This window comes from Streptomyces sp. NBC_00029 (genome assembly GCF_045160505.1).
GTDB lineage: Bacteria > Actinomycetota > Actinomycetes > Streptomycetales > Streptomycetaceae > Streptomyces.
Map to the genome: position 1 here is coordinate 6,944,045 of NZ_CP108292.1, position 230,174 is coordinate 7,174,218.

At 71.7% G+C, this 230,174-nt stretch carries 196 protein-coding genes, 2 pseudogenes and 1 riboswitch (2 of these 199 running past the window's edge); of the genes and pseudogenes, 116 read left to right on the forward strand and 82 right to left on the reverse strand.

Annotated elements, in window-relative coordinates:
* A protein-coding gene (locus OG753_RS32220) for an amidohydrolase family protein (RefSeq protein ID WP_405791100.1) crosses the window boundary here: on the reverse strand, positions 1–527 show its start. 634 nt of this gene lie to the left of the window's left edge; 527 of the gene's 1,161 nt are visible here — the first part of the coding sequence; its start codon is at positions 525–527; the stop codon falls past the left edge of the window.
* Positions 528–708: 181 nt separating this feature from the next.
* On the opposite strand from OG753_RS32220, the gene OG753_RS32225 reads away from it, so the two are divergent.
* Entirely contained in the window at positions 709–1,632 is a 924-nt protein-coding gene (locus OG753_RS32225) for a sigma-70 family RNA polymerase sigma factor (protein ID WP_405791101.1), read from the forward strand.
* A 6-nt stretch (positions 1,633–1,638) separates the two neighbouring features.
* Here the strand turns inward: OG753_RS32225 and OG753_RS32230 are convergent, their stop codons facing one another.
* Complete coding sequence (locus OG753_RS32230) at positions 1,639–2,610, reverse strand: glycosyltransferase (RefSeq protein ID WP_405791102.1); 972 nt, start codon at positions 2,608–2,610, stop codon at positions 1,639–1,641.
* Entirely contained in the window at positions 2,556–4,571 is a 2,016-nt protein-coding gene (locus tag OG753_RS32235; RefSeq protein WP_405791103.1) for an O-antigen ligase family protein, read from the reverse strand. The genes OG753_RS32230 and OG753_RS32235 overlap by 55 nt, the downstream gene beginning before the upstream one ends.
* Positions 4,572–4,651: 80 nt before the next feature.
* On the opposite strand from OG753_RS32235, the gene OG753_RS32240 reads away from it, so the two are divergent.
* Complete coding sequence (locus OG753_RS32240; RefSeq protein ID WP_405791104.1) at positions 4,652–5,353, forward strand: hypothetical protein; 702 nt, start codon at positions 4,652–4,654, stop codon at positions 5,351–5,353.
* A 17-nt stretch (positions 5,354–5,370) separates the two neighbouring features.
* Here OG753_RS32240 and OG753_RS32245 read toward each other — a convergent pair whose 3' ends face one another.
* Genes OG753_RS32245 through OG753_RS32275 form a run of 7 tightly spaced genes read right to left on the reverse strand, consistent with a single transcriptional unit; the run spans position 5,371 to position 15,003 of the window.
* Positions 5,371–6,420, reverse strand: coding sequence for a glycosyltransferase (locus OG753_RS32245; RefSeq protein ID WP_327265107.1), 1,050 nt, complete (start codon positions 6,418–6,420; stop codon positions 5,371–5,373).
* Entirely contained in the window at positions 6,417–9,716 is a 3,300-nt protein-coding gene (locus OG753_RS32250; protein WP_405791105.1) for a DUF4082 domain-containing protein, read from the reverse strand. The genes OG753_RS32245 and OG753_RS32250 overlap by 4 nt, the downstream gene beginning before the upstream one ends.
* Before the next feature lie 32 nt (positions 9,717–9,748).
* Positions 9,749–10,864 (reverse strand): DegT/DnrJ/EryC1/StrS family aminotransferase, encoded by a 1,116-nt coding sequence (locus OG753_RS32255; RefSeq protein WP_405791106.1) that lies wholly within the window; start codon positions 10,862–10,864, stop codon positions 9,749–9,751.
* Positions 10,861–11,634 carry a NeuD/PglB/VioB family sugar acetyltransferase gene (locus tag OG753_RS32260; RefSeq protein ID WP_405791107.1) on the reverse strand — a complete coding sequence of 258 codons (774 nt, stop codon included), beginning with the start codon at positions 11,632–11,634 and terminating at the stop codon, positions 10,861–10,863. Before OG753_RS32260 ends, OG753_RS32255 begins: the two co-directional genes overlap by 4 nt.
* Positions 11,631–12,797 (reverse strand): DegT/DnrJ/EryC1/StrS family aminotransferase, encoded by a 1,167-nt coding sequence (locus OG753_RS32265; RefSeq protein ID WP_327265111.1) that lies wholly within the window; start codon positions 12,795–12,797, stop codon positions 11,631–11,633. Before OG753_RS32265 ends, OG753_RS32260 begins: the two co-directional genes overlap by 4 nt.
* Positions 12,794–13,846 (reverse strand): NAD-dependent epimerase/dehydratase family protein, encoded by a 1,053-nt coding sequence (locus OG753_RS32270; protein WP_405791108.1) that lies wholly within the window; start codon positions 13,844–13,846, stop codon positions 12,794–12,796. Before OG753_RS32270 ends, OG753_RS32265 begins: the two co-directional genes overlap by 4 nt.
* Before the next feature lie 56 nt (positions 13,847–13,902).
* Entirely contained in the window at positions 13,903–15,003 is a 1,101-nt protein-coding gene (locus OG753_RS32275; protein WP_327265113.1) for a Gfo/Idh/MocA family oxidoreductase, read from the reverse strand.
* A gap of 382 nt (positions 15,004–15,385) precedes the next feature.
* Here OG753_RS32275 and OG753_RS32280 point away from each other — a divergent pair, with 382 nt between their 5' ends.
* From OG753_RS32280 to OG753_RS32290, 3 genes are all read left to right on the forward strand, one after another.
* A complete protein-coding gene (locus OG753_RS32280) occupies positions 15,386–16,300 on the forward strand; it encodes a glycosyltransferase (protein WP_405791109.1) in 915 nt (304 codons plus the stop codon).
* Positions 16,301–16,416: 116 nt separating this feature from the next.
* A complete protein-coding gene (locus OG753_RS32285) occupies positions 16,417–17,802 on the forward strand; it encodes an MFS transporter (protein WP_405791110.1) in 1,386 nt (461 codons plus the stop codon).
* A 10-nt stretch (positions 17,803–17,812) separates the two neighbouring features.
* On the forward strand, positions 17,813–18,832 hold the full coding sequence (locus OG753_RS32290; protein ID WP_405791111.1) for a TolB family protein: 1,020 nt from the start codon (positions 17,813–17,815) through the stop codon (positions 18,830–18,832).
* 41 nt (positions 18,833–18,873) lie between these two features.
* Here the strand turns inward: OG753_RS32290 and OG753_RS32295 are convergent, their stop codons facing one another.
* Positions 18,874–19,734, reverse strand: coding sequence for an alpha/beta fold hydrolase (locus OG753_RS32295; RefSeq protein ID WP_327265117.1), 861 nt, complete (start codon positions 19,732–19,734; stop codon positions 18,874–18,876).
* A gap of 124 nt (positions 19,735–19,858) precedes the next feature.
* On the opposite strand from OG753_RS32295, the gene OG753_RS32300 reads away from it, so the two are divergent.
* The 4 genes from OG753_RS32300 (at position 19,859) to OG753_RS32315 (ending at position 21,779) form a co-directional block, all read left to right on the forward strand.
* The gene (locus tag OG753_RS32300) at positions 19,859–20,374 is read left to right on the forward strand and encodes a hypothetical protein (protein WP_405791112.1); all 516 of its coding nucleotides are present in this window, start codon (positions 19,859–19,861) and stop codon (positions 20,372–20,374) included.
* 136 nt (positions 20,375–20,510) lie between these two features.
* A complete protein-coding gene (locus OG753_RS32305) occupies positions 20,511–20,882 on the forward strand; it encodes a low affinity iron permease family protein (protein ID WP_327265119.1) in 372 nt (123 codons plus the stop codon).
* A gap of 277 nt (positions 20,883–21,159) precedes the next feature.
* Positions 21,160–21,657: a hypothetical protein gene (locus OG753_RS32310; protein ID WP_405791113.1), complete on the forward strand. Its 498-nt coding sequence runs from the start codon at positions 21,160–21,162 to the stop codon at positions 21,655–21,657.
* Positions 21,654–21,779 carry a hypothetical protein gene (locus tag OG753_RS32315; RefSeq protein WP_405791114.1) on the forward strand — a complete coding sequence of 42 codons (126 nt, stop codon included), beginning with the start codon at positions 21,654–21,656 and terminating at the stop codon, positions 21,777–21,779. Before OG753_RS32310 ends, OG753_RS32315 begins: the two co-directional genes overlap by 4 nt.
* A gap of 117 nt (positions 21,780–21,896) precedes the next feature.
* On the opposite strand, the gene OG753_RS32320 is transcribed toward OG753_RS32315, so the two are convergent.
* Positions 21,897–23,105 (reverse strand): IS701 family transposase, encoded by a 1,209-nt coding sequence (locus OG753_RS32320; protein WP_405787262.1) that lies wholly within the window; start codon positions 23,103–23,105, stop codon positions 21,897–21,899.
* A gap of 301 nt (positions 23,106–23,406) precedes the next feature.
* Here OG753_RS32320 and OG753_RS32325 point away from each other — a divergent pair, with 301 nt between their 5' ends.
* The 16 genes from OG753_RS32325 (at position 23,407) to OG753_RS32400 (ending at position 39,127) form a co-directional block, all read left to right on the forward strand.
* Entirely contained in the window at positions 23,407–25,155 is a 1,749-nt protein-coding gene (locus OG753_RS32325) for an enoyl-CoA hydratase-related protein (protein WP_405791115.1), read from the forward strand.
* A 72-nt stretch (positions 25,156–25,227) separates the two neighbouring features.
* Positions 25,228–26,283 (forward strand): hydrogenase expression protein HypE, encoded by a 1,056-nt coding sequence (locus OG753_RS32330; RefSeq protein ID WP_327265123.1) that lies wholly within the window; start codon positions 25,228–25,230, stop codon positions 26,281–26,283.
* A 152-nt stretch (positions 26,284–26,435) separates the two neighbouring features.
* On the forward strand, positions 26,436–28,220 hold the full coding sequence (locus OG753_RS32335) for a nickel-dependent hydrogenase large subunit (RefSeq protein ID WP_033218053.1): 1,785 nt from the start codon (positions 26,436–26,438) through the stop codon (positions 28,218–28,220).
* Complete coding sequence (locus OG753_RS32340) at positions 28,217–28,750, forward strand: hypothetical protein (protein WP_327265125.1); 534 nt, start codon at positions 28,217–28,219, stop codon at positions 28,748–28,750. The genes OG753_RS32335 and OG753_RS32340 overlap by 4 nt, the downstream gene beginning before the upstream one ends.
* Positions 28,747–29,433, forward strand: coding sequence for a DUF5947 family protein (locus OG753_RS32345; protein ID WP_327265126.1), 687 nt, complete (start codon positions 28,747–28,749; stop codon positions 29,431–29,433). The genes OG753_RS32340 and OG753_RS32345 overlap by 4 nt, the downstream gene beginning before the upstream one ends.
* Positions 29,430–30,134 carry a DUF6084 family protein gene (locus OG753_RS32350; RefSeq protein WP_327265127.1) on the forward strand — a complete coding sequence of 235 codons (705 nt, stop codon included), beginning with the start codon at positions 29,430–29,432 and terminating at the stop codon, positions 30,132–30,134. Before OG753_RS32345 ends, OG753_RS32350 begins: the two co-directional genes overlap by 4 nt.
* Entirely contained in the window at positions 30,131–31,561 is a 1,431-nt protein-coding gene (locus OG753_RS32355; RefSeq protein WP_405791116.1) for a hypothetical protein, read from the forward strand. Before OG753_RS32350 ends, OG753_RS32355 begins: the two co-directional genes overlap by 4 nt.
* Entirely contained in the window at positions 31,558–32,142 is a 585-nt protein-coding gene (locus tag OG753_RS32360) for a hydrogenase maturation protease (protein ID WP_327265129.1), read from the forward strand. Before OG753_RS32355 ends, OG753_RS32360 begins: the two co-directional genes overlap by 4 nt.
* Complete coding sequence (locus OG753_RS32365) at positions 32,139–32,243, forward strand: DUF6893 family small protein (RefSeq protein WP_401678052.1); 105 nt, start codon at positions 32,139–32,141, stop codon at positions 32,241–32,243. The genes OG753_RS32360 and OG753_RS32365 overlap by 4 nt, the downstream gene beginning before the upstream one ends.
* 151 nt (positions 32,244–32,394) lie before the next feature.
* On the forward strand, positions 32,395–32,790 hold the full coding sequence (locus OG753_RS32370; RefSeq protein WP_405791117.1) for a hydrogenase maturation nickel metallochaperone HypA: 396 nt from the start codon (positions 32,395–32,397) through the stop codon (positions 32,788–32,790).
* Positions 32,791–32,793: 3 nt separating this feature from the next.
* The gene (gene hypB, locus OG753_RS32375; RefSeq protein ID WP_405791118.1) at positions 32,794–33,627 is read left to right on the forward strand and encodes a hydrogenase nickel incorporation protein HypB; all 834 of its coding nucleotides are present in this window, start codon (positions 32,794–32,796) and stop codon (positions 33,625–33,627) included.
* The gene (gene hypF, locus OG753_RS32380; protein WP_405791119.1) at positions 33,627–36,050 is read left to right on the forward strand and encodes a carbamoyltransferase HypF; all 2,424 of its coding nucleotides are present in this window, start codon (positions 33,627–33,629) and stop codon (positions 36,048–36,050) included. The genes hypB and hypF overlap by 1 nt, the downstream gene beginning before the upstream one ends.
* A 43-nt stretch (positions 36,051–36,093) precedes the next feature.
* The gene (locus tag OG753_RS32385) at positions 36,094–36,495 is read left to right on the forward strand and encodes a HypC/HybG/HupF family hydrogenase formation chaperone (RefSeq protein ID WP_405791120.1); all 402 of its coding nucleotides are present in this window, start codon (positions 36,094–36,096) and stop codon (positions 36,493–36,495) included.
* The gene (hypD, locus tag OG753_RS32390; RefSeq protein WP_405791121.1) at positions 36,492–37,706 is read left to right on the forward strand and encodes a hydrogenase formation protein HypD; all 1,215 of its coding nucleotides are present in this window, start codon (positions 36,492–36,494) and stop codon (positions 37,704–37,706) included. Before OG753_RS32385 ends, hypD begins: the two co-directional genes overlap by 4 nt.
* Positions 37,699–38,760 (forward strand): hydrogenase expression/formation protein HypE, encoded by a 1,062-nt coding sequence (gene hypE, locus OG753_RS32395; protein WP_405791122.1) that lies wholly within the window; start codon positions 37,699–37,701, stop codon positions 38,758–38,760. The genes hypD and hypE overlap by 8 nt, the downstream gene beginning before the upstream one ends.
* A gap of 118 nt (positions 38,761–38,878) precedes the next feature.
* A complete protein-coding gene (locus OG753_RS32400) occupies positions 38,879–39,127 on the forward strand; it encodes a hypothetical protein (RefSeq protein ID WP_405791123.1) in 249 nt (82 codons plus the stop codon).
* Positions 39,128–39,438: 311 nt separating this feature from the next.
* Here the strand turns inward: OG753_RS32400 and OG753_RS32405 are convergent, their stop codons facing one another.
* Together OG753_RS32405 and OG753_RS32410 are read right to left on the reverse strand one after the other, a co-directional pair.
* Entirely contained in the window at positions 39,439–40,695 is a 1,257-nt protein-coding gene (locus OG753_RS32405; protein WP_327265137.1) for a cation:proton antiporter, read from the reverse strand.
* A gap of 6 nt (positions 40,696–40,701) precedes the next feature.
* Entirely contained in the window at positions 40,702–41,172 is a 471-nt protein-coding gene (locus OG753_RS32410; protein ID WP_327265138.1) for a TrkA C-terminal domain-containing protein, read from the reverse strand.
* Between the two features lie 297 nt (positions 41,173–41,469).
* Here OG753_RS32410 and OG753_RS32415 point away from each other — a divergent pair, with 297 nt between their 5' ends.
* The 5 genes from OG753_RS32415 to OG753_RS32435 all read left to right on the forward strand — a co-directional run bounded on the left by OG753_RS32415 (position 41,470) and on the right by OG753_RS32435 (position 46,460).
* A complete protein-coding gene (locus tag OG753_RS32415) occupies positions 41,470–42,525 on the forward strand; it encodes a histidine kinase (RefSeq protein WP_405791124.1) in 1,056 nt (351 codons plus the stop codon).
* Positions 42,522–43,187, forward strand: a complete 666-nt coding sequence (locus tag OG753_RS32420) for a response regulator transcription factor (protein WP_202198956.1) — start codon at positions 42,522–42,524, stop codon at positions 43,185–43,187. The genes OG753_RS32415 and OG753_RS32420 overlap by 4 nt, the downstream gene beginning before the upstream one ends.
* A gap of 119 nt (positions 43,188–43,306) precedes the next feature.
* Entirely contained in the window at positions 43,307–44,182 is an 876-nt protein-coding gene (locus tag OG753_RS32425; protein ID WP_405791125.1) for a peptidoglycan DD-metalloendopeptidase family protein, read from the forward strand.
* Between the two features lie 74 nt (positions 44,183–44,256).
* Positions 44,257–45,099 carry an FHA domain-containing protein gene (locus OG753_RS32430; protein ID WP_405791126.1) on the forward strand — a complete coding sequence of 281 codons (843 nt, stop codon included), beginning with the start codon at positions 44,257–44,259 and terminating at the stop codon, positions 45,097–45,099.
* Positions 45,096–46,460, forward strand: a complete 1,365-nt coding sequence (locus tag OG753_RS32435) for a serine/threonine-protein kinase (RefSeq protein WP_327266975.1) — start codon at positions 45,096–45,098, stop codon at positions 46,458–46,460. Before OG753_RS32430 ends, OG753_RS32435 begins: the two co-directional genes overlap by 4 nt.
* A 153-nt stretch (positions 46,461–46,613) precedes the next feature.
* Here the strand turns inward: OG753_RS32435 and OG753_RS32440 are convergent, their stop codons facing one another.
* The 3 genes and pseudogenes from OG753_RS32440 to OG753_RS32450 form a co-directional block, all read right to left on the reverse strand.
* On the reverse strand, positions 46,614–48,449 hold the full coding sequence (locus tag OG753_RS32440; RefSeq protein ID WP_405791127.1) for a TerD family protein: 1,836 nt from the start codon (positions 48,447–48,449) through the stop codon (positions 46,614–46,616).
* A gap of 129 nt (positions 48,450–48,578) precedes the next feature.
* Positions 48,579–48,764 (reverse strand): annotated as a pseudogene (locus OG753_RS32445) (CorA family divalent cation transporter); the annotation flags it as partial.
* 662 nt (positions 48,765–49,426) lie between these two features.
* Positions 49,427–54,004, reverse strand: a complete 4,578-nt coding sequence (locus tag OG753_RS32450; protein WP_405791128.1) for an AAA family ATPase — start codon at positions 54,002–54,004, stop codon at positions 49,427–49,429.
* 62 nt (positions 54,005–54,066) lie between these two features.
* On the opposite strand from OG753_RS32450, the gene OG753_RS32455 reads away from it, so the two are divergent.
* The 4 genes from OG753_RS32455 (at position 54,067) to OG753_RS32470 (ending at position 57,459) form a co-directional block, all read left to right on the forward strand.
* Positions 54,067–54,573, forward strand: coding sequence for a tyrosine-type recombinase/integrase (locus OG753_RS32455; protein WP_405791129.1), 507 nt, complete (start codon positions 54,067–54,069; stop codon positions 54,571–54,573).
* 35 nt (positions 54,574–54,608) lie between these two features.
* The gene (locus OG753_RS32460; protein ID WP_405791130.1) at positions 54,609–54,965 is read left to right on the forward strand and encodes a S1 RNA-binding domain-containing protein; all 357 of its coding nucleotides are present in this window, start codon (positions 54,609–54,611) and stop codon (positions 54,963–54,965) included.
* 116 nt (positions 54,966–55,081) lie between these two features.
* Positions 55,082–56,605, forward strand: coding sequence for an AAA family ATPase (locus OG753_RS32465; protein WP_405791131.1), 1,524 nt, complete (start codon positions 55,082–55,084; stop codon positions 56,603–56,605).
* Between the two features lie 197 nt (positions 56,606–56,802).
* Positions 56,803–57,459, forward strand: coding sequence for an HNH endonuclease (locus OG753_RS32470; protein ID WP_405791132.1), 657 nt, complete (start codon positions 56,803–56,805; stop codon positions 57,457–57,459).
* A gap of 223 nt (positions 57,460–57,682) precedes the next feature.
* Here OG753_RS32470 and OG753_RS32475 read toward each other — a convergent pair whose 3' ends face one another.
* Positions 57,683–58,861 (reverse strand): magnesium and cobalt transport protein CorA, encoded by a 1,179-nt coding sequence (locus OG753_RS32475; RefSeq protein ID WP_405791133.1) that lies wholly within the window; start codon positions 58,859–58,861, stop codon positions 57,683–57,685.
* 165 nt (positions 58,862–59,026) lie between these two features.
* Between OG753_RS32475 and OG753_RS32480 the strand changes: the two genes are divergently transcribed.
* Together OG753_RS32480 and OG753_RS32485 are read left to right on the forward strand one after the other, a co-directional pair.
* The gene (locus OG753_RS32480) at positions 59,027–60,148 is read left to right on the forward strand and encodes a winged helix DNA-binding domain-containing protein (RefSeq protein ID WP_405791134.1); all 1,122 of its coding nucleotides are present in this window, start codon (positions 59,027–59,029) and stop codon (positions 60,146–60,148) included.
* A 97-nt stretch (positions 60,149–60,245) separates the two neighbouring features.
* A complete protein-coding gene (locus OG753_RS32485; RefSeq protein ID WP_405791135.1) occupies positions 60,246–61,937 on the forward strand; it encodes an AMP-binding protein in 1,692 nt (563 codons plus the stop codon).
* A gap of 85 nt (positions 61,938–62,022) precedes the next feature.
* On the opposite strand, the gene OG753_RS32490 is transcribed toward OG753_RS32485, so the two are convergent.
* Together OG753_RS32490 and OG753_RS32495 are read right to left on the reverse strand one after the other, a co-directional pair.
* Positions 62,023–62,511, reverse strand: coding sequence for a glutathione peroxidase (locus OG753_RS32490; RefSeq protein ID WP_405791136.1), 489 nt, complete (start codon positions 62,509–62,511; stop codon positions 62,023–62,025).
* 101 nt (positions 62,512–62,612) lie between these two features.
* Entirely contained in the window at positions 62,613–63,473 is an 861-nt protein-coding gene (locus OG753_RS32495) for a hypothetical protein (protein ID WP_405791137.1), read from the reverse strand.
* Between the two features lie 267 nt (positions 63,474–63,740).
* Between OG753_RS32495 and gcl the strand changes: the two genes are divergently transcribed.
* The gene (gene gcl / locus OG753_RS32500) at positions 63,741–65,528 is read left to right on the forward strand and encodes a glyoxylate carboligase (protein ID WP_033218096.1); all 1,788 of its coding nucleotides are present in this window, start codon (positions 63,741–63,743) and stop codon (positions 65,526–65,528) included.
* A gap of 90 nt (positions 65,529–65,618) precedes the next feature.
* On the opposite strand, the gene OG753_RS32505 is transcribed toward gcl, so the two are convergent.
* From OG753_RS32505 to OG753_RS32520, 4 genes are all read right to left on the reverse strand, one after another.
* Positions 65,619–66,737, reverse strand: a complete 1,119-nt coding sequence (locus OG753_RS32505; RefSeq protein ID WP_405791138.1) for an SAM-dependent methyltransferase — start codon at positions 66,735–66,737, stop codon at positions 65,619–65,621.
* A gap of 588 nt (positions 66,738–67,325) precedes the next feature.
* Complete coding sequence (locus OG753_RS32510; RefSeq protein ID WP_405791139.1) at positions 67,326–68,783, reverse strand: catalase; 1,458 nt, start codon at positions 68,781–68,783, stop codon at positions 67,326–67,328.
* A gap of 210 nt (positions 68,784–68,993) precedes the next feature.
* Positions 68,994–69,884 (reverse strand): 2-hydroxy-3-oxopropionate reductase, encoded by an 891-nt coding sequence (locus OG753_RS32515; RefSeq protein ID WP_405791140.1) that lies wholly within the window; start codon positions 69,882–69,884, stop codon positions 68,994–68,996.
* Between the two features lie 75 nt (positions 69,885–69,959).
* Positions 69,960–70,793 (reverse strand): TIM barrel protein, encoded by an 834-nt coding sequence (locus OG753_RS32520; protein ID WP_405791141.1) that lies wholly within the window; start codon positions 70,791–70,793, stop codon positions 69,960–69,962.
* A gap of 195 nt (positions 70,794–70,988) precedes the next feature.
* On the opposite strand from OG753_RS32520, the gene OG753_RS32525 reads away from it, so the two are divergent.
* The 7 genes and pseudogenes from OG753_RS32525 (at position 70,989) to OG753_RS32555 (ending at position 77,095) form a co-directional block, all read left to right on the forward strand.
* Positions 70,989–71,240 (forward strand): thiamine-binding protein, encoded by a 252-nt coding sequence (locus OG753_RS32525; protein WP_383193976.1) that lies wholly within the window; start codon positions 70,989–70,991, stop codon positions 71,238–71,240.
* A pseudogene (locus tag OG753_RS32530) lies at positions 71,237–71,596 on the forward strand (helix-turn-helix domain-containing protein); the annotation flags it as partial. The gene OG753_RS32525 and the pseudogene OG753_RS32530, both read left to right, overlap by 4 nt.
* Positions 71,597–71,891: 295 nt before the next feature.
* Positions 71,892–72,407 carry a 2-oxo-4-hydroxy-4-carboxy-5-ureidoimidazoline decarboxylase gene (gene uraD, locus OG753_RS32535; RefSeq protein WP_401276138.1) on the forward strand — a complete coding sequence of 172 codons (516 nt, stop codon included), beginning with the start codon at positions 71,892–71,894 and terminating at the stop codon, positions 72,405–72,407.
* A 2-nt stretch (positions 72,408–72,409) separates the two neighbouring features.
* On the forward strand, positions 72,410–72,799 hold the full coding sequence (gene uraH, locus OG753_RS32540; RefSeq protein WP_030715205.1) for a hydroxyisourate hydrolase: 390 nt from the start codon (positions 72,410–72,412) through the stop codon (positions 72,797–72,799).
* 1 nt (position 72,800) lies between these two features.
* Positions 72,801–73,724, forward strand: a complete 924-nt coding sequence (gene pucL / locus OG753_RS32545) for a factor-independent urate hydroxylase (protein ID WP_031149253.1) — start codon at positions 72,801–72,803, stop codon at positions 73,722–73,724.
* Positions 73,725–73,914: 190 nt separating this feature from the next.
* Positions 73,915–75,318, forward strand: a complete 1,404-nt coding sequence (locus tag OG753_RS32550) for an 8-oxoguanine deaminase (RefSeq protein WP_327265157.1) — start codon at positions 73,915–73,917, stop codon at positions 75,316–75,318.
* Positions 75,319–75,703: 385 nt separating this feature from the next.
* The gene (locus tag OG753_RS32555; protein WP_327266976.1) at positions 75,704–77,095 is read left to right on the forward strand and encodes a nucleobase:cation symporter-2 family protein; all 1,392 of its coding nucleotides are present in this window, start codon (positions 75,704–75,706) and stop codon (positions 77,093–77,095) included.
* A gap of 164 nt (positions 77,096–77,259) precedes the next feature.
* Here OG753_RS32555 and OG753_RS32560 read toward each other — a convergent pair whose 3' ends face one another.
* Positions 77,260–78,228 carry an MTH938/NDUFAF3 family protein gene (locus OG753_RS32560; RefSeq protein WP_405791142.1) on the reverse strand — a complete coding sequence of 323 codons (969 nt, stop codon included), beginning with the start codon at positions 78,226–78,228 and terminating at the stop codon, positions 77,260–77,262.
* Between the two features lie 128 nt (positions 78,229–78,356).
* Here OG753_RS32560 and OG753_RS32565 point away from each other — a divergent pair, with 128 nt between their 5' ends.
* Complete coding sequence (locus OG753_RS32565) at positions 78,357–78,746, forward strand: VOC family protein (RefSeq protein WP_405791143.1); 390 nt, start codon at positions 78,357–78,359, stop codon at positions 78,744–78,746.
* Positions 78,747–78,827: 81 nt separating this feature from the next.
* Here OG753_RS32565 and OG753_RS32570 read toward each other — a convergent pair whose 3' ends face one another.
* From OG753_RS32570 to OG753_RS32585, 4 genes are all read right to left on the reverse strand, one after another.
* Positions 78,828–79,286: an SRPBCC family protein gene (locus tag OG753_RS32570; protein ID WP_327265160.1), complete on the reverse strand. Its 459-nt coding sequence runs from the start codon at positions 79,284–79,286 to the stop codon at positions 78,828–78,830.
* A gap of 177 nt (positions 79,287–79,463) precedes the next feature.
* Positions 79,464–80,654, reverse strand: a complete 1,191-nt coding sequence (locus OG753_RS32575) for a GDSL-type esterase/lipase family protein (protein ID WP_405791144.1) — start codon at positions 80,652–80,654, stop codon at positions 79,464–79,466.
* Between the two features lie 277 nt (positions 80,655–80,931).
* Positions 80,932–82,551: a malate synthase A gene (gene aceB / locus OG753_RS32580; protein ID WP_405791145.1), complete on the reverse strand. Its 1,620-nt coding sequence runs from the start codon at positions 82,549–82,551 to the stop codon at positions 80,932–80,934.
* Positions 82,552–82,803: 252 nt separating this feature from the next.
* Positions 82,804–83,415, reverse strand: coding sequence for a nucleotidyltransferase family protein (locus OG753_RS32585; RefSeq protein WP_327265163.1), 612 nt, complete (start codon positions 83,413–83,415; stop codon positions 82,804–82,806).
* 291 nt (positions 83,416–83,706) lie between these two features.
* Between OG753_RS32585 and OG753_RS32590 the strand changes: the two genes are divergently transcribed.
* Positions 83,707–85,194 carry a PLP-dependent aminotransferase family protein gene (locus OG753_RS32590; RefSeq protein WP_327265164.1) on the forward strand — a complete coding sequence of 496 codons (1,488 nt, stop codon included), beginning with the start codon at positions 83,707–83,709 and terminating at the stop codon, positions 85,192–85,194.
* A gap of 29 nt (positions 85,195–85,223) precedes the next feature.
* On the opposite strand, the gene OG753_RS32595 is transcribed toward OG753_RS32590, so the two are convergent.
* The 4 genes from OG753_RS32595 to OG753_RS32610 all read right to left on the reverse strand — a co-directional run bounded on the left by OG753_RS32595 (position 85,224) and on the right by OG753_RS32610 (position 89,369).
* Positions 85,224–85,523, reverse strand: coding sequence for a hypothetical protein (locus OG753_RS32595; RefSeq protein ID WP_327265165.1), 300 nt, complete (start codon positions 85,521–85,523; stop codon positions 85,224–85,226).
* A 116-nt stretch (positions 85,524–85,639) separates the two neighbouring features.
* A complete protein-coding gene (locus OG753_RS32600; RefSeq protein ID WP_405791146.1) occupies positions 85,640–87,304 on the reverse strand; it encodes a LuxR C-terminal-related transcriptional regulator in 1,665 nt (554 codons plus the stop codon).
* Positions 87,305–87,432: 128 nt separating this feature from the next.
* Complete coding sequence (locus OG753_RS32605) at positions 87,433–88,062, reverse strand: response regulator transcription factor (RefSeq protein ID WP_327265167.1); 630 nt, start codon at positions 88,060–88,062, stop codon at positions 87,433–87,435.
* Positions 88,059–89,369 carry a sensor histidine kinase gene (locus tag OG753_RS32610; RefSeq protein WP_405791147.1) on the reverse strand — a complete coding sequence of 437 codons (1,311 nt, stop codon included), beginning with the start codon at positions 89,367–89,369 and terminating at the stop codon, positions 88,059–88,061. Before OG753_RS32610 ends, OG753_RS32605 begins: the two co-directional genes overlap by 4 nt.
* Positions 89,370–89,503: 134 nt before the next feature.
* Here OG753_RS32610 and OG753_RS32615 point away from each other — a divergent pair, with 134 nt between their 5' ends.
* Both OG753_RS32615 and OG753_RS32620 read left to right on the forward strand, forming a co-directional pair.
* The gene (locus tag OG753_RS32615; protein ID WP_405791148.1) at positions 89,504–90,589 is read left to right on the forward strand and encodes an ABC transporter permease; all 1,086 of its coding nucleotides are present in this window, start codon (positions 89,504–89,506) and stop codon (positions 90,587–90,589) included.
* Complete coding sequence (locus tag OG753_RS32620) at positions 90,586–91,278, forward strand: ABC transporter ATP-binding protein (RefSeq protein ID WP_405791149.1); 693 nt, start codon at positions 90,586–90,588, stop codon at positions 91,276–91,278. The genes OG753_RS32615 and OG753_RS32620 overlap by 4 nt, the downstream gene beginning before the upstream one ends.
* Before the next feature lie 127 nt (positions 91,279–91,405).
* Here OG753_RS32620 and OG753_RS32625 read toward each other — a convergent pair whose 3' ends face one another.
* Complete coding sequence (locus OG753_RS32625) at positions 91,406–92,209, reverse strand: IclR family transcriptional regulator (protein WP_327265171.1); 804 nt, start codon at positions 92,207–92,209, stop codon at positions 91,406–91,408.
* Between the two features lie 336 nt (positions 92,210–92,545).
* Between OG753_RS32625 and allB the strand changes: the two genes are divergently transcribed.
* Together allB and alc are read left to right on the forward strand one after the other, a co-directional pair.
* A complete protein-coding gene (gene allB / locus OG753_RS32630; protein ID WP_401679041.1) occupies positions 92,546–93,880 on the forward strand; it encodes an allantoinase AllB in 1,335 nt (444 codons plus the stop codon).
* A 3-nt stretch (positions 93,881–93,883) separates the two neighbouring features.
* Positions 93,884–95,002: an allantoicase gene (alc, locus tag OG753_RS32635; RefSeq protein ID WP_401276174.1), complete on the forward strand. Its 1,119-nt coding sequence runs from the start codon at positions 93,884–93,886 to the stop codon at positions 95,000–95,002.
* A gap of 266 nt (positions 95,003–95,268) precedes the next feature.
* On the opposite strand, the gene OG753_RS32640 is transcribed toward alc, so the two are convergent.
* Positions 95,269–96,006, reverse strand: a complete 738-nt coding sequence (locus OG753_RS32640; RefSeq protein WP_405791150.1) for an SDR family oxidoreductase — start codon at positions 96,004–96,006, stop codon at positions 95,269–95,271.
* A gap of 170 nt (positions 96,007–96,176) precedes the next feature.
* A complete protein-coding gene (locus OG753_RS32645; protein ID WP_405791151.1) occupies positions 96,177–99,293 on the reverse strand; it encodes a DNRLRE domain-containing protein in 3,117 nt (1,038 codons plus the stop codon).
* A 575-nt stretch (positions 99,294–99,868) separates the two neighbouring features.
* On the opposite strand from OG753_RS32645, the gene OG753_RS32650 reads away from it, so the two are divergent.
* From OG753_RS32650 to OG753_RS32660, 3 genes are all read left to right on the forward strand, one after another.
* Positions 99,869–107,197, forward strand: a complete 7,329-nt coding sequence (locus OG753_RS32650; RefSeq protein WP_405791152.1) for a polymorphic toxin-type HINT domain-containing protein — start codon at positions 99,869–99,871, stop codon at positions 107,195–107,197.
* Positions 107,194–107,472 (forward strand): DUF6959 family protein, encoded by a 279-nt coding sequence (locus tag OG753_RS32655; protein WP_405791153.1) that lies wholly within the window; start codon positions 107,194–107,196, stop codon positions 107,470–107,472. Before OG753_RS32650 ends, OG753_RS32655 begins: the two co-directional genes overlap by 4 nt.
* Positions 107,473–107,793: 321 nt before the next feature.
* The gene (locus OG753_RS32660; protein ID WP_405791154.1) at positions 107,794–108,411 is read left to right on the forward strand and encodes a dihydrofolate reductase family protein; all 618 of its coding nucleotides are present in this window, start codon (positions 107,794–107,796) and stop codon (positions 108,409–108,411) included.
* A gap of 24 nt (positions 108,412–108,435) precedes the next feature.
* Here the strand turns inward: OG753_RS32660 and OG753_RS32665 are convergent, their stop codons facing one another.
* Positions 108,436–108,804: a hypothetical protein gene (locus OG753_RS32665; RefSeq protein ID WP_327265179.1), complete on the reverse strand. Its 369-nt coding sequence runs from the start codon at positions 108,802–108,804 to the stop codon at positions 108,436–108,438.
* A 134-nt stretch (positions 108,805–108,938) separates the two neighbouring features.
* Here OG753_RS32665 and OG753_RS32670 point away from each other — a divergent pair, with 134 nt between their 5' ends.
* Positions 108,939–109,865 carry a DMT family transporter gene (locus OG753_RS32670; RefSeq protein WP_405791155.1) on the forward strand — a complete coding sequence of 309 codons (927 nt, stop codon included), beginning with the start codon at positions 108,939–108,941 and terminating at the stop codon, positions 109,863–109,865.
* 72 nt (positions 109,866–109,937) lie between these two features.
* On the opposite strand, the gene OG753_RS32675 is transcribed toward OG753_RS32670, so the two are convergent.
* Positions 109,938–110,951, reverse strand: coding sequence for a Gfo/Idh/MocA family oxidoreductase (locus OG753_RS32675; RefSeq protein WP_383192713.1), 1,014 nt, complete (start codon positions 110,949–110,951; stop codon positions 109,938–109,940).
* A 225-nt stretch (positions 110,952–111,176) separates the two neighbouring features.
* On the opposite strand from OG753_RS32675, the gene OG753_RS32680 reads away from it, so the two are divergent.
* The 9 genes from OG753_RS32680 (at position 111,177) to OG753_RS32720 (ending at position 118,732) form a co-directional block, all read left to right on the forward strand.
* On the forward strand, positions 111,177–112,157 hold the full coding sequence (locus tag OG753_RS32680) for a sugar ABC transporter substrate-binding protein (RefSeq protein ID WP_383192711.1): 981 nt from the start codon (positions 111,177–111,179) through the stop codon (positions 112,155–112,157).
* Positions 112,154–113,197, forward strand: coding sequence for an ABC transporter permease (locus tag OG753_RS32685; protein WP_405791156.1), 1,044 nt, complete (start codon positions 112,154–112,156; stop codon positions 113,195–113,197). The genes OG753_RS32680 and OG753_RS32685 overlap by 4 nt, the downstream gene beginning before the upstream one ends.
* On the forward strand, positions 113,194–114,144 hold the full coding sequence (locus tag OG753_RS32690; RefSeq protein ID WP_405791157.1) for an ATP-binding cassette domain-containing protein: 951 nt from the start codon (positions 113,194–113,196) through the stop codon (positions 114,142–114,144). The genes OG753_RS32685 and OG753_RS32690 overlap by 4 nt, the downstream gene beginning before the upstream one ends.
* Entirely contained in the window at positions 114,141–115,319 is a 1,179-nt protein-coding gene (locus OG753_RS32695; protein ID WP_327265185.1) for an ROK family glucokinase, read from the forward strand. The genes OG753_RS32690 and OG753_RS32695 overlap by 4 nt, the downstream gene beginning before the upstream one ends.
* Entirely contained in the window at positions 115,316–115,906 is a 591-nt protein-coding gene (locus OG753_RS32700) for a hypothetical protein (protein ID WP_327265186.1), read from the forward strand. The genes OG753_RS32695 and OG753_RS32700 overlap by 4 nt, the downstream gene beginning before the upstream one ends.
* Before the next feature lie 9 nt (positions 115,907–115,915).
* Positions 115,916–116,548 (forward strand): MBL fold metallo-hydrolase, encoded by a 633-nt coding sequence (locus tag OG753_RS32705; protein ID WP_405791158.1) that lies wholly within the window; start codon positions 115,916–115,918, stop codon positions 116,546–116,548.
* 30 nt (positions 116,549–116,578) lie between these two features.
* Positions 116,579–117,364 carry an exodeoxyribonuclease III gene (locus tag OG753_RS32710; RefSeq protein WP_327265188.1) on the forward strand — a complete coding sequence of 262 codons (786 nt, stop codon included), beginning with the start codon at positions 116,579–116,581 and terminating at the stop codon, positions 117,362–117,364.
* 68 nt (positions 117,365–117,432) lie between these two features.
* Positions 117,433–117,873, forward strand: coding sequence for a DUF6278 family protein (locus OG753_RS32715; protein ID WP_405791159.1), 441 nt, complete (start codon positions 117,433–117,435; stop codon positions 117,871–117,873).
* Between the two features lie 115 nt (positions 117,874–117,988).
* A complete protein-coding gene (locus OG753_RS32720; RefSeq protein ID WP_405791160.1) occupies positions 117,989–118,732 on the forward strand; it encodes an amino acid ABC transporter ATP-binding protein in 744 nt (247 codons plus the stop codon).
* Between the two features lie 43 nt (positions 118,733–118,775).
* Here OG753_RS32720 and OG753_RS32725 read toward each other — a convergent pair whose 3' ends face one another.
* Positions 118,776–120,374, reverse strand: a complete 1,599-nt coding sequence (locus OG753_RS32725; protein WP_405791161.1) for a CocE/NonD family hydrolase — start codon at positions 120,372–120,374, stop codon at positions 118,776–118,778.
* A 132-nt stretch (positions 120,375–120,506) separates the two neighbouring features.
* Positions 120,507–121,700 (reverse strand): Ig-like domain-containing protein, encoded by a 1,194-nt coding sequence (locus OG753_RS32730; RefSeq protein ID WP_327265192.1) that lies wholly within the window; start codon positions 121,698–121,700, stop codon positions 120,507–120,509.
* Positions 121,701–121,921: 221 nt separating this feature from the next.
* Between OG753_RS32730 and OG753_RS32735 the strand changes: the two genes are divergently transcribed.
* The 6 genes from OG753_RS32735 to OG753_RS32760 all read left to right on the forward strand — a co-directional run bounded on the left by OG753_RS32735 (position 121,922) and on the right by OG753_RS32760 (position 128,956).
* On the forward strand, positions 121,922–123,091 hold the full coding sequence (locus OG753_RS32735) for a lipid II:glycine glycyltransferase FemX (RefSeq protein WP_401276217.1): 1,170 nt from the start codon (positions 121,922–121,924) through the stop codon (positions 123,089–123,091).
* On the forward strand, positions 123,088–124,827 hold the full coding sequence (gene murJ / locus OG753_RS32740; protein ID WP_405791162.1) for a murein biosynthesis integral membrane protein MurJ: 1,740 nt from the start codon (positions 123,088–123,090) through the stop codon (positions 124,825–124,827). The genes OG753_RS32735 and murJ overlap by 4 nt, the downstream gene beginning before the upstream one ends.
* A gap of 41 nt (positions 124,828–124,868) precedes the next feature.
* Positions 124,869–125,552 (forward strand): response regulator transcription factor, encoded by a 684-nt coding sequence (locus tag OG753_RS32745; RefSeq protein ID WP_327265193.1) that lies wholly within the window; start codon positions 124,869–124,871, stop codon positions 125,550–125,552.
* A 3-nt stretch (positions 125,553–125,555) separates the two neighbouring features.
* Positions 125,556–127,004, forward strand: a complete 1,449-nt coding sequence (locus OG753_RS32750; RefSeq protein ID WP_405791163.1) for an ATP-binding protein — start codon at positions 125,556–125,558, stop codon at positions 127,002–127,004.
* A gap of 56 nt (positions 127,005–127,060) precedes the next feature.
* Entirely contained in the window at positions 127,061–127,612 is a 552-nt protein-coding gene (locus OG753_RS32755) for a hypothetical protein (protein ID WP_405791164.1), read from the forward strand.
* 84 nt (positions 127,613–127,696) lie between these two features.
* Positions 127,697–128,956 (forward strand): cytochrome P450, encoded by a 1,260-nt coding sequence (locus OG753_RS32760; protein ID WP_405791165.1) that lies wholly within the window; start codon positions 127,697–127,699, stop codon positions 128,954–128,956.
* On the opposite strand, the gene OG753_RS32765 is transcribed toward OG753_RS32760, so the two are convergent.
* A complete protein-coding gene (locus OG753_RS32765) occupies positions 128,916–129,641 on the reverse strand; it encodes a hypothetical protein (RefSeq protein WP_405791166.1) in 726 nt (241 codons plus the stop codon). The genes OG753_RS32760 and OG753_RS32765 overlap by 41 nt on opposite strands.
* A gap of 101 nt (positions 129,642–129,742) precedes the next feature.
* Between OG753_RS32765 and ggt the strand changes: the two genes are divergently transcribed.
* Positions 129,743–131,548, forward strand: coding sequence for a gamma-glutamyltransferase (ggt, locus tag OG753_RS32770; protein WP_405791167.1), 1,806 nt, complete (start codon positions 129,743–129,745; stop codon positions 131,546–131,548).
* A gap of 21 nt (positions 131,549–131,569) precedes the next feature.
* Here ggt and map read toward each other — a convergent pair whose 3' ends face one another.
* Positions 131,570–132,337: a type I methionyl aminopeptidase gene (gene map, locus OG753_RS32775; protein WP_327265198.1), complete on the reverse strand. Its 768-nt coding sequence runs from the start codon at positions 132,335–132,337 to the stop codon at positions 131,570–131,572.
* A gap of 64 nt (positions 132,338–132,401) precedes the next feature.
* Between map and OG753_RS32780 the strand changes: the two genes are divergently transcribed.
* From OG753_RS32780 to OG753_RS32815, 8 genes are all read left to right on the forward strand, one after another.
* Positions 132,402–132,653, forward strand: coding sequence for a helix-turn-helix domain-containing protein (locus tag OG753_RS32780; RefSeq protein WP_202198890.1), 252 nt, complete (start codon positions 132,402–132,404; stop codon positions 132,651–132,653).
* A gap of 181 nt (positions 132,654–132,834) precedes the next feature.
* The gene (locus tag OG753_RS32785) at positions 132,835–134,028 is read left to right on the forward strand and encodes an alginate lyase family protein (RefSeq protein WP_405791168.1); all 1,194 of its coding nucleotides are present in this window, start codon (positions 132,835–132,837) and stop codon (positions 134,026–134,028) included.
* Positions 134,029–134,060: 32 nt separating this feature from the next.
* Positions 134,061–134,441 carry a PPOX class F420-dependent oxidoreductase gene (locus tag OG753_RS32790; RefSeq protein ID WP_327265200.1) on the forward strand — a complete coding sequence of 127 codons (381 nt, stop codon included), beginning with the start codon at positions 134,061–134,063 and terminating at the stop codon, positions 134,439–134,441.
* Between the two features lie 99 nt (positions 134,442–134,540).
* A complete protein-coding gene (locus OG753_RS32795) occupies positions 134,541–136,013 on the forward strand; it encodes a hypothetical protein (RefSeq protein ID WP_405791169.1) in 1,473 nt (490 codons plus the stop codon).
* A 167-nt stretch (positions 136,014–136,180) separates the two neighbouring features.
* Positions 136,181–137,023 carry a nitrilase-related carbon-nitrogen hydrolase gene (locus OG753_RS32800; RefSeq protein WP_327265202.1) on the forward strand — a complete coding sequence of 281 codons (843 nt, stop codon included), beginning with the start codon at positions 136,181–136,183 and terminating at the stop codon, positions 137,021–137,023.
* The gene (locus tag OG753_RS32805) at positions 137,020–138,312 is read left to right on the forward strand and encodes an aspartate aminotransferase family protein (protein ID WP_405791170.1); all 1,293 of its coding nucleotides are present in this window, start codon (positions 137,020–137,022) and stop codon (positions 138,310–138,312) included. The genes OG753_RS32800 and OG753_RS32805 overlap by 4 nt, the downstream gene beginning before the upstream one ends.
* Positions 138,313–138,325: 13 nt before the next feature.
* Positions 138,326–139,726: a dihydropyrimidinase gene (gene hydA / locus OG753_RS32810; protein ID WP_327265204.1), complete on the forward strand. Its 1,401-nt coding sequence runs from the start codon at positions 138,326–138,328 to the stop codon at positions 139,724–139,726.
* A 22-nt stretch (positions 139,727–139,748) separates the two neighbouring features.
* The gene (locus OG753_RS32815) at positions 139,749–140,747 is read left to right on the forward strand and encodes a TIGR03842 family LLM class F420-dependent oxidoreductase (RefSeq protein ID WP_405791171.1); all 999 of its coding nucleotides are present in this window, start codon (positions 139,749–139,751) and stop codon (positions 140,745–140,747) included.
* Between the two features lie 127 nt (positions 140,748–140,874).
* Here the strand turns inward: OG753_RS32815 and OG753_RS32820 are convergent, their stop codons facing one another.
* Positions 140,875–141,054, reverse strand: a complete 180-nt coding sequence (locus OG753_RS32820; RefSeq protein ID WP_405791172.1) for a DUF6480 family protein — start codon at positions 141,052–141,054, stop codon at positions 140,875–140,877.
* Positions 141,055–141,331: 277 nt separating this feature from the next.
* Positions 141,332–142,840: a cryptochrome/photolyase family protein gene (locus OG753_RS32825; protein WP_405791173.1), complete on the reverse strand. Its 1,509-nt coding sequence runs from the start codon at positions 142,838–142,840 to the stop codon at positions 141,332–141,334.
* Positions 142,841–143,247: 407 nt separating this feature from the next.
* On the opposite strand from OG753_RS32825, the gene OG753_RS32830 reads away from it, so the two are divergent.
* From OG753_RS32830 to OG753_RS32850, 5 genes are all read left to right on the forward strand, one after another.
* Positions 143,248–143,757 carry a DUF427 domain-containing protein gene (locus tag OG753_RS32830; protein WP_405791174.1) on the forward strand — a complete coding sequence of 170 codons (510 nt, stop codon included), beginning with the start codon at positions 143,248–143,250 and terminating at the stop codon, positions 143,755–143,757.
* Positions 143,758–143,834: 77 nt separating this feature from the next.
* On the forward strand, positions 143,835–144,563 hold the full coding sequence (locus tag OG753_RS32835; RefSeq protein ID WP_405791175.1) for an SDR family NAD(P)-dependent oxidoreductase: 729 nt from the start codon (positions 143,835–143,837) through the stop codon (positions 144,561–144,563).
* A gap of 13 nt (positions 144,564–144,576) precedes the next feature.
* A complete protein-coding gene (locus tag OG753_RS32840) occupies positions 144,577–145,695 on the forward strand; it encodes a MerR family transcriptional regulator (protein WP_405791176.1) in 1,119 nt (372 codons plus the stop codon).
* Positions 145,696–146,021: 326 nt separating this feature from the next.
* Positions 146,022–146,501, forward strand: a complete 480-nt coding sequence (locus OG753_RS32845) for a MarR family winged helix-turn-helix transcriptional regulator (RefSeq protein WP_327265211.1) — start codon at positions 146,022–146,024, stop codon at positions 146,499–146,501.
* Between the two features lie 235 nt (positions 146,502–146,736).
* Complete coding sequence (locus tag OG753_RS32850; protein WP_405791177.1) at positions 146,737–148,854, forward strand: MMPL family transporter; 2,118 nt, start codon at positions 146,737–146,739, stop codon at positions 148,852–148,854.
* A gap of 98 nt (positions 148,855–148,952) precedes the next feature.
* On the opposite strand, the gene OG753_RS32855 is transcribed toward OG753_RS32850, so the two are convergent.
* A complete protein-coding gene (locus OG753_RS32855; protein WP_405791178.1) occupies positions 148,953–149,531 on the reverse strand; it encodes a fasciclin domain-containing protein in 579 nt (192 codons plus the stop codon).
* A gap of 639 nt (positions 149,532–150,170) precedes the next feature.
* On the opposite strand from OG753_RS32855, the gene OG753_RS32860 reads away from it, so the two are divergent.
* From OG753_RS32860 to OG753_RS32870, 3 genes are all read left to right on the forward strand, one after another.
* Positions 150,171–150,995, forward strand: coding sequence for an inositol monophosphatase family protein (locus OG753_RS32860; RefSeq protein WP_327265214.1), 825 nt, complete (start codon positions 150,171–150,173; stop codon positions 150,993–150,995).
* 113 nt (positions 150,996–151,108) lie between these two features.
* A complete protein-coding gene (locus tag OG753_RS32865; RefSeq protein WP_327265215.1) occupies positions 151,109–152,527 on the forward strand; it encodes an NAD(P)/FAD-dependent oxidoreductase in 1,419 nt (472 codons plus the stop codon).
* Positions 152,527–153,045 (forward strand): O-acetyl-ADP-ribose deacetylase, encoded by a 519-nt coding sequence (locus OG753_RS32870; protein ID WP_327265216.1) that lies wholly within the window; start codon positions 152,527–152,529, stop codon positions 153,043–153,045. The genes OG753_RS32865 and OG753_RS32870 overlap by 1 nt, the downstream gene beginning before the upstream one ends.
* 19 nt (positions 153,046–153,064) lie before the next feature.
* Here OG753_RS32870 and OG753_RS32875 read toward each other — a convergent pair whose 3' ends face one another.
* Positions 153,065–153,550, reverse strand: coding sequence for an Lrp/AsnC family transcriptional regulator (locus OG753_RS32875; RefSeq protein WP_327265217.1), 486 nt, complete (start codon positions 153,548–153,550; stop codon positions 153,065–153,067).
* A gap of 135 nt (positions 153,551–153,685) precedes the next feature.
* On the opposite strand from OG753_RS32875, the gene OG753_RS32880 reads away from it, so the two are divergent.
* The 4 genes from OG753_RS32880 (at position 153,686) to OG753_RS32895 (ending at position 159,597) form a co-directional block, all read left to right on the forward strand.
* Positions 153,686–154,663, forward strand: coding sequence for a DMT family transporter (locus tag OG753_RS32880; RefSeq protein ID WP_327265218.1), 978 nt, complete (start codon positions 153,686–153,688; stop codon positions 154,661–154,663).
* Entirely contained in the window at positions 154,656–155,930 is a 1,275-nt protein-coding gene (locus tag OG753_RS32885) for an aromatic amino acid transaminase (RefSeq protein ID WP_327265219.1), read from the forward strand. Before OG753_RS32880 ends, OG753_RS32885 begins: the two co-directional genes overlap by 8 nt.
* 340 nt (positions 155,931–156,270) lie before the next feature.
* The gene (locus OG753_RS32890; RefSeq protein WP_327265220.1) at positions 156,271–157,380 is read left to right on the forward strand and encodes a molybdopterin-dependent oxidoreductase; all 1,110 of its coding nucleotides are present in this window, start codon (positions 156,271–156,273) and stop codon (positions 157,378–157,380) included.
* A 150-nt stretch (positions 157,381–157,530) separates the two neighbouring features.
* Positions 157,531–159,597, forward strand: a complete 2,067-nt coding sequence (locus OG753_RS32895) for a SpoIIE family protein phosphatase (protein WP_405791179.1) — start codon at positions 157,531–157,533, stop codon at positions 159,595–159,597.
* A 24-nt stretch (positions 159,598–159,621) separates the two neighbouring features.
* Here the strand turns inward: OG753_RS32895 and OG753_RS32900 are convergent, their stop codons facing one another.
* The gene (locus OG753_RS32900) at positions 159,622–162,420 is read right to left on the reverse strand and encodes a SpoIIE family protein phosphatase (RefSeq protein WP_327265222.1); all 2,799 of its coding nucleotides are present in this window, start codon (positions 162,418–162,420) and stop codon (positions 159,622–159,624) included.
* Positions 162,417–163,412, reverse strand: a complete 996-nt coding sequence (locus tag OG753_RS32905; protein WP_405791180.1) for a GlxA family transcriptional regulator — start codon at positions 163,410–163,412, stop codon at positions 162,417–162,419. The genes OG753_RS32900 and OG753_RS32905 overlap by 4 nt, the downstream gene beginning before the upstream one ends.
* A gap of 105 nt (positions 163,413–163,517) precedes the next feature.
* Between OG753_RS32905 and OG753_RS32910 the strand changes: the two genes are divergently transcribed.
* Positions 163,518–164,096, forward strand: coding sequence for a cysteine hydrolase family protein (locus OG753_RS32910; RefSeq protein WP_327265224.1), 579 nt, complete (start codon positions 163,518–163,520; stop codon positions 164,094–164,096).
* 261 nt (positions 164,097–164,357) lie between these two features.
* Here OG753_RS32910 and OG753_RS32915 read toward each other — a convergent pair whose 3' ends face one another.
* The gene (locus OG753_RS32915) at positions 164,358–165,506 is read right to left on the reverse strand and encodes a glycerate kinase (RefSeq protein ID WP_327265225.1); all 1,149 of its coding nucleotides are present in this window, start codon (positions 165,504–165,506) and stop codon (positions 164,358–164,360) included.
* 143 nt (positions 165,507–165,649) lie between these two features.
* Between OG753_RS32915 and OG753_RS32920 the strand changes: the two genes are divergently transcribed.
* The 3 genes from OG753_RS32920 to OG753_RS32930 are packed head-to-tail and all read left to right on the forward strand — an operon-like array spanning position 165,650 to position 168,354.
* Positions 165,650–167,371 (forward strand): BCCT family transporter, encoded by a 1,722-nt coding sequence (locus tag OG753_RS32920; RefSeq protein ID WP_405791181.1) that lies wholly within the window; start codon positions 165,650–165,652, stop codon positions 167,369–167,371.
* Between the two features lie 18 nt (positions 167,372–167,389).
* Positions 167,390–167,890 carry an NUDIX hydrolase gene (locus OG753_RS32925; RefSeq protein WP_327265226.1) on the forward strand — a complete coding sequence of 167 codons (501 nt, stop codon included), beginning with the start codon at positions 167,390–167,392 and terminating at the stop codon, positions 167,888–167,890.
* 35 nt (positions 167,891–167,925) lie between these two features.
* Positions 167,926–168,354: a hypothetical protein gene (locus OG753_RS32930; RefSeq protein WP_327265227.1), complete on the forward strand. Its 429-nt coding sequence runs from the start codon at positions 167,926–167,928 to the stop codon at positions 168,352–168,354.
* 10 nt (positions 168,355–168,364) lie between these two features.
* Here OG753_RS32930 and OG753_RS32935 read toward each other — a convergent pair whose 3' ends face one another.
* The 12 genes from OG753_RS32935 to OG753_RS32990 all read right to left on the reverse strand — a co-directional run bounded on the left by OG753_RS32935 (position 168,365) and on the right by OG753_RS32990 (position 182,009).
* Positions 168,365–168,754, reverse strand: coding sequence for an SHOCT domain-containing protein (locus OG753_RS32935; RefSeq protein WP_327265228.1), 390 nt, complete (start codon positions 168,752–168,754; stop codon positions 168,365–168,367).
* Positions 168,755–168,822: 68 nt separating this feature from the next.
* The gene (locus OG753_RS32940; RefSeq protein WP_327265229.1) at positions 168,823–169,332 is read right to left on the reverse strand and encodes a methylated-DNA--[protein]-cysteine S-methyltransferase; all 510 of its coding nucleotides are present in this window, start codon (positions 169,330–169,332) and stop codon (positions 168,823–168,825) included.
* Positions 169,333–169,344: 12 nt separating this feature from the next.
* Positions 169,345–170,829 carry an AlkA N-terminal domain-containing protein gene (locus OG753_RS32945; RefSeq protein WP_327265230.1) on the reverse strand — a complete coding sequence of 495 codons (1,485 nt, stop codon included), beginning with the start codon at positions 170,827–170,829 and terminating at the stop codon, positions 169,345–169,347.
* Between the two features lie 145 nt (positions 170,830–170,974).
* Positions 170,975–171,835: a CDP-diacylglycerol--serine O-phosphatidyltransferase gene (pssA, locus tag OG753_RS32950; RefSeq protein WP_327265231.1), complete on the reverse strand. Its 861-nt coding sequence runs from the start codon at positions 171,833–171,835 to the stop codon at positions 170,975–170,977.
* Positions 171,822–172,478: a phosphatidylserine decarboxylase gene (locus tag OG753_RS32955; RefSeq protein WP_030010161.1), complete on the reverse strand. Its 657-nt coding sequence runs from the start codon at positions 172,476–172,478 to the stop codon at positions 171,822–171,824. The genes pssA and OG753_RS32955 overlap by 14 nt, the downstream gene beginning before the upstream one ends.
* Before the next feature lie 186 nt (positions 172,479–172,664).
* Positions 172,665–173,870, reverse strand: a complete 1,206-nt coding sequence (locus tag OG753_RS32960; RefSeq protein ID WP_030027413.1) for an acyl-CoA dehydrogenase family protein — start codon at positions 173,868–173,870, stop codon at positions 172,665–172,667.
* A 2-nt stretch (positions 173,871–173,872) separates the two neighbouring features.
* Positions 173,873–174,385 carry a MaoC family dehydratase gene (locus OG753_RS32965; RefSeq protein WP_030010163.1) on the reverse strand — a complete coding sequence of 171 codons (513 nt, stop codon included), beginning with the start codon at positions 174,383–174,385 and terminating at the stop codon, positions 173,873–173,875.
* A 5-nt stretch (positions 174,386–174,390) separates the two neighbouring features.
* Positions 174,391–175,365 carry a CoA ester lyase gene (locus tag OG753_RS32970; RefSeq protein WP_327265232.1) on the reverse strand — a complete coding sequence of 325 codons (975 nt, stop codon included), beginning with the start codon at positions 175,363–175,365 and terminating at the stop codon, positions 174,391–174,393.
* Entirely contained in the window at positions 175,362–177,443 is a 2,082-nt protein-coding gene (locus tag OG753_RS32975; protein WP_327265233.1) for a protein meaA, read from the reverse strand. Before OG753_RS32975 ends, OG753_RS32970 begins: the two co-directional genes overlap by 4 nt.
* 31 nt (positions 177,444–177,474) lie before the next feature.
* Positions 177,475–178,812 carry a crotonyl-CoA carboxylase/reductase gene (gene ccrA / locus OG753_RS32980; protein WP_327265234.1) on the reverse strand — a complete coding sequence of 446 codons (1,338 nt, stop codon included), beginning with the start codon at positions 178,810–178,812 and terminating at the stop codon, positions 177,475–177,477.
* A 421-nt stretch (positions 178,813–179,233) separates the two neighbouring features.
* Positions 179,234–180,046 (reverse strand): TetR family transcriptional regulator, encoded by an 813-nt coding sequence (locus tag OG753_RS32985; protein ID WP_327265235.1) that lies wholly within the window; start codon positions 180,044–180,046, stop codon positions 179,234–179,236.
* Positions 180,047–180,209: 163 nt separating this feature from the next.
* A complete protein-coding gene (locus tag OG753_RS32990; RefSeq protein ID WP_405791182.1) occupies positions 180,210–182,009 on the reverse strand; it encodes a 3-hydroxyacyl-CoA dehydrogenase family protein in 1,800 nt (599 codons plus the stop codon).
* Positions 182,010–182,400: 391 nt separating this feature from the next.
* Here OG753_RS32990 and OG753_RS32995 point away from each other — a divergent pair, with 391 nt between their 5' ends.
* Positions 182,401–182,952, forward strand: a complete 552-nt coding sequence (locus tag OG753_RS32995) for an adenylosuccinate lyase (RefSeq protein ID WP_327265237.1) — start codon at positions 182,401–182,403, stop codon at positions 182,950–182,952.
* 60 nt (positions 182,953–183,012) lie between these two features.
* On the opposite strand, the gene OG753_RS33000 is transcribed toward OG753_RS32995, so the two are convergent.
* Complete coding sequence (locus OG753_RS33000; RefSeq protein ID WP_405791183.1) at positions 183,013–184,596, reverse strand: alpha/beta hydrolase; 1,584 nt, start codon at positions 184,594–184,596, stop codon at positions 183,013–183,015.
* Between the two features lie 112 nt (positions 184,597–184,708).
* Positions 184,709–185,740 carry an Rv2578c family radical SAM protein gene (locus OG753_RS33005; RefSeq protein WP_327265239.1) on the reverse strand — a complete coding sequence of 344 codons (1,032 nt, stop codon included), beginning with the start codon at positions 185,738–185,740 and terminating at the stop codon, positions 184,709–184,711.
* Between the two features lie 110 nt (positions 185,741–185,850).
* Between OG753_RS33005 and OG753_RS33010 the strand changes: the two genes are divergently transcribed.
* The 5 genes from OG753_RS33010 to OG753_RS33030 all read left to right on the forward strand — a co-directional run bounded on the left by OG753_RS33010 (position 185,851) and on the right by OG753_RS33030 (position 191,596).
* Positions 185,851–186,663 carry a hypothetical protein gene (locus OG753_RS33010; RefSeq protein WP_405791184.1) on the forward strand — a complete coding sequence of 271 codons (813 nt, stop codon included), beginning with the start codon at positions 185,851–185,853 and terminating at the stop codon, positions 186,661–186,663.
* A gap of 75 nt (positions 186,664–186,738) precedes the next feature.
* The gene (locus OG753_RS33015; protein ID WP_327265241.1) at positions 186,739–187,182 is read left to right on the forward strand and encodes an SRPBCC family protein; all 444 of its coding nucleotides are present in this window, start codon (positions 186,739–186,741) and stop codon (positions 187,180–187,182) included.
* Between the two features lie 170 nt (positions 187,183–187,352).
* A complete protein-coding gene (locus OG753_RS33020; RefSeq protein ID WP_327265242.1) occupies positions 187,353–188,186 on the forward strand; it encodes a M55 family metallopeptidase in 834 nt (277 codons plus the stop codon).
* Position 188,187: 1 nt separating this feature from the next.
* Positions 188,188–189,558 (forward strand): M20/M25/M40 family metallo-hydrolase, encoded by a 1,371-nt coding sequence (locus OG753_RS33025; protein WP_327265243.1) that lies wholly within the window; start codon positions 188,188–188,190, stop codon positions 189,556–189,558.
* A gap of 13 nt (positions 189,559–189,571) precedes the next feature.
* Complete coding sequence (locus OG753_RS33030) at positions 189,572–191,596, forward strand: prolyl oligopeptidase family serine peptidase (RefSeq protein ID WP_405791185.1); 2,025 nt, start codon at positions 189,572–189,574, stop codon at positions 191,594–191,596.
* Between the two features lie 17 nt (positions 191,597–191,613).
* Here the strand turns inward: OG753_RS33030 and OG753_RS33035 are convergent, their stop codons facing one another.
* A complete protein-coding gene (locus OG753_RS33035) occupies positions 191,614–192,393 on the reverse strand; it encodes a hypothetical protein (protein WP_405792896.1) in 780 nt (259 codons plus the stop codon).
* Between the two features lie 143 nt (positions 192,394–192,536).
* Here OG753_RS33035 and OG753_RS33040 point away from each other — a divergent pair, with 143 nt between their 5' ends.
* A complete protein-coding gene (locus OG753_RS33040; protein ID WP_327265245.1) occupies positions 192,537–193,436 on the forward strand; it encodes an arginase family protein in 900 nt (299 codons plus the stop codon).
* Positions 193,437–193,543: 107 nt separating this feature from the next.
* On the forward strand, positions 193,544–195,526 hold the full coding sequence (locus OG753_RS33045) for a DUF5107 domain-containing protein (protein WP_405791186.1): 1,983 nt from the start codon (positions 193,544–193,546) through the stop codon (positions 195,524–195,526).
* Between the two features lie 60 nt (positions 195,527–195,586).
* Here the strand turns inward: OG753_RS33045 and OG753_RS33050 are convergent, their stop codons facing one another.
* On the reverse strand, positions 195,587–196,408 hold the full coding sequence (locus OG753_RS33050; protein ID WP_327265247.1) for a methyltransferase domain-containing protein: 822 nt from the start codon (positions 196,406–196,408) through the stop codon (positions 195,587–195,589).
* 199 nt (positions 196,409–196,607) lie between these two features.
* On the opposite strand from OG753_RS33050, the gene OG753_RS33055 reads away from it, so the two are divergent.
* Together OG753_RS33055 and OG753_RS33060 are read left to right on the forward strand one after the other, a co-directional pair.
* Positions 196,608–197,180, forward strand: a complete 573-nt coding sequence (locus tag OG753_RS33055; protein WP_327265248.1) for a TIGR03086 family metal-binding protein — start codon at positions 196,608–196,610, stop codon at positions 197,178–197,180.
* 133 nt (positions 197,181–197,313) lie between these two features.
* Positions 197,314–198,531 (forward strand): aminotransferase class I/II-fold pyridoxal phosphate-dependent enzyme, encoded by a 1,218-nt coding sequence (locus OG753_RS33060; protein ID WP_405792898.1) that lies wholly within the window; start codon positions 197,314–197,316, stop codon positions 198,529–198,531.
* Between the two features lie 73 nt (positions 198,532–198,604).
* On the opposite strand, the gene OG753_RS33065 is transcribed toward OG753_RS33060, so the two are convergent.
* Positions 198,605–199,066, reverse strand: a complete 462-nt coding sequence (locus tag OG753_RS33065) for a MarR family winged helix-turn-helix transcriptional regulator (RefSeq protein ID WP_405791187.1) — start codon at positions 199,064–199,066, stop codon at positions 198,605–198,607.
* Positions 199,067–199,398: 332 nt separating this feature from the next.
* Between OG753_RS33065 and OG753_RS33070 the strand changes: the two genes are divergently transcribed.
* The gene (locus tag OG753_RS33070; RefSeq protein ID WP_405791188.1) at positions 199,399–200,742 is read left to right on the forward strand and encodes a serine hydrolase domain-containing protein; all 1,344 of its coding nucleotides are present in this window, start codon (positions 199,399–199,401) and stop codon (positions 200,740–200,742) included.
* 159 nt (positions 200,743–200,901) lie between these two features.
* Positions 200,902–201,864: a hypothetical protein gene (locus tag OG753_RS33075; protein WP_405792900.1), complete on the forward strand. Its 963-nt coding sequence runs from the start codon at positions 200,902–200,904 to the stop codon at positions 201,862–201,864.
* Between the two features lie 20 nt (positions 201,865–201,884).
* On the opposite strand, the gene OG753_RS33080 is transcribed toward OG753_RS33075, so the two are convergent.
* Positions 201,885–202,511 (reverse strand): DedA family protein, encoded by a 627-nt coding sequence (locus tag OG753_RS33080; RefSeq protein ID WP_405791189.1) that lies wholly within the window; start codon positions 202,509–202,511, stop codon positions 201,885–201,887.
* Positions 202,508–203,284, reverse strand: coding sequence for an MBL fold metallo-hydrolase (locus OG753_RS33085; RefSeq protein WP_327265253.1), 777 nt, complete (start codon positions 203,282–203,284; stop codon positions 202,508–202,510). The genes OG753_RS33080 and OG753_RS33085 overlap by 4 nt, the downstream gene beginning before the upstream one ends.
* Positions 203,285–203,447: 163 nt before the next feature.
* Between OG753_RS33085 and OG753_RS33090 the strand changes: the two genes are divergently transcribed.
* The 6 genes from OG753_RS33090 (at position 203,448) to OG753_RS33115 (ending at position 211,202) form a co-directional block, all read left to right on the forward strand.
* The gene (locus tag OG753_RS33090; protein ID WP_327265254.1) at positions 203,448–203,852 is read left to right on the forward strand and encodes a hypothetical protein; all 405 of its coding nucleotides are present in this window, start codon (positions 203,448–203,450) and stop codon (positions 203,850–203,852) included.
* Between the two features lie 138 nt (positions 203,853–203,990).
* The gene (locus tag OG753_RS33095) at positions 203,991–206,231 is read left to right on the forward strand and encodes a phage holin family protein (protein WP_405791190.1); all 2,241 of its coding nucleotides are present in this window, start codon (positions 203,991–203,993) and stop codon (positions 206,229–206,231) included.
* Positions 206,232–206,306: 75 nt separating this feature from the next.
* Complete coding sequence (locus OG753_RS33100) at positions 206,307–207,701, forward strand: amino acid permease (protein WP_405791191.1); 1,395 nt, start codon at positions 206,307–206,309, stop codon at positions 207,699–207,701.
* Positions 207,702–207,742: 41 nt separating this feature from the next.
* The gene (locus OG753_RS33105) at positions 207,743–208,183 is read left to right on the forward strand and encodes an SRPBCC family protein (protein WP_327265257.1); all 441 of its coding nucleotides are present in this window, start codon (positions 207,743–207,745) and stop codon (positions 208,181–208,183) included.
* Positions 208,184–208,326: 143 nt separating this feature from the next.
* The gene (locus OG753_RS33110) at positions 208,327–209,388 is read left to right on the forward strand and encodes a MoxR family ATPase (RefSeq protein WP_327265258.1); all 1,062 of its coding nucleotides are present in this window, start codon (positions 208,327–208,329) and stop codon (positions 209,386–209,388) included.
* Entirely contained in the window at positions 209,385–211,202 is a 1,818-nt protein-coding gene (locus OG753_RS33115) for a DUF2201 family putative metallopeptidase (protein WP_405791192.1), read from the forward strand. The genes OG753_RS33110 and OG753_RS33115 overlap by 4 nt, the downstream gene beginning before the upstream one ends.
* A gap of 14 nt (positions 211,203–211,216) precedes the next feature.
* On the opposite strand, the gene OG753_RS33120 is transcribed toward OG753_RS33115, so the two are convergent.
* The 3 genes from OG753_RS33120 to OG753_RS33130 form a co-directional block, all read right to left on the reverse strand.
* Entirely contained in the window at positions 211,217–211,639 is a 423-nt protein-coding gene (locus OG753_RS33120; RefSeq protein WP_405791193.1) for a hypothetical protein, read from the reverse strand.
* Positions 211,640–211,776: 137 nt separating this feature from the next.
* Positions 211,777–213,366 carry an RNA polymerase sigma factor gene (locus tag OG753_RS33125; protein ID WP_327265261.1) on the reverse strand — a complete coding sequence of 530 codons (1,590 nt, stop codon included), beginning with the start codon at positions 213,364–213,366 and terminating at the stop codon, positions 211,777–211,779.
* Between the two features lie 213 nt (positions 213,367–213,579).
* Positions 213,580–214,341 carry a class I SAM-dependent methyltransferase gene (locus OG753_RS33130; protein WP_405791194.1) on the reverse strand — a complete coding sequence of 254 codons (762 nt, stop codon included), beginning with the start codon at positions 214,339–214,341 and terminating at the stop codon, positions 213,580–213,582.
* Between the two features lie 57 nt (positions 214,342–214,398).
* Positions 214,399–214,501: riboswitch (ZMP/ZTP riboswitch) on the forward strand.
* A 90-nt stretch (positions 214,502–214,591) separates the two neighbouring features.
* Here OG753_RS33130 and OG753_RS33135 point away from each other — a divergent pair.
* Positions 214,592–215,437: a bifunctional 5,10-methylenetetrahydrofolate dehydrogenase/5,10-methenyltetrahydrofolate cyclohydrolase gene (locus OG753_RS33135; protein WP_327266981.1), complete on the forward strand. Its 846-nt coding sequence runs from the start codon at positions 214,592–214,594 to the stop codon at positions 215,435–215,437.
* Between the two features lie 64 nt (positions 215,438–215,501).
* Here OG753_RS33135 and OG753_RS33140 read toward each other — a convergent pair whose 3' ends face one another.
* The 5 genes from OG753_RS33140 to OG753_RS33160 form a co-directional block, all read right to left on the reverse strand.
* The gene (locus tag OG753_RS33140; protein WP_327265263.1) at positions 215,502–216,671 is read right to left on the reverse strand and encodes an MAB_1171c family putative transporter; all 1,170 of its coding nucleotides are present in this window, start codon (positions 216,669–216,671) and stop codon (positions 215,502–215,504) included.
* A 10-nt stretch (positions 216,672–216,681) separates the two neighbouring features.
* Positions 216,682–218,115, reverse strand: a complete 1,434-nt coding sequence (locus OG753_RS33145) for an FAD-dependent monooxygenase (protein WP_327265264.1) — start codon at positions 218,113–218,115, stop codon at positions 216,682–216,684.
* A gap of 16 nt (positions 218,116–218,131) precedes the next feature.
* On the reverse strand, positions 218,132–218,767 hold the full coding sequence (locus OG753_RS33150; protein ID WP_405791195.1) for a toxin-antitoxin system, toxin component: 636 nt from the start codon (positions 218,765–218,767) through the stop codon (positions 218,132–218,134).
* The gene (locus OG753_RS33155; protein WP_405791196.1) at positions 218,764–219,786 is read right to left on the reverse strand and encodes a hypothetical protein; all 1,023 of its coding nucleotides are present in this window, start codon (positions 219,784–219,786) and stop codon (positions 218,764–218,766) included. Before OG753_RS33155 ends, OG753_RS33150 begins: the two co-directional genes overlap by 4 nt.
* Before the next feature lie 220 nt (positions 219,787–220,006).
* Entirely contained in the window at positions 220,007–220,540 is a 534-nt protein-coding gene (locus OG753_RS33160; RefSeq protein WP_327265267.1) for a hypothetical protein, read from the reverse strand.
* Between the two features lie 243 nt (positions 220,541–220,783).
* Between OG753_RS33160 and OG753_RS33165 the strand changes: the two genes are divergently transcribed.
* Positions 220,784–221,206, forward strand: a complete 423-nt coding sequence (locus tag OG753_RS33165; RefSeq protein ID WP_327265287.1) for a hypothetical protein — start codon at positions 220,784–220,786, stop codon at positions 221,204–221,206.
* On the opposite strand, the gene OG753_RS33170 is transcribed toward OG753_RS33165, so the two are convergent.
* A complete protein-coding gene (locus OG753_RS33170; protein WP_405791197.1) occupies positions 221,192–221,980 on the reverse strand; it encodes a helix-turn-helix domain-containing protein in 789 nt (262 codons plus the stop codon). The genes OG753_RS33165 and OG753_RS33170 overlap by 15 nt on opposite strands.
* A gap of 24 nt (positions 221,981–222,004) precedes the next feature.
* On the reverse strand, positions 222,005–223,816 hold the full coding sequence (locus OG753_RS33175; protein ID WP_405791198.1) for an FAD-dependent oxidoreductase: 1,812 nt from the start codon (positions 223,814–223,816) through the stop codon (positions 222,005–222,007).
* Between the two features lie 173 nt (positions 223,817–223,989).
* Here OG753_RS33175 and OG753_RS33180 point away from each other — a divergent pair, with 173 nt between their 5' ends.
* A complete protein-coding gene (locus OG753_RS33180; protein WP_327265290.1) occupies positions 223,990–224,295 on the forward strand; it encodes a 4a-hydroxytetrahydrobiopterin dehydratase in 306 nt (101 codons plus the stop codon).
* Positions 224,295–225,059 carry a class I SAM-dependent methyltransferase gene (locus OG753_RS33185; RefSeq protein ID WP_327265291.1) on the forward strand — a complete coding sequence of 255 codons (765 nt, stop codon included), beginning with the start codon at positions 224,295–224,297 and terminating at the stop codon, positions 225,057–225,059. Before OG753_RS33180 ends, OG753_RS33185 begins: the two co-directional genes overlap by 1 nt.
* A 29-nt stretch (positions 225,060–225,088) precedes the next feature.
* Here the strand turns inward: OG753_RS33185 and OG753_RS33190 are convergent, their stop codons facing one another.
* The 4 genes from OG753_RS33190 to OG753_RS33205 all read right to left on the reverse strand — a co-directional run.
* Positions 225,089–225,937, reverse strand: a complete 849-nt coding sequence (locus OG753_RS33190) for an aldo/keto reductase (RefSeq protein ID WP_327265292.1) — start codon at positions 225,935–225,937, stop codon at positions 225,089–225,091.
* Between the two features lie 109 nt (positions 225,938–226,046).
* On the reverse strand, positions 226,047–226,823 hold the full coding sequence (locus OG753_RS33195) for an ABC transporter ATP-binding protein (protein ID WP_405791199.1): 777 nt from the start codon (positions 226,821–226,823) through the stop codon (positions 226,047–226,049).
* Entirely contained in the window at positions 226,820–229,528 is a 2,709-nt protein-coding gene (locus OG753_RS33200) for an ABC transporter permease subunit (protein WP_405791200.1), read from the reverse strand. Before OG753_RS33200 ends, OG753_RS33195 begins: the two co-directional genes overlap by 4 nt.
* Positions 229,529–229,537: 9 nt before the next feature.
* Positions 229,538–230,174: the 3' portion of an ABC transporter substrate-binding protein gene (locus tag OG753_RS33205; RefSeq protein ID WP_327265295.1), read on the reverse strand. 632 nt of this gene lie beyond the right edge of the window; the window shows 637 of its 1,269 coding nt (coding positions 633–1,269); its start codon lies beyond the right edge, outside the window; it ends in the stop codon at positions 229,538–229,540.

Consider the following 230,174-nt stretch of genomic DNA (forward strand, 5'->3'; position numbering starts at 1 on the left):
TGCACCGTCCCGTCGTCGATGACGAGCTTGAGGAAGTCGCTGCCCTCGGCGAGCCGCGCCTTCACGAAGTCCGCGGCCTGCGCCGCAGCGGTCACGAAGTCGATCTCCGTCACGTCCCGCGGGTCGAGCAGCGTGCCGGTCAGCGCGGCGAGCAGCTGGGTCGGGTGGCCGCCGGGTGCGGTCGCCAGCGTGCCGGCGCTGCGCAGATCGGCGACGTCGTCGCGGCCGGCCGCGAGCCGCCGGTGCCGGGCGAGGGGGCGCGGCAGGCAGAACATGTCGATCTCGGTGGTGACCCCGTGGCGCAGGGCCTCGGCGAGACTGCCGTCGAAGACGTGGGTGTGCGCGTCGATCAGCCCCGGCAGCAGGGTCCTGCCCCGGCCGTCGACCTCGGCATCGGCGGGCCCGGAAGCGTCGCGGGCCTCGGGGGCGCAGACCGCCACGACGAGGTCGTCCTCCAGGATCACGTCCCGGACACCGGCACTGCGCTCGCCGTCGAAGACGCGGACGCCGTGGATCCGTGTACGCATGAAAGGTCCTCCTCCAGCGTGCCGGGAAGGCCCTTCCTCCCCGGACATCACCACAGAGGGCGCAGCGGCCTCCGGCTGTGACGTCACGGCGGGGCGCCGTGACGGGCCTCACATCCGGGCCGCCCCGTGTCACACTCCCGGCCCCGGGGACCTCTTCGGTCATGGCAGACAAGGAGGACGCATGACCGCCACGCCGCCGCCCCACCCGGTCGACTCCGTCACCGACCGCTTCCTCGGCCACCGCGAACTGCTCTTCTCGGTGGTCTACAACATGCTGGGCACCGTCGCCGACACCGAGGACGTGCTCCAGGACGTGTGGCTGGCCTGGTCCGCCCGGCACCGCAGGCCCGACGCCGAGCCCGTCGAGAACGCCCGCGCGTACCTGGTGCGGATCGCCGTGAACCAGGCGCTCGCGCGGCGGGCCGAATTGAGTCGCCGTCAGGAGAGCTACGTGGGCACGTGGTTGCCCGAGCCGCTGACGGCCGCCGACGATCATGCTGCCGCGGGGGCCGAGCGGGCCGAGGCACTGTCCATGGCCCTGCTCGTCGTCCTGGAGACGCTGTCCCCGCTGGAACGCGCCGTGTTCGTCCTGCACGAGGTGTTCGGATTCGCGCACCCGGAGATCGCGCGGATCCTGGACCGCTCGCCGACGGCCGTCCGCCAGCTCGCCACCCGGGCGCGCCGCCACGTCCACGCCCGCCGGCCCCGGCACCGGCCCGGGGCGGACCTGCACGCGCAGGTCACCGAGCGCTTCGCCGCGGCCGCGCTCGGCGGCGACCTGCGGACGCTCCTCGAACTCCTCGCACCCGATGTGACGCTCTGGACCGACGGCGGTGGCAAGGGCCCCGCGGTCAGCCTGCACCCTGTCCGCGGCCGCGACAGCGTCGCGGCCGTCTTCATGGCCGTCGCCGGCGCCCTGCCGGCGCAGGGCTTCGACCTCCGCCACCGCCGGGTGGCCGGCGACCCCGGCGCCCTCGTCCTCGCCGACGGCAGCCCGCTGGCCGTCGTCGTGGTGGACCTGTCCCCCGAAGGGGACCGGATCGCCCACGTCTTCTCGATCACCAACCCGGACAAGCTCGCCGGAATCCGGCCGCCCGCGGTCTGAGGGTCATCACGGCCCGGGCGTGGCCCGCAGGGCGCGGCGGCCGGCCAGGGCGCGGGCGGCCGCCCGGCTGGCGGGCCGGCCGAGCGCTGCCCGGGAGGTCTCCCGGAGCAGTACGGCCGCACGGAACGCGGCGGTCGCCGCGGCCCCGTGCCGGCGCCCGTAGAGCCGGACCCGGTTGAGCGTCAGCAGGGTCCACAGCCGCGGCGACACCTGCGAGTCGCCGCCGAGATGGGTGGCCGTGGCCGCGGGCTCCAGCCGGGTCACGAAGCCGCGGTCGCGGGCCCGCAGGCAGTATTCGGTCTCCTCCGAGTACAGGAAGAAGGACTCGTCCCAGGCCCCGCAGGCTTCGAGGCACTCCCCGGACAGGGCCATCAGCGCACCGGTCGCCCAGTCCGCGACCGTCGCCCGCTCGTACGCGGCCGGATCGGTGACCATCTCGCTCCACCGCGGGAACCGCCCGGCCCGGCGGTTGCCGAGCACCGCCTCGCCGAGCGCCCGCGTCACGAGGGACTCCCGGCGCAGCGAGAGCAGGAGCGTACGGCCGTCCTCCTCGTACAGCAGCGGGACGCTGATCCCGACCCGGCCGCCACCGGGCGCCGCGGAGCCCAGCGCGTCCACGAGCACCTTGGCGCAGCCCTGCCTCATCCGGACGTCCGGATTGCAGACCAGGGCAGCCCCGAAGCCGCCCTCCCACTCGGCGGCGGCCGCCAGGGCGGCGTTCACCCCGGCCGCGTACCCCGCGTTGCGGCCGGTCTGGACGACCGTCGCGTCCGGGGCCAGGGAACGGATCAGCTCCACGGTGCCGTCGGCCGAGTCGTTGTCGGCGACGACCAGGCGCCAGTCGAGCCCGGCCATGCCCTCGGGCAGCGAGGCGAGGAACTCCGCAAGCACCGGGGCGCTGTTCCAGGTGACGACGAGGACCGCTACGGGGCCGGTACCCGGATGCGGTCGGCGGGCGGCCGGCTGACTGAACTGCATGGGGACTCCACGGTTGCGGGCTCCGGCGCGGCGCGCCGGATGAACCCGAGGTAGCTGCCTCCGGCGGCGATCGTCAGGAAGAACACCCCGGCGAACATCGGGAAGCTGAGGGCGTCGAAGGTGGCGGCGATGACGAGCGAGACCAGGGCCGAGGCGAAGAACGCCTGCCCCAGTTCCCGGTCGGACTCGGTGCGGGCCAGCCTGCGGATGGCACCGCCCTGGTGGATCCCGGTGAACAGGAGGACCAGGAGCGCGAGCAGCCCCACGAGGCCCATCTCCGCCAGGGTGAGCATGTACTGGTTGTCGGTGAAGAAGAACAGCTCGGGCAGGAAGGTCCCGAAGCCCCGGCCGAACAGCGGCCGTTCGCCGAGATAGGGGACGATCGCGCTGTACTTGACGGTCCTGGCCTGGGTGCTGCTGTCGGAGTTCGTCACGAACGAGGCGAAGAGCGCGGTGATGGTGCCGATCAGCCCCGGGATGATCACCTTGAAGCAGGCCACCGAGCCCATCAGCAGACCGATCGCCGCCCACCGCCGCTCCGGCTTCCACCGCAGCACCATCACCAGCACCACGATGAGCGCCCCGATGATGGAGGTCCGCGACACCGTCAGCGGCAGGGCGCCGCCCATGAGCACCACCGGACCCCAGCGCCGCCAGGCGCGCAGGTGCCCCCGTACCGGATCGAAGGCCTGCTGCACGGCGAAGGGCAGCAGGATGGCGAGCATCCCGCCGAACTCCAGGGGCTGCGCCGTGGTGGCCCGCGGCCGGGTGAAGGAGCCCCGGTCCAGGGTGGTGATCTGGGCGACGCTGGACTGGAGGCCCGGGATGGAGATGCTGTCGGCGATGTTCGTCGCGGTGAAGAAGTCGTAGAAGCCGACGGCCGCCACGATCGTGCCCATCACCACGGCCCGGCGCAGCAGCACGTCCAGCCGGGCCCGGTCCTGGATCCCCGCGGAGACCAGCACCACCAGGGACACCCAGACGAGCAGTCCGATCAGCCCGCGGTCCGCCGCCAGGATCTCCTTGTGCGAGCTGCCGCGCATCGCGTTCGCGAGGTAGGAGGCCAGCACGGAGAAGGCCAGCAGGCACATCACCACCCGCGGCAGCCGGGTGCCGGGGGCCGGCCGCAGCCGGCCGGTGATCCACGCCGCCAGGTACCAGAACAGGCACAGCAGCGCGAACACGTTGGCAGGAGTGCCCACACCGCCCATCCCGGGCAGGGTCAGGTTCGAGGGGATGAAGAAGGCCAGCGCCAGGTAGCAGCTCAGCAGGGCGGTCGCGTCCAGCTGCCGCCCCCAGGGCTTGCGGCGGCCGCGCCCCCGCGCCGGGGCGTCCGAGGCCGAGCGACGCCGCCGCAGCGTCGCCAGCAGGCTGTCCGTCAGGAAGGAGAGGGTGAAGGCGGCCGTGGTGCCCAGGATGACGACGCCCAGCACCTGCTGGTAGCGGCTCTTCATCTGCGGCACCGGCGTCTGCGGCAGCACCACCGGGGCCGTCTGCACCATGTACGCGGGCTTGACCTTGGCCGCGGCCTGGAGCGCGTTGAGCGTCTCCCCGGCGAACGCCGTCAGCTTGTTGGTCTCCTCCAGCACCTTCGTCCGGTCGGTGCCCGTGACGGACAGCGTCAGCATCGGTCCCGAGGTGTTCGCGGCGAACCCGACCGTGTAGGGATCGGTCACACCGATGCCCTGCAGGTCCCGCGCCGCGTCCGTCCCCGACAGCGTCCTGATCAGCACGTCCGCGGTGACCACCAGCGAACCGCCGGCGTTCGCGATGGGATTGCCGAAGGCGGGGGCCAGTTCGGCCACCGCGGTGGAGTCCAGCAGCGCCACCGAGCTCTCCGACTGGTAGGCCACCGGCACCGAACGGAACAGGTGCACCCCCGCGAGCAGGCTGATCAGCGTCAACGGCACCATCACGTACCAGCGGCGCCGGAGCACCGCCACGATCTCACCGATGCTCATGAACACCCCCCGGACAGGCCGCAATTGATGGCGGGCCTACCCATGTCCTGCAAAGATCGGTCACAACGGAAGGAATCCCTGTGTCGCCTGGTGAGTTGGTCCGTGCGCTGCGTCGGCGCTGGTACGTCCTGGTCGTGGCGGCGGTGCTCGCGGCCGCCGGAGCGTGGCAGGTCCTGCACCCCACCCGGACGTACCTGAGCACGGCGATCGTCGTACTGAAGCCGCCGGTGACGGACACCCAGCCCAACCAGCTCGCCAATCTGCAGCCGCCGCTCGCCGCCGTCTCCTACGCCGCGGTGCAGCAGCTGGACTCGCCCGCCGGTGCCGACGAGCTCCGCACCGCAGGAGTGCACGGCACCTACCGGCTGATCCCGCGCAACAGCGGAACCAGCGTCACCCCTCGCTACCTGATCCCCTCGCTCCAGATCCAGGCGGAGCAGGCCGGGCCGGCCGCCGCCGACGCGGCCGTCCGGAAGATCATCGAGGTCTACACCAAGCACCTCACCGACCTGCAGACGCAGCAGGGCGTTCCGGACGCCGCGCGGATGAGCGTGACGCTCCTGGTGCCGCCCACCGCGGTGGTGCAGACCGGCAACAAGAGCCGCGGCCTCGCCGGGGCCGCCCTGCTGGGCGGCGTCGGCGGCGTGGTCGCGGCCCTGTGGACCGACCGGCTCCTGACACGCCGGAGCCGGAGCCGGCGCCGGCGCACTGCCGCCGACGCCGGTCCGGTGGTCCGGGCCGAGGAGCCCGAGCGGGCGCCCCTCGCCGGGGCGACCCGCTGAACGCACGGGGCGGATCATCAGATCCCTCGGCGCTTCCAGGACCGCCACCACAGCCACTCGCGCCCCCGGTCGGCCACGGCCGACAGCACGAGCGGCTGGAGGTAGGGCATGGTGCGCGCCCCGATGCGCCGCCGCCTGAGCAGCGCCCGGTACTCGGCCAGCGAGGTGTAGTCCTCGGGCAGGCACTCCGCGGCGAACTCCACGAGCTCGTCGACCGGCACCACCGCGGTGCGGCCCCGGTCGTACGCCCGGTAGGCGCGCCGCAGTGCGTACCGGGCGAGCCGGGTGCGCGCCGACAGTGCCAGCCGGTCGGAGCCCGGCAGCAGCCCGGAGCACTTGTCCAGCACCGAGTCGAAGGCGACGAGGCGCTGGCGCAGGTCGTCGAGCTGCCCGCCGAAGTCCGTGGTGGACATGTTGTTGCCGTGGACCCGGTAGAAGGCCTGGTCGGCCCCCTGGACGTAGCCCACGTCGGCGTGCGCCGCGAGCCGCATCCACATCTCGATGTCACCGGCGTGCGGCAGCTGGGGGTCGTAGCCGCCGACCTTGCGCTGGAGGCTGGTGCGGACGACCACCTCGGGTGAGGTGATGCACCCGGTGCCCTCCCGGAACCGCCGGTCCAGCCACCACCGTCCGGGGTAGACGACCGATCCGGTGCTGCGGGTACGGGCCGCGGGCAGCGGCCCGCCGTGCCGGAAGCGCAGCGGCCTGCCGTAGCAGAACCCCGCCTCCGGATGGGCGTCGAGCAGGGCCGCCGCCCGCACCAGGGCCCCGGGGACCAGCCGGTCGTCCGCCGACAGCAGGGCGACGTAGTCCCCGTCGGCCCACTCCAGCAGGCCCTCGTTGTAGGTGGCGATGTGGCCCTTGTTGCTCTCGTGGACCCGTACCTCGATCCGCGGGTCGGAGGCCGCCAGTGCGCGGGCGACCTCCGCGGAGTCGTCGGGCGAGGCGTCGTCGATGATCAGTACCCGGACGTCCACGCCCTCCTGCTCGTCCAGCACGCTTTTGACGCAGTCCGCCAGGAAGTGGCCGTACTTGTAGCAGGGGATCACCACGCTGACGGTGCTCACTGCCCGCTCACCTCCGTGGACGGCCCGGCCTGCGCCGCGACCGGGGCGGTGGTGGTGAAGACCGGGCCGACCCAGTAGTTCACCGAGCCGAAGGTGTTCGAGGGGAAGACCGTGGCCGCCCCGTACTTGTAGAGCCCGTTGGCGCTGCCGGCCGCGTCGGCCGGGGCCACCAGCGGGTAGGAGCGGTGGGCACCGGTGAAGTAGCCGCCGTCCACCGAGTAGTTGCCGTTCGGCGCGTGGTAGGAGGCCACGTACGTGGTGCCCGCCGTGATGGGTACCGGCGTGGCGAACTGCAGCTGCTGCCAGCCGGTCAGGGTCTCGCTGCCGAAGGTGCCGGTCGCCAGCAGGGTGCCGGAGGCGGACCACAGGCTGCCGGTGTGCGTGCCGGTGTTGCCGGGGCCCTTGTAGAAGGTGACACCGGTGATGTAGCCGTTCACCGCGGACTGGAAACGGGTGCCCAGTTCCACGGAGTTGGCGTCGTCGCCCACATTGGCGCTGCTCGGCGTCGCCGCGCCGTTCCACAACGTGCACGGGCAGTTCACCGTCGGCGGACTGGCGCTCGTGGTGAAGTTCCACGTGACCGGCGCGCCCATCGCGTTGCCCCACAGGTCGGCGGCCTGGACCGACGCCGTGTAGGTGGAGTTCAGGGCCAGTTCGGAGGACGGGGTGAAGGTCGCGCTGTTCGACGCGCCCAGCACCTTGGTGCCCGGTACGGCCGCGCCGCCGGAGTCCTTCACCGAGAACACCAGGGTGTCCGCGTCGATCGCGTTGCTGAAGGTGGCCGTCACGGCCGCGGTGATCTGGGTGCCGGTGGCCGCGGACTGAGGCGAGGTGGCGGTCACGGTGGGCGGGGCCGTGCTCGCGGTGGAGGTGTCCAGGACCGCGTCCACCCAGTAGTTGCTGCCTGACGAGGCGGTGGACGGGAACCCGCCCGTGCCGCTGTAGCGGTAGACGCCGTTGCCGCCGTCCGTGCCGCTCTTCAGCGCGGTGAGCGGGGCGAGGCCCGCGCTGCCCGCGGCGAAGGTGGTGTCGAAGGAGTAGCCGCCGTGCGGGGCGAAGTAGGAGGCGACGTAGGTGGTGTTCGCCTTGACCGGGACCGGGGTGGCGAAGTTCAGCTGCTGCCAGCCGGAGGCCGTCTCGTTGGTGAAGGTGCCGGTGGCCAGGCGCTGGCCGGTGCTGCTCCACAGGCTGCCGGTGTGGGTGCCGGTGTTCGCGGGGGACTTGTAGAAGCGGACACCGGTGATCGAACCGGCCACCGAGGACCGGATCTTCACGCCGAGCTCGACGGCGCTGCCGTCACCGGCGTTGACGGTGCCCGGTACGGCCGCGGCGGGCCACACCGTGCAGGGGCATTGCTGGGGTCCCACCGTCAGCGGCACCGTGGTGGTGGCGCCGATGTTGACGCTGTCGTCGACCGCGCGCACCTTGATCTGCGCGGAGCCCTGCACGGTCGGGGTCCACGTGTAGCTCCAGGACGCCAGGCCCGTGGTCGCCTTCCAGGTCGTCCCTCCGTCGGTGGACACCTCCACCCGGGCGACCACGCCGCCGCCGGTGTCGGTGGCCGTGCCCGTGACGGTCACCGGCCGCAGCGCCGGTACGGTCGCGTTCGCCGCGGGGCTGGTCACCGTGATGCCCGGGCCCACGGTGTCCGTGGAGGCGGTGGAGGCGACCAGGTTGCTCTGCAGCGACCTGGGCTGGACGCCCATGTCGGCGAACACGTTCACCGTGGCCTGCTGCATCCGCTTGTCCTCGGTGACCACCGCGTCGTCCGGATTGCCGGTGGGCATGTTGGTCAGGCCCCAGGACCACTGCACCGTTCCCGCGCCGAAGACCAGCGCGTGCGAGGTCTGGTCGCGGAAGGCGACCAGGCTGTGCGTCGCGGTGCCGTTCCCGTACGTGTTGCCGTAGTCCTTCAGGAGCTTGCCGTCCTCGATGTCCACGGTGGTGGAGGACATCTGGATCTGCCCGGCGGGCCGGCTGGCGTTCTCCACGTCGCTGTCCCACTCGTAGCCGAGCGTGCCGGCGGGGAACGTGGCCGTCTGGGACGGGGTGAGGCTCGCCACCGTGGTGTTGCGCCACAGCCGCTGCTTGGCGAAGGTGCCGGGCACGGTGATCGCGTCGCTGCGGTACCCGTTGACGCTGAACATCGAACCGGTCAGCTGGTTCTGCGGCTGGAAGGGCCGCCCGTTGGTGGCGCCGGCCGGGTCCATGAAGGTGCCCGTCCAGATCCCGCTCGGGTCGGGGATGCCGTTCGGCTGCGGGAAGGACAGCTTGGTCTCCTTGTACGAGACCAGCGTCCGGTTGGCGGTGTTCGCGCCGTCGATGCTCGGGGCGAGACGGGTCTTCCAGAAGATCTCGTTGCCCGCGAAGTACGTCTGGTGCTGCCCCGCCCGGCGCGCGTTCAGGGCGTTGGTGAACTGGTCCTGGGTCCAGTACTCGTCGTGCCCGGAGGACATGAAGACCTTGTGGTTGGGCATCAGGGTCGCGCCGCGCACCGACATGTCGATTCCGGACATGTAGCTCACGTCGTAGCCGTTGCGCTCCAGCCAGGCGACCATCTGGAACTCGGAACCGTAGATCCCGTTGTCCCCGCCGATGTCCATGGGCCGGTTGTAGCTGACCTCGTACGCCCGCCCGTCCGGGGCGGGGCCGCCGCCGTCGTACAGGTCCTGGCCGCCGTAGTTGTTGTACGCCTGCCAGGTCTGGTCGCTGGTCTGCACGACGATGTCGGAGTGGCTGGAGTCGTTGCGGACGACGAACGGGTAGGGCATCACGCCGTTGCCGTCCGCCTGGTCGAAGTTGACGACGTAGAGCCCGGACACGGCGTCGGCCGGCACGGCCCACGTCGCGGTGACGGGCCAGTTCCCGCAGTCGACCAGACCGGTGGCGGCCTTCTTGGCGCAGGCCGCCGGGTTGCCGCCCGGCGCGAAGTTTGCCGGGTACGTCTGGGCCGCCTGGGCCGCGGTCGACATCAGGCGGGCGCCGGTGCCGCCGTAGTGGCCGAGGCGGTAGACCGAGACCTTGTACGCCGTCGACGACTGGATCTTGAACTGCAGGGTTTCGCCGGCCTGGACGCTCGTCTGGGCCGGGAAGCCCTTGATGTCGCCGTAGGCGCTGGGTGCGAACCAGTCCTCCATCGGCGTGCCGGGCTTGGAGTTCTCGCACACGATGGCGTTCGTGGTGGGACCGCAGGGATCGGCCGCACCGGCCACCGCCGCCGGCGGCATGACCGTGGCCATCAAGGCCGCGACCACGGTGAAGAGACCGTAACGGAGCAACCTTGTCCGTCTGTTCATCTGGACCTCATTGTTTGCGTGAGCGCGAGGGGTCAGCGCAGGGCGTCGCGGAGCGTGTCCACGACCCGCTGCTGCTGGGCAGCGGTGATCTGCGGGAAGAGGGGGAGCGAGAGCATCCGGTCCGCCGCCTGCTCGGCGTGCGGGAAGTCGCCGCGGCCGTGGCCGAGATGGCCGAAGGCCGGGGTGAGGTGCACCGGGGCCGGGTAGTGCACACCCGCGCCGATGCCCTCGGCGTTGAGCTTGCCGACGACGGCGTCGCGGTCCGCCCCGGCCACCCGGACGACGTACAGGTGCCACACGTGGACGTTGCCCTCCGCCGTGACCGGCAGGGTGACCCGTCCGGAGCCGGCGAGGTCGCCCAGCAGCTCGTCGTAGCGGGCGGCGGCGGCCCTGCGGGCCGCGTTCCCGTCGGCCAGCCGGGCCAGCTTCGCCCGCAGGACCACGGCCTGCAGGCCGTCCAGCCGGCTGTTGAACCCGGCCACGTCGTGACGGTACTTGGCCACGCCGCCGTGGTTGGCCAGCGCCCGGACCAGGTCCGCGCGCCCCTCGTCGTCGGTCACCACCGCGCCCGCGTCGCCGTACGCCCCCAGGTTCTTGCCCGGGTAGAAGCTGGTCGCGGCGATGCCCCCGCTGCCGGCGGAACGGCCGTCGCGGGTCGCGCCCTGGCTCTGCGCGGCATCCTCGACGATCCTCACGTGGGCCGGCAGCCCCGCGACGAGCGCCGCGGTGTCGGCGCACTGCCCGTAGAGGTGGACGGGGACCACCGCGCGGGTGGCCTTGCCGACGGCCTCCAGGGCCGCCCGCGGGTCCATCAGCAGGGTGTCGGGGAGGCAGTCGACCAGCACCGGCCGGGCCCCGATCCGGGCGACGGCGCCCGCCGTGGCGATGAAGGTGTTCGCGGGCAGCACCACCTCGTCGCCCACGCCCACCCCGCTCGCCCGCAGGGCGAGTTCCAGGGCGTCGGTGCCGTTGGCGACACCCACGCAGTGCCCGACCCCGGCGAATTCGGCGTACTCGCGCTCGAACGCGCGGACCTCCGCACCGCCGATGAAAGCGGTGTCGGCGAGCACACGGTCGAAGCCCGCCCGTAATTCCTCGGCGACCTCGGCGTGCGCCGCCTTCAGGTCGACCAGCGGTATCTGGTTCATGCGAATGTGCTCCCCATCCGTGTCTCCGGCCAACGGCCGGCCGTCTCCTCGCCATCGGCCCGCAGCTCGTCGAGCGCCGGACCGCCCGCCTCGCGCAGCCGGCGGGCGGGGCTTCCGGCCCACACCTCACCCGGCGGCACATCGGCCAGGACCGTGCTTCCCATCCCGGTCAGCGACCAGGCGCCGACCGTGGTGCCCTCGCGCACCAGCGCGCCCGCGCCCACGTACGCCCCGCGCCCCAGCCGGACCCCGCCGCCGAGGCGGACCCCCGAGGCGAGCGTGGCGAAGTCCCCGACCCGGTCGTCGTGGGTGAGCACCACGTGCGGCATCACCGCCACGTGGGACCCGAGGCGCACGGCGGCCGTCAGCACGCTGTGCGCGAGCAGGACCGAACCCGCGCCGAGCAGCGAGGACCCCGACACCACCGCCGTGGGGTGGACCACCGTCGCGTAACGGCTCCCGGGCAGCCCCAGGCGCCGCACCAGGCGGGCCCGTACGGCGTAGTCGCGCGGACTGCCCGCGCAGACCACCACCCGGGCGGCCGACAGTTCGTGCACGAGGTGGCTGCCGCCCAGCACCGGCACCCCGTCGACCTCCCGGCCGTGCAGGGCCGGATCGTCGTCGAGGTGCCCGGCGAGCCGCCACTGCGGGGCCCGGCCGTACGCCGCCGCCGCGGCGGCAGCGTCCCGTACGGCCTGGGCGGTCTCGCGGGCGAACCCGCCCGCGCCGACGATCAGCAGGTCCTCGGTCCGCCGCTGCGGGCCGCTCATCCGCCCGCCTGTTCGCGCAGCACCGCCACCACCCGGTCCTGCTGCTCCCGCGTCATCGTGTGGAACAGCGGCAGGATCAGGGAGTCGCGGCTGATCCGCTCGGTGACCGGCAGCGGCGCCGCGCCGTGGTCCGCGTACGCCGGCTCCAGGTGCGAGGCCATGATGCCGCGCCGGGCCGAGATCCCGGCCTCCGACAGCACCGCGAGCAGCTCGTCCCGGCCGACCGGGAAGTCCTCGGCGAGCAGCACCCAGTACGACTGGAAGTTGCCCTGGCCGTGTCCGGGGTCCCGGACCGGGCGCACGCCCGCAACCGCGCCCAGCAGCTCCGCGTACCGGGCGGCGAGCGAGCGCCGCCGGGCCACGATCTCGTCCAGCCTGCCGAGCTGCACCAGACCCACCGCGGCCTGGATGTCGGTCATCCGGTAGTTGTAGCCGACCTCCAGATAGCTCTCTGCGATCGGCTTGCTGCTCGCGTGCCGCTGCGCGGCGGACACGTTCATGCCGTGCTCGCGCAGCCGGCGCAGCCGTTCGGCCCACTGCGCGTCGTCGGTGGTCAGCATGCCGCCCTCGCCGGTGGTGATCACCTTGCGGGGGTGGAAGGACCAGGCGGCGAGCAGGGCGCCGTGGCCCACCGACTTGCCGCCCACCGTCGCGCCGATGCCGCAGGCGGCGTCCTCCACCAGGGGCACGTCCCAGTCGGCGCACGCCGCGCGCAGCGCGTGCACGTCCGCGGGCACCCCGCCCTGGTGGACGGCGAGCACCGCCCTCGTCCGGGGTGTGCGGACCGCGTCCACGGTGGCCGGGGTGAGGTTGCCGGTGGCCTCCTCGACGTCGGCGAACACCGGGTGCGCACCCACGTAGCGCACCGCGTTGGCGGTCGCGATGAACGACAGGGAGGGGACGATCACCTCGTCGCCCGGACCGAGCTCCAGCGCGATCAGGGCCAGGTGCAGGGCGGTGGTGCACGAGCTCACCGCGATGCCGTGCTCGGCGCCCACGCGCTCGGCGAAGGCCCGTTCGAACTCGGCGACGCGGGGGCCCTGGGCCACCCAGCCGGAGAGCACCGCGTCGGCCGCGGCCTTGGCCTCCTCCTCGCCGAGCCAGGGCACCATCACCGGGATCCGGGCGGCGGAGGCGTCCGGAGCGGCGTCCGGGGCGCTCATCGAGCCGCCCCGGCTGCCCCGTCGGCGGCGTTCGCGGTGACGTTGGCGGTGGCGTTGGCGGTGGCGTTCGCGGTGGCCGCGTCGGCGGCCCGCTCGGCCCGCCACCAGTCGACCAGGTCCCGCAGCCCGCTGCGCAGGTCGATCCCGGCGGTGAAGCCGAGGCGTTCCGCGGCCTGCGAGGTGTCCGCGAGCCGGCGGGTGACGCCGTTCACGGCCCGCGCGGGTCCGTGCTCGGGCACCAGCCCGTCCGCGCCCATCGCCTCCAGCAGCCCGAGCGCCAGGTCGAGCAGGCTGGTCTCGGTCCCGCTCGCGACGTTGAAGACCTCATCGGTCAGATCGGACTCCGCGGCCAGCAGATTGGCCCGCGCGATGTCCCGGACGTGGACGAAGTCCATGGTCTGGGTGCCGTCGCCGAGGATCAGCGGCGGCTCGCCCGCGGCGATCCGCTCCATCCAGCGGATCAGCACCTCGGTGTAGAGCCCGTGGATGTCCATCCGGGGGCCGTACACGTTGAAGTAGCGCAGGGCCACGTAGTCCAGCCCGTACATGGAGTGGAAGCTGCGCAGCACGCCCTCGTTGAAGGCCTTCGCCGCACCGTAGAAGGTGTCGTTGTTGTACGCGTGGTGGCGCTCGGTGGTCGGGAACTGCTCGGCCAGGCCGTAGACCGAGGCGGAGGACGAGGCGATCACCTTGCCCACCCCGGCGGCCGCGGCCGCCTCCAGCACGTTGAAGGTGCCGTCGACCATGACCTCGTTCGCCAGCCGCGGTTCCTCCGCGCACTGGGTGATCCGGATGGCGGCGAGGTGGAACACCAGCTCCGCGCCCTCCGTCGCCTTGCGCACCGCGGCCACGTCGCGGATGTCGCCCTCGACGACCTCCACCACGCCGCTCGGCAGGGCGCGGGCCAGGTTGGCCGTCCGACCCCGCACGAAGTTGTCGAGCACCACGACCTCGCGTGCCCCGTTGTCCACCAGCAGGTCCACCAGGTGCGAGCCGATCGTGCCCGCCCCTCCGGTGACCAGAATCCTCTTGCCTCGTACGCTGCTCAACGCCCTGCCCCCACTGAATTCGGTCGTGGTCTTGCGTGTGATCGGACTGCGGTCGGTCAACGCCCGGTGCGCAGTCCGACGACCGCTCCGCGGAACTCCAGGCTCCGGGAGGCGGCTTCCAGGATGTCCAGTACCTTCAGTCCCGCCCGGCCGTCGGTCAGCGGCGGCCGCCCCGTCCTGATGGACGCGGCGAACTCCTCGACCATGCTGCGCAGAGCCTCCTTCTCACCGATCGCGGGCGCCACCATGTCGCCGGTGCGGTAGGAGACGAGCATGTCCCGGCGCTCGTCCGCGCCGATCTCCTGCGGGGTGCTCAGGTCCACTCCGCGGTCGAACACCGCGACCCGCTGCGTGGGGTTGAGGTCGTCCCACACCAGGGTGCGCTTGGAGCCGCCGACCATGGTGGTGCGCACCTTGGTCGGGGAGAGCCAGTTGACGTGCACGTGCGCGATGGCGCCGGTGTTCAGCTGGAGCGTCAGATAGGCCACGCAGGACTGGCCGGCCCCGATCGGATCGGCTCCGTGGGCTGCGACGGCGACCGGCCGGACGTGGTCCGGGAGAATGAAGTCCAGGACGGACAGGTCGTGGGGGGCGAGGTCCCACAGGACGTCGATGTCCTTCTGGACGAGCCCCAGGTTGATCCGTACCGAGTCCACGTAGTGGATGTCGCCGAGTTCGCCGGAGCGGACCATCTCCCGGATCCGGCCCACCGCCGGGGTGTAGCAGTACGTGTGGTCGCACATCAGGGTGAGACCGCGTTCCTCGGCCTCGTTCACCAGCCGCAGCCCGTCCTCGTACGTGGCCGCGAGGGGCTTCTCCACGAGGACGTGCTTCCCGGCGCGCAGGGCGGCCAGAGCGACGTCCAGGTGCGTACCGGCCGGAGTGGCCACCGCGACCGCGTCGACGTCCGGGTCGGCGAGGACCGCCTCGTAGTCGTCGGTCGCCTGGACCGTGGAGTAGGCGCCGAGCACCTGCCGGGCGCGGTCGACGTTCAGGTCGCAGAGCCACCGCAGCCGGAACTGCTCGCTGGACTGGAAGTTGCGGACGAGATTGGGGCCCCAGTAGCCCGCACCGACCACGGCGACGCCTAAGGGGCCCGCGGACCCCCGGCCGTTGCCGCCGGCGCTCTGCTCCGCGTCCTTCGCGGTGTCCTTCACAGCGTTCCCCTTCCTTCCGCGCACGCCGGACGGCGTGTCGCCAACTCATGGCCGGGACGCGTGTGATGGAGGGAAGTGCCGTCGACGGCAGCCCGGACGCCTGCGCGTCGCGTGCGTGACCTGCTCAACGGTGATGGCCCCCCACAACCGATGCTCTCTGCGATTCGCGTGCTTTCGCCCCCCGGCCCGGCAGCCTGTTCCCCACAAGCAGCCGAACCCGTACCCCTTGCCGCTCCGGGCCGTCCCGGCCCGTTCCGGATTCCGGCGTCGCCGAAGCGTGCCGAATCCGGTCGGCGCCGCTCAATCTAGTCCACCGGGCCTACCCCCGGGCAGAGTTGGCGGAATCGCGTGGAGCGGGTGTTCGAGCATGCATACTGCCCGGGTGACCAGCATCGTGATACCGGCCCACAACGAAGGCCGGGTCATCGGCCGGCTCCTCGACGCGCTCCTGGCCGACACCTCGGCGGCCGGACCCGACATCGTCGTGGTGTGCAACGGCTGTACGGACGACACCGCCCGCGTGGCGGGCGCGCGCGGCGACCGCGTACGCGTGGTGGAGATCCCGACTCCCTCGAAACATCTGGCACTTCGGGCCGGCGACGAGCACGCCCGGGGCTTTCCCCGGCTCTACGTGGACGCGGACGTGGTCGTCGGGGCCGCCGACGTACGGGCCCTCGTGAGCACCCTCGACCGGAGCCCGGCCCTCCTCGCCGCGGCCCCGGGCCGGGACATCCCGCTGGCCGGCTGCGCGTGGCCGGTCCGGGCCTACTACCGGGTGTGGCAGAAGCTGCCCGCCGTCCGGGAGGGCCTGTTCGGCCGGGGGGTCATCGCCGTGTCCGAGGCCGGGCACGCGCGGATCGCCGCACTGCCCCCGCTGATGGCCGACGACCTGGCCGCGTCCCTCGCCTTCGGGCCGGGCGAGCGGCGCGTGGTCGAGGAGGCCCGGGTCGTCGTCCATCCGCCGCGCACCTGGTCCGACCTGATCAGGCGCCGGGTCCGCGCCGCGACCTCCTCCGCCGAGTTCGAGCGCTTCCAGGCGGCGGAACGGGCCGGTTCGCACGCGGGGGAGCGGGTGCCGAAGCGGGTGCCGGAGCAGGCGCCGGAGCGGGCGGCCGCGCCGTCCGCGCGCACCGGCACGGCCGATCTGCGCGCCCTGCTGCGGGCCCAGCCGGCGCTGCTGCCCGGGGTGGTGGTGTTCGTGGTGGCCGCGCTCGCCGCCCGCCGGGGGTCCCGGAAGGCGATCCGCGACCAGGACTTCTCCACCTGGCTCCGGGACGAGAGCAGCAGGCAGGGCTGAACCCGAGACGGGCGGCCGAATCCCGCTGTACGCACCACAGTTGGCCCGTACACCCATTAGGGTTCCACTCGCACGTTCGAGTGAACTCAGTCCGTCGGCACCGGGAGCTCCAGAGCATGTACCTCGCGGACCGCTCCGCGCCCGCGGGCGCGAAGCCCGCACCGGACGACCGGGGACCCGCCCGGGCTCCCGCGGTCGCCTCCACCGTCCTCGCCCTGGGCACGGTCAGCATGATCACCGACATCTCCTCCGAGATGGTCACCGCCGTCCTGCCCCTGTACCTGATCGCCGGGCTGGGCCTCAGTCCCCTCGGCTTCGGGGCGCTCGACGGCGTCTACAACGGGGTGAGCGCCCTGGTGCAGCTGACCGGCGGCCACCTGGCCGACCGGGTCCGCAACCACAAGCTGATCGCCGGCATCGGCTACGGTCTGTCGGCGCTGTGCAAACCGCTGCTGCTGTTCGCCCACAGCCTGGGCCCGATCAGCGTGATCCTCACCCTGGAACGCACCGGCAAGGGGCTGCGCACCGCACCGCGCGACGCGCTGATCTCCCTGTCCACACCACCCGAGTTACAGGGGCGCGCCTTCGGCGTGCACCGGGCCATGGACACCACCGGCGCGCTGCTCGGCCCGCTCGCCGCGTTCCTCATCCTGAGCGTCGCGGTCGACGGCTACGACGCCGTTTTCGGCGTCAGCGCCTGCGTCGCCGTGCTCGGCGTCGTGGTGCTCATGCTCTTCGTCCCGTCCGGCGGCGCAGACCCGCAGCCCCGGCCGTCCCGGCAGCCCCGCCCGCCGGGGCCCCGGCCGTCCGACGACGCCACAGCCACCGACGCCGCCACCCCCATCGTTGCCGCCGGCGCGGACCGCCCGGCCCCCGTCCGCCTGCGCGACGCACTGGGCCTGCTGCGGCTGCCCCGCCTGCGCAACCTGGCGATCTGCGCCGTCCTGCTGGGCCTGACCACCGTCAGCGACGCCTTCGTCTACCTCCTCCTGCAACGCCGCACCGGCATCGGCGACCAGTGGTTCCCGCTCCTGCCGCTGGGCACCGCCGCCGTGTTCCTGCTGCTCGCCGTGCCCGCCGGGGCCCTCGCCGACCGGATCGGCCGGCGCACGGTGTTCCTCACCGGGCACGCCCTCCTGCTGGCCGGCTACGCGCTGCTGCTGTGGGCCCCCGCCTGGCCGGCGCTGCCCTACCTCGTCCTCGCGCTGCACGGCATGTTCTACGCCGCCACCGACGGGGTGCTGCCCGCCGCCGTCGCCGCCACCGTTCCCGGGGAGCTGCGCGCCACCGGCCTCGCCCTCGTCGGCACCGGCCAGGCCCTGGCCCGCTTCGGCTGCTCGCTGGCCTTCGGCGGGGCGTGGACGCTGTGGGGCACCGGCCCGGCCCTGGCCGCCGCCGCGGCGGGCCTGCTCTGCTGCGCGGCCGTCGCCGGCTTCGTCCTGCGTCCGGCGGCCGCGCCGGACGCCGCCCACCCCGAACCGACCCGAAACCGAAGCGCGTGAGGCCCTCCAGATGACGCTGTCCAAGTCACGCCGCCTGCTCGTCCTCGCGGTGGCGGTACTGCTGCTCGGGGGCCTCGCGGCCGCCCTGGTGCTGCGCGCCGCCTCACGCGACGACACCCCCTCCGCGGACGGCCCGTCGATCGCCGCCGGGGCCGTCACGCTCACCCGGCCCGGCACCCTGACCTTCCTCAACGGCGTGCAGGGCCCGCACCGCGGCGCCCTCGCCTCGGTCCCGGCCGACGCGCCCGACTCCGGGCGGATCGCCTCCGAGCTCAACTGCCAGCGCTTCTACGCCGCCGCGGGCACCGGCGTGTGCCTGCGCTCCACGCCGGGGGCGCTCGCCCAGGACAACAAGGCGCTGATCGTCGACGCCGAACTGCGCACCCTGCGCAGCTTCCCCCTCGCGGGCACCCCCAGCCGGGCCCGGGTCTCGCCCAGCGGCCGGTTCGCCGCCTGGACCGTCTTCGTCTCCGGCGAGTCCTACGGCGCCGCCTTCTTCTCCACCCGTACCGCGATCGCGGACACCCGCACCGGGAAGCTGGAGGCGAACCTGGAGGAGTTCGCCATCTCCATGGACGGCCGGGAGTACCGCGCGCAGGACGTGAACTTCTGGGGGGTCACCTTCTCCAAGGACGACGACACCTTCTACGCCACCCTCTCCACCGCCGGCGAGACCCACCTGGTGAAGGGCTCGATCTCGGGGCGCAGCGTCACCACCCTCGCCAGGAACGTCGAATGCCCGTCGCTGTCCCCGGACGAGACGCGCATCGCGTACAAGAAGCGGGTCCGGGCCGGAGCCTCGCTCTGGCGCGAGCACGTGATGGACCTCGGGACGCTCCAGGAGCACACGCTTGCGGAGAAGCGCAGCGTGGACGACCAGGCCGCCTGGCTCGACGACCGTACGCTCGCCTACGCCCTGCCCACCGACGGCGCCGCCGACAGCACGGACCTGTGGACCGTCCCCGCCGACGGCAGCGGCGCCCCGCGGCTGCTGGCCCCGGGGGCCTCCTCCCCGGCCCGCCTGGGCTGACGCACCGCAGGCGGACCGGGGAGACGGGCCTCCTGGAGCGATCAGGCCCGGTCCGCGAAGGCCCGCACCCGTTCGACCAGTGCGGCGTTGTCGCGGATCCACCCGTAGTGCCTGCTGCCCGGGGTGCCTTCGCCGAGCACGAGTTCCCAGTGCGTCACGCGTGCGCTCGTGAGCTTGTCGCAGAGCCCCCGCACCCCTGCGGGCGGGGCCATGCCGTCGCCCCGTACGGTCACCGCCAGCACCGGCAGGTCCATCCGGGCCAGGCCGGGCTCGAAGTCCTCGGGCGAGGACGGCACGTCGTAGCGGCCCGTGCGGACCTGGGTGGCCATGTCCCGCAGCACCTGCGCGCTGTCGTTGCCCAGCACCTTGATGCGCCGGCCGGGGAAGTAGCCGTACACGGAGGCGAAGGCGGCCGCGAGGTGGAACCCCGCGAGCATCCCCAGGCTTTGCGGAAACGGCCAGCCGCGGTAGTGGCAGGACGGGGCCCCCACCAGGACCGCGCCCGCGGCCATGTGCGGCTCCCGGCCGAGGTAGAGCGTGCCGAGCTGCCCTCCGAGGCTGTGCCCCAACAGCAGGCGCGGCGCCCCCGGGAAGGCGGCCGCGACCGCCCGGAACAGCGCGGGCAGGTCGTACGCCACCATCTCGTGGTAGCCGTAGCGCACTCCGCGCCGCACGCGGACCGAGCTCGTGCCCTGCCCCCGCAACTCGCCGACGGCCACCTGGAACCCGGCCCCTGCGAGCGCTTCCGCCAGCGGGGTGTAGGAGGCGGCCCGGGTGCCCATCGCGGGCAGGCACACCACCACCGGGGCCGACGGCTCGTCGGGCCTTCGGTGGAACCGGACTTGAGCCGTGGCGCCGTCCTCGGCGCGCACGGTCTCCGTGGTCACTTCGGTGGACGACACCGCAGGCCTCCCTCGCTCCTGGTCATCCTGCGCTCTGCGCGGAGCACGTTCAACAGCCGGATCACGCCGGGCGTCCGGACCCGGCGGCTGCGGCCGCATCGCGGAGCGTGTGATGATCCCTGCCGTGACCCCCACCGGTATCGAATTCCTCGCCTCGTTCGTCAGGACCGGACGCCTGCACGGGATCGGCATCGGCTCCACCCTCGACGAGGCCGGCCGGGCCGTCCGGCACCGCTTCGTCGACGTCGTCGATGAGGGCGGCGAGTCGCTGCGCCGCGACCACGGGTTCGTCGAGCTCTACTTCAACCCCGTCCCCGGCGGCGGGTGGGTGATGTCCGGCGGATCCATCGAGCTCCACCGGCTCGCCCCCGGCCACGGCGCGGCGCAGGAATGGGCCCGGACGACGGGGGTCGGGTTCCCCCGTCACGTCGCGTGGGAGACCCTGCGCGCGGAACTCGCGCGGGTCCCCGGCACCCCGGAACTGACGGTCGGCGATCAGGGCGGCTTCCTCGAACACCGGGCGGCCGCGTCCGGCGTCTCCGTGATCGTCGTGGACGACGAGGAGGAGGAGCGGGGCTGCCACCCGGGCCACGGCGACGTGTGGAGCGTCAGCCTGTGGGGACCCGTCCCGGCGCGGTGACCGCCGGTCCGGGCGCGGCGTTCGCCCCGACGGGTAGGGGCGGCGCGCCGGATCAAGGGGGTGGCCCGTCTGGGCCGGTCGGGTGCTTGACCCGCCCCGGGCGATTGGGTGCTCCCCGATCGGGCACCTGCAGACCATGGCCTTCGAACATCCTGCGGAGAAGGGCGGTCGGGGGCGGCTCGGCCGCTTCGAGAAGCTGGCCGAGCTGGCCTCCAACTTCACCAGCTCCGCCGTCTTCTCCGTGTTCTGCGTCCTGCTGGTGGCCGCCTTCGTCGGAGCCCATCTGGCGCACGTGAGCACGAGCTGGCAGCACCTGCTCGGCGACGCGATGGGCGCGGTCGCCCTGCTGCTCCTGGCCCTGCTGAAGAATTCCGAGCGCAGGGCCGAGCACGCGATCCAGCTCAAGCTCGACGCCATCGCGGCCGCGCTCCTGGAGCAGTACGAGGGCGAGCCGGGCCGCGCGCACAGGGACCTCGCCAAGGCCATCGGGATCGAGGAGGGCGAGTAGCGGCAGCGTCCGGCCACCCCCTGGGCCCCGTCCGGCGGATCATGGCCGGGGCCACGACGTCCGGCGCGGCACCTCGCCGCGTTGCCGAAACGCCCGACAGCCGCGTTCTCGCGGATGCCGCAGGCGGTCCCGGCGGAGAAGGACGCGGCCGACGACAGAGTCTCGCTGGTGTCGGTCGACTCGACGATCGTACGAGCCCACCAGCACGCCACGGAGGGCTTTCGAGGGTGCTTCGGATCGGTCACCATGGAGGTCCGTCGGCGATCCGAGGGTGGGGATGAGCGAGAGCAGGGACGTTCTGGACGGGCAACCGGAGCAGGTCGGACCCGCGCCGTGGCTGGCGTTGGCCTGTCTGGCCGGGCTGCTTCTGGCCTACGTCGTGCTGACGAACTTCACCGGAGAGCTGCGGGCGGCGCTGTGGGGCGAGCCCGGGACCGTGACCGAAGCCGACTGCCGGACGCACGACAACACCGTGGCCAATGCGGGAACGTCGACGTCCTGCTCGGGTGCCTTCACCCCGGACGACGGCGGCTCGTCGTTCGACGTCCCCGTCGAGGGCGACATCGATGCGCAACCGGTCCGTGCGTGGCTGGTGGACGGTACGTCCGGCACCGCGTACGTCTCACCGACGGTGTGGGCGGGGGTGCTCCCGGTGGGACTGTCCCTCCTCCTGACCGGTCTCCCGGCGGCGGTGACGGTGAAGCACGTGCGCCGCGCCCACGCACAACGCCCTGGAGAGCCACTGCAAGGATCAGACCCAGAGCCGAGTGCGTGATCGACGACGACGCGCAGGAAGGGTTCGGCGCGCACGACACCCGGCTCGACATCGACAGGCCGGGCCTCTGGCCAGGGGAACGGCCCACGGCCGACGCCGGGCTCGATCGACAGGACACCTAGTAGTGCTTTGTTAACTGGTGTCGTGGGGCTGCCATGGGGTGGGTTGTCTGCAGGTGGGGCAGGTGCCGGTCCAGGTGGCGAGTAGGTGTTGGAGGAGGTCCAGGGCCTGGTAGAGGGTCAGGCCCTGGCAGGGGCTTTTGGGCAGGTCCGCTGTTCGGTGAGGAACAGGTGGGCGGCGGTGACGAGGGTGACGTGGCGGTGCCAGCCGGTGAACGAACGTCCCTCGAAGTGGTCCAGGCCCAGAGCGGTCTTCAGTTCGCGGTAGTCGTGCTCGATCCGCCACCGGGCCTTCGCCAGCCGGACCAGGTCCTTGGCGGGGATGTTCGCGGGCAGGTTCGAGATCCAGTACTTCACCGGCTCCGCCTCACCCTCGGGCCACTGCGCGATCAGCCAGACCAGCGGAATCGTCCCGTCGGCCGCCGGTTTCGGGCGGCGGCCGACGAGGCGGACCCGAAGGAGCACGAAGTGCGAGCTCATCGCGGCCTTGGAGCCTTTGCGCCAGGTCAGCGTCCGGCCACGGCTTCTTCCGGCAGCCAGCACGTGGTCGCGTAAGGAACGTGGCCGGGTGCGGTATCGGGGCAGAGGGCGGGGACCGAGCCCGCTGTAGGCGGGCTGATGCGGCTCGGCATCCTCACCGTGGGCAGTCATCTCACCCTTGACCTGCAGGACGTAGGCCAGACCCCGGTCTTCCAGGCCGTGACGGAAGTCGGCGTTCGCGCCGTAGCCGGCGTCGGCGACCAGTGCGGCGGGCCGCAGGCCGATCGCGGACAGCTCGTCGAGCATCTCCAGCGCGAGCTGCCACTTCGCGCGGTGATGTTCGCTGTCGGGGATCCGGCAGGCAGCCCGGCGTGCAGCGGCCTGGGGCCCGTCCCATGCGGCGGGCAGGAACAGCCGCCATGACAGCGGGCACGAAGCCGTGTCCGAGGCGGCGTGGACGCTGACACCGATCTGGCAGTTGCCGACCTTGCCCAACGTGCCGGAGTACTGGCGGGCCACCCCGGGCGAAGCAGTGCCGTCCTTGGGGAAACCGGTGTCGTCCACCACCCACACCTCAGGGCGGACCACAGCCACCGCCCGCCAGGCCAGTCGGGCCCGCACGTCAGCGACCGGCCAGGTCGAGGACGTCATGAACTGCTGCAACCGCTGATGGTCCACCCCGAGACGCCCGGCCATCGGCTGCATCGACTTGCGTCGGCCGTCCAGCAACAGGCCCCGCAGATACAACTGGCCCTTCTCCAGCCAGTCCCGCCGCACCAGCGGCGCGAACACCTCGGAAGCGAACTCCTCCAACCGGACCCGCACCGCCGCAAGCTCCCCAGCCCTCATACAGCCAGCGAACTACCGAACACCCGACGTGACAAGACCGGATAACAAAGCACTACTAGGTCCTGTCGTCAAAGTCCCGCCTGGCCCGCGGCGCCCGGCCCAACCGGCGCTACTTCGACGACAGGACGTAGGGCCGAGCGGACGCCGAAACTGCGCTTTCGAGTGACTCCCCGCGCGGCCTCGGCCACGGGCGCCCCGGACTCCCCGACCATCTCAGGCGGCCGGTCATGTTCCGGCCACGGGCCGCCGACCAGGCCGGGCACCGCGCACGCGCGGCTCCGGGCCGCCGCTGGGAGATCCCTTGTACGTCCTGCTCATCGCGAGCGCGTTCAACAGCCTCACGCAGCGAGTCCACGCCGAGCTGCGCGACCGCGGCCACCGCGTCGCGGTCGAACTCGCGCTGCCCGGCGCCTGCCTGGCCGACGCCGTCCGCGGTCACCGCCCCGACCTCGTGCTCGCCCCCATGCTGCGCACGGCCCTGCCCGAGGAGGTGTGGGCCGCACACACCTGCCTGATCGTCCACCCGGGACCGGTCGGCGACCGCGGCCCCTCCTCGCTCGACCGGGCCATCCAGGACGGCGAGTCCCGGTGGGGGGTGACCGTCCTGCAGGCCAACGCGGAGATGGACGCCGGCGACGTCTGGGCCTCGGCCCCCTGCCCGGTGCCGCCGGTCGGCAAGAGCGACCTCTACCGGGGTGAGATCGCGGACGCCGCGCTGGAGGCCGTCCTGCTCGCGGTGGAACGGTTCGCCTCCGGTACCTACACCCCGCAGCCCCAGGCCGAGGGCCGGGCCCGCCCGCTACTGCGCCAGGAGGAGCGCCGGATCGACTGGGAGAACGACACCACCGAGGACGTCCTGCGCGCGCTGCGCGCCGCCGACTCGCAGCCCGGCGTACGGGACGACGACCTGCTCGGCGGCGAGTGGCTCCTGTACGGCGGGCACCGCGAGGAGCAGCTGCGCGGCCGCCCCGGCGAGCTGCTGGCCACCCGGACCGGGGCGCTCTGCCGGGCCACGGCCGACGGCGCGGTCTGGATCCCGGAACTGCGCGCCCGCCGCGGGCCGGGAGGCCCGGCCGCCCCCAAACTGCCCGCCGCGCTCGCGCTCGCCGACCGGCTGCCCCCGCTTCCCGAACGTCCCGCACCGCCGCACAGCGGCCCGCACCGCCGCACCTGGTCCGACATCGGCTACCACGAGGAGGGACAGGCCGGTTTCCTGGCGTTCTCCTTCCCGGGCGGCGCCATGAGCACCGCGGACTGCCGACGCCTGCTGGACGCCTACCGGGACGCCCTCACCCGGCCCACCACCGTCCTGGTCCTGGGCGGCGGCCGCGACTTCTTCTCCAACGGCATCCACCTCGGCGTCATCGAGGCGGCCGCCGACCCGGCCGAGGAGTCCTGGGCCAACATCAACGCCATGAACGACCTGGTCGAGGCGGTGCTCACCACCACCGATCGCCTCGTGGTCAGCGCACTGGGCGGCAACGCCGCCGCCGGAGGGGCCATGCTCGCCCTCGCCGCCGACGAGGTCTGGTGCCGCTCGGGCGTCGTCCTGAACCCGCACTACCGCCTGATGGGCCTGCACGGCTCCGAGTACTGGACGTACACCCTCCCGCGCCGCGTAGGCCCGGTGCTCGCGGAGCGCCTCACCGCCGAGGCCCTCCCGCTGAGCGCCGCGGCCGCGCAGGAACTCGGACTGGCCGACCGTACGGTGCCCTGCGCGCCCGGGGACTTCACCGGCGAGACGGAGCGCCTCGCGGTCCGGCTCGCCGCCCTGCCCGCCACCGCCTCCCGGATCGCCGGGAAGAAGGCGGCGCGCGAGCGCGACGAGGCGGTCCGGCCGCTGGCCGCCCACCGCGAGGCCGAGCTGGCCCTCATGCGCCAGACCTTCTTCGACCCGGACGCCCCCTACCACGCACTGCGCCGCGCCTTCGTCCGCAAGGAGCGCCCGGCCGCCACGCCGGCCCACCTCGGCCGCGCCGCGGCCGTCCGGCCGCGCGGTGTCACTGGACTGGCCGCACCTGACGCGGCGCGCGGGCCGGACTGCTGTTAGCAAGAAAGGTGTGGACGAGGCAGGCCGCCTCCCCCTCACCCCCACCACCCCCCCTCCCCGAGGAGCCGTCCCATGGCCACAGCGACACAGGACCCGGTCGAGGACCCGCTGATCCACATTCTCTGGATCAACGCGGGTCTGAGCTGCGACGGCGACTCGGTGTCCCTGACGGCGGCGATGCAGCCGAGCATCGAAGAGATCGTGACCGGCGTGCTGCCCGGTCTGCCCAGGGTCGCCGTGCACTGGCCGCTGATCGACTTCGAATGCGGCCCGGTCGGCGGCGCCGACACCTTCATCGAGTGGTTCTTCAAGGGCGAGCGGGGCGAGATCGATCCCTTCGTCCTGGTGGTCGAGGGATCGATCCCCAACGAGAAGATCAAGCCCGAGGGCTACTGGTGCGGCTTCGGTGACGACCCGGAGACCGGCCAGCCCATCACCACCAGCGAGTGGATCGACCGCCTCGCCCCCAAGGCCCTCGCCGTCGTGGCCATCGGCACCTGCGCCACGTACGGCGGCATCCACGCGATGGAGGGCAACCCGACGGGCGCCATGGGCGTGCCCGACTACCTGGGCTGGGACTGGACCTCGAAGGCCGGCATCCCCATCGTGTGCGTGCCGGGCTGCCCGATCCAGCCCGACAACTTCTCGGAGACCCTGACCTACCTGCTCTACCAGGCGGCCGGCTCCGCGCCGATGATCCCCCTCGACGACAAGCTGCGCCCGACCTGGCTCTTCGGGGCCACCGTGCACGAGGGCTGCGACCGCGCCGGCTACTACGAGCAGGGCCAGTTCGCCGAGACGTACGACTCCCCGCTCTGCCTCGTCAAGCTCGGCTGCTGGGGTCCCGTCGTCAAGTGCAACGTCCCCAAGCGCGGCTGGATGAACGGCATCGGCGGCTGCCCCAACGTCGGCGGCATCTGCATCGCCTGCACGATGCCCGGCTTCCCCGACAAGTTCATGCCGTTCATGGACGAACCCCCCGGCGCCAAGGTCTCCACGCGGGCGAGCAGTGCGTACGGCGCGCTGATCCGCAGGCTCCGCTCGGTCACCGCCCACACCGTGGACGAGGAACCGAAGTGGAGGCAGACCGGCCGGAGCCTGACCACGGGCTACCGCCCGCCCTGGTGACGGCTCCCGGGGCACCCCGGGTCCCCAGGGTTCCGGAACCTCCGCGTTCCGGTTCCCCTGCGTTCCGGTTCCCCGGGCCCCGGGGAACCGGAACCCGCAAACGCACCACCAACTCCCGCTCCCCGCACCGAAGAAGGGTCACGGCAGAAACGATGACACCGAAGACGAAGGCGGCCGCAGACGGCAGCGGCCTGGTGGAGATGGCCTGGGATCCGATCACCCGGATCGTCGGCAGCCTCGGCATCCACACGAAGATCGACTTCAAGCAGAAGCGGGTCGCGGAGTGCTACAGCACCTCGTCGGTCTTCCGCGGCTACAGCGTCTTCATGCGCGGCAAGGACCCCCGCGACGCGCACTTCATCACCAGCCGCATCTGCGGCATCTGCGGTGACAACCACGCCACCTGCTCGGTGTACGCGCAGAACATGGCCTACGGGGTGAAGCCGCCCCACCTCGCCGAGTGGATCATCAACCTGGGCGAGTCCGCGGAGTACATGTTCGACCACAACATCTTCCAGGAGAACCTGGTCGGGGTCGACTACTGCGAGAAGATGGTCCGCGAGACCAACCCGGGCGTCCTGGAACTCGCCGAGCGCACCCCCGCCCCGCACGCCGGCGAGCACGGCTACCGGACCATCGCCGACATCATGCGCTCCCTCAACCCCATCGAGGGCGAGTTCTACCGCGAGGCGCTCCAGGTCTCCCGCTACACGCGCGAGATGTTCTGCCTGATGGAGGGCCGCCACGTGCACCCCTCCACCCTCTACCCGGGCGGCGTCGGCACCATCGCCTCCGTCCAGCTCTTCACGGACTACATGAGCCGCCTCATGCGGTACTGCGAGTTCATGAAGAAGGTCGTCCCGCTCCACGACGACCTCTTCGACTTCTTCTACGAGGCCCTGCCCGGATACGAGGAGGTCGGCCGCCGGCGCGTCCTCCTCGGCTGCTGGGGCGCCCTCAACGACCCCGAGTACTGCGACTTCACGTACGCCAACATGACCGACTGGGGACGGAAGATGTTCGTCACCCCGGGCGTGGTGGTGGACGGCAAGCTGGTCACCAACGACCTCACCGAGATCAACCTCGGCATCCGCATCCTGCTCGGCAGCTCGTACTACGACGACTGGCAGGGCCAGGAGCAGTTCGTCACCCACGACCCGCTCGGCAACCCCGTCGACCCGCGCCACCCGTGGAACCAGCACACCATCCCTGCCCCGCAGAAGCGCAACTTCGACGACAAGTACAGCTGGGTCATGTCGCCCCGCTGGTTCGACGGCAAGGACCACCTGGCCCTGGACACCGGCGGCGGCCCCATCGCCCGCCTGTGGTCCACCGCCCTGTCGGGCCTGGTCCACACCGACTACGTGCAGGCCACCGGCAACAGCGTCGTGATCACCCTGCCGCGCACGATGACCAAGCCCGAGACCCGCTTCGAGTGGAAGATCCCGAAGTGGAGCAACGCGCTGGAACGCAACCGCGCGCGCACCTACTTCCAGGCCTACGCGGCCGCCATCGCCCTGCACTGCGCCGAGAAGGGCCTCGCCGAGGTCCGCGCCGGACGCACCCAGACCTGGGAGAAGTTCGAGGTCCCGGACGAGGGGCTCGGCGTCGGCTTCACCGAGGCGGTACGGGGCGTCCTGTCGCACCACATGGTCATCCGAGACGGGAAGATCGCCAACTACCACCCCTACCCGCCGACCCCGTGGAACGCCAGCACCCGCGACACCTTCGGCACGCCCGGCCCCTACGAGGACGCCGTGCAGAACACCCCGATCTTCGAGGAGAACACCCCGGAGAACTTCAAGGGCATCGACATCATGCGCGCCGTCCGAAGCTTCGACCCCTGTCTGCCGTGCGGAGTGCACATGTACGTCGGCGGCGGCAAGACGGTCAAGACGATGCACGTGCCCACCGGTCTGAGCGGACTGGGCGGATGACGGCCGCGATCGACGGCGCCCGGGCCGGGCGCCGCGTCGAGGAGGTGCTCGACCGGCTCGCCGCCACCGGCGACCGGGCGGCGTGCACGGCTGCCGAGGAACTGGTGCGCGTCCTCATGGACTTCTACGGCGCCGGGCTCGCCCGCATCGTCGAGAAGATCGGGGCGGGCCCGCTCGAGCCCGTCTACGACGACGAACTCGTGGCGAGCCTGCTCTCCCTGCACGGGCTGCACCCCGAGGACGTGCACACCCGCATCGCCCGGGCCCTGGCCGCCCACGGCGAACCGGTGGAACTGCTCGGCTTCGACGAGAACACCGGCGTCCTGCGACTGCGCCCCGCCGCCGCCTCCACCGGCTGCGGTTGCGGCTCCGGCTCGGGCGGCCCGGACGATGCCGCACGGACCCTGGAGGACAGCCTGGCCTGCTTCGCCCCCGAGGTGACGAGCGTGGAACGGGAGCCCGCCGCGGCCCCGGCCCCCGCCCTCCTGCAGATCGGCACCCGGCCCCCGAGCCCGGCGCGGGTGCCGTGAACGGGCCCGGTCTCCTCCACGACGGCCCGCGCGCCCCGCGCGGGCTGCGCCGGTTCGCGGGCCCCCGCCCGCCCCGGCCCGAGACCTGCGAACTGTGCGGGGTCGTCGTGCCCCGCGACGGCCACCGCCATCTGGTGCAGACCGAGCAGCGCGCGCTGGTGTGCGCCTGCACCGCCTGCGCCCTGCTGTTCGACCGGCCGGGCTCGGGCACCGGACGCCTGCGGGCCGTCCCGGACCGCTACCTCACCGACCCCGGCCACCGGCTCGACGACGGCGCGTGGGAGCTCCTCCAGATCCCGGTCGGCGTCGCGTTCTTCTTCCGCAACGCCGCCCTCGACCGGCTGGTGGCCCTCTACCCGAGCCCGGCCGGAGCCACCGAGAGCGAACTCGACCCCGAGACCTGGCAGACCGCACTGGGCACCGGCCGGCTCTCCGCACTCCTCGAACCCGATGTCGAGGCGCTGCTGCTGCGCCGCTCGGAGGGCCGTACCGAGTGCTACCTGGTGCCGATCGACATCTGCTACGAGCTGGTGGGGCGGATGCGGCTGCTGTGGCAGGGCTTCGACGGCGGGGCGGAGGCACGGGCGGCGCTCAAGACCTTCTTCGAGCAGGTGGAACGACGCTCCAGGGCCCTGCCGGAGACGGCGGACACGGCGGCGACGGCGGAGGGCGGGACCCGATGACGGAATTCGCCTTCACCTGCACCGGAGTGCGCGCCGACCCGTACGCCGCCGGTCCCACCCTCGTCTTCCGGCTGCGGATCACCGCCGCCGGAGGCGCCCGCGTGCACGCCATCGCCCTGCGCTGCCAGATCCGCATCGAACCGGCCCGGCGCGGCTACGGCCCCGCCGAGGCGGAAGGGCTGGCGGACCTGTTCGGCGAGCGCTCGCGCTGGGGCCACACCCTCCAGCCCGTGCAGTTCGCCCAGGTCTCCGTGATGGTCCCGAGCTTCACCGGGGAGACGGAGACCGACCTCGTCGTGCCCTGCACCTACGACATGGACATCGCCGCGACCCGGTACTTCGAAGCCCTGGAGGAGGGCGAGGTACCCCTGCTGATGCTGTTCTCCGGCACCGCCTTCACCGGTGACGCCGGCTTCCGCGTCGAACCGGTGCCCTGGGACCGCGAAGCCGCGTACCGGATGCCCGTGCCCGTGTGGCGCGAGATGGTCGAGCAGCACTTCCCCGGCTGCGGCTGGCTCCGGCTGCCCCGCGACACCATGGACGAGCTGCTCGCCTACCGCTCCCGCCACGCGCTCGCCTCGTGGGAGGCGACCGTACGGGCCCTGCTGGACGCAGCCGCCCCGCCGCAGCCGCAGGATCCTCCGGGTCCCGTCCGGCTGGGCGCGATCCTGCCGCGCCTCACCGAGAGGGCGGCTCCGTGACCACGACGACCACCCCCAAGTCCTCCTCCCGCTTCGCGGTCGCCCGGCAGGTGGCCGACGCGGTCCTGCTGGAGGGGTACGTGCTCTACCCCTACCGCGCGTCGGCCGCCAAGAACCGGCTGCGCTGGCAGTTCGGCGTCCTCGTGCCCCCGGCCTGGGGCCGCGCGCACGACGAGCACGTCTTCCAGCAGACCGAGATCCTGATGGAACCGCGGGGCGCGGCGACCCTCGCCCTGGAACTGCGTTTCCTGCACGCGCAGCGGCGTACGGTCGAACAGGCCTCGGACGGCGGCGGCTTCACCGAGGTCGCCGAGCTGCACCTGGCCGACCGGGTCCTGGTGCCCTGGGACGAGGGGACCGAGGAACGGGTCGAGGTGACCGTGCCCGTCGCCGAGCTGCTGGGTGAGGACGGCGTCACCTTCCCCTTCAGCCGCCCCGCCCGCGTCGACACCGAGCCCGTCCTCGACGCCGACGGGCGCACGGTCGGCCGGCTGGTGCGGCGTACCGAGGAGATCGAGGGCCGGCTGCGGCTGCACGCCACCGAACTGCCCGGCGCGTACCGTGTGTTCCGGCTCCGGGCGGTGGTGGAGAACACCAGCCCCTGGACGCCGCCTCCCGGCTCCGGCCCCGTCGACCGCGAGGCCGCCCTGCCCCACTCGCTGGTCGCCGCACATCTGCTGCTCGGCCTGGACTCCGGATCCTTCCTGTCCATGACCGACCCGCCCGAGTGGGCCAGGGAGGCGGTGGCCGCCTGCGCCAACCGCCACACCTGGCCGGTGCTCGCCGGCGAACCCGGCCGCGCCGACGTGGTCCTGTCCTCCCCGATCATCCTGGAGGACCACCCGGCCATCGCCCCCGAGAGCGTGGGCGCCATGTACGACGCCACCGAGATCGACGAGATCCTCGCCCTGCGCACGGCCGCCCTGACCGAGCAGGAGAAGCGCGAGGCCCGCGGTACCGACCCCCGGGCGGCTGCCGTGATCGACCTCGCCGACTCCATGCCGCCCGAGGTACTGGAACGACTGCACGGCGCCGTCCGCGCCCTGCGGGAGGTCACCGGCCCGGAACAGCCCCCGCTGCTCACGGAACTCCCCTCCGAGGACGTGGTGTTCAGACCCGACACGCCCTGGTGGGACCCGGCCCGCGCGGACACCGCCGACCCCTCCCGCGACCGGATCACCATCGACGGCGCCTCGGTGGGCCCCGGCAGCCGGGTCCTGCTCCGCCCCGGACTCCGGCGCACCGACGCCCAGGACCTGTTCCTCCAGGGCCGCACCGCGCAGGTCGAGGCCGTTCTGCACGACGTCGACGGGGGAGTGCACCTCGCCGTCACCGTGGAGGACGACCCGGGCGCGGACATCCGCCGCGAGCAGGGCCGGTTCCTCTACTTCCAGCCCGACGAGGTCACCCCCCTGGAGGACGCGTGAACGACCGGGTCCTGATCGCCGGCATCGGCAACGTCTTCCTCGGGGACGACGGCTTCGGCGTCGAGACCGTGCGGGCCCTGGCCGCGCACCCCCTGCCCGACGGCGTCGAGGCGGTGGACTTCGGCGTCCGCGGAGTCCACCTCGCCTACCAGATCCTCGACGGCTACGACACGCTCGTGCTGGTCGACGCCACCGCACGCGGCGGCGAACCCGGCACCCTCTACCTCATCGAGGCCGACGGGAGCACGAGTACGAGTACGAGTACAAGCACGAGCACGAGCACGGGGCAGGGCGGGGCCGCCGCCGGGGCACCGGAGGCGCCCGTCCTGGACGGCCACCAGATGTCCCCCGACACCGTCCTCGCCCTGCTGGACACCCTGTGCGCCGGGACCGGTGCCACCCCTCCGCGGCGCACGCTCGTCCTCGGCTGCGAACCGGCCGGTGTCGAGGAGGGCATCGGACTGAGCGCACCGGTGGCCGCCGCCGTGCCGGAGGCCGTACGCATGGCCCTGGACCTGATCCACGGCCGGGCCGACGACGAAACCGAACGGACCCGCCGCGAACTGAGGAGAACCCCATGAAGAAGGCCGTCTTCGGAGCGGCCGCGGCCGCCGCCCTCGCCGCTGCCGTGCTGCAGATCCTCCCCGACCTCCGGCGGTACCTGCGCATGCGCCGGATGTGACACCGCCGCGGGGCACGGCCGTGGACGCGGGTGCGGACGCATCGGCGGACCTGGGCGCCCGAATGGCGTACGGGGCGTGCCGCGCACCGGCGTGCCCGACCGCCCGGACCCCGTCCCGCCGGTTCAATGAGCCCCGGCAGGACGGAGTCCGATGCACGAGATGTCGATCGCCATGGCCGTCGTGGGCCAGGTGGAAGAGGCCGCCCGGGCGGGCGGCGCACAAGCCGTCACCTCGGTACGGCTGCAGGTCGGCGAGCTGGCGGGGGTGGTGCCCGACGCGCTGGCCTTCTGCTTCGAACTGGCCTGCGCCGGAACGGTCCTCGAAGGCGCCGAACTCGTCACGGAGTCCGTGACGGCCCGCGCCCGCTGCGGGGCCTGCCCCGGCACCTGGGCCGTGGGGATGCCCCCCGAACTGTGCTGCCCCGGATGCGGCAGGGCCACCGGGGTGGAACTGCTGTCGGGCCGTGAGCTGGAGATCCTCAGCGTGTGCTGGGAAGACGGCCCCGCCGGTGCCCGTACCCGCGAACCGATTCCCGAGGAGGCCTGAACCATGTGCCGAGTGGTCGATCTGCGGCAGGCGGTGCTCGCCAAGAACGATGTCGCCGCCCAGGTCCTGCGCACCGAACTCACCGCGCGCGGTACGACGGTGGTCAACCTGCTCTCCAGCCCCGGCAGCGGGAAGACGGCGCTGCTGGAGCGCGAACTGCTCCTCGGCCGGGAGCGGGGCGTGGCCGTGGCCGCGCTGACGGCCGACCTGGCCACCGAGAACGACGCCGTGCGGCTGGCCCGTTCGGGCGTACCGGTCAAGCAGGTGCTCACCGACGGGCTGTGCCATCTGGAGGCCGCGATGCTCGGCCGGCACCTGGACGGCTGGCTGCCGGCGGACACCCGGCTGCTCTTCGTGGAGAACGTGGGCAATCTGGTCTGCCCGGCCGGCTACGACCTTGGGGAGTCGCTGCGGGTGGTGCTCGCCTCGGTGACCGAGGGCGAGGACAAGCCGCTGAAGTATCCGACCGCCTTCGGACTGGCCCAGCTGGTGGTGGTCACCAAGACCGACATCGCGCGAGCCGTCGAGTTCGACGAGGCCGCCTTCCGTGCCAACGTCGAGCAGGTCAATCCGGGTGTGGAGGTGGTGCTCACCTCGGCGCGGGCGGGTGAGGGCCTGGGCGTCCTGCTCGACCGGGCGCTGGCAGTGGGGGAGGGCACCGGCACGCACACGCCGGTGATGGCCCGCCGGCAGCACACCCACGGGCACGGTCACACCCACGGGCACGGCGACACCCATGACCACGACCACGAGCACGAGCACGAGCACGGCGAGGACCACGTCCACGACGAGGACCGCGATCACCCCCACGTCCACCCCGTCGCGCAGACGCGCTGATGGAGGCGGTGCAGCGCCGCCGGGTCACCGTCCGGGGAGTGGTCCAGGGCGTCGGCTTCCGGCCCTATGTCTACACACGCGCCACCGGGCTGGGTCTGGCCGGGCACGTCACCAACACCCCTGAGGGCGTTGTCGCGGAGGTCGAGGGCGCCCCGGCGGCGGTGTCGCGGTTCTGCGAACGGCTCGCGGCGGACGCGCCCCCGCTGGCCGTGGTCGACGCCGTCGACCACTGGGAGGTCCCCGTGGCGGGCGGCGCCGGATTCACCATCATCGCCTCCCTGACCGGCGGCCCCGCCCGGACGCTGGTCTCCCCGGACGTGGCCACCTGCGCCGACTGCCTCGCCGAACTCGCCGATCCCGCCGACCGGCGCCACCGGCACCCCTTCATCACCTGCACCCATTGCGGGCCGCGCTTCACCATCGTCACCGGGCTGCCGTACGACCGCGCCCACACCACCATGGCCGGCTTCCCCATGTGCCCCGACTGCGCCCGGGAGTACGAGGACCCGGCCGACCGCCGCTTCCACGCCCAGCCCGTCGCCTGCCCGGCCTGCGGTCCCCGGCTCAGGCTGCTGACCGGCCACCCGCCCCGCGAGCGCGCCGCGGCCGACCCGGTCGCCGGAGCCCGCAGGCTCCTGGCCGCCGGGGCGATCCTCGCCGTCAAGGGCCTGGGCGGCTACCACCTGGCCTGCGACGCGACCGACGCCGGCGCCGTGGCCGAGCTGCGCAGGCGCAAGGCGCGCGGGGATAAGCCCTTCGCCCTGATGGCCCGCAACCTTGCCGACGTCGAGCGGTTCGCGCACATCGGCCCCGCTGAACGCGAACTGCTCACGGGGGGCGCCCGGCCCATCGTGCTGCTCCGCCGCCGCGCGGGCGGGGACGGCCCGGACGGGGTCGCCCCGCGCTGTCCCGACCTCGGCGTGATGCTCCCGTACACCCCCGTCCACCACCTGCTGCTCGGGCTGCCCGGGGATCCGCCGGGCCCCCGGCTGCTCGTCATGACCAGCGGGAACCTTGCGGGGGAGCCCATCGTCACCGACGACGACGAGGCGCTGGACCGGCTGGCTGCCCTCGCCGACGGATGGCTGACCCACGACCGCCCGATCCACGTGCCGTGCGACGACTCCGTGGTGCGGGTGTGCGACGGCGAGACGCTGACGCTGAGGCGCTCGCGCGGGTACGCCCCGCTGCCGCTGACCCTGCCCTTGCCGGTCCCCGCCACCCTCGCCGCGGGCGGGGACCTCAAGAACGCCTTCTGCCTCGGCGAGGGGCGCCGGGCCTGGCTGTCCGCCCACATCGGCGACATGGACGACCTGGCCACCCAGTACGCCCTCGAAGGCGCCGAGCGGCAGCTGGAGTCCATCACCGGCGTCGTCCCCGGGCTCGTCGCCGCCGACCGGCACCCGGGCTACCGCTCCGCCCAGTGGGCGCGGCGCGCCGCCGGCGCCCGGCCCCTCGTCCGCGTCCAGCACCACCACGCGCACATCGCCTCCGCGCTGGCGGAGCACGGCCTGGACGGCGGCCGCCCGGTGATCGGCGTCGCCTTCGACGGCACCGGATACGGCGACGACGGCGCCGTGTGGGGCGGCGAGGTCCTCCTCGCCGACTACGCGGGGTACACCCGCTTCGCCCACCTCGCGTACGTCCCGCTGCCGGGCGGCGACGCGGCCGTGCACCGCCCGTACCGCATGGCGCTCTCCCATCTGCGGGCCGCCGGCATCGCGTGGACACCGGACCTGCCCTGCGCCGCTGCCTGTCCGCCGGACGAACTCCAGCTGCTGGAGCGTCAGTTGGAACGCGGGCTGAACTGCGTCCCCACCTCCAGCATGGGCCGCCTCTTCGACGCGGTCTCGTCCCTGGCCGGGATCTGCCATCGGGCCGGTTATGAGGCGCAGGCCGCGATCGAGCTGGAGGGGGCGGCGTACGGGGTGCACGTGGCCGGGACCGAAGACGGCCTCGGCCCCGACCTCGGTACCGGCTTCGGGTCCGACCTCGGCCCCGACCTCGGTACCGGCTTCGCGTCCGACCTCGGCCCCGACCTCGGTTCCGGCTACGCCTTCGGTCTGCGCGTGCCACCGGAGCCGGCCGACGGGCCGGTCACGGCCGATCCCGCTCCCGTACTGGCCGCCGTCGTGGCCGACCTGCACGCCGGGACCCGTCCGGCGCTGATCGCCGCCCGTTTCCACGCGTCCGTGGCCGCCCTCGTCGTCGCGCTCTGCGACCTCGCGCGCGAGCGGCACGGCCTGGACACCGTCGCCCTGACCGGCGGGGTCTTCGCCAACACCCTGCTCTCCTCGGCGTCCGCCCGGATGCTGCGCGCGTCCGGCTTCACCGTGCTGCGGCACGGCCGGATCCCCCCGAACGACGGCGGGCTGTCCCTCGGCCAGCTGATGGTGGCCGCCGCGCACGGCGACGCCCCCTGACACCACTGACCCCCCTGACGCCACCCACAGCAAGGAGAAGCCCATGTGCCTGGCGGTGCCCGGCAGAGTGCTCGACATCGGGGAGAAGGACGGCACCCGCATGGCCACCGTCGACTTCGGCGGTGTGCAGAAGGAGGTGTGCCTGGAGTACCTCCCGGACCTGCAGGTGGGCGAGTACGCGATTGTCCACGTGGGGTTCGCCCTCCAGCGTCTCGACGAGGAGTCGGCCAAGCAGACTCTCGAACTCTTCGCACAACTCGGCATGCTGCAGGAAGAGTTCGGCGATCCATGGGAGCAGGCGGCTGCGGCCGGCGGCGCCCCCTGGCCCTTCGCCGACGATCCCGGATCCGGATCCCCGTCCGGATCGGAGCCCGAGCTCGAACCCGGGACCGTACCCGCACCCGAACGCGTCCTCGCCGTACCGCAGGAGGAAGTCCAGCCGTGAAGTACATCGAGGAGTTCCAGGACCCCGACCTCGCCCGTCGGCTGCTCGACGACATCCACGCCACGGTGACCCGCCCCTGGGCCCTGATGGAGGTCTGCGGCGGTCAGACCCACACCATCATCCGGCACGGGATCGATCAACTGCTGCCGGATCAGGTGGAGTTGATCCACGGACCGGGATGTCCGGTGTGCGTCACCCCGCTGGAGGTCATCGACAAGGCGCTGGAGATCGCCTCGCGCCCCGATGTGATCTTCTGCTCCTTCGGGGACATGCTGCGGGTGCCCGGGACCGGCCGCGACCTCTTCCAGGTAAGGAGCGAGGGCGGCGACGTACGCGTCGTGTACTCTCCGCTCGACGCCCTGCGGATCGCCCAGGAGAACCCGAAGCGCCAGGTGGTCTTCTTCGGCATCGGCTTCGAGACCACGGCGCCGCCCAACGCGATGACCGTCCACCAGGCGAAGAAGCTGGGCATTGCCAACTTCAGCCTGCTGGTCTCCCACGTCCGGGTTCCCCCGGCGATCGAGGCGATCATGCAGTCGCCGAGCTGCCGGGTCCAGGGCTTCCTCGCCGCCGGGCACGTCTGCAGCGTGATGGGCGTGCGCGAGTACCCCGAACTGGCTGCGCGCCACCGGGTGCCGATCGTGGTGACGGGATTCGAGCCGCTGGACATCCTGGAGGGCGTGCGCCGGGCCGTGCGGCAGCTGGAGCGAGGTGAGCACACCGTCGACAACGCCTACGCGCGCGCCGTCCGCCCCGAGGGCAACCCGGCCGCCCTCGCCATGCTGGAGGACGTCTTCGAGGTAACCGACCGGGCCTGGCGGGGCATCGGCGTCATCCCCGACAGCGGCTGGCGGCTGTCGCCCCGCTACCGGGAGTTCGACGCCGAACACCGCTTCTCGGTCACCGGCATCAAGACCCTGGAGCCGGCCGAGTGCCGCAGCGGCGAGGTGCTCCAGGGGCTGCTGAAACCGCACGAGTGCGAGGCCTTCGGCACGCTCTGCACCCCGCGCAGCCCGCTCGGCGCCACCATGGTCTCCAGCGAGGGGGCCTGCGCCGCGTACTACCTCTACCGGCGCCTCGAGCTGGGTACCGTGCCCGCTGCCGCGACTGCCGCGACTGCCGCGACTGCCGCGACTGCCGCGACTGCCGCGACTGCCGCGACCGCCACCACCCCTGTGAACGCCCCGCTGGAGGCGAGCCCCGTTGTCTGACACCGCACTCGACATCACGGGCTGGACGTGCCCCGCCCCGCTGCGCGACCGCCCCCGCGTGGTGATGGGCCACGGCGGCGGAGGCGCACTCTCCGCCGAACTGGTCCAGCACCTCTTCGCCCCCGCCTTCGGCGGTGACGTGCTCGCCCAGCTCGGGGACTCCGCGGCCGTCTCGCTGGGCGGGGTCCGGCTGGCGTTCTCCACCGACTCGTACGTGGTGCGGCCGCTCTTCTTCCCGGGCGGCTCCATCGGCGAGCTCGCCGTCAACGGCACGGTCAACGACCTGGCCATGAGCGGCGCGGAAGCGGCGTACCTGTCCTGCGGGTTCATCCTGGAGGAGGGCGTCGAGATGTCGGTCGTGGCGCGCGTCGCCGAGTCCATGGGCGCTGCCGCGCGGGCCGCGGGCGTGGAGGTGGCGACCGGCGACACCAAGGTGGTGGAGTCGGGCCACGGCGACGGCATCTACATCAACACCGCGGGCATCGGGATCATCCCCGAGGGGGTGGACCTGCGACCGCAGCGCGTCGTACCGGGTGACGTCGTCATCGTCAGCGGCGAGATCGGACTCCACGGAGTCGCGATCATGAGTGTCCGCGAGGGACTCGAATTCGGCGTGGACGTCCAGAGCGACTGCGCGGCCCTCGGCGGCCTCGTACGGAGCATGCTCGCCGTCACCCCGGACCTGCACGTGCTGCGCGACCCCACCCGGGGCGGCCTGGCTGCCTCCCTGAACGAGATCGCGGCCGCCTCGGGCACCGGTGTCGTGATCCACGAGGGCCGCGTCCCGGTCCCCGCGGCCGTCGCGAACGCCTGCGCGATCCTCGGGCTGGACCCGCTCTACGTGGCCAACGAGGGCAAGCTGGTCGCCTTCGTACCGCGCGAGCACGCCGACGCCGTCCTCGACGCCATGCGCGCCCATCCCCTGGGCCGCGACGCGGCGGTGATCGGCGAGGCCGTCGACGCCCACCCGGGCCTGGTCGTGGCCCGTACCGCCCTCGGCGGCACCCGCGTGGTCGACCTGCCGATCGGGGAGCAGCTCCCGCGCATCTGCTGAACGGTGCGCAAGATGGGTGCCGGCCCCGATGCGTGGGCCGGCGGCCCGGGTGACTCTCGAAGAGGGAACACCCCCGGGTCCCTTCGCCTCCGCCCGACCGACGGAAAGGAGCGGAGACATGCCTCGATCCGACGACACGGGGCGCACCGGCCCCGAAGACCGTCCGGTACGCGGTCGGGGCCGGCGCCGGTCCGGCGCCTGGCTGGCCGTGGCCCTCGGGGTCTGGGCCGTGGTGGCCGGAGCCGCCCTGCCCAACGGGCTCGTGCTGGCGGCCGGACTGGTCGTGGCCGCACTGGCGGTGAACCGCCTGGCCGCGGCCGATCCGCGGGTCACCCGCCGGGCGAAGCCGATGACACCCCCGTTCTAGGTCGTCTCTTTCGGATCTTGCTCCCCCAGCTACCGCTGGGAGGTGCCCCCAGGCCCGCGGCGCCCGGCACCGCACCTCGCCGCGTTGTCGGAGCACCGCAGTACGTCCAGTACAACGGCGCTCCTCCGCCTTGCGATGCACGGCACCGGACGACGCGGGCCGACCGACAAGATCCAAAAGAGACGACCTAGGTCCCGTCGTCAAAGCAGCGCGGGCCAGGCGGGATTTCGACGACAGGACCCGGCGGGTGCCGTCGGCCCGGCCCGGGCAGCTCTCACCTACGGACGTCCCCCGTTCGCGGACGCTCCCGGTTACGGACGCCCGGCCGGGTCCTGGTCGGGGGCCGTCTCCGGGACGCTCTCCCGGGACTTCGCGGGGGAGGGCACGGCGGCGAGCAGCGGGGTGCTCCCGGCGCGGCGCCCGATGAACCACGCGGCCAGCGGCTCGGTGTACCGGGCGGTGAGCGGCCCGATCACCACGAGGATGAGCACGTAGGCGGTGGCCAGCGGCCCGAGGGCCGGTTCGATGCCCGCGGAGACGGCGAGCCCGGCGATGACGATCGAGAACTCGCCGCGGGCGACGAGCGTGCCGCCGGCCCGCCAGCGGCCCTTGACCCCGATCCCGGCGCGCCGCGCGGCCCAGTAACCGGTGGCGATCTTCGTGACCGTGGTGACCAGCGCGAGCGCGAGCGCGGGCAGCAGGACGGGCGGAATGCTCGCCGGGTCGGTGTGCAGGCCGAAGAAGACGAAGAACACCGCGGCGAACAGGTCCCGCAGCGGGCTGAGCAGGGTGTGCGTACCCTCGGCCACCTCACCGGACAGGGCGATGCCGACCAGGAACGCGCCGACCGCGGCGGAGACCTGCAGCTGCTGGGCGATGCCCGCGACGAGCAGGGTCAGGCCGAGGACGACGAGGAGCAGCTTCTCCGGGTCGTCGCTGGAGACGAACCGGGAGATGACGCGGCCGTAGCGGACGGCGACGAACAGGACCGCGCCGGCCACCCCGAGGGCGATCGCGAGGGTCAGACTGCCCGCCGCGAGACCGACACCGGCCAGCAGCGCGGTGATGATGGGCAGGTAGACGGCCATGGCCAGGTCCTCGAGGACCAGGACGCTGAGGATGACCGGGGTCTCGCGGTTGCCGAGCCGCCCGAGGTCACCCATCACCTTGGCGATGACGCCGGACGAGGAGATCCAGGTGACCCCCGCCAGCACCACGGCGGCCACCGGCCCCCAGCCCATCAGCAGCGCGGCGAGCGCACCCGGCACGGCGTTGAGGGTGAAGTCCACCAGCCCGGCCGGGTACTGGGTCTTGAGGTTGGAGACCAGATCGGTGGCCGTGTACTCCAGCCCCAGCATCAGCAGGAGCAGGATGACGCCGATCTCGGCGCCGATCGCCACGAACTCCTCGCTGGCGCCCATGGGCAGCAGTCCGCCCGTACCGAAGGCGAGGCCGGCCAGCAGGTACAGGGGGATCGGGGAGAAGCGGAAGCGGCCGGCGAGCCGGCCCAGCAGTCCCAGGCCCAGGATGATCGCACCGAACTCGATCAGGAAGACAGCGGAGTGCACAGGCGATCACTCCCGTCCGAGTATGGAGGCGGCCGCGTCGACGCCCTCGCGGGTGCCGATCACGATGAGCGTGTCCCCGCCGGCGAGGCGGAAGTCGGGGGCGGGGGAGGGGCGGGCCTCGGCCCGGCGCAGGACCGCGACGATCGAGACGCCGGTCTCCGTCCGCATCCGGGTCTCGCCCAGCAGCCGGCCGTTCCAGTGCGAGTGCGTGGACAGCTCGATGCGCTCGGCCACCAGTCCGAGGTCGGTGGTGTGCAGCAGGTTGGGGCTGTGGTGCGCGGGCATCAGCGCGTCGATCAGCGAGGTGGTCTCCGCCCCCGTCAGGTGCAGGGACTGCGCGCACGCGTCGGGATCGTCCGCGCGGTAGACGTTCACCGTACGGGTCCCGTCGCGGTGGGCGATCACCGACAGGTGGCGGTGCTCGCGGGTGGTGAGGTCGTACTGGACCCCGATGCCGGGCAGTGGCGTGGTGCTCATCCGTGGAGCAGGCACAGCTCTGTCCCCCCTTGCTTCGTGTTCGGCCGTGGTGCGGCGCAGCCCGGCGGAAGGCAGGTTCCGGATACTGCGCGCGCTCATCGTGCCACTTTCCGCGTGGGCCGGGATATGGGTGTCGGCACGGATGGACAAGGCCCCCGGCGGACGACAGGCTGAAGCGGGGACACGGATCCCACCGCAGGTCAATGCAGGTCACCGCAGGTGCGGGGCGGCGTCGGCGGGGATAGTGGAAGTGAGGGGTCCGCCCGGGCGGACCGTCGGACGAGGGGAGAGACGACCGTGTCGCTGTACTGGCGGATCTTCCTGCTCAACGCGGCCGTCCTCGTCACGGCCGTCCTGCTGCTGCTCGGACCGGTCACCGTCTCCACCCCCATCCTCTTCGGGGAGGCCGTGGTGCTCCTCGCGGGCCTTGCGGCCATGCTGATCGCCAACGCCGTCCTGCTCCGCATCGGACTGGCACCGCTCGGCCGGCTGACCCGGGCGATGAGCGCCGTCGACCTGCTGCGCCCCGGCAGCCGGGCCCGGGTGGAGGGCCCCGGCGAAGTGGCCGATCTGACCATGTCCTACAACGCCATGCTGGGCCGGCTGGAGGCGGAGCGGGCAGGGAGCAGCGCCCGCGCCCTCTCCGCGCAGGAGGCCGAACGCCGGCGCATCGCGCAGGAGCTCCACGACGAGGTGGGCCAGACCCTCACCGCCGTCCTGCTCCAGCTCAAGCACGCCGCCGACCGGGCCCCGGACCCCTTGCGGGAGGAGCTCCACCAGGTGCAGGAGACGACCCGGACCAGCCTGGACGAGATCCGGCGCATCGCCCGGAGGCTGCGCCCGGGAATCCTCGAGGAGCTCGGGCTGCACAGCGCCCTGCGCGCCCTGACGGCCGAGTTCAGGAGCGGGTCGCTGACCGTGCGGCACGTCATCGGCCCGGGCGTCCCCCGGCTGGACGATGCGGCCGAACTCGTCGTCTACCGGGTCGCCCAGGAGGCCCTGACCAACGCCGCCCGGCACGCGCGGGCGACCGCCGTCGAGGTGCACCTGGCGGTCCGTCCCGACGGGGCGGTCCGGCTGCTCGTACGGGACGACGGCAGGGGGATCGGCGCGGCCGGTGAGGGCGCGGGGATCCAGGGCATGCGCGAACGGGCCCTGCTGATCGGCGCGGACCTCGCCATCGGGGGCGGCCCGCAGGGCGGCACCGACGTACGGCTGGACGTGCCCGCCGTCGCCACGGCCGCCGCCTCTGCTCACGCCGCCACCACCGCGACCGAAACCGCGGCCGCGCCCGGAACCACGACCACAACCACGACCACAACCGGCCGAGGGCTCGGGGAGGGGAAGCGTTGACCACCCCGGAACGGGCGCCGACCCGCGTCCTGCTCGCTGATGACCACGCCCTCGTACGGCGCGGGGTCAGGCTCATCCTCGACGCCGAGCCGGACCTCACGGTGGTCGCCGAGGCCGGCGACGGCGCGGAGGCGGTCGCCCTGGCCCGTACCGGCGAGGTGGACCTGGCCGTCCTCGACGTGGCGATGCCCCGGATGACCGGGCTGCAGGCCGCACGGGAACTCTCCCGGCTGCGGCCCGAACTGCGCATCCTCATCCTCACCATGTACGACAACGAGCAGTACTTCTTCGAGGCGCTCAAGGCGGGCGCGGCCGGCTACGTCCCCAAGTCGGTGGCCGACCGCGACCTCGTCGAGGCGTGCCGGGCGGCGATCCGGGACGAGCCGTTCATCTATCCCGGCGCCGAGACGACCCTCATCCGCAACTACCTCGACCGGGCCCGCCAGGGCGATCCGCTGCCCGCCCGGGCGATCACCGAGCGCGAGGAGGAGATCCTCAAGCTCGTCGCGGAGGGCCACTCCTCGAAGGAGATCGGCGACCTCCTCGTCATCAGTGCCAAGACGGTGGAGCGCCACCGGGCCAACCTGCTGCAGAAGCTGGGCATGCGCGACAGGCTCGAGCTGACCCGGTACGCGATCCGGGTCGGCCTGATCGAGCCGTAGCCGGCAGGTCCGCGGGTCCACCCTCGTAGGTGCGAGGTGGTGCGCCCGGCCCCCGCCCCCGAGCATGACGCCGGGACCGCCCGTCCGGGCGCCGTCCACAGGGGCCGGGAGGGGAAGACGTGCTGCGGTATCCGAGCAGGCTGCGGGCGGTGGTGCTGATGTGCGTGGCGGGACTGGTGCTGGCGGGTGCTGCGCCCGCGTCCGCCGCGGAGCAGGGAAATGCGGCCGCGGCCGCGGCGAAGCCGGCGTTCCAGCTGCCCTTCCCGTGCGGAACGAAGTGGGACCTGAACACCTGGGGCCACAACCCCGCGCTGGACCTCGTGGTGGAGGACAACACCGGCTCCGACGCACTGCCCGTCCTGGCGTCCGCCGCCGGCACCGTGTCCGCCACGTACTGGAACAACGGCTCGGGCAACACCATCCAGATCAACCACGGCAACGGCTGGTTCACGGCGTACTACCACCTGAAGGACGACCCGGCGGCGTACGTCAGGAAGGGCGACCCCGTCCAGCCGTCCACCCGGATCGGCCGCATCGGCACCACGGGCGCCTCCACCTGGTCCCACCTGCACTACGAGCAGCGCTACCTCGCCTCCGGTGACTTCACGGACGAGAGCCACCGCGTACCGGTCCACTTCGACGGGGTCGAGTACTCGGGCCAGGCGAAGGAGTGGCGGGGCGTCACCAGCCGCAACTGCGCCGGTACGCCCGCCCCCGCCTGGCAGGACTGCCCGCCCGGCAACGTCTGCTTCTACTCGGGAGCCGACGGCACCGGAACCGTGTGCCGGTCCGCCGGCGACGAGCCCCGGAGCACGTGCGGGCTGCGCAAGTCCTTCTTCAACAACGGCACGACGCAGCCGGGTTATGACCACGTACAGGTGTACTTCAAGGAGGGCGGCAGCGCCTGCCTGCACCGGGGCTGGGACGAGGGGCGCGGGAACCTTCCCGCGGGTGGCCGGACCATCGACCGGTTCCAGTGGCGCGGCGAGTGCTGAGTCCGGGTCATCGTTGCAGGAACGATTGATTCCGCTGGCTAACCTTCCCCTGCATCTCGGGGGAAGGAAGCAGTGTGGACAGCATCATCGTGGTTCCGGGACCCACCATGTCCCCGGCCGCACAGATCCGGCTGGCACCGGGGCAGACCCTCCGGTTCGGCCGTGACGACTTACCCGGCGCACCCGACGCCCGCAGCTCGGGCGGCGGCGGCCCGCACGCGCACGCCATGAACGCCCCGCGCGCCATGAACGCCCCGCACACCCTGCACGTCCCGCACATCCTGCACGTCCCGCACGCCGGGGTCTCGCGCTCGGCGGGGGAGATCACCGCCACCGGCACGTACTGGTCGCTGAGCAACTTCTCCCGCGCGGCGACCTACGTGGTCGAGAACCCCGAGGGCGCCGGCGAGCACATCAAGATCGCGCCCGGGCGGCTGGACGCGCCGGTCCCGTTCGAGTTCGCCCGGATCGTCCTGCCCGCCGGCTCCGAACTGCTCACCCTGGACGTCTGGGCGCCGCGCCACGACTACGCCGACCGGGACGAACCGGGCGAGCACTCCGGCGAGCCGACCGTACTCCCCTTCCCGCTCGACCGCTCCAGCCGGTACTTCCTGGTCCTGACCGCGCTCTGCGAACCGCGCCTGCGGGGCGAACCGCACGCGCCCCTGCCCACCGTCGAGCAGGTCGTCGAACGGCTGAAGCCGTCGTGGCTCGCGGCCAACCGCGCCGCCGTGCAGTGGAACATCGACTACCTCGCGGTCAAGCTCCGCCTCAAGCCCGGCCCCGACACGGCGGATCCGGGTCCACGGCTGGTCGGCAAGAAGGAGACCCTGGTCTCGCTGGCGCTGCGCTTCGACCTCGTCCGTGAGACCGACCTGGCGGCCCTGCCGGCCGCCCCGACCGGTACCGTCCGCTGACCGGGACGGCCGGGCACCCCGGCGCCCTCACGGTCCCGACCGGCTACCGGGTCGGCCCCTGGACCGTCGGGCCGCTGCTGGGGGCCGGCGCCTTCGGCAGCGTGTACGCGGCCCGGCGCGCCGTACCCGAGCCGGGGCTGCCGGGCCGGGCCGCGCTCAAGGTCCTGCCGACCGGAACCCGCACGCCGCGCCAGCTTCGGCACCTGCGCGAGCTCGCCGAGCGCGAGACCGAGGTGCTGCGCCGGGTGTGCTCACCCCGGCTGATCCGGCTGTACGAGGTGCTCACGGTCGACGACCCCGGCCGCCCCGAACTCGACGGCGCAACCGTGCTCGTACTGGAGGAGGCGGCGGGCTCCCTGGACGCCCTCCTGGCCGACGGGGTGCCCGAGGCCGGTCCCGCCCTCCTCGCCCAGGTCTGCGAGGGGCTCGGTCAACTCCACCGCGCGGGCTGGGTGCACGGGGACCTCAAGCCGGGGAACGTCCTGCTGATGGCCGACGGCACGGCGCGCCTGGGCGACTTCAACATGGCGGCGGAACTGGAGGGCACCCACGCCTACTCACCGGCCTTCGCCACACCCGACTACACCCCGCCCGACCTGCTCTGGGCGGAGGTCGGCGAACGCGGTACGAAGATCCGCCCGACGGCCGACATCTGGGCCTTCGGCGTCCTGGCCCACGTCGTCCTGACCGGCCTGCTGCCGCTGCCCGGCGGCACTCCCGCCGCCCGCCGCGACGCGGCGCTGCGCTACGCCAGGGGCGAGGAGGAGCTGCGGCTGTCGCCGGAATTGCCGGAGCCGTGGCGCGACATCGTCCGCGACTGCCTGGCCCGAAGGCACGAGGACCGGGTCGCGCACACGGCGGCGTCGCTGCTGCCCCGGGTGGAGGCCGCGGCCGCCGGCACGATAGTCCCTTCCCCGCGGACGCTCCGTAGGCCCGGTCGCCGGCGCCGCGCCCTGATCGCGGCCGGCGCGGCGGCGGCGCTCGCGGGCCTGGGCGCCGCATGGGGCTCGGGGCTGATCCACGTCGAGGAGTCCGACGAGGCGGCGGGGTACGACCGGTGCCGGCGCGGGGCCGTCTGCTTCTTCGCGGAGGAGGACGGCCGCGGCGAGATGTGCTCCTGGGTCGACGGCGGCGCCGACTGGATCGACGGCCCGACCCCCTGCCCCTGGACGGCCCGCCAGGCACCCCGCTCGGTCTTCAACAACGGGTTCGACCTCCACGAGGGCGCGAGCCAGGTCGACGTCCTCTACTACGCGCAGCCCGCCCGCCAGGACCTGCTGGGCTGCGTCAAGGTGGGCACCAGCACCAACCTCACCACCCCAACCCGCCCCCGCTCCCACGCCTGGGTCCCGCACTGCTGACGCCGACGGTTCACCGGCGCCTCCGAGGTCAGGCAGCCAGGGGTGCCTTGCGGACGACTGACAGTTCCGCCGAAACGGGCGGGCTCCCGGGCGGCCGGTTCGATCAGAGCAGAGGCGGAAGAGGCCGACCCGGAGCGCATCGTGCCGGGAGGCCTATTCGACGTCAACGCCGTATCCGCGCACGAGCGCCTCCAGACCGTGGTCGTAGCCCTGCCCGACGGCGCGGAGGCGCCACTGCGGGCCCCGGCGGTAGATCTCGGCGAGGAGCAGGGTCCGTTCGCTGGTGGCGGCATCGAGAGCGGCCTGTGCTGTGGCCGAGGCGTCGCTGCCCGGCGTGACGTTGATCTGTAGGGCCCCGATGTCGCCGAAGGTGGCGGCCCCGTCGATGGCGGCGGCGATCGCGATTCTGTGGGCGGCCGGCGGAAGTGCGGCAAGGTCGACCGTGACGGTCTGCTCGGTCGGGCCGTCGCAAAGGAGCCGGGTGGCTCCGTCAGCGCTTTCAGGTGCGCCGTAGAAGACGAAGTCTCCGTCGCCGGAGACCTGCTCGTCCTCGTCGAGGACGAAGGCGACCACGTCGATCTCACAGTCCGTCCGACGCGCCCAGGAAGCGCTCACGTGCCAGCGGCCGGTGGCGGGCAGGGCGGGGAGATCGATGACTCCGCCGCGCGGGACAATCTCGGCCGATGTGCCGCCTCCCAGAGAGGCGTCGGCCGGCTCGGCGGTTGGCGTCCCGAGCCATGCGGGTTCGCGGACGGGCAGCCCCAAGGCCGTGATGCGCACCATGCGGCGGTCCTGCTCGCCACCGGGCAGGAGCACGACGTCGGTGACGCTCGCCGACAGGTTGATCGCGGCGGCTCCGCCCAGTTCGACGATGCGGGTCCGGGTGGCGGCCGCCTCTGCGTGCGAGCCGCCCAGTACGAGGACCCGCCGTCGGCCGAACGGCCTTGCGGCTCGCGTAGCCCCGGGCTGCCGGAGCGCTGACCCGTTGGTGACGCTCGCGGTCTCAGGCGGCGCGGGTGCCGTGGCAGAAATCTGCGCCCCTGAGGGAGTTCCCGACGCCTGCTTCGCGTGGGGTGTTCCTGGACGCACGTCTGCCAGCAGGGTGAGGAATGCGTGCTCGTCAAGGACTGGAACGCCCTGGGCGATTGCGTGCCGGGCTTTCGCTGATCCCGAAGCGGCGTCGTTGGTGACGAGCGCGCTGGTGTGGCGGCTGACCGACGACATCACGTTCAGACCGCCGGCGACGGATCGAGCGGCCAGCTCGGCCCGGGAAGTAGCCGTTTCGCCCGTGATGGCGATCTTCATCCCCTGGACGAGCGGACCGCCGGGCTTCAGCCGGCCCGGGTTTCGGTAGGCACAGGGGGTTTTCGGTGCCTTCGGTGCGAACTGCGGGTCCTGCCGGGGCGGGCAGGGCACCAGGGGGAGTGCCAGGTCCAGACGGACGGCTTCGGAGAGGGACGCGCGGAAGATCCCCGCAAGCACTCGGGTGTCGTCGAGGGCGTCGTGGGCTCTGCTCTGGGGCACGCCGTAGTGAGCGGCGAGCGACGCCAGGCTGAAGCCGGTGGTGGGCGGTTCCACCCGCCGGTTCAGCGCCAGCGTGCACAGGCGCTGAGTGACGGGGAGGTGGAGCTGGGCACGGGCGAACTCGTGGGCGAGGAAGTCGTAGTCGAACTGCGCGTTGTGGGCCACCAGTACCCGGTCCTGAAGGAGTGCGCCGATCCGCCCCGCGACCTGGTCGAAGCTTGGGGCCCCGTGCAGCCGCTCTGCTGTGAGCCCGTGGATGTGTACGGGGCCCGGGTCGCAGCCGGGATTCACCAAGGTGCTGAATTCTCCGGTCGGTGTACCGTCCGGCCCGAAGGCCAGTACCGCGATCGAGAGAATCCGGTCGCGCCGGGCAACCAGCCCGGAGGTCTCGACGTCCACCAGCGCCCAGTCGTGCGCATAGTCGGGCAGGTGTGAGACGTCGAGCGTGGCTGAAGCGGGAAGCATGACGGCAAGGATCAACCGAGCGTCATCATCAGTTCAACCCCAATGACCATTTATCCCGTTTGTTCGATGGGGGGGAGTTGTGTGGCTATGCGTGCTGCCGCGGACCCCGGCCGGACGGAGGGCTCCGTCCTACAGCCAGTCTCGCTTCTTGAAGATGACGTAGAGGCTGACGCAGACCACCGCCATGAGGAGGATCGCGAAGGGGTAGCCGCCGGCCCACTTCGGTTCCGGCATGTCCTCGAAGTTCATGCCGTAGATGGTTCCCACGAGTGTGGGTGCAAAGAGGATGACCGCCCACGAGGAGATCTTTTTGAAGTCGTCACCCTCGCACCGCTGACCTGCGGAAATCGGCTGCACAGGCGGTCTGACCTGCGGCGATCTGTCATTCCGACCCTTTCGCCGTGCTGCCCGTTTGTACGGCCGATCCTCCCCAGCCACTCCCCAACGTGGCTTCATTCTCCCCAGATTCTCCCCAGCCACGGCTTCTTGACGGTACTTCGCCGCCAGCAGGGAACGTGATCCAGGTAGCAAGTCGTGCAACGCAACGCAGTGGGCGAGTGGCGCCCTGCACGCGTCGGCTTGTCGGATGGATCGACCCAGCGCCGAGGAGGTCATGAAGCAGGTAGGTCTGGTCCACTGATAGCACCGGCGAAACCAGCAGAGGCGAGGACTTCATCACCGTCCGAGGGGCGCGTCAGTAGCGTGCCCACCAGTGGAACCCCACCCATGGGATACGTTACTTGTGCGCCCGCGCATCCGGAGTTCGCCGAGTGCCCCTACTAGGCTGTTGCCGTGATCCGCAGGATTCTCCTGTGACTGCACCCCCACCACGAGCCCATCCTTGAGCTGGTAGACGACGGCTCAGGCCGCCGTGCTCGTCGCCACCGACCGAATACATCCGGGACCCCACACCCCCCTTCACTTGGTAAGCCCCGGCGGCCGTCGTGACGTTTCCTTCCCGACGGCCGCTGTGTTCTCTATGCCTCGCTTCGCCTCCCGCAACATCTCTTGAACTTGCGTCCGGCCCTAGGAGCGCAGACGCATGGGCCGTTGCGGCTGGGTTGTGTCACTCTCAATGCGACAGTGGCGCCGACCGCCTTTCCCAACGCAATGGCTCGCACGAGGTAGGACGGATCGTCGGCTGCCATGCCTTGGAGGTTCCTGCCGAGCACCACGACCAGGGAACCTGCGCGGGCCCTCTCGTACCATTGAGGGAGGAAGCTCAAGGGTGCGCGGCCGAGGATCACACCGTCCGGTCCCGTGATGGTCAGGAAGGCGCCGTTCAAGTGGGCTCGGAGGCAGTCGACATCGGCGATGTCGCGCATGTCCACTGGCTTACCGTCAGCCCTGACGATCATGGGCTGTAGATCCACGAAGCCGACGCCGCGGAAGAGTTCCAGCAGTACGTCACGAAGCTTGCCGTCTTGCCTGTCGATTCCCAAGCCGCCGTAGCAGTCAATGATGACTCCGGCCGTGTCCCCTCCGAAGAGGATGCACTCGATTTCGAAGTCCTCCTGGGGTTCTTCGTGGACCTGGTCTTTGATCTCGATGACATCCGACGTCACGCAGTGGGAGTGAGCCAGGCGCACCCGAACGGTGTCTGCTTCCCCGGTGCGCAGCAGGAGCAGCTCCGCGTCCCCGGTCTCCTCGATCGGCAGGTTGCAAGCGAAGCACCAATTTCGGGTGTTTCGGAGGCTAGAGGCCAGAGACTCCAGGTCGACGCCGCGTAGCTCTCGGCGGATGCTGTCCGCAATGTTGATCCTCCGCCTGACGGTCGGGACCGTTGGCACGGTGCCGTGGCCGTCCTCCGCCTGATTGCGCGCCAATGCCCACACGGCGGCGAAGACGCGTCGGTCGATCCGCTGACCCGCTCCCACGAGTTCCGACATGGGCGGGTCTTCCTCGTCAGGCGCGAGGGCGTGGTGCAGTTGCGCCAGAAACAGCAGGGATTCGCCGGCCTCGGACCAGTGGCCCAGCCGCTGGTGGACGGCAAAGGCGTCGCGTGCCAGATCTCGAGAATCTGTCATGTCGCCCAGGGCCATACGCGAACGGGCGAGGTTCTGGAGGAAGGACGCTCGCAAGGCGTGATCCGCCAGCTCATCGGCGATGGTCAAGGCCATGCCGAATTCCTTGACTGCCTCCTTGTGGTGCCCGTTCCTGGCAAGGTGGGAGGCGATGTTGGAGTGTAGGGCCGCCTTGGCTGTGCGCATTCCCAGCTGATCGGCCAGCGGAATCAGCTGGCGACCATCTTCGATGGCCTCGGTAGCGTCCTCACCGTTGAGGCGGCAGGTGACCATCATGCTGCGGGCGGTGAGAAGCACGTGTAGATCTTTGCGCGCAAGGGCGATCTCTGCCGCCGCCTGGTATTCCTCCAAGGCTTCCGGCCATGATTTCTGCCGGGCGTGCAGGTTACCCAGTGCCAGGCGGCACTGCATGACTCCGGTCTGATGCCGGGCGTCCTCGCAATAGGCGAGTGCCCGGGTGATCGCCGACGCCGCCTCCGCATGCAGGCCGCGGCGGGAGTAGAGGACGCCGATGGAGCGATAGGCCTGGGCCCGGGTTTCGGGGGATGCCCCGTCGGACATCACCGACAGGACGGTTTGCAGGACCCGTGCGCCTTCCTGCCACCGTCCGGCGGCCACCAAGGCCTCGCCCAGAGCGGCCCTGGCCCGGGCCAGTCCACCGACCTCGTCGGTGTCCTCCATCAGGCGAACCGCCCGGTCCAGGAGTGATAAAGCCTCGTCGTTCCGCCCCTGGAGCCGGTAGTAATTGGCCTGTCGCTCGTGGACTTGTGCCAGTACTAGCGGGCTCCCGGTCGCCTGAGCCATGTTCTGGGCGTCGGCGAAGTATGCCTCGGCCTCTTCTTGCTGGCCCACACCGCCCGAGTAGGACCCGAGGTAGGCGAAGGAGATCGCGCCTCGTTCGATGTCGCCGATCTCATCGGCGAGGTGAGCGCACTCGCTGAGATACTGGGCTGCCTCCTGGATCTGTCCCGCTTCGGCGGCCTCCGTGCCGAGCAGATGAAGCGTCCGGACTTGGCCGCGTACGTCTCCCGTCCTCCGATAGATGTCCAGCGCGGCCTCAAGTGGATTCTCAGGGGCCGAGGACGGCCGGTCTGTCGGAAGGACCGATGCGAGCCTGAGCATGGCTGTGGCTTCCCACTCGGGGCTTCCCACAGCCCGTGCCCGTTCGATGTCGCGGCAGGCTTCCAGCGCGGCTTCCGCGGCGCTCCGTGTGCGCAGAATCGTGCTGAACTCGCCTCGGATGAGGGGCGGTTCCCCGATACGCTGCGACACGCGCCTGCTGTTGCGAAAGTAGTGGTCGGAACGGCGGATCTTGCCGACGAGTCGATACGCGGTGCCTAGGTCCCTGAGAGCCCTTGCGAGAACTGCGTTGTCCTCGACCAGTCTCCAGAAGCCGAGGCCTTGTCGGAGCAGTGGAATGGCTTCTTGAGCGCGCCCCAGGTTGATCAGAAGTCCGGCGAGCCCAAGCTGGGCAAGGAAGGCGAGATAGGGCTCCTGAGCGTCGTGGGCCGTACGTGTGCAGCGTTCGTAGAACTCGGCCGCCGCCGCGGTATCCCCGAGGTGCCCTGCGGCCGTCCCGAGGTTGTGCAGCGCCGTGGCTTGCCAGTTCTGTGTAGAGGATGCGGAACCGGCGTCGAGTACGAACTGGTAGACGCGCGCAATGTCCTTCCAGTGACTGCCGTGGCGCAGCCATGGAGTGATCTCTCCTGCCAGCACGACCAGGGGGTTCCAGAGGCGATGCTGATGGGCAAGTCCCGTCATCGCGACGGCTCCAGGGCGGTCGGCCTCCAACAGGCGAAGAGCTGACGCATTGCTGTCAGCGGGAAGGCTTGCCGCTTCATCGACGAAGCCGATCGCATGGGTCGCCGAGCGGGACCGGTATGCGAGCAGGAAGCAGGTCTGGCTGATCACGGCCTCGCGACGCCCCTGGACGGCCGTGGTCGACTGAAGGCGCGCGAATCTATGCAGGACCTCGTGGAACATGTACCGCTCATCGCCGACCTGCTCGATGAGGCTGAGCTCGAACAGTGAGTCGAGCAGCTGGGCGGCGCGCCTGACGGCTGAGTCATCGATGTCTGACATCGAGGAGACCAGTGCCGCGGCAGCCACATCAGGGGTGATGGAGATGTGAGGCAACATGCCGAGAGACTCGAGCAGCATCGCCTGATCGGGGTTCAGAGCCGCGAAGCTTCGTTCGATGACCGGTTCGAGAGCCGTCTGGCCTGCAGTCAATGCCTGAAGCCCGTGGTCCGGACTGGCAATCTCCAGAAGGTACTCATCCACGTTCATCCGGGGGCGGCGCGCCAGGTGGGCGACCGCGATGTGCAACGCCAGCGGATGGCCGCCGCATGCGTCTGCCAGCGAATTGGTCTGTTGGTCGGACAACCTGGGCGAGTCCGTGACAGCCTCGATCAGCTCGCGACTCTGTTCCACCGACAGGGGACCGAGCTCAATGAAGTGGACCAGGCCGGTCAGCCCGCTCAGTTTCGCGCGGCTGGTGCATACCACTGCGAAGGGGCCTTCCATGCCCAGCAGTTCGAGGAGTGCCGCCTCTGACGGGACGTCGTCGATGAGGATCAGGACCTGCAGCTGGGCCAATGTGGCGCGCAACATGACCGCCTGTTGTTGTCGGTCCTCTGGCAGAGCCTCGCCGGGCCGCCGGATGGCGCGCAACAGTTCCGGCACTAGATCGGCGCTGCTGTCGCCGGGCAAGGTCGGTGACAGGTCTACGTGGTGTTGCCCGTCAGTAAACTTCGTTGCGCTGAGCCGCCCGAGGCGGAGCGCGAGAGCGCTCTTCCCGATTCCCGGCGGGCCGGTGACCACTACGAAGCGCCTGTCCGCAGCTCCCTCCGCCGCCAGTTGGTGCAATCCTTGATGAGTTTCTGCCTTACGCCCGATGAGAGAGCGCAGCTCCTTGGGCAGCCCTACTGGCGCGCTTGCGGTAGGGCCTGCTTCGTGGATGCGGCCCTCCGCAAGTGCATCCTGCAGCGTCGAGAGCACATCGCCGGACGTGACGGCGTGGGCGTAGGTCCGGCGCAGGCCTGGCCGGTCGTCGAGGAGGCGGCAGATCTTCTCGTAGTGCCAGACTGCCCAGCCCTTCAGCGGCAGGCCTAGCTTCTGCACCTCCTGTGCGATCGCCTCTTCGACGCGGTCAATCCCACCGGAGCGCGGACTGGAGGACAGCACTACGTTCGTTGTGAAGAGGATGTACTCGGGCATCCTTCCGTTCAGGGCTCTGCCTGACTGGGGGTTGCCCCATGCCCTCAGCTCGGCAGTGATGTGCCTGATGAGCCACTTGGCATCGTCACCGGCCCCTTCCGGCCGTTGGCGAAACTTGGCCTGCAACACCCCGTATCCCCGCCAGGGGGAGTCTGCCGAAGGAAACTCGCGCAGGCCGTCAAAGGAGGCTTCGCGCCCGCCGTCGGGGCCGTCGCCGAATACTTCTACCCCAGGCCCGAGCACGTGCAATGCCAGAGCCTGGCTTAAGTGCTCGAAGTCGCGAGAGCCGAGTTTGGTGAGGTCATAGTCCACGTATTCATGCTGTCCTACCCCACTGACAATGGTGCCGCGGCTGAGCAACTGCCACCCGTGCTGTGTCACGACGTTGGGTCGGCATCACGGGCGGATGCTCAGGACGGAACTGGCCGCGTACTTCCTCGACCATCCGGGCGGTCGACGTCGAGCTCCCCTGGGGCGGACCGGAGCCTGACCGGGAGAAGCAGAGCTTCCCGCCCGTCCTCACGACGACGTACGGCAACGCCATCCGTACCAACATCTTCAATGGCGAGGCCTGGAAGCCGGCCCTCGCCGCGGCCGGAGTCATTCCCGTACGGGAGAAGGGCGCGCGGTGGAAGGCTTCACGCAAGGACGGCTTCCACGTGCTCCGGCACACCTACGCCTCGGTCCTCCTCGAAGCGGGCGAGTCCATCGTCACGCTCGCCCGGTGGCTCGGTCACTCAAGTTCGACCATCACCCTCGACCACTATGCCCACTTCATGCCGGAGGCCGGCGGCAAGGGCCGCGCGGCCATCGACGCACTGCTCGGCACGCTGCCCGAGTACGTACCTGAGGGCCTCGTTTCCTCTCACGGCAGCATCTGAGAGCCCGTACCAACAGCGGTCGCCTGCGCCCGGCAATGTTCCAACCCCGCCGTCACCTCTGCCAGGTCTGGGCCGTCCTCGGCGTCTTCGTCCAAGTCGCTGACGGGATCGAAGGGCTGGTCCATCCTCGAGACCTCGCAGTGACGTCCGTGGAGGCTCCGGACGATGACGTCCAGGTCGGTGACGATGTCACGGCCGTCGCCACCCAGGTCGATCGAGAAGGACGCCGGTTGTCCCTCGCCCTACGGACCGCAGGTCTCCCTGACTTCCGATGCCCCAGGCTGGTGAAGGGCATGGCCCTGTTTTCAACCCGGGGAACCTATGCGGTCACAACACTAGCGAACGTGACCATTCTGAGAGCCAACACCCGTACGAGAGTGGGGCCGATATAGGGTTCGGGGGGTCCGGGTGCCAGGACTCCACAGCGAGGGCGCCGCCGCCTCCTTCACTGGGGTCCCTCGTGCAGTTCGAAGTCCTTCCTCACGGCCAAGGCCCTGAGGAAGCCGGGATGAAGACTCGCGTCGTTCTTGTGCCCGACGCAGGGGACGACTTCCACTACCGGACGACCTTCGATCTTTGGCTATTCTCTCCCGGCGGGCGTCGGCGTGGACGCATCCCCAAGTACATCGGCAAAGTGAAGATCGCCTGCGCAGGCCAGCAGCCAGGCCTCAGCCCACTGCCACAGGGCGAGTTCAACATCCTTAACACACCAGGCGGCCCCCGCTGGTTCTCCCTGGGAGATCTGAAGTATTACGACGAGCTTCGTACCTACGTCAGCGACTTCGCTCGCGAGAGGATCCTTAACGTTCTAGGCGACATCGCCCACGGCCAGCGATCCTTTGATACAGCGATGGGCGAGCCGGTCACGGAGAAGTCACTCCTCCGGGGCGTAGAGGTACAAACGGTCGTGACTCAATACCGGCGGGTTGCCAAGGGAGGCGCCCCGCTCACGAACTACAGCTTCCGGTATACGTCTCCCCCGCGGGCCGCCGGTGATGAGGAAGCACGGCAGACCCTCACGTTCGAAGTCGACCCGGCCTCCAACCCGGCCAGCAACATTCACATCCTCATCGGGCGGAACGGTGCCGGAAAGACCACGCTGCTACGGAACATTGCGGATGCAGTGACCCGTCCGGGGCTGGCTCCGGCTGTGGACGGCGTCATCGAGCACCTAGACGTTGCTGGCACTGTGGGGGGCGCGCAGTTCGTTAACGAGGTATCGGTCACCTTCAGTGCATTCGATTCTTTCCCTGCTGCAGACGGCCATGGTGTTCCCCAGATTCCCTCCGAATACGTGGGTCTGGCGGCCCAAAATGACTCCGACCGGCGTAAGTCCCCAGACGAACTGGCGGAAGAGTTCGAGCTCTCCACTCTGGAGATCGAGGCGACGGGTAGGTGGCGGGATTGGGTCACGGCTCTTGAGCATCTCAGTGCCGACCCGCATTTCGCTCGTTCCCGCATCCACGACTACGCAGGCCACCCTCCCCACAGTCGGCTGACCCCAAAAGACCGTAGGGTTCCCGGTTACGCCAAGGAGATCTTCTCCGAGTTGAGCTCGGGACACGCGATCGTCCTGCTCACGATCACCAAGCTCGTGGAGCTCGTGGCTGAGCAGTCCCTCGTCTTGTTCGACGAACCCGAGGCCCATCTTCACCCACCGTTGCTGTCGGCGTTCGTCCGCGCTCTGTCGAACCTTCTCGCCCATCGCAACGGTGTTGCCATTCTTGCCACGCACTCACCTGTGGTCCTGCAGGAAGTACCCCGGTCGTGCGTGTGGAAGATCAACCGACCCGGCGGTCGACCTCGCCGCCCACGCATCGAGACCTTCGGAGAAAATGTCGGAGTCCTCACTCACGAGATCTTCGGACTGGAGGTACGCGAGTCCGGTTTCCATGCGGAGATCGAGAAGGCCGTCCAAGAGATGGCATCCTACGAAGAAGTTCTCGCTCACTTTGGTGGCCAGCTTGGGGGGGAAGCCAAGGGGCTTGTGAGGATCCTCCTCGCCGACAAGGCAGCGGGCGAAGGCCGCTGATGTGGCCTCTAGACCTACCCCGGCACCTCCCCGGCCGCAGTTACGAGACCTGTATCTCACGTACACGCGAAATGGGGACCGAGAGGCGGCGTACTCGGCTGAACGACGCCGCAAGTGCGATAGAGAAGGCTGCTCGCAGCTTCCGGAGAGCCGCCGCCTCACAAGACCTGCACCAACTTAAGGAAGACGACTTCAAGGTGCCTGGCGTATCCGACAGGAACGCCATCGACTGGATCTACAAGAACGGAATGGTCGACAAAAGAAGTCCAGGTCGGGCGATCTACGACGACCTCATGGACGCCGCAGAGGACGAGCGGTGTCCCTTGTGCGGTTGGGGCAGAGTCAGTCAGCTCGACCACTTTGTGCCCAAGAGCTCGTTCCCAGCCCTCTGCGTTGATCCGCTGAACCTCATACCGGCGTGCGGCGAATGCAACCGGACCAAGGGCGAATACTGGTCCGCCGACGTTTCCGGGACGCTGCTGCACCCCTATCTTGACCGCGTCGACGGCGACCAATGGCTGGACGCCCGGGTGATTCACGAGGCCCCTCTGCGGCTGGCGTTCTTCGTAACCGTACCCCCGACTTGGGGCGATGTCCTCGCGGCCCGAGTCCACCATCACTTCAACCGCTTTGGCCTGGCCAAGCTGTATGCCTCCCAAGCCAACCGGACCCTGAGGAACATCCAGCAGTCCCTTGAGGGGCAGTTGCGAGCTGGTGGCGGGGCCATGGTCCGTGCATACCTGCTGGACGCAGCCGCCAGTCGGCTGGCCGTCGAGTACAACGGGTGGGAAGGCGTCACCTACCGGACCCTGGCAGCGGACGATGCCTTCTGCCGCGGCGCCTTCCTGCGCTGACGACGACACCTCATGATGTGGATGCTGGCGACCAGTTGCCGTTACCCTCCGCAACCGCGTGCCGTCGAAGGTCGTCGGTGGGCCGGGCGGGCCGGCCCCAAGGTGCGGGGGAGTGCCCGCCATGGGTGGCCTGCGGATTCTCCCCAGACTCTCCCCAGGGGCCCTGCGAGCCACTCTTAGGATTTCGCAGAAGCTAAGTTGATTAATGGTGCTGCTGTGCTGTCTACAGCCAGTCGCGCTTCTTGAAGATGACGTAGAGGCTGACGCAGACCACCGCCATGAGGAGGATCGCGAAGGGGTAGCCGCCTGCCCACTTCAGTTCCGGCATGTCCTCGAAGTTCATGCCGTAGATCGTGCCGACCAGGGTCGGGGCGAAGAGGATGGCGGCCCAGGCGGAGATTTTTTTGATTTCCTCGTTCTGTTCGAAGCCGGCCTCGGCCAGGGCGCGCATTTCGGCGTTCTGTTGTTGGGAGACCAGGGTGGCGTTGACCGTCAGGATTTCGGTGAGGGCCTGGCGGAAGCCGTCGACGCGTTCGCTCGTGTGGGTTACGTGGTCCGCCACGTCGCGGAGGTAGCGCTGGAGTTCCTCGTCCGTGCCGTACTTCGCGAAGCCCGCCATCAGGCCGTGGAGCATGCCGACCAGGGGGCGCGTCGCGCGTTGGAACTCGACCATTTCGCGGGAGAGTTCGTAGATGCGGCGGGAGACCGACGGGTCCCCGCGGAAGACCTCCGTCTCGATCTCGTCGATGTCGGTCTGGACGCCCTCGACGACCGGGGCGTAACCGTCCACCACCGCGTCGAGGATGGCGTACAGGGCGGCTTCCGGGCCCAGGGAGAGGAGCTCCGGGTTGGCCTCCATGCGGCGGCGGACCGCCGAGAGGTCCGGGGCGCCGCCGTGGCGGACCGTGATCAGGAAGTCCGGGCCGACGAAGATGTGCAGTTCGGCGAAGTCGACCTCCTCCTGGGCGTCGAGGTAGCGGGCGGCCCGCAGGACGACGAAGAGGGTGTCGCCGTAGCGTTCCAGCTTGGGGCGCTGGTGGGCTTCCAGGGCGTCCTCGACCGCGAGCTGATGGAGGTTGAACTCGCCAGCCAAGGAATGGAGTTCGGGCTCCGTGGGCCGGTGGAGTCCGATCCAGGCCATCCCGTCGGGTTCCTCGCGCAGCTGCCGGAAGGTGTCGGCCAGGGTGGCGGGGGAGGCGATCCGGCGGCCGTCGCGGTAGACGGCCGAGTCGATCACGCTGCGGTGGTTCGGGGGAGCGGCGGCCGTCGGGGCCGGCTGCGGGGCCGCGGTCGGCGGTCCCGCCGGAGGTGCGGCCGGCGGTGGGGAGGCGGGGCGGCGCCAGCCCGCCCGCTTCGCGGCGGACGGCGAGGGGCGGCGGTCGCGGTCTGGGCGCTCCGGCATCGCAGGTCAGCTCCCGGTCGAACGTCTGTTTACGGGCAAGGGGCAGGATATAGGGGGAAAACGGCGCCCCATGGAAAGGGGTCTGCTTTTTGGCCGCCTCCGGCTTCGGCGTGGAGTTGCTCGTTGCGGACAGATGCTGTCCGCAAGGGGGGTTAGCGTGCTGTCATGGCTTCCAGGACGACACACCCCGTACTCGGCACCCGCGCTCTGAACCGTGCCACGCTCGCCCGCCAATTGCTGCTGAGCCGCGCCGAGATGTCCGCCCAGGACGCCGTCGAGCACCTCCTCGGACTCCAGGCGCAGAACGTGAAGCCGCCCTACTTCCAGCTGCACGCCCGGCTCGCCGGCTTCCGGCCCGACGAGCTGGCCGGGCTCATGGAATCCCGCGCAGTGGTCCGGATGGTCACCATGCGGTCGACGATCCACACGCACACCGCCCACGACGCCCTGACGCTCAGGCCCCTCGTCCAGCCGGCCCGCGACCGGGAGGTCAACTACTTCCGCAAGGGCCTGGCCGGAGTGGACCTGGACCGGCTCGCCGAGCGTGCCCGCGCCTTCGTCGAGAACGAGCCGCGCACCATGGGCGAGCTCCGTGAGGAACTGCTCCGCGAATGGCCCGACGCCGACCCGCAGTCGCTGTCCGTCGCCGCACGCTGCCGGCTGCCGCTGGTCCAGGTCACACCCCGCGGGGTGTGGGGGCGCAGCGGCCAGGTCCGCCTCACCACCCTGGACAACTGGCTCGGGAAGAGCGCCGATGCCGAAGCGGCGACGGCCCGGCCCGTGGACGAAGTCGTACGGCGCTACCTCGCCGCCTTCGGCCCCGCCTCCGTCAAGGACATGCAGACCTGGGCCGGACTGACCCGGCTGCGCGAGGCCTTCGAGCGACTGCGCCCCGGCCTGGCCGTGTTCCAGGACGAGAACGGCGTGGAGCTCTTCGACCTCCCCGACGCCCCCCGCCCCGACGCGGACACCCCGGCGCCGCCCCGCTTCCTCCCCGAGTTCGACAACCTGCTGCTCTCCCACGCCGACCGCACCCGCGTGGTCGCCCCCGAGATCAAGGGGCGCTCGTGGACCGGCAATCAGGCCCACTGCACCCTGCTCGTCGACGGGTTCCTCGCCGGCCTGTGGAAACTGGAGGGGCAGGAGCTCACCGTCGAGCTGTTCGGCCGGGTGCCGAAGACGGCGAAGGACGAGATCGTCGCCGAGGGGGAGAAGATGATCGCCGCCATGGGCGACCCGGCCGCCCGGAGCGACCCGTCCGTGCGCTTCGGGCCGATCAACCCCTGACACCCGCCCCGCGCACCCGCCGGGCGCCCGACCACCGTCAACTCACGGCTGACGCCGCACTGGTGATCCGTACGCCGAACGCGGCACGATGCCTGTCATGACGACCGACAGCACGCAGAACAGCGCCACCGCCCAGTTCCTGGCCGCGCGGGACTTCCTGCTGGAGCGCCGCGGTGACTACGAGGCCGCCCACGCCGGATTCACCTGGCCCCGCCCCCACCGCTTCAACTGGGCGCTGGACTGGTTCGACCACATCGCCGCCGGGAACGACGCCGACGCCCTGCGCATCGTCGAGGAGGACGGCACCAGCCGGAGCCTCACCTTCGCGGAGCTCGCCGTACGGTCCGGCGCGGCCGCCAACTGGCTGCGCGAGCAGGGTGTCGGGCCCGGCGACCGGATCCTCGTCATGCTCGGCAACCAGCGCGAGCTGTGGGAGGTGATGCTCGGCGCGATGAAGCTCCGCGCCGTCGTCATCCCCGCCACCCCCCTGCTCGGCCCGGCCGACCTGCGCGACCGGGTCGAGCGCGGCCAGGTGCGCCACGTCATCGCGCGCACCGAGGACACGGCCAAGTTCGACGAGGTGCCGGGCGACTACACGCGGATCGCCGCGGGCGACCGGGTCCCCGTCGGGTGGCTGCGGCTGGCGGACACGGAGGGTGCCGACGGCGATTTCACGCCGCACGGCGAGACCCTCGCCACCGACCCGCTGATGCTCTACTTCACCTCCGGCACCACCGACCGCCCCAAGCTCGTCGAGCACACGCACGCCTCGTACCCCATCGGTCACCTCTCCACCATGTACTGGCTCGGGCTGCGCCCCGGTGACGTGCACCTCAACATCGCCTCGCCCGGCTGGGCCAAGCACGCCTGGTCCAATCTCTTCGCCCCGTGGAACGCCGGCGCCACCGTCTTCGTCCACAACTACACGCGCTTCGACGCCGAGCGACTGATGGCCGAGATGGACCGGCACGGCGTGACCACCTTCTGCGCCCCGCCCACCGTGTGGCGGATGCTGATCCAGTCCGACCTCACCAGGCTGGCGAAGCCCCCGCGCGAGGCCGTCGCCGCCGGGGAACCGCTCAATCCGGAGGTCATCGAGAAGGTCCGCGCGGCCTGGGGGGTGACCATCCGCGACGGCTTCGGCCAGACCGAGACCACCCTGCAGGTCGGGAACTTCCCCGGGGTGCCCGTCAAGCCCGGATCCATGGGCCGCCCGGCGCCCGGTTACGAGATCGTGCTCCTGGACCCGGTCACCGGCAAGGAGTCCTCCGACGAGGGCGAGCTCTGCGTGGACCTGCGCACCCGGCCCGCCGGGGTGACGACCGGCTACCGCGACGATCCGGGGCGCACCGCCGAGGCCATGGCGGACGGGCTCTACCGCACCGGCGACATCGCCGCGCGCGACGCCGACGGCTACCTCACCTACGTCGGCCGCTCCGACGACGTCTTCAAGGCCTCGGACTACAAGATCAGCCCGTTCGAGCTGGAGAGCGCCCTGCTGGAGCACGAGGCGGTGGCCGAGGCGGCCGTCGTGCCGGCCCCGGACGAGCTGCGGCTGGCGGTCCCGAAGGCGTACGTCACCCTTGCGGGCGGCTGGGAGCCCGGGCCGGAGACGGCCCGGGTGCTGTTCGCGCACTGCCGCGCGGTGCTGTCCCCGTACAAGAGGATCCGCCGCATCGAGTTCGGCGAGCTCCCGAAGACCGTGTCCGGCAAGATCCGCCGGGTGGAGCTGCGGGAGCTCACCGCGGCCGGGTCGGCGGGAGAGTACGACGAGGCCGACCTCGGCTGAGCGCGACGGGCGCGAGCGCCAGCGCCTGCGCGAGCAGGGGTGCCGGCGCCAGCGCCTACGCCAGCGCCTACGCGGGCGCCAGCGCCTACGCGGGCAGGTTCGCCTCGATCGCGGCGATGACCTCGGGGGCCTCGGGCTCGGTGCGGGGGCGGAAGCGCGCCACGACCTCGCCGGCCGGGGAGATCAGGAACTTCTCGAAGTTCCACTGGATGTCCCCGGCCTCGCCGTCCGCGTCCGGGGTCTTCACCAGCTCCTGGTAGAGCGGGTGCCGGTTCTCGCCGTTGACCTCGGACTTCTCCAGGATCGGGAAGGTGACGCCGAAGCCGGCCGCGCAGAAGGTCTGGATGTCCTCGGCGTTGCCGGGCTCCTGCTCGCCGAACTGGTTGCAGGGCACGCCGATGACCGTGAAGCCCTTCTCCTCGTACGTGAACTGCAGGCGGGCCAGTCCCGAGTACTGCGGGGTGAGCCCGCACTGCGAGGCGGTGTTCACCAGGAGGATCGCCTTGCCCTTGTGGGCGGCGAGGCTGGTGGGCTCGTCGGACAGGGTGGTCAGCGGGATGTCGTACAGGCTCATCGGGCTCTCCTGGGCAGGAAGTAGGCAATGCCTACGAGCTTAGGGGGTAGCCCGCCGGGCGCGCCGATCATGGCGGATCCCGTCCGCTGCCCGCCCGCCGCCTACGCGTCCGGGCCGACCAGCGCGTCCGCCGGGTCGTTGACCGGCTGCGGCATGCCCGTCAGGTCCATGACGAACAGTGGTATCCCGAGGTCGTCCGCCCGCGCCCGGGCGTCCTTCGTGTACCCGGCCAGGGAGAAGTAGACGCTGGTCGCGGACGCGGTCAGGCCGTTCAGCCAGACGCACTCCACCGCCCGCAGTCCGGCCGGCGCGGTGGTCGGGTCCACCTGCGCCACCAGGCCCGGAGCCCGCAGGTCCACGGCCGCCGAGGGGATCGGGCGCCCGTCGGGCTGCCGTACGTCCCGGAAACCGAGCCAGCGCAGGTACAGCGCGGCCGTGGCCACCGCGTCGCGGGCCGTACGGATGGTCACCGGCCGGAAGGCGGGCCGCGGCACCGGTGCGGCCGGCGGAGGCGGGATGTGCGCCGGGCGCCCGCCCGTGGGCCCTGGCCCGGCGGCGCCGGGGTCCGGCCGGTCCGAGCCCGGGGCCGCACCGCTCGGGCCCGCAGTGGTCCCGGGCCCCGCAGTGATGCCCGTACCCGCGGCAGTGCCCGTACCCGCGACCCCCGCACCCGCGCCGCTCCCGTTGTCCGCCCGCTCCAGCGGGTGCACCGGAATCAGGACCACCGTCCCGCACGATCCGCAGCCCAGCTCCGGATGCGGCCACTCGCTCTCCCGTCGGCAGGCCGTGCAGCGCACCGTCACCCAGGTCTCCGACCAGGTGCGGTGCGTCAGCGGAACCGGTGGCGCCGCCAGATCCAGCGGGGGATGGACCGGGCTTCCGCACGCGCAGGGGAAGACCGGAGCGGTGTAGCCGTTCTCGCGCAGGCACGCCGGGCAGCGCACCGGTACCGCTTCCGCCATGAGACCTGGACCCCCTCCGTCGCTGTCCGTAGGTCCATGCTCCACCACCGGCGACCGTCGGGGGGAGGGTGCACGCCATTTCCGGGGGATTCCCGCCGGCGGATCAGTGATTTGTACAAGTCGGCGACCGACTTGCGGCTTTTGGTGGCTTCCGGGGTCCCCTGCCGCCTTGACGTCGAAGGACCCGCCGCTTAGCTTGTTCCGTATAGCAGAACAAAACTTCCGGATTACGGAAAAGCCTGACCGCCAGACCCGCAGGAGAACTCGATGCCTCGTATGACAGCCGCCGCCGCTGCAGTGGAGATCCTCAAGCTCGAGGGTGTCGAACAAGCGTTCGGTGTCCCCGGTGCTGCGATCAACCCGTTCTACCGCGAGCTCAAGAACGTGGGCGGCATCGCGCACACCCTCGCCCGCCACGTCGAGGGCGCTTCGCACATGGCCGAGGGCTACACGCGTGCCAAGGCGGGCAACATCGGTGTCTGCATCGGTACTTCGGGCCCGGCCGGCACCGACATGATCACCGGCCTGTACTCGGCGATCGCGGACTCGATCCCGATCCTGTGCATCACCGGTCAGGCCCCGGTCTCGAAGCTCCACAAGGAGGACTTCCAGGCCGTCGACATCGCCTCGATCGCCAAGCCCGTCACCAAGAAGGCCACGACCGTCCTGGAGGCCGCGCAGGTCCCGGGCGTGTTCCAGGAGGCCTTCCACCTGATGCGCTCCGGCCGTCCGGGCCCGGTCCTGATCGACCTCCCGATCGACGTCCAGCTGACCGAGATCGAGTTCGACCCGGAGACCTACTCCCCGCTGCCGGTCTACAAGCCGCAGGCCACCCGCGCCCAGGCCGCAAAGGCCCTGCAGTTCCTGCTCGAGTCGGAGCGCCCGCTGATCGTCGCCGGTGGCGGCATCATCAACGCCGACGCCTCCGACCTGCTGGTCGAGTTCGCCGAGCTGGTGAACGTCCCCGTCATCTCCACCCTGATGGGCTGGGGCACCATCCCGGACGACCACGAGCTGGCCGCCGGCATGGTCGGTGTGCAGACCGCGCACCGCTACGGCAACGCGACGTTCCTGGAGTCGGACTTCGTCTTCGGCATCGGCAACCGCTGGGCCAACCGTCACACCGGTTACAACCTGGACGCCTACACCAAGGGCCGCAAGTTCGTCCACGTCGACATCGAGCCCACCCAGCTCGGCAAGATCTTCGCCCCGGACTTCGGCATCGCCTCCGACGCCAAGGCCGCGCTGGAGCTCTTCATCGAGATCGCCAAGGAGCTCAAGGCCGAGGGCAAGCTGCCGGACTTCTCCGCCTGGACCGCCTCGGCGCAGGACCGCAAGGCGACCCTGCAGCGCCGTACGCACTTCGACAACATCCCCCTGAAGCCGCAGCGCGTCTACGAGGAGATGAACAAGGCGTTCGGTCCCGAGACCCGCTACGTCACCACCATCGGCCTCTCCCAGATCGCGGCCGCGCAGTTCCTGCACGTCTACCGCCCGCGCAACTGGATCAACTGCGGCCAGGCCGGCCCGCTCGGCTGGACCATCCCGGCCGCCATCGGTGCCGCCACCGCGGAGCCCGAGACCCCGATCGTCGCGCTGTCCGGCGACTACGACTTCCAGTTCATGATCGAGGAGCTGGCGGTCGCCGCCCAGCACAAGGTCCCCTACGTCCACGTCCTCGTGAACAACGCCTACCTGGGTCTGATCCGTCAGGCGCAGGGCGGCCTGGGCATCAACTTCGAGGTCAACCTCGAGTTCGAGAACATCAACACCCCCGAGCTGGGCGTCTACGGCGTCGACCACGTCAAGGTCGCCGAGGGCCTGGGCGTCAAGGCCATCCGCGTCACCGACCCGGACAAGCTGGGCGAGGCCTTCGAGGAGGCCAAGAAGCTGGCCCAGGAGTTCCAGGTCCCGGTCGTCGTCGAGGCCATCCTGGAGCGCATCACCAACATCGCGATGAGCAAGACGGTCGACATGAGCGACGTCACCGAGTTCGAAGAGCTCGCGACCGAGCCGGGCCACGCCCCGACCGCGATCAAGGCCCTGCAGGTCTGATCCCCCCCCCCCGCACCACCCGGCGGCCCCCGTCCCTCCTTCCGGAGGGCGGGGGCCGTCCGCGCGCTCCGCGAACGCCCTGCGGGGCCCTCAGGGAGCCTGCGGGATCCGGGCAGGTACGGGTACGGGTACGGGTACGGCGGTCAGCGCCGTGGCGCCGTCGGCCGCGGCGACGACGAACTCCACCGACCCGGCCGGCTCCGGCGCGTGCGCCGACACGTCGATGACCTCGTACGCCGTCGCGAACGGCGTATGCCGCAACTCGTCGGACGTGAGGAGGGTGCCGCCTCCGTCGACGGGCCCGCCGGCGATGTCCTCGGCGACCTCGGCGACCAGCCCGGCGCGGACCACGGCCGGATCCGGTACGTATACGTAGCGGCCCGCGGGCCGCACGGAGGGCTCGGGCAGGCCGCGCGCGGTGAGCGAGGCACCGGCGGGCAGCACGGTGGCCCTGCGCACGGTGACCGGTTCGGGCTTGCGGTACAGGCCGAACCACAGGACCAGCTCCTGCACCTCGCCGTCGTACGAGATCCACTCGGCCTCGTCGGCCCGCCCGAGGTCCGGTACGGCCCCGGGTACGAGGCCGGGCGCGAGCCGGATCCAGCCGAGGCCGGTCGTGCGCACCTGCTCCAGGGCCCAGGACAGCGGCGGATCGTACGACTCGGGGTCGTGGCCCCCGTCCGGCCCCGGAGGCCGCATCAGGTCGATGAAGTCGGCCTCGCCCCGACCGCCGAACGCGGCGATGTCCTCGCAGGCGGCGATGAGCGACGGGTCGCTCCTGCCGTTCAGGGCCTGTTCGTTGGCCACGGCCATCGCGGCGGTCAGCGGGTCGGGGTCGACGGCCAGGGCGTAGTACTCCCGGCCCAGTACGAGGGCGTCGGCTCCGCTGCCCAGGAACATCGGCTCGACCAGCACCACACCCATCTCGCGCACGCGGTCCAGCTTGTACTCGGTCACGGCCAGGTGGGAGGACAGCTCGACCATGTCCGGGGTGAAGTACATGCGGGAGGCGTACGTCCCGAACTTGGCGGCCGCGAGCCCTCGCAGCCGGACCTGCTCCTCGGCCGCCGCCACCAGTGCGGGACCACTCCGCCGCAGGGTGGCCGTCGCCGCGGAGTCCGGTTCTCCGCCCGGGCCGGCTTCCCCCAGGGCCGCCAGGAGGCTCTGCCCCTCATCCGACAGCAGGGCGCGGAACACCTGAAGATCCATCCGGCCATTCAACCAGCTGCCGCCGGCCCGCAGGGCGCGTCCGTTCGGGGCTTCGCCGCGTGCGTCGGCGCTCACCCGCCGGGGCGGAGCGGCCAGGCGCAGCACACTGGACGCCCGCTGGTAGGGACGGCCGCGGGTAGGGACGGCCGCGGGTAGGGGCACCCGCTGGTAGGGACGCTTGCTGGTAGGGGCCGCCGCACACGACAAAGCGCCGGGTCACGGGACCGTCCGTGACTCGGCGCTCTGGTTTGTTACCGCCCGACGGTGCGAGGCTGGCGCGACAGGACGTTCGCACCGCCGGGCGGAGTGTGTGGGGAGGTGGGTACCTCCGCGTGCAGGGGGCTCTGTGCGTAGCCCCTGTACGAAGAGGGTTGGCTGGGACCGTGGCGGGCGGGCGACGAGAACTCCGGCGTCGTCTCCCTCAGGTCAAGAGACGGGCCTCGGAACCCATTACCACCGCACTGGCTCGCACGCTCGCCACGGTCCTCGTCCTGCCCTCACCGTGTACCACCCCTCATCCGGGTCCACGGGTCGGGCTGAGCACCCGGGGCCTGACCTCCCGTCAGGCCCCCGGTACATCTGGGTGGCTCAGGCGTCGCGCAGGGCGCGGACGGCCTCCTCGACGCGCTTGCCGTAGTCGGCGTCGGCGGCGTGGAAGTGAGCCAGGTTCTTCTCGATGACGTCTTCCAGGGTGACCTGAGACAGACCGCCGGCGATGTTCGCCACCAGACGCTGCTTCTCGGCCTCCGACATCAGGCGGTAGAGCTCACCGGCCTGGAAGAAGTCGTCGTCCTTGGTGTGGGCCGGGGCCTCGTGGGTGCCCGTGTAGCCGGAGACGGCCTTCGGGGCGCCCAGTGCCAGACTGGTCTCGGCCGGACCCTGGTACGAGTTGGGCTCGTAGTTCTTGTCGTGGCGCGAGCCGTTGCGCAGCGCCATGACGCCGTCGCGGCCGTAGTTGTCGGCCTTCGTCGCCTTGGGGGCGTTGACCGGCAGCACGGTGTGGTTCACACCGAGGCGGTAGCGCTGGGCGTCGGCGTAGGCGAAGAGACGGCCCTGGAGCATCTTGTCCGGCGAGGCGGTGATGCCCGGGACGAAGTTGTTCGGGGAGAAGGCGGACTGCTCGACCTCGGCGAAGACGTTGTCCGGGTTGCGGTCGAGGACCAGACGGCCCACGCGCTGCAGCGGGTAGTCGCTGTGCGGCCACACCTTGGTGAGGTCGAACGGGTTGAAGCGGTAGTCCGCGGCCTCGGCGGCGGGCATGATCTGCACGTACAGGGTCCACGAGGGGTTCACACCGCGCTCGATGGCCTGCAGCAGGTCGGTCTGGTGCGAGTTCGCGTCCTTGCCGACGAGCTCGGCGGCCTGCTCGCCCGAGAGGCTGCGGATGCCCTGGTTCGTCTTGAAGTGGTACTTGACGAAGAAGGCCTCGCCCTGCTCGTTCGTCCACTGGTACGTGTGGGAGCCGTAGCCGTTCATGTGACGGTACGACGCCGGGATACCGCGGTCACCCATGAGCCAGGTGATCTGGTGCGTCGCCTCGGGGGCGTGCGCCCAGAAGTCCCAGACGTTGTCCGGCTCCTGCTTGCCCGTGAAGGGGTCGCGCTTCTGGGAGTGGATGAAGTCGGGGAACTTGATCGGGTCCTTGATGAAGAACACCGGGGTGTTGTTGCCGACGAGGTCGTAGTTGCCCTCTTCGGTGTAGAACTTGAGCGCGAAGCCGCGCGGGTCGCGGACCGCGTCCGCGCCGCCGAGCGAGTCGGCGACGGTGGAGAACCGCAGGAAGGTCTCGGTCTTCTTGCCGACCGTGTTCAGGAACGCGGCGCTGGTGTAGGCGGTGACGTCGTCGGTCACCTCGAAGTAGCCGTACGCCGCCGAGCCGCGGGCGTGCACCACGCGCTCCGGGATGCGCTCACGGTTGAAGCGGGCGAGCTTCTCCAGGAGCTGCTGGTCCTGGACCAGGAGCGGGCCACCGACGCCGGCGGTGGCGGAGTTCTGATTGTCGGCGACCGGGGCGCCGGACTCGGTCGTCAGCGTGCGCTTCGACATGGTGACCTTCCGTACGGGGTAACTGCTGACGGAAAGCGTCTTCCGTCATGCGGAACAGCCTAAATTCGGCGAGAACTAAACGTCAACAGTTTGTTGAACGAAGTTGAAGGTGAGTGGAAATCCGGACGGCACCGGCACTTGGGCGCGACAGGACAGGTGTCAGCACCGGCGCCGTCCGGAGACTCAGGTCCCCCGGGTGAGGGGGAGGGCTCAGATCTGAGCGCCGGAGAGGCGCTCGACGGCACGGAGCAGGGCCGAGTGGTCCAGGCCGCCGTCACCCTGGGCGCGCAGCGAGGCGACCAGCTGGGCGACGACAGCGCCGACGGGCAGGGCTGCGCCGACGTTGCGGGCGGCGTCGGTGACGATGCCCATGTCCTTGTGGTGCAGGTCGATCCGGAAACCGGGCTTGAAGTCGCGGTTCAGGAAGTTGTCCTTCTTGCGGGTCAGGACCGTGGAGCCGGCCAGACCGCCGTTGAGGACGTCCAGGGCGGCCTGCAGGTTCACGCCGGACTTCTCGAGGAAGACGACGGCCTCGGCGCACGCCTGGATGTTCACCGCGACGATGAGCTGGTTGGCGGCCTTCACCGTCTGGCCGGAGCCGTGCGGACCGCACAGGACGATGACCTTGCCGAGGGCCTCGAGGACCGGCAGGGCCTCGTCGAAGTCGGCCTGCTCGCCACCCACCATGATCGACAGGACGGCCTCGATGGCGCCGGCCTCGCCACCGGACACCGGGGCGTCGATGACGCGGATGCCCTTGGCGGCGGCGTTCTTCGCCAGGTCGACCGAGGTCTGCGGGGTGATCGACGACATGTCGATGATCAGCGCGCCGGACTTCGCGTTCTCCAGGATGCCGTTCTCACCGTAGGAGATGGCCTCGACCTGCGGGGAGGCGGGCACCATCGTGATGATGATGTCGGCGTCCTTGACGGCCTCGGCGATCGAGCCGGCCGCGGAGCCGCCGGCGGCGGCCAGACGCTCCAGCTTGTCCTGCTCCAGGGTGAAGCCGGTGACCGAGTAGCCGGCCTTCAGGAGGTTCTCGGCCATGGGCGAGCCCATGATTCCGAGGCCGATCCACGCGATCTTGGGGAGGTTGCTCATGATGAGGGTCCTTCTCTTAATGCTTCGTACGAAAAGCGCGGGGGGTGCCTGGCTGATCGCCTGGACTTTGTCCGCCTACTTCGCGGCGCGGGCCTCGGCCGGCAGCCATGCGAAGGAAGCGGCAGCGTCGGCGGCCTTGTACTCCAGGCCTACGTAGCCCTCGTATCCGGCCTTCTTCAGCTGGTCGAGCAGCTCCTCGAGGGGCAGCTCGCCGGTGCCGGGGGCACCTCGTCCGGGCTTGTCCGCGATCTGGACGTGCCCGGTCTTGGCGGCGTACTTTTCGATGACCTCGCCGAGGTCCTCATCGTTCATCGCCAGGTGGTACAGGTCGAGCAGGAACTTGGCGTTCCCGAGGCCGGTGGCCTCGTTCACCTTGTCCACTACCTCGATGCCGGCCGGGGCGCTCACCAGCGGGTAGAGCGGCGACTCGGGCTTGTTGAGGGTCTCGATCAGGAGGATCGCGCCGACGCGGTCCGCGGCGCGGGCCGCCACGACCAGGTTCTCCAGCGCGAGCTCGTCCTGAACGGCCGGGTCCACGCCTTCGACGCGGTTGCCGTAGAGGGCGTTCAGCGCCTTGCAGCCGACCGAGGCCGCGAAGTCCGCGGCCACGTTGATGTTGGCGTTGAAGCGCTCCGACTCCGCACCGGGAACCGAGACCGCGCCGCGGTCCGGGCCCGGCAGCTGGCCGGCGTAGAAGTTCAGGCCCACCAGCTGGGTGCCGGCGTCCTCAAGAGCCTTCTTGAGGGCGTCCAGCTCCTCCTGTGCGGGGGTGGGGGTCTCGATCCAGGGCCACCACAGCTCGACCGCCGTGAAGCCCGCCGCGGCGGCAGCCGCGGGGCGCTCCAGGAGCGGGAGTTCCGTGAAGAGGATCGACAGGTTTACATCGAAGCGCTGGTCCGTGTATCCCATGAGGGGTGTGCGCTCCTTCCGTATTGCGGAAGTTATTTTCTGTCTGATGGAAGATTGCATGGGCCTCCGCGCGGATGTCAAGTGCGGACTCCCGAAAAATCCCCCTGCCGGTCGCCCGGCCGCCGCCCCTCGTGGGGGCGCTCCGCCGTGGGGGCGCTGTCGCGCCGCCCCTTCCTGCCCGGGTAGCTTGACGGCGTGCGATTGAGAGTGGAGTTCACGACCGAGCCCTTCGATCTGGAAGAGGCTCCTGCCCACGCCGTGGCGGCCCGCGAGGTCATCCAGAAGGCCCAGCTGGACGCGGTGGACGTCGGCCCGTTCGGCAACACCGCCGAGGGTGAGGCCGACCGGGTGCTGGCCGCGGTGGGCGCGCTGCTGCGCGACTCCCTGGAGGCCGGCGCAACGCGCGTCTCGCTCCAGGTCAACGTGATCGGGGAGGACGTCTCATGACCGAGCCCCGCGACCACCCCTTCGTCACCGCGGTCAAGCCGCTCGTGGACGCCATGGGCGGCGAGCTGATGGACCCGTCCCTGGCGCAGCCCGACGACGTCGTGCTCGCCTGGGAGGGCCGGGACCTGCTGGCCGTGCGCCTGCCGCAGCTCTCGGACTCGCTGGATCACATCCTGGCGGCCCTGGAGCGCCGGTACGGCGTACCGTTGGCGCAGCTCGACCGGAAGTCCAAGCAGGACGTCGTACGGATACTGGAGGCGCGGGGCGCCTTCTCCGTGCGGCACGGCGTGGAAACGGTCGCGGGCGCGCTGGGCGTGAGCCGCTTCACCGTCTACAACTACCTGAACAGGGACTCGGCCACCCCGAAGGGCGCCGACAAGGGCGCCGACAAGGGCGCCGGCAAGGGCGTCGGCGAGCCGGCCGGCGGCGCGGTCGACGCCGCCGACGGCGAGGCCACCGGCAAGGGCGGCAGGGGTGGTCGGACCACCCGGGAGTGAACGAACTCTGACTCAGCGTGACGAGCCGCCGCCCAATTCACCCGGGCGGCGGCTTTTGTGTACGGGAAGTTTCAACAAAGTGTTGACGCCGTGTTGTGGAGGGCGTTAGCTATGCGCAGCCCGTCAAAGCAACAACAGGCCACGGAGGCCTACCGTGACTTCGAGTCCGACCCCGGGTCTCACCCGGTTCAACACCTTGGACGACAGCGCGGCCACGGCCGAGCTGCACGAGGTGTGCGCCAGTTCGGCGTGGGGGAGCAAGATGCTCGCCCAGCGCCCCTTCACCACCGCCGATTCCCTGTTCGCCGCGAACGAAGCCGCCATGGCGGAGCTCACCGCGGACGACCTGGGTGAAGCGATGGGAGGCCACGCGCCGATCGGCCGGCCGAAGCCGGGAGACCCGACCTCCGCCCGCGAGCAGCGTGGCATGGCCGGTGCCTCGGAGGAGCTCAAGACCGAGCTCCTCGAACTGAACCTGGCCTACCAGGACAAGTTCGGCCACGTCTTCCTCATCTGCGCCACCGGTGCGACCGGTGAGTTCATGCGTGACGCGGTCAAGGTCCGGATCGACAACTCGCCGGAGCAGGAGCGGGAGATCGCCCGCGGCGAGCTCGTCAAGATCAACAAGATCCGCCTCACCCGCCTCGTCGAACTCGCAGAAGGAGCGTGACCATGAGCACCGAGACCACCGCGTCGGTGTCCACGCACATCCTGGACACCAGCATCGGCAAGCCCGCCGAGGGCGTCGCCATCTCCCTGTCGGCCCGCACGGGCCTCGACGGTGAGTGGGCGGCCCTGGGCGGCTCCGCCACCGATGCGGACGGGCGCTGCAAGGACCTGCCGGCGCTGCCGGAGGGCACCACTCACGTGCGTCTCGATTTCGAGACCGAGACGTACTTCTCCAAGAAGCAAGCCGAGGCGCAGCAGGACGCCCCCCGCGTAAGGGACAGCGGTGCGTTCTTCCCCGAGGTCACCATCACGTTTGCGGTGAACCCGGGCGAGCATTACCACGTACCGCTGCTGCTCAACCCGTTCGGCTACTCCGTTTACCGAGGGAGCTAGCATGGCCACGATTCTGGGCCAGAACCAGTACGGCAAAGCAGAGAACCGCGTCGTCAAGATCACGCGGGACGGCGACACGCACCACATCAAGGACCTGAACGTCTCGGTCGCCCTCTCCGGCGACATGGACGACGTCCACTACTCCGGCTCGAACGCCAACGTCCTGCCGACGGACACCACCAAGAACACGGTGTACGCGTTCGCCAAGGAGTACGGCATCGAGTCCGCCGAGCAGTTCGGCATCCACCTGGCGCGCTGGTTCGTGAACAGCCAGGAGCCGATCCAGAAGGCGCGCATCCGGATCGAGGAGTACTCCTGGTCCCGGATCGCCACCTCGGACGCCAACTCCAAGTTCATCGGCTCCGACGAGGTGAACCACTCCTTCGTCCGTGAGGGCATGGAGACCCGCGTCACCCAGATCACGTACGACGGCAAGAACTGGGAGGTCATCTCCGGCCTCAAGGACCTCGTCGTCATGAACTCCACGAACTCCGAGTTCTGGGGTTACGTGAAGGACAAGTACACGACGCTGAAGGAGGCCTACGACCGCATCCTGGCCACCCAGGTGTCGGCTCGCTGGCGCTTCAACTGGTCGGACGACGAGCAGCGGATGCCCAACTGGGAGAAGTCCTACGCCGAGACCCGCAAGCACATGCTGCAGGCCTTCGCGGAGACCTACTCCCTGTCGCTGCAGCAGACCCTGTACCAGATGGGTTCGCGCATCATCAACCACCGTTCGGAGATCGACGAGGTCCGCTTCTCGCTCCCGAACAAGCACCACTTCCTCGTCGACCTGGAGCCCTTCGGCCTCAAGAACGACAACGAGGTGTACTTCGCCGCGGACCGTCCCTACGGTCTGATCGAGGCCACTGTGCTCCGGGACGGTGTGGACGCCCGCATCCCCGTGGACATGACCAACCTCTGATCACGGCACGCGCGTCCCGGGGCTCCGCAGTGGCCCCGGGACCGCGCGACACTCTCCAGCTTCCTGAATCGGCACCCGGACGTATCACGCGGGGCGGCAGTACTGTCAGCTGTCAAGGCCCCCGGCTCCGGCACTCAAATTCCCGGGCCTTGCCGTGCCCCCACCGCCACTGAAAGCACGAGGAAGTCCCATGGCAGCATCGGCAGCCCTTGACAGCGCGGTCGAGCGCATCGTCATCGAGAACTGTGCGATCGCGACCGTCGACACGAACGACACCGAGTACGCCTCGGGTCACGTGGTAATCGCCGGCAACAGGATCGAGTTCATCGGCGCGGGCAAGGCCCCCGAGAACCTCGAGAACGTGGTTCGCCGCATCGACGGCACCGGGCACCTCGTGACCCCCGGCCTGGTCAACACGCACCACCACTTCTACCAGTGGATCACGCGTGGTCTGGCCACCGACCACAACCTCTTCAACTGGCTGGTCGCGCTGTACCCGACGTGGGCGCGCATCGACGAGCAGATGACGTACACGGCCGCGCAGGGCTCCCTCGCCGCGATGGCCAAGGGTGGCGTCACCACCGCGATGGACCACCACTACGTCTTCCCCAAGGGCTCCGGCGACCTCTCCGGCTCGATCATCCGCGCCGCCTCCGAGATGGGCGTCCGCTTCACCCTCGCCCGTGGCTCCATGGACCGCAGCGAGAAGGACGGCGGCCTGCCGCCGGACCACGCGGTGGAGACCCTCGAGGGTGCGCTCGCCGACACCGAGGCGACCGTCAAGAAGTTCCACGACGCCTCCTTCGACTCGATGACCCAGGTCGCCGTCGCCCCGTGCTCCCCCTTCTCGGTCTCCACCGAGCTGCTGAAGCAGGGCGCCGAGCTGGCCCGCCGGCTGGGCGTGCGCATGCACACGCACGGCTCCGAGACCGTCGAGGAAGAGCAGTTCTGCAAGGAACTGTTCGGCATGGGCCCGACCGACTACTTCGAGTCGACCGGCTGGCTCGGCGAGGACGTGTGGATGGCGCACAGCGTCCACATGAACGACTCCGACATCGCCGCGTTCGCCCGCACCAAGACCGGTGTCGCGCACTGCCCGTCCTCCAACGCCCGTCTGGCCGCCGGTATCGCCCGCGTCCCGGACATGCTCGCCGCCGGTGTCCCGGTCGGCCTCGGCGTGGACGGCACCGCCTCCAACGAGTCCGGTGAGCTGCACACCGAGCTGCGCAACGCGCTGCTGATCAACCGTCTGAACCCGGTCCACCGCGAGCGAGCCCTGAACGCGCGCCAGGCCCTGCGCCTCGGTACGTACGGTGGTGCGCAGGTCCTCGGCCGCGCCGACAACATCGGTTCGCTGGAGGTCGGCAAGTGCGCCGACCTGGTGCTGTGGAACCTGAACACCTTCCTGCACTCCTCGATCGCCGACCCGGTCACCGCGCTGGTCTTCGGTGCGGCGGCTCCGGTCACCGCGTCGTTCGTCAACGGCAAGCAGATCGTCGAGAACAACCGCCTCCTCTTCGCCGACGAGGACGCCATCGCCGTGTCCACCCGGGAAGAGGCCCAGCGCCTCGCGCGGATCTCCGCGCAGGCCTGATCCCACGGAGTCCGGCCGGGGGGGACGGCCTCCGGCCGGCAGCCGCGGACCCGAGCGGGGTCCGTGGGCAGCCGTTCCCGGGACGCGCCTGAGGAAATCCGAAGGCGCCCCCGGGGGCGGTGACTCGTGACACCTGCCCTACGGCGTGCGCAGCGCGCCATTGCCGCGGCACCTCCAGCCTTCACTCCGGCTCCCCTTCCGGGTCCGGCCGGGGCCCAGGACTGGACCGCAGCGCGGAATCGATGATCGGGCGAATCGTTTCTGCACCCCTTGGGACAAGCATGCGCACCACCCACAACTGCATACAGGCTCGACTCGCACCGCTTTCGCACCACCTCCAAGACACCACGTCCCTGCCGACGTGTTCAACCGAACGGAGGAAGCCGTGGCCCAGGCGCCCAGGTTTCGCAAAGATGCAGTCGCAGTACCGGAGGAGAAGCATCCGGTCGACGAGACCCTGCCTCCCCTGAAAATGTTCACGAGCGGTCTCCAGCACGTGGCCGCCATGTACGCGGGTGTCGTGGCCCCGCCCATGATCGTCGGCCCGGCCGTCGGCCTCTCCGCCACCGAGACCGCCTTCCTGATGGGCGCCTCGCTCTTCACCGCCGGCCTCGCCACGCTCCTCCAGACCCTCGGGTTCTGGAAGATCGGCGCCAAACTCCCCTTCGTCAACGGCGTCTCCTTCGCCGGAGTGACCCCGATGATCGCCATCGGCAAGGGGGAGGGGGCGGGCGCCATCCCCATCATCTTCGGCGCGATCATCGTCGCCGGGGTCGTCGGCTTCTTCGCCGCCCCCTACTTCGGCAAGCTCGTCCGCTTCTTCCCGCCGGTCGTCACGGGCACGGTCATCACCCTCATCGGCGTCTCGCTCCTGCCGGTGGCCTTCAACTGGTCGCAGGGCGGCAACAGCACCGCCACCGACTACGGCTCCATGCGGAACATCGGCATGGCCGCCGCGACCCTGGTCATCGTCCTGCTGATGCGCAAGTTCCTGCGCGGCTTCCTCCAGCAGATATCCATCCTGCTCGGCCTGGTCGCGGGCACGCTCATCGCCCTGCCGCTCGGCATGACCAGCTTCGACGCCGTCAGGAACGCGTCGGTGATCGGCTTCCCGACCCCCTTCCACTTCGGCGCCCCGCAGTTCCAGGTCGCCGCCATCATCTCGATGTGCATCGTCATGCTGGTCTGCATGACCGAGTCCACCGCCGACATCCTGGCGCTGGGCAAGATCGTCGGCCGTCCGGCGGACGCGAAGACCATCGAGGGCGGCCTGCGCGCCGACACCCTCGGCAGCGCGATCAGCCCACTGTTCAACGGGTTCATGTGCAGCGCCTTCGCCCAGAACATCGGGCTGGTCGCCATGACCAAGGTGCGCAGCCGCTTCGTCGTCGCCGCGGGCGGCGGCATCCTCATCCTGCTGGGGCTGTGCCCGATGGCCGCCTCCGTCATCGGAGTCGTCCCGCTGCCGGTCCTCGGCGGTGCCGGCATCGTCCTCTTCGGCTCGGTCGCGGCCAGCGGCATCCAGACCCTGGCCGGGGCGGCCATGGAGAAGGGCGAGAACGCCCTGATCGTCGCCGCCTCCGTGGGCATCGGCCTGATCCCGATCGCCGCGCCGGAGTTCTACCACGCCTTCCCGAAGGACCTGCTGGTCGTACTCGACTCCGGCATCAGCACCGGCTGCGTGGTGGCGATCCTGCTGAACCTGGCCTTCAACCACCTCGGCGCCAGGAAGGGCGCGGCCTCGGGGGCCGCGGCGGACCCGGTACCGGTGCACTGACCCCCGGATCCTGCCCGGGCGAGCACGGCGGCGCGCACGCCACCCACTGCGGGTGTGGCGTGCGCGCCGCCGCGTGCGCTCCCGGGCGGGCAGCGAGGCCGGCCGATCCGGCAGGCCCCGTGGGTCAGCAGGTCAGCAGGTCAGCAGGTCAGCAGGTCAGCAGGTCAGCAGGTCGAATGGAAGAGGCCGGCGACCCGCTCGGTGGCGGCCAGCCGGTTGTAGACCTCCGCGGCCGCCGTCGTCTGCGCCACGTGCACCTCGACCCCGGCCGCCCGGAGCACCTCCAGCGTCTCGGGAACGACCCCCAGGCGCTCTTCCATGCCCTGGCTGAGCACCACGGCCGTCACCCCGAGACCGAGGAGCTCGCGCACCTCGGGCGGCGCGATGCCGGGATCGTGCCGCGTCCCGTGCTCGGACCAGTCCCAGGCGCGGCCACCGCCCGGGTAGAGCTTGAAGTCCTTGCCGGGCGCGAGCCCTTCGGCCTCGATCCGGCCCCACGAGACGTGCGTGATGCGCGGCGACCGCTCCGCCTGGGGGGCGGGCACCGGGGGAGCCCACAGCATCAAGTTGCTCATCAGCTCGGCCTGTTCGATCGCGTCGTCCAGGGCGTGGTGCGTGTGGCGGCGCCGCGACAGCAGGGCTCGCGGCATCCGGCCCTTCACGGCCGCCCGCAGCGGCACCCGCGCCTTCGTCGCGTAGAGGGTCTTCATGTCGAGGCAGCCGGAGTGGCCGAAGGGGCTGTCGCCGCCGAACCGGATCAAGTACCAGTACAGGAAGGTCCAGTCGAAGGAGGCGGGGTAGCCGCACATCACCGGCTGAGCCCCCGCGGACACCTGCCGTACCCAGGCGCGGAACTCGGCCATGGCCACCGCCGGGTCGGCGCCCTCCCGCACCAGCCGGTCGCGGTCCAGCCCGCTCACGGCCAGCGCCTCGGGCACGAACTCCTCGCTGATGGGACGCAATTCCCGGTAGAAGGTCTGCTGTTCCGGATCGGCGGCGGTGTACGAGGCGCCGTCCTGCCGGCCCGCGACCGAGGCTCCGAAGCTGATCATCGAATACGGTCCGGGAATGGGTCCGTCGGCCTCGATGTCGACGGATATGTAGAGGCTGGGACGTGCGCTGCGGGCTGCCATGTGCCCGAGCATGCCAGCACCCCGTGCGCCGATCACCCCGTTTTCCGGGGCGTCGGCCTGCGGAATCGCCGCCCGGCCGCCCCGGAGGGACCATGGGAAGCGGGGTGCCCCGGACCGGAGGAAGAGCCATGTTCGAAAACAGCAGGGCATTCAGCGGATTCGCGGTCGACGACCTGGACAGGGCCGCGGAGTTCTACGGCACGACCCTCGGCCTGAGCGTTTCGCGGGACGAGGGGATGGGCCTGCTGCGCCTGGACCTCGCTGGTGACACCACGGTCATGGTCTACCCGAAGGAGGACTACCGGCCCGCGACCTACACGATCTTGAACTTCCCCGTGGACGACGTGGAACGGGCCGTCGACGAGCTCACCGCCCGCGGTGTCGCGTTCGAGGGCTACGAGGGCTTCGAGGCCGACGCCAAGGGCATCGTGCACGGCGAGGACGGCATGCCCACCATCGCCTGGTTCAAGGACCCGGCGGGCAACATCCTGTCGGTTCTGACGGGCTCCGCCGGCTGACCCGCTGACCTGCCGGCTGACCCGCTGCCCCGCTGACCGACCCGCTGCCCCGCACGCCCGGTCGCAGGAGCCGGTGACGCGTCACCCCCGGGGCGCCCGCGCGCCGGCGTGCTCGCGTACCGCGATCCTCGCGAGCTTCGTCAGCATCATGCCGTTGCGGATGGCGACGATGTAGTCCACGGGGAGTCCGTGCATCCGGGTGCCGGGTCCCCGCAGGGGGTGCCAGTCGAGGGTGAAGAGGGTGTTCTCGCCCCAGGGGTCCAGGCGCATGGCGATGCGTGCCGCGCCGAAGGGCTCCGCCCGTGCCTCCAGTTCCAGGCGGCGCTCCGGTTCGCACCTGCGGACGACGCACGTGTCGTCGAGGGTGAGGGGGCCGGAGCCGACCCGGACCTTCAGACGGGCCCCCACGTCCGGCCAGTGCGGATCCGCGGCGAGGACCGCTTGGGTTCCCGTGACCCACTCGCCGTAGCGGTGGCCCTCCGACAGCAAGTGCCAGACCTCGGCCGGCGTGCTCAGGATCAGGCGGCGGTTGCGGGCCACGCCGATCACGCTCCTTCACGGATGCGGCGCGCCGCGTCGGGCCCGCGGTCCGTCGCCCTGTCCCTCACTCCCAGACTCGCGGCGAAGGGCCGTTCGCGCAGTCCCACTGACCCGAACGGGCCCCTGGAGGGGGGCTCCACCGGGCGCCGCCCCGCCCGGTGGGCCCGCACACGGGACCTAGGAGGCCGGGGTCAGGAACATGCCCGTCTGGTCCCCGCCCGCGGTGTTCTTGCAGCTGAAGCCGGAGCTCGCGGGCTGGGCGACGACCAGGGCCAGGCAGCGCCCCGCGGCCAGCTGACCGTAGTGGTTCGGGTGCATGGATTCCTGGATCAGCCCCTGCGACTCGTTGTTGTCGATCCAGCGCGCCCACTCGCTCGTCTTCGCCGAGGCCGGCACCGTGGAGCTCACCTGCTTGCTCGCCTTCGCGCACACCTCACGGCCCTGCATCATGTCCCGCAGGTCCAGGAACTGCACGCCCCTGTCCGCCGCGACACCCTTGATCCGGTTCGCGATCTGCGGCACCAGCGAGTCCCGCGCCCAGTCGGAGTCCCGGTTCCAGAAGGGGCATCCGCCCGTGTTGAGCCGGCTCCAGTCGCTCTGCGTGTACCGGTTCTCGGCGCTGCGCGGGATCGGCGACGGGTAGGACTGCAGCACGATCCGGTACGAGGAGTCGGCGTACCCGGCGGCGCGCATCACGGCCCGGATCTCGTCCACGGACTTGCCTACCTTGCCCATGACCGCGTCGATCTTCTGGTCGACGCCGTACTGCTGGTTGTCGTAGCAGTAGGAGTTCCAGATGACGAAGTCGAGCGCGCAGTCCTTGATGATGTCGGCGAAGCCGAGGTCGTTGCCGCCGATGGACAGCGCGATGATCTTGACGTTGTGGCTCGCGGCCACCGCGGCGAGCTGATCGGCCTGCGGGGCCTCGCCCTTGAAGGAGACGCCGCCGTTGGAGGCGCGGAACACGTTGTCCGAGACCGCCCCGGAGCAGGCCAGGTTCACGGCGACGTCCGCGATCGCACCGGCGCTGCGCACCTCGGCCGAGTCGGACCGGTGACAGCCGCCTGCGGTGGCCCCGTAGACCTTGCCGGGGTCGTAGGTGCTGCCGCTGACCCAGCCCCGGTCGGTCCCGTTGCGGCTTCCGCTGTTGGTCAGGCTGTTGCCCTTCCAGCGGCCGCCCTCGCCGGAGATGTAGCTGTCGCCCATGGACACCACGGCGGTGGGACCGGTCCCGGGGCTGGCGGCCGAGGTCCCGGCTCCGCCGGCCAGCAGCGCGCTGACGGTGAGCGGCACGACCAATCCGGCCCCGGCCAGCCGTCGCACCCGACTGCGGTCCCGGTCCTTGCTGACGTTGCGGAATCCGATCACTGCGGAACTCCTGCGTTCGGCCACGCCGAAGTCGGCGACGACTGCGTCGCGTGGCTGGGAAGTGGGGGTACCGCCGGCCGGTGGCATCGGAAAGGTGACACGGGCCCTCTTGTTACCGCTAGGTACAGGCAAGTTACGAACCAGTAACGACCGACCGGTCGTTCGGGATCCCGTTCCTCCTGTTGTGGAACGCAAACGACTCCGCCCCCGGGCCGTGAGGCGACGGGGGCGGAGCCGGCAGGCTTCGACTGCTGTGCGTTTCAGTCGAATCCGGGTACTAGCCGACCAGCTGGTCGTAGGCGGGGAGGGTGAGGAAGTCCGCGTAGTCCGCGTCCAGGGAGACCTGCAGGAGAAGGTCGTGGGCCTGGTTCCACTTGCCGGACGCGAAGGCCTCCTCGCCGACCTCGGCGCGGATGGCGGCCAGTTCCTCGGCCGCGATCTTGCGGGTCAGCTCGGCCGTGGCCGTCTCACCGTTCTCGAACACGACACCCGCATTGATCCACTGCCAGATCTGCGAGCGCGAGATCTCGGCGGTGGCCGCGTCCTCCATCAGGCCGAAGATGCCGACGGCGCCGAGGCCGCGCAGCCACGCCTCGATGTAGCGGATGCCGACCTGGACCGCGTTGCGCAGGCCCTCGTACGTCGGCCGTGCGTCCAGGGAGTCGATCGCGATGAGCTCGCCCGCGGCCACCGAGACGTCCTCGCGCAGGCGGTCCTTCTGGTTCGGCTTCTCGCCGAGCACCGCGTCGAACGAGGCCATCGCGATCGGGACCAGGTCGGGGTGGGCGACCCAGGAGCCGTCGAAGCCGTCGCCCGCCTCGCGGTCCTTGTCGGCCTTGACCTTCTCGAACGCGACCTTGTTGACCTCGGCGTCCTTGCGGGACGGGATGAAGGCCGCCATGCCGCCGATGGCGTGCGCGCCGCGCTTGTGGCAGGTGCGGACCAGCAGTTCGGTGTACGCCCGCATGAACGGGGCGGTCATCGTCACCGCGTTGCGGTCCGGCAGGACGAACTTCTCGCCGCCGTCGCGGAAGTTCTTCACGATGGAGAAGAGGTAGTCCCAGCGGCCCGCGTTCAGGCCCGCCGCGTGGTCGCGCAGCTCGTAGAGGATCTCCTCCATCTCGTACGCGGCGGTGATCGTCTCGATGAGGACGGTCGCGCGGACCGTGCCCTGCGGGATGCCGACGTAGTCCTGGGAGAAGACGAAGATGTCGTTCCAGAGGCGGGCCTCCAGGTGCGACTCCGTCTTCGGCAGGTAGAAGTACGGGCCCTTGCCGAGGTCGATCAGACGCTTGGCGTTGTGGAAGAAGTACAGGCCGAAGTCCACGAGCGAGCCGGAGGCGGGGCCGCCCTCGAACCGCAGGTGGCGCTCCTCCAGGTGCCAGCCGCGCGGCCGCATGACGACGGTCGCGAGCTCGGCGGCGGGCTTCAGCGCGTAGGCCTTGCCCGAGCGGGGGTCGGTGAAGTCGATGCGACGCTCGTAGGCGTCGATGAGGTTGAGCTGGCCGAGGACGACGTTCTCCCAGGTGGGAGCGGAGGCGTCCTCGAAGTCGGCGAGCCAGACCTTGGCGCCCGAGTTCAGGGCGTTGATGGTCATCTTGCGGTCCGTCGGACCGGTGATCTCCACACGACGGTCGTTCAGCGCGGCCGGTGCCGGCGCCACCTTCCAGTCGCCCTCGCGGACCTGTGCGGTGTCCGGGAGGAAGTCGAGGGTGGAGGTCCGGGCGATCTCGGCACGGCGCTCGCCGCGACGGGCGAGGAGCTCGGCACGGCGGGGGGCGAACCGCCGGTGGAGCTCGGCCACGAAGGCGAGGGCCGCTTCGGTGAGGACTTCGTCCTGCCGGGGCAGGGGCTCGGCGTCGACGATGGCCAGCGGGGACGGCGCTGGTGCGGACATATCTGTCACTCCTTCAGCGGCGGTGCCTGGCGGCCGCGGGGGAATGCTCGCGCGAGACGGCACGCAGTGCCGTCGGGTGTGGAGAGTTCCGGGATACGGTCGCGGGCGCCGTCTGTGGGTTCAGGGCGCTTCTGACCAGTGGATAGTAATTTCCTCATGGTGGAAGTTCAATGGTTTGTTGATGTCGAGATTCTCCGAGTCGACAGATTCCGCTTGCCGGTGGCCCTGAGTGCCATTGCCGTCACGCCGTGCTCAGAGGAGTCGCACCAGGTCGGGCGGCGTGTCGATGTCGAAGGCCTCCGCGATGTCCGAGCACTCCACCAGCATGAGCTCTCCGGCATGTCGCGCAAGATGCACCCGCGCGCCCTTGTCGCCGGTCGCCGTTCGCGCGATGTCGGCCCAGCGGTCCGCCCCGAACAGCACGGGGTGGCCGCGCTCCCCGTCGTACGCCGCCGCCACCAGGCTGGTGGGGGACCGGTACGCCTCCAGCACCCGGGCCACGGCCCGCGGGCCGATGCCCGGCTGGTCCACCAGGGAGACCAGGGCCGCGTCCGCCCCCGTACCGGCGAGGGAGGTCAGGCCGACCCGCAGCGAGGAGCCCATGCCCTCCGCCCAGTCCGGGTTGTCCACGACCACGCAGCCGGTCAGGTCGGCGCGCTCGCGGACCTCGGCCGCCGAGGCGCCGAGCACCACGTGCACCGGACCGCAGCCCGCCTCGCGCAGCACGCGTACGGCGTTCTCGACCAGCGGGCGGCCGCGGTAGGGGAGCAGGGCCTTGGGCCGCCCGCCGAGCCGGCGGCCGCCGCCGGCCGCCAGGAGCAGGCCCGCGATCAGGGGCGGATCGGAGTGTGTGTGGGATGACATGCCACCGATTCTCGCTCCTGTGCGCGATCTTGCGGCCGCCCGTGCGGCTCTCCCGGTGTCCGCCGCGTCAGGGCCGGCCGTGCCGGCGTGCGCCGTGCCAGGGTGCGCCCTACGGAGGACAGCGCGGCCCGGATCCGCAGCGGACGGGAGATCCGGTTCTCGGTGGCGGCCAGCAGCGCACGTTCGTCACGGTCGGTCAGCATTCCCGTGTCTCCTTGCCAATCGAGGGCCAATACAGCGAGTCTGGTCCTCGATTGGCCTGGCCGTCAGAGCCAATCAGGGGAGGTTGGCATGGCAAACGGGCGAGTGGTCCAGAGCGCGGACAGAACCATCGGCAGCCGCCAGCTCGCGGCCCTGCTGCCCGCCGACGTGCTGGCCCGCCCCGGCTACCGGGCGCTCGCCGACGCCGTCCGCACCCTGATCCTCGACGGCCGCGTCGCCCTGCACGTCCGGCTGCCCGCCGAGCGCGAACTCGCCGAGGCCGTCGGTGCCAGCCGCGCCACCGTCACCGGCGCCTACGACCTGCTGCGCGAGAGCGGCTACGTCCGCAGCCGCCGCGGCTCCGGCACCTGGACCGAGCTCCCCGACGGACACCGCCCGGTCGGGGCCCACGCCCTCCTCGGCGCCGGCGGCCACAGCGCCGACGGGGACCCCGGCGTCGACCTCGCCATCGCAGCCATGGGCGCCCCGGAGGGCAGCCTCGCCGAGGCCTTCGCGTGGGCCGCGCCCCGGCTCCCGCAGCTCGCCCGCACCCCCGGCTACCACCCCTTCGGCCTGCCCGACCTCCGCAGCGCGATCGCCGACCGGTTCACCCGGCGCGGACTGCCCACGCGCCCCGAGCAGATCCTGGTCACGGCCGGGGCCCAGCAGGCCTTCGCACTGGTCGTCAGCCTGCTCTGCCGGGCCGGGGACCGGGTCGTGACCGAGAACCCGACCTACGCCAACGCCCTCGACGCCCTGCGCCACGCACGGCTGCGCACCGGAGCCATCGCCGTCTCCGACGCCGGCTGGGACATGGAGATAGCCGAGTCCACGCTGCGCCAGACCGTGCCGAGACTGGCGTACGTGATCCCCGACTTCCAGAACCCGACGGGCGCACTGATGCCGCCGGAGCAGCGGCTGCGGCTGCTCGCGGCGACCCGGGCCACCGGGACCTGGCTGGTGGTCGACGAGACGATCGCCGACATCGCGCTGGACGTGCCCGCACCGTCGCCGCTGGCCTCCCTCGCCCCGCGGGGCGGCGCGGACCACGTGATCACCATCGGCTCGCTGAGCAAGACGCACTGGGGCGGGCTGCGCGTGGGGTGGATCCGGGCCGGCGCGAAGCTGATCACGGAGCTGACGGCCGTACGGGTCTCGGCCGACATGACCGGATCGGTGCTCGACCAGCTGGTCGCGCTCCCCCTGCTGGACGACATGGACCGGGCCCTGCCCGCACGGCTGGCGCAGCTGCGGAGCCGGCGCGAGGCCCTGGTGCGGGCGCTCCAGCGGTACACCCCCGAGTGGTCCTGGCAGGTCCCGCCGGGCGGGCTCTCGCTCTGGGTCGACCTCGGGGAGCCGGTCAGTTCCGCGCTGGCCGAGCGGGCCGCCGCGGCCGGTGTGCACATCGGCCGCGGCGCGCGCTTCGGGGTGGACCCGGGCACCTTCGAACACCGCCTGCGCATCCCGTACACGCTCCCCGCCGACCGTCTCGACGAGGGCATCCGCCGCCTCGCGAGCGCCTTCCACGACGGGGTACCGCTGCAGCCGGCGGTGGACCGCCCGCACTGGGTGGCGTAGCGGAAGGAACCGGCCCGGCCGGACACCTCCTACCGGGTGACGGGGGCCGGCGACGGCTTCAGACCCAGTGGACGGTCGGCGAACGCCTGCTCCGAGTCGACCTCGTAGCAGACGTTGACGCTCGAGTCCCCGAGGGTCGTGTCGACGAAGTGCCGGACGTCCCCGACGGACCTCGTCTCGTAGAGGCAGGTCACGGCCGCCCCCTCGACCTGCGGGTAGAACTGCAGCACCCGGGTGCCGTCGGGCGCCCCGGTGCCGCTCATGAGGGCCTGGCCGCGGGGAAAGGCGGTTTCCGGATTCAGGATCCGGTGCTGGACCACGACGTACATGGTGTCCTCCTCCTTCGGTGGCGTGCTGCGGCGTACCGCTCGGACGATTCGACGCTAGGCGGGCCGGGGCGGACGCCGCATCGCTGCGATGCACCAATCCGTCGCGGGCGGGATGGTCATTCCTGACCAGCGCCCCGGACGAGGCCGTGCTCCCACGCGAAGGTGCTCGCCGCCGTCCGCGAGGAGACACCCAGCTTGCCGAAGATGTTCTGCAGGTGCCGGGCGACGGTGTGCTCGCTGATCACCAGGACGGCGGCGATCTGACGGTTGCTCGCACCGCCGGCCACCTGGCGGAGCACTTCGAGCTCGCGGGCCGACAGCCCGTGGGTGTCCGGGGCCGGCCCGCCGCGCGCGAGGGAATCGACGTGGGCGACATCGGGCCCGGCTCCGAGCCCGGCGAACACCTCGCGCGCCGCCTGCAGCTCCAGGGCGGACGTGTCCTCGTCCCCGAGCGAGCGGCAGGCGAGTGCCACCAGGACGCGCGCCCGGGCGGCTTCGTACGGCGCCCCGAGTTCCAGCCACGCGTGCCACGCCTGCCGCCCCGCCGTCAGGGCGGCGCCGGCATCGCCCTTCGCCCACGCGACGCGGGCACGGCTGTACGCCGCGGTCGCGAGGAGCACGTCGCTGCCCCGTTGCTCCGCGATCGCCCGGAGCTGGTGCGCCGCCTCGGCCGCGCCGTCGACGTCGGGGTGCGCCCCGGCCAGCATGATCTCGACGTAGGCAGGGAGGAGGACCGCCCGCTCCGGCTCCCTCGTGTGCTCGGAGACGGCACGGCGGATCGTCGCCGCCGCTGCCTCCTGATGGCCCTCGGCGAGCCGCAGCAGGGCGAACCCGGGCTGCGGCTCGAAACCGCTGCGGCCGGCCTCCCGATAGGCGACCCCGGCCTCGGCCGGCCGGCCCTGCAGCCGGTGGATCTCGCCCTGCCGGTAGAACGCCTGGCCGCGGGCGATCTGGTTCAGCACACCCTGCGCGAAGCGCTCGCAGGCCCGGCGGGCCGCGTCGAGCGCCTCCGGCCAGGCGCCGCCGTACTGCAGCACTTCGGCCCGGTGCACCAGGCACAGACCGTTGTGCGCGACCATCTGCGGCCGCCCCTCGCACCACTGCGTCAGAGCCTCCGTCCACTCGCGCTCATGACCCAGGTCGAACAGGTCGCGGCAGAAGGCGATGGTGTTGCAGTAGACGATGCCGCGGACGATCGGCGACAGGGCACCGGACTCGACGACCACGAGCGTCTCGTCCACCAGGCGCAGCCCCTCGTACACGCGGCCCAGGTTCACCAGGGCCCGGCCCTGCTCGTGACGTGCCAGCCACATCAGGTCCGCGTCCTGGAACCGCTCGCCGATCTCGGTGCCCTCGGCCGCCGTCGCGAGGCCGGACCGCCAGTCACCACCGCCCATCTGGCCCAGCCACACGGGGATGAGGAGGTACCCGCGTTCGACGCAGTCCCGCCCGTCGGCCTTCAGGAGGCGCTCGCCGAGGGAGAACCAGCCGCTCGCCCGGGCGCCGTGGCCCCGGAACAGCATGCTGTGGCCGATCCACACCGCGCAGCGGACGGCGCGGGGCACCTCGCCCGCGTCCAGCCACAGCGCATGGGCGCGCTCCAGCCCGGTCACGTACGCGTCGTCGAGGCCGAGCATGTAGGCGGACCTGGCCAGCAGCTCCAGGTCGCAGGCACCCAGCGGTGCGGCCGCGTCCGCGGCGCTCAGACCTTCGAAGGCGTCGAGCCAGGCCTCGGTGGCGTAGCACGCACGGCCTCGGACGAGATCGGAGTCGGTGTCCACGAGGCGAGTATCGACCCGATGCCGCACACCGCCGCGGGTCGACGCGTCCGGGGCGTGTCACCGCCGCACCCGCCCCGGGCCGTGCCCGCCACGCGCCGCCCGGTGCCCCCGAACGGGGCCCGGCCCCCCTACGGGGTGCGGATCAGGCGGCGGGTGGCGGCCGCCGCGACCGCCGAGGTGCGGGAGTCGACGCCCAGCTTGGCGTAGACGTGCACCAGGTGGGACTTGACCGTGGCCTGGCTGAGGAAGAGCTTCTTGGAGATCTGCTGGTTCGACAGGCCGTCCGCGACCAGCTGCAGCACCTCCAGCTCCCGCTTCGTCAGCGCCTCCGCGGGAGTGCGCATCCGGTCCATGAGGCGCAGCGCCACTGCCGGGGCCAGCGCCGACTGGCCCGCGGCCGCCGTCCGTACGGCCGCCGCCAGCTCCTCCGGCGGGGCGTCCTTGAGCAGGTAGCCGGACGCGCCCGCCTCCACCGCCGCCAGGATGTCCGCGTCCGTGTCGTACGTGGTCAGCACCAGCACCCGGGGCGCCCCCGGGCGGGCGGTGATCAGGGCCGTCGCCTCGGAACCGTGCATGCCGGGGCCGAACTGGAGGTCCATGAGCACCACGTCCACCGGCTCGCCCGCGGCCAGCTCCACCGCCCGCTCGGCGGTCGCGGCCTCGGCGACCACCGCGAAGTCCGGTTCGGTGTCCAGTACCGCGCGCAGCCCGGCCCGGACCACCGGGTGGTCGTCGGCGAGCAGGAGACGGATGGTCACAGGGCCTCCACCGGGTCCGTGCGGTCCGTGTGATCCGCGGGTTCTGCGTGTTCCGCCCGATGTGAGTGTTCCGCGGGTTCCAGGTGTTCCAGCGGCAGCGGGAGGGTGACGGCCACGGCCGTGCCCTGGCCGGGACCGGACTCCACGGTGAACAGCCCGCCCAGGGTCTCCGCCCGCGCGCGCATGGCGGGCAGCCCGAAGCCGCCGTCGCCGGTGCCCGGGGAACCCGGCGGCGTCGAGGAGGGATCGAAGCCGTGCCCGTCGTCGACGATGTCGAGGGTGACCGAGGCGTCCATGAACGTCAGGGTGATCTCAGCGCGCCCGGCCCGGGCGTGCCGCACCACATTGGCCAGCGCCGACTGTGCGATCCGCAGCAGGGCCACCTCGTACGGGGTGGGCAGCACCCGCGGGCTGCCGGTCAGCGAGAACCGCACGCGCGGCCCGGGGACGCCCGCGCACAGCCGTTCCAGGGCGGCCGCGAGGGAACCGTGCTCCAGGTCGGGCGGGGTGAGGGCCCGTACGAACCGCCGCGCCTCGGCGAGGTTCTCCTGGGCGGCCTCCCGGGCCCGGGCGATGTGTTCCAGCGCCGGAGCCTCCTGCGGCAGCGCGCGCTCGGCCGCCCTCAGCAGCAGCTGGATGGAGGACAGACCCTGGGCGAGGGTGTCGTGGATCTCCCGGGCCAGCCGCTCCCGCTCGGCCAGGATTCCGGCGCTCCGCTCGGCGGCGGCCAGCTCGGCCCGGGTCGTGATCAGCTCCTCGATCAGCTCCCGGCGGCGCTCGCTCTCGCGGTACAGCGCCTGGTAGCCCAGTACGGTCGCCACCGCCACCGCCCCGCCCAGCAGCGGCCCGAGGAAGGCCCCGGGCGTCACCGCGCTGCTGTGGGCCAGGAACCCGCCGATGGCCGCGCAGGCGGTCAGCGCCACGGCCGCGACCCCCCAGCGCAGCCGCAGCAGGTGCAGCTCCAGGAAGTACAGCGGGAAGGCGATCCACAGCCCGTCGGGGGATACCACGAGCAGCGCGGCCCAGGCCGCGCCGAGCCCGGCCAGCCACAGCGCCCCGGCGCGCGGCGAGCTGTGCACGGCGGGGACCCGTACGCCGCACGCGTAGACGGCGGCCATCACCGCGCAGGCGGCGAGCACCCAGCCGGCCCGGGGCGCGGAGTCGGTGACCGCCCGCCCGGCGGCGAGCGCCAGCAGTCCCAGGAGCAGGGCGTGCAGGCACAGCCGCAGCACCTTCGACACGGGGGTCAGGGCGCGCGTGACGGGGGGAAGGGAGGAAACGGGAGGAGAGGAAACGGGAGGAGTCATGTCCCGACCAGCGTAAGTGGGGGCGGACCCGCCCCGGTCAACCGAAAGTTTGATGTCCGGGCGCACCCTTCGATACGAGGATCACTACTGTGGCGCGATGCCTTGTGTCCACGCGGAAGACCAAGGTGGGGAACATGTTCGTCGCATGGAGAGATCTACGGTTCGCCAAGGGCCGCTTCGCCCTCATGGGTTCGGTCGTCCTGCTCATCACGTTGCTGGTCGGCCTGCTGTCCGGGCTCACCTCCGGCCTGGCCCGGGAGAACATCTCGGCCATCACCGGCCTGCCCGCAACCCACCTGGCCTTCGCCGCTCCCACCGGGGACCAGAAGGTGTCCTTCACCAACAGCCAGGTGCCCGAGCCCGCCTGGCTGGCCTGGCGGCAGCAGCCCGGGGTGAAGACGGCGGAGCCGCTCGGCATCCGCACCACCAACGCCGTCTCCGGTGAGCGGACCGCCGCGGTCTCGGTCTTCGGCGTGGAGTCCGCCGGGGGACTCGCACCGCGCGACGCCGGCCTCACCCAGGGGCAGGTGGTCCTCACCGAGAAGGCCGCGAAGGAGCTGGGCGGCCTGACCACCGGGGCCAAGCTCAAGATCGGCCCGCTCGAACTCACCGTGGCGGGGGTGTCCGGAACCGCCGCCTACAGCCACACCCCGGTCGTCTGGATGGACCTCAACGACTGGCAGCGCGTCGGGAACCCCGGCACCTCCATCGAAACCCTCGCCACCGTCGTCGCCGTCTCCGGCGGCGCAGTGGACCTCGCCGCCGCGGACAAGGCCGCCACGACCAAGACCCAGAGCGTCGACGAGGCCCTGGGCGCCATCGGCTCGTACCAGGCCGAGAACGGCTCGCTCCAGCTGATGCGCGGCTTCCTCTTCGCCATCTCCGCCCTGGTCATAGGGGCCTTCTTCACGGTGTGGACGATCCAGCGCAGCGGGGACATCGCCGTCCTGAAGGCACTGGGTGCCTCCACCCCGTACCTGCTGAAGGACGCCCTCGGCCAGGCCGTCGTGATGCTCGCCATCGGCACCGGGCTGGGCACCGCCCTCGCGGCCGGCTTCGGCGTACTGATCAGCGGTGGCCCGGTGCCCTTCGTCCTCGACGCCGCCACGGTGCTCGTGCCCGCCGCGGTCATGATCCTGCTCGGCGCGCTGGGCGCCGCCCTCTCCATCCGGCGGATCACCGCCGTCGACCCGCTGACCGCCCTCGGGAGCGCCCGATGACCCTCCTCGTGCACGACGTCACGCTCACCTACCCCGACGGCGAGAGCCGGCTCACCGCCCTCGACTCGGTCCGCCTGGAGGTCCCCGCAGGAACGCTTACGGCGGTGATCGGACCCTCCGGCTCCGGCAAGTCCAGCCTGCTCGCGGTGGCCGCCACCCTCGTCACCCCGGATTCCGGCCGGGTGGTCGTCGCGGGCCAGGACACCACGGACCTCGGCCCCGCCGAGAAGTCGGCCCTGCGCCGCGAGAGGATAGGCATCGTCTTCCAGCAGCCGAACCTGCTGGCCTCGCTGACCGCCGCCGAACAGCTCCAGGTCATGGCGCACCTCTCCGGACGCCCCGCGCGTGCGGTGCGCCGGCGGGCGCTGGAGCTGCTGGACGCCGTGGGGCTGGCCGACAAGGCCGACAAGCGCCCCCACCAGCTCTCCGGCGGCCAGCGGCAGCGGATCAACATAGCCCGCGCCCTGATGAACGAGCCCTCGGTGCTGCTGGTCGACGAGCCGACCAGCGCGCTCGACCACGAGCGCGGCGCGGCGGTGCTCGACCTGCTGGTCACCCTGACCCGGGAGCGCTCCACCGCCACGGTGCTGGTCACGCACGACCACGCCCACCTGGAGCGGATGGACCGTACGGCGACGATGACGGACGGCGGCCTGACGCTGAGCCCGGAGCCGGCCCCGGCACCCTGAGCGGGGTACGGAAGGTACGGAAAGGCCCCGGCCGAAGGGCGCAGGCGAGGGCCCGGCGCCCTGAACCGCATACGCGAAGGCCCCGGCGGCCCCTCGGAGCGAGGGACCGCCGGGGCCTTCGTACGGCCTACGCGGGGTTCTGGTTGGCCAGCGCCACCGAGAGCTCGGCGGCCACGCCCTGCAGGATCGGCACGAAGGACTCGGCCACGGCCTCCGTGACGCGGCCCGCCGGACCCGAGATGGAGATCGCGGCGGCGGTCGGCGAGTTCGGCACCGACACGGCGAGGCAGCGAACTCCTATCTCCTGCTCGTTGTCGTCGACCGCGTAGCCCGACTTGCGGACCTTCTCCAGCGCGTCGAGGAAGCCCTCGGGCGTGGTGATGGTCTTCTCGGTCGCCGCGGGCATGCCGGTGCGGGCCAGCAGGGCCCGTACCTCGTCGGCCGGGGTGTGGGCCAGGAGCGCCTTGCCCACGCCGGTGGAGTGCGGCAGCACACGGCGGCCGACCTCGGTGAACATGCGCATGGAGTGCTTGGACGGCACCTGGGCGACGTAGACGATCTCGTCCCCGTCGAGGAGGGCCATGTTCGCCGTCTCGCCGGTCTCCTCGACCAGACGGGCGAGGTAGGGGCGGGCCCAGGTACCCAGCAGGCGCGACGCGGACTCGCCGAGGCGGATCAGTCGGGGGCCGAGGGAGTACCGTCGGTTGGGCTGCTGGCGTACGTATCCGCACGCCACCAGCGTGCGCATCAGGCGGTGGATCGTGGGCAGAGGCAGACCGCTGGCGGCGGAGAGCTCGCTGAGGCCGACCTCGCCCCCGGCGTCGGCCATACGTTCGAGCAGGTCGAAGGCGCGCTCAAGGGACTGGACGCCACCGCTGGCGGCGGGGGTCTTTGAGGAAGCGTCGGTGGTGCTGGCGCTGGACGTCGGCACGGCGCGGTCCTTTCGGTGCTGGCAGGCAAGGGAGCAGCCTACCCGGCGGTCGGCGTCGGCCCCAGTGCTGGGTCGGGGTCGTCGCCGCCGGTCAGAGAGGGTTTGTCCTGGTGGCGGACGTCCTCGGGAAGTTATCCGCCCGCACCCCGGTGGTGGTAGCTACATTCTGTATAGCGAAATCTTAATTCCATCCTGTGGAAACATCCAATTGCGGTCCTGGTGTGTCAGTGGTCCGTCCGGGCGCTCTTGACTGGTTGCGGATCGGCGGGAAGACTCCGTCAACAGAACGTTGAATTTCGCTCTGTGGAAGTAGATGGGGAGGTTCCGGTGGCCGACGTGGCTGTGGAACTGGTACTGCGCTCGACGCGCGTCATCACCCCCGAGGGGACGCGCGCCGCTTCGGTCGCCGTCGCCGGCGGGAAGATCACGGCCGTGCTGGCGTACGAGGCCGAGGTACCGGCCGGAGCCCGGCTGGAGGACTTCGGCGACGACGTCCTGCTCCCCGGCCTGGTCGACACCCACGTCCACGTGAACGACCCGGGCCGCACCGAGTGGGAAGGCTTCTGGACGGCCACCCGCGCCGCGGCCGCCGGCGGCATCACCACGATCCTCGACATGCCGCTGAACTCCCTCCCGCCCACCACCACGACCGACAACCTGCGCGTCAAGCAGGAGGTCGCCCGGGCCAAGGCGCACGTGGACGTCGGCTTCTGGGGCGGCGCGCTGCCGGACAACGTCAAGGACCTGGCGCCGCTGCACGACGCCGGCGTCTACGGCTTCAAGTGCTTCCTGTCGCCCTCGGGCGTGGACGAGTTCCCCGAGCTCGACCAGGAGCAGCTGGCCACCTCGCTGGCCGAGATCACCGGCTTCGGCGGCCTGCTGATCGTGCACGCCGAGGACCCGCACCACCTGGACGCGGCCCCCGTCGTCCCGGGCCCCAAGTACGCCGACTTCCTCGCCTCCCGTCCGCGCGACGCCGAGAACACCGCGATCGGCAACCTGATCGCCCAGGCGAAGCGGCTGAACGCGCGCGTCCACGTACTGCACCTGTCCTCCTCCGACGCGCTGCCGCTGATCGCCGCCGCCAAGGCCGAGGGCGTACGGATCACCGTCGAGTCCTGCCCGCACTACCTCACCCTCACGGCCGAGGAAGTGCCCGACGGGGCCAGCGAGTTCAAGTGCTGCCCGCCCATCCGCGAGGCGGCCAACCAGGACCTCCTGTGGGACGCGCTCGCCGACGGCACGATCGACTGCATCGTCTCCGACCACTCGCCCTCCACCGCGGACCTGAAGACCAGCGACTTCTCCACCGCATGGGGCGGCATCTCCTCCCTCCAGCTGGGCCTGCCGGCCATCTGGACCGAGGCGCGCCGCCGCGGCCGGACCCTGGAGGACGTCGTCCGCTGGATGTCCGCCGCCCCGGCCGCCCTCGCAGGGCTGGCGCAGAAGGGCGCGATCGAGGCCGGCCGCGACGCCGACTTCGCCGTCCTCGCCCCCGAAGAAACGTTCACTGTGGATCCGGCCGAACTCCACCACCGCAACCGGGTCACGGCGTACGCGGGCAAGACCCTGCACGGCGTCGTGAAGTCCACCTGGCTGCGCGGCACGCAGATCGCCGACCACGGCACCCCGACCGAGCCCACGGGCCTCCTCCTCGAAAGGCAGAACTGACCAGTGGCGATTGAATCCTTCACCGGTAACGCGAACCCGTACGGAGGCGGCGACCCGTACGCGGACTACCGCACCGCGGACTTCCCCTTCACCCAGTACGCGAACCTCGCCGCCCGTGAGCTGGGCGCCGGTGTCATCGCCGCCAACGACGAGTTCTTCGCGCAGCGCGAGAACCTGCTGATCTCCGAGGCCGCGCACTTCGACCCCGAGGACTTCGGCCACAAGGGCAAGGTCATGGACGGCTGGGAGACCCGCCGCCGCCGCGGCGTCTCCGCCACCCAGCCCTGGCCGACCGCCGAGGACCACGACTGGGCGCTCGTACGCCTGGGCGCCCCCGGCGTCATCCGCGGCATCGTCGTCGACACCGCCCACTTCCGCGGCAACATGCCGCAGGCCGTCTCCATCGAGGCCACCAACTGGGCCGGCGCCCTCGCGCCGACCCCGGAGGAGCTCCAGGGCGACGACGTGAAGTGGACGACCATCGTGCCCCGCACGGCGGTCGGCGGCCACGCGGCCAACGGCTTCGAGGTGGACGCCCCGCAGCGCTTCACCCACCTGCGCGTCAACCAGCACCCCGACGGCGGCATCGCCCGCCTGCGCGTCCACGGCGAGGTCCTGCCCGACCCGAAGTGGCTCGACGCGCTCGGCTCCTTCGACGTGGCGGCCCTGGAGAACGGCGGCTCCGTCCAGGACGCCTCCAACCGCTTCTACTCCCCGCCGACCAACACCATCAACCCGGGTCGCTCGCGCAAGATGGACGACGGCTGGGAGACCGCGCGCCGCCGCGACAACGGCAACGACTGGATCCGCTACCAGCTCGTCGCCGAGTCCGAGATCCGCGCCGTCGAGATCGACACCGCGTACCTCAAGGGCAACTCGGCCGGCTGGGCCTCGCTGTCGGTCAAGACGGGCGAGGAGGGCGAGTGGACGGAGTTCCTGCCGCGCACCCGCCTGCAGCCCGACACCAACCACCGGTTCGTCCTGGACGCCCCGGCGGTCGGCACGCACGTGCGGATCGACATCTTCCCGGACGGCGGCTTCTCCCGCCTTCGCCTGTACGGCTCGCTGACGGAGGGCGGCGCGGCGGCGCTGACCGCCCGTCACCAGGAGCTGGGCGGCTGATCCGGCCGTAGCCGACGCACAGCCCGCCCCGGGGGCCGACACCCCCGGGGCGGGCTTCGCCCTTTCAGCCCCCGTTCCAGCCCATTTCAGCCCCGCCGGCATTTGAGGCGCGGGGTCCGGGGCGGAGCCCTGTGCCCCCACCCCGCACCCCGCCCGTCGGGGCGCGCGACCTCGTGCCGGCGCTCCCGCGCCCGCCCGCCGGGGCGCGCGGCCCCGGAATCCGCCCGCACGCCCGGCCCGAGGGCCACGCACGCCCGGCCCGAGGGCTACGCGGCGTGCCCGCCGTCGACGGCGAACTCCGCGCCCGTCACGTACGAGGCCTCCTCGCCCGCGAGGAAGGACACCACGGCCGCCACCTCCCGCGGCGCACCGAACCGCCCGAGCGCGGTCATCGCGGCCTGCGCCCCCGCGTACGGTCCGTCCGCCGGGTTCATGTCCGTGTCCACGGGCCCGGGGTGGACGATGTTCACGGTGATCCCGCGCCCTCCCAACTCCCGGGCGAGGGCCCTGTTCAACCCGATCAGCGCCGACTTGCTCATCGTGTAGAGCGCTCCGCCCGGCCCCGGCACGCGTTGGGTCATGCAGCTGCCGATGGTGATGATCCGCCCGCCGGGGCCGAGGTGCGCGGCCGCTGCCCGGGTCGTGTGGAACACCCCGCGCACGTTGACCGCGAGCACGCGCTCCACGTCGGCCGGAGCCAGCTCCGCCAGCGGCCGGATCAGGCCCACGCCGGCATTGTTGACCAGCACGTCGAGCCGCCCGAAGCGCCGTACGGTCTCCCCGACGGCGTTCGCGGCCTGAGCGGCGTCCCCCGCATCGGCCCGCAGTGCGACGGCCCGCCGACCGAGCGCCTCGACCTTCCCGACGACCTCGGCCGCGGCCTCCGCGTCGCTGACGTAGGTGATCGCGACGTCCACCCCGTCCTCGGCGAGCCGCAACGCGACGGCCGCCCCGATCCCCCTGCTCCCACCGGTCACCAGCGCCACGGTGCTGTTGCTGTCCATGTCGTTCCTCCCACATCGATTGGTTGCTGTTTCAATCAAATCTCCGCGGGATCAACACCGCTGGCAGGAATCCGACCTGGCGTTTCCACGCGGGGGAGGGGGAACGCGGAAGCGCCCCGCCAGGAGTGATCTCCCGGCAGGGCGCCCGTGGTTACCGCTGTTTCTCCTGGCTATCCGATGGTCAGGAAGGTGTTCCAGCCGTCCTCGTCACGACCCATGGGGCTCCCGATGGTGCTGGTTCCACCTTGGAAGATCCATTGGTTCTCGTTGGTCCCGACGGCCCAAATGTCGGGGATGCCGTCACCGTTGGCATCGGGGGTGCCGAGGACCTTGGGGTAGGCGGCCCTGCCCCAGCCGGTGGTGGCGTAGGTGTGGTCCTCGGCGCCCTCGGAGTTCGCCTTGGACTCCAGGGACGTGAGGTCGACGCCGCCGTTGACGCCCGGCTTGCCCTTGCGCAGGGCCAGGCCGCGGTTGGCGTTGGTGTTGTCCCGGAAGATCAGGTCCGGGACCTTGTCCCCGGAGACGTCCCGGACACCGACGATGTCGCGGCCTGCCCAGCCGGTGGCCATCCTCTTGTAGGAGGCGAAGCTGGAGCCGGTGTAACCGGAGAACACCCAGAAGCCGTCGGCGTCCAGGGCGAACAGGTCGCCCAGGCCGTCGCCGTCGATGTCCTCGGTGACGACGAGCTGCCGGAAGGCGGACGGGTCGGGTGCGCTGAGCGGCATCTGCATCTGCATGCGGCGGCCGACGTCGAACTGGCCGGTGCCGGTGCCGGGGTAGATGTAGAGCTTGCCGTCGGGCATCCGTGCGATCAGGTCCGTGAGGCCGTCTCCGGGGTACCAGTCGGTGGCGTGACCGATGAGCGCGGACTGGCCGGTGGCCGGATCCTTCCAGTACCCGGGAGCCACGGGCTGGCCGTTCTCGACCGCGCCGGGGATGTAGGCGTCGGTGTCGCCGACGCTGTCTCCCGCGTAGGTGCGCAGGTTGCCGTCCTTGTCGATGGCCAGGAGGTCGGGGTTGCCGTCTCCGGTGACATCGCCGGGCTTGTCCTGGCCGGCCCTCGGCTTGACGAGGAACCCGTAGACGCTCTGGTTGGAGATGTTGCCGGACTTGCTGACGGTGCGGACGTAGAGGACGTTCGGACCGGAGGTGTCCACCTGGAGCGGGACGACGGCCTCGTCGCTACCCGCCTTGGGCGTGGCCTTCTGGTCGAAGTAGGGCCGGTTCAGGCTCCACTGGTACTCGTGGATGTCCTCCGCCTTGGCGCCGTTGCCCTTGACGGTGAAGGTCTGCCCGGGCGTGCTGGCGGGCTCGGTGCTCCACTCGGTGAAGTTGTCGCCCTGCGGGGGAAAGGCGGCGGAGGAGACGGCGGGGTTGGGCGGGACGGTGTGGCTGACGGTGAAGGTGCACCATCCGCTGCTTCCGGAGTTGAGCGGCCCGCTGCCGCCCGACCACGCGCCGTCCTTGTCCGTGGTACGGGAGAGCCAGTAGTACGTCTGGCCATCGGTAAAGGTGTCCAGGGGTACCTCGGCGCTGACGACGCCATCGATGTTGGCCGGCAGCCACTGGTCGAAGACGGGCCCCCCGCCGGCGGCCGGCCACACCTCGATCTGGACCCGGTCGAGGTTCTGCTGATCGGGCCGGTCGTCGCGGTCGGAGCCCTTGACCTGGAAGGTCACGTTTGTTTTGCCGATGGCGGTACCGGAGCCGCTGGTCTGGCACGGCCCGCCGGGGATGGTCTGCATGTTCGCCGCGACGGGGATGTCGGGACGGTTGTTGTAGACGACCTCGATGTACGGCGCGGTCTCGCCGTTGGCGATGAACTTCTTCCAGTAGTACGAGTCCGACTCGTTCGGGGCGGCGAACCCCAGGGACAGCGCCCCCCAGCCGCTGTTGGCGGCTTCGGCGACAAGGCCCTTGATGTCGGGTGCGATCCAGTTGTCGGGGCACGAGCTGTTGTAGCCGTAGCCGGCACGCTCGGTCGCGACCTTCCTCGTCCAGAATCCGGTCGTGTTGTTCCACGTGCTCGACGACGTGATGTACGGAGTCGAGTAGATATCCGTCGGCTTCTGGTCGCAGGACCACGAATACGTCTGCAATGCCCGGACGCTGGCCGAGACTATTTCGGAGCCGTGGAGCTGGCTGCCGAAGTCGAAGTTGAATATGGAGCGAGATGTTCCGCCGGAGGTGGACTCGTATCCGACGCGGGCTTCGTGCGTGCCGCTCGCGTTGTAGTTCTGCCCGTTGTAGAAGCTTGAATTTCCTGCCGTCTTGTAAAGAAGGGTCCAAGCGTGCTTGTGACCCTTGAACGAGGGGTCGATGAAGACCGGATATACCGTTTCCGGAGCATTGAGCAGCGCATTGTCAGGGGTGAGGGACAGTGCATTGTCGGCGAGCGTCGCCGCGACGGGCTTCAGGCGCGCGCCCTCCGCGCCGGCCAGGCCGGCCAGGGCCAGCGTCGGGTGCTGCTCGGCGACATCGGTCGGCTTCCAGGCCGGCTTGTTGTCGGTGGTGGCGACCTTGCCGCTGGAGTCCCACATCATCGGGGTCGGCGAGCCCGCGATCTCTTCGCCCTTGGCGTCACGGGCGCTCAGCGCGTCGGACTCGTCATCAAGGTGGAAGGTCATGTCGGGGCTGGCCAGACGGTACTTCAGCTGTCCCAGCAGTGGATCGGCCGCAGCCTGCTTGTCCTTGACGACCAGCAGGTGTGAGTAGCCGCCGTCCTGCGCGGTCATCACCAGGTCGATCCCGGGGCGGACGTTCTCGTACAGGGCGCGCGGGCCGTCGATGACGGGCGCGGGCAGGGCCCCGGGCCAGCTGACGTTCATGTCGTGGCCGCCGGTGTTCAACCGGACCAGCTCGGACCACACTTGGCCGGGAGTGTCCTGCCGCAGCGACACCCGGTTCACGCCACGCGAAGCGCGCTCCTCGCCGCCTGCCTGCTCCTTCGACCCTCCGCTGAAGAAGACACGGCCGTTGACCGCCTTGGCCGCGTATCCGCCCTCCACCCGCTCCAGACCGGTGTCGATGGGCTTCCACTTGCCGTTCACGTTGGCGCGGAAGGCCGAGCTGAAGATCTGCTTGCGGAACGACCCGTCAGGCTGCGCCCATGTCGTGGTGTTGGCGCTGCGCGCGGCGGTGACCTCAACCTCTTTGCCGCTCTTCTGGGCCAGTCGCCGCGCCTGCGGTTCGTCGACCGGAGCATCCTTGTCAGGTCGGTTGTGCGACTTCCCGTCGCCGATCACCTGTACACCGACCGGCACCGCGACGGCGGTGGCCAGCAGCACGGCCAGACCCCCCAGGGCACGCCGGCGCCTGTACCACCGACGCGCAGGTGCGGGGACTTCTGCTGCCCCGGCGCCCGTTGGCGGACTTTCGCCCGCGGAATCACTGACAGACACGACGTACTTCTCCCCCCTCGGGCGCCCGACATGGCAGCCCTCGGCACTCACTGAATGATTTGGGACCTTGGCCTGAACAACCTCAACGGCCGGCCCCGCCCGGCCGTTGAGGCGCAAGGCGTGCGAGCTGAGCATGAACCATCCCGGTGACATCTTCATCCCCGGCATTCACCGCCGGGCACACCGTTAGCGACTGATTTGCTCCGATTACCCAGGGCTAGACCACCCGTCAAGTGACAAAGCCCACACCGGATATCGGAACCGTGGCTTTTCCGGCCCGCTGGTCCCAGAATCAGTGATTCATTGTCAGTTTCCTGCCGGCCGTGTGCCATTGCCGTGGCGGCAGATCGTGGGGGGTCCGCATGTCGCCGTTCTCGGCGAATTTCCGCCTGCCCGGAAACAGAAAGGCGCGCGCAGCACGCGCGCGCCTTGCCGGGCGCACCGGCATCACTCTTTCCGTGGTGCTGGTCGCAACTCTTATGCCCGCCCAGGCCTGGGCGGCACCACCGGGCGACCGCAGTGGCGTTGAGCTGCCGGGGCTCCAGAAGGACCTCAAGGTCAAGCCCGACCCGGCCGCCATGGACGCGCTCGGTCGGTGGGTCGGCGATCCGCCGAAGACGCTCGAGGGGTACGCGCCGACCGCGGTGGCACCGCCCGCTGCGGCCTCGGACAGTGTCCCCCTGTCGTCCGTGCCTGCCGCCGAGTTCGTCCAGGTCGGCTCGCTCCCGGTCAGCATCGGCAAGGTTTCCGGGACCGGGGTCGCACCGTCGGGCACGTGGGGGGCGGCTGTCGAGAGCCGCGAGAAGACCGAAGCCGCCGGTGTCGATGGCGCCATCATCAAGATCACGCCGCCCACTGACGCGGTGAACCCGGTCGACATCAAACTGGACTACTCGAAGTTCGAGGACCTGTACGGCACCGAGTGGGCCTCGCGCCTGAAGCTGCGGCAGTACCCTGCATGCTTCCTCGACCACCCTGAACTGCCCGAATGTTCAGCGTCCGTGGAGGTTCCCACCTCGAACCTTGCCGCTGACAAGAAGGTCATCGCGACCGTCGACCCGGCTGCCACCCCCGTTCAGGGCATGCGGACCATGACCGGGGGCGGCGCCGCTCCCATGGCGGTCGTCGCCTCCGACGGGGCAGCCGGTGCGGGCGGCTCGTACAAGGCCACTTCCCTTTCACCCTCGGGCTCTTGGACCGCAGGTGGCAGTGGCGGCGGCTTCTCCTGGAGCTATCCGCTGGCCGTGCCCCCGGCGCCCGCGGGTCCTACCCCGTCCATCGCGTTCTCGTACTCCTCGCAGGCGGTGGACGGCAGAACGTCCGTGGCGAACGGCCAGGCGTCCTGGATCGGTGACGGCTGGGACTACAACCCGGGCTTCATCGAACGCCGCTACCGTTCCTGCTCCGACGACCTGAAGGCCTCGTCGCGCGGCAAGCCGAACAACGACAACGACACGGACAAGAAGAAGGGCGACCTGTGCTGGGCCGGTGACAACGTCGTCCTCTCCCTCAACGGGTCGTCCACCGAACTCGTCCACGACGCCGGCAGCGGAAAATGGGTCCCCGCCACCGATGACGGCTCCAAGGTCGAGCTCAAGACGGGCGGCGGCAACGGCGCGAAGGACGGCGAGTACTGGGTCGTCACCACGCGCGACGGCATGCGCTACCACTACGGGCGCCACAACGTCGGCCCCCACGGGGACGGTACGTCGGTCAAGACCGTGACCGACTCCGTCTTCACCGTCCCGGTCTTCGGCAACCACCCCGACGAGCCCTGCTATCAGTCGGCCTACGCGAATTCCTCCTGCACCCAGGCCTGGCGCTGGAACCTCGACTTCGTCGAGGACGTCCACGGCAACGCCATGGTCATCGACTGGGTGAAGGAAGAGAACCGCTACGCCAGGAACGAGAAGGTCAACGAGAAGGACCGCGCCAAGGTCGGATACATCCGCGGCGGCTACCCGACCCGCATCCTCTACGGACTGCGGGCCGACAACCTGGCCGGCGCCCCCGCGGGCAGGGTCGACTTCGGGGTGGAGCAGCGGTGCTTCGAGGAGAAGGACATCTCCTGCGCCGACTCCCTGTTCGGTTCCAAGAACGGAATCGGATGGTATGACACCCCCGCATCCCTGAACTGCAAGATGGACGCGGCGGCCTGTGAAACCTTTTCCCCCACGTTCTGGTCGCGCATGCGCCTGGACCGGGTGACCACCTCTGGTCAGCGCACTGAGGGCTCCACCGAGCTCACCAAGGTCGACCAGTGGGCCCTCAAGCAGTCGCTGCCCAAGCACCGCACGGACACCAGCCCCCCGCTGTGGCTGGAGTCCATCACCCGGACCGCCTACGCCGCCAAGAACAGCGGCCTCGGCCGTTCGCTGCCCCCGGTCTCCTTCAAGGCCAACGAAGTCGACATGCCCAACCGTGTCGTCAAGGCTCCCGTGAACGGCAAGGAGGACGCGGCACCGGACTTCGACAGGCTTCGGGTGGAGACCATCCTGACCGAGACCGGTGGCGCGATCGAGGTCAAGTACTCCGCTCCGTGCGCGAAGGGGACCGCCGTCCCCGATCCGGCGAAGAACACCACGCGCTGCTTCCCCGTCCGGTGGTCCGCAGACTCAGGACTGGACCCGGACAAGGTGCCGCCGGTCGAACTGTTCAACAAGTACGTCGTGGACAGCGTGGTCGAGAGGGACCGGGTGGCGCAGCGCCCCGACGTCACGACCAGCTACACGTACGAGGACGCCGCCTGGGCCAAGGACGACGACGAGTTCACCAAGCCCGATCGGCGTACCTACAGTCAGTGGCGCGGCTACGCCGGCGTGCTGACCACCACGGGGCACACGGAGAACGCGGGCAAGGCCAACGCGACCGAGCAGTCCCAGACCCGCACTCGGTACTTCCGCGGTCTGTCCACCGCTGCCTCCAAGGTCATCGTCAAGGATTCCACCGGCACGCAGGACCTCGGCGAGGACCTGCCTCAGTTCCAGGGCCAGGCCGCCGAGACCATCACCTACACGAAGCCCGGCGGCAGCGTCGAATCCCGTGAGCTGTCTTCACCCTGGCGCAGCGAGCGGATCGCCTTCCGGACCCGTGCCGACAACACCACGCTCGAGGCGTACCGCGTAGGCACGGCACGCACCGAGGCGATCCAGTCCGTCAGTGGCGGCAAATCCCGGATGGTGCGCACCCTCAACACCTACGACGAGAAGGCCGCTTCCCATGGTCTGCTGCTCACCACGCAGACCGATGCCTTGGAGAACCAGGGCACTGGCTGGAGCACCGTCAAGCAGTCCTGCAGCAAGCCCACGTACGTCCACAACCCGACGAACAACCTGATCGGTCTGCCGTCCGAGGTGATCGAGACGACGGGCGACTGTGCGGGCGGCGGTGTCGAGGCCGGCGCGCGCCTCAGCGCCATCCGTACCTCCTACGACGCGCCGAACGCCTTCGGCGCTGCACCCACCAAGGGCCTCCCGTACCAGGTCGACAGCAGCGACGCGGCAGGCACGGGCTGGACGACGTCAGGGCGCACCGAGTACGACGCGCTCGGCCGCGCCATCAAGACCTACGACGCCGCCGGCAACCCGTCGAGCATCACCTTCAGCCCCGCCACCGGACCGGCATTCTCCACAACGGCGACCAACGCGCTCGGGCACACGGTGACCACCAAGGTGGACCCCGCCCGCGGCAGCGTCCTGGAAGCGACCGACGCCAACGGCCGCAAGGTCACCACGGTCTACGACGAATTGGGCCGGAGCACCGAGGTCCGGACCCCTTCGCAGAAGCCCACCGACCCGGCGGCCTACACGTTCGAATATCAGATCACCGAACTCAAGACGCCGGCCGTCATCTCCCGCACGCTCAAGGACAACGGGACCTACAGCACCTCCATCGCGATCTACGACGGATTGCTGCGCCCGCGTCAGACCCAGACCGAGGGCCCCGGCGGCGCACGGCTGATCACCGACACCCTGCACAGCGCGAACGGAACCGTCAGCCAGACCAACAACGGTTACCTCGCCGAGGGCAAGCTGAGCACGGAGCTCTACGTTCCCAAGTCGGTCACCGAGGTGCCCAGTTCCACGCAGACCGCCTACGACGGCCTCGGCCGCGCCGTGCGCGTCACCACCCTGGAGAAGGGCCAGGCCCGGCAGTCCGCCGTCACACAGTACGGCGGCGACTGGACCTTGACCCGAAGCGGCATGTCGCCCACCGGGTCGACCCCTCTGGCCGGCAGCCGCGCCGCCAAGACGTGGACCGACGCCCTGGGCCGCACCTCCGAGATCGAGCACTACACCGCCACCGACCTCAGCACGTCGAACAAGACCAGCTACACCTACGACGTGCGCGGCAAGCTCGCCAAAGTCACCGACACCGCCAGCAACAACTGGACCTACGCCTACGACGCCCGCGGGCGCCTGACCGCGTCGGAGGACCCCGACACCGGCAAGTCGACGTTCACGTACAACAACCTCGACCAGCAGGTCTCGACGACCAACGTCTACAACGTCACCCAGTACACGTCGTATGACGTCCTCGGCCGCAAGACGGCGCTGCGCGACGACTCCGAGACAGCCGACCCCATCGCCACCTGGACCTACGACACCCTCCCGGGCGGCAAGGGCCAGCCCGTCGCCTCCACCCGCAAGTGGGGGGCGGGTTCGTACAAGACCGAGGTCACCGGCTACGACAGCGAGTACCGGCCCACCGGATCCAGGATCACCATCCCCGACCTTCCTGCCACGAAGGGGCTGGCCGGCAGCTACGCCTACACGACCACCTACACGCCCCGGGGCAACGTCCAGTCGACGACCGTCCCGGCGACCGTCGGCGGTCTCGCCGCCGAGAAGCTGATCACCCGCTACAACGCCGACGGCATGGTGCAGACCATGTCCGGCCTGTCCTGGTACACCTCGGACACCGTCTACAGCCCGTACGGCGAGATCCTGCGTACCGCCTCGGGCAACGCACCCCACCGCATATGGACCACGAACACCTACGACCCCCACACCGGACGGGTCGCCTCGGCGACCAGCCACAAGGAGACGCGCGACCCGACATCGGGTTCGAACCTCCTCTCCTCGCTCAGCTACACGTACGACCCGGTCGGCAACCCGACCTCCATCACGGACACCTACCCCGGCACCACCCCCCAGTCCCCGGCTCTCGTGGACCGTCAGTGCTACACCTACGACGCCATGGGCCAGCTCGTTCGCGCCTGGACCGGCAAGACGGACGGCTGCCCCACCAGTCCCACCGGCCCGGCACGCACGGAGGTGGGATCGGGTACGCCGGGTGATGCCTACTGGCAGGACTACCAGTTCGACGCCATAGGCAACCGCACCAAGCTCACCGATCGCGACCCCACCGACGGCGCCCTCGACGACGAAACGACGTACACCTACGGCGTGGAGATCACGGGCGGCGCCCTGCCGAACCCGAAGAAGCAGCCCCACGCCCTGACCAAGGTCAACAAGACCACCAGGACGCCCGGTTCCACGGTCGACTCCCTGTCCACGTACACCTACAGCGCGGCGGGCAGCACCAAGACCCGCACCATCGACGGTGACACCCAGACCCTGAACTGGGACCGCCGGAGCAAGCTCCTGTCGGCCACCAGCCCCGGCATCGGCTCCGTCGCCGTCACCGGCCTCTCCGGCAAGTGCCTCGACGTCCAGGACGGCGGCACCGCCGACGGAACCCCCGTCCAGCTGCTGTCCTGCAACGAGAGCAAGCCCCAGCAGTGGCGCATCAGCGGCGACACCGTCCAGGCCCTCGGAAAGTGCCTCACCTCCGAAAACGGCAAGGCCGTCCTGAAGGCGTGCAAGCCGGGCGAGGCGAGCCAGAAGTTCACCTACCGGGAGACGGACAAGTCCCTCGTCACCGGCACCAACCAGTGCCTCACCGTCCCCAACGACAATGACGCCGAGGGCAACGACCTGCACACCTTCACGTGCGCCAGTCCTGCCCCCACTCCGGCCCAGCAATGGAGCTTCGGCAACCTCACCAGCTATCTCTACGACGCGTCCGGCAACCGGGTCATCCAGGAAACCGGCAGCGCCCGCACCCTCTACCTCGGCGAATCCGAGGTCACGGTCGACAAGGCCGGCAAGGCCATGGACGCCGTCCGCTACTACAGCAGCCCCGGCGCCCCGACCACCGTCCGCCGCACCAACGGCAAGACCACCGGCCACACCCTGACCCACCTGCTGACCGACCACCACAACACCGCGACCATCAGCGTCGAGCAGAAGGCCGGCCAGCCGACCACCCGCCGCAAGTCCGACCCGTACGGCAACCCCCGCGGCAGCCAGCCCTCCAGCTGGCCCGGCAACCGCACCTTCCTCGGCGTCGGCAACGACGACAACACCACGGGCCTCACCCACATCGGCGCCCGCGAATACGACGCCAGCACCGGCCGCTTCATCACGGTCGACCCGGTCATCGACATCACCGACCCGCTCCAGATGAACGGGTACACGTACGCCAACGGCAACCCCATCACCAACCTGGACCCGGACGGCCTCAAGTACTTCGAGGGTGACAGTGACGGGGGCTTCCAGGCTGCCTCCCAGAATGTCGTGAAGGTTGCACAGGAACGGCAGTATCGGCGGAACAACGTCGGTCAAAATACAAAGAACACGTTCAATCGTGCCCGCTACAGCATCCTGAAAGGCAAGAAAGATTACCTGCGCAATAGCAAGAACACTTCGGGTAAAACCCTCGCTCGAATGCAGCGTAAATATGATGAGAGTAACGGTTCTGTAACTGCGCAAATCTCGTACAAGATGTGGCTATACGGTGCATCGGACGAGGAGCTCGATTACTTCAACGGTCACTTCTGTGATTTCGTTCAGTGCAACAACTGGATGGAAGCCCTGGAGACTGGTGAGCAAGTTTCGTCGGACATCTATGAGAAGACTGACGGTCAACTCATGGGTGAAATGGTCGGAGCGGGGCTTGGTTCGCGCGCTGTGGCAACCAAGAGGGCGAACGCGGCAGCAGGAAAGCCGTGCGGCAATAGTTTTGTCGACGGAACGCGCGTCCTGTTGGCTGACGGAAGCAGTAAGTCCATTGAAGACCTTGTGGAGGGTGACGAGGTTCTCGCTACCGACCCCGAGACGGGCGAGACGTCGAAGCAGGCCGTCACCGCGACCATCCATACGGAGGACGACAAGGCCTACGTCGACCTGGGAATCCAAACTCCAAGCGGAGTCGAGACGATCACGGCAACGGGCCACCACCCCTTTTGGTCGAAAACTGAGCAGGTCTGGAAGGAAGCCAAGGACCTGAAGTTGGGCGAGAGCCTTCGCACCGACCAAGGGATGCCCGCAGTCGTTTCAGCGGTCCGTGTTTACGAAGCGTTCGATCGGACCCACAATCTCACCGTTGCCGACCTTCATACGTACTATGTACTTGCGGGAACGGTTCCTGTTCTCGTTCACAACTGCGGCGGTCCCACGCTGGCGAATGGCGCCAGTACGGAGGGGTTGACGGTGAGTGAAATGACGCGGATTCAAAACGCTGCTGACTTTCGAGGCGTGTCGATCGCGGTGGTAGGGAGCAAAGTGAAGGGGCCTAAGTCTGACACAAATCCAAATGGGTACTGGGCTGGGTCTGACTACGACTATGTGATTACCGGAATTAGCAGCCGCACAAAGAGTCGGATTTCAGGCCAATTGCCCAAGGCTGACGTGACTCTGGGTAGAGGTAGGCGTCAAGATATATTCACCGGTAAGCTGATCGAAACGGAGCCTTATGTCATGTTCCATCCTCGGAGTGGTAAGTGAATCAAGATGGAGCGGATGGCACCGTTCTTGCGGTGTCCGGAAACTACGCTGTAGTTCGCCTTCCGGGTCGCAACTTCCCGGCGGCAGCCATTCAAGGGGACTCGCTTAAGATCCTTCAGGAAACCGTAAGGGAGCTTTCTGATTGCCTGGCGGCGGGTGACCTTGCAGAGGCTGCGTTTCCGTTGAATGACGTGGCGGCGACCATCGCTGAAATGCTTGAGGTGTATGAGGGTGCTGCACGCGATTTGGGGCTCGAACTCCCATACTTCTCCTAGGTCATCGATGGGCTTTGAATCACGGGCCACCTGTCGCACAGTCCTGTGACGTAGCGGCAGTGCAGAGGAGCCCCGGCTGGGTATCTCGGTCGGGGCTCCGGTGCGTTGGCTGGTGCTCGTTCACAGGGTGTTGCGTTCTGGGATGCTGTGATTGTTGAACCTGGGAATGATCATCCGTGCGGCACGACGCCGAGCCCGAATGTGCCTTCCCGTGGGTCAGCAGAGGAAGCTGGGGCACGTGGCGTGGCGTCGCGATGAGTTCCTGGGGGTACGGGAGTCTGCACTTCCGTAGGGACGGAACCCATCGAGGAGCGCAGAGGTATGGGGAAGCTGAGTCTCACCACCTTTCTGACGTTGGACGGCGTGATGCAGGCCCCCGGTGGGCCCGACGAGGATCCGAGCGGGGGCTTCGAGTACGGCGGGTGGGTCGCGCCGTTCGCCGACGAGGGGATGGGGGAGTTCGTCACCGAGGTGTTCGGCCGGGCCGGGGCTTTCCTGCTCGGGCGCCGGACGTACGAGATCTTCGCCTCGTACTGGCCGGTGCACGACGACCCCGCCGACCCCATCCCCGCCAACCTGAACCGGCTGCACAAGTACGTCGCCTCGACCACGGTCAAGGAGCCGGCCTGGGGGCCGGTCACCGTGCTCGACGGGGAGCACCTGCAGAGCGAGATCGTGCGGGTCAAGGACGCGCTGGACGGGGAGCTCCAGGTGCACGGCAGCGGGCAGCTCGCGCAGTGGCTGCTGGCCCGCGATCTCGTTGACGAGCTGAACCTGTTGGTCTTCCCCGTGGTGCTCGGCGCCGGGCGCAGGCTCTTCCCCACCGGTGGGCTGCCGACCGCCTACGAGCTGACGAGCTCCCGCACGACGCCTGCCGGCACGGCCATGCACACGTACCGGCCCACGGGGCGGGCCGCCTTCGGCACCATCGGCGAATAGGCCGCCGTCCCTGCCGGAGGTGGATCAGCGCGGGTCCAGCGCCAGCTGGACCACGCGGCCCTCGCGCAGGACCAGGAGGTCCGGGGCCTCGTTCTCGTAGTGGCGGATCCGGCCGACCGGGCCCGGCGGGCGGATGTGGGGGGCCAGGAGCAGCAGGAGGTCCTCCACGTCCGGGAGCTGTTCCTCGTGGACCTCCTGGCGGGCCGTCAGGGCCCAGCCGCCGCGGTCGGCCGGGGCGAACTCGCCCACGAGCATGCCGCCCACCCGCCACGCCGGGCCCCGGGGCGAGAACAGTCCGGCCCCCGTCAGCTGGCGCCGTACCTCCGTGAGCACGTCGTCGGGCGTGGTGTCGAGCAGGTCGAACGCCAGGTCCAGGGCGTAGAGATCAGCCATGCCGCCGATGCTACGGGTTCGCCGCCCACGGCCCGGAAAGCAGTCGCTCCGCATGATCGGCTCCGGTACGGTGTGCCCGCACCCGTGCGAGCCGCCGATGTCTCCACCCACTGAAGAGCCGTTGGAGACATCCGGTGACCGTTGCCGCCCCCGCACCCGCCCCCTTCGAAGCCACCCCCCGCCGGGCCTGGCTCGCCGATCTGCCCGTGCTGGCCGTCGCCGTCGTGTGGGGCGGCAGCTATCTCGCGGCCAAGGGCATCACCACCACCCACACCGTCGTCGCCGTGCTCGTGCTGCGGTTCGCGCTCGTGCTGCCGGTCCTGGTCGTCGCCGGGTGGGCGCGACTGCGCGCGCTGAGCCCCGCCCAGCTGCGCGGCGCCGGGCTGCTGGGCCTCGTACTCGGCGGGATCTTCCTCCTGGAGACCTACGGGGTCGTCCACACCTCCGCCACCAACGCCGGGCTGATCATCAGCTTGACCATGATCTTCACCCCGCTGGCAGAAGCGGCCGTGAGGAAGCGGGCACCCTCCGCCGGATTCCTCGGCGCCGCTGCCGTCTCCGTCCTCGGCGTCGTGCTGCTGACGCAGGGCGCCGGATTCACCGCGCCCAGCCTCGGTGACCTGCTCATCCTCGGTGCCGCTCTCGCCCGGACCCTGCACGTCCTGCTGATGGCCCGCATCGAGGCCGTCCAGGACGCCGACTCGCTGTCCCTGACCACCGTGCAGCTCGGCGCCGCGGTCCTCGTCTTCGCACTGCTGGCCTCCGTACCCGGCACCGGCGACAGCCCCTGGGCCGCCGCGGCCGACTTCGGGCCCGCCGAGTGGGCCGGGCTCGCCTTCCTCTCCGTCTTCTGCACGCTCTTCGCCTTCTTCGTGCAGATGTGGGCCGTACGCCGCACCTCGCCCTCCCGGGTCAGCCTGCTGCTCGGCACCGAGCCCCTGTGGGCGGCCGTCGCCGGTATCGCCATCGGCGGGGAGGAGACCGGCCTCCTCGGGTACGCAGGAGCCCTCCTGGTCCTCGTCGGCACCGCATGGGGGCGGCGCGCCGTGACCAACTCCTGAGCCTCCCGAGCGTGGCCGGAATGCGTCGCAGCCACAGGTGATCACGCGGCTTAGTGTGGCCCCGTGCCCCCCTTACAGAGCCGGCAGGTCCGGGAGCTCCTCCAGCCGCACCCGGCGCCGCTCCCTGCGCGAGAGCTCGCAGGCCTCCGCGATCCGGAACGCCGCCAGCGCCTCCCGGCCGTCGCACGCGTTGGTGCCCGCGCCCCGCACCAGCTGGACGAAGGCCGCCAGCTCGGCCTCGTAGGCCGGGGCGAAACGTTCGAGGAAGCCGGTCCACGGCTTGCTCGCCGGCGGCGGGCCGTGCGGTTCGGTGGAGGCGATCGGCGTCCGGTCGTCCAGGCCCACCGAGACCTGGTCCCGTTCCCCGGCCAGCTCCATCCGAACGTCGTACCCGGCGCCGTTGCACCGCGTGCCGGTGGCCGTGACCAGGGTCCCGTCGTCCAGCGTCAGCACGGCCGCCGCCGTATCGATGTCGCCGGTCTCCCGGAACAGGGCGGGACCGGCGTCCGACCCGGCCGCGTACACCTCGACCACCTCGCGCCCGGTCACCCAGCGGACCATGTCGAAGTCGTGCACCAGGCAGTCCCGGTAGAGCCCGCCGGAGGTCGCCAGGTAGGCGGCGGCCGGCGGCGCCGGATCGGCCGTCATCGTCCGGACCGTGTGCAGCCGCCCCAGGGCGCCCGAACGGACCAGCTCGCGGGCCGTGCCGTAGCCCGCGTCGAACCGGCGCATGAAGCCCACCTGGAGCAGGCCGCCCGCGGCCGACACCTCCCGCAGCGCCGCCAGGGTCCGCTTCAGGTCCGGGGCCAGCGGCTTCTCGCAGAACACCGGAAGCCCGCCGCGGACCGCCCGTACGACGAGGTCCGCGTGCGCCTCGGTCGCGGAGGCCACCACGACCGCGTCCACGCCCCAGGTGAAGACCTGCTCCACGGAGGGCGCGGCAGTGGCCCCGAGCCGGTCGGCGAGTCGCGCCGCCCGCGCGGGATCGGCGTCCGCGAGCAGGAGCGAGCCCGCTTCCGGGTGACGGGCCAGAACCGTCGCGTGGAAGGACCCGATCCGGCCCGTTCCGATGAGCCCGATGCGCATGCACTCAACCTGGCCCCCCATGGGGAACCTGTCAATCCGCCCACGCATGTCAACCTGCCCGCGCGTGCCCCGATGCCCCTTCATGGTCGACTGTGGCGGATACTGAGCGGCTGGACCGGAATGGAGCCGGAATGACCGGATTGGTGACCGGCTCGACGGCGGACCGAATTGGTGACGAGGGAAGGGCGCGGCGACGTGGCTAGGGTTCGGACAGGGGTACGCGTCGTGGGCGCGGTGCTCGCGGCGGTACTGGGGGCCTCGCTCGCGGGCTGCAGCAGTACGGGTGGCAAGCGCGCCGAGGAGCGCGCGAAGGCCGCCCAGGCGGGCCGGCCCGCCGTCTCGACCCCGCGCTGGACCTTCGCGATGGTCACCCACGCGGGCGACGGCGACACCTTCTGGGACATCGTCCAGAAGGGCGCCAAGGAGGCCGCGGCGAAAGACAACATCAACTTCGTCTACGCCCACGACGACCAGGCGCAGCAGCAGGCACAGTTCGTGCAGAACGCCATCGACCAGAAGGTCGACGGGATCGTCGTCAGCCTGGCCAAGCCCGAGGCCCTCAAGGACGTCCTGGCCAAGGCGGTCAAGGCCGGCATCCCGGTGATCACGGTCAACTCCGGCTCCGCCCAGTCCGCCGAGTACGGGGCACTGACCCACATCGGCCAGGACGAGGAGATCGCGGGCGAGGCCGTCGGCACCGAGCTGAACAAGCGCGGGAAGAAGCGCGCCGTCTGCGTCCTGCACGAGCAGGGCAACGTCGGCCACGAGCAGCGCTGTGCCGGGGCCAAGAAGACCTTCTCCGGCACCCTGGAGAACCTCTACGTCGAGGGCACGAACATGCCCTCCGTGCAGGCGGCCCTGCAGGCCAAGCTCCAGGCGGACCCCTCCATCGACGCGATCGTCACCCTCGGCGCACCCTTCGCCCCCACCGCCGTCAAGGCGAAGGACGCGGCGGGCAGCAAGGCCGAGGTGGACACCTTCGACCTCAACGACTCGGTGGCCCGCGACCTGAAGTCCGGCGCCCTCGGCTTCGCCGTCGACCAGCAGCCCTACCTCCAGGGCTACGAGGCCATCGACCTGCTCTGGCTCTACCGCTACAACGCGAACGTGCTCGGCGGCGGCCGCCCGGTGCTCACCGGACCGCAGATCGTCACCGCCGCCGAGGCCGCCAAGCTGGAGGAATACATCAAGCGGGGCAGCCGATGAGCACGGCCGGTCCCGCCGACGGGCTCGACGAACGACTCGCCCCCACCTCCGCCCTGCGCAAGCTGCTCGGCCGCCCGGAGCTGGGCTCGGTGGTCGGCGCCGCCGCCGTGTTTGTCTTCTTCTCCCTCGCCGCCCCCAGCTTCCTGCAGGCCTCCAGCCTCAGCACGATCCTGTACTCGGCCTCCACCATCGGGATCATGGCCGCCCCGGTGGCCCTGCTCATGATCGGCGGCGAGTTCGACCTCTCCGCGGGTGTCATGGTCACCACCTCGGCGCTGGTCAGCTCGATGTTCAGCTACCAGATGACCGCCAACGTCTGGGTCGGTGTCGGGGTGTCCCTGCTGGTCACCCTTGCCATCGGCTTCTTCAACGGGTTCATGCTGACCCGCACCAAGCTGCCGAGCTTCATCATCACGCTCGGCACCTTCCTGATGCTGACCGGCCTGAACCTCGGCTTCACCAAGCTGATCACCGGCACGGTCTCCACCAAGACCATCGCCGACATGGAGGGCTTCTCCTCCGCCCGCGCCCTCTTCGCCTCGCAGTGGAACATCGGCTCGGTCACCCTCAAGGTCACCATCCTGTGGTGGTTCGCCATCGTCGCCGTCGCCACCTGGATCCTGCTGCGCACCCGGGCCGGAAACTGGATCTTCGCCGTGGGCGGCGGGGCCGACGCGGCCCGCGCCACCGGCGTGCCCGTCGTGAAGACCCGTATCGGGCTCTACATGGGCGTCGCCCTGTGCGCGTGGATCTCCGGCCAGCACATCCTCTTCTCCTTCGACGTGGTCCAGTCGGGCGAGGGCGTCGGCAACGAGTTCCTCTACATCATCGCGGCCGTCATCGGCGGCTGTCTGATGACCGGCGGCTACGGCTCCGCCATCGGCTCGGCGGTCGGCGCCTTCATCTTCGGCATGACCAGCAACGGCATCGTGTACGCCCAGTGGAACCCGGACTGGTTCAAGTTCTTCCTCGGCGCGATGCTCCTGCTGGCCACGCTGCTCAACGCATGGGTCCGCAAGCGGGCGGAGGCGACCAAGTGACCGCGACGGAAAAGACGACGACGGAGCCCGGGGCGGCCCCCGCCCTGGTGAAGCTGACCGACGTCAGCAAGTTCTACGGCAACATCCGCGCCCTCCAGGGAGTCTCCCTGGAGGTCTCGGCGGGCGAGATCACCTGTGTCCTCGGCGACAACGGCGCCGGCAAGTCCACCCTCATCAAGATCATCGCGGGGCTGCACCGGCACGACGCCGGAACCTTCGAGATCGAGGGGGAGGAGACCGTGCTCGCCAACCCGCGCGCGGCCCTCGACCACGGCATCGCCACCGTCTACCAGGACCTCGCCGTCGTCCCGCTCATGCCCGTCTGGCGGAACTTCTTCCTCGGCTCCGAGCCCACCCGCGGCCGCGGACCCCTGCGCCGCCTCGACGTGGAGTTCATGCGACGGACCACCCGCGCCGAGCTGCTGCGCATGGGCATCGACCTGCGCGACGTGGACCAGCCCATCGGCACCCTGTCCGGCGGTGAACGGCAGTGCGTGGCCATCGCCCGCGCCGTCTACTTCGGCGCGAAGGTCCTCGTACTCGACGAGCCCACCGCCGCCCTCGGCGTCAAGCAGTCCGGAGTGGTCCTCAAGTACGTCGCGGCCGCCCGGGATGCCGGCCTCGGCGTGGTCCTCATCACGCACAACCCGCACCACGCGTACCTGGTGGGGGACCGTTTCGTCCTCCTCAAGCGCGGCACCATGGCGGGCAGTCACACCCGCGACTCGATCACGCTCGACGAGCTCACCCGGCAGATGGCGGGCGGCTCCGAGCTCGACGAGCTGAGCCACGAGCTGGAGCGAGTGGCAGAATCAGGGACAGGCACCCCGGACGCCACGGCCGGCACGGACGCCACGGACGGCGCAGCCGGTCCGGGCGGCCCGGCCGACGGGGCCCGACCGGAATCCCGAACCACCGCACCCAAGAGGGACGACACGACTCGATGAGCACGTACCGGGACTTCACGCTCACCCACCGGGGGTCGGCGCGGAGCACCGTCCTGCGGACCATCGGGAGCCGGGAGCGCCGCTCGCACCTGACAGCCCCCAGGGTCCCGACGGTCGGCATCGACATCGGCGGCACCAAGGTGATGGCCGGCGTCGTCGACGCCGACGGGATCATCCTGGAGAAGCTCCGCACCGAGACCCCGGACAAGTCCAAGAGCCCCAAGGTCGTCGAGGACACCATCGTCGAGCTGGTGCTGGACCTCTCCGACCGGCACGACGTGCACGCCGTCGGTATCGGGGCGGCCGGCTGGGTCGACGCGGACCGCTCCCGCGTCCTCTTCGCACCCCACCTGGCCTGGCGCGACGAGCCGCTGCGCGACGCGCTCCAGTCCCGGCTCGCCGTCCCGGTCATGGTCGACAACGACGCCAACACCGCCGCATGGGCGGAATGGCGCTTCGGAGCCGGGCGCGGCGAGGACCACCTGGTCATGATCACGCTCGGCACCGGCATCGGCGGGGCCATCCTCGAAGGCGGCCAGGTCAAGCGGGGCCGCTACGGGGTCGCGGGCGAGTTCGGCCATATGCAGGTCGTCCCCGGCGGCCACCGCTGCCCCTGCGGCAACCGCGGCTGCTGGGAGCAGTACAGCTCCGGAAACGCCCTGGTCCGCGAGGCGCGCGAGCTGGCCGCAGCCGACTCGCCGGTCGCGTACAACATCATCGCCAAGGTCGGCGGCAACGTCCACGAGATCACCGGACCGCTGATCACCGAGCTGGCCCGCGAGGGCGATGCCATGTGCATCGAGCTGCTCCAGGACATCGGCCAGTGGCTGGGCGTCGGCATCGCCAATCTCGCCGCCGCCCTCGACCCGTCCTGCTTCGTCATCGGCGGTGGCGTCAGCGCCGCCGACGACCTGCTGATCGGCCCCGCCCGGGACGCCTTCCGCCGCCACCTCACCGGGCGCGGCTACCGGCCCGAGGCGCGCATCGCCAAGGCCCAGCTCGGCCCCGAGGCGGGCATGGTCGGAGCGGCCGACCTCGCCCGGCTCGTCGCCCGCCGCTTCCGCCGAGCCACCCGCCGACGGGTCGAGCGGTACGAACGGTACGAGCGCTACGCGCAGCAGCTGGGCCGGCGCGACCCCGCCGCCCCCGGCCCCGAGGACCAGGACAAACAGTGAACCCGCCCACCCTGCCCCACCAGGCCTCCGCCCCCGACGCGGAAGGCTCCCCGCCGCCCACCGCCGAGGACCGCCGGCACGTCGTCAAGCGCCGCTGGATCACCGCGATCATCATCCTGCTGCTGGTCGGCGTACCCGCGGGCTACCTGGCCATCTCCACCCAGCAGAGCCGCGAGAGCGGCCGCGACAAGGCCGCCAAGATCGGTGCCTCCAAGGTGCGCCCCGGCTGGCCCTCCAAGGTGCAGCGCAGCATCTACGAGGTCCCGGTCCCGGACAAGGCCTGGCGCGTCGGGTTCCTGGAGACCAACAACTGGCGCACCAGCCGGCTGTACGTCCAGTTCGCGGTCACCCCGCCGGAACTGGACGGCTTCCTGGCCTCCCTCGGCATCCGCCGCGAGGACCTGACCCACGGGGTGTCGATCTCCGAGCACGACACCGCCGTCGCCGGCTGGAACTGGAAGCGGCAGACCGACTGGCTGGGCACCACCCTGGAACAGGACGACCCCCGGCCCAGCCGGGACATCACGGTCGACCTCACCGACCCCAAGGTCTTCAAGGTCTACGTGGTCTCCTCGACCACGCCCTAGCCTGGGATCATGAAGCTCACCAAGCGGCTGCACTCCTGCGTCCAGTTGGAGAAGGACGGGCTCACGCTCGTCATCGACCCGGGCGCCTTCAGCGAGCCGGACGCGGGCCTGGGCGCGGACGCCCTGCTGGTCACGCACGAACACCCCGACCACTTCGAGGAGGGACGGCTGCGGGCCGCCCTCGACGCCGATCCGGCGGTCCGGCTGTGGACCCTGCGCAGCGTCGCGGAGAAGCTCGCCCCCGCCTATCCGGGCCGGGTGCACACCGTCGGCCACGGCGACACCTTCACCGCGGCCGGGTTCGAGGTCCAGGTGCACGGGGAGCTGCACGCGGTGATCCACCCGGACATCCCGCGCGTCACGAACGTCGGCTTCCTCGTGGAGGGTTCCCTCTTCCACCCCGGGGACGCGCTGACGGTGCCCGGGGTCCCCGTGGACACGCTGATGCTCCCCGTGCACGCCCCCTGGAACAAGGTCTCCGAGGTGATCGACTACCTCCGCGAGGTCAAGCCGCGCCGGGCCCTCGACATCCACGACGCCTACCTGTCCGACCTCGCCCGGCCGATCTACGACTCCGCCCTGAACGCCCTCGGCGGCACCGATCACGGGCGACTCACCGCCGGGGACTGCGCCGAACTGTGACTGTCGGTGCCGGGCGGTAGGTTGGCACGTATGCGTATCGCCACCTACAACGTCAACTCCATCACCGCCCGGCTGCCGCGTCTGCTGGCCTGGCTGGAGAGCTCCGGCACGGACGTCCTGTGCATCCAGGAGACCAAGTGCTCGGCGGAGCAGTTCCCGCACGCCGAGCTGCGCGAGCTGGGCTACGAGGCGGCGGTCAACGCCACCGGTCGCTGGAACGGCGTGGCCCTGCTCTCCAAGGCAGGCCTGGAGGACGTGGTCCTGGGGCTGCCCGGCGGACCCGACTACGAGGGCGTCCAGGAGCCCCGCGCGATCTCCGCCACCTGCGGGGGCGTGCGGGTCTGGTCGGTGTACGTGCCCAACGGCCGCGAGGTGGAGCACGACCACTACGGCTACAAGCTGAACTGGTTCCGCTCCCTCGCCGCGGCCGTCGCCGAGGACGCGGCCGGCCCGCGTCCCTTCGCGGTGCTCGGCGACTTCAATGTGGCCCCGACCGACGAGGACGTCTACGACCCGGCCGTCTTCGCGGGCCTCACCCACGTCACCCCCGCCGAGCGCGCCGCCCTGGAGGCGCTGCGGGCCGCCGGGCTCTCCGACGTCTTCCCGCGCGCACTGAAGTACGACCGCCCCTACACCTTCTGGGACTACCGCCAGCTCGCCTTCCCCAAGAACCGGGGCATGCGCATCGACCTGGTCTACGGCAACGAGCCCTTCACCAAGGCCGTCACCGACTCCTTCGTCGACCGCGAGGAGCGCAAGGGCAAGGGCGCGTCGGACCACGCGCCCGTGGTCGTGGACCTGGATCTCGAGCGGTAGGCATCCGGGCCGACGGATCCAGGCGCGCCCTGTGGCCAGCGGCGGGTCCTGGTGCGACGCTGGGCGGTATGAACATCCCTTTCCTGGACAACTGGCTGAACCGACGTGAAACGGAACAGGGTGCGGGACTCGCCGCAGCGTTCGCGGTCGACCCCGAGGGTGTCGCCGAGTTGTTCTCGGAGTGCGAGATGCTGCGCAGCCAGGCAAGGGCGGCCGGGCTCGAACTCGACGAGAACCAGGCCTCGTTGGAGGCGCTGGACCAGTTGATGCCCCGCTGGCGGCGGGACCCGGAGGCGGTGCCCTGGCTCGGCAACGACGCAGGCTTCTACCTCGGGACCGTGATCATCCGGACCATCCCGGAGGCCGCCTGGCGGGTGTGGCCCAATGGCCAGCCGGTGATCCGGCTGGCCTCGGGCCGCGAGCTGAACGTGATCGAGTCGGGGGTGTCCTGGGCGGTGACCGGATCCCCCGAGCTCAGCCAGGCGTACGCGGAGGCCTCCGAGGGCTGAAGTCGATGACCCGGCGTGTCGGAGTCGCCACTGCGCGCGAAGTACCCTTCCCCGGCTGGATAGTTTGCGCGGGAACCCCCGACACACCGACACCGACGAGTGGGCAGGGCAGTACATGGCCGTCGAACCGTTGATCGAGCTGCGTGACGTCAACAAGCACTTCGGAGAGTTGCACGTGCTGCGGGACATCAATCTCACCGTCGGCCGCGGTGAGGTGGTGGTGGTCATCGGCCCCTCCGGTTCCGGGAAGTCCACCCTGTGCCGGGCGATCAACCGGCTGGAGCCCGTCGAATCGGGCACGATCCTGCTCGACGGCGAGCCGCTGCCCGCCGAGGGCAAGGAGCTGGCCCGGCTGCGCGCCGAGGTGGGGATGGTCTTCCAGTCCTTCAACCTCTTCGCGCACAAGACCATCCTCGCCAACGTCTCGCTCGCGCAGGTCAAGGTCCGGCGGCGGGGGAAGGGCGAGGCGGACCGGCGCTCCCGGGAACTCCTGGAGCGTGTCGGCCTCGCCGACCAGGCCGCGAAGTTCCCGGCCCAGCTCTCCGGCGGCCAGCAGCAGCGCGTGGCCATCGCCCGCGCCCTCGCCATGGACCCCAAGGCCCTGCTCTTCGACGAGCCCACCTCCGCCCTCGACCCGGAGATGATCAACGAGGTGCTGGAGGTCATGCAGCAGCTCGCGCGCGAGGGCATGACCATGGTCGTGGTCACCCACGAGATGGGCTTCGCCCGCTCCGCCGCGAACCGGGTGGTCTTCATGGCGGACGGCCGGATCATCGAGGACCGCACCCCGGAGCAGTTCTTCACCGCCCCCGAGAGCGACCGGGCCAAGGACTTCCTCTCCAAGATCCTCAAGCACTGAGGGGCCCGGAGCGGGGCCGTCCCGGCCCGGCCGCCGCCGTGCATCACCGCTCGCGAAGCGGCACCGAGACGTAGCTGGGGTCGCCCTGCGGCGAGGAGAAGGTCAGCTGCGCGCCGGTGGGGTTGTGCTCGATGTAGAGCGGGTCGACGGTGTCGACGACGAGGGCGAGCCGGTGGCCCGCGGGCACGTCGTAGGCGGTCGAGAAGAGCTCCAGGTCCACGCCGAAGGCCTGGCCCGGGGTCTTGCCGTGGAAGGTGTACGGGGCGTTGCTGACCAGCTTGCCGATGCCGAGCGGGCCGACGTCGTAGAGGTAGGCGACGAAGGTGCCGTCGCCCTTGGTGGGCGTGACGGTGGTGTGCAGCTTCGCGGTGCCGCGGATCCGGCGGGCCCGGTCGTAGCGCTCCGACTGCCAGACGCCGGCGAAGGCCCGGGGGAGGAGCGGGATCGAGGCGACCGGGGGCGCCTTGAAGAACTGGTCGAGGACGCTGGAGAGCAGGACCACGCCGCCGTTGGCCCCGGAGTCGACGTTCGCGAAGAGGTGCTCGCTGTCGGAGAGCGCGAGTCTCTCGGTGCCGCCGGAGCCGACCGACGCCCAGTCGGCGTAGCCCTCGTAGCCGCTGTCGCTGCGGGACTTGATCTGTACCGGGGCCTCGGTGTCGACGCCGTTGCGCTCGCCCTTGAGGTAGCGGTCGAACCAGCGGTGGGCGTTGGTCCAGGTGTCGTTGGGCAGGCCGAGCAGGCCGGTGCCCTCGGCGGTGGCGTGGTCGCCCGGCCGGAACTCCAGCCGCTTGGGGCCGGTCAGCCGCTCGTAGAACTTCGCGTACTGGTTGGGCGGGAAGATCGTGTCGCCCCAGGCGTTGCCGAGCATGATCGCGGCGCCGTTGGCGTTGATCCGGTCCACCTGCTCGGCGGCCGAGCGCTTTCTGCCCCACTCGATCATCTGCTGTTCGCGGTCCAGCCGGGAGCCCAGGAAGTCGCCCAGGATCGACTGGAGTTCGGGGCCGGGGCGGCCGGTGAGGTAGCCGGCGGCGCCGAGCAGCCCGGCGGCCTGGAGGTGCTGGGTGCGGCCCGAGTAGATGGATTCGATGAGGTCGGCCCAGCCGCTCATCGCGACCACGGCCTTGACGCGCGGGTCGTGCGCCGAGGCCAGCAGGCTGATGCCGGCGCCGTACGAGACCCCGCCCAGTCCGATGCGGTCCGCGTCGGCGGGGGTGTGGGCGAGGGCCCAGTCGATGACGGCGGAGACATCGGCGATGTCCGGCGGCCCGGCCACCTCTATCCGGCCGCCGGAGAGCCAGAAGCCCCGTGAGGTGTAACTGACCACGACGTAGCCGGAGTCGGCGAGCTTCTTGGCCTGGGCGATGTATTCGATCTGCGGCATGCCCCAGCTGGTGGGCAGCACGATCAGGGGATACTTCCGGCCGCTCTGCGCTCCGGCCGGGGTGAAGACGTTGCCCTTGAGGGTGATGCCGCCGGATCCGGGGATGTCGTGAAAGCGCAGGTCCGCCGGAGCGGCCTGCGGGGCGGCGGCGGTGGTGGTGGCGGCGGGCGCGTTGGCCGCCTGGGCCTGGTGGGGGGCCAGGCCCAGGGCGGTCGCCGCCAGGAGTGCCGCCACGGCTGCGGCGGTGGTGGTGCGTTCCATCGGTCGCTCCTCGCGTGCACCGGAGTCCTGAAAGTGACCCGACGGTAACGGGAGCGGCTTACCGAAGGTAACCCGTCGGTAAGTTACGTGGTGGTAACAATTGAACGAGAGTCAGGAAGGGAGGTCCGCAGGTCAGCCGTTCTGCGGGGCGGCCGACAGGGCGCTCTTGGCCTTCCACTCGTCCCAGGAGAGGTTCCACTCGCCGTAGCCGTTGCCGATCGGAGCCTGGCCCTTGGAGCCCTCGCCGACCACCTCGAAGAGGTCGCCGACCTGGGACTGGCCGAAGAACTCCTTGGCGTTGGCGTCGCTCATCCCCACGCAGCCGGAACTGCTGTTGGAGCGGCCGAAGTTGGCCTCGTTCCACGGCGCCGCGTGCGCGTACATGCCGGACCAGGTCAGGCGCATCGAGTAATCGACCATCTTGTCGTACGCGTTGTCCAGGCCCACCGTCTGGGAGTCCATCCGGATGGTGCCCTCCTTGGTCATGATCACCATCTTCCCGGACCAGGAGGCCTTCTTGCCGCCGGGAGTGCCGGCCGAGATCGGGATCGCCTTCTGCGCCTGGCCGTCCTCGGTCACCGTCAACTTCTTGGAGTCGAGGCTGACCTGGACCCGGCGGTCCTTGCCGATCTTGAACTCGGTGTTGTAGTCGCGCGCGAACAGCCCGCCGCCCTTGCCGGAGTCGACGCCGTTCAGTTGCATGTCGACCTTCACGTCCGTGCCGGACTTCCAGTAGTCCTTGGGCCGCCAGTCGACGCGGTCCTTGCCGTCGTGGTCCTTCATCCAGCCCCAGGAACCCTCGGTGTTGTCCGAGGTGGTGACCTTGAGCTGCTTCTCCACGTCGGCCTTGTTCGTCACCGGGTTGTCGAAGACGAGGGACACCGGCATCGCCACGCCCACCGTGCTGCCCTTGGAGATGTTGATCGAGACCTTGTTCACCTTGTCGGCGGGGCCGGTCTTGAACTGCGTGGTGGCGCTCTGACTGTCGGTGTTCTGGGCCTCGACCTTGTACTCCGCACCGGGCGGGGCGTTGCGCTCCGAGGTCCAGGACTTCCCGTCGTCGGATATCTTCCCCGGCAGCTCCGCGCCCTTGGCGTCGGTCACCTTCACCTGCGCCAGCTTGCCCTCGGCGACGGTCACCGTCACCGGCTGACCCGCCTTGACCTGATCGCCCGTGAGGTTCACCGAGACCGCCATGGGCGCCTTCGGCTTCGACTCTTCCTTGCCCTTGTCGTCGCTCGCGCCGTCACTCCCGCCCGAGCAGGCGGTCAGCGCGGCGGCCAGGAGTGCGGTGCCCGCAATGGCGGTGCGGCGTGTGCGGCTCAACGAAGGGCCCCTTCGAGTCGTGATGGTGTGAACGTCCGCAAAAGGAGATGCGGACGAGTCGACTTTAGGTTCCGCAATCCGGGGAAAAGCTCTTCGATTCGCTTGTGACGTCGACCGCAGCGAAACGGTCATCGTCCGGTCACAATCGCCGCGCACGTCGGTCACGGGCGCCTGTGACAGTCCTGTGAGAGACCGTCAGGACGACAGGGAGGCCGTCAGCCGTGTGTGCACTGCTCGTGAACCCAGCTCAGCAGGACCGTGACCAGGACCGGGGGCTCCGGGTGCGCACCCTGTCCATGTCCGAGTACCAGGCGTTCCTTTCCCGCCACGGCGGGGCCAGTTTTCTCCAGTACCCGTCCTGGGCCCGCGTAAAGGACCTCTGGCGGTCGGAAAGGGTCGGATGGCACTATCCGGACGGTGAGATTCAGGGTGCGGGACTCGTTCTCTACCGGCAATTCCCCGGCACCCGGAAATACTTCGCCTACCTTCCCGAGGGCCCCGTCGCGGACTGGTCCGACCCGCACATAGACCGCTGGCTCACCCCGCTCATGCGTCACCTGCGCACCTCCGGCGCCTTCGCCGTCCGCATCGGACCCACCCCCGCCTACCGCCGCTGGGACGCGGCCACCGCCAAGTCCGGCGCCGGGCCCGGCCGGCAGATATCCGACGTCCTCGCCACCGAGGTAGACCCGGTGGGCGCGGCCCTCGCCGACCGGCTGCGCACCCGGGGCTGGACGCGCTGCGGCGGCGAGGACGACGGCGACGCGCAGCCCCGACACGTCTTCCGCGTACCGCTGGCCGGCCGCACCCTCGACGACGTGTGGGCGGGCCTCAACCAGGAATGGCGGCGCAACGTCCGCAAGGCCGAGAAGGCCGGTGTGCAGACGGTCATCGGCACCTTCGCGGACCTGCCCGAGTTCTACCGGCTGCTGCGCATCACCGAGGAGCGCGACGGATTCAGGCTCGGCCGCTCCCTCGCCTACTACGAGCAGCAGTACAAGGTCCTCAACGAGGAGGAGCCCGGCCGAATGCGGCTCTACCTGGGCGTCCACCAGGGGGAGATCCTCGCCGCCCACACGATGATCACCGCCGGGAAGCGGGTCTGGTACCAGACCGGCGCCTCCGCCGACCACCGGCGCGAAGTGCGGCCCAGCAACGCCCTGCAGTGGCGCATGATGTCCGACGCCCATGCCCTCGGGGCGGAGGAGTACGACATGCGCGGGGTACCCTCCACCCTCGACCCCTCGGCGCGTTCGTACGGTCTGCTGCGCTGGAAGCTCGGCACCGGCGGGCAGGTCGTCGAGACACTGGGAGAGTGGGAGACAGCGATGGACGGAGTCGCCAACACGGCGCTCTACAAGGCGTTCCAGGCATATCTGGCCCGCCGGTGACAGCCACGCACACCGGAACCGATGCCGAGACCGACACCGCCCCGGGCACCGGCACCGCCCACGGCACCGGCACCGGAGCGGGCGCCCCGGACACCGGCAGCGCCGGCACCGGCGCCACACCGGCGAAGACCTCGGTGCTGCGCAGCGGCGCGCTCATGGCGGCCGGTTCCATCGTCTCCCGCGCCACCGGCTTCGTCCGCTCCGCCGTCGTCGTCGCGGCGCTGGGCACCGGACTCCTCGGTGACGGTTACGCCGTCGCCAACACGGTCCCGAACATCATCTACATGCTGCTCATCGGCGGCGCGCTCAATGCCGTCTTCGTGCCCGAACTCGTCCGGGCCGCCAAGGAGCACGCGGACGGCGGATCCGCCTACACCGACCGCCTGCTCACCGCCTGCACCGCGGCCCTCGTCGCGCTCACCGCCGTCGCGGTCCTCGCCGCCCCGGTGATCGTCTCGGTGTACACCCCCTACAGCGGGGCCCAGGCGAGCACCACCGTGGCCCTGGCCCGGTACTGCCTGCCGCAGATCCTCTTCTACGGGCTCTTCACCCTCCTCGGGCAGGTGCTGAACGCCCGCGGCCGGTTCGGCGCGATGATGTGGACCCCGGTCCTCAACAACATCGTGATCATCGGGGTCTTCGGGCTCTTCCTCTACGTCTCCCACGACGCGGCGGGCGGCCTCACCGCCGCCGAGACCCGGCTCCTGGGCCTCGGCACCACCCTCGGCATCGTCATCCAGGCCCTCGCCCTCGTCCCCTCGCTGCGCGCCGCCCGCTTCCGCTGGCGCCCCCGCTTCGACTGGCGCGGCAGCGGCCTCGGCCGCCCGCTGCGCAACGCGGGCTGGACCGTCATGCTCGTCCTCACCAACCAGATCGCCTACTGGGTCGTCACCCGGCTCTCCACCACCACCGGCCGGCACGCCGTGGACGCCGGACTCGCGGGCGGCGCCGGCTACACCGCCTACAGCAACGCCTACCAGCTGTGGATCGTCCCGCAGGGCATCATCACCGTCTCCCTCGTGACCGCCCTGATGCCGCGGATGAGTTCGGCCGCCGCCGAGGGCGACCTCGCCGCCGTGCGCCATGACGTCTCCTACGCCCTGCGCTCCAGCGCCGCCCTCGTCGTGCCCGCCGCCGCGCTCTTCGCCGCCCTCGCCCCCTGGGTGATGGGCAGCGTCTTCGAGTACGGCCGCACGGGCGCCGCCGACATCGAGGTCATGGCGGGCATGCTCATCGCCTTCGCACCCGGCCTGATCGCCTTCTCCGCGCAGTACGTCCTCTCGCGCGGCTTCTACGCCCTCTCCGACACCAGGACCCCCTTCTTCCTCAACCTGGTCATCGCCGCGCTCACCGCCGGACTGTCGGCCGCCGCCTACTTCGCGCTGTCCCCGCGCTGGGCGGTCACCGGCATGGCCGCGGCCTCCTCCGTCGCCTTCGTCGCGGGCGCCGCCGTCACCGCGTACACGCTCACCCGCAGGCTCGGCCCGCGCACGGGAACCCGTACCGAACGGCGCGCGAGTGCCGTACGCACCCATGTGCGGCTGCTGGTCGCCTGCGTCCCGGCGGCCGTCGCCGGGTACGCGGCCGCCCGGGCCGCCGACGGCCTCGGCAACTTCGCCGCGGTCGGGGCGGGAACCGTCGCGCTGGCGCTGGTCGTCGTACTCCTCGCCGGGCCGTTGCGCCTGACGGAGATCAACGACCTGCTGAACTCCCTGCGGCGCAAGACCGGCCGGTAGGGGGGAGCCGAGGCCACGCACCACCTTGGGATACTGACCGGATGCCACGCGTACTGCTGATCGAGGACGACCCATCCATCCGCGAGGGCGTGGCCCTCGGCCTGCGCCGCCGGGGCCACGAGGTGAGCTCCGCAGAGACCGGTGAGGAGGGGCTCGCCCTGATGCGCGCCTTCCGTCCCGAGCTGGTCCTGCTCGACCTGATGCTGCCCGGCATCAACGGGGTCCAGGTCTGCCGCCGCATCCGGGAGACCAGTCAGGTGCCGATCATCATGCTCACCGCACGCGGCGACGACTTCGACATAGTCATCGGCCTGGAGGCCGGCGCCGACGACTACATCGTCAAACCCGCCCGCACCGAGGTCATCGAGGCCCGCATCAAAGCCGTACTGCGCCGTCTCAGCGACCCCGTGGGCGCCCGCCCCGGGCTCGAGCACCACGGTGAGCTGACCATCGACCGGGCCGGGCTGAGCGTCGCCAAGAACGGCGAGCGCGTCCCCCTCGCCCCCAGCGAGATCAAGCTCCTGCTGCACCTGTCGGCCTCGCCCGAGCAGGTCTTCTCCCGCCAGCAGCTCCTCGAGTACGTCTGGGACCACAGCTACCACGCCGACGCCCGGCTCGTGGACGCCTGCGTCCGCCGGCTGCGCCACAAGGTCGAGGACCCCGACGCGAGCCCCCGCTACATACAGACCGTGCGCGGCTTCGGCTACCGCTTCGGCCCCCTGTAGGCCATGGTGAGACGCATAGCGCCGCTCGGCCTGCGCACCCGGCTGATCGCGGCCTTCCTGCTGGTCGCCGCCATCAGCGCGGGGACCACCGCCGCCCTCACCTACCAGCAGGCGCGCAACGCGATTCTCAAACAGACCCAGGACACCGCCGTCAGCAGCCTGCGGGACCAGATCGAGCAGCAGGAATTCCGCATGCCGATGGACCAGCAGGAGCTCCAGCGCATCGTCATCGAACTCGGCAAACGCGGCAAACCGCACCCCTGGATCGTCTTCGGCGAGTACGGCAGCGTGCGGGTCTCCACCAACCCCGGCACGCCCACCTCCGGCGTGATCACCGATGACCTGCGCAACAAGGTCCGCAGGAACCCGTACACCGCCTTCCAGCGGGTCGAGGACAGCCGCGGCAACCCGTGGCTCACGATCGGCGTCCCCGCCCTCTTCACGCACAACGGCTACACCGAGGCCACCGGTGTCGTCTTCTACGCCAGCGTGCCGCTCTCCGCCGAGAAGCTGACCGTCGAGGCCATGGTCGATGCCGCCCAGCAGGGCGCCGTCCCGGGGCTGGCCATCGCCATCGTGCCCGCACTGCTCGCCGCCCGCAGCGTGCTGCGGCCGGTCCGCGACATGCGCCGGGCCGCCCAGCACCTCGGCCGCGGCCGGCTCGACACCCGCATCGAGGTCCGGGGCGCCGACGAACTCGCCGGGCTCGCCCGCACCTTCAACGAGACCGCCCGCGCCCTGGAGGAGTCCGTGCGCGAGCTCCAGGACGCGGAGGTCCGGGCCCGCCGCTTCGCCTCCGACGTCTCCCACGAACTGCGCACGCCCCTGGCCGGAATGCTCGCCGTCACCGAGGTCCTCGACGAGGACGCCGAGCGCCTCGACGCCGACACCGCCAAGGCCCTGCGCCTGGTCAGCGCCGAGACGGGCAAACTCGCCGTCCTCGTCGAGGACCTGATGGAGATCTCCCGCTTCGACGCCCGCGCCGCCGAGCTCAACCTCGACGACGTGGACATCGCCGAAGCCGTGCGCAAGACCCTCGAACGCCGCCACTGGGTCGACGACCGCGTCGTCACCGAGCTGCCGGACGGGGTACGGGCCCGGCTCGATCCGCGCCGCTTCGACGTGGTCCTCGCCAACCTCGTCGGCAACGCCCTGCGGCACGGCGGCGCTCCCGTGCACGTCACCGTACGGACCGCACCGGGGAGCGACGGCGAACGGCTGCTGATCGACGTCGCCGACAGCGGACCCGGCATCGCCCCCGAGGTGCTGCCGCACATCTTCGACCGCTTCTTCAAGGCCGACGCGGCAAGGACCCGGTCCGCCGGCAGCGGCCTCGGGCTCGCCATCACCCTGGAGAACGTCCGCCTGCACGGCGGCACCCTCCTCGCGGGCAACGGACCCTCCGGGGGAGCGCTCTTCACCCTCGACATGCCGCTGGAGGCCCGCGCATGAAAGGCCCGCGCATGAAAGGCCCGCGCATGAAAGGCCCGCGCATGAAAGGCCCGCGCATGACAGGCCCGTGGCCGCGACGCCCCCGTACGGGATCCCGGGCCGCCGCGGCCATGGCGGTGCTGCTGAGCTGCGGCCTCCTGCTCACCGGATGCGGGATCAAGCGCACCGGGGTGATCGAGAGCGGCCACGCCGCCGCCATCAAGATCCCCGGCGGCAAGAACGCGGCCGTCCTCTACTTCGTCTCCAAGGAGGGCGACCGGCTCGTCCCGGTCCCCTTCACGATCGGCACCGACTACACCCTCGCGCCCGTACCGCTCCTGCGGCTGCTGCTGAACGGTCCCAGCGGTGTGGCCCGCGCGGCCGGGCTCACCACGGCGCTGCCCGAGGTGCCCAACGACCGGACGGACAAGGCGACGGTGAGCCCGCCCGTGCAGGGCAACGAACTGACGGTCACGGTGCCGTTCGCCGTCGGCGGCCTCTCGGCGCTGGCCCGCAACCAGGTGGTGTGCACCATCGGCGTCTCCACTGTGCCGGACACCCTCAGCCCCGTGGCCCTGCAGGGCACCGACACCACCCTCCCGGCCGCCGACTGCGATCTGCAGCCCTGACGGGCGCGGCCCCGACGCGCGGCCCCGGCGCACCCGGCGGGGGCGCTCTTGCGGCCGGGGCCGCACACCCGTCACGGTGACCCCATGGACCACGCCGCGGACGTCCCCGACGTCTTCGACCCCCGCATCTACGCCTCCGGCGTCCCGCACGAGCGCTACCGGCTGCTGCGCGAGCGGCACCCCGTGGCCTGGCAGGCCGAGCCGGAGATCCAGGGCTGGTCCGCCGGCCCCGGATTCTGGGCGGTCACCCGGCACGCCGACGTCGTGCGGGTCCTGCGCGACCACCGGACGTACTCCTCCTGGCTGGGCGCCACCCAGATCCGCGACCCCGACCCGGCCGACCTGCCGTTCCTGCGCCGCACCATGCTCAACCAGGATCCGCCCGCCCACGGCAGGCTGCGCCGGCTCGTCGCCCGCGCCTTCACCCCCGCCCGAGTCGACGCCTTCACCGGGCGGGTACGAAACCGGGCGCGCGACCTGCTGGCCGCCGCCCGGGAGGGCGCCGAGGACGGCGCCGCCGACCTCGTGCGCACCGTCACCGACGAGTACGCGCTGCTGAACCTCACCGACCTGCTGGGCGTCCCGGCCGCCGACCGGGCCCTGCTGCTGGAGTGGACCGTACGGATCATCGGCTACCAGGACCCCGACGACGCCCCGCCGCCGGTCCTCGGGCCGGACGGCAAGCCGCTCAACCCGCGCTCCCCGGCCCTGCTCGGCGAGATGTTCGCGTACGCCCGCGAACTGGCCGCCCACAAGCGCGCCCACCCGGGCGACGACGTGATGACCGCCCTCGCCGAAGCCGGACTCGACCCGGCCGAACTGGAGATGTTCTTCTTCCTGCTCACCGTCGCCGGCAACGACACCGTGCGCAGCGCCGCCCCCGGTGGCCTGCTCGCGCTGGCCCGGCACCCGGACGCCTACCGCCGCCTCGCGGACGGATCCGTCCCCTTCGACCGGGCCGTCGACGAACTCCTGCGCGTCCATCCGCCGGTGCTCAGCTTCCGCCGCACCGCCGCCGTCGACACCGAACTGGCCGGGCAGCCGATCCGCGCCGGGGACAAGGTGGTGGTCTTCCACGCCTCCGCCAACCACGACGAGCGCGTCTTCACCGACCCCGGGCGCCTGGACCCGTCCCGGACGCCCAACCCGCACGTCTCCTTCGGGGACGGCCCGCACGTCTGCCTCGGCGCCCACTTCGCCCGGCTCCAGCTGCGCGTCCTCTACGAACAGTGGTGCGTGGCCATGCCCCCGCCGGAACTGGTCGGCCCGCCGCGCCGGCTGGTGTCCAACTTCATCAACGGGATCACGCGGCTGCCGGTTCGGGTGTCAGGGCGGCCCGGGTGACGTCGGCCACGAGCTCGGTCACATCGGGGCCGTACGCATGGGAGTTGATCACCTTCAGGACCAGGCAGAAGGGGTCCGTGCCGTACTTGCGGGCCAGCTGTCCGTGGTTGCGGGCCAGGAAGCGGGCCGCTGCCTGGTTGCTGACGGCGGTCTGCCCGGACAGCAGGAACACCGGCCGGCCGCCCTCCCCGCCCGCGAGCCGGGCCAGCACCACGTGCTCCACCCGGTCCTTGTCCCACCGGTAGCTCTCCCCGCCCACCACGATGGCGCCGCGGTCCTCGTGCTCCTGGCTGTCGATGTTGACCCGCACCCCCGGCAGCATGGAGGCCAGGTGGGCCACCGTACGGGTGTTGGAGGTGGGGCCGCCGACGCAGAACTCGGCGCGCTCGCCGAAGCCCTGACGCGCCTCGTCGTGCGTGACGATCTGGACGTTCGCCCCGCAGTCCTTGATCAGGGCGGATATCTCCAGCAGGGCGAAGGCGTCGTTGCGGTGCACCGACGATTCCTTGCCGCCCATCTGCCGGTTGACCACGAACAGGCAGTCGGAACCGGTCGGCAGCCCGAAGAACACCTGCTTGCGGCGCAGCGTGCGGCGCCACAGATAGGTCCGGGCGAACCAGCCGAACCCGCCGCTGAGGGCGGTGGCTATCACCCCGAGCACGATGTTGCGCACGTCGTCGTTCATGCGGCGGATGGTAGCGGCCGCCCGGCCGTCCTGACGCGGGGGGTGCCGTGAAGTTACGCTGCGCGAACCAGGCCTGACCGGCCGTCGACTGGAGGAACCGGATGCGTGGTCCCGCCGCACGTCAGTTAGCGCTAGTAGCCCTCGCCGGGGCGCTCGTCTCCACCGGGGCCGCGGCCCCGCCCACCGCCGCGTCCCCACCGGCACCGGCCAAGGTGCCCGTAGCCGCCGGATACGGCGGGGCCGTCGCCAGCGTCGACGCCGACGCCTCCGCCGCGGGCATCGCCGTCCTGCGCTCGGGCGGCAATGCGGTGGACGCGGCGATCGCCACCGCCGCCGCCCTCGGGGTGACCGAGCCCTACTCGGCGGGCATCGGCGGAGGCGGCTACTTCGTCTACTACGACGCGCGCTCGCGCCGGGTGCACACCATCGACGGCCGCGAGACCGCCCCCGCCACCGCCACCGAAACCCTGTTCCAGGAGAACGGCCTGCCCATCCCCTTCGCGGAGGGCCAGACCAGCGGACTCGGCGTCGGCGTCCCCGGCACCCCCGCCACCTGGAAGAGCGCCCTCGACGCCTGGGGCACGCGCCCGCTGGGCAAACTGCTGAAGCCCGCCGAGAAGCTGGCCCGCGACGGCTTCACGGTGGACGGCACCTTCCGGGCCCAGACCGAGCTCAACCAGGACCGCTTCAAGGACTTCCCGGCCACCTCGAAGCTCTTCCTGCCGGGCGGCGCCCTGCCGGTGGTCGGCTCCACCTTCAAGAACCCCGACCTTGCGGCCACCTACGCCGAGCTCGGCCGCAAGGGGACCGGCGCGCTCTACCGCGGCCCCATCGCCGAGGACATCGTGCGGGCCGTCCGCACACCCCCGGTGGACCCGGCGGCCACCCGCAAGGTCCGCCCCGGCGATCTGACCACCGGCGACCTGCGCGCGTACGTGACCAAACGGCAGGACCCGACCCGGGTGGGCTACCGCGGCCTGGACGTCTACAGCATGGCGCCCTCCTCCTCGGGCGGCACCACCGTCGGCGAGGCGCTGAACATCCTGGAGGGGACCGACCTCTCGAAGCTGTCCGAGAGCCAGTACCTGCACCGCTTCATCGAGGCCTCGCGGATCTCCTTCGCCGACCGGGGCCGCTGGGTCGGTGATCCGGCGGCGGTGAGTGTGCCGACGCGCGAGCTGCTCTCGCAGCGGTTCGCCGACTCGCGCGCCTGCCTGATCGCGCCGGACCGTACGCTCACCAGCCCGCTCGCGCCCGGTGACCCGCGCAACCCGGCGCCCTGCGCCACCACCGGCCGGGCCGCGCCGACGACGTACGAGGGGGAGAACACCACCCACCTGACGGCCGCCGACCGCTGGGGCAATGTGGTCAGCTACACCCTGACCATCGAGTCCACGGGCGGCAGCGCGATCACCGTCCCGGGCCGCGGCTTCCTGCTCAACAACGAGCTCACCGACTTCTCCTTCGCCCCGGCCGCGCCCGGCGTGCCGGACCCGAACCTGCCCGGTCCCGGCAAGCGGCCGCGCTCCTCGATGTCCCCGACGATCGTGCTGGAGAACGGCCGCCCGCTGCTCGCGGTGGGCTCCCCGGGCGGCGCCACCATCATCACCACCGTGCTGCAGACGCTGACCGGCCACCTGGACCGGGGCCTGCCGCTCGTCGACGCGATCGCCGCGCCGCGGGCCAGCCAGCGCAACCAGACCACCACCGAGCTGGAGCCGGGCCTGTGGAACAGCCCGCTGCGCGCGGAACTGGAGGCGATCGGCCACGGCTTCCGGCAGAACCCGGAGATCGGCGCGGCGACCGGCGTGCAGCGGCTGCCGGACGGGCGCTGGCTGGCGGCGGCCGAGACCAGCCGCCGCGGCGGTGGCTCGGCGATGGTGGTCCACCCGCACGGGAGGCCGTAGCGCCACGTCCCTCACCGCCCTCTAGGGGGCGGTGAGGATCCGCGGACCGTCGGCGGTGATCGCGACGGTGTGCTCCGAGTGGGCGGCCCGGCTGCCGTCGACGGTCCGCAGGGTCCAGCCGTCCGCGTCGCACGTGTAGTCGTCCGTACCGCCGGCGATCAGCATCGGCTCGATGGCGAGGACCAGACCGGGGCGCAGCTTCATGCCGTGTCCCGGCGGGCCCTCGTTGGGCACGCCCGGGTCCTCGTGCATGGCGCGGCCGATGCCGTGACCGCCGAAGCCGTCGGGGACGCCGTACCCGGCGGCGCGGCAGGTGGTGCCGATGGCGTGGGCGATGTCGCCGATCCGGTTGCCGGGCACGGCGGCGGCGATCCCGGCCGCGAGGGCCGCCTCGGAGGTCTCGATCAGCCGGAGGTCGGCGGGGCGGGCGCTGCCGACGGTGAAGCTGACCGCCGCGTCCCCGGCCCAGCCGCCGAGCAGTGCCCCGAAGTCGGCGCTGACCAGGTCCCCGTCCCGCAGCGGGTCCTCGCCGGGGATGCCGTGGACGATCGCGTCGTTCACCGAGAGGCACAGCACGGCGGGGAAGGGCACCGGGGCGAACTGCGGCCGGTAGCCCAGGAAGGGTGAGGTGGCGCCGGCCTCGCGGAGCACCTCGCGGGCCACCCGGTCCAGGTCCAGCGGGGACACTCCCACGTCGGCGGCCTCCCGTACGGCGGCCAGGGCGCGGGCGACCACCCGGCCCGCGGCGCGCATCTCGTCGATCTCTCGGTCCGTCTTCAGTTTCACCATGCCAATAACTATACCGGTATAACAATAACGGGATAGTTATTGGCGTCCGGGGTAGGATGAGGTCATGGTCCGTACCCCTCTCACCCCCGAAGAGCGCGAGCGCGGCGAGCGGCTCGGCGTCCTGCTGCGCGAGGCCCGCGGCAGTCGCAGCATGGTCGAGGTCGCGGCCGGCGCCGGGCTCTCCGCCGAGACCCTGCGCAAGATCGAGACCGGCCGGGCGCCCACCCCCGCCTTCTTCACGGTCGCCGCCCTCGCCGCGGCGCTCGGGCTCTCCCTCGACGACCTGCTGCGCCGCTGCGCCGTCGTCCCCGCCTAGGTCGTCTCTTTCGGATCTTGCTCCCCCAGCTACCGCTGGGAGGTGCCCCCAGGCCCGCGTCGACCGACAAGATCCAAAAGAGACGACCCAGGTCCTGCCGTTCGGGCGGGCCCGGCGGCCGAACGGCCCAATCGGCGGTGGGAGGTCCGGAGCGCGGGGCAAGCGTGAAGGCGTGTCAGCCATGAACGCATCCAAGCGCGTCGGTTTCGCCCTCGTCGGCGCCCTCCTCGCGGGCGGCCTGCTGCTCGCGGCGTGCGCCGTGCCCGAGGACCGGGCCCGCGAGGCGGACTTCCACCACCCCGGCGTCGTCGTCGGCGACGCCCAGCTCCGGCAGGCTAAGCAGATGGTCGCGGCGGGCCGGGAGCCCTGGCTGTCGGCGTACCGGGCACTGCTGAGGACCCGCTACGCCTCGCTCGGCTACACCCCGCACCCGGCCGACGTGGTGCCCTGCCCGTTCAACAGCGGACCGCAGTCCTGTCTCGACGAACGGCAGGACGCGATCGCCGCCTACACCCACGCCCTGCTGTGGTCGGTGAACGGCCGGACCGCCCACGCCCGCAAGGCCGTGCAGATCATGGACGCCTGGTCGGCCGTGATGAAGAAGCACCGCGAGGACAACGCCGGCCTCCAGGCCGCCTGGTCCGGGTCCAGCTGGGCACGGGCCGCCGAGCTCGTGCACGCCGGCTACCCGAACTGGGAGGAGCCGCGGGTCACCCGCTTCAAGGAGATGCTGCGCAAGGCCTACCTGCCGGCCGTCCGCGCCCAGGTGCCCGCCTACAACGGCAACTGGGAACTGGCCATGACCGACGCCGCCGTCTCCATCGCCGTCTTTCTGGAGGACCGGGTCGTCTTCCGGGAGTCCCTGGAACGGTTCCGGGCGCGCGTACCGGCGTACTTCTACCTCAGGATGGACGGCCCGCGCCCGATGGCCCCGCCGTACGCCGCCATCGAGACGGCCGACCAGGTCAAGGCGTACTGGTTCGACCAGGGCACCTACGTCGACGGCATCGCCCAGGAGACCTGCCGCAACCTCATGCACGTCGGCTACGCGCTCGCCGCGTCCGCGCACATCGCCGAGACCGCCTGGCACCAGGGCGTCGACCTCTACGGGGAGCAGTCCGCCCGGCTGCGGACCGCGCTGGAGTTCCACTCGAAGTACCAGCTCGGTGCCGAAGCCCCGAAGTGGCTGTGCGGCGGCAAGGTGGAGCGGACCATGGGGCCCGACCTGGAGGTGGCCCTGCACCACTACGAGACGCGGACCGGCGCGAAGCTCCCCTACACCCGCGCCCTGGTCGAGAAGATGCGTCCGGCCGGGACGGACGAGCTCTTCGTGGCCTGGGAGACCGTCAGCCACGGAGAGGCCCCACCCGCCTGACACCGTCCACGGCGCACGCCTAGGGTGCCGGTATGGATCTCGAGGAGCTCGGCAGAGCGCGGTACGTCAGTCTCACCACCTTCCGCAAGGACGGCACGCCCGTGGCTACCCCCGTGTGGGCCGTGGCCGACGGGGGCGAGCTGTACGTGTGGACGCGCACCGATACGTGGAAGGTCAAGCGGATCCGTAACAACGGGCGGGTCGTCGTGACCGCCTGCGACGTCCGCGGGCGCGTGCAGGAAGGGGCGACGGCGTACGAGGGCGAGGCCCGGCTGCTCGACGAGGCGGGGCTGCGGCGGGTGCGGAAGCTGATGTCGCGCAAGTACACGTGGCAGTACTGGTTGGTCGACGTGCCCGCCACTCTGGCGCGCGGGGGCAAGCGTCCGCACACCGCGATCGCCGTCAAGCTTTGAGATTCCCGTAGCCCGCCCGTAACACAGGTGGGATCCAATGCGGTCATGGAGACCGCGACTTCACTGGCGATCAGTCAACTCTCGGGATATTTACGGGGATTGACGCAGAGACTGGATCCCGGGGCAGGCTGGTACGGGGAGTTTCTGCGCCGGGATCCCCAGGGCGTGCGGGCCTGTCTCGACGGGGCGGCGATGCCCCCGTGGGACGTGGTGGAATCGCTGCTGCGCGACCTGGCCGGCGCGCGGGGCGCGGAGTTCGCGGCCCGGGAGACCGTATACGCGGCCCGGCTGCGGGCCGCGGCCGTCACCGCGTGGGACCGGCTGCCGGGCGGCGAGGAGGAGCTGCGGACCCTGCTCGGGGCGGCTGCCTCCCAGCGGGCCGAGTCGCAGGCGGCCCTGCGGGACCTGACGGTACGGCTCGGCGGGTCCACCGACCTGGCGGAGACGGACGCCCTCACCAGGGAACTGGTCTGGGCCCAGGACGACGTGGCCCGCGCCGCGGCCCGCCACGAGGATCTGTCGGCGCGTCTGCGGGCCCTGCGGGCGGGCCCGCAGGGGTTGTGGTCCGCCCGGCCGGAGGTCGCGGAGTGGCTGCCCGGGGTGCCCCGGCAACGGCCTGCGCAGGCCGGACCGCCCGCCGGCCGGACGGGGGCGGAGGAGCCCCCGGCCCGGCCCGAGACACCCCCGGCCCGGCCCGAGACACCCCCGGCCCGGCCCGAGACACCCCCGGCCCGGCCCGAGGCGCCCCCTGCCCGGCCCGAGACGCCGGTCGGCCGCGCCGAAGGGCGGTGGCTGCGCGGTGCACGGCGCTCCGGAGGCGCCCGGTACGCGGGCTCGGCGGCCCCCGCGGCCCCGGCCTTCACCCTGCCGCCGGGGTACACCGACGGGGACGGCGCGCCGGATTCGGCTCCCGGCGCGGCCCTGCCCGCGCCGCGCGGAGCCCGCTTCGTCGGCCCGGCCCCCGACCCCGAGCCCGACCCCGAGCCCGGCCCCGCAGCCGACCCCGCCGCCGGGCCCGCCGCCCACCCCGCGCCGCCGGCGAAAGCTCCCGGAGCCGTCGCTGCCGCCCTGCTCGCCCTGCGCGCGCAGGGCCGCAGCGGCGAGGCGCACGCCCTGCTGTGCGAGGCCGCGGCCCGGCCCGCCGAGCACCTGCCCGCCCTCGCCGCCGAGCTGACCCGGGCCGGGCTCGCGGCCGACTGGGCCACCCTGCTGTGGGAGGCGGCCTCGCTCCCGCCCGAACGGCTCGCGGCGGCCGCGGCCGCCCTCGGCGCCGCCGGCCGGGAGGCCGACTGCGACGCCCTGCTGCGCCAGGGCGTGGCCCGACCCGTCGCCGAGGTCGCGGACGCGGCGCTCGCCCTCGGCGGGTCCGGCCGGATCCGCGAGGCCGACGCCCTGCTCGGCGCCTTCGTCCGGGTGCGCACCGCCGAGGAGGCGGCGGGGCTGGCCCGGCACGACCCGCAGTGGTTCGCGCCGCGGCTGCTCCGGGCGGCCCGGGCGCTGTCCGCAACCCGGCACCGAGACCTGGCCCACGCCCTCCGGGTGGCGGGCATCGGCGGGGCCTGGGGTTGCTAACCCGCCCGTCTGCTGACCGCATTCGACCGCGCGGCGACGTAACGTGATCGACTACTCCAACCGCGCACGGCGCTCTTGCCCCACGCTGTGACGAGGCCTACGTTCTACTCCCTACGCACACCGTCTACGTGCGTAGAACCCGGCGTTCCCGTCGCGAGGAGCAGCTCATGGCCCAAGTCGTCCGCGCCGCGCTGGTCCAGGCCACCTGGACCGGAGACACCGATTCGATGATCGCCAAACACGAGGAGTACGCCCGCCGGGCGGCTGCCGAGGGCGCGAAGATCATCGGCTTCCAGGAAGTCTTCAACGCCCCCTACTTCTGCCAGGTCCAGGAGCCCGAGCACTACCGCTGGGCCGAGGCCGTCCCCGACGGCCCGACCGTACGCCGTATGCAGGACCTGGCCCGCGAGACCGGCATGGTGATCGTCGTACCGGTCTTCGAGCTGGAGAGCGAGGGCTTCTACTACAACACCGCCGCCGTCATCGACGCCGACGGCAGCTACCTGGGCAAGTACCGCAAGCACCACATTCCCCAGGTCAAAGGCTTCTGGGAGAAGTACTACTTCCGTCCGGGCAACCTCGGCTGGCCCGTCTTCGACACCGCCGTCGGCCGGATCGGCGTCTACATCTGCTACGACCGCCACTTCCCCGAGGGATGGCGCCAACTGGGCCTGGCCGGAGCCCAGCTGGTCTACAACCCGTCCGCCACCTCCCGAGGCCTGTCCGCATACCTGTGGCAGCTGGAGCAGCCCGCCTCCGCCGTCGCCAACGAGTACTTCATTGCCGCCATCAACCGCGTCGGCCAGGAGGAGTACGGCGACAACGACTTCTACGGCACCAGCTACTTCGTCGACCCGCGCGGCCAGTTCGTCGGGGAGGTCGCCAGCGACAAGGACGAGGAACTCGTCGTCCGCGACCTCGACTTCGACCTGATCAAGGAGGTCCGCGACCAGTGGGCCTTCTACCGCGACCGCCGTCCCGACGCCTACGGAGGGCTCGTACAGCCGTGACCAACCCGACCCCGCTCCACAACCGCCACCGCACCGTGCTGCCCGACTGGATCGCGCTCTACTACAAGCACCCCATCGAGCTCACCCACGGCGAGGGCCGTCATGTCTGGGACGCGGACGGCAACCGCTACCTCGACTTCTTCGGCGGCATCCTCACCACGATGACCGCCCACGCCCTGCCCGAGGTCACCAAGGCCGTGTCCGAGCAGGCCGGGCGGATCATCCACTCCTCCACGCTCTACCTCAACCGGCCGATGATCGAGCTGGCCGAGCGGGTCGCCGCCCTCTCCGGCATCCCCGACGCCCGGGTCTTCTTCACCACCTCCGGTACCGAGGCCAACGACACCGCCCTGCTGCTCGCGACGACGTACCGCCGCTCCAACCAGATCCTGGCGATGCGCAACAGCTACCACGGCCGGTCCTTCTCCACCGTCTCGATCACCGGCAACCGCGGCTGGTCCCCGACCAGCCTCTCGCCGCTCCAGACGTACTACGTCCAGGGCGCCGTCCGCACCCGCGGCCCGCTCGCCCACCTGGACGACGCGGCCTTCACCGCCGCCGCCGTCGCGGACCTGGAGGACGTGCTCGGCCAGGCCCGCGGGGGAGTGGCCGCCCTCATCGCCGAGCCGATCCAGGGCGTCGGCGGCTTCACCTCACCGCCCGACGGCCTCTACGGTGCCTTCCGAGAGGTCCTGGACCGCCACGGCATCCTGTGGATCAGCGACGAGGTGCAGACCGGCTGGGGTCGCACCGGTGAGCACTTCTGGGGCTGGCAGGCGCACGCCCAGAACGGCCCGCCGGACATCCTCACCTTCGCCAAGGGCATCGGCAACGGCATGTCCATCGGCGGGGTCGTGGCCCGTGCCGAGGTGATGAACTGCCTGGACTCCAACTCCATCTCCACCTTCGGCGGTTCCCCGGTCACCATGGCGGCCGGCGTCGCCAACCTCGCGTACCTGCTGGAGCACGACCTCCAGGGCAACGCCCGCCGCGTCGGCGGCCTGCTCCTGGAGCGGCTGCGGGGGATCGCCGCCACCGTGCCCGCCGTACGGGAGGTCCGCGGCCGGGGCCTGATGGCCGGCCTGGAACTCACCAAGCCCGGCACCGACGAGGCCGACCCGGACGCGGCCGCCGCCGTCCTGGAGGCGGCCCGCGAGGGCGGCCTGCTGCTCGGCAAGGGCGGCGGGTACAACACCAGCGTGCTGCGCATCGCGCCGCCGCTCTCCCTCACCGTCGCCGAGGCGGAAGAGGGCGCCGAGATCCTCGAACAGGCCTTGCGCAGCATTTGAGTAGGGGGATCACATGAGCATCCGCACCCTGATCCGCGGCGGCCTCGTCGTCACCGCCTCCGACGAGGTCCACGCGGACGTCCTGATCGAGGACGGCCGCGTGGCGGCGCTGGCCGCGCACGGCTCGGCGGCCGCCGGGGCCTGGACGGCCGACCGTACGATCGACGCCACCGGGAAGTACGTCATCCCCGGCGGGGTCGACGCGCACACCCACATGGAACTCCCCTTCGGAGGCACCTCGGCCTCCGACACCTTCGAGACCGGAACCAGAGCCGCCGCCTGGGGCGGCACCACCACCATCGTCGACTTCGCCGTGCAGAGCGTGGGCCACTCCCTGCGCGAGGGGCTCGACACCTGGTACGCCAAGGCCGACGGCAACTGCGCCATCGACTACGCCTTCCACATGATCCTCTCGGACGTCAACGAGAGGACGCTCAAGGAGATGGACCACCTCGTCGGTGAGGGGGTCACCTCCTTCAAGCTGTTCATGGCCTACCCCGGAGTCTTCTACAGCGACGACGGACAGATCCTGCGGGCCATGCAGCGCGGCGCCGCCAACGGCGGGCTGATCATGATGCACGCCGAGAACGGCATCGCGATCGACGTACTCGTCGAACAGGCCCTCGCCCGCGGGGAGACCGACCCCCGCCACCACGGCGAGGTCCGCAAGGTGCTGCTGGAGGCCGAGGCCACCCACCGGGCCATCCAGCTGGCGCGGGTCGCCGGCGCCCCGCTGTACGTGGTCCACGTCTCCGCGGAGGAAGCGGTCGCCGAGCTCGCCGCCGCCCGCGACAAGGGTCTCCCCGTCTTCGGGGAGACCTGTCCGCAGTACCTGTTCCTGTCCACCGACAACCTGGAGGAGCCCGACTTCCAGGGCGCCAAGTACGTGTGTTCCACCCCGCTGCGTCCCCGGGAGCACCAGGCGGCGCTGTGGCGGGGCCTGCGGACCAACGACCTCCAGGTGGTCTCCACCGACCACTGCCCCTTCTGTTTCCGGGGCCAGAAGGAGCTGGGCCGCGGGGACTTCTCCAAGATCCCCAACGGGCTGCCGGGGGTGGAGAACCGCATGGACCTCCTCCACCAGGCCGTCCTGGACGGGCACATCAGCCGCCGACGCTGGATCGAGATCGCCTGTGCGAGCCCGGCCCGGATGTTCGGTCTCTACCCGCAGAAGGGCACCATCGCGCCGGGTTCCGACGCCGACATCGTCCTCTACGATCCGCACGCCGAGCAGGTCATCTCCGCCGAGACGCACCACATGAACGTGGACTACTCGGCGTACGAGGGCAAGCGGATCACCGGACGCGTCGACACCGTGCTCTCGCGCGGCGAACTCGTCATCGACCAGCGCGAATTCACCGGCCGGGCCGGCCACGGCGCCTTCGTCCACCGCTCCACCTGCCAGTACCTGTAAAGAGCGTCAAGGAGCCGCCCGTATGGACTTCGGCCTCGTCCTGCAGACCGACCCGCCCGCATCCCAGGTCATCAGCCTCATGAAGCGCGCCGAGCGCAACGGCTTCCGCTACGGCTGGACCTTCGACTCCGCCGTGCTGTGGCAGGAGCCGTTCGTCATCTACAGCCAGATCCTGGAACACACCCGCAAGCTGCACATCGGCCCCATGGTCACCAACCCCGGCACCCGCACCTGGGAAGTGACCGCCTCCACCTTCGCCACACTCAACGACATGTTCGGCAACCGCACCGTCTGCGGGATCGGGCGCGGGGACTCGGCGATGAGGGTCGCCGGGCGCAAGCCCAACGCCCTGGCCCGGCTCGGCGAGGCCATCGACGTCATCCGGGACCTGGCCGAGGGCCGCGAGGCCCTGGTCGACGGCAACCCGATCCGCCTGCCGTGGGTCCGCGACGGGAAGCTCCCGGTGTGGATGGCGGCGTACGGGCCGAAGGCGCTGGCCCTGGCGGGGGAGAAGGCCGACGGCTTCATCCTCCAGCTGGCCGACCCCTACCTGACCGAGTGGATGGTCAAGTCGGTCCGCGAGGCCGCCGTGGCGGCCGGCCGGGACCCGGCGGAGATCACCATCTGCGTGGCGGCCCCGGCGTACGTGAGCGAGGACCTCGCGCACGCCCGGGACCAGTGCCGCTGGTTCGGCGGCATGGTCGGCAACCACGTCGCCGACCTGGTCGGCCGCTACGGAGAGCACTCGTCGATGGTTCCCGACGAGCTCACCGAGTACATCAAGTCCCGCGAGGGCTACGACTACAGCCACCACGGACGGGCCGGGAACCCGTCCACCGACTTCGTCCCCGACGAGATCGTCGACCGCTTCTGCCTGCTGGGCCCGGTCGAGGCGCACATCGAGAAGCTGAGGACCCTGCGCGACCTGGGAGTCGACCAGTTCGCCGTCTACGACATGCACGACGCACGGGAGGCAACGATCGACGCGTACGGCCAGCACATCATCCCGTCGTTCAACTGACCCCCACGCGCACTGCGGGGCCGACCGGGAGGCCGGCCCCGCAGCGGGCTGCCGACGGCGCTCGGCCCCGGGACAAGACGCCGTGGAGGTGAGGACGGATCACTGGCCGACAGTGCGCTGGGCCAGGTCACAGGCCGAAGATCCTTGCGATGAAGAACGCGCCGACGAGCAGAGCGCCGGCGACTATCAGCCACAGCCAGAATGCGGGATGCTCCCAGATGCCGCCATCCGCGCGTTCCTGGTGTGCCTCCGCTGTCGATCCTTCGGCCGGTGGGGTTTCCTCAGGAGGTACGAGTGGATCGGACATGGCTCACGCTCCCTCCGGTTCTCTTCTCTGTCCCCTGACGCCTGCTGCACGGATCAGGTCTTCGTCGGTTGTCGACGCATTCGGCAGGAACAAGGGTTTCTGCACGCTCGTGGTGCGCGAGAGCCAGGCCGAGCGACCCGGCCATTTCACCCCTCATTCGCCTCGTGCGCCGCCCCCGGATGCACCGCCGTATCAGTCGACGCCCTCCGCGGTCCCGCATCTGTGTCCCCTCCTCGACGAGCCACAGGTTTCGAACAGCGTTCGGACGGCCGAGACCTCAGGGCGCCTCGCCCTCCCGGTCGTGTTCCTGGCGGAGCAGTTGCGGCAGATCATCCAGCCGGTCGAGACCCCGCACGGCGCCGGCCGTGCGGGCGTTGTGCCTCAGGAGGGCTTGGTGGCGGTGGAGGAAGGACCAGTAGCCGGCGGTGAACGGGCAGGCGTCTTCGCCGACGCGGGAGCCGGGGCGGTAGCGGCACGGCCCGCAGAGGTCGCTCATGCGGTTGATGTAAGCGCCGCCGGACGTATAGGGCTTGGTGGTCATCCGGCCGCCATCGGCGTACTGGGACATGCCGACCACGTTGGGCAGCATCACCCAGTCGTAGCCGTCGACGAAGGAGCGGTGGAACCAGTCGGTGAGGGCTTCCGGGTCCCAGCCCCGCTGGAGGGCGTAGCTGCCGAGGACCATCAGCCGTGGGATGTGGTGGGTCCATCCGGTGTCCCTGACCTGGCGGAGTACGGTCGAGAGGCAGTGGGCCGATACGGCGTCGGCATCGAGCGAGACCCACCAGGCGGGCAGGGGAGCGGTGTGCCCCAGGGCGTTGGACTTCCGGTAGTCCTCTCCGAAGTGCCAGTACAGGTGCCAGACGTACTCGCGCCAGCCGGCGACCTGCCTGATGAAGCCCTCGGCGGAGTTGAGCGGTGCCCTGCCCGTTCGCCAGGCGGTCTCTGCACGGCTCACGCACTCGGAGGGATCCAGCAGGCCCAGGTTGAGGGAGGAGGACAGCAGGCTGTGGCTCAGTACGGGATCGGCAGCCAGCATGGCGTCCTCGTGGGCGCCGAAGCCCGGGAGCCGGAGGTCGACGAAGCGCCGAAGTGCGGCGAGCGCCTCTCGCCTGTCGGCGGGGAAGAGCCGGGGGCCGTCCCGGCCGACGAAACAGACATCGCCGGTGCGCTCCCAGCGGTCGAGGTCCTCGCGGACCAAGGCGTCGATCTCGTCCTCGCGAGGGCGGTAGGGGGCGGGGGAACCCAGCGTCCGGGCTCCCCGTGGCGGGGGCTGCCGGTTGTCGTGGTCGAGGTTCCACTGTCCTCCCGCCGGTTCGCCCCCGTCCATCAACAGGTCGTGTTCCCTGCGCACATGGCGGTAGAAGTTCTCCATCCGCAGCCCGCCGCCGGGGTGGGAGGCAGCCCATGCGGCGAACTCCTCCCGGGTGATGAGGAAGCCGCGGGGAGGGAGGACCGTGACGTTGTCCAGGGAGTTCACGAAGACCGCCGCGGCCCGGGAGGTCGGGTGGCAGACGGTGACGGGCTTGCCGCCCACCGCCCGGCGCAGGCCCTCACGGTAGGTGTCGGCCTTGACGTAGACGACGCGGTCGCCGAGTTCGGCGGCGCGGTGCCGCATCGCTGAAAGAATCAGGTGGGCCTTGGCCCGGTGAAACCGGCGGCGCCGGAATACGGCCCGTGATTCGATCATCACCACCGGACTCTCGCGGGAGGGCCCGCCGTCCTCCCCCGCGGCGGTGAAGGCCGGTCCCAGCTGGTCCCCGAAGAGCCAGTGCGTGCTGTTCATGCGGCCGCCTCATGTCGTCGTGGCCCGAGGCGCTTTCGGGCACGGCCCGTCAAGATCGCCACAGGCGCTCCTGAGTACGGATGGAGCGCCTTGTGCGCGTCCGGTCCCCTCCCTTGTTCGGCGTGCGGCCGGGGTCCGGATGCAGCCGGGCTCCCGGCCTGCAGCCAGACACCCGGCTGCCGCAGCGGAGGGGCGTGAGCAGGGCCGCTTGCGTGCCGTACGGCAGCCGGAACCACCGCCCAGGCATCCATGCATGCTGATTCGGGCGAAGAGAAAAGAAGGCGCAGTAACACATCCTGGACCGGCGGACGAGGTTCGCTCCGCACGTTCGCCATGGCCCTCAAGGGCGGCGGCCGGCTGGACAGTATGTGAGGCCGCGCCGTCACCAGACGGACGGGAGGCTTCTCATGGGCGGAAAATACACAGGAGACGGTGGCGGTTCCCGGAGCCGGGAGTCGGTGTGGGACTATCCCCGCCCACCCCGGATCGAGGCTGACACACGGCACGTGGTGGTGTGTCACGCGGGTGTGGCGCTGGCAGACTCCCGGCGCTGCCTGCGGGTGCTGGAGACCAGCCATCCGCCGGTTTTCTGCATTCCACGGGCGGATGTGCGTGTCGCATTCCTGTCCGCCTCGGAGCGGCGGAGCGTATGCGAGTGGAAGGGCGTGGCCACCTACTGGAACCTCGCTCTCGCGTCGGACCGTCCGCCGGAGCCCGAGGTGGCGTGGAGCTACGAGGCACCGCACCCGGGCTACGCATTGATCAGGGGCCATCTCGCGTTCTACCCCGGCCGGGTCGATGCGTGCACGGTGGACGGCGAGCGGGTGCGGGCCCAGCCGGGCGGGTTCTACGGCGGGTGGATCACGGACGAGATCACAGGTCCTTTCAAGGGAGGGCCCGGGACCGTGGGCTGGTGACGTGGGCAGCTGCCGTGCATCCGGGGACAGCCCGGCAGGCGAACCAAGGGCGGGGGGATCCTGCGGAGGGAGTGCTCATGCGTGGATCGGACGTGCGGGTCCTTGTCGTGGGTGCCGGCGGCGAAGTCGGCGGCATCGCGGCTCGCCGGCTTGCCGGGCTCGGTGCCTCGGTCGCGCTGGCGGGGCGCAACCGTGGCCGGATCGCGCAGCGGGCCGAGGCGCTCGGCGGCCTGCCGTGGTGCGTGTTCGACGCCTACGACCTGGACCGCTGCGCGGGCCTGTCGGCATGGGCGAAGGCTGCACTCGACGGGCTCGACGCGCTCGTGGTGACGATCGGTGTGGCCGGCTTCGGGCGGGCCCCGGAGGTGACCGACACAGTGTGCGAGCATCTTTTCACTGTCAATGCCATGGCTCCGATCGCCATGGTGCGCGGCGCGATCGGAGTGCTGTCCGAGGGTGGTGCGGCCGTCGTGGTGACCGGCGAGATCGTGGACCGGCCGGCTCTGGGTATGGCTGACTACGCGGCGTCCAAGACCGCGCTGGCGACCTGGCTGGGAGTGGCTGGGCGGGAGGCCCGACGCCAGGGGATCACGGTCACGGACGTGCGTCTGCCCCACCTCGACACCGGTTTCGCCGGGCGCGCGGTGGTGGGCCGGGCCCCGGCACTGGGGCCGGGAGCCGATCCGGAGGAAGCAGTGGACCGCCTGGTCGTCGTGCCGATACTGGCCGCCCGCGGGGGACCGGGTCATCTCCCGCGACGCGCCGCAGGCTCCGTGCTCCGTACACGCGTGGATTCCGCGTTCTAGGGGGTGGGGTGCCATGCCTGACACGTCGCCCCGCGTCACGACCGGATCCGTGGCCAGACGCCTTGGGATCTCACCCACGACGCTCAGGTCCTGGGACCGGCGGTACGGCATGGGCCCGGCGGCCCGCGAGGACGGGCGCCACCGCCGCTGGACCCGCGAGGACATCGCGATGCTGGAGGACATGTGTCGGCTGACCACCTCCGGAGTGCCCCCGTCGGAGGCGGCCGGTGTGGCGCTGTCCCAGGCGGGCCGGCCCCGTCCGGCTCGTACGCGACCGGCTTCCTCCGTCGTTCCGCGGCCCGTTCGCGCCCCGGGCTCGAGCGAGGGACTGCCGCTCGGCGACGTCCGCCACGCGTTCCGGGGCCTGGCCCGGGCCGCGGTCCGACTCGACAGCCTGACCATGGACGAGCAGCTGGCCGAACTGATGGCCACCCAGGGGCTCGTGATCGCATGGGAAGAGGTCATGGCGCCGACCCTGCACGCCGTGGGCCGCAAGTGGGAGTCCTCCGACGACCGCTACATCGAAGTCGAGCACCTGCTCTCCTGGCACATCTCCACCGCGCTGCGCCGGTTCACCGGCAATGCTCCTCCGCCAGCCCGGGATGCCCCTCCGGTGCTGATGGCCTGCGTCCCCGACGAGCAGCACACCCTCCCTCTCGAAGCACTTGCCGCGGGCCTGGCCGAACGCGGACTGCCGACCCGCATCCTGGGAGCCGCGGTCCCCGCCGAGGCCCTGAACGCGTCGGTACGGCGGGTGGGCCCGTCCGCCGTCGTCCTGTGGTCCCAGGCCCGCCGCACCGCCGATCACAACCTGGCCCGCCACATCGTCGGCACCGGCTTCGGCGTCAGGGGCGCCCGGACGCACCCGCTGGTGCTGCTGGCCGGCCCGGGCTGGAGGAACAGTCCCTTGACCGCGGGCATGATGCGGCCCGGTGGTCTACGCGAGGCGCTGGAGGTACTGGCTCGGCATTGCGCTGCTGTCTCCGCTCCGCTGACGGCCCCCGCATCAGCCGACGGCCGACAGCTGACCGGCTCGCCGACCGCGGTGCGAAGCCGGGCGCAGCATCGCACAGGCACCGCCCGCCGACCCGGCGCGCGGTCTGCACCTGCGTCAGATCGCCTGAGTACGTGAGTGCCAGGACCTCACGCTGCACGCGCGGCAGACACACCGGCTCGCCCGTGACCACCACGCGGTCCGGGAGGCGGTCGTGATCATGGGCCGAGACCGCGGGCGGTCGTACGGCGGCTGCGGCCGAGGCGAGTTCGCGTCCGCGAGCACGGTCGGACGGCGCATCGGCGATCTTGTAATGGGCGCAGAGCCTCCAGCGGTCACGCCGCGCACGGACCCATCACGCCACGCCGGGCACGCCCGGCACCAGGCAGAACGCGAACGAGTGCGTCGGCCGGCCCCGGCGCCCGCCGCAACGGGAGACGGGAAGGCTTCTATAGGCTGATCGTGTGGCCAGCAGCGATGACCAAGACCCGACCAGCCCTCCCGGCAGCCTCCAGGCTTTCGCCGTCGCCCTGCGGCGTACGCACGGGGAGATCAGCAGGCTGGTCCACGGCTTCGCTCATGCGCAGGGACTGCACTCGACCGACGTACAGGCCCTCGCCGTGGTTCTGGACAGCCCGGAACCCCTCACCCCGGGGCGGCTGCGCGAGCACCTGGGCCTGACCTCGGGTGCGGTCACCGCCTGCCTCGACCGACTGGAGAAGGCCGGCCACATCCGCAGGACCCGCGACACCGCGGACCGCCGGGTGGTCCACATCCACTACGAGACCGGGGCCCGCGCGGCCGCGCGCCGGCACTTCCTGCCGCTGGCAGAGGCCGCCGCCCGGGCGGCCGACCGCTTCGACGAGCAAGAGCTGGCTACCGCGCTGCGGTTCCTCACCGCCCTCAACGACGAGTTGGCAGACCTGCGCGTACCGCGCCGCTGACCCTTCCGGCCGGCCACTGCCGACCAGCCGCCCACGCGCTGTGTCGACGGCGGGCAAAGCCCGCCCGACGGGCGAAAGTTCCGGTGCATCCAAGACACCGCCTGCGGGTGAAGAGTGCGTGCACCGTAGTCCGGATGCCGTCCGGCAACCCGGATGCGGAGCAGCGGGTCGTTCGTGTCACAATTTATTTCAATCATTGAGATTCTTAATTGTTGTGATAGGACTCGGAGCCCAGATGACCAGCCGTCCGTCCCGTTGGCGCTTCCTGCTTCCCCTTGCCCTGCTCGTCGTATGGCTCGCGATCGGCGGCGGCCTCGGCCCGTACGCGGGGAAGCTGGGCGAGGTATCCAGCAACGACCAAGCCGCGTTCCTGCCCCGCAGCGCCGAATCCACCCGCGTCATCGAGGAGCGGCGTGCCTTCCGGCAGGCGGAGACCCTGCCGGCGATCGTCGTATGGACGGCGCGCGGCGGTGGCCCCCTCGATTCCGGGTCCCAGGAGCGGGCGACCGTCACGATGGCCGGCCTCGCGGGCGATTCGCGCGTGGTCGGAGCGCCCTCGCCCGCACTGCCCGCCGAGGACGGCGAAGCCCTCCGCGCGATCGTCCAGCTCCGACCGGACCTCGGCGAGGAGCTGACCGAAACCCTCGGCACGATCCGCGAGCGCGCCCAGGCCGTGTCCGGCACCACCGTGTGGATCGCGGGGCCGGCGGCGACGCAGGCCGACCTCTCGGGCGCGTTCGCCGGCATCGACGGACTGCTCCTCGGGGTCGCCCTGACCACGGTCCTGCTGATCCTGCTCCTCGTGTACCGCAGCGTCCTGCTGCCCCTGGCGATCATCCTGGGGGCGGTGTTCGCCCTGGGACTGGCGTGCGGCATCGTCTACTGGCTCGCGGACGCGGGCGTCGTACGCGTCGACGGGCAGGTGCAAGGGATCCTCTCGATCCTGGTGATCGGGGCCGCCACCGACTACGCCTTGCTGCTCTCGGCCCGCTACCGTGAGGAACTGGGCCGGCCGGGAGTCGAGCGATACGCAGCGATGGGGGCGGCTCTGCGCCGCTCGTTCGGGCCGATCGTCGCCAGTGCTGCCACCGTGGCGCTCGGCCTGATCGCGCTGCTGGCGAGCGATCTGTCGAACAACCGCGCGCTGGGACCGGTGGGAGCCATCGGCATCGGCTGCGCCGTGCTCAGCACGCTGACCTTCCTGCCCGCGGTGCTGGTACTGACCGGCAGGGCCTCGTACTGGCCCGCCCGGCCCAAGGCGGAGGGCTCGGCGGACGGGGCGCACGGTATCTGGCGCCGGATCGCCGCACTGGTGGATCGCGCCCCGCGGAAGGTCTGGACGGCCACCCTGGTGGCCCTTGTGGCCTGCGCCGCGTTCGCCCCGGCCCTGAACTCCCGGGGGGTCCCGCTCGACGAGATCTTCGTCAACGACGCGCCCTCCGTGGCCGCACAGGCCACCCTCGGACGCCACTTCCCCGCCGGCTCGGGCAACCCCGCCGTGATCATCGCCGACGCACCCGCAGCCGCCCGAGTGGCGGAGGCGGCGGCCCAGGTCGACGGCATCGACTCGGCCGCCCCGGTCGACGCCACCGGCCGGCCCGCGCCCGCCTCGCCGCTCGTCGTCGACGGGCGGGTGAGGATCGACGCCACGCTGTCCGCGGCGGCGGACAGCGACACCGCCAAGGACACCGTCGCCCGCTTGCGCACCGCCGTGCACGCCGTGCCCGACGCGAACGCGCTCGTCGGCGGCTACACCGCCCAGCAGTACGACACCCAGCGCACCGCCGAACGCGACCGGATGCTCATCGTCCCGGTGGTCCTCGCGATCATCCTGCTCATCCTCGTGGCACTCCTGCGCTCTCTGGTCCTGCCGGTCCTGCTGGTCGCCACCGTCGCGCTGAACTTCGCGGCCACCCTCGGCGTCGCCTCTCTCGTCTTCGAGCACGTACTGGGCTTCACCGGCACCGACGCCTCGGTGCCGCTCTACGGGTTCGTCTTCCTCGTCGCCCTCGGCGTGGACTACAACATCTTCCTGATGTCCCGGGTCCGCGAGGAGTCCATGAAGCACGGGGTCCGCCAGGGGCTGCTGACCGGACTCACCGCCACCGGCGGCGTCATCACCTCGGCCGGCGTCGTACTCGCCGCGACCTTCGCGGCCCTGGGAGTGATTCCCCTGGCCTTCATGCTCCAGATCGCGTTCATCGTCGCCTTCGGCGTCCTCCTCGACACCCTGGTCGTACGGTCCCTGCTGGTGCCCGCCCTCGTCCGCGACCTGGGCCGGCATGCCTGGTGGCCCGGACCGCTCGGTCGCCCGTCCGCCCGGGAGGCGCAGGCCACGGCGCTCGGAGGCTGAACCGCGTCCGGCGGCGGCCGGAACGTGCCGCCGTCCCCGGTCCTCGGCTGCCGCGGAAGCCGTGGAGAGCCGGGAGCGGCGGCCCAACCCGCCCGGGATTACTTGGGCATCAGGACGGTGTCGATGATGTGGACGGTGGCGTTGGAGGTGGCCACGTCACCGCAGACGATGGTGGCCGTGTCGTTCACCTTGTAGGCGTCCCCGGATCCGCCGGTGGTGAGCGTGCCGCCCTCCAGGGTCTCGAACGACCCGTCCGCCAGGTCGGCCTTGTCGACCGTCCGGCCCACGGCGTGGTAGGTGAGGATCTTCGTCATCGTGTCCTTGTCCGCCAGCACCTTGTCCAGGTCTGCCTCGGGAATCTTCGCGAAGGCGTCGTTGGTCGGCGCGAACACCGTGATGTCCTTCGCGTTGTTCAGTGTGTCCACGAGTCCGGCCCGCTCGACGGCCGCCACGAGAGTGGACAGAGCCGGGTTGCTCGAAGCCGCTGTGGCGACCGGTTCCTCGGCCATGTCGGTGAAGCTGCCCGCGCCCTCCTTCGGCACGGAGGCGCAGCCGGGTCCGAACGGCACGTCGCCCTGTCCGGCCCAGGCCTGTGGGGCGAGGACCCCCAAGGACAGGGGGAGGGCCGCGGCTGCGAACGCCGCGGCGGCACGGTGGCGTGTGTGCGAGATGTTCATGATGCGCTCCTTCCGCGGAGCGGGTCCCCACGGGCGCGGAGACCACGGCCCGGCGGTGCTCTCACAGAGCATTCGGTCCGGACCGGGGTTTCGGATGGGCCCGACAGCGATTGCCCGGTTGTGCATCGTTTGCGCGTCGTCTGACGGGTCTGGACGTCCAACCGGCGTCACGCGTCATCGCAGTGATCGAGGCCCGGCTGCTCGGTGTCGCATCAACGACATCAAGGTCGGGGCAGCGCTGTGGCGTTGGCCGGAACCAGTCCTGGCCTTGATCGGCGCCGTCACCGCCGGATGCCCCGCCTGCACCGGCCGCTTCCCGGGCGGCTCCGCGGACATCGTGTGGGCGGAAGACCCTGCGGTCGCGGGAACGGCGTCCAGCACCGGCAGCAGGCCGTCCGTGGGCCCTCGCGGCCTGCATCGCCCTGGCCCTGCACCGCCTCACCCGGGCGGCCGGCGGACGGCCTTGACCCGCACGGCCGGCCACCGGTCCTGCGCCCCGGCCGAAGGCCCGACCGGATCCCCCGCCGGCCGGGGCCTTCCCGTGCCCCGGGGGCGGTTCACCCGGCGGACACCCGGTGTCCGGGCGCCCGTCCGGGATTGGCGGTGGGGTTTGTCGGCCCGGCGTGCTTTGCTGGGGGCATGATCGATGAGTTCCTGGCCCATGGCCTGTCCGATGTGGAAGAGGCCGTCCGCAAGGCGGCGGCCATCGAGATCATGCCGCGATTCAGGCAGCTCGCCGAGCACGAGGTCGATGAGAAGAACGGCCCCCACGACCTGGTGACCGTGGCCGACCGCAAGGCCGAGGAGCACCTCACGGCCGCGCTGACGCGACTGCTGCCCGGCTCCGCCGTCGTCGGCGAGGAAGCTGTGCACGCCGACCCGGGCGTCTACGCGGCGCTGCGCGCCGACGCACCGGTGTGGATCGTCGACCCCGTCGACGGCACCCGGCAGTTCGTGAACGGCGACCCTGCCTTCTGTACCCTGGTCGCCCTGGCGCTGCGCGGGGAGATCCTCGCCTCCTGGACCTTCGCCCCGGCGCTGGAGGAGCTGGCGACCGCCGTGCGCGGACAGGGCGCGTACGTCAACGGCAACCCGATCAGGAGCGGTTCGCCCGACGCGGGCGAGGCCCTGAAGGTCGCCATCGCCCACCCGCTCTACACCAGCGACGCGGACAAGCGGACCCTGGCCCGCCTCGACGTGCCCGGCGTCGCGGCCCGGCCGTGCGGTTCGGCGGGCCTGGAGTACCTGAAGGTGGCCCGCGGGGAGATGGACGGCCTGGCCTTCACCTGGCCCTCGGCCTGGGACCACGCGGCCGGGCTGCTGCTGGTCGCCGAGGCCGGCGGGGCGCAGAGCACCGTCGACGGTGTCCCCTTCCGGGTGGACCGGGACAACGCGCTGCCGTTCGCGGTCGGGCGCGACGAGCCCACGGCCGTACGCATCCGGGAGCTGCTCCGGGGCGCCTGAGCGGGTCCGGGCCGGTCCGGACGGATCCCGGACCGGCCGAGAGGTGTACGGCCCGCCGCGTGCGGCGGAATATCCTGGGGGTGCAGGCGCCGCCGGAAACGAAGGAGTCGCAAGTGCCGTCGATTCTCGATGTGGTCGTGGTGGGGGCGGGGCCGAACGGGCTGACGGCCGCCGTCGAACTGGCCCGGCGCGGCTTCTCGGTGGCCGTCTTCGAAGCCGCCGACACGGTCGGCGGCGGCGCCCGGACCGAGGAGCTCACCCTTCCCGGCTTCCGGCACGACCCCTGCTCGGCGGTGCACCCGCTCGGCATCGGCTCGCCGGTCTTCGCCACGATGCCGCTGAAGAGGTACGGGCTGGAGTGGCTGCACGCCCCGCTGCCCATGGCGCACCCCTTCGACGACGGCACGGCCGCCGTCCTGTCCCGCTCGGTCGCCGAGACGGCGGCGTCCCTCGGGCCGCGCGACGCGGGCGCCTACCGGCGACTGGTCGGTCCGTTCCTCGGCAAATGGGACACCCTGGCCCGGGACTTCATGTCGCTGCCGAGCACCGCCCTGCCCCGGGACCCGCTCACGCTCGCCCGCTTCGGCCTCCGCGGACTGCCGCCCTCCACCTGGCTCCTGAGCCGCTTCCGCGACGAACGGGCCCGCGCGCTGTTCGCGGGCCTCGTCGCCCACGTCATCGCACCGCTCGACGGGATCGCCACCAGCGCCGTCGGCCTCGTCTTCGCGCTGGCCGCGCACGCGAACGGCTGGCCGATGCCGCGCGGTGGCTCGCAGTCCGTCTCCGACGCCCTCGCCGGATACCTGCGCGACCTCGGCGGGACCGTCCACACCGGCTTCGAGGTCAAGCGGCTCGACGACCTCCCGCCGGCACGCGCCTACGTCTTCGACACCTCGCCGACCGCGCTGGCCCGGATCGCCCGCCTGGGGCGCGCGTACGACGGCTACCGGTACGGCGCCTCGGTGTTCAAGCTCGACTACGCGCTGGACGGCCCCGTTCCGTGGACGGCCGAGGAGCCGCGCCGCGCCGGCACCGTCCAGATCGGCCCGCGCGCCCGGGACATCGACGCCGCCCTGCAGCTCGCCTCCGGCGGCCGGGCCCCGCGCAACCCCTTCCTCATCACCGCGCAGCCCAGCCTGGTCGACCCGAGCCGGGCACCCGAGGGCAAGCACGTGTTCTGGGCGTACGGACACGTCCCCGCGGGCTGGGACGGCGATCTCACCGAGGCCGTCGAATCCCAACTGGAGCGCTTCGCCCCGGGATTCCGCGACCTGGTGCTCGCCCGCGCCACGGCCGGCCCGCCCCGGCTCGCCGCCCGCAACCCCAACTACGTGGGCGGGGACATCGCCTGCGGGGCCGCTTCGGGACTCCAGCTCCTGCTGCGCCCCAAGCTGTCCCTCACCCCGTACTCGACGGCCCACCCGGCGGTCTTCCTCTGCTCCTCGGCGACCCCGCCGGGCCCGGGCGTGCACGGCATGTCCGGGCACAACGCCGCGAAGGCGGTCTGGCGGCACCTGCGAAAGGGCTCCTGATGGTCCGTATCACCCTGGTCCGCGGCGACATCACCGCGGAGAAGGCCGACGCCATCGTCAACGCGGCCAACTCCTCGCTGCTCGGCGGCGGCGGGGTCGACGGCGCCATCCACCGGCGCGGCGGGCCGGAGATCCTCGCGGCCTGCGAGGACCTGCGCCGCTCGCACTACGGCAAGGGGCTGGCGACGGGCCGGGCCGTCGCCACCACGGCCGGGCGGCTCGCCGCCGGGCACGTCATCCACACGGTGGGCCCGGTCTTCTCGCGCGACGAGGACCGCTCCGAGCTGCTGGCCTCCTGCTACCGCGAATCGCTGCGGGTCGCCGACGGGCTGGGAGCCCGCACGGTCGCCTTCCCGGCCATCTCCACCGGAATCTACGGCTGGCCGATGGACGACGGGGCGCGGATCGCGGTGGAGACGGTGCGCGGCGCCCGGACCGAGGTGCAGGAGGTGCGGTTCGTGCTCTACGACGCGGCCGCCTTCGAGGTCTTCGAGGCGGCGGTGGCCGCCGCCGGCTGAGGCGCACCCCGGGGATCCGTCAGCGCGCGGAGCGTCCCGCCGCGCCCGGCGCGGGCCGGGGGTAGGTCCGGGACTGCTTGACGCTGCCGAACGCGAAGCTCGATTCGATCGAGGCGATCCCGGGGATGGCGTGGATCCGGTGGCGCACCAGGGACTCGTAGGCCTCCAGGTCCTCGATGACGACGCGGAGCAGGTAGTCGCTGCTGCCCGCCATCAGGTAGCAGTCCTGGATGTGCTCGATGACGGCGACGTGCTCCTCGAACAGCCGCACCGCTTCCGCCGTGTGGCGTTCCAGGCGGATCCGGACGAAGACGGTGACCGGAAGCCCGAAGGCGACCTGGTCCACCATGGCCGTGTAGCCGCGGATCAGGCCCGCCTCCTCCAGCCGTCGTACCCGGCGCAGACAGGGCGACGGGGACAGCCGGACACGGTCGGCGAGGTCCTGGTTGGACAGGCGGCCGTCGGCCTGCAACTCCCTGATGATCTGCAGATCGACTGCGTCCATGGTCACTCCTTGGCAGATTCTGCCCCAAACGTATGTCCGAGAGGCAGAACTGGCAATCGGCTGCCCCGGCCCAAGCCCTAGCGTTGCCCTCGCACGGACCGGATCGGTCCGGGTCTCAGAGGCTGGAGCACTTCCTTGGTCGCGACGAACACCACCCGGGCGACCCTGCCTCCCGATGCGGCGGGCCCGCGGGCCGGACACCCCGGCCGGCGCGGGCTCTCCCCACAGACCGAGGGCATGCTGGCCCTGCTGGTCACCGTGTCGATCTGGGCGGCCTTCGCGCTCAGCGCCCGGGCCCTGGCCGGTTCCTCGCTGCTTCCCGCCGACGCCGCCCTGCTGCGGTTCGGTGTCCCCCTGGTCGTCCTGTTCCCCGCCCTGTGGCGGCGCCGTCGCGCCATCGCCGCCGTGCGGCCCGGACCCGCCGTGAAGATCGTCTGCGGTGCGGGGGTGCCCTTCTTCCTGGCCGCGATGCACGGCGGCGCCCTGACCTCCGCCGCCTTCGTCGGCTCCATCGTCCCCGGCATGGTCCCGCTCTTCGTCTCCGCGATCATGATCCGTCGCGGCCACGGCCTCCCCCGCGGGACGCAGACGGCAGGGCTCGCCCTGATCGCGGCCGGAGTGATCGCCCTCGTCTGGCGCTACGTCGTACCGGTCGACACGGACGTACTCGCCGGCGCCGGCACGCTCCTCGTGGCCAGCGGGCTGTGGGCCCTCTACACGGTGGGACTGCGCGAGGTGGACCTCGATCCCGTCGGATCGATCGGCCTGCTCTGCCTGCCCTCCTTCGCGGTGATCGGCGTCCTGGTCCTCACCGGGGTGCTCCCGACCGGCATCGCGCACGCGGCGGGCAGCGACATCGCGCTGTTCCTCGTCGTACAGGGACTGGGCGTCGGACTGTGCGCGGGCCTCCTGTACGCCTTCGCCATCCGCCGGCTCGGCGCCGAGCGCAGCGCCGTCGTCGGCAGCCTGAGCCCCGTCGCCGTCGTCCTGCTCGCCATTCCGCTGCTCGGCGAGACCCCGACCCTCGCCGTGCTCGTCGGCGTACCCCTCATCACCGCCGGCGTCGTCCTCGCCAACCGCCGCCCACGACCCAAGGTTCCCGCAGATGCTTGAGCTCCTCCCCACGCCGCCCACCGACCCGCTGTGGGACCTCACCTACGAGTTCGGCAGCGACGAGCGGCCCGAACGCCTGAACCTCGTCCTCGGCGTCTACCGGGACCAGAGCGGAACCACGCCCGTCATGACGGCCGTGCGCGAGGCCGAGATCCGCCTGGCGGAGCGCTCCGCCTCCAAGGAGTACCGCGGGCTCTCCGGCAACGCCGCCTTCAACCGCTCCCTGCTGGAGCTGGTCCTGGGCCCGGGCGGGCCGACCGACCGCGCCGCGGCTGTCCAGACCGTCGCCGGGTCCGGCGCGCTGCGGCTGCTGGCCGATCTGATCTGCCGGACCCGCCCGGGCGCCACGGTGTGGATCAGCGACCCGGCCTACGTCAACCACCGGCCCATCCTGGAGGCCGCCGGACTGCGCGTGCGCACCTACGGCTGGCGCGACGCCGAGGGTGGCTTCGACACGGCCGGAGTGCTGCGGGAGCTGCGGGAAGCGCAGCGGGACGACGTCGTCCTGCTCCAGGGCTGCTGCCACAACCCCACGGGTGTGGACCCGCTGCTCGACGACTGGGAGGCGCTCGCCGAGTCGGCCGTCCGCGGCGGCTGGGTGCCCTTCGTGGACCTCGCCTACCACGGGCTCGGCGACGGCCTGGAGTCCGACCTGCTGCCCACGCGGATGATGGCGGCCCGGGTGCCGGAAATGCTGATCGCGGTCAGCTGCTCGAAGAACTTCGGCCTCTACAGCGACCGCGTCGGCTGCGCCATCGTGCTGGGCGCCTCGGACCGGGCCGTCCGGCATGCCGAGACCGCCCTGCAGAACGCCGCCCGGACCCTGTACTCGATGCCGCCCGAGCACGGCGCGGCCGTCGTGACCACGATCCTGCAGGACGAGGGGCTGCGCGCCGCCTGGCGGGTGGAGCTGGACGTCATGCGGGGCCGGATCATGGACAACCGGGCCGACCTGGTCGCGCACCTGAGCGCGCTCGGCTGCGCGGAGCAGGCGCGCTCGCTCGCCCGGCAGAAGGGCATGTTCTCGATGCTGCCGCTGGACGCCTCCCAGATGCTCCGGCTGCGCAGGCAGTACGCCATCTACGGCACGACCTCGGGGCGGATCAACATCGCGGGCATCCCCGCGCACCGGATTCCCTGCCTCGCACGGGGCATCGCGGGCGTCCTCGGCGCGGGCAGCGCGGGTGAGGCGGCCGACGCGCTCCGGACGCTCCCGCGGCAGCAGTCCGGACCGGCCACGGCCGGCGCCGTGCAGTCCCAGGGGTAGCAGCGCGGCAGGAAGCGGGGGAGCCGGAGCGGTAGCGGTCGCACGGGCCGGGCCGCGCCGGCCCCGGACATGACAGTCCCCGGCAGTCCGTCGTTGCCATGAGCCATCCGCCGTCGCCGATGGCTCCCGTGGTCGACAAGTGCTGCCGGGGGCCTGGCCAGAGCCTGGACAAGGGTCACGCGGGCCTGAGGACGTCTCCAGAGGGAGGTGCGGCTCTTTCCGGTTATCCGGTGTATAGATGAGTTTCCTCCCAATTTGCCCTCAGTCAAGGCTTTCTGGAGACGTACTCTGTAAAGAAATCCGCGTCGCGCCCGGCAGGAGCCCGACGAAAGGTGCTGCCATGACCGCATGGCCCGTCCCACACGACTTCCGAGGGCCCGGAGCCACCGTCTGGACGCCCGAAACGGTCACCGCCGACCCCTACAACGCCCAGACGCCGTGGGCCGCCCTGGCCGAACCCGTCACCCCCGTGGGGGCCTTCTTCGTACGCGACCACTTCGGCGTCCCACGGACCGCGCCCGGCGACTGGCGGCTGCGGATCGGCGGCACCGCGGCCGCCGCCCCCTTCGCCATCGGCTACGAAGAACTGCTCACGATGGAGCACCGGGAACTGGACGTCGTCGTGGAGTGCGCGGGCAACGGCCGGGGCCTGATGGCACCCCGCCCGCCCGGCCTTCCGTGGAGCCAGCAGGCGGTGGGCTGCGCGCACTTCGCCGGGGTGCCCTTCCGTGCCCTCGCCGGACGGGCCCTGATCGGCCCGGCGGCCGTGGAGGTCGTCTTCACCGGAGCGGACTCCGGCCCCGTGCGCGGCCGCCGGACGGCCTTCGAGCGCAGTATCCCGCTCGCCGTCGCCCTCCACCCGGACACCCTCCTCGTCACCCGCATGAACGGCGAGCCGCTCGCCCCCGAGCACGGGGCGCCGGTCCGGCTGGTGGTCCCCGGGCGCTACGCCGTCGCCGACGTGAAGTGGCTGGTAGGGGCACGGGCCGTCACCCGGCCGTTCACCGGCGTCTTCCAGACCGAGCAGTACAGCTACGTGGCCTCGCGCGGCACCCCGGACGGGCCGGTGGCCGCCGTGCGGGTCAAGTCGCTCATCACCGAGCCCGAACCGGACACGGCCGTACGCCGCGGCCACGAGACGCTCGTCCGCGGCCGGGCCTGGTCGGGCGGCGGTGTGCCGCTGCTGGGCGTCGGGGTGCGCGCCGAGTACGAGGAGGAGGACGACAGCCACCACGAGCGCGGCTGGCACGAGGCCGTCCTGGAACCGGCCCCCGGCCCCTACGGCTGGAGCGCCTGGTCGTACCGGTGGACGCCGCAGCGGCCCGGCCCGTACCGGCTGCTGTCCCGTGCCACCGACGCCCACGGCGACGTACAGCCGGCCACGGCCCCGTGGAACGCCGGCGGCTACGGCTGCAACCCCGTGGCCTCCGTCGACGTGGTGGTCGTATGAACCCTCCCCGCCACGCGCGGCGCCCGCAGGTCCCCTCCCGGCGGCCGGGCCGCCGACCGCCGGGACCGGCGGCCGACACAGAGCCCCGAGTCCATGCCTCGGATAGGGTGAATCGGTAGGAATCAGGCCCCCCGGGGTGAGGTCGGTGCGTTGGACACTTACCAGTCGACGAGCGAGGTGCCCGATCCGCCGGCGGCGGCTGTCGGGTACGCGGGCGTACTCCGCGAGCTGCTGCCGATCGCGCTGTGGCGGGAGGACGCCGACGGGCGCATCGTGGAGTGGTCGCTGGCCGCCCAGGACCTCCTCGGGCACCGCCCCGAGGACATCATCGGCCTGCCCGGCGCCGCCGTACTCGTGCCCGAGGCCAACCACGAGCTCGCCGAGCAGCTGACCCGCCGCGTCCAGTCCGGCGAGACCGTCGTCGGCACCCTGCCCGTGCGCCACCGCGACGGCCACCGCGTCCCGATGGAGATGTGGATCGTCCCCGCCGTCGACCCGCAGGGCCGGATGGGGGCGCTGCTCATCGCCGTGGAGACCTCCGAGGTGCTCCACATGCGGGACTCCCTCGCCGCCCTCCAGAGCCTGTTCACCCAGTCGCCCATCGGCCTCGCCACCCTCGGCACCGACCTGCGCTTCCTGCGCGTCAACGACGCCCTGGCCCGGATGAACGGCGTCTCCGCCGCCGAGCACCTCGGCAAACGGCTCACCGAGGTGGTGCCCGGCGTCAACGCCGTCGCACTGGAGGCCACGATGCGGCAGGTCCTCGACCGGGGCACCGCCGTCGTCGACGTCCGCCGCACCGGCCGCACGCCCGCCGACCCCGAGAACGACCGGACCTGGTCCTGCTCCTACGCCCCACTGCTGGACGGCTCCGGCCGGGCGCTCGGCGTGATCGCCTCGCTCATCGACATCACCGAGGGCCAGCAGGCCCAGGCCGACGCCGAACGGGCCCGCCACCGGTTCGCCCTGCTCGCCGAGGCGGGCACCCGCATCGGCACGACCCTGGACCTCCACCAGACCGCCCAGGAGATCGTGGACGTCCTGGTCCCGCAGCTCGCGGACTCGGCCGACGTACAGCTGCTGGAAGCCGTCCTGGGCCCCGACGAGGGCCCGGTCCCCGCCGCCTCCACCCGCGGTGTCCTGCGCCGCCTGGCGGCCCATTTTCCCGACCCGACGGCCCCCACCGCGAAACTCGCCGCCGGCCAGACCTTCCAGATCCCCACGGGCACCACCTACGAGCAGGTCATCTCCGAAGGCCGGCCGATGAACCTCTACCTGTCCGACATCCCGGCCCTGATCACCTCCCCGCGGGCCGAGGCACTGCGCAGCTACCTCGCCACCCTGGGCTCGGCCCGGCTCGTCCCGCTGGTCGCCCGAGGCACGGTGCTGGGCGCGGTAGCCGTGACGCGCACGCGCGAACGCGAGCCCTTCGACGAGGAGGACTGCGTCCTCGTCGACGAACTGGTCGCCCGCGCGGCCCTCAACATCGACAACGCCCGGATGTACACCCTGCAGCGCCAGGCGGCCCTGACCCTCCAGCGCAGCCTCACCAACAGCGCGCTGCCCGAGGTCCCGGGCCTCGAACTTACCGGGCGCTACCTGCCCGCCAGCGACCACGACGTCGGCGGGGACTGGTACGACGCCATCCCGCTGCCCGGCGGCCGGACCGGGCTGGTCATCGGGGACGTCATGGGCCACGGGGTCCACGCCGCGGCCGTCATGGGGCAGCTGCGGACAGCCGTACGGACCCTCGCGCGCCACGACGTACCGCCGGCACAGCTGCTGCGCTCCCTCGACGCCGTCGTGGCCGACCTGGGCGAGGACGAGATGGCCACCTGCGTGTACGCCGTCCACGACGCGGCGTCAGGCGTGTGCGCGGTCGCGCGCGCCGGCCACCCGCCGCCCGCCGTGGTCGCCACCGACGGCAGCATCACCTTCCTCGACGGCCCGCCCGGAACCCCGCTGGGCGCGGGCGGACAGGACTTCCGCACCGAGGAGGTACGGCTGCCCCCGGGAAGCCTGCTCGTGCTCTACACCGACGGCCTCATCGAGGCCAGGGACCGCGACCTCGACCAGGGGATGGCCCAGCTGGCAGGAGCCCTGCGCCGGGTGGAGCAGCCCCTGGGGCGGCTGTGCGACGGGATCCTGCGGGCGCTCCTGCCGTGCGCCCAGCAGGACGACGTGGCGGTACTGCTGGCCCGCGCCCGGCAGACGTGACCGCGGGCCGACCTGCGGACCGGCTCACCAGGCCAGGTCCTCCAGCGCGTCCAGGTCCAGCGGATCCGCGGCCTCCGGCTCAGGGCCCCCGGTCAGCGGCAGTTCGGCCCAGATGACCTTGCCGCGCTCCGTGTAACGGGTGCCCCACCGGTCGGCGTACTGCGCGACGAGGAACAGTCCGCGCCCGCCCTCGTCGGTGGTGGCCGCGTACCGCAGGTGCGGCGAGGTGCTGCTGCCGTCGGAGACCTCGCAGATGAGGCTGCGGTCGCGCAGCAGACGGACCCGCACGGGCGCGCTCCCGTACCGGATGGCGTTGGTGATCAGCTCGCTGAGGATCAGCTCGGTGGTGAAGGAGATGTCCTCCAGCCCCCACGCGACGAGCTGCGCCGCGCCCGCGTTGCGCACCCGCGAGACGGCCGAGGGATCGCCGGGCACCTCCCACTCGGCGATCCGGTCGGCCTCCAGCCGCCGGGTGTCGGCGATCAGCAGGGCGATGTCGTCGCTCGGCACCGGGAACAGCATCGTGGCGAGCACGTCCGCACAGGCCTCGTCGGGGCTGCGGCCGGGCCGGTCCAGGGTCTCGCCCAGCAGCCGCAGACCGGAGTCGAAGTCCCGGTTGCGATCCTCCACCAGGCCGTCGGTGAACAGCACCAGCCGGCTCCCCTCCGGGAGCGTGAACTCGGCGGCCTCGAAGGGCATGCCACCGACGCCCAGTGGCAGCCCGGCCGGCAGCTCGGGGAACTCGACGTCCCCGCCGGGCCGGATCAGCGCGGGCCCGGGGTGACCGGCGCTGGCCATCAGACACCGCCCGGCGACCGGGTCGTAGACCGCGTAGAGGCAGGTGGCGCCGGTGACCCCGGCCGGCTCGGACACCCCGTCCGAGAGGTCCTCGTCCGTCCCCTCCCCGTTCCCGATCCCGCTCTCGTTCTGGTCGATCCGGTTGATCAGCTCGTCGAGGTGCCCGAGCAGCTCGTCGGGCGGCAGGTCCAGGGTGGAGAAGTTGTGCACCGCGGTCCGCAGCCGGCCCATGGTGGCCGCCGCGTGCACCCCGTGCCCGACGACGTCGCCGACGACCAGGGCCACGCGGCCGCCCGGCAGGGGGATCACGTCGAACCAGTCCCCGCCCACCCCCGCCGTCGCGGGCAGGTAGCGGTAGGCCACCTCCACGGCGTTCTGGGCGGGCAGCACCCGGGGCAGGAGACTGCGCTGGAGCGTCACGGCCATCGCGTGCTCACGGGTGAAGCGACGGGCGTTGTCGATGGACACGGCCGCGCGCGCACCCAGCTCGGTCGCGAAGGAACGGTCCTCCTCGTCGAAGGCCTCCGGGGTGTCGGCCGCCCGCCAGAAGTTCGCCATGCCCAGGACCACGCCCCGGGCCCGGAGCGGTACGGAGATCAGCGAGTGCAGCCCGTAGTCCAGTGCCACGCGGGTGCCCTGGGAGTCCTGGGCCCGCCAGCCCATGGCCGCGTTCAGATCGGCCGCGAGCACCGCGTGCCCGGCGTCCAGGGCAGCCGCCATCGGCGCCGTCGGCACCACGAAGCGGATGATGTCGCCGACCGGCTGGAGCGGCGAGTCGGGGCGGATGCCGGTGATGGCCGCCCGGCGCATCTCCGTGTAGACGCCGTTGACCGACGAGGGCTCGTCCCCGTGCAGCACCGGCTCCAGCAGCTCCACCGTGACGAAGTCCGCGAACCGGGGGACGGCGACCTCCGACAGCTCCTCCGCGGTCCGCACCACGTCCAGGGTCGTACCGATCCGCACACCGGCGTCGTACAGCAGCTGGAGCCGGCCGCGGGCCACCTCGGCCCGGCCGGAGAGCGCGGCGAGCTCGGTGGAATCGCGCAGGGTCACGACGCTGCCCGTGGGCATGCCCCGGTACTCCTTGGTGGGCCGTACGTTGACCGCGAGCAGCCGGTCGCCCGCCAGGTGCACGTGGTCGGTCACGACCCGGCCGGAGACGAGCAGTTCGGTGGTGCGCTCGTCGAGGCCGAGGTCGGCGACGTACCTGCCCTCGGCGTCGGGCGGCAGGGCGAGGAGCCGGCGGGCCTCGTCATTGGCCAGGACGAGCCCCTGGTCGGCGTCGATGATGACCACGCCCTCGCGCACGGCGTGCAGCACGGCCTCGTGGTGCTCGTTGATCCGGGTCATCTCGGCGGCGCCCAGGCCGCGGGTCTGACGCCGCAGCCGGCCGCTGACCAGGGCGGCGCCGCCGGTGCCGAGCACCAGGGCGCCCGCGGCGGCGCCGAGCAGGAGCGGGAGCTGGCCCTCGACCACCTGGGCGACGTTCTCGACCTCTATGCCGGTGCCGACCAGGCCGACGACCGTGCCGTCGGCGTCCCGTACCGGCACGACCGCCCGGACGGCGTCGCTCGGTTCGCCCGTGAAGGTCTCGGTGAAGGCCTTCCCGGCGATGGCCCGGCTGAGGTCGCCCGTGGCCCGTTGTCCGATCAGCTCGGGCCGGGAGTCGGTGTAGCGGACCCCCTTGATGTCCATCACGGCGATGAAGTCGACGCCCGAGCCCCGGCGGGCGGCCTCGGCCAGCGGCTGCAGCACGGCGGTCGGATCCGCCGCCCTCAGCGCCGACGCGATACCGGGGGAGTGCGAGAAGGCCTCCGCCGCCGCGAGCGAGCGGTGGCGGGCGTCGCGCAGGCTGTCGTACTGGGCCTGCAGCACCAGGGCCGCCGAGGCGGCGGCGATCAGCAGGACCACGATCACCGCCTGGAGGGCGAAGACCTGACCCGCGACGCTGTGCGCCCACCGGACCGGGCGCGCGGGCAGGCGCGAACCCCACCCGGTCGGCTGGCGACCAAAACGTCCGGTCATGAGCCCTTTCTAACACTGTCCGGAGGGTTTGGTGCGGCTGCCGGTGCACAGGAGGCAGCACGGTACGCCCGGGGACCGAGGCCGACGTGGGAGGTGAAGTGCTGGCGGAAGGTGACCTCGCTGGCGAAACCGGCCCGGCGGGCCACCTCCGGCACCGGATGATCGGTGCGTTCCAGCAGCTTGCGGGCGGCGTCCAGACGGTGTCCGAGCAGCCACCGGTGCGGGGTGGTGCCGGTGGCGGCGGCGAAGTGCCGGGCGAAGGAACGCGGGGACATCCCGGCCCAGCCGGCCATGGTGGCCACCGACAGGGGCTCGTGCAGCGAGCGCAGGGCGCGCTCCCGTACGGCGGCCAGTGCCTCGGCGGTCCGGTCCGCGGCAGGGACGGGCCGGTCCAGGTACTGGGCGTGGTCCCCGGTGCGGAAGGGGCCCGTCACCATGGAGCGGGCGATGGCGGCGGCGGCCTCGGCGCCGTGAGCCTGCCGCACGAGGTGCAGACACAGGTCGATGCCGGAGGCCACCCCGGCGGAGGTCCACAGCCCGCCGTCCTCGACGTAGAGCGGGGCCTCCTCCACCAGGATCCCCGGGTAGCGGGCGGCGAGCTCGGGGGCCAGCCACCAGTGGGTGACCGCGCGGCGGCCGTCCAGCAGACCGGCCTCCGCCAGGATGAACGCCCCGGCGCACAGGGCGGCGATCGGCACGCCCCGGCCGTGCGCCTCGCGCAGGGCGGCGAGGACCGGCTCGGGGGTCGGGTCGGCGGGCTCGGCCAGCGCCGGTACGACGACCAGGTCCGCCGCGGCCAGCCAGTCGAGCCCGCGGTCGGGGGCCAGGGTCAGCCCGCCGGGCAGCGGGATCGGACCGGGTTCCACGGCGCACCGGCGGAGCTCGAAGCCGGGCACCCCGGCGCGGCTGCGGTCCGGGCCCCAGACCTCGGTGATGACGGCGAGGTCGAAGCTGCGGATACCGGGCTGGACGACGATCGCGACGCGGCGCATGCGGCCAGTGTGCCAGGGGACCAGACTGCCATCCTGGCAGGATCCCATCGGTACGGGGCCACGCAGCCGCTGTCGGGCCTGCGGCCCGGCGGACAGCATGGAGCCATGACGACGACCGCGATCGAGATCGCCCCCAACAGTGCCCTGCTGGTCATCGACGTGCAGAAGGGCTTCGACGAGGAGTCCTTCTGGGGCCCGCGCAACAACCCGGCGGCGGAGGACAACATCGCCGCCCTGATGGACGACTGGCGGGCGGCCGGCCGCCCCGTGGTCCTCGTGCAGCACGCGTCGGTGCAGCCGGGCTCCGTCCTGGCCCCGGACCACCCCGGGTACGGCTTCAAGGACCTGGTCGAGAAGCGGCGCGAGGGGGCGCTGGTGATCACCAAGACCGTGAACTCCGCCTTCTACGGCACTCCGGACCTGGCCGACTGGCTCACCGCCCGGGGCATCGGCCAGGTGGTGGTGGTCGGCATCCAGACGAACATGTGCGTCGAGACCACGGCGCGGATGGCGGGGAACCTGGGCCTCGACGTGCTGGTCCCGCTGGACGCCACCCACACCTTCGACCTCGCCGGGCCGGCGGGCCTCGCCCTGACGGCGGACGAGCTCGCCACCGCCACCGCGGTGAACCTCGATGGCGGCGGCTTCGCCCGCGTGATCACCACGGCCGACCTCCTCGGCTAGCCCCGCCCGAAGCCTCGGCCGGGCCAATTCCAGCCTCGCCGGCGTTTGAGGCGCGGGGTCTGGGGCGGAGCCCCAGGAAACCCGGCTCCGCCGGGCACCGGGCTCTGCCCGGACCCTCCCCCAGCTACCGCTGGGAGGTGCCCCCTGCTCAAACGCCGGAGGGGCTGGATGTGGCGAGGCCGGATCGCCCGGCGGGGTCGGGACAGGTGAGGGCCCCGCCCCGGGGTGGTGGGGGCGGGGCCCTCGGAGGTGGCGGCCGCGTCAGAGCACGTCGGCGGCGATGTTGGCCGCGACCTGCTCCAGCAGGGGACCCGCGTTCGGGATGGACCTGGCCGGGTCGGGCTCCAGGTCCGTGAGCGGGTACGCCTTGCGGATACCGGCCCCCTCCAGGGCCTCCTGGGTCAGCAGCAGCCGGCCGCAGACCGCCACCACCGGCTTGCCCGCGGCGCGCGCCGCGGCCGCGACACCCGCCGGTGCCTTGCCGTGCAGGGTCTGCTCGTCCAGGGAGCCCTCACCGGTGATGACCAGCGTGGCCCGCTCCAGCGCGGGGGCGAATCCCAGCACCTCCAGCATCAGCTCGATGCCGGGACGGAACGTCGCGCCGAGCAGCAGGGCTCCGTAGCCGATGCCGCCCGCGCCACCCGCACCCGGCAGCACCGCGCACTCGGCGGCCTTCGCGCCGATCGACTTCTCCAGCACCACCGCGAAGTGCGCCAGCGCCGCGTCGAGCGTCGCCACGTCCTCGGGCGAAGCGCCCTTCTGCGGGCCGTAGACCGCCGCGCAGCCCTTCGGGCCGGTCAGCGGGTTGTCCACGTCGCTCGCGAGGACGAACTCCACCTCCGCGAAGCGCGGGTCGACGCCGGACAGGTCGGCCGAGGCCAGCTCGGCCAGCGCGCCACCGCCCGGACCGACCGGTTCGCCGTTCGCATCCAGGAACACCGCACCGAGCGCGGCCAGCATGCCGGCGCCGCCGTCGGTGGTGGCGCTGCCGCCCACGCCGAAGACGATCGAGCGCGCGCCCGCGTCCAGCGCGGCCTTGAGGAGCTCGCCCGAGCCGTACGTGGTCGCCGTCAGCGCGGCGAAGGTGCCGGCCGGCAGCAGCTGCAGCCCGGAGGCCTCCGCCATCTCGACCACCGCGGTGCCTCCGCGCAGCGCGAAAGCGGCCGTGACCTGGTCGCCGAGGGGTCCGGTGACCCGTACCTCCCGGCGTTCGAAGCCGGCTGCCACGGCTGCCGCGACCGTTCCGTCGCCGCCGTCCGCGACGGGGAGGGTCTCGATCTCCACGTCCGGTACGGCCCTGCGGAGTCCGGCCGTGACCCGCTCCGCGACCTGAACGGCCGTGAGCGAGCCCTTGAATTTGTCCGCGGCGATGAGCACGCGCGCGGTCTCAGTTACTGCTCCGTCCGTCACCTTGCTATTCCCTTGCTATCGAACAGTGCAGTCGCGCCGCCATGAGCTTATCCGGAGGATCCTCCTATGCCCATGAGTGGCCTGGGCCACACCCGGCGCGGCATGCCCCTAAATCGGGATATACGCCTGCATAGTGTGGCCGCATGAGCGCGGAATCACTGGAACAGCCACGTCCGGACACCCCCGGAGGCGGATCCGACGGTCCCGCGGACGGCACCCCCGACCACGTCGTCGTCACCGTGGGTGTGATCGCCGTGCTGGCCGTCGTCGCCTGGGCGGCACTGGGCAAGGACTCCTTCGACACCGCCTCGGGCACCGCGCTCTCCTGGGTGCTGGGCAACTTCGCCTGGCTGTTCGTGATCGCAGCCGATGTCTTCCTCGTCATGTGCGTCGTGCTCGCCATCAGCCGCTTCGGCCGGATCCGGCTCGGCGCCGACGACTCCGAGCCGGAGTTCACCAACCTCGCGTGGATCGCGATGATGTTCAGCGCCGGCATGGGCATCGGCCTGATGTTCTACGGGGTGGGGGAGCCCCTCACCCACTACCTGGCCCCGCCCCCGGCCTCCGGGGCGGCCCCCGCCACCGGCGCCGCCGCCCTCGCGGCCATGGAGTACTCCTTCTTCCACTGGACCCTCACCCCCTGGGCGATCTACGGCATCGCCGGCCTCGCCCTGGCCTACGCGACCTTCCGCAAGGGCCGCGGCAACCGCCTCAGCTCCGCCTTCGTCCCCCTGATCGGCGAGGAACGGGCGGGCGGCCCGGCCGGCCGGGCCATCGACCTGCTGGCGGTGTTCGCCACGGTCTTCGGCACCGCCACCAGCCTCGGTCTCGGCGCGCTCCAGGTCTCCAAGGGGCTGAACCTCACGACCGGCGTCGAGGACTCCGTCACCCTGGAGCTGATCATCATCGGCTCCCTGTCGGCGGCCTTCGTCCTCTCCGCCTTCTCCGGCCTGCACAAGGGCGTGAAGTGGCTCAGCACCATCAACCTCGTGCTGGCCGCCGTCCTGATGCTCTTCGTCTTCGTGCTCGGCCCCACCGTCTACATCCTCGACGTGATCCCCTCCAGCATCGGCGGCTACCTGCACGAACTGCTGCCGATGGCCAGCCGCACCGGTGCCTTCACCGACTCCAAGTGGCTGGGCGCGTGGACGATCTTCTACTGGGCGTGGTGGCTCTCCTGGGCCCCGTTCGTCGGCACCTTCATTGCCCGCATCTCGCGCGGCCGCACCATCCGCGAGTTCCTGATCGGCGTGCTGCTCGTCCCCAGCGGGGCCACCGTCATCTGGTTCTGCGTGATGGGCGGCACCGCCATCCGCCTCGACTCCACCGGCGCCGTGGACTTCGCCGTCAAGATCAAGGACGGTACGGAGGCCTCGCTCTTCGCGATGCTGGACGCCCTGCCGCTCTCCGCGGTCACCTCATGGGTCGCCATGGTCCTGGTCATGACCTACTTCGTCACCAGCGCCGACTCGGCCTCCCTGGTGATGGGCTCGCTCACCAGCCGCGGCTCCCTCAACCCGCCCACCTGGCTCGTCGTCACCTGGGGCGTGCTGATGGCCGCCGTCGCCGCCGTCCTGCTCGTCGCGGGCGGCCTCAAGTCGCTGCAGACCGCCACCATCCTGGTCGCCCTGCCCTTCGTCGTCGTCATGCTGCTGCTCTGCTGGGCCCTGGTGAAGGAACTCCGCACGGACCCCGGCGCCGGACCCGCCCGCCACCACCCCCTGCACGGCATGCGGGACGCGGTCCGGGCCATGGTCGGAGACGCCCTCACCGAACAGGGGACGACCGGACACCACCGCCTGCGACGCGTCGCCGCGTCCCGGGGAGGCGACCGCGAGGACGGTACCGGCGGGTCGCGGCCCTGATCTCGGTAGGGTGGCCGGGTGACCACCACGGATGACTACGCCACGTACATCGCGAGCCTGCCCCGGGTGCTGGCCGGCGCGGCCGCGCTCTACCGGGACACCGCCGGACGGGTCCTGCTTGTCGAGCCCAACTACCGCGAGGGCTGGGCCCTGCCGGGCGGCACCATCGAGTCGGACCAGGGCGAGTCACCGCGCGCCGCCGCCCGTCGCGAGAGCGCCGAGGAGATCGGCCTCGACCTGCCGCTGGGCCGCCTCCTCGCCGTGGACTGGGTGCTGGGCACCGGCCGCCCGCCGGTGGTCGCGTACGTCTACGACGGGGGTGTGCTCGACGACGCCCAGCTCGCCTCGATCGTGCTCCAGGAGGACGAACTGATCTCCTGGCGGCTGGTCGAGCCGGCCGAACTCACCACGTACCTGCTCGGATCGCTCGGACTGCGCACCCAGGAGGCGTACCGGATCCTGCAGTCGGGCGAGGGAACGGCGGAACTGGAGAACGGCCGGCGCCCGGCCGCCCCGTAACACCGGGCTTACTTCGACCAGGACAGAATCAGCAGATGATCACGATGTACGCGTGGCCCAGCACCGCCGACGGGCCCGACGCCCTCCCCATGGTGCACTTCACCACCGACCAGCAGGCCGGCGGTGAGGTGACCCCGGAGGGAACCCCGGTCTGGATGTTCGACACCGCGATACGCGAGGGCGGCTGGGCGCAGTTCACCGATTTCGAGGCCTGGTCCGCACCGGCCGCCGGCTGGCAGGCCTTCTACCGCCGCGAGGACGACCTCCTCGCCGTCACCGGACCCGGCTCCTGCGAGGGCTGGTACCAGGGCAACCTCGGCGCCGACGCCGACTGGGTGGCGGCCGCCGCCGCCCAGCAGAGCGTGGTCCTGCTCGCCGCCCCGGTCCAGCACCCCTCGCTGTACAGCTACGCCGTGGAGGCGGGCGCCGCCTTCGCGCTGCTCGTCCCGCTCCTCGTCGTCTGACCCCGCGGGGTCAGGCCAGGAGCTTGGCCTTGGCGCGGTCGAACTCCTCCTGCGTGATGTCGCCCTTGTCCTTGAGCGCGGACAGTTTGTGCAGCTCGTCCGCACTGCCGCCGCCGGAGCCCGCCGTCTTCTGGACGTAGTCCCGGAAGGCGGCCTCGTTCTCCTGGACCTGCTTCAGGTCGCGTTCGCCCATGCTCTTGCCCCGGGCGATCAGGTAGACGAACACGCCGAGGAAGGGCAGCAGGAGTACGAAGATCAGCCATCCCGCCTTCCCCCAGCCGCCGAGGCTGTGGTCACGGAAGATGTCCGTGATGATCTTGAAGAGCAGGAAGAACCACATGATCCACAGGAACAGGTACAGCATCGTCCAGAAGATGTTGAGAAGCGGATAGTCGTCCATGCCCGACTCCGATCATGTAGCGGTATCTCATTGATACAACCGCTTCATGAGGTCCGCATGCGGAGCGCTCAGGCACCCTCACCGGACTCGAAGGCCAGCAGGCGCACCTTGCGGTCCACCCCGCCGCCGTAGCCCGTCATCCCGCCCGACGCGCCGATCACGCGGTGGCAGGGCACGATGATTCCCACCGGGTTCTTCCCGTTCGCCAGACCCACCGCGCGCGAGGCGTTGGGCTTGCCCAGCCTGGCCGCGAGCTCCCCGTACGACCAGGTCTTGCCGTACGGGATCCGTACGAGCTGGTCCCAGACGCTGCGCTGGAAATCGGTGCCCTCCAGGCGGAGCGGGAGGTCGAACTCGGTGAGCTCCCCGGCGAAGTACGAGTCCAGCTGGCGCACCACTTCGGGGAACGGCTCCTCGGCGGCGTCCACCCGCTCTCCGAAGGACTCCTCGGCGGGCCGGTGGCGCTGCCCGGTCATGTACAGGCCGCTGAGGACCCCGTCCGTGGCGACCAGCGTCAGCGGGCCGTACGGGCTGTCGACGACGGTGTGCCGCTTGGCGGCGTTCATGGTGGATCGCATCGCTGGTGCTCCTCAGGCGGGCAGGTGGTTGATGGGGTGGGCGTCCGTGGCCCACAGGTACTGGACGGCGTACGCACGCCACGGCCGCCACGCGGCCGCCCGCGCGGTCAGCGCCGAGGGCGTGGACGGCAGCCCGAGCCCCTGCGCCGCCCGCCGGACCCCCAGATCGGACGGAAGGAACGCGTCCGGGTCGCCGAGCGCCCGCATCGCGATCACCTCGGTGGTCCAGGGGCCGAAGCCGGGCAGCGCCGACAGCTGCGCCCGCGCGCCGTCCCAGTCACTGTCGAAGCCGAGGGGCAGCGAGCCGTCGGCGAGGGCCGAGACCAGGGTGGTGAGCGTGGCGCGCCGGCTGCGCGGCAGGGCCAGCGCATCCGGGTCCAGTTCAGTGAGCGCCTGCGGGGAGGGGAAGAGGTGGGTCAGCCCGCCCAGCGGGTCCTCCACCCGCTCGCCGTACGCGGTGACCAGCCGGGAGGCGTGCGTGCGGGCGGCCGCGGTGGACACCTGCTGCCCCAGCACCGCCCGTACGGCGAACTCCGCCGCGTCGACCGTACGGGGAACCCGGCGCCCGGGAGCCTTGTCCACGAGCGGGGCCAGCAGCGGGTCGCGGCGCAGCTGCTCGTCGACAGCCTCCGGGTCGGCGTCCAGATCGAGCATCCAGCGGCAGCGGCTGATGGCGATGGTGAGGTCGCGCAGGTCGGTCAGGGCGAGGCGGCAGCCGATGTGGTCGGGCTGCGGGGTCAGAGCGACCACGCCGGTGCCGTACGGCAGGCGCAGGGTGCGGCGGTAGGCGCCGTCACGCCACTCCTCGACCCCCGGGACCGCGGTCGCGGCGAGGTGCCCGAAGAGGTTGTCGGGGTTCAGCGGGGCCCGGAACGGCAGCCGCAGGCTTATCGTCCCGGGGATCCTGGGCGGGGCGTTCTTGTTGCGGCTGGCCTTCACGGCCCGCACCCGCAGCTCGCTGGGGGACAGGGCGAAGACCTCGCGGACCGTGTCGTTAAAGGTCCGGATGGAGGAGAACCCGGAGGCGAAGGCCACATCGCCCATGGGCAGCTCGGAGGTCTCGATGAGCAGCCGGGCGGTCTGGGCGCGCTGGGCCCTTGCCAGGGCGAGCGGCCCGGCCCCCAGCTCGGCGTTGAGCTGCCGTTCGACCTGGCGGGCGGAGTATCCCAGCCTGGTCGCCAGGCCCGGCACGCCCTCCCGGTCCACGACCCCGTCCCGGATCAGCCGCATGGCGCGGGCCACGGCATCGGCCCGTGCGTTCCACTCGGGCGAGCCGGGGCTCGTGTCGGGCCGGCACCGCTTGCAGGCCCTGAACCCTGCCTGCTGGCAGGCGGCGGCGCTGGGCAGGAAGGTCATGTTCGCGACCTTCGGCGGCACGGCGGGGCAGCTGGGCCGGCAGTAGATCCGGGTGGTCAGAACGGCGGTGAAGAACCAGCCGTCGAAGCGGGCGTCCTTCGACTGCACGGCCCTTACGCAGCGCTCGGTGTCGGTGTGCATGGCTCCAGGATCCGGGGTCGACGCACCGCCGGCTGGCGGTTTTCCGACATCAAGGCTACGTCCGGGCCGGGTGCCCGGCGGGGGGTCCGGGAACGGCAGAAGGCCCCCGGATGCCATCGGCATCCGGGGGCCTTCTCCGGTACAGCTAGCGCAGCGTCGCGGCTCGGGCTTCGCGGCGGTTGTGCCGGAAGGTGTTCGCCTTCCGGGTGGTCGCGAACAGCGGAATGGTCGCCGCCATCGCGATCTGCAGGGCGCAGCCCGTCTGGAGCAGCAGCTGACCGCCCGGGGCGTCGAACGCCCAGGCCGCCAGGAGCCCCATCGCGCTGATGATCCAGCACAGCATCGCCACCGCGAGGACACCCCGCGGCTTCGGGTACTCGACCCGGCTCACCATCAGCCAGGCCACTCCGATGATCGCCAGCAGCGTCGGGACGAACGGGAGCTCCAGCAGGACGATCGAGACGACCGTCAGCGCGCCGAAGGGGCTCGGCATGCCCTGGAACATGCCGTCCTTCATCGTCACGCAGCTGAATCTCGCGAGTCTGAGCACCACGGCGAGCAGTACGACGATCGCGGCCAGCGCCGACATCTTCTGGTGCGCGTCGACGGCGACCATGCCGTAGACGAGCACGAAGTAGGCCGGTGCGAGGCCGAAGCTGATCAGGTCGGACAGGTTGTCCAGCTCGGCACCCATCGGCGAGCTGCGCAGCTTGCGGGCCACGATGCCGTCGAAGAGGTCGAAAACCGCGGCGAGCAGCATCAGTATCACTGCCGTTGCGGCGCTGTTACGGGCCATGCCCGACTCGCCACTGCCGGTGAGGTGCGGAATGAGGATTCCGGTGGTGGTGAAGTACACCGCCATGAATCCGCACGTCGCGTTACCGAGGGTGAGGGTGTCCGCTATCGACAGCCGCAGCGAGAGCGGCATGTCGTCCTCGGCGGACTCCTCCTCGGCAGGTTCGGGAACCCAGCCCGCGGCCGGAGTCTCAGGGTCAGTCACGGTCAATTCGTGTCACCCCCGCGGTGGTGGCCTGACCGACCTCGACCGCGACCTCGACGCCCTCGGGGAGGTAGATGTCGACGCGGGAGCCGAAGCGGATCAGACCGATGCGTTCGCCCTGCTCCACCTTGGTGCCGGCCGGCAGGTACGGGACGATGCGACGCGCGACGGCGCCGGCGATCTGCACCATCTCGATGTCACCGAGTTCGGTGTCGAAGTGCCAGACAACGCGCTCGTTGTTCTCGCTCTCCTTGTTGAACGCCGGGACGAATCCGCCGGGGATGTGCTCCACGGACGTCACCGTGCCCGCGAGGGGCGCACGGTTGACGTGGACGTTCAGCGGGCTCATGAAGATCGCGACCCGGGTCCGTCCGTCCTTCCACGGCATGATGCTCTGCACCACACCGTCGGCGGGGGAGATGACACGGCCCTGAGCGATCTCGCGCTCGGGGTCGCGGAAGAACCACAGCATGCCCGCGGCGAGCGCGGTGGCGGGCACGGCCGCCGCGGCCCAGCGTCCGGACTTGCGGGCCCGGGTGAGGCTGAGCGCCGCGGTGGCGACGGTCGGCAGAAGCCACGGCGATGCTCCGCGCGCGAGGCGTACGCCAAGGAGGCTGTCGCGAGGTGCAGAGGTTTGGCTGTGGGGCATGGATGACCTTCGTAGCGGGTGATTGCCGCGCCGCAAATAGGGGGACGGGACGGCGGCTTTACTGGAATGCTATCGGTTGCACGCAACAACTGGGCAAGCCAGAAGCCGAGTCGATGACCGCCAGCCAGTCACTGCCAGTGATCCTTTCGCAACGAACCCATGGATGATTCGCTGCAAAAGGGACTTTCAGCCCTGGAGCCGGTACTCCTCGAGCAGGCGTCGCCCGATGATCATTTTCTGGATCTCGGCGGTACCTTCACCGATCAGCAGCATCGGGGCCTCCCGGTAGAGACGCTCGATCTCGTACTCCTTCGAGAAGCCGTATCCGCCGTGGATACGGAAGGCGTCCTCGACGACCTCCTTGCAGTACTCGGAGGCGAGGTACTTCGCCATCCCTGCTTCGAGGTCGTTTCGTTCCCCGGAGTCCTTTTTACGTGCTGCATTGACCATCATCGCATGGGCGGCTTCGACCTTGGTAGCCATCTCGGCCAGCTTGAACTGAATCGCCTGGTGCTCGGCGATCGCCTTGCCGAAAGTGTGACGTTGCTGGGCATAGGAGACACCCAGTTCGAAAGCACGCTGAGCGACACCGCAGCCACGCGCCGCCACGTTGACGCGGCCGACCTCGACGCCGTCCATCATTTGGTAAAACCCTCGGCCGGTCTGGCCTCCCAGGACCCGATTGGCCGGAATGCGCAGTCCGTCCATGATGAGCTCGGTCGTGTCGACGCCCTTGTAGCCCATCTTGTCGATCTTGCCGGGGATGGTCAGGCCGGGACGCACCTCACCGAAGCCGGGCTCCTTCTCGACGAGGAAGGTCGTCATCGACTTGTGCGGCGCGGTGCCCTCGGGGTGTCCTTCGTCACTCCGGACGAGAACGGCCACCAGGGTGGAGCTGCCACCGTTCGTCAGCCACATCTTCTGGCCGTTCAGGACGTACTCGTCCCCGTCCTTCACCGCCTTGGAGGAGATGGCCGACACGTCCGAGCCCAGCGCCGGCTCCGACATCGAGAACGCGCCGCGCACCTCGCCCAGGGCCATGCGCGGGAGGAAGTGGTCCTTCTGCTCCTGCGTGCCGTGCTGCTTGAGCATGTACGCCACGATGAAGTGGGTGTTGATGATGCCCGAGACGGACATCCAGCCGCGGGCGATCTCCTCGACGCACAGGGCGTAGGTGAGGAGCGACTCACCCAGGCCGCCGTACTCCTCCGGGATCATCAGGCCGAAGAGGCCGAGTTCCTTGAGGCCGTCGACGATCTGCTGCGGGTACTCGTCGCGGTGCTCGAGCTCGGTCGCGACCGGGATGATCTCCTTGTCGACGAACTCCCGGACGGTCTTGAGGATCTCCCGCTGGACGTCGGTCAGCCCGGCGGTCTGGGCGAGTCGGGCCATGGCTACTTCCCCTGTTCCTTCAGCGTGGGGCGGCCGGGCTGCTCGCCGCCGCGCTCCTTGATGTACGTCTCGGTCGGGACCATCACCTTGCGCCGGAAGACGCAGACGAGGGTGCCGTCCTGCTTGTAGCCCTTGGTCTCCACGTAGACGATCCCGCGGTCGTTCTTCGACTTCGACGGGGTCTTGTCGAGGACCGTGGTCTCGCCGTAGATCGTGTCGCCGTGGAAGGTCGGCGCCACGTGCCGCAGGGACTCGATCTCCAGGTTGGCGATGGCCTTCCCGGAGACGTCCGGCACGGACATGCCGAGCAGCAGTGAGTAGATGTAGTTGCCCACGACCACGTTCTTGCCGAAGTCCGTGGTGTTCTCGGCGTAATTGCTGTCCATGTGGAGCGGGTGGTGGTTCATGGTCAGCAGACAGAAGAGGTGGTCGTCGTACTCGGTGACCGTCTTCCCGGGCCAGTGCTTGTAGACCGCCCCGACCTCGAACTCTTCGTACGTGCGTCCGAACTGCATGGCGGTCAGGCCTCCGGGATCTCGAACTTGGTGGTGCGCTGCATGCCCGCGGCGCGGCCCTTGCCCGCGATGACCAGGGCCATCTTGCGGCTGGCCTCGTCGATCATCTCGTCGCCGAGCATCGCGGAGCCCTTCTTGCCGCCGGCCTCCGAGGTGCACCAGTCGTACGCGTCGAGGATCAGCTCGGAGTGGTCGTAGTCCTCCTGGGAGGGGGAGAAGACCTCGTTGGCCGCGTCGACCTGACCCGGGTGCAGGACCCACTTGCCGTCGAAGCCCAGCGCCGCCGCCCGGCCGGCCACCTCGCGGTAGGCGTCCACGTCGCGGATCTGGAGGAAGGGGCCGTCGATCGCCTGGAGGTTGTGCATGCGGGCCGCCATCAGGATCCGCATCAGGATGTAGTGGTAGGCGTCCGCGCCGTAGCCGGGCGGCTGCATGCCCACGACCAGGGACTTCATGTTGATCGAGGCCATGAAGTCGGCCGGGCCGAAGATGATGGTCTCCAGGCGCGGCGAGGCGGCGGCGATCTCGTCGACGTTCACCAGGCCCTTGGCGTTCTCGATCTGTGCCTCGATGCCGATCTTGCCGACCTCGAAGCCCATGGTCTTCTCGATCTGGGTCAGCAGGAGGTCGAGCGCCACGACCTGCTGGGCGTCCTGGACCTTCGGCAGCATGATGCAGTCGAGGTTCTGGCCGGCGCCCTCGACGACCGTGATGACGTCACGGTAGGTCCAGTGGGTGGTCCAGTCGTTGACGCGCACGACGCGGGTCTTGCCGGTCCAGTCGCCGTTGTTCAGCGCGTCCACGATCGTGTGGCGGGCGCCTTCCTTGGCGAGCGGCGCGCAGGCGTCCTCCAGGTCCAGGAAGACCTGGTCGGCCGGCAGGCCCTGGGCCTTCTCCAGGAACCGCGGGTTCGAGCCGGGCACCGCGAGGCAGGAGCGACGCGGGCGAAGGCGGTTCACCGGGTGGACTGGCGTGGTCATGCGGGGACCTCCGTGCTTGCAACGAGTGCGTTGTCGATATCGAGGGGAGCGAGCTTGTTGGCCTTGCGGATCTCGTCGACGATACGGCCGATGATCTCCGTGATGCCGAAGTCCTTCGGCGTGAAGACCGCGGCGACACCCGCGGCCTTCAGCGTCACGGCGTCGGCGTTCGGAATGATGCCTCCGACGATGACCGGGATGTCACCCGCCCCCGCCAGCCGCAGGCGTTCCAGGACGTCCGGGACGAGAGCGCTGTGCGAGCCGGACAGGATGGACAGTCCCACGCAGTGCACGTCCTCGGCCAGCGCCGCGGAGGAGATCTCCTCCGGCGTCAGCCTGATGCCCTGGTAGACCACCTCGAAGCCGGCGTCGCGGGCCCGGACTGCGATCTGCTCGGCGCCGTTGGAGTGCCCGTCGAGGCCGGGCTTGCCGACCAGCAGGCGCAGCCGGCCCGAGCCGAGCTCGTCGGCCGTACGGGAGACCTTCTCGCGGACCTCGTGCATCGGCGTGCCGGGCTCGGCGGTGACGGCCACCGGGGCCGAGGAGACCCCGGTCGGGGCGCGGAACTCGCCGAACACCTCGCGCAGGGCGCTGGACCACTCGCCGGTGGTGACACCCGCGCGGGCGCACTCCAGCGTGGCCTCCATGAGGTTCTCGGTGCCCGCCGCGGCCTCCTTGAGGCGTTCCAGCGCCTGCTGGGTGGTGGGGAAGACGAACGGGTCGCCGTTCCCCTGGCGGTCCGAGGACTCCTGGCGCTCGGCGCGCCAGCGGCCGATGCGCTCCACGGTCAGCGCCTCCACGGCGCCGTCGACCGTCATGATGGCGCCGTCCAGGTCGGACGTGAGCGGGTTCTCCTCGGTCTGCTGGAAGCAGTTGACGCCGACGATCTTGTCCTCGCCGGCCTCGATCCGCGCCCGGCGTTCGGCGTGCGAGGCGACCAGCTCGCCCTTCAGGTACCCGGACTCGACGGCCGCCATGGCGCCGCCCATCTCCTGGATCCGGTCGATCTCGGCCAGGCAGTCGGCGACCAGGGAGTCGACTTTGGCTTCGATGACGTGGGATCCGGCGAAGATGTCCTCGTACTCCAGCAGGTCGCTCTCGTGCGCCAGGACCTGCTGGATGCGCAGCGACCACTGCTGGTCCCAGGGCCGGGGCAGGCCCAGCGCCTCGTTCCAGGCGGGCAGCTGCACGGCTCGGGCGCGGGCGTCCTTGGAGAGGGTGACCGCGAGCATCTCCAGCACGATGCGCTGGACGTTGTTCTCGGGCTGGGCCTCGGTCAGTCCCAGGGAGTTGACCTGGACGCCGTAACGGAAGCGACGCTGCTTCGCGTTCTCGATGCCGTACCGCTCCTTGGTGACCTTGTCCCAGATGCGGCCGAAGGCGCGCATCTTGCACATTTCCTCGATGAAGCGGACGCCCGCGTTCACGAAGAAGGAGATGCGGGCGACGACCTCGCCGAAGCGCTCCTCGGGCACCTGGCCCGAGTCGCGCACCGAGTCGAGGACCGCGATCGCCGTGGACATCGCGTACGAGATCTCCTGGACCGGGGTGGCCCCGGCCTCCTGGAGGTGGTACGAGCAGATGTTGATCGGGTTCCACTTGGGGATGTGGTTGACCGTGTAGGCGATCATGTCCGTCGTCAGCCGCAGGGACGGCCCCGGCGGGAAGACGTGCGTCCCGCGCGAGAGGTATTCCTTGACGATGTCGTTCTGGGTGGTGCCCTGGAGCTGGGCGATGTCCGCGCCCTGCTCCTCGGCGGCCACCTGGTAGAGCGCCAGCAGCCACATGGCCGTGGCGTTGATCGTCATCGAGGTGTTCATCTGTTCCAGGGGAATGTCCTGGAACAGCCTCCGCATGTCGCCCAGATGGGAGACCGGGACCCCGACCCGGCCCACCTCGCCGCGGGCGAGGATGTGGTCGGGGTCGTAGCCGGTCTGCGTCGGCAGGTCGAACGCGACCGACAGGCCGGTCTGGCCCTTGGCGAGGTTGCGGCGGTACAGCTCGTTGGACGCCTCGGCCGTGGAGTGGCCGGCGTACGTCCGCATGAGCCACGGACGGTCCTTCTGGCGCTCTGTCATCTCAGGCTGTCCCTTAGGCCTTTGAACGGTCTCAGACGTTGCGGAAGCGGTTGATGGCGTCGAGGTGCTTGGCGCGCATCTCGTGGTCGCGGACGCCCAGGCCCTCCTCGGGGGCCAGCGCGAGGACGCCGACCTTGCCCTGGTGGAGGTTGCGGTGGACGTCGTAGGCGGCCTGGCCGGTCTCCTCCAGGGAGTAGACCTTCGACAGGGTGGGGTGGATCTTGCCCTTGGCGATCAGGCGGTTGGCCTCCCACGCCTCGCGGTAGTTGGCGAAGTGCGAGCCGACGATCCGCTTCAGCGACATCCACAGGTAGCGGTTGTCGTACTGGTGCATGTAGCCCGAGGTCGAGGCGCAGGTGGTGATGGTGCCGCCCTTGCGGGTGACGTACACCGAGGCGCCGAAGGTCTCGCGGCCCGGGTGCTCGAAGACGATGTCGATGTCCTCGCCGCCGGTCAGCTCGCGGATCTTGGAGCCGAAGCGCTTCCACTCGCGCGGGTCCTGGGTGTGCTCGTCCTTCCAGAACTTGTAGCCCTCGGCGTTGCGGTCGATGACCGCGGTGGCGCCCATGGCCCGGCAGATGTCCGCCTTCTCGGGGCTGGAGACCACGCAGACCGGGTTGGCGCCGCCGGCCAGCGCGAACTGGGTGGCGTAGGAGCCGAGGCCGCCGCTGGCGCCCCAGATCAGGACGTTGTCGCCCTGCTTCATGCCGGCGCCGTTCTGGGAGACCAGCTGGCGGTAGGCCGTGGAGTTGACCAGACCGGGGGAGGCGGCCTCCTCCCAGCTCAGGTGGTCGGGCTTGGGCATCAGCTGGTTCGACTTGACCAGGGCGATCTCGGCCAGGCCGCCGAAGTTGGTCTCGAAGCCCCAGATGCGCTGCTCGGGGTCGAGCATCGTGTCGTTGTGGCCGTCGGAGGACTCCAGCTCGACCGAGAGGCAGTGCGCCACGACCTCGTCGCCCGGGTTCCAGGCGTTGACGCCGGGGCCGGTGCGCAGGACGACGCCCGCGAGGTCGGAGCCGATGACGTGGTAGGGCAGGTCGTGGCGCTTGGTCAGCTCGGACAGGCGCCCGTAGCGCTCCAGGAAGCTGAAAGTGGAGACCGGCTCGAAGATCGAGGTCCACACGGAGTTGTAGTTGACCGAGGAGGCCATAACGGCGACCAGGGCCTCGCCCGGGCCCAGCTCCGGCACCGGGACGTTGTCCAGGTGGAGGGACTTGCGCGGGTCCTTCTCGCGTGTCGTCAGCCCCGCGAACATCTCCGCCTCGTCCTTGTGCACGGTGATCGCGCGGTACGAGTCGGGCAGCGGCAGCGCTGCGAAGTCTGCGGCGGTGGCGGACTGCGACTGAATCGCGTCCAGGATGTCCTTCACGGTGAGCCTCCGGCTAGCGCTGATGAGGGTGCGCTGAGGTAAACGGGGTGCGTGGTGCGGTGTGGTGTGTGCCGTCGGTCCGGCTGGTGCGATGCTGCTGGGCTACGCCCGTGGTGAGGCGCGCGGTGCCTGGTGACGCAGGCAATCCGGGGCGCGTTCCACGCCGTGTGGGCGTGGGTCGCGGGGACATCCGGACGACTTCAACGTATGGCACCCCGTGTCACCCGGCAAGGCACCGCGTGCCAAAACTTTCTCTCATTTGCCGATTGACCTGCACCGATGAGCGATGATCGATCAAAGTTACCTGCGAGTAGGGGCAAGCCGGACAAACGAAAGCGGCCGCCCCCGGTACGGGAGCGGCCGCTGTGACCCTTGGCACCTCCCAGCGGTAGCCGGGGGAGTCGCGCGTGGTGCTTCTCGGCTACTTCGGGCGCAGGGCCTCTTCGATGGTCCGCATGACCTCGTCCAGCGGAGCGTCCGTGCGGGCCACCGCCACCAGCACCTCGCCCTGCGTACGGACGGCCGCCGGCGCGGCCGGCGCCGCACCCAGGGTGCGGCCCGCGCCGATGCCCGAGCCGAAGGTGTTCCGGACGATCGAGAAGGCGTGGTCCAGCTGCGCCTCCACGTCCCCCTGGCCGCCCGCCCGCAGCCAGCGCCGCAGGACGTGGTTGTGGGCGGTGACGACCGCCGAGGCGGCCACCTCGGCCAGCAGCGGATCGTCATTGCCGTCGTGGTGATCGGTCTCGTCGAAGTGGGCCAGCAGATAGCGTGTGAACAGCCGCTCGTACCGGGCCACCGAGGCGATCTCCCGCTCCCGCAGCGCCGGTACCTCGCGGGTCAGCCGGTAGCGCTCCACCGACACCGCCGGCGAGGCGGCGTACATCTTCATGACTTCCTTGATCCCGCGGCACACCGTGTCGAGCGGGTGCTCGTGCGCCGGGGCGACGTCCAGGACGGCCTCGGCGCGGGTCAGGGTGTCGTCGTGGTCCGGGAAGATCGCCTCTTCCTTGGACCGGAAGTGCCGGAAGAAGGTCCGGCGCGCCACACCGGCGGTCGCCGCGATCTCGTCGACCGTCGTCGCCTCGTACCCCTTGGTCGCGAAGAGCTCCATGGCCGCGGCGGCGAGCTCGCGGCGCATCTTGAGCCGCTGCGCGGCCGCCTTGGTGCCGGCCGGACTCTCGGGTGTGTCGGAGGCCGTGGCGGCGCGGGGCGAGGTCTTGGCGGGCTGGGACATAGAGCGAAAGTACTTCATTCGTGCAGGGGAGCGCGCCTGCGGGGGGTGGGAGAGGGGTGGATGCGGGGGAGAGCCCGCACTGGGCTCGTGAGGGTTGGCCCGCCGTGAGGGTCCGGCGGGCCCGAGCAGCCCTCCCCACGCATCCGGCTCGTGGCCCGACGGATTACCGGCGGGCGGCGTACTCACGGAATCCGCGGCCGGTCTTCCGGCCCAGGCAGCCCGCCGCCACCAGGTGCTCCAGCAGCGGGGACGGGGCCAGGCCCGGGTCGCGGAACTCCGCGTGCAGGACCTTCTCGATGGCCAGCGACACATCGAGCCCGACCACGTCGAGGAGCTCGAACGGCCCCATCGGGTAGCCGCCGCCCAGCTTCATCGCGGCGTCGATCTGGTCGATGTCGGCGTAGTGCTGCTCGACCATCTTGATCGCGTTGTTGAGGTACGGGAACAGCAGCGCGTTCACGATGAAGCCGGCCCGGTCGCCGCAGTCCACGGGGTGCTTGCGCACCTTGACGCAGATCTCGCGGACCGTGGCGTGCACGTCGTCGGACGTCAGGACGGTCCGGACCACCTCGACCAGCTTCATCGCCGGGGCCGGGTTGAAGAAGTGCATGCCGATCACGTCCTCGGGACGCGAGGTCACGCGGGCGATCGCGATGACCGGCAGCGAGGAGGTGGTCGTGGCCAGCACCGCGCCCGGCTTGCAGACCTTGTCCAGGGAAGCGAACAGCTCCTGCTTGACCGCCAGGTCCTCGGCGACGGCCTCCACGGCCAGGTCCACCTCGGCGAAGGCGTCCAGCGAACCGGCCGGAGTGATCCGCTCCAGGGTCTGCGCGGCGCCCTCCTCGGTCAGGCGGCCCTTGGACACCGCACGGCCCAAGGACTTCCCGATCGCGGCCTTGGCGGCCTCGGCCTTCTCCTGGCTGCGGGCGGCGAGCACCACGCTGTAGCCGGCCTGCGCGAAGACCTGGGCGATTCCGCTCGCCATCGTCCCGGAGCCGGCCACACCGACGGAGGCGACGGGGCGGCCCGCGCCGATGAGGGACCCGTCGAGCGGGGTCTGGAGGTCGCGGACGATCACCGGGCTGCCCGCGGTCTCGTACGTGTAGAAGCCGCGGCCGGACTTCTGGCCGGTGAGGCCGGCCTCGGCGAGCTGGCCCAGGATCGGGGCCGGGGCGTGCAGCCGGTCGCCGGAGGAGGCGTACATGGCCTCCAGGACGGTGCGGGCGGTGTCCACGCCGATCAGGTCGAGCAGCGCGAGCGGGCCCATGGGCAGGCCGCAGCCGAGCCGCATCGCCGCGTCGATGTCCTCGCGGGAGGCGTACCGGGCCTCGTACATCGCGGCGGCCTGGTTGAGGTAGCCGAAGAGCAGGCCGTCGGCGACGAAGCCGGGCCGGTCGCCGACCGGGACGGGCTCCTTGCCGAGCTCGCGGGCCAGCTGGGTGACCGCCTCGACGGCCGGCGGGGCGGTCAGGACGCAGGAGACGATCTCGACCAGCTTCATCGCGGGCGCCGGGTTGAAGAAGTGCAGGCCCAGCACCCGCTCGGGGCGCAGGGACTCGGCGGCCATCCGCGTGACCGACAGGGCGTTGGTGCCGGTCGCCAGGATGGTGTCGGGCCGGACGATCGCGTCGAGCTCGCGGAACACCTGCTGCTTGATCTCGTACGACTCGGGCACGACCTCGATGACGAGGTCGGCCTCGGCGGCCGCGCCCAGGTCGGTGAACGTGCGGAAGCGGGCGAGCACGTCGGCCCGCTCCTGCTCGGTGAGCAGCTCCCGGGTGACGGAGCGGGCGGTGGCCGAGGCGAGGGCGGCCGCGGCCCGGTGGGCGGCGGCCTCGCTGATGTCGATGCCGATGACCTCGCGGCCGGACCGGGCGAGGACCTCGGCGATGCCGGTGCCCATCGTGCCGAGGCCGACGACGGCGATGGTCTGCAGGGTGGGGTGACTGGACTGACGGTCCATCGAGGGACTCCAGTGGAAGAGGGTGACGACTGAGGGGCGCGCGGCGCACGGCGCGCGCGGATGCCGTACGGAAGAGCCGTGCGGTGGAAGGCCCGGGGTGAGGGGGCCGAGGGGAGCAGCCCTCGGGGAGCGGGTCCCCGGGGCGAGAACGGCGGAACCCTGTCCCGGGGTCACGCCGTGGATACGAACCGACCGACACGAGGCGGCTGCGTCACCAGGCCGCCCTCGTACGTTGTTGCAACGACAGTAACTCGCCGGTAACTGGTGCGCCATAGCGCGGAGATGTGACCTGTACCGCCCAAATGTACCGATCATCGATCATCGATCAACCGGCTGTCGCCGATGTCCCGAAACCGGCGCGGCGACCGCTGTGTCCCCCTAGGGTGGCCGGGTGAACGACGTGCTGGAGCGCCTGCGGGCGGAGGCGGGACCGTCACCCGAGTACGAGGTGCTGCTCACGGCCGCCCCCGACGGCCTGGCCGCCTCCCTGACCTCGTCCGGACTGCCCCTGTGGGCCCGCGAACTGGCCGCGTACCGGCTGGGCCTCGCGGGAGACCGGCGCGCCTTCGAAGCCCTCGTCCTGCTCCTCAACCACCGCGACCCGGCCCGCTGCGCGGCCGCCGCCGAGGCGCTGGCCGTCCTGGACGACCCGCGCACCGCCCGAGCCGCCGCGGCGCTCGCCACCAACAGCCTGCGCACGGCCTACGCCCTGCAGCCCGTGCGCCTGCTCACCGCCCTGCGCGCCCCCGAATCCGTACCGGCCCTGATGGCCACCCTGGGGCGGCTGCTGTCCCCGCACGACCCGTACTGGCGCGTGGCCCTGGCCTGCGTCGAGGGGCTCGGCGCCCTCGCCGACCCCCGCGCCCGCGAACTGCTCACCCGCGCCCAGTCCCACCCCCGGCTCGCGGTGGCGGCGACGGCCGCGCTGCGCGGACTGGGCTGAGGGCCCGTACGGGATCACCCGACGGGCCCGGCGGCCGCTCGGCCCGGGCCGTCGCGGAGGTCAGCCCCGGAAGCCGAGCAGGCCGTGCAGGGCCGCGCCGCCCGCCGAGGCCGGCACGGCGCGGGTGGCCGTGGACGGCTTCGGGGCCGCCTGCGCGGGGCAGGTGGCGTCCGAGGCCCTGCCCGTCGTCAGGTAGGCCGCCACCTTGTCGTCCAGGCACTTGTTGCCGCTCAGGGCGATGCCGTGATTGCCGCCGCCCTCCTCGACCACCAGGGCCGAACCCGACAGCTTGTCCCGCATGCTGAGCGCCCCCTCGAAGGGGGTCGCCGCGTCCTCCGTCGCCTGGAGCAGGAGGGCGGGCGGCAGGTCCGCATTGGTGACGTCCGGGGCCTGCAGCGACTCCGTCGGCCAGAACGCGCACGGGGCGTTGTACCAGGCGTTGTTCCAGGTCATGAACGGCGCCTTGGCGTGGGTGCTCCACATGTCCGCACGCCACTGGTTCCAGTCCTTCGGCCAGGCGGAGTCCCGGCACTGGACCGCCGTGTAGACGCTGTAGCCGTTGCCCGCGGAGGGCTCCACCGCGCCGAACCGCTCGTAGGCGGCCACCAGCGGCTTCGGGTCCTTGCCCACCGAGAACGCCGCGAAGGCCTCGGCGAGGTTCGGCCAGTAGCCGTTGTAGTAGCCGCCGGGCATGAAGGTGTCCTCCAGCTCCGCCGGGCCCACCTTGCCGCCCGCCGGGGTCTCGCGCAGCGCGTCCCGCATCGCGTACCAGCGCCGCTCCACCGTCGCCGGGTCGGTGCCTAGCCGGTAGGTGGCGTCGTACTGCGCGACCCAGGCCAGGAAGGCCTTGTGGCGGGCGTCGAAGGCGAGGTCCTGGGCGAGGTTGTCCTCGTACCAGACCCCGCCCGGGTCGACCACGGAGTCCAGGACGAGCCGGTGCACGCGGCCCGGGTGGAGCTTGGCGTACACCGCGCCCAGATAGGTCCCGTAGGAGTAGCCGAAGTAGCTGATCCGCTCGGCGCCGAGGGCGGTGCGAAGCGCCTCGATGTCCTTGGCGGCCGAGACGGTGTCGATGTACGGCAGCACGTCCGCGTGCTTGGTGCCGCAGGACTCGGCGAAGGACCGGACCCGGTCCAGGTTGGCCCGCTCGGTCGCTTCGTCCATGGGGACCGAGTCCGGCCGGGCGGGCTTGAAGTGGCCGGCAGCGCAGTCCAGGGCGGGCTCGCTCTTGCCGACGCCCCGGGGATCGAAGCCGATCACGTCGTACTGGGCGGCCACTTCCTTGGGCAGGGCGGAGGCGATGTACCCGGCCAGGCTGCGGCCGCTGCCGCCCGGGCCGCCGGGGTTGACCAGCAGGGGGCCCTGGGAGGTGGGGCCGGTGTGGGGGACCCGGGTCAGGGCCAGGGTGATCTGGCGCCCGCCGGGCCGTGCGTGGTCGAGGGGCACCTTGAGGGACGCGCACTGCAGCGTGGGGTACCGCGGGGTCGTGCAGCCGGTCCAGCGCAGCGCCGCACTGGCCGGCGCCGGTGCGGCCGGACCGGCCGGTGCGGCCGTGACCGGGGTCGCGAGGGCGGCGGCGACGGTGGCGGCGACGGTGGAGATCGACAGCAGGACAGCGGCGCGCTTCTTCAAGGGGTGGAGCATGAGGCCTCCCAGCCGAGGGTTCTGGGCGGAATCGTCCCGGAAACCGCGCCCGGAAGGCGGGATTGCGCCGCCTATTGGCCCGATGTGATGACCGTTCAGGCGACGCCGGCCGTCACAGGAGGCTGAGCTGGGTGGCTCCGGCGGGCCCGGAGCCCTCCGGGCGCTCCGGGGTGACGATCCGGCGCGGCGCGCCCCGCCGCCCCGGACCGATGCCGAATTCGGCCGCCAGTTCGTGGACTTGGCGGGTGATCCGGCGCTGGTACCAGGTGGGCGCGTACGAACCGCCCGCGTACATCCGCTCGTACCGGGGGACCAGGTGGGGGTGGTGGGCGCCCAGCCATGCCGTGAACCACTCGCGCGCCCCCGGCCGCAGATGGAGTACCAGGGGTGTCACGGAGGTCGCGCCGGACTCGGCCACGGCGCGCACGGTCGCGCGCAGCTGCTCCGGGGAGTCCCCGAGGAAGGGGATCACCGGGGCCATCAGTACCCCGCACTCGATCCCGGCATCGGTCAGGGCCCGTACGGCGCCCAGCCGGGCGGCGGGGGAGGGGGTGCCCGGCTCGACGGTGCGCCAGAGGCCGGGGTCGGTGAAGCCGACGGAGACCGAGATGCCGACCTCGGTGACCTCGGCGGCCTCCTGAAGGAGGGGGAGGTCGCGCAGGATCAGCGTGCCCTTGGTGAGGATCGAGAAGGGGTTGGCCCGGTCGCGCAGCGCCTCGATGATCCCGGGCATCAGCCGGTAGCGGCCCTCTGCCCGCTGGTAGCAGTCGACGTTGGTCCCCATGGCGATGTGCGCGCCGCTCCAGCGGGGCGAGCCGAGCTCGCGGCGCAGCAGTTCGGGGGCGTTGGTCTTGACGACGATCTGGGAGTCGAAGCCGAGGCCGGTGTCGAGGTCGAGGTAGCTGTGGGTCTTGCGGGCGAAGCAGTAGACACAGGCGTGGCTGCATCCCCGGTACGGGTTCACGGTCCATTCGAACGGCATGCGCGAGGCGCCGGGCACCCGGTTGACGATCGACTTGGCGCGTACCTCGTGGAAGGTGATCCCCCGGAACTCGGGGGTGTCGATGGTGCGGGTCACGACGGCCCCGGCCCCGAACAGCGCGGCCGGCCCCGCGGATCCCTCGGTCAGGTTCTCCCAGCGCATGAGGCGCCTCCCTCGGTAGCTCTGGCGCCGAGAATAGAACAAACGTTCCCATGATCGTGCGGGTCGAAATCCCTTTGATCGCATCTGAGCGGGTGTGCGATCTTCCGGCCATGGCTGGAATGCGGATCGTGGTGTGCCTCCCCGGCGACGCCCGGACCAGGCTCGACGAGGCTCTCGCCGAGGCGATGGCCCCCTTCGAGATCGACTTCACCCGGGGCGAGGACTTGGACATCTGGGATGGGTGGGGCATCTGCGGCAACGGCACCCACCGCGACGGACTCCAGCTGTCGCCGGGGTACGAGGACGACCCGCGGATCGTGCGCGACCGCAGCGATGAGGGCGTGCCCGGATGGTGCGCGGGCGGGCCCCGTGAGGCGATGGCCTTCGCCGGGATCCGGGCCGAGGCGCGGGACACCGCCCGGGCCGCATGGGACCTGTGGCGGGAGCTGTCCCGGAGCCACCCGCCGGCCGAGCCGCGCCGCGTGGTGGCGGGCACGCCGTGGCGTACTTCGCAGGAGTGCGGGGCCGGGCACCTGGCCGACGAGGAGGCGAGGGCGGCGTTCGACGCCCAGCCGCTGGTCGCCGCCTACCGGGAGGGTGTGGCCGCCCTGCTGGAGGCCCGCCGCGGGTACGACCTCGGCGGGTTCCTCCAGGGAGGAGCCGCCGCCGAGACCGTCGGCCGGACCGGCCGGGAGGAGTTCGCCGCCGCGGAGAGCGCCGGGACCCCTTCGCACCGGCACGTGCTCACCCTCGACGGCTGGTGGTACGGCGAGGACGACCCCGCCGTCCACGGCGCCTGCGACGGCCCGGACGTCTGCGTCCATCGCCCGCCCCTGCCCGGGCCCCGGCAGACCGCCACGGCCAGGTACTTGGAGGAGCTGCCCGGGGACACGCTCCTGGTCAAGCTCCGCTGCCACGTCTGACCCGGATTTGGGCGCCCGGCCCGGAGGTGGTTGGCTTCGCCGTGACGAGCGATCACAACTGCTGGAGGAACAGCTATGGCGCAGGTCGAGGCCACCACGGAGCGGATCATCGCGGCCGACGCGGAGACCGTGTTCGACGCGCTGGCGGACTACACCGGGACCCGCGGGAAGGTGCTGCCCGAGCACTTCAGCGAGTACGAGGTGCGCGAGGGCGGCGACGGCGAGGGCACCCTGGTGCACTGGAAGCTCCAGGCCACCAGCAAGCGCGTGCGCGACTGCCTGCTCGAGGTCACCGAGCCCACCGACGGCCAGCTGGTGGAGAAGGACCGCAACTCCTCCATGGTCACCACCTGGACCGTCACCCCCGCGGGCGAGGGCAAGTCCAGGGCCGTGGTCAGCACCGTGTGGAACGGCGCCGGCGGCATCGGCGGCTTCTTCGAGCGCACCTTCGCGCCCAAGGGCCTCGGCCGGATCTACGACACCCTGCTCGAGAACCTGGCCACCGAAGTGGAGCGCTGAGCAACGGCGTTGACGGTGGGGCCGGGGCAGCGGCCTCACCGGATCGGGTGAACCGGGAGACCGCCCGCCCCCGCGGGCCGCGCGCCGCGCCGGAGCGCGAGCCCCCGGCCGCGGGGCACCTCGGCGGCTAGGGTGGGCACCCTGAGCGCAACCGACCGCCCGGGGGCCCGATGAAGATCCTCATCTCCGCCGACATGGAAGGCGCCACCGGCGTCACCTGGCCCGCGGACGTGCTGCCCGGAACCCCGCAGTGGGAGCGCTGCCGCGCGATGTTCACCTCGGACGTGAACGCCGCCGTACTCGGCTTCTACGACGGCGGAGCCGACCGGGTCGTCATCAACGAGGCGCACTGGACCATGCGCAACCTGCTCCTGGAGAAGCTCGACGCCCGCGCCGAGATGATCACCGGCCGCCACAAGACGCTCTCCATGGTCGAGGGCGTCCAGCACGGCGACGTCGACGGCATCGCCTTCGTCGGCTACCACACCGGCGCCGGCTCCGAAGGGGTCCTCGCCCACACCTACCTCGCCAACTCCATCACCGGAGTCTGGGTCAACGGGGTGCGCGCCAGCGAGGGGCTGCTGAACGCCCACGTCGTCGCCGAGTACGGGGTCCCCGTCATCCTGGTCACCGGCGACGACCTCACCTGCGTCGACGCCGCCGGATACGCCCCCGGAGCGGCCACCGTCGCCGTCAAGGACCACATCTCGCGCTACGCCGCCGTGTGCCGGACCCCGGCCCGCACCGCCGCCGACATCCGGGCCGCCGCCAAGGAGGCCACCGCCCTCGCCGTGCGCCACGAACCGGTCCGCGGCGGCCCCTTCACCGTGGAGCTGGAGTTCGACGCCGCGCACCTGGCCATGTCCGCGACGGTCGTCCCGGGCGTGGAGCGGAGCGGCGAGCGCAGGGTCGCCTACGCCGGCGAAACGATGTACGAGGCGATCCGCGCCTTCAAAGCGGTCACGACGGTCGTCTCGGCGGCCGTGGAGGAGCAGTATGGCTGACATGTGCGCAATCAACACCGAGGCCCCCGCCGGCGCCGTCGACACCGCGGACGCGGTGGACGCGCTGGCCCTCGACGAGGCCGTCGAGTTCACCTCCGGCCTCATCAGGATCGACACCACCAACCGGGGCGGCGGCGACTGCCGCGAGCGCCCCGCCGCCGAATACGTCGCCGAACGGCTCGCCGCCGCCGGCCTGGAGCCGGTCCTGCTGGAGCGCACCCCGGGCCGCACCAACGTGGTCGCCCGGATCGAGGGCACGGACCCGTCCGCCGAGGCCCTCCTCGTCCACGGGCACCTCGACGTGGTCCCGGCCGAGGCCGCCGACTGGAGCGTGGACCCCTTCTCCGGCGAGGTGCGGGACGGCGTGGTCTGGGGGCGCGGCGCCGTCGACATGAAGAACATGGACGCGATGGTGCTGGCCGTCGTACGGGCCTGGGCGCGCGCGGGAGTCAAGCCGCGCCGGGACATCGTGATCGCCTACACCGCCGACGAGGAGGACAGCGCGGTCGACGGCTCCGGCTTCCTCGCCGACCACCACCCGCACCTCTTCGAAGGCTGCACCGAGGGCATCAGCGAGTCGGGCGCCTTCACCGTGCACACCGGCCCCGGCGGCCGCTCCCTCTACCCGATCGCGGCCGGGGAGCGCGGCACCGCCTGGCTGAAGCTGACCGCGCACGGCACCGCCGGGCACGGCTCCAAGCCCAACCGGGCCAATGCCGTCAGCCGGCTCGCCGCCGCCGTCGCACGGATCGGCGAGTACGAATGGCCGGTCCGGCTCACCGACACCGTCACCGCATGCATCACCGAACTCGCCGTCCTGCAGGGCCTGTCGGTGGACCCGGACCGGCCGGACGCCGACCTCGACGAGCTCCTCGACCGGCTCGGTCCGGCCGCCGCCCTGGTCCGGGCGACCGTCCGCAACAGCGCCAACCCGACCATGCTCAGAGCCGGTTACAAGCTCAACGTGATCCCTGAGCACGCCACCGCCTACGTCGACGGCCGGACCGTCCCCGGCGGCGAGGCCGAGTTCGCCGCCACCCTCGACGCCCTCACCGGCCCCGACGTGCGCTGGGAGTTCCACCACCGGGAGGTCGCCCTACAGGCCCCCGTGAACGGGCGGACGTACGGGATCCTGCGCGAATCGGTCGAGCGTTTCGACCCGGCCGGGCACGTGGTCCCCTTCTGCATGGCGGGCGGCACCGACGCCAAGCAGTTCTCCCGCCTCGGCATCACCGGCTACGGCTTCTCGCCGCTGAAGCTGCCGCCCGGCTTCGACTACTGGGCCCTCTTCCACGGCGTGGACGAGCGGGTACCCGTCGACGCCCTGCACTTCGGCGTCCGCGTCCTCGACCGCGCGCTGCGGACCCTGTGAGCGGGGCCCGGTGATGACCACGACGACCCGGCCCTACGGAAGCTGGCCCTCACCCATCGACGCGGCCCTCGCCGCCTCGCTCGACGGGCGGCCCGAATACCTCGGCACGGTCGGCCCCGAGGTGTGGTGGACCGAGCCGCGGCCCCAGGAGGAGGGCCGCCGCACCCTGGTGCGCCGCCGCCTCGTCGACGGCGGGCCCGAGATCACCGAACTGCCCGCCCCGTGGAACGTGCGCAGCCGCGTCACCGAATACGGCGGCCTGCCCTGGGCCGGGGCGCAGCGGCCCGCCGACGGACCCCTGCTGGTCTTCGTCCACTTCGCCGACCAGCGGCTGTACGCGTACGAGCCCGACGCGCCCGGCAGCCCCGGGCCGCGGCCCCTGACCCCGCTCTCCCGGACCGGCGGCGGCCTGCGCTGGGCCGACCCGGTGCTGCGCGGCGACGAGGTCTGGTGCGTGCTGGAGGAGTTCACCGGGCCCGCGCCGACCGATGTGCGCCGGGTGGCGGCCGCCGTACCGCTGGACGGCTCGGCGGCCGGGAACCGGGCCGCCGTGAGGGAGCTGACGGACGACCGGTACCGGTTCACCACCGGGCCACGGCTCTCCCCGGACGGGCGGCGCGCCGCCTGGCTGGCGTGGGACCACCCCCGCATGCCCTGGGACGGTACCGAGCTGAGGGTCGCCGAGGTCACCGAGGATGGACACCTGGCCGACCCCCGGACCGTGCTCGGCGGCCCCGACGAGGCCGTCGCCCAGGTCGAGTGGACGGCCGAGGGGACCCTCCTCGCGGTCAGCGACCGCGGCGGCTGGTGGAACCCGTACAGCGTGGACCCGCGGACCGGCTGGGCGATCAACCTCTGCCCGAGGGAGGAGGAGTTCGGCGGCCCGCTGTGGAAGCCGGGGCTGCGCTGGCTCGCGCCGCTCCCGGGGGACACACCGCACACCGCGGGATCGGGGGCCGGCCTCGTCGCCGTCCTGCACGGGCAGGGCTCCCCGGTGCTGGGCATCCTCGACCCGGAAAGCGGCGACCTGGTGGACGCCGCCGGACCGTGGACCGCCTGGCAGCCGACCCTCGCCGTGCACGGCACCCGCGTCTACGGGGTCGCCGCCAGCCCGCGCAGCGCCTACGAGGTGGTCGAGCTGGACACCGCCACCGGGCACGCCCGGGCGGTCGGCGCGCAGCGCCCGGACCCGGTGGACCCCGCCTACTACCCGGAGCCGCAGAGCCGCACCTTCCTCGGCCCCGACAACCGGCAGATCCACGCGCACGTCTACCCGCCGCACCACCCGGCCTGCAGGGCCGCCGCCGACGAACTGCCCCCCTACGTGGTCTGGGCGCACGGCGGCCCCACCGACCACGTGCCGCCCGTACTCGACCTGCACATCGCGTACTTCACGTCGCGCGGCATCGGCGTGGTCGAGGTGAACTACGGCGGGTCCACCGGCTACGGCCGGGCCTACCGGGAGCGGCTGCGCGAGCAGTGGGGCGTGGTGGACGTGGAGGACTGCGCTGCGGTGGCGCGTGCGCTGGCCGCCGAGGGCACCGCCGACCCCGCCCGGCTCGCCATCCGCGGCGGCAGCGCGGGCGGCTGGACGGCGGCGGCCTCGCTGGCCGCCACCGACCTGTACGCCTGCGCCGCGATCATCTATCCGGTGCTGGACCTGCTCGGCTTCGCCGAGGAGACCCACGACCTCGAATCCCGCTACATCGACGGCCTGGCCGGGCCGCCGCAGACCCTCGCCGTGGTGAACCGCGAGCGCTCGCCGGTGGCCCGGGCCGACGGGATCACCGCCCCGTTCGTCCTCCTCCAGGGACTGGAGGACCCGGTCTGCCCGCCGGCCCAGGCGGAGCGGCTGCTGGACGCCCTGCGGGGCCGGCCGGTGCCGCACGCGTACGTGACCTTCGAGGGCGAGGGCCACGGCTTCCGGCGGGCCGACACCATGATCCGTGCGCTGGAGGCCGAACTGTCGCTGTACGGACAGGTCTTCGGCATCGAACGCACCGATGTCCCGCGGCTGGAGCTGGCACTGGAGGTCTGACGGGGGAGTGCTGCCGATCAGGCCCGGGCGCGGAGGTGGTGGGTGCGGTCGCTCGTGCGCAGCCACACCTGCAGCGGGCCGATCGCGGTGAAACCGGCCCGGAGCGCCGCCTCCAGGTCCTCCCCGTGCTCGTAGCCGACCACGTCCAGGTCCGGCCACCGGGCGGACACCGCGGCGAGGACCCCCGCCCAGGCGGCGTCCGTACCGGCCGCGCTCTCGTCCCGGGCGAACAGGTTGGAGACGCCGGCCACGCCCCCGCCGGTGCTCGCGACGGCCCCGGCGACGATCCGCCCCCCGGCGCGGCCGGCCAGGAAGACGACGTCCTTGCCGAGCAGGGACGGAGGGAACAGCCTGCCGGCCCTGCCGTGCTCGTCGGCCTCGTCGCTCTCGTCGCCGTCGAAGGCGGCCTCCCAGGCGGCCAGTTCCCCGGCGCCCGAGACCTCGGACCACTCCGGACCGGACGGCCCCGCCTCCGGGAGCCGCGCCCCGGCCGGACGGTGGATCCACTGCGCCGCGATCAGCACCTCGAAGCCGTCCCCGGCCAGGTCGAGGCCGGCGAAGCTGTCCTTCACCGAGCAGCCGGGGGAGTCGGTGTCCATCCGCAGCAGCACGCTCTTCGCCGATGCGGACGGCTCCAGGGTCACCGCGTCGGGATACATCGGCGGAGTCCGCTCCGGGCTGACCCACAGGTGCTCGTCGTACTGCGGGGCGAGACCGTGCGCACGGCAGACCGCGTCGCACCACTCGGCGTTGTTCAGCGCGGCCCGCAGGAGCAGCGTCCTTCTCGCGTCGTCCATGATCACGCCGGTGATCGTGTCACACGCCTCGCGGTGGCGTGCAGGACCGGTAGCACGCCCCCTGCGCGCCCACGGGCGCGGGCGCTGGGCCGTCGCCGTGGAAATGACGGGCCCGGAGGGGCCGCATCGCCCAGGATGAGGGGATGCGAACCCTCGTGCTCCTCGACGCTCCCTCCAACCTCGGCCTGCGTCCGCCCGCACCCGGCGTCGTACCGGGCGTCTACAAGCTCGCCGGGGCGCTGCGCGAGCAGGGCCTGCTGGCCCGGCTCGGCGCCCGTGAGGGCGGGGTGGTGGTACCGCCGCGGTACGACCGCGGCGACTGGCGGGAGGGCGACGGCGTGTTCCACGCCGAGGCCCTGGCCGCGTACACCGTCACCCTCGCCGACCGGATCGAACGGCACCTGCGGGCGGGGGAGTTCCCCGTCGTGCTCGGCGGTGACTGCTCCATCCAGCTCGGCGCCGCACTCGCGATGCGCCGCCTCGGGCGCTACGGACTGGCCGCGATCGACGGCTCCGCCGACTTCCGCCACCCCGGCAACACGGCCGTGAACGGGCCGGTCGGCGCGGCCGGCGGCGAGGAGCTCGCCCTCTCCACCGGCCGCGGCCAGGCCGACCTCTGTGACCTGGAAGGCCGCTCGCCGTACCTGCGGGACGAGGACGTGCGGCTCTTCGGGCTGCGGGACGGCGACCCGGACCTCACCGAGCTCCGTGCGGCCGGGATCTCCGCGGCCACCGTCGGCGAGATCCGCCGCCGCGGCGCCGGTCCGGTGGCGCGGGCGGCGCTGGACGGCCTGCACCCGCCGGACACCGCCGGGTTCTGGGTGCACCTGGACGCCGACGTGCTGGACCCGGCCGTCATGCCGGCCGTGGACAGCCCCGACCCCGGCGGCCTGGTCCCCGACGAACTGGCCGAACTGCTCGCCGTGTTGGTGGGCTCCCCGCGCTGCGCCGGGCTCAACGTCACCATCTATGACCCGGACCTGGACCCGGACGGACGCGCGGGCGCCCTCCTGGCCGACCTCGTCGCGGGAGCCTTCGCCTAGGTGTCCCGGGGCGCCCGGGCGCCCCGGGCGGCCTTTGCGTAATCCTGACCGGTGGTCCTCCGCTGAACCCCTGTGCACCGGCCGCCGTGGCGTGTTCCATTTCCCTCATGGCCACCACCGTCCGCCGCGCCGTACTGACCCTCCCCGCAGCCCCGTTGGGCGCGGACAACCCACTGCCCGCCCTCCGCGCGCCCGACGACCTGCACGTACTGGACGAGCGCGCCCGCGAGGGGATGCCGCGCGACATGGTGCGGCAGATCGGGTACGAGCCGCTGCGCTCGCTGCTGCCCGTAAGGATCCGCGACGGGTACGGACGGGAGCGCACGGAGCAGGAGTTCGAGTCGGTCGTCATCGAGAACGAGCACCTGCGGGTCACCGTGCTTCCGGGCCTCGGCGGGCGCGTGCACTCGCTCGTGCACCTGCCGACCGGGCGGGAACTCCTCTACCGCAACCCGGTGTTCCAGCCCGCCAACTTCGCACTCAACGGCGCCTGGTACTCCGGCGGCATCGAGTGGAACACCGGCGCGACCGGACACACCACCCTCTCCTGCGCCCCGCTGCACGCCGCGTTCGTCCCGGCCCCCGACGGGGGCGTGATGGTCCGGCTGTGGGAGTGGGAGCGCCTGCGCGACCTGCCCTTCCAGGTGGACCTGTGGCTGCCGGAGGATTCGGAGTTCCTCTACGTCGGCGTCCGCGTCCGCAACCCGCACGAGCGCCCCGCCCCCGTCTACTGGTGGTCCAACATCGCCGTCCCGGAGGACGCGGGCACCCGTGTGCTCGCTCCCGCCGACGAGGCCTGGCACTTCGGGTACGAGCGCACCCTGCGCCGCATCCCCGTACCGGAGTGGGAGGGTGCGGACCGTACGTACCCGCTGCGCGGCGAGTACCCGGCCGACTTCTTCTACGAAGTGGAGGGCGGCGCCCGGCCCTGGATCGCCTCGCTCGACGCGACCGGGCACGGGCTCGTGCAGACCTCCACCGCGCTGCTGCGCGGGCGCAAGCTGTTCGTGTGGGGCGCGGGCCGAGGCGGCCGGCGCTGGCAGGAGTGGCTCACCGAGCCCGGCACCGGCGGCTACGCGGAGATCCAGGCCGGGCTGGCCCGGACCCAGCTGGAGCACGTACGGCTGGAGGGCGGCGCGGAGTTCAGCTGGCTGGAGGCGTACGGGCCGTTGTCGGCCGATCCGGCGCAGGTGCACGGCGCGGACTGGGCCGCGGCCCGCGGCGCGGCCGAGGGCGCCCTGGACGCCGTACTGCCCCGGAAGCGGGTGGACGCGGCCTACGAGGCGTGGCGCGGCTGCGCCGACGCCGAACCGGGGGAGCGGCTGGCGCAGGGCTCGGGCTGGGGGGCCCTGGAGGTGCTGCGCGGGGGCATCGAGCTGCCGGGCACCCCCTTCGGTGAGGCCACGCTCGGCGAGGAGCAGGAGCCCTGGCTCGCACTGTGGCGCACCGGGGTGCTGCCGGCTCCCCGGCGGGTGGTCCCGCCGGGGCCGAGCCTGGTCGCCGCGCACTGGCGGGACATGCTGGAGACGGCGCCGGCGGATCCGCTGACGGAGTACCACTTGGGCGTGGCCCAGTGGCACGCCGGTGACGTGGCCCAGGCGGTACGCAGCTGGGAGCGCGGGCTGGCGCTGGCCCCCTCGCGGTGGCCGCTGCTGAGGTGCCTGGCGGCGGCGGACGCCCTGGCCGGGGACCTGCCGCGGGCGGCCGACGGATTCGCGGCGGCCTTCGAGGACCTGGTCGTGGAGAGCCGCGGGGACGAGCCGTGGACGGCCGCGGAGTCGGCGCTCGGCCAGGAGGCGATGGCCGCCCTCCTCGCGGCGGGCCGGCTGCCCGAGGCCCGCGCCGTCTGGGACCGGCTCCGGCCCGCCCTGCGCGAGCGGGGCCGCTTCCGGCTGCTCGCGGCCCGGCTGCTCGCGGCGGAGGGCCATGTGCGGGCGGCCCGCCGGGTCTTCGAGGACGGCTTCGAACTCCCGGACCTGCGGGAGGGCGAGGAGACCCTCGCCGAGGCCTGGTCCGCCCTCACGGACTGCCCGCTGCCCGCGCGCTACGACTTCCGGATGCGGCCGCCGGGCCCCCGAACACACACCTGAGCCGTGTCCCGCCGCCCGGACGGAGGGACGGAGGGACGGCGGGACGGCGGGACCTTTGGGTCAGGCCCGGCACAGGATCTCGGCGTTCAGGACCGAGAACCAGGCGTCCGGGTCCTTGCCCCACGTGTGCCAGGCGTCGGCGACGGCCGCCAGGTCCTCGGCCGTGGTGTGGCCGCCGCCGGTGGCGACGGACGCGTACGCCGAGGACTGCGTACGGTCCGCCCACAGCGACGACCACCAGTCGGTGTCCGCCGGGGTGGCGAAGCACCAGGCCGTCGCCGACGAGGTCACGTCCGTGAAGCCGGCCCGCCGGGCCCAGGCACGCAGGTGGCGGCCCGCGTCCGGTTCGCCGCCGTTGGCGCGGGCCACCCGCCGGTACAGGCCCAGCCAGTCGTCCAGGCCCGGGGAGGCCGGGTACCAGGTCATCGCCGCGTAGTCGGCGTCGCGCGCGGCCACGATCCCGCCCGGCCGGCACACCCGCCGCATCTCGCGCAGCGCCTGCACCGGGTCGCCGACGTGCTGCAGCACCTGGTGGGCGTGGACCACGTCGAAGGAGTCGTCCGGGAAGTCCAGCGCGTGGACGTCGGCGGTCGCGAAGGTCACCGTGGCGCCCAGGCCGCGCTCCCCGGCGTACGCGCGAGCCTGCTCCAGGACGTCCCCGGCGGCGTCCACGGCGGTGACCCGGCCGCCCGGGGCGACCAGTTCGGCCAGGTCCGCGGTGATCGTCCCCGGGCCGCAGCCGACGTCCAGCACCCGCATGCCGGGGCGCAGCTCGCCGATCAGGTACGCGGCGGAGTTCTCGGCGGTGCGCCAGCGGTGCGAGCGCAGGACCGACTCGTGGTGGCCGTGCGTGTAGACGGCGTTCTCCTTGGCGGCGTTCATGGCCGGACCCCTCTTCGTCTCGTCGTCGAAGCGCTGGTCCCACCGTAGGTGATCAGTTCGTCATCCGAGACAGCCGTTTTGAAATGTGGACACCATCCATGTGTGCCAAGGAGGTTGGGTAGGGCGGTGGCAGGGCCATGCGGGTGCGAGGAGAGTTGGCTGCAGGGGCACATCTCCAGGGCGGACGGCGGTGAGGGTCATGACGGACGCGCTGCTCGAACGGCACGCCGAGGCGCTGAGGCTCTTCGGTGAGCGGGTGCGCGAGGTGACCGGCGACCAGTGGGGCGGGCCGACCCCGTGCACGGACTGGAACGTACGGGAGCTGGTCAACCACGTCGCCGCGGAGCAGCTCTGGATCCCGCCGCTGATCACCGAGGGCCGCACCGTCGAGGAGCTGGAGGGCAGCTTCTCCGGCGACGTGCTGGGCGACGACCCGGTCGCGGCCTGGGACCGGGCCTCGGCCGCCGCGCACGCCGCCTTCGCCGCGTCGGGCGCGATGGACCGGACCGTGCGCCTCTCGTACGGGCCCGCGCTCGGGTCGGCGTACTGCGCTGAGCTGACCGCCGACTGCATCGTCCACACCTGGGACCTCGCCCGGGGCATCGGCGCGGACGACCGGCTGCCGGACGGCCTGGTCGAGTTCTCGATCAAGGAGATCATGCCGTACGCCGACGGGCTCGCGGCCAGTGGCGCGTACGCCGAGCCGGTGGAGGTCCCGGCGGGCGCGGACGCGCAGACCCGGCTGCTCGCGATGGTGGGGCGGAAGGGCTGACGCGCCGGGGCGGGCGTCCCGCACAACAGGCATACTGCATCAAATAATCGTATAAAGGTCGGACCTGGCGGGGTGTCGCGGGGCCCGGCAGGCGTGGCAGGGCGAGCGCGGAAGGCGGGAAGCGGTGGCGGGGATGCAGCGCACGGCGGCGGAGGGCCGCGGCCCGGTCCGGTACGGCCCGCCCGCCCCCCAGCCGGGCCTGCCCGTGCTCCCCGAACTGGTCTCCGTCCTCGCCGCGGCCGCCGGACGCGCCGCTCCCGAACCCCCGGGCGGCGGCGAAGCCGTACGGGAGGCCGCCTGCCGCCACTGGGGGCGGCGCGGGCTCCCCACCGCCCCGGAGAACGTGGCCGCCGGTCCCGGAGCCCCCGCGCTGCTCCTGGCCCTGCTCGGGGCGTACGGGGGAGACGTGATGCTGCCCCGGCCCTGTCCCGCCTGGTGGACCCCGCAGGTCCGACTGCTGGGACGGCGGGCCTACCACGTGCCGACCCCGGCCGAGTGCGGCGGAGTACCGGACCCCTACGCCCTGCTGGAGACCGTGCGGCGGGTGCGCGCCGAGGGCGGCGACCCCCGGGTGCTGCTGCTGTCGGTCGCCGACGACCCCACCGCGACCGTGCCGCCGCCCGAGATGCTCCACGAGGCCTGCGAGGCCGCCGAATCCGCCGGACTGTTCGTCGTCAGCGACGAGAGCTGGCGCGACACCGTCCACCGCCCCCACGACACCCTGGTCCTGAGCCCCGCCGAAATGCTCCCCGACCGGGCGGCGGTCCTCGTCGACCTGTCCGGCGCCCTGCTGCCCGCGGGCTGGCCCGCCGCCGTCGCCCGGTTCCCCGACACCCCGCGCGGGACCTGGCTGCGCGCCCGCACCCTGGACGTCCTCACCGCCACCGGGGCGATGGTCACCGGACCCGTCGCGGGAGCCGCCGCGCACGCCCTCGACGAACCCGACGCCGTCGCGGGACGCGCGTACGCCGCCGCGGCCCTGCACGGCGTGGTGGCCACCGAGGCGCACCGGAGGCTGCTCGCGGCCGGGGCCCTGGCCCGCCCCCCGCAGGCCGGCCGCCACCTGTACGCCGACCTCACGCCGCTGCGCGCCGGACTCGCCCGGCACGGGGTGGGCGACGCCATGGAACTGGAGGACTGGCTCGGCGGCCGGCTCGGCGCGGCGACGCCCGGAGGGCAGCGGTTCGCCGACGAACTGGGCGCGCTGCGGGTGCGGTTGTCCACCGGGCCGCTGCTGGGCGCCACCCCGCAGGAGCGGCTGGCCGCGCTCACCGCCCGCGATCCGCTCGCGCTCCCGCACGTACGCGACTCCCTGGAACTCCTCGGATCGGTCCTGGCCGGGCTGGCCTGACCACCCGATCCGGTGAACGGAGCCTTCGCGACGAGGGACCGGACGGACGCCGGCCCCCCCGCCTACGCCCGGCTCAGTGGTGCCAGGCCTGGCCGCCCACGTTGTGGATGAACCGCTGGAGCACCTTGAGGGTGGCCAGGTACTCCTCGTCGGAGATGCCCGCGTGCCGCTCGTCCCACAGGTGCTTCTGCAGGGTCGCCGCCCTGTCGAAGAACTCCCGGCCCTCGGCTGTCATCTCCAGGCGCCCCTCGGCGTCCTGGGTGATCCAGCCCCGGACGATGACCGTGTCCAGCTCCTCGGACAGTGCCTGATCGCCCACCGCGAGGTAGCCGCGCAGGGTCCCGGTCACCTCGTCCCGGGTCCGGACCTCGTCGCCGGCCAGCGCGACCCGGGCGAGGATCCACCACTGCGGCTGGGTGGTGCCGAGCTCTGCGAGCGCGCCCCGGGTGCGGTTGACGACCGCGTCGTAGGCGGCCCAGCTCCAGTAGCCGATGGGCTGGCGGATCAGTTCGGCGTCGTCGTGCGAGTACTCCATGGTGCGTCAGCTCCCCGTTGGCGGTGCGTGGCGTGCTCTGGGCAAGACCCTATGAACTCAAGCGCAGTTGAGGTCCAGTCCGCGCCGCGATCCGTACCGGTTCCGGCCTGATCCCGTCCCGGTCACGCGCCGCTCCGGCGCCGCTTCCGGGGCGGTTCCACCCCGGTTGCGGCCCGCTCCGACCTGGCTCGATATCGCCCCTTGCCCGCTCCCCGGGTCGCCCCCGCTGCCCCCCCTGCGCGCCGTCCTGCTCGTACGGGCCGAGGCCGAAGCGCTAAAATTGGTGGGTTCCACCCACGTCGGGGGCCGAGCGCGACGGTCGTGATGCGTGCATGAAGACCACCCGAGTGGTTCACGGTGCCCCGAGCGGCACGTCCCGCCCGCGCCACCCCACCCGCCGTCGTACGGCCCTGATGGCACCCTGCGTGGCCCTCCTCATCGCCGGCGGCACCCTCCCCGCCGGGGCGGGCGCCGCAGCTCCCCCCGATCCCCCGGCCACGCCCTCCGCACCGGCGAGCACCCGGGCCCCCGACCCCTCGGCGCTGAAGCCCATCGATCCGGCCGCCCTCCAGGCCTCCGTCGAACGCGTGGCGAAGAAGCTCATGGTGCCCGGCGCGATGGTGCTGCTGCGTACCCCGCAGGGCACCTACCGGGCCGCCGTCGGCACCACCGAGCGGGGCGCGGCGACGCCGCCGGACGCACGGGACCACTTCCGGATCGCCTCCAACACCAAGACCATGACCTCGGCGCTGATCATGCTCCTCGCCCAGGACGGCAGGCTCCGGCTGAGCGATCCGGTCTCCGAGTACGTCACCGGCGTGCCGAACGGCGCGGACATCACCGTCGCCGACCTGCTCAAGATGCGCAGCGGGCTCTACAACTACACCAACGCCCCCGAACTCGCCGCAGCGCTGGACGCCGACCCGGGGAAGGCCTACACCCCCCAGGACGTCCTGGCCATCGCCTTCCGGCGGCCGCCCAATTTCGCGCCCGACACGGACTACGAGTACTCCAACACCAATTACGCCCTGCTCGGCCTCGTCGCCGAGAAGGCCGGCGGCCGCCCCCTCGCCCAGCAGCTCCGCGATCGCCTGTACACCCCGCTCGGGCTCACCGGTACGTCACTGCCCGGCCTCCACGACCGGTCCCTCGCTGAGCCCTACGCCCACGGCTACATGTACGGCGGCACGGCCTACGCCCTGGTCGACGAGCCCTACCCGGCCGCCCTGCGCGAGGCGGCGGAGTCGGGGAAGCTCGCACCCAACGACTACACCCACCAGAACCCCTCCTACGCCACCGCCGCCGGAGGGGCCGTCTCCACCGCACAGGACCTGGCCACCTGGATCCGCTCGCTGGTGACGGGCAAGGTCCTGGCCCCCGCGACCCAGCGGCAGTGGCTCGACAGCCCGCAGGCCGAGAACCCGGACGCGCCCGACGGTCAGAAGTACGGCTACGGCATCTCCCGTCAGGCGTTCGGCCCGAAGGCGGCCATGTATTACCACGGCGGTGAACTGCCCGGCTTCAACTCCTTCATCGGCCACGACCCGGACAACGACGTCACGCTCGTCGTCTGGACGAACCTGACCCTGTCGCCCGACGGCCGGACCACGGCCCAGGCCCTGCTGCCCACCCTCCTCAACCAGATCTACACCGGCCTCGACCTCCCCACCGCCTGAATCCCACGCAACCGGCGCCCGTGTCTCCCGCGGGGGCATTGGAGTGGCCGGCACGCCGTCCGGGGCGTGGCTCCCGCGCCCGCGGTCGGCGCTTCCTAGGGTCGTCGGGGGTTCGGCACCGGGCCGGCCGTCAGATCAGGTGGGTGAGTCGTGGAACGCATGACGGCCGAAGCTCGAACGACCCATACCCCGGCCGGCGCCGGCCGCCCGGCCGCCCGGCGGTGGACCCGGCGGCTGGCCGCCGCGGTGGGGCTGCTGGTGCTCTGCGCGCTCCCCGTGGGGGCGGCCGGCGCCGCGCAGCCCGGTGACCTACGATCGCCCGCCGGCCCGCCGCTGTACGTGTCCGACTACGGCAACAACCGGGTGGTGTCCCTGCCCCTGGACGGCGGTGAGCAGAGCACCGTCCCCCTCGACGGCCTGGTCCGGCCGACCGGCATGGCCTGGGACGCCGCGGGCCGGCTCTACGTGTCCGACACCGGCAACAACCGGGTGGTGGTCCTGCCCCCGAACGGCGGGGAACAGTCCGTCGTTCCCGCGGCCGACCTGTCGCGCCCGCTGGGGCTCGCCGTCGACGCGGCCGGGAACCTCTACATCGCCGACAGCTTCAACGACCGGATCGTGCGGGTGGCCGCCGCCGGCGGGGGACAGACCACCGTGCCCACCGCCGGGCTGCTGCACCCCTGGGGACTGGCCCGGGCGCCCGGCGGGGACCTGTACGTCTCCGACTTCGTGAACGACCGCGTCGTCAAGGTGGCCGTGGACGGCAGCGGCCAGACCACCGTGCCCACCAGCGGGCTCTCGCAGCCGACCGGCCTGGCCGTGAACGCCGCCGGTGACCTCTTCATCGCCGACAGCGGCAACAACCGCGTGGTGAAGGTGGCCGCGGGCACCGGTCCGCAGACCACCGTGCCCACCACCGGCCTGAACGCTCCGCTGGGGCTCGCGCTCGACGGCTCGGGCAGCCTCTACGTGGCCGACGGCTTCAACAACCGGGTGGTGCGCGTGCGGGAGACGGGCGAGGGACAGGTCACGCTCGCCTTCACCGGCCTCAACACGCCGACGGGGCTCGCGTTCCCGCCGGTCGCCGCCCGGCCCGGACACGGCCACGGCCACGACCGCTGAGGGCGCGGTCGTCGCGTCGCTCAGTGCCGCCGCAGCCGCCGCCACAGCGAGGGGCCCGCGCTGACCGCGAGGGCCAGGCCGACCGCCAGCGCCACGCCCTTCCAGGGCTCCGGGAACAGCGTGCCGCCCAGGATGCCGATCAAGCCGTACGTCGCCGCCCAGGCCAGGCACGCCGGGGCGTCGCCGCGGGCGAACCGGCGCAGCGGCATCTGCGCCAGCAGGCAGGCCAGCATCACGGGGATCCGGCCCGCCGGAACCAGCCGCGAGAGGACCAGGACCAGCACCCCGTGCTCGTCCAGCCTGGTCCGCGCCTGCTCCAGCCGTTCCGGCGTGGCCCGGCCGCGCAGCGTCTCCAGCCAGCGCGAGCCGCCCCGTGACCGCACCCCGCGCTGCCCGAGCCAGTACAGCGTCATGTCCCCGGTGAAGGCCGCCAGCGCCGACACCGCGAACACCAGCAACACCCCGTAGGGCGGCGACTGGTGGTGGAAGGCCACCACCGCCGCCGAACTCACCAGCGCACCCGTCGGGATCACGGGCACCAGCGCGCCCAGTGCCACGAGCAGGAACAGCGCCGGGTAGCCCACCGCCTGCTGGGTGCTCTCCGGCGGCACCTGGCCGGCCGCCGCCGCGAGCTCGTGCCACGTCACGGCAGCCGCACCCGCTCGCCGTGCCGCGGCACCCGTACGGTCACCTTCGGCGCCAGGGTCCGCGCGCGCCGTTCGAACTCCTCGCCCGGTGCGTGGAATTCGTGCGGCCGCACCGCGTCCATCCCGACCGGCCAGTAGGTCCCGTAGTGCACCGGAACGGCCGCCGCGGGCGCCAGCCGGGCCAGCGCCTGCGCCGCCCGTCCCGCGTCCAGGTGGCCCGGGCCCAGATACGGCCCCCAGCCGCCCACCGGCAGCAGGGCGACGTCCACCGGCCCGACCTCGTCGGCCATCGCGTCGAACAGGCCGGTGTCCCCGGCGAAGTAGGTCCGCGCCGCGCCCTGCACCACGTACCCGAGCGCCGGGCACAGGTGCGGCCCGAACGGCAGCCGCCGCCCGTCGTGCCGCGCGGTGACCGCCCGGACCCGCAGGCCGTCCCGTACGGCGACCTCCTCGCCCGGTACCACCTCCGTCACCGTCAGCCCGCGCAGCCCGGCGACCCGCGCCAGCCCCGGCACCGCCCGGCGCGCCCCGCGCGGCACCAGCAGCCGGGTGCCGGGCGCGAGCCGCGCCAGCGACGGCAGATGCAGATGGTCGGCGTGCAGGTGAGAGACCAGCGCCACGTCCGCCACCGCCGCCTCTGGCGGGGGCACCGCCCCGCGCCGCCGCCGCAGGTGCGCGAGCCGCCGCGCGAACAGCGGGTCCGTCAGCAGCCGGACCCCGGAGTCCTCGACGGTGCACGTGGCATGACCCCACCAGGTGATCTCCACCGGCACCCGGACCTCCCTCCCTCACCGCTCTTTCACGAGCCTAGGGGGTGTCCTGTCGATCGGGCCGGATCAGCAGCACACCCCCTGGATCCTGCCCGGCGCGACCGTCCGGAACCGGATCCCGCAGTCCCCTCCTCTCCGGCGGCGGATCGGAGTAGGGTCCGGCGGCATGGAAGAGTTGCGCGTGGCCGCGATCGCCAGCCTGGCCCCGCTCGAGGACCTCGACGCCGATCCCTTCGCCGTGGACACCCGCAGCCAGCACGCCATGTGCGCGCGCTGGGCCGCCGACCGCGGCTACGTCGTGACCAGGCAGTTTCTGATCTACGGGCTGCGCGCCGACCACTGCGGGCTCTGGTCCGACATCGACACCGGACAGGTCGACCTCTTCGTCGCCGCCAACCCTCGGGTCCTGGCCCGCGCGCTGCGCTCCGTCGAGGAGTTCACCGCCGAGTGCGAGCGGCGCGGCGTACGGCTGGAGACCGCGGGGGGCGAGGAGCCCCGGTACACCTCGGCGATGAAGGCGGAGGTCCACCGCCGGCTCTCCATGCCGACCGCCGGCTACGACGGCACCTGACCCGGCCTCACCCGGTCCGGCCCCCGCGTCCGGTGCGGCCGCCCGCTCCGCACTTCTGTGCGCCGTCCGTTCCGCCCGACCGCGTACGCCGGCCTGTGCGAGCCTGGAAGCCGGGACGGGGCTCGCGGGAGGTGCGGCGTGCGGCGAGGACGGTGGCGGACGGCCGGCAGCGCACTGGTGCGCGTCCTCCTCGTCTGGGCGGCGTCCACCCTCACCATGCTCGCCCTGGCCGGGATCCTGCCGGACTTCCGCCTGCAGTCCGCCGACGGTGACAGCGTCACGCAGATCGGGCTGACCGCGGCCTGGGCCGCCGGGGCCTTCGGCCTGCTGAGCGCGCTGGTCTGGCCGGTGCTCGTACGGGCGCTGCTGCTGGTGCCCGCCCTGGTGCTCGGGCTGCTCGTCTTCTTCCTCAACGGCTCGCTCCTGCTGATCGCGCTCGGCCTGATCCCCGCCGGGCGCAGCGAGGTGGCCCCCGAGACCGCGGTGGTCGTCGCCGCCGTGATGTCCGCGGTGGCGTCGGCGACCTCCACCGCGCTCGCCGTGCGCGACGACGAGGCGTACCGGCGCCGGCTCTACCGGCTCGCCGACCGGCGCCGCCGCAGGCAGGGCAGGGCGGACCCGGCCCGGGCCGGCGAGCCCCCGCCCGGCCTGCTCCTGCTCCAGCTGGACGGGGTGGGGTACGAGGAGCTGCGCCGCGCGTGCAGCAGTGGGCTGATGCCCACCGTGGCCGGCCTGCTGGACCGCAGCCACCGCGTGGCGTCCTGGCGTACGGACTGGTCGAGCCAGACCGGTGCCAGCCAGCTGGGCATCCTGCACGGCTCCAACTTCGACGTGCCGGCCTTCCGCTGGTACGAGAAGGACACCCGCGAGGTGATGGTCTGCAACCGGCCGACGAGCGCCGCCGAGCTCCAGCGGCGGGCCGTCGAGCGGACCGGGGACGGCGGGCTGCTCACGCTCGACGGGGCGAGCCGGGGCAACCTGTTCAGCGGCGGTGCGGACCAGCTGGCGCTGGTGCTGTCCGTCTCGGCCCGGCGGGGGCGGGCCAACCGGTCCCGGGCGGGCTACTTCGCGTACTTCTCCGATCCGGCCAATGCCGTCCGCACGGCCGTCTCCTTCGTGGCCGAGGTGGTCCGGGAGATGGGCCAGTCGGTGCGGGCGCGGGTCCGCGGGGACCGGCCGAGGGTGTCGCGCGGCGGTCTGTACCCCGTGATCCGGGCCTTCGCGACGGTGGTCGAGCGCGATGTGGTCGTCGCGGCCGTGATCGGTGACATGCTCGCCGGGCGCTCCGCGGTCTATGCCGACCTGGTGGCCTACGACGAGGTCGCGCACCACTCGGGACCGCGCGGGCGGGACACCGACCGGGTGCTGCAGCGGCTGGACCGGAGCCTGGCGCTGATCGCCCGTGTCGCCGAGCACGCCCCGCGCCGGTACCGGATCGTGCTGCTCTCCGATCACGGCCAGAGCCCGGGGGAGACCTTCCTCTCCCGGTACGGGCTGACCCTGAAGGACCTGGTCAGGGCGGGCTGCGGGCTGCCGGTCTCCCGGCGGGCCGGTCGCACCCGCAGCGGGGCCGAGGCCCGGGCCGCCGTGCTCGCGGCGCTCCACCGGCCGGTGGAGGAGGACGAGGAGGCGCACACGGGGCCGGGCTCCGACCCCGTGGTGCTGGCCTCCGGCAACCTCGCCCTGATCTCGTTCCCGGACATCCGCGGCCGGGCCTCGCGGGCCCGCATCGACCGCGCGCACCCGGCCCTGCTGGCGACCCTGGCGAACCATCCGGGCGTGGGATTCCTGCTGGTGGACGGGGTGGTGCTGGCCCGGGACGGCAGGGTGGCCCGGCTGGACGTCCCGGGGGAGGCGGAGGAGTTGCTGGCCGCCTTCGGCCCGGGCGCGGCGGGGGCCGTGCGCCGGACCGACGGCTTCCCGCACGTCGCCGACATCATGGTGAACTCGGCGTACGACCCGCGGACGGGCGCGGTGCACGCCTTCGAGGAGCAGATCGGCTCGCACGGCGGGCTGGGCGGGGAGCAGGGGCATCCGTTCCTGATGTGGCCCACGGACCTGTCGGACCCGGACCCGGACCCGGACCCGGACCCGGACCCGGACCCGGACCCTGAGCGGGAGCCGACCGCGGCAGCGGAGCGGGAACTGGTCGGCGCGGAAGCGGTGCACGCCGTGCTGCGGCGCTGGCTGCGGGAGGCGGACGGGCCGCAGGTCCCACTGGCTCCGCCGGTCGGCGGCTCGGCGGCGGACCGGGCGGATCCGCCCGCGGGCCGGCCTGCGGACCGGCCCGCAGCCCCGGTGGAGGAACCCCCGCCGACGGACGGAAACAGCGGAAGCCTTCCTTCCGTAGGGGTGCCCGCACGGGACGAAATCCGCTGATTTGGTGCCGCATGCACGGTGGTCAACCATGTCCTGACCTGCCCAGCATGTGAGACACCCAGAGGCGCACCACCGATGACCAGCACCGCAACCCTGCCCGCCGAGGCCGCAGATGCCGCCGCACCCCCCGAGCAGGGCCGCGACCCGCACGCACGCCGCTTCGGCCTGCCCGTCGCGACCTGCCTGGTCATGGGCAACATCATCGGAGGCGGGATCTTCCTGCTCCCGGCCTCGGTGGCCCCGTTCGGCACCATCAGCCTCGTCGCCTTCGGCGTCCTCACCATCGGCGCGATCGCCCTCGCCCTGGTCTTCGGCCGGCTCGCCGAGCGCCACCCGCAGACCGGCGGCCCGTACGTCTACGCCCGCGCCGCCTTCGGCGACTTCGCCGGATTCCTCGCGGCATGGAGCTACTGGATCACCGCCTGGGTCTCGAACGCCGCCCTTGCCGTCGCGGCCGTCGGCTACCTCTGCGTGCTCTTCCCCGGAGTCGGCGCGCACAAGTGGTCCATGTGCCTGGCCGCGCTCGCCGTCCAGTGGCTCCCGGCCCTCGCCAACCTGGCGGGCACCCGCTACGTCGGCGCGGTACAAGTCGTCGCCACCGTGCTGAAGTTCGCCCCGCTGCTGCTGGTGGCCGTCGGCGGGCTGTTCTTCTTCGACCCGGCCAACCTCGGCCCCTTCAGGGCCACCGACCAGAGCGCGGCCGGCGCCGTCTCCGCCTCCGCGGCGATCCTGCTGTTCAGCTACCTCGGCGTGGAGTCCGCCACCGTCAGCGCCGGCGAGGTCCGCGACCCGGCCCGCAACGTCGGCCGGGCCACGATCCTGGGCACCGTGGGCGCCGCCACCGTCTACCTGCTCGGCACCGTCGCCGTCTTCGGCCTGGTCGCCCACGACCGGCTGGTCTCCTCCACCGCCCCCTTCACCGATGCCGTCAACGCCATGTTCGGCGGCACCTGGGGCGGCACCGTGGTCGCCTGCGCCGCGGTGATCTCGATGCTCGGCGCCCTCAACGGCTGGACCCTGCTCAGCGCGCAGACCCCGTACGCCGCCGCCAGGGACGGGCTCTTCCCGAAGGCCTTCGAGGCGAAGAGGCGCGGCGTCCCCGTCGTCGGTGTGATCGTGACCGTCGCGCTCGCCTCCGCCCTCACCGTCTACAACTACACGGCCGGATCCCAGGGCGTCTTCGAGAGCCTGGTCCTGATCACGACCTTCACGGCGACCGTCCCCTACCTCCTCTCGACCGCCGCGCAGATCTACTTCCTGCTCTCCGGGCAGCGCGAACGGGTGCACCCCGGCCGCCTGGCCCGCGACGGCGCCCTCGCCGCCCTCGCCTTCGGCTTCTCGATGTGGCTCGTCGCCGGTTCCGGCTACGCGGCCGTCTACCAGGGCGTGCTGTTCCTCTTCGCGGGCGTCCTCGTCCACGCCGCCATGTCGGCGAGGAAGCACCGCGCCGCCGTATCACCCCAGGGGTAGCTTGGAGGAAGGGGACCGTCAGGGGGCGCCGAGGTGCAGCCATGTCCGCGATGAGGAAGAGCATCGACATCGACCGCAGGCCCGAGGACGTCTACTCGTACCTGACGGACCCCACGCATTTGCCGGAATGGCAGGACAGCGCCGTGTCCGCCGTCCCGATCGGCGATCTCCCCGTCCACGTCGGATCGAGGGTCCTCGTCACCCGGCAGATCGGCCGCCGGAGGGTCCCCACGACCATGGAGTTCGTGGAGCTCGACCCGCCGAGGAGCTGGCACGTGCACGGTATCGACGGGCCGGTACGGACGGATGTGCGCGGCACCATCGAACCCCTCGACGGCGGCACCCGCTCCCGCGTCACCCTGGACGTCGACCTCGAGGGCCACGGCCTGGGCCGGGCCCTCGTCCCCCTCGTGGTCAGGCCCATGATCCGCAAGGAGATGCCCCGCGGCGAGGAGAAGCTCAAGCACCTGCTGGAGACCTGACCCGCCGGCGGACGGCGGACGGCGGACGGCGGCCGCGGCCGCCGGGCCGGATCCGCCGCAGCGAAAACCGGATGCCCCGGAGCGTGCGGTGCGGCAACACTGGCCGCACCACACACCGTCACACCCCGAGGACATCCACGCCCGTGCAGGCTGCCGTCACCGTCACCCCCGCCCAGATCCCCGAACTGCTGCTCGGCCTCGCCACCGTGCGGCCGGTGTTCCTCTGGGGGGCACCCGGCATCGGGAAGTCCTCGCTCGTAAGGAAGTTCGCCGACTCGCTGGGGCTGGAGTGCGTCAGCCTGCTCGGTACGCAGCTCGCCCCCGAGGACCTGATCGGCGTCCCGCAGATCCGTGACGGCCGGTCCGTCTTCTGCCCGCCGGAGGCCATCGCCCGCGACGAGCCGTACTGCCTCTTCCTCGACGAGCTCAACGCCGCGAGCCCGGACGTCCAGAAGGCCTTCTACTCGCTGATCCTCGACCGCCGGATCGGCTCCTACGAGCTCCCCGCGGGCTCCATCGTCATCGGCGCGGGCAACCGGGCCACCGACAACGCGCTGGCCCGGCCGATCGCCTCCGCGCTCGTCAACCGCCTCACCCACGTCCACCTCCGGGCATCCGCCGAGGACTGGCTGGTCTGGGCCGGCGAGCACGGCATCCACCCCTGGGTCACCGACTACCTCACCGACCGCCCCGACCACCTGTGGTCGCAGGCGCCCAAGACCGAGGAGCCCTTCTCCACCCCGCGCTCCTGGCACATGCTCTCCGACGCCCTGCACTCCTTCGGCCCGGACCTGGACGAGCAGACCCTCAAGGTGATCGCACACGGCACCCTCACGCCCGCGCACGCCGTCTCCTTCGGCGGCTACGCCAAGATCGTCCGGCACAGCTTCGGCATCGAGGCGATCATGAAGGGCGACGCCTCCTGGCCCACCCGCCCCGCCGACCGCGATCTGCTCTACTACCTCGCCGAGGCCTTCCGGGGCCGCCTGGTCAAGGAGCTCCCGGCGCGGCGCGAGCACGTCTCGCCCGCCCTGCGCCAGACCGCCTACCGCGCCAAGGCGCTGCTGGTCCAGCTCGCCGAGATCTCCGTGGAGGTGGCGCAGACCGTCATCGCCGACGACACCGACGGCCTGCCCGTGCTGCCCTCCTGGTTCCTCGTGGAGGCCGCCCGGGACATGCCGCGCCTGGTCGAGGCCCGCCGATGAGCGTCGCGCGCCGTCGCCCGCAGAAGCAGGCCAAGCCGGACCCCGCCGCCCAGGCCTTCGCCGAAGGTCTTGCCCTGGTCAAGCGGAATCCGGCCCTCGCCGCCGTCGGCGGGAGCGTGTGCGACCAGCCCAAGTGCCCCCTGACCCCTGCCGCCGGCCTGGTCGCCGTCGACTCCAACGGCGTCCTCCACGTACGCTCCGGGCTGCGCGCCGAGCCCGGGAGGTGGGCCTGGGCCCTCGCCCACGCCCTGCTCCACCTCGGCTTCGGCCACGTCCCGGCCGCCGCCGAGAAGGACCGCGCGCAGCCCGACCGCTTCGACCGGGCGGCCCGCTGCGCCGTCGTCAACCGCTTCCTGCTGACCCAGCCGGCCGTGCGGCCCCCGGACGACCTCCCCGCCAAGTACCCCGGCGGCGACGAGGAACAGCTCGCGGCCCGCTGGCGCCGCGACGGCATCCCCGCCGCCCTCGAGCTCTGCGGCACCGCCGGCGACCACCCCGACCAGGTCTGGGTCACCTGGCACGCCTGGAACTCCACGGCCGTCCCCGACTGGGAGACGGCCTTCGCGCACGCCCTGACCCGCAGGGTCTCCGCCGCCATGGAGGTGGCCGGCGGGCGCCGCGACCCGGTCTCGGGGGAGCGCGTGGCGCAGCGCCCGTGGGACCGGGCCCTGAACTGGTTCGTCTCCTCGTACCCGCTCCTCGGCGGCCTCGCCAGCGGCCTGAAGATCGTCGCCGATGCCGAGCTGGCCCGCTCCAACGGCATCGACGTCGCCGCCGTCAGCGCCACCGCCGGGGAGATCTACATCAACCCGCTGCGCACCTTCGAGGACGAGGAATGGCGGTTCGTCCTGGCCCACGAGATGCTGCACGCCGCCCTGCGCCACGGCGAGCGCCGCGGAGCCCGGGACCCGTACCTGCACAACGTGGCCGCCGACTACGTGGTCAACGGCTGGCTCGTGGAGATGGGCGTCGGCGAGATGCCGGCCGGGCTGCTGTACGACCCGGAGCTGAAGGACCTGTCCGTGGAGGAGGTCTACGACCGCATCGCCACCGACGTGCGCCGGATGCGGCGCCTCGCCACCCTGCGCGGCAAGGGCCGCGGGGACATCCTGGGCGAGCCGCTGCCCCACTCGGACAGCCTCCCGTACACGGATCTGGACGAGTTCTACCGGCGCGGCCTGGTCCAGGGCTTCGACCTGCACACGTACGGGGAGCGCGGCCTGCTGCCCGCCGGGCTGATCCAGGAGATCCGGGCCCTGGCCCACCCGCCGGTGCCCTGGGACGCCCGGCTCGCCCGCTGGTTCGACGAGTACGTCCCGCGCCCCGAGGCCATACGGAGCTTCGCGCGCCCGGCGCGCCGCCAGGCGTCCACCCCGGACATCCCGCGCGCAGGCCGGTACTTCCCGCCCGAGGAGATCGCCCGCTGCACCTTCGGCGTGGTGCTCGACACCTCGGGGTCGATGAACGCGGCCCTGCTCGGGAAGGCGCTGGGCGCGATCGCCTCGTACGCGCAGGCCCGGGACGTACCGGCGGCCCGCGTGGTCTTCTGCGACGCGGCTGCCTACGACGCGGGCTATCTGCCGCCCACCGAGATCGCGGGCCGGGTACGGGTCCGGGGGCGCGGCGGGACCGAGCTGCAGCCGGGCATCGACCTGCTGCAGCGGGCGGAGGACTTCCCGCCGGGGGCCCCGGTGCTGGTGATCACGGACGGGTGGTGCGACACCCTGCGGATCGGGCGCGAGCACGCCTATCTGATTCCGCAGGGCGCCTGCCTGCCGTTCACGCCCAAGGGACCCGTCTTCCGGCTGGCGTGAGAGGCCCGGGCCCGTTACGCCTGCCGACGGCGGCTGAGCCGGTAGATCCCGTAGGTGGTGGTGAGGATGATGTCCACGGCCGCCCACAGGGCGATCACGAGCCCGATGCCGATCGCGGTGCCGATCTCTCCGCCGTCCTTGCACAGCTGGAGCGAGTCACCGGTCAGCCCCGCACAGGACTCGGGAAGATCGTCGGCGTTGTTCAGGCCCGTGACGACCCAGACGACGAAGAGCGCCTGCACCGCCAGGAAGACCCAGAGGAAGATCCGGCGGGGCTTCCTCGGAGCGGGCGCGGGCGCGGGCGGGGCGGCCGGCAGGCCCCCGGCGGTCGGCATGCCCCCGGGGGCCGGGGTGCCCTCGCCCGGCAGGGGGCCCGCCGGGCGCGGACCCCACTCCGGGGGCCGCGAGGGAGGGGGCGGGATCGGGGTGTCGGCCATGGGCGGAACCTCCTCGGCGAGCGAGGCGGGGACGGGCGGAATGCTCCGTCGGAGTAACGCCCACCATCCCATTCCTTCACGCAACACGCCCCCGACCCGCGAAGCTGCAGGTCAGGGGCGTGCTGGAGGAGATCGAATCAGTCGAGGTAGTCGCGCAGCACCTGCGAACGCGACGGGTGGCGCAGCTTCGACATGGTCTTGGACTCGATCTGGCGGATGCGCTCACGGGTGACCCCGTACACGCGGCCGATCTCGTCCAGGGTCTTCGGCTGGCCGTCGTTGAGGCCGTACCGCATGGAGACCACGCCCGCCTCGCGCTCCGAGAGCGTGCCCAGGATCGACTGGAGCTGCTCCTGGAGGAAGGTGAAGGACACCGCGTCCGCCGGGACGACCGCCTCGGAGTCCTCGATGAGGTCACCGAACTCGCTGTCACCCTCCTCACCCAGGGGGGTGTGCAGGGAGATCGGCTCGCGGCCGTACTTCTGGACCTCGATGACCTTCTCGGGGGTCATGTCGAGTTCCTTGCCCAGCTCCTCCGGGGTGGGCTCACGGCCCAGGTCCTGGAGCATCTGGCGCTGCACACGGGCGAGCTTGTTGATGATCTCGACCATGTGCACGGGGATGCGGATGGTGCGCGACTGGTCGGCCATGGCACGCGTGATCGCCTGCCGGATCCACCAGGTCGCATACGTGGAGAACTTGAAGCCCTTGGTGTAGTCGAACTTCTCCACGGCGCGGATCAGACCGACGTTGCCCTCCTGGATCAGGTCCAGGAAGAGCATGCCGCGGCCGGTGTAGCGCTTGGCGAGGGAGACCACGAGGCGGAGGTTGGCCTCCAGCAGGTGGTTCTTCGCACGGCGGCCGTCCTCGACCAGGATCTCCAGCTCGCGCTTGAAGGCGGGCTTGTGGTCCTCCTCCTCCTCGAGCTTGTACTCGGAGAACAGGCCCGCCTCGATGCGCTTGGCGAGCTCCACCTCCTGCTCGGCGTTGAGGAGCGGCACCTTGCCGATGAGCTTCAGGTAGTCCTTGACGGGGTCGGCGGTGGCACCGGCCACCATGACCGTCTGCGCCGGAGCGTCGTCCTCGTCGTCGTCGGACAGGACGAAGCCCTGGGCGCCGCCGGGCTTGGGAGCCTCCTCCTCGGCCTCGTCGGCCAGGTCCTCGGCAGCCCAGTCCTCGCCCTCGGCGACGGGGGTCTCGCCCTCGTCGGCGTCCTTGGCACCGGTCTTCTTCGCCGCGGCGGTCTTCTTCACGGCGGTCTTCTTGGCGGCGGTCTTCTTGACCGTGCGCTTCTTCGGCTCGGCGGCGGCCTCGGCCGGCACCTCGTCCTCGGTGGCGGCTGCCGACGAAGCGGATATCGCCGTGGCGGAGGCCGCGGCCGCGGTGGCGGCCGTGGTCTTGCGCGCGCCGATGGGGCGCGGCGCCGGGGTGGCCTTCTTGGCCGCGGTGCGGGCCGGGGCGGCGGCAGCCTTGCGGGGCTTCTTGGCGGCAGCCTTGGTGGCGGGGGCCGCGCTGACGTGAAGGGCGACACCCTCCTCGTCCAGGACCTGGTTCAGGCTGCGCAGGACCCGCTTCCACTGGTCCACCGGGATGCGGCCGGCCTCGAAGGCCTGGCGCACGTCGTCACCGTTGATGTGACCCTGCTCGCGGCCGCGCTCGACGAGCGCGACAAGGGCCTCGGATTCGGCGATCTCCGGAGGGAACGTACGGGACGGGCTGAGCGACACAAGGAGCCTCTCGTTGCGAACAGATAAGGGTGGGCGGGACATCATCGCGCGAACTCGGGAAACAGACCCGAGGGGGGTCTGTATTCCGGGCCGCGCGAGGACACCTGTCGGTTCATCGCATGCCCGAGTCGATTCGTTACGCGCTGAATTGAGTGACCTGCGCCACGCTGTGGCCGCGCAACCGATCCGGCGCAGATCCGTCCGCCCTTCACGTCAGCCCTTTTTGCGGGCTTCGATGAGGAAGCGAGCGGTGTGCGCGACGAACGGACCTTCGCTTTCGATCTGTTCGTGGAGCTCGCGCAGCCGGTCCCGGTACTGCCCGACCGTGAAGCCGGGCACCATCCAGATCACCTTCCGTAGAAAGTAGATCACGGCTCCGATGTCGTGGAACTCCGTGCGCAGTCGTTCGGAGCGCAGATCGAGGACTTCGAGGCCGGCCGCGGTGGCGTCGGCCACCGCGTCGTCGGGGTGCCGGCCGCGCCGGATCTCCTCCGGCTGCGGGCCGAGGAAGTACTCCACGAGCTCGAAGACGCTCGACGGACCGACCTGCTGCGAGAGGTAGCTGCCGCCCGGCGCCAGCACCCGCGCGATCTCCTCCCACCAGATCGACACCGGGTGCCGGCTGGTCACCAGCTCGAAGGCGGCGTCGCCGAAGGGCAGCGGCGGCTCGTCGGCGTCGGCGACCACCACCGCGCCCAGCGGGTGCAGCAGCCGCGTCGCCTTGTCGATGTTGGGCGGCCAGGACTCGGTGGCCACCATCAGCGGCGGCAGCGGAGCGCATCCGGCCAGGACCTCGCCGCCGCCGGTCTGGATGTCCAGGGCGGAGCGGGCCCGGGCCAGGCGTTCGCTCATCAGTTTCTGGTACCCCCAGGAGGGACGCTGTTCGGTGGCCCGGCCGTCGAGCCAGGAGAAGTCCCAGCCGTCCACGGAGACGGACTCGGCCTCGGCGACAAGATGGTCGAAAGTACGCGTCATGCATTGATCGTCCCAGGTCGGACGCCCGACAACCACCGGATATGTCGACTACAGTGGTCGGCGGGCCGTGACTGGCGTTCGGGTGGATCACCACCGGGGAGCGGCCCGGCGTACCTGTGGACCTCCGGTACGCCGTCTGCCGCGCGCCTGGGCGAACCGCGATCCGCAGCGACGTTCAGGAGACCCCGTGACGACTGCCCAGACTGCCCCCGCCACTGCCCCCGCCGGTGCCGACGGCCCCGCCCGGCTGATGGACGGCACGGCCCTCGCCCGCCGCATCTCGGAGCAGACCGCCGCCCACGCGGCGAAGATCACCGAGCGCACCGGCACCGCGCCGTGCCTGGCGACCGTGCTGGTCGGCGAGGACCCGGCCTCCGTGACCTACGTCCGCATGAAGCAGAACCGCTGTGCCAAGGCGGGGATCACCTCCCGCCACGTCGAGCTGCCGGCCACGACCACCACGGAGGAGCTGGTGGCCACCCTCACCGAGCTCTCCGAGGACCCGCAGATCAGCGGCATCCTGCTGCAGCACCCCGTCCCGCACCACATCGACGAGCGCGCCGCCTTCGAGGCCATCGCCCCGGGCAAGGACGTCGACGGGGTCACCATGCACTCCTTCGCCGCGATGGGCTTCGGGCTGCCGGGCTTCGTCTCCTGCACCCCCGGCGGCATCATGCGCCTCCTCGCCGCCTACGACGTGGACCTGACCGGCAAGCACGCCGTGGTCGTCGGCCGCAGCGCGATCCTGGGCAAGCCGGCCGGGATGCTGCTGCTGGAGCAGAACGCCACCGTCACCTACTGCCACTCGCGAACCCAGGACCTCCCCTCGATCGTGCGCCAGGCCGACGTGCTGGTCGCCGCCGTCGGCAAGGCCGAGTTCATCCGGGGCGAGGACATCAAGCCGGGCGCGGTGGTCCTGGACGCCGGGTACAACGAGGGCAACGTGGGCGACGTGCACTTCGAGTCCGCCGCCGCCCGGGCCTCCCTGATCACCCCGGTGCCGGGCGGGGTCGGCCCGATGACCATCGCCGTACTGCTGGAGCAGACCGTGCAGGCCGCCGCCGCACAGGCCGGGCTGGACCTCGCGGAGCTCTGACCTCCGCCCGCGCCCGTACGCCGCGCGAACGCCCCGGACCCGACGGTCCGGGGCGTTCGCGCGTTCAGGCCCGGACGGCGTCGCGGCGGGCCGCCGCGACGATGGGGGAGGTGCGGAACTCGAGCGCCAGGGCGGACAGCGGCTGACCGGACAGGCGCGGCGGCTCGGGGTGCTCCGGCGGCCCGGCGGCCTCCCCGGAGGCCGTCCGCAGCCCGCACGCGGCAGCGATCATCGCGGCGTCGGCCACGACCTCGGCCCGGGCCCGGCTCATGCCCTGCCCGCACGCGTCCTCGTACGCCGCGCTGCGCACGGAGGGGTCGAACCACGGGGCGAGGGCCAGGATCCCGTCGTCGATGACGGACTCGCGGTGGATCAGCCGGATCCCCACGGGTGACCACCAGGCGAGCGGAACCGTCCGCACACTGGACGCGGCGAAGCCGCGCAGGGCCTTCCACAGCGGGTGCAGCCGCCGGTACTGGCTGAAGTCCCGCCAGGTCTGTGACCCGCCGACCAGCGGCACGATGAACCCGGTCGCCACCAGCAGGGCCGCCCCCGAGGCCAGCGGCGGCGCCGCGTCCGTGGACAGGGCGTCCCAGTCGCGGCCGCTCCACCGGGCGCTCAGCGCGGTCCACTTCATCAGCAGGTAGCCGAGGTCCAGGACACCGCCGAGCATGATCAGGGCCAGCCCGGTGCGCAGCGGACGCAGGGAGGGGTCGGCGCGCCGCAGCCACCGCCCGGTGAGCACCGTCAGCGCCGTGCTGCCCACGGTGTGCGCGAGCAGGTAGCAGACAACCATCTCGCGGATCCACGGAGTGTCGGCGTAGTACGTGTCCAGGTCCCGCAGGCGTTCCACCGGCGCGTCGCCGATCATGAACAGGACGACGATCAGCACGGTGACGGCGCCGAACCCGGCCACCGTCAGCCGGGTCGCCCGGCGCACCGCGTCGGGCGGGCCGCCGCCCCACTGCAGGACCAGGACGACGCACGCCCCGGAGAACATGGTGATCAGGCCGAACACCAGCGGCGCCGAGAAGTTCGCCACCCCGGTGAGACGGTTGACCGCAGCGATCGTCGGAGGCGCGGCCAGGACCAGTACGAGGCAGCCGACCACCAGCAGCGCGCACACGGCCCGCATCGGCGGCTGGGCCCAGCCCCGGCGCAGGGTCGGGGCCTTGACCAGCAGGATCAGGATCAGCAGGACGCCCGGCACATAGAGGATGAGTCCGTCCTTCATCCGGCGGCCCTCATCGGACGCGGCCGGCGGGGTCGACCGGACCGGACCGCTGGTCGAGCCCGGCGACCGTCCGCTCGGCGGCCGTGAGCGGCGGCGCCTTCAGCGCACCCCGGTCCGAGGCGCGCAGGACGTGCCAGATCACCGACGGCCGCAGCCAGTGGGCGGGCGTACTGCTCATCGTGATCACCTGGAGGAAGGCGGCGGTGAGCGCCTCGCGGGTGGTGGCGCCGGTCATCAGCCGGCTGACGTACGCGTTGAGCAGGCCCGCCCCCGTCCGCGGCTTCATGCCGGTGGCGCCGGGGTAGAGGATGTCCTGCGAGGTGGCGAGGTCCCAGGCGGTGGCCACCTGCGGGGCGATCGCGCGCTGCGCCTCGCGCCCGAAGGCGGGCTGGGAGAGTCCCTTGGCCCGCAGCAGGGCGCGTACGGCCAGCAGGCCCTGGGCGGCGACGGTCATGCCCTGCCCGTACAGCGGGTTGAAGGTGGCGACCGAGTCGCCGACGGCGAAGAAGCCGTCCGGGAGGTCGACCTTCTCGAAGTAGATCCGGCGGTTGGCGGTGCCCTTGGTGACGGCGACGTCCGTGAGGGGCTTGCGGCCCTCCAGGAGCTCGCCGACGATCGGGTCCCGGATGCCCTTGGCGAACGGGATGAACTCGTCGGGGTCGCCGGTCGGCTGGCCGCCGCGGGTGCCCGACAGGGTGGCCTGCCACTGCCCGTTCTCGATGGGCACGATGGTGGCCGTCCGGCCCGGTACCGGCACGCGGGGGTCGGACTGGACGTTGACTATGGGGAAGCCCGACTCGTGGGCCCCGGCGGGTGCTTCGAAGATCCGCGTCGCATAGACCAGGCCGGAGTCGACCTCGGCCCGTCTGATACCGCCGACGCCGAGCTCCTGCAGCCAGGTGCGGGCGCGGGAGCCCCGTCCGCTGGCGTCGACGACGAGGTCGGCGGGAACGAACCTGCCCTCTTCCCCGGGCGTGTCGACGCGGACGCCGGTGATGCGTGCCGCCGTGCCCTCCAGGCCCCGGACGCGGCTCTGCTGGAGGGTGGACACCCCTTCGAGGGCGGTCACCCGGGCCCGGACCACCGAGTCGAGGAGGTCGCGGCTGCACGAGATGTTGAACTGCATCTCCGAGCAGCGCGGGATCCAGCCCTCGGCGGTCTTGGTGACCAGGTCGGTGGGCAGGCTGCGGCGGATCGCACCGGCCGCCGTCCAGTCCTCGGTGATGCCGGGCAGGATGTCCTCGATCGCCCGCGCCCCGCCGGACCACATGACGTGGACGTGCCGTGCCTGCGGAAGTCCGCGGCGCGGCGTCGGGCTGTCCGGGAGGGTGTCCGCGTCGATGATCGTGACCGTCGCGTGCTCGGCCAGGACGGCGGCAGCGAGGAGGCCGGCCATACTGCCGCCGATGACGACGGCGTGGCGGGGCGGGGAAGACTGGGTCATCGTGTCGTGCTCTCTGTCAGGGCCGTGCTGAGGGCATCGGCGCAAGGGGTGCGGCGACCGGCTGGTTCGGGTCGCGGCGTGGCACGGGACTTCCCCAACCGAGTGAGGACTTGATGCGCTCGATGTCTTCGGGGAGCTGCTGCTCCCGGGGTGACGGCAGGTAGGAGCGCAGGGTGTTGCCGAGGTGCAGGCCGAAGGTCTCGGCCCGGATCTCCGCCGGATCCCCCTGGTCGGCGCGGGCGGCGGCCTGCCGGACCACGGCCTCCAACCCGGAGTCGGAGGCCAGCAGTTCGGCGAGACGGCCGGGGTCTCCCGCCAGCCGGGCGGCCACCAGCATGCCCGGGCCGACGCTGTCGCAGGTCCCCTCGTCCAGGTGCCACAGCTCGTGGCACGCGATGACGAGCTGGTGTTCGGGCCGGGTGTGCTGCTCGACCACGATGAGGTCCACGTCGTCCAGCTCCAGCCACAGCCCGCTCGCGGTGTCGGGCGGGAAGGAGGTGAAATGGACATCGACCTTCCGGTCTCCGCCGCGGCGCGCGGCGTACGCCGCGCACAGCGCGCCGATGATCTCCCTGGCCTCGGCCGGCGGCGTCAGGCGCGCGTCCTCCAGCAGTGCGGAGGCAAGCCTGCGCATGGCCCGTGTGGTCCTCATGGTGTTTCTCCCTCGGCGGCGGCGCCCCCGGTCGGTGCTCCGTCCTTCGTGCCCGGAACTTCGAGCTGCCCCTCGCGCGCGAGGAGGTCGTCCAAGTGGTCGGCCAGTGACTTCCAGCCCTGGGGCGACAGCCGTCCGGCCCGCGTGACGATGCTGCGTACGTCGTGCCCCCGCAGCACCGCCAGCATCGGGTTCTCCCGGTCGCGCACCGCGGACTCCAGCTCCCCCTCGATCAGGGCGAGGGCGGTGGAGAGGGCCTCGGTGTCGTCGGCCAGCAGGAAGCCGCCCTCGACGCCGTAGAAACGCTGGATCCCGGCGGCCGCGGCGAGGTTCGGCAGGCCCTCGCCCTGGGCGAGCCGGGTCAGCGACTGCCCCGACGCGTCGAAGGACTTGGCGATGGCCGCCAGTGAGTGCGGCTGCCCGTCCTCCCGTACGCGGGTGCGTCGCAGGTGCTCGAACCGCAGGTGCACCTGCTCCTTCAGCGGAAGCCGGGGCGGGCTGCCGTCCAGGGTGAGCCGGATGGCCCGCGGGGTCATGCCCGTGAGGTACGAGAGGTGCTCGAGGTCGTCCCGGCCGTCCGAGACGGTGGTCGCGGACAGGGCGAGGGCCCGTTCCACCGCGCTCTTGCTGTCGGCCAGGAGGAATCCGGCGTGGACGCCGAAGAACCGCTGCACACCGGCAGCGTGACCCATCCGCGGCAGCCCGGTGCCGGCGTTGAGCGGCCCCAGGGAGGCGCCGGGGGCGTCGAAGTCGTCGGCAATGGCGGCCAGCGGCCACTCCCTGCCGTGCTTGTCGCGCCGGGTGGCGCGCAGCCGCAGGAACCGCTCGTGCACCCGCCGCTCCAGCGGCGCCTCGACGGCGGTGCCCGCCACCACCTCGGGTATGCGCCCGGGCTCGACCCCGGACAGGTGGCTCAGCCGCTCCGCCGACAGCACCTTGGCCGGGTCCTTGCCGCTTTCCTGGGACAGCGCCCAAGTGCGACGCCAGATCGCGACGAGGTCGGGTCGGGCGGCTCGCACCGGCTGAATCTCCATATGTCGACAAGGCGTTCGAGTGGAACGGGCTTCGAGAAGCCTAACCCCCCGCCCTTGGCCGAACCAGGGGAACCCCAACGTTTCCTGCCGTACGGCTCAAAAAGGGTTGGCATGCTCATGGAGGCGCGAACGGGGGCCGGGGGAGCCGAAGTACGGCCTCCTCGATCTCCTCAGCCTCCTCGGCCTCCTCCGGCTCCTCGGGGGCTCAGCCGCAGGAGTCGCACACGCCCGTCGCCGGAAGCTGGACGAAGCAACCGGTGCAGACGGGAGGCGGCTCCGCGGTCCGGGCCCGCCGGCGCTCGACGGCCGCCCGGTACACGGGAGCCAGAGCCGGAACCCCTCCGTCCGGCGGGAGTTCCGCACCGAACCGCCGGTAGCAGTCGAGCCGCGCCCGGGCCGCGTGCTGTTCGCGCTCCGCCGCGTCGAGCACGGGCGGCTGCCCCGCGATCTCCAGAACCTCCTTGTAGCCGACGCCCACCATGCCGTCGCCGCTGTGCACGACCAGCGCGGTCAGCGGCGGGTCCCCCCGCCGGTGCGCCTCGCGGACCACCCTCCCGAGGACCGAGCCGATCCAGTTGTGGAGCAGTGCCTCGGTGCGGATGCCCGACCTCTCCTGGACCTCCGCTCCCAGGGCCTTGTACGTGATCACCGCGTGGTAGGTCCCCGCCACACCGGTCAGTACCGCATAGGCCTCCTCGGCCCACCTGTCGCGGTCGCCGTTCGCCTCGCCGTGCCCCACGATGTGCCCCCTCCGTAGCGCTTTCCGCCCATCCTGCCCGCTGCCGCGGCACGGCGTCAGGACGACGGCGCAGAAGGCATCCGCCGCGCGCGACGCCCCGGGGCGCCCGTCCCTTACCTGAGAGGTAATCGACCCGCTCCAAGGCCCCCGGCACAGTGGACGCAACGGGTTCCGGGGCCGCGCACTCGGTTCCGGAACCCGTGTCCCGCCCGCCCGTCCCACCCTCGATGGAGGCTGATTCCCATGTCCGCGACCCCGCTCGCCGGCTTCGCCCGCACCCGCGTCCCGCAGACCGCGCTGCGCCGCTTCCTCGCCCTCGACTCCGTGGTCACCACCGCCAACGGGCTCGCCTACGTCGCCTTTTCCGCCCCGATCGGCCGGCTGCTCGGGGTCGGTCAGGGGCTGCTGCCGGTGCTCGGGATCCTCCTCGTCGCGTACGGGGCGGGGGTCGGCCTGCTCGCATCGCGGCGGCGGCCGCCCGCCCTCCCCGTGAAGCTCGTCATCGAGACGAACTACGCCTGGGCCGCCCTGAGCCTGGTCTCACTCGCACTGTGGACCGCGCCCACCACGGCCGGCCTGGTGTGGATCCCGGTCCAGGCGGCCACCGTGGCCGGCTTCGCCGTGCTCCAGCAGCTCGCGCTGCGGGCGGGCTCAGCCGCCCAGTGAGCGCAGGTACTTCACCGTCGCCGGGTCGGCCGGGAGCATCGTCTCGATGGCCAGCTCGGCGACGGTCACGTCCATCGGCGTGTTGAAGGTCGCGATGGACGACACGAAGGACAGCACGTGCCCGTCGTGCTCGATGACCAGCGGCAGCGCGATGTACGGAACGGGCTCGTCCGGTGCGCTGTCGCCCGGGCGGCCGGTGACCGGATAGGCCGACACCTCCTCGTACAGCGCGCGCAGCGGCTCGGACCGGGCCAGCGCGATCTGCCGTTCCATCTGCGCCAGCAGGTGCCCGCGCCACTCCCTGAGGTTGCGGATCCTCGGTGCCAGCCCCTGCGGGTGCAGGGTGATCCGCATGGCGTTCAGCGGCGGGGCCAGCAGGTGATCGGGCAGCCCTTCCAGCAGCATCGCGATGCCCTGATTGGCCGCGACGACGTTGTACACGGCGTCCACGACCAGTGCGGGATAGGGCTCGTACCCGGTCAGCAGCTGCGCGATGCCCTCGCGCAGCGTCTCCATCGACGGGTCGTCCAGTGCGGTGTGGGCGTAACGAGGCGCGTAACCCGCCGCCAGCAGGAGTGAGTTGCGCTCCCGCATCGGCACGTCCAGATGGCCGGCCAGCCGCAGCACCATCTCCTCGCTCGGCCGCGACCGGCCCGTTTCGATGAAGCTGATGTGCCGCGACGAGGATTCGGCGCGGCCCGCCAGTTCCAGCTGGCTGATGCCGCGCCGCTCCCGCCAGGCGCGCAGCAGGGTGCCCACACTCGTCGTCGTCATGTGCACGACGGTAGCCGAGGGGGCTCAGCCCAGGTCGAAGACGTTCCGCAGGCCGAGACGGTGGCGCCAGAGGTCGTGGCGCTTGGCGGCCTCCAGTTCCGGCGCCCGGTACAGCGGTCGGACCGTGCACCGCGGCGCCGGGGAACCGTCCCGGTCCAGCAGGGAGTTGACGGCAGCACGGGCCGAGGCGTTGGCGCCCTCCATCGTCGCCAGGTCGATGTCGACCGCGACGTAGTCCCCGCTGAGGAAGAAGTTGGGGATGCGGGTGCCCGCGCTCGGCCGGTTGTGGAAGGTGCCGACCGGGTGGATGAGCAGCTCGTCCTGGTTGGTGGGGTGCGGGGTGCCGAGCCCGTCCACGCCCGGGTCCAGGAACCAGGAATGCAGCTTGGAGTCGGCCAGCAGTGTCTTCCCGGTGTCGTTGAGGGAGGCCTTCAGCTGCGCCCACACCTCGCGGGCCACCTCCTCGCGGGTGCACTGCTTGGCCGTCTTTCCGTACAGGATCCCCGGCTTGTCCCACTCCGAGATGTCCACCGACAGGCAGTCGACCGCGCTCCCGTCGCCGTAGTCGGCCGGGAAGTCCCGGTCCGGCCAGTGCTCGGCCTGCTGGATCGCGGTCAACGACCATGGGGAGTCGATGCAGTTGAGATGGCCGTGCACCAGTGGGGCCCGCTCGGTGAGATAGAACTGGATGCCGGTCATCCAGTCCGTCTGCAGCCGGTCGCAGCGCCCCAGCATCGGATCGGCGGCCCGCAGCGCCGCGCTCCAGGTGCGGCGGGCGTGCTCGACGGGCAGCGCGCTCACGTAGTGGTCCGCGGTGACGCTGTGCACGGCGCCGTCCGGGCCCTCGACGGCGACCCCGCTCACCCGGCCGCCCGCGCACCGCACCTCACGTACGGTCCAGCCGATCCTGAACTCCACGCCGAGGGAGCGCAGATGGGCCTCCCAGGGGTCGATCCAGGCCTCGTTGGTCGGCAGGTTGAGGATCCGGTCGGGCGGGCCGTCGGCCCCGCGCCCCAGCAGGTTGAAGACGAAGGCCTCACCGAGGGTGCCGACCGTACGGGTGGAGGCCTCCTCGGCCTTGGTCGCCACGATGTTGCGGGTGATGCCGACGGCGAGGATGCGCCGGTACTCGTTCGACATCCGCGCCGCGCGCACGAAGTCCCACCACGGGGTCCGTTCCCACACCTCGTCGCGCCGCTCGTCGCAGCTGGTGAGGAAGACGAGCACGCGATCGACGAAGTACGCCGTCTCGTGCGGCGGGAGCCGGACCAGTGTCTGCAGGATGCCGGTGAGGGCGCGCCGGAGCTCCTCGGGCGTCAGCTCGGCGGGGGAGTGCTCCGGCCAGGGGATGGGCGCGCGCAGGTCCTCGCGCCCGGCCGCCCGGGCGAACATCATCTCGCGGGGCGCGACGAGGTTGTCCCACACGCCGTGCGCGTTCCCGGGGAAGGGGATCCGCCGCATCGTGTCGGGCAGGTTGTGGTAGATGCCGGGGATGAAGCGGAAGCCGTGCTCGGCCGGCAGCGGCCGGCGCCCGCCGCGGGCGCTGCCGGGCACGTCCATGCTGCGTGCCTTGCCGCCCAGCGCCCGGCGCTCGTACACCGTCACGGCGTATCCGCGTTCGGCGAGTTCGTGCGCGGCGGTCAGGCCGGCCACCCCGCCGCCGAGCACCGCGACACGCCGTCCGGCCGACGGCGAAGGCGGTACCGGCGGGCTGCCCGCGGCTGCCGTGGCCGCCGCGGCCGGCGTCGCCCCGCCTCCGGCCGCGACCGCCCCCGAGGCGGCCGCCGCGCCCGCGCCCGCGATGAACGTACGCCTGGAACTCCTTGTGCCCGCCATGGCGAATGCCCTCTCGTTACCGCTGGTAACAGCCTGTCCGGCGCAGGAGCATATGAGGGGCCGGATGGACGCGGAAGGCGTAGAAGTACCCGAGCGCACTATGGCGCGAAAGGATTGTTCCGTCGTCCACTGTGGGAACCTTGACTACACGTCACGGGAAAAGGAGCCGGTGCATGCCGAGTGAGCCGCTGTCGCAGAAGGAGATCGAGGACCGGTTGCGGGAACTCCCCGGCTGGGCCTTCGAGGACGACCGGATCTTCCGCACCTACCGGCTGGGCACGCACTTCGCCGCGAGTGCCCTCGTCGCCCATATCGCCAGCGTCCAGCAGGAGTTGAACCACCACTCCGACCTGACGCTCGGTTACAACACGGTCCGGCTCTCCGTGAACAGCCACGACGCCGGTGACGTGGTGACGGAGTCCGACTTCGCCCTCGCCGAACGCGTCGAAGCACTCGCCCCGGCCCACGGCGCGAGCTGATGACCACGCACATACCGTCCGCGAGAACCCTGCTCGACTACGACGCCGAGGCCGAGGTCTACGACGCCACCCGTGGCGGCACCCCGCGCGCCGAGGCGGCCGCCGCCGCCGTCCTCGGACTGCTCCCCGCGGACACCGGAACCCTCCTCGACCTCGGCTGCGGCACCGGCATCGTCACCAGCCGGCTCAGGCGCCCCGCCCTGCACGTCCTCGGCGCCGACGCCTCCCACGGAATGGCCGCCGCGGCACTGCGGCGAGGCGTGCCGGTGACCCTGGCCGACGCGGCCCGGCTGCCCGTGCGGTCGGGATCACTGTGCGCGGTGAGCGCGGTGTGGCTCCTGCACCTGCTGCGCGAGCCGGGGCTGGTCCCGGCGGTGATCGCCGAGGCCGCGCGGGCGCTGCGGCCCGGCGGTGTCTTCCTCGCCACCGTGGACAAGGACTCGGCGCACGACGTGGGGAGCGACATCGACGCCGTCTTCGCCGCGCACCTGACCCCGACCCCCTCGGACGCGTCCGGGGAGGTCGAGGCCTACGCGGCCCGGGCGGGCCTGCTCCCGGTCGGCGAGGCCCTCTTCACCGGCCACGGCCAGGGCCGCAGCCCGCGCGGCTCCGCCGAGGCCCTGCTCGCGGGCCGGTACGCCTCGCGGATCGTCCCGCGCGGGATCACCGCGCAGGAGCTGGCGGCCCGGCTGGAACTGCTGCCGGACCAGGACGTTCCGCGCGCGGAGCCGACGTACCGCATACGGAGCTTCGTACGCGTCTGACCAGGGCGAAAGATCCGCCCTGAGCCCCGTTACACGTCGAATTCGGCCGGGTCCGGCCCGATCCGGCGGCCCGCGGCGCCCGCGCCCAGAGCGTCCAGGGCGGCGATGTCGGCGGCGTCCAGCTCGAAGCCGAACACGTCCAGGTTCTCCCGGATGCGCGCGGGCGTCACGGACTTCGGGATCACGACGTTCCCGTGCTGCAGATGCCAGCGCAGCACCACCTGCGCGGCGCTGCGGCCGTGCTTGCCGGCGATCGCGGTCACGGCAGGCAGGGTAAGGAGCTCCTTGCCCTGGCCCAGCGGGGACCAGGCCTCGGTGGCGATCCCGCGCTCGGCGTGCACCGCGCGCAGCCCGGCCTGCGGGAAGAGCGGGTGCAGCTCGACCTGGTTCACGGCCGGGACCAGCTCGCTCTCGGCGGCGAGCCGCTCCAGATCCGCCGGGCGGAAGTTCGACACGCCGACCGCCTTGGCGCGGCCGCTCGCCGCGATCTCCTCGAAGGTCTTCCAGATGGCGACGAAGTCGTCGCGCATCGGACGCGGCCAGTGGATCAGGTACAGGTCGACGTGGTCCAGGCGCAGCTTGGCGAGGGAGTCGTCGAAGGCGCGCAGCACCTGGTCCCGGCCCCACTTCTGCTTCGGGCCGTTCCACAGCTTGGTGGTGACGAACAGCTCCTCGCGCGCCAGCCCGGACGCGGCGACGGCCTTGCCGGTGCCGGCCTCGTTGCCGTAGATCGCGGCCGTGTCGATGCTGCGGTATCCGGCCTCCAGTGCGGTCCCGACGGCGTGCTCCGCCTCCGCGTCCGGCACCTGCCAGACGCCGAAGCCGAGCTGGGGCATGAGCGTGCCGTTGTTGAGCCTGATGGCGGGAACCTGGTTCACGTCTGGTCTTTCCCTCACGTCGGTGTGCAGGTGGTGGCGGTGGAGCGCCGTACGAGGGGCGACAACCGGCCTCTCGTACGACGTATTCCCGCCATCCGGACGCGCACCCTCACGTGGTCCCGAGGTACGCCTCCCGCACCAGCGGGTTCGCCCGTACCTCGGCGGCGGAGCCCGCGGCCAGCACCGCCCCGAGGTCCAGCACGACCACCCGCGAGCAGAGGTCCATCACGAAGGCCACGTTGTGCTCGACCAGCAGCACCCCGCAGCCCTCCCGCTCCGCCAGCCGCCGGACGACCTCCGCGAGCCGGTCGCGCTCGGGCGCGGACATGCCCGAAGCGGGCTCGTCCAGCAGCAGCACCCGCGGCGGATCGGCCACCGCGCGGGCCAGCTCCACCATCCGGGCCTGCCCGACGGGCAGCCCGCCGGCGTACGCGGTCCCGAGCGCGCCGATCCCGCAGTCGGCCAGCACCCGCTCACTGCGGGCCCGGCGCTCGCGCTCCCTCGCCCGCCGCGCCGGGAGGGCGAGGAGGTCGGCGGCCGGACCGCCCCCGCCGCCCCGCCACTCCTGCGCCACCAGCACGTTGTCGGCCACGCTGAGCTGCCCGAACAGCTGCTGCCGCTGGAAGGTCCGGCGTATCCCGTGCCGGGCCCGCCAGACCGGGGAGCGGCGGGTGATGTCCGCCCCGTCCAGCAGCATCCGCCCCTGGTCGGGCCGGCGGATCCCGGACAGGACGTCGAACAGCGTGGTCTTTCCGGCCCCGTTCGGTCCGATCAGTCCGCACACCTCGCCCGCGCGGACCCCGAGGTCCACCCCGGTCAGCGCCCTGACGCCGCCGAAGCGCACGCCCACCCCGCGGGCCTCCAGTACGTATCCGCCCTCGCTCATGTCGCCATCCCCAGATAGGCCTCGGTGAGCCGGTCCGCCTCCACCTCGGCCCGGGGGCCGCACCAGGACACCCGCCCCTGGGAGAGGTAGGCCACGGTGTCCGCGATCCCGAGGATCTCGGCGGCCTTCTCCTCCACCAGGAGCAGTGCGGTCCCGGCGTCGCGGAGCTCGGTGAGCAGCGCGTACACCTCCTCCACCACGCGCGGGGCGAGCCCGAGCGAGGGTTCGTCGGCGATCAGCACCGCGGGCGGCCGCTGCAGCAGCGGCGCCAGGGCCAGCATCTGCTGCTCCCCGCCGGACAGCGCTCCGGCGGGGATTGCGCGCCGCTCCGCGAGCCGCGGGAAGCGCGCGTACACGGCGGCGCGCGCTTCGGCGTCCCGCAGGTACAGGGCCAGGTTCTCCTCGATGGTGAGGGCGGGGAAGATGCCGCGCCCCTCGGGGGCGAGCAGCACACCGGCCCGCGACCGGCGCACGGCCCCGTCCTGCGTGGTGTCCCGCCCGCTCACGTACACCGCCCCGCCCTGGGCCGGCAGCAGCCCCGCGGCCACCCGGCAGGCGGTGCTCTTCCCGGCGCCGTTGGGCCCCAGCACGGCGAGGATCTCACCCGCGCGGACGGCGAGGTCGACCCCGTGCAGGACGAGCCCCCCGTCGTACCCGGCGGTGACCCCGCGCAGCTCCAGGGCGGTGTCCTTCAGCCTCGCCGGCGTTTGAGGCGCGGGGTCCGGGGAGGGGCCCCGGGAAGCGGAGGCGGGCTGTCCCGCCAGCCCCGGCTGCACGGGGGTCCGGGGCGCCAGCCCCACCGCCCGCCGCTTCGCCAGCCGCACCGGCACCGCCGCGCAGTACCCGTCCGGGTCATTGGCCAGGGCCAGCCCCGCCAGGCCGAAAAGAATCACCGGCAGATGCGCCGACGCCGTCACGTAGTCCGCCAGCAGCCGCGGGGCAACGGCGAACACCAGTCCCGCCACCACCGCGTACTGCGGCCTGCGCACACCCGCCGCCACGACCACCGCCAGCCACACCAGCCCGGTCATCGCCGTGAAGTCCGTCGCCGTGATCCGGGTGTTGTACGACGCGTACAGCACGCCCCCGAACCCGGCCAGCCCCGCCGACAGCGTGAACAGCAGCAGCTTCGTCCGCAGTACGGAGACCCCCGAGGCGGCCGCCGCCGGCGGGGCCGAGCGCACGGCGAGCATCGCGCGCCCCGACGGCGAGTTCCGCAGCGCGCTCAGCCCGGCGGCCACCAGCGCGACCAGCACCACCAGGGCCACGCCGAGTGCCCGGTCGTCCGACAGGTCCACCGGCCCGATCACCGGCCGCGGGATCGACCACCCCGCATCGCCGTTGCGCAGCCACCGCATCTGGAAGAGCACCTGGTCGGAGAGGAAGGCCAGTGCGAGGGTGGCCAGGGCCAGGGACCTGCCGCCCAGCCGCAGTGCCGGCAGTGCGACGAGCGCCCCCAGCAGTGCCGCCACGCAGGTGCCCACGGCGAGCGCGGCCACGAAGGGCCAGCCCCGGCTCATCAGCAGCCCGGCCACGAGCGCGGCACCGGTCACGAAGGTGCCCTGCGCCAGCGAGACCATCGCCCCGAGCCCGGTGACCACCGTGAACGACATGAACACCAGCGCGATGGCCAGCCCCTGTGCCAGCAGCCCGCTCCAGAAGGGCGAGGTCACGGTGTAGAACGCCACGCACAGCGCCGCCGCCCCCGCTGCCCACACCCCCCACCGCCGCCCCCACGAGGCCCCGGCCAGATGGTCGACCGGCGGCGCGTCAACGGGCGCGACCCCGGCCGTCCGTGCCCGGCGGGTCAGCACCAGCAGTCCGCCGAAAAGGATCAGGAAGGGCACGGCCGTGCGGAAACCGGTGAGGGACTCGGCGAAGGACGCGTAGCCGGCGACCAGGTTCTGCAGCACTCCGAGCCCCAGCCCGCCCGCGAAGGCGAGCGGCACGGACGCGAACCGCCCGATGACCGCCGCCGTCGCCGAGACGAACAGGAACAGGGTGAAGTCGTGCGCGGAGAGCCCCAGCAGCGGGGTCGCCAGCACACCCGCCAGGCCGGCCAGCGCCGACGCGATCATCCACGCCACCGACGACAGCCGGTCGGCGCTGATGCCGCGCAGCTCGGTCAGCGAGCGGTTGTCGACGGCGGCCCGCAGCTGCAGCCCCAGCCGCGTGTGCCGCATCAGTACCCACAGGGCCACCGCCACCAGAGCGGTCACCACCCAGGTGATCAGCTGGTCGGAGTCGATGCCGACGCCCTCCGCGAGCTGCCAGGACTTCGCTGGGCTGGGCCCCACGCCCGGCAGCCCGAACTGGTTCTCCGCGGGCTTCACCGGCGCACCGGCTTCGGAGAGCAGCTCCACCACCCACAGCCCGGCGGCCGGCAGAGCCACCAGCAGCCCGATGGTGGCCACGATCTGCGCGGTCTCGCCGACCCGGGCGAGGCGGCGGAACATCAGCCGGTCCAGGCCCCAGCCGAGACCGGGGGCGAGGACGCACACCACCAGCAGCGCGGCCGGGACGGCGGGCCAGCCCAGCCCCGAGTGCAGCTCGTAGAAGGTGAGCGCGCACAGGTAGGCGGTGGCCCCGTGCGCGAAGTTGAACAGCCCGGACGCCGAGTACGACAGCACCAGCCCGGTGGCGAGCAGTGCGTACAGGGCGCCGGAGACCAGACCGCTCAGTACGAAGACGAGCAGATCCCCCATGCCGCTGACCTACTTGAAGGGGATGGGTTCGTAGCACTTGAACGGCACGGAGACCTCGTACGCGCCGTTCTTGAGCTGGACGAGGGCCCCGCAGCCGAAGCTGTCCTTCTGCCCCTTGGGCTCGGCGCGGTCGCCGACGAGCGTGCCGGTGTCGGAGAAGCCCTGCGCGGCGGCCTGGAAGGACTCCACGGTCAGCTCCTTGCCCGCCTTCTGCGCGATGGAGACGAACAGGTCGGCCGACATGTACCCGGTCAGCATGTGCATGTTCAGGGGCACTTCCCGGCCGCCGGCCGCCGCCTTGATGTCGGCCTTGAACTGCGCCATCTTCGGGTCGGCGGACTCGAACGGCTGGAACTGGAGCAGCACGTGCACCCCGTCGAGGGCCTGCTTGGTGGCGTCCTTGGCGAGCAGCCCGGGGTCGTAGTCGGTCGGGTCGGAGATCAGTCCCTTGTAGCCGCTGCGCTTGAGGGCGGTGAAGAGCCCGATGTTGTTGGGGGTCTGCATGACGGAGACGACGGCGTCCGGTGCCTTGCCGTCGTTGCTGGAGAGGATCTCCTTCACGTACGCGGACCAGTCGCTCGGGACGGCGGTGCCGGGCACGGAGGCCTTGGCGTAGGAGACCGTGAACCCGGCGCTGGTGAAGCCC

Bases quoted from the DNA above. Each gene is read 5' to 3' on its own strand.
- OG753_RS32225 (WP_405791101.1), top strand. From the start codon at position 709: ATGACCGCCACGCCGCCGCCCCACCCGGTCGACTCCGTCACCGACCGC.
- OG753_RS32230 (WP_405791102.1), bottom strand. From the start codon at position 2,610: ATGCAGTTCAGTCAGCCGGCCGCCCGCCGACCGCATCCGGGTACCGGC.
- OG753_RS32235 (WP_405791103.1), bottom strand. From the start codon at position 4,571: ATGAGCATCGGTGAGATCGTGGCGGTGCTCCGGCGCCGCTGGTACGTG.
- OG753_RS32250 (WP_405791105.1), bottom strand. From the start codon at position 9,716: ATGAACAGACGGACAAGGTTGCTCCGTTACGGTCTCTTCACCGTGGTC.
- OG753_RS32255 (WP_405791106.1), bottom strand. From the start codon at position 10,864: ATGAACCAGATACCGCTGGTCGACCTGAAGGCGGCGCACGCCGAGGTC.
- OG753_RS32260 (WP_405791107.1), bottom strand. From the start codon at position 11,634: ATGAGCGGCCCGCAGCGGCGGACCGAGGACCTGCTGATCGTCGGCGCG.
- OG753_RS32265 (WP_327265111.1), bottom strand. From the start codon at position 12,797: ATGAGCGCCCCGGACGCCGCTCCGGACGCCTCCGCCGCCCGGATCCCG.
- OG753_RS32285 (WP_405791110.1), top strand. From the start codon at position 16,417: ATGTACCTCGCGGACCGCTCCGCGCCCGCGGGCGCGAAGCCCGCACCG.
- OG753_RS32290 (WP_405791111.1), top strand. From the start codon at position 17,813: ATGACGCTGTCCAAGTCACGCCGCCTGCTCGTCCTCGCGGTGGCGGTA.
- OG753_RS32305 (WP_327265119.1), top strand. From the start codon at position 20,511: ATGGCCTTCGAACATCCTGCGGAGAAGGGCGGTCGGGGGCGGCTCGGC.
- OG753_RS32310 (WP_405791113.1), top strand. From the start codon at position 21,160: ATGAGCGAGAGCAGGGACGTTCTGGACGGGCAACCGGAGCAGGTCGGA.
- OG753_RS32320 (WP_405787262.1), bottom strand. From the start codon at position 23,105: ATGAGGGCTGGGGAGCTTGCGGCGGTGCGGGTCCGGTTGGAGGAGTTC.
- OG753_RS32330 (WP_327265123.1), top strand. From the start codon at position 25,228: ATGGCCACAGCGACACAGGACCCGGTCGAGGACCCGCTGATCCACATT.
- OG753_RS32335 (WP_033218053.1), top strand. From the start codon at position 26,436: ATGACACCGAAGACGAAGGCGGCCGCAGACGGCAGCGGCCTGGTGGAG.
- OG753_RS32340 (WP_327265125.1), top strand. From the start codon at position 28,217: ATGACGGCCGCGATCGACGGCGCCCGGGCCGGGCGCCGCGTCGAGGAG.
- OG753_RS32350 (WP_327265127.1), top strand. From the start codon at position 29,430: ATGACGGAATTCGCCTTCACCTGCACCGGAGTGCGCGCCGACCCGTAC.
- OG753_RS32365 (WP_401678052.1), top strand. From the start codon at position 32,139: ATGAAGAAGGCCGTCTTCGGAGCGGCCGCGGCCGCCGCCCTCGCCGCT.
- OG753_RS32370 (WP_405791117.1), top strand. From the start codon at position 32,395: ATGCACGAGATGTCGATCGCCATGGCCGTCGTGGGCCAGGTGGAAGAG.
- hypB (WP_405791118.1), top strand. From the start codon at position 32,794: ATGTGCCGAGTGGTCGATCTGCGGCAGGCGGTGCTCGCCAAGAACGAT.
- hypF (WP_405791119.1), top strand. From the start codon at position 33,627: ATGGAGGCGGTGCAGCGCCGCCGGGTCACCGTCCGGGGAGTGGTCCAG.
- OG753_RS32385 (WP_405791120.1), top strand. From the start codon at position 36,094: ATGTGCCTGGCGGTGCCCGGCAGAGTGCTCGACATCGGGGAGAAGGAC.
- OG753_RS32400 (WP_405791123.1), top strand. From the start codon at position 38,879: ATGCCTCGATCCGACGACACGGGGCGCACCGGCCCCGAAGACCGTCCG.
- OG753_RS32410 (WP_327265138.1), bottom strand. From the start codon at position 41,172: ATGAGCACCACGCCACTGCCCGGCATCGGGGTCCAGTACGACCTCACC.
- OG753_RS32440 (WP_405791127.1), bottom strand. From the start codon at position 48,449: ATGCTTCCCGCTTCAGCCACGCTCGACGTCTCACACCTGCCCGACTAT.
- OG753_RS32460 (WP_405791130.1), top strand. From the start codon at position 54,609: ATGTTCCAACCCCGCCGTCACCTCTGCCAGGTCTGGGCCGTCCTCGGC.
- OG753_RS32465 (WP_405791131.1), top strand. From the start codon at position 55,082: ATGAAGACTCGCGTCGTTCTTGTGCCCGACGCAGGGGACGACTTCCAC.
- OG753_RS32475 (WP_405791133.1), bottom strand. From the start codon at position 58,861: ATGCCGGAGCGCCCAGACCGCGACCGCCGCCCCTCGCCGTCCGCCGCG.
- OG753_RS32480 (WP_405791134.1), top strand. From the start codon at position 59,027: ATGGCTTCCAGGACGACACACCCCGTACTCGGCACCCGCGCTCTGAAC.
- OG753_RS32485 (WP_405791135.1), top strand. From the start codon at position 60,246: ATGACGACCGACAGCACGCAGAACAGCGCCACCGCCCAGTTCCTGGCC.
- OG753_RS32490 (WP_405791136.1), bottom strand. From the start codon at position 62,511: ATGAGCCTGTACGACATCCCGCTGACCACCCTGTCCGACGAGCCCACC.
- OG753_RS32495 (WP_405791137.1), bottom strand. From the start codon at position 63,473: ATGGCGGAAGCGGTACCGGTGCGCTGCCCGGCGTGCCTGCGCGAGAAC.
- gcl (WP_033218096.1), top strand. From the start codon at position 63,741: ATGCCTCGTATGACAGCCGCCGCCGCTGCAGTGGAGATCCTCAAGCTC.
- OG753_RS32505 (WP_405791138.1), bottom strand. From the start codon at position 66,737: ATGGATCTTCAGGTGTTCCGCGCCCTGCTGTCGGATGAGGGGCAGAGC.
- OG753_RS32510 (WP_405791139.1), bottom strand. From the start codon at position 68,783: ATGTCGAAGCGCACGCTGACGACCGAGTCCGGCGCCCCGGTCGCCGAC.
- OG753_RS32515 (WP_405791140.1), bottom strand. From the start codon at position 69,884: ATGAGCAACCTCCCCAAGATCGCGTGGATCGGCCTCGGAATCATGGGC.
- OG753_RS32520 (WP_405791141.1), bottom strand. From the start codon at position 70,793: ATGGGATACACGGACCAGCGCTTCGATGTAAACCTGTCGATCCTCTTC.
- uraH (WP_030715205.1), top strand. From the start codon at position 72,410: ATGAGCACCGAGACCACCGCGTCGGTGTCCACGCACATCCTGGACACC.
- pucL (WP_031149253.1), top strand. From the start codon at position 72,801: ATGGCCACGATTCTGGGCCAGAACCAGTACGGCAAAGCAGAGAACCGC.
- OG753_RS32550 (WP_327265157.1), top strand. From the start codon at position 73,915: ATGGCAGCATCGGCAGCCCTTGACAGCGCGGTCGAGCGCATCGTCATC.
- OG753_RS32560 (WP_405791142.1), bottom strand. From the start codon at position 78,228: ATGGCAGCCCGCAGCGCACGTCCCAGCCTCTACATATCCGTCGACATC.
- OG753_RS32565 (WP_405791143.1), top strand. From the start codon at position 78,357: ATGTTCGAAAACAGCAGGGCATTCAGCGGATTCGCGGTCGACGACCTG.
- aceB (WP_405791145.1), bottom strand. From the start codon at position 82,551: ATGTCCGCACCAGCGCCGTCCCCGCTGGCCATCGTCGACGCCGAGCCC.
- OG753_RS32585 (WP_327265163.1), bottom strand. From the start codon at position 83,415: ATGTCATCCCACACACACTCCGATCCGCCCCTGATCGCGGGCCTGCTC.
- OG753_RS32590 (WP_327265164.1), top strand. From the start codon at position 83,707: ATGGCAAACGGGCGAGTGGTCCAGAGCGCGGACAGAACCATCGGCAGC.
- OG753_RS32595 (WP_327265165.1), bottom strand. From the start codon at position 85,523: ATGTACGTCGTGGTCCAGCACCGGATCCTGAATCCGGAAACCGCCTTT.
- OG753_RS32610 (WP_405791147.1), bottom strand. From the start codon at position 89,369: ATGACTCCTCCCGTTTCCTCTCCTCCCGTTTCCTCCCTTCCCCCCGTC.
- OG753_RS32615 (WP_405791148.1), top strand. From the start codon at position 89,504: ATGTTCGTCGCATGGAGAGATCTACGGTTCGCCAAGGGCCGCTTCGCC.
- OG753_RS32620 (WP_405791149.1), top strand. From the start codon at position 90,586: ATGACCCTCCTCGTGCACGACGTCACGCTCACCTACCCCGACGGCGAG.
- OG753_RS32640 (WP_405791150.1), bottom strand. From the start codon at position 96,006: ATGGACAGCAACAGCACCGTGGCGCTGGTGACCGGTGGGAGCAGGGGG.
- OG753_RS32660 (WP_405791154.1), top strand. From the start codon at position 107,794: ATGGGGAAGCTGAGTCTCACCACCTTTCTGACGTTGGACGGCGTGATG.
- OG753_RS32665 (WP_327265179.1), bottom strand. From the start codon at position 108,804: ATGGCTGATCTCTACGCCCTGGACCTGGCGTTCGACCTGCTCGACACC.
- OG753_RS32675 (WP_383192713.1), bottom strand. From the start codon at position 110,951: ATGCGCATCGGGCTCATCGGAACGGGCCGGATCGGGTCCTTCCACGCG.
- OG753_RS32685 (WP_405791156.1), top strand. From the start codon at position 112,154: ATGAGCACGGCCGGTCCCGCCGACGGGCTCGACGAACGACTCGCCCCC.
- OG753_RS32695 (WP_327265185.1), top strand. From the start codon at position 114,141: ATGAGCACGTACCGGGACTTCACGCTCACCCACCGGGGGTCGGCGCGG.
- OG753_RS32705 (WP_405791158.1), top strand. From the start codon at position 115,916: ATGAAGCTCACCAAGCGGCTGCACTCCTGCGTCCAGTTGGAGAAGGAC.
- OG753_RS32710 (WP_327265188.1), top strand. From the start codon at position 116,579: ATGCGTATCGCCACCTACAACGTCAACTCCATCACCGCCCGGCTGCCG.
- OG753_RS32715 (WP_405791159.1), top strand. From the start codon at position 117,433: ATGAACATCCCTTTCCTGGACAACTGGCTGAACCGACGTGAAACGGAA.
- OG753_RS32720 (WP_405791160.1), top strand. From the start codon at position 117,989: ATGGCCGTCGAACCGTTGATCGAGCTGCGTGACGTCAACAAGCACTTC.
- OG753_RS32725 (WP_405791161.1), bottom strand. From the start codon at position 120,374: ATGGAACGCACCACCACCGCCGCAGCCGTGGCGGCACTCCTGGCGGCG.
- OG753_RS32745 (WP_327265193.1), top strand. From the start codon at position 124,869: ATGCCACGCGTACTGCTGATCGAGGACGACCCATCCATCCGCGAGGGC.
- OG753_RS32750 (WP_405791163.1), top strand. From the start codon at position 125,556: ATGGTGAGACGCATAGCGCCGCTCGGCCTGCGCACCCGGCTGATCGCG.
- OG753_RS32755 (WP_405791164.1), top strand. From the start codon at position 127,061: ATGACAGGCCCGTGGCCGCGACGCCCCCGTACGGGATCCCGGGCCGCC.
- OG753_RS32760 (WP_405791165.1), top strand. From the start codon at position 127,697: ATGGACCACGCCGCGGACGTCCCCGACGTCTTCGACCCCCGCATCTAC.
- OG753_RS32765 (WP_405791166.1), bottom strand. From the start codon at position 129,641: ATGAACGACGACGTGCGCAACATCGTGCTCGGGGTGATAGCCACCGCC.
- ggt (WP_405791167.1), top strand. From the start codon at position 129,743: ATGCGTGGTCCCGCCGCACGTCAGTTAGCGCTAGTAGCCCTCGCCGGG.
- map (WP_327265198.1), bottom strand. From the start codon at position 132,337: ATGGTGAAACTGAAGACGGACCGAGAGATCGACGAGATGCGCGCCGCG.
- OG753_RS32780 (WP_202198890.1), top strand. From the start codon at position 132,402: ATGGTCCGTACCCCTCTCACCCCCGAAGAGCGCGAGCGCGGCGAGCGG.
- OG753_RS32785 (WP_405791168.1), top strand. From the start codon at position 132,835: ATGAACGCATCCAAGCGCGTCGGTTTCGCCCTCGTCGGCGCCCTCCTC.
- OG753_RS32790 (WP_327265200.1), top strand. From the start codon at position 134,061: ATGGATCTCGAGGAGCTCGGCAGAGCGCGGTACGTCAGTCTCACCACC.
- OG753_RS32800 (WP_327265202.1), top strand. From the start codon at position 136,181: ATGGCCCAAGTCGTCCGCGCCGCGCTGGTCCAGGCCACCTGGACCGGA.
- hydA (WP_327265204.1), top strand. From the start codon at position 138,326: ATGAGCATCCGCACCCTGATCCGCGGCGGCCTCGTCGTCACCGCCTCC.
- OG753_RS32815 (WP_405791171.1), top strand. From the start codon at position 139,749: ATGGACTTCGGCCTCGTCCTGCAGACCGACCCGCCCGCATCCCAGGTC.
- OG753_RS32820 (WP_405791172.1), bottom strand. From the start codon at position 141,054: ATGTCCGATCCACTCGTACCTCCTGAGGAAACCCCACCGGCCGAAGGA.
- OG753_RS32825 (WP_405791173.1), bottom strand. From the start codon at position 142,840: ATGAACAGCACGCACTGGCTCTTCGGGGACCAGCTGGGACCGGCCTTC.
- OG753_RS32830 (WP_405791174.1), top strand. From the start codon at position 143,248: ATGGGCGGAAAATACACAGGAGACGGTGGCGGTTCCCGGAGCCGGGAG.
- OG753_RS32835 (WP_405791175.1), top strand. From the start codon at position 143,835: ATGCGTGGATCGGACGTGCGGGTCCTTGTCGTGGGTGCCGGCGGCGAA.
- OG753_RS32840 (WP_405791176.1), top strand. From the start codon at position 144,577: ATGCCTGACACGTCGCCCCGCGTCACGACCGGATCCGTGGCCAGACGC.
- OG753_RS32850 (WP_405791177.1), top strand. From the start codon at position 146,737: ATGACCAGCCGTCCGTCCCGTTGGCGCTTCCTGCTTCCCCTTGCCCTG.
- OG753_RS32855 (WP_405791178.1), bottom strand. From the start codon at position 149,531: ATGAACATCTCGCACACACGCCACCGTGCCGCCGCGGCGTTCGCAGCC.
- OG753_RS32860 (WP_327265214.1), top strand. From the start codon at position 150,171: ATGATCGATGAGTTCCTGGCCCATGGCCTGTCCGATGTGGAAGAGGCC.
- OG753_RS32870 (WP_327265216.1), top strand. From the start codon at position 152,527: ATGGTCCGTATCACCCTGGTCCGCGGCGACATCACCGCGGAGAAGGCC.
- OG753_RS32875 (WP_327265217.1), bottom strand. From the start codon at position 153,550: ATGGACGCAGTCGATCTGCAGATCATCAGGGAGTTGCAGGCCGACGGC.
- OG753_RS32885 (WP_327265219.1), top strand. From the start codon at position 154,656: ATGCTTGAGCTCCTCCCCACGCCGCCCACCGACCCGCTGTGGGACCTC.
- OG753_RS32890 (WP_327265220.1), top strand. From the start codon at position 156,271: ATGACCGCATGGCCCGTCCCACACGACTTCCGAGGGCCCGGAGCCACC.
- OG753_RS32900 (WP_327265222.1), bottom strand. From the start codon at position 162,420: ATGACCGGACGTTTTGGTCGCCAGCCGACCGGGTGGGGTTCGCGCCTG.
- OG753_RS32905 (WP_405791180.1), bottom strand. From the start codon at position 163,412: ATGCGCCGCGTCGCGATCGTCGTCCAGCCCGGTATCCGCAGCTTCGAC.
- OG753_RS32910 (WP_327265224.1), top strand. From the start codon at position 163,518: ATGACGACGACCGCGATCGAGATCGCCCCCAACAGTGCCCTGCTGGTC.
- OG753_RS32920 (WP_405791181.1), top strand. From the start codon at position 165,650: ATGAGCGCGGAATCACTGGAACAGCCACGTCCGGACACCCCCGGAGGC.
- OG753_RS32930 (WP_327265227.1), top strand. From the start codon at position 167,926: ATGATCACGATGTACGCGTGGCCCAGCACCGCCGACGGGCCCGACGCC.
- OG753_RS32935 (WP_327265228.1), bottom strand. From the start codon at position 168,754: ATGGACGACTATCCGCTTCTCAACATCTTCTGGACGATGCTGTACCTG.
- OG753_RS32940 (WP_327265229.1), bottom strand. From the start codon at position 169,332: ATGCGATCCACCATGAACGCCGCCAAGCGGCACACCGTCGTCGACAGC.
- OG753_RS32945 (WP_327265230.1), bottom strand. From the start codon at position 170,829: ATGCACACCGACACCGAGCGCTGCGTAAGGGCCGTGCAGTCGAAGGAC.
- OG753_RS32955 (WP_030010161.1), bottom strand. From the start codon at position 172,478: ATGCCCCACAGCCAAACCTCTGCACCTCGCGACAGCCTCCTTGGCGTA.
- OG753_RS32960 (WP_030027413.1), bottom strand. From the start codon at position 173,870: ATGGCCCGACTCGCCCAGACCGCCGGGCTGACCGACGTCCAGCGGGAG.
- OG753_RS32965 (WP_030010163.1), bottom strand. From the start codon at position 174,385: ATGCAGTTCGGACGCACGTACGAAGAGTTCGAGGTCGGGGCGGTCTAC.
- OG753_RS32970 (WP_327265232.1), bottom strand. From the start codon at position 175,365: ATGACCACGCCAGTCCACCCGGTGAACCGCCTTCGCCCGCGTCGCTCC.
- OG753_RS32975 (WP_327265233.1), bottom strand. From the start codon at position 177,443: ATGACAGAGCGCCAGAAGGACCGTCCGTGGCTCATGCGGACGTACGCC.
- OG753_RS32985 (WP_327265235.1), bottom strand. From the start codon at position 180,046: ATGTCCCAGCCCGCCAAGACCTCGCCCCGCGCCGCCACGGCCTCCGAC.
- OG753_RS32990 (WP_405791182.1), bottom strand. From the start codon at position 182,009: ATGGACCGTCAGTCCAGTCACCCCACCCTGCAGACCATCGCCGTCGTC.
- OG753_RS33000 (WP_405791183.1), bottom strand. From the start codon at position 184,596: ATGCTCCACCCCTTGAAGAAGCGCGCCGCTGTCCTGCTGTCGATCTCC.
- OG753_RS33005 (WP_327265239.1), bottom strand. From the start codon at position 185,740: ATGCGCTGGGAGAACCTGACCGAGGGATCCGCGGGGCCGGCCGCGCTG.
- OG753_RS33010 (WP_405791184.1), top strand. From the start codon at position 185,851: ATGGCTGGAATGCGGATCGTGGTGTGCCTCCCCGGCGACGCCCGGACC.
- OG753_RS33015 (WP_327265241.1), top strand. From the start codon at position 186,739: ATGGCGCAGGTCGAGGCCACCACGGAGCGGATCATCGCGGCCGACGCG.
- OG753_RS33020 (WP_327265242.1), top strand. From the start codon at position 187,353: ATGAAGATCCTCATCTCCGCCGACATGGAAGGCGCCACCGGCGTCACC.
- OG753_RS33025 (WP_327265243.1), top strand. From the start codon at position 188,188: ATGTGCGCAATCAACACCGAGGCCCCCGCCGGCGCCGTCGACACCGCG.
- OG753_RS33030 (WP_405791185.1), top strand. From the start codon at position 189,572: ATGACCACGACGACCCGGCCCTACGGAAGCTGGCCCTCACCCATCGAC.
- OG753_RS33035 (WP_405792896.1), bottom strand. From the start codon at position 192,393: ATGGACGACGCGAGAAGGACGCTGCTCCTGCGGGCCGCGCTGAACAAC.
- OG753_RS33040 (WP_327265245.1), top strand. From the start codon at position 192,537: ATGCGAACCCTCGTGCTCCTCGACGCTCCCTCCAACCTCGGCCTGCGT.
- OG753_RS33045 (WP_405791186.1), top strand. From the start codon at position 193,544: ATGGCCACCACCGTCCGCCGCGCCGTACTGACCCTCCCCGCAGCCCCG.
- OG753_RS33050 (WP_327265247.1), bottom strand. From the start codon at position 196,408: ATGAACGCCGCCAAGGAGAACGCCGTCTACACGCACGGCCACCACGAG.
- OG753_RS33055 (WP_327265248.1), top strand. From the start codon at position 196,608: ATGACGGACGCGCTGCTCGAACGGCACGCCGAGGCGCTGAGGCTCTTC.
- OG753_RS33060 (WP_405792898.1), top strand. From the start codon at position 197,314: ATGCAGCGCACGGCGGCGGAGGGCCGCGGCCCGGTCCGGTACGGCCCG.
- OG753_RS33065 (WP_405791187.1), bottom strand. From the start codon at position 199,066: ATGGAGTACTCGCACGACGACGCCGAACTGATCCGCCAGCCCATCGGC.
- OG753_RS33070 (WP_405791188.1), top strand. From the start codon at position 199,399: ATGAAGACCACCCGAGTGGTTCACGGTGCCCCGAGCGGCACGTCCCGC.
- OG753_RS33075 (WP_405792900.1), top strand. From the start codon at position 200,902: ATGACGGCCGAAGCTCGAACGACCCATACCCCGGCCGGCGCCGGCCGC.
- OG753_RS33090 (WP_327265254.1), top strand. From the start codon at position 203,448: ATGGAAGAGTTGCGCGTGGCCGCGATCGCCAGCCTGGCCCCGCTCGAG.
- OG753_RS33100 (WP_405791191.1), top strand. From the start codon at position 206,307: ATGACCAGCACCGCAACCCTGCCCGCCGAGGCCGCAGATGCCGCCGCA.
- OG753_RS33105 (WP_327265257.1), top strand. From the start codon at position 207,743: ATGTCCGCGATGAGGAAGAGCATCGACATCGACCGCAGGCCCGAGGAC.
- OG753_RS33115 (WP_405791192.1), top strand. From the start codon at position 209,385: ATGAGCGTCGCGCGCCGTCGCCCGCAGAAGCAGGCCAAGCCGGACCCC.
- OG753_RS33120 (WP_405791193.1), bottom strand. From the start codon at position 211,639: ATGGCCGACACCCCGATCCCGCCCCCTCCCTCGCGGCCCCCGGAGTGG.
- OG753_RS33130 (WP_405791194.1), bottom strand. From the start codon at position 214,341: ATGACGCGTACTTTCGACCATCTTGTCGCCGAGGCCGAGTCCGTCTCC.
- OG753_RS33135 (WP_327266981.1), top strand. From the start codon at position 214,592: ATGGACGGCACGGCCCTCGCCCGCCGCATCTCGGAGCAGACCGCCGCC.
- OG753_RS33140 (WP_327265263.1), bottom strand. From the start codon at position 216,671: ATGAAGGACGGACTCATCCTCTATGTGCCGGGCGTCCTGCTGATCCTG.
- OG753_RS33145 (WP_327265264.1), bottom strand. From the start codon at position 218,115: ATGACCCAGTCTTCCCCGCCCCGCCACGCCGTCGTCATCGGCGGCAGT.
- OG753_RS33150 (WP_405791195.1), bottom strand. From the start codon at position 218,767: ATGAGGACCACACGGGCCATGCGCAGGCTTGCCTCCGCACTGCTGGAG.
- OG753_RS33165 (WP_327265287.1), top strand. From the start codon at position 220,784: ATGTCCGCGACCCCGCTCGCCGGCTTCGCCCGCACCCGCGTCCCGCAG.
- OG753_RS33170 (WP_405791197.1), bottom strand. From the start codon at position 221,980: ATGACGACGACGAGTGTGGGCACCCTGCTGCGCGCCTGGCGGGAGCGG.
- OG753_RS33175 (WP_405791198.1), bottom strand. From the start codon at position 223,816: ATGGCGGGCACAAGGAGTTCCAGGCGTACGTTCATCGCGGGCGCGGGC.
- OG753_RS33180 (WP_327265290.1), top strand. From the start codon at position 223,990: ATGCCGAGTGAGCCGCTGTCGCAGAAGGAGATCGAGGACCGGTTGCGG.
- OG753_RS33185 (WP_327265291.1), top strand. From the start codon at position 224,295: ATGACCACGCACATACCGTCCGCGAGAACCCTGCTCGACTACGACGCC.
- OG753_RS33195 (WP_405791199.1), bottom strand. From the start codon at position 226,823: ATGAGCGAGGGCGGATACGTACTGGAGGCCCGCGGGGTGGGCGTGCGC.
- OG753_RS33200 (WP_405791200.1), bottom strand. From the start codon at position 229,528: ATGGGGGATCTGCTCGTCTTCGTACTGAGCGGTCTGGTCTCCGGCGCC.